Source organism: Pannonibacter anstelovis (assembly GCF_036881715.1).
GTDB classification, from domain to species: Bacteria; Pseudomonadota; Alphaproteobacteria; order Rhizobiales; family Stappiaceae; genus Pannonibacter; species Pannonibacter anstelovis.
On the sequence record NZ_JBAKBF010000005.1, the window covers coordinates 54390 to 285075 of the forward strand.

Annotated in this window: 192 protein-coding genes and 1 tRNA gene (2 of these 193 only partly in view); 109 read left to right on the forward strand and 84 right to left on the reverse strand. The window is 62.4% G+C overall.

Features of this window, described 5'->3' with window-relative positions; translation table 11 throughout:
• The 12 genes from V6L75_RS09660 to V6L75_RS09715 form a co-directional block, all read left to right on the forward strand.
• A protein-coding gene (locus V6L75_RS09660) for a DUF2793 domain-containing protein (RefSeq protein WP_334251303.1) crosses the window boundary here: on the forward strand, nt 1-186 show its end. 540 nt of this gene lie to the left of the window's left edge; only the last 186 of its 726 coding nucleotides appear in the window; the start codon falls outside the window, past its left edge; it ends in the stop codon at nt 184-186.
• A gap of 45 nt (nt 187-231) precedes the next feature.
• Nucleotides 232-1116: a glycoside hydrolase family protein gene (locus tag V6L75_RS09665; protein WP_334251304.1), complete on the forward strand. Its 885-nt coding sequence runs from the start codon at nt 232-234 to the stop codon at nt 1114-1116.
• 24 nt (nt 1117-1140) lie between these two features.
• Nucleotides 1141-1341: a hypothetical protein gene (locus V6L75_RS09670; protein WP_334251305.1), complete on the forward strand. Its 201-nt coding sequence runs from the start codon at nt 1141-1143 to the stop codon at nt 1339-1341.
• A 120-nt stretch (nt 1342-1461) separates the two neighbouring features.
• Entirely contained in the window at nt 1462-1719 is a 258-nt protein-coding gene (locus tag V6L75_RS09675; RefSeq protein ID WP_334251306.1) for a PepSY domain-containing protein, read from the forward strand.
• A gap of 57 nt (nt 1720-1776) precedes the next feature.
• Nucleotides 1777-2439 carry a response regulator transcription factor gene (locus V6L75_RS09680; RefSeq protein WP_334251307.1) on the forward strand — a complete coding sequence of 221 codons (663 nt, stop codon included), beginning with the start codon at nt 1777-1779 and terminating at the stop codon, nt 2437-2439.
• The gene (locus V6L75_RS09685) at nt 2436-3836 is read left to right on the forward strand and encodes an ATP-binding protein (RefSeq protein WP_334251308.1); all 1401 of its coding nucleotides are present in this window, start codon (nt 2436-2438) and stop codon (nt 3834-3836) included. Before V6L75_RS09680 ends, V6L75_RS09685 begins: the two co-directional genes overlap by 4 nt.
• A 298-nt stretch (nt 3837-4134) precedes the next feature.
• Nucleotides 4135-4590 (forward strand): RT0821/Lpp0805 family surface protein, encoded by a 456-nt coding sequence (locus V6L75_RS09690; RefSeq protein ID WP_334251309.1) that lies wholly within the window; start codon nt 4135-4137, stop codon nt 4588-4590.
• 271 nt (nt 4591-4861) lie between these two features.
• On the forward strand, nt 4862-6217 hold the full coding sequence (locus V6L75_RS09695) for a hypothetical protein (protein WP_334251310.1): 1356 nt from the start codon (nt 4862-4864) through the stop codon (nt 6215-6217).
• Nucleotides 6218-6320: 103 nt separating this feature from the next.
• Nucleotides 6321-7466: a c-type cytochrome biogenesis protein CcmI gene (gene ccmI, locus V6L75_RS09700; RefSeq protein ID WP_334251311.1), complete on the forward strand. Its 1146-nt coding sequence runs from the start codon at nt 6321-6323 to the stop codon at nt 7464-7466.
• Nucleotides 7467-7507: 41 nt separating this feature from the next.
• Complete coding sequence (gene ccmE, locus V6L75_RS09705; RefSeq protein ID WP_334251312.1) at nt 7508-7960, forward strand: cytochrome c maturation protein CcmE; 453 nt, start codon at nt 7508-7510, stop codon at nt 7958-7960.
• Nucleotides 7961-8009: 49 nt separating this feature from the next.
• Complete coding sequence (locus V6L75_RS09710) at nt 8010-10001, forward strand: heme lyase CcmF/NrfE family subunit (protein ID WP_334251313.1); 1992 nt, start codon at nt 8010-8012, stop codon at nt 9999-10001.
• A 5-nt stretch (nt 10002-10006) separates the two neighbouring features.
• A complete protein-coding gene (locus V6L75_RS09715) occupies nt 10007-10504 on the forward strand; it encodes a cytochrome c-type biogenesis protein (RefSeq protein WP_334251314.1) in 498 nt (165 codons plus the stop codon).
• A 26-nt stretch (nt 10505-10530) separates the two neighbouring features.
• Here V6L75_RS09715 and V6L75_RS09720 read toward each other — a convergent pair whose 3' ends face one another.
• Nucleotides 10531-11751: a DUF2336 domain-containing protein gene (locus tag V6L75_RS09720; protein ID WP_334251315.1), complete on the reverse strand. Its 1221-nt coding sequence runs from the start codon at nt 11749-11751 to the stop codon at nt 10531-10533.
• Nucleotides 11752-11885: 134 nt separating this feature from the next.
• Here V6L75_RS09720 and V6L75_RS09725 point away from each other — a divergent pair, with 134 nt between their 5' ends.
• The 4 genes from V6L75_RS09725 (at nt 11886) to V6L75_RS09740 (ending at nt 18702) form a co-directional block, all read left to right on the forward strand.
• On the forward strand, nt 11886-13433 hold the full coding sequence (locus V6L75_RS09725; RefSeq protein ID WP_334251316.1) for a Do family serine endopeptidase: 1548 nt from the start codon (nt 11886-11888) through the stop codon (nt 13431-13433).
• 191 nt (nt 13434-13624) lie between these two features.
• Nucleotides 13625-14311 carry a response regulator transcription factor gene (locus tag V6L75_RS09730; protein ID WP_334251317.1) on the forward strand — a complete coding sequence of 229 codons (687 nt, stop codon included), beginning with the start codon at nt 13625-13627 and terminating at the stop codon, nt 14309-14311.
• Nucleotides 14295-15758: a sensor histidine kinase gene (locus V6L75_RS09735; protein WP_334251318.1), complete on the forward strand. Its 1464-nt coding sequence runs from the start codon at nt 14295-14297 to the stop codon at nt 15756-15758. Before V6L75_RS09730 ends, V6L75_RS09735 begins: the two co-directional genes overlap by 17 nt.
• The gene (locus tag V6L75_RS09740) at nt 15721-18702 is read left to right on the forward strand and encodes a bifunctional [glutamine synthetase] adenylyltransferase/[glutamine synthetase]-adenylyl-L-tyrosine phosphorylase (RefSeq protein WP_334251319.1); all 2982 of its coding nucleotides are present in this window, start codon (nt 15721-15723) and stop codon (nt 18700-18702) included. The genes V6L75_RS09735 and V6L75_RS09740 overlap by 38 nt, the downstream gene beginning before the upstream one ends.
• Nucleotides 18703-18793: 91 nt before the next feature.
• Here V6L75_RS09740 and V6L75_RS09745 read toward each other — a convergent pair whose 3' ends face one another.
• Both V6L75_RS09745 and pepN read right to left on the reverse strand, forming a co-directional pair.
• Nucleotides 18794-21106: an ATP-binding protein gene (locus tag V6L75_RS09745; protein WP_334251320.1), complete on the reverse strand. Its 2313-nt coding sequence runs from the start codon at nt 21104-21106 to the stop codon at nt 18794-18796.
• 207 nt (nt 21107-21313) lie between these two features.
• Nucleotides 21314-23947 carry an aminopeptidase N gene (gene pepN / locus V6L75_RS09750; protein ID WP_334251321.1) on the reverse strand — a complete coding sequence of 878 codons (2634 nt, stop codon included), beginning with the start codon at nt 23945-23947 and terminating at the stop codon, nt 21314-21316.
• Between the two features lie 187 nt (nt 23948-24134).
• Between pepN and V6L75_RS09755 the strand changes: the two genes are divergently transcribed.
• From V6L75_RS09755 to V6L75_RS09785, 7 genes are all read left to right on the forward strand, one after another.
• Complete coding sequence (locus V6L75_RS09755) at nt 24135-25313, forward strand: CaiB/BaiF CoA transferase family protein (protein ID WP_334251322.1); 1179 nt, start codon at nt 24135-24137, stop codon at nt 25311-25313.
• 98 nt (nt 25314-25411) lie between these two features.
• On the forward strand, nt 25412-27286 hold the full coding sequence (locus V6L75_RS09760; protein WP_334251323.1) for an adenylate/guanylate cyclase domain-containing protein: 1875 nt from the start codon (nt 25412-25414) through the stop codon (nt 27284-27286).
• Between the two features lie 210 nt (nt 27287-27496).
• The gene (locus V6L75_RS09765; RefSeq protein WP_334251324.1) at nt 27497-29386 is read left to right on the forward strand and encodes an ABC transporter ATP-binding protein; all 1890 of its coding nucleotides are present in this window, start codon (nt 27497-27499) and stop codon (nt 29384-29386) included.
• Nucleotides 29383-31299, forward strand: coding sequence for an ABC transporter substrate-binding protein (locus V6L75_RS09770; RefSeq protein ID WP_334251325.1), 1917 nt, complete (start codon nt 29383-29385; stop codon nt 31297-31299). The genes V6L75_RS09765 and V6L75_RS09770 overlap by 4 nt, the downstream gene beginning before the upstream one ends.
• Before the next feature lie 78 nt (nt 31300-31377).
• Nucleotides 31378-32403: an ABC transporter permease gene (locus tag V6L75_RS09775; RefSeq protein WP_334251326.1), complete on the forward strand. Its 1026-nt coding sequence runs from the start codon at nt 31378-31380 to the stop codon at nt 32401-32403.
• Nucleotides 32400-33563, forward strand: coding sequence for an ABC transporter permease (locus V6L75_RS09780; protein ID WP_334251327.1), 1164 nt, complete (start codon nt 32400-32402; stop codon nt 33561-33563). The genes V6L75_RS09775 and V6L75_RS09780 overlap by 4 nt, the downstream gene beginning before the upstream one ends.
• Nucleotides 33564-33651: 88 nt before the next feature.
• Nucleotides 33652-34245: a class I SAM-dependent methyltransferase gene (locus V6L75_RS09785; RefSeq protein WP_334251328.1), complete on the forward strand. Its 594-nt coding sequence runs from the start codon at nt 33652-33654 to the stop codon at nt 34243-34245.
• On the opposite strand, the gene V6L75_RS09790 is transcribed toward V6L75_RS09785, so the two are convergent.
• The 5 genes from V6L75_RS09790 to V6L75_RS09810 form a co-directional block, all read right to left on the reverse strand.
• Nucleotides 34238-35902 carry an ABC transporter ATP-binding protein gene (locus V6L75_RS09790; protein ID WP_334251329.1) on the reverse strand — a complete coding sequence of 555 codons (1665 nt, stop codon included), beginning with the start codon at nt 35900-35902 and terminating at the stop codon, nt 34238-34240. The genes V6L75_RS09785 and V6L75_RS09790 overlap by 8 nt on opposite strands.
• Nucleotides 35899-36717, reverse strand: coding sequence for an ABC transporter permease (locus V6L75_RS09795; RefSeq protein WP_334251330.1), 819 nt, complete (start codon nt 36715-36717; stop codon nt 35899-35901). Before V6L75_RS09795 ends, V6L75_RS09790 begins: the two co-directional genes overlap by 4 nt.
• On the reverse strand, nt 36714-37664 hold the full coding sequence (locus V6L75_RS09800) for an ABC transporter permease (RefSeq protein ID WP_334251331.1): 951 nt from the start codon (nt 37662-37664) through the stop codon (nt 36714-36716). Before V6L75_RS09800 ends, V6L75_RS09795 begins: the two co-directional genes overlap by 4 nt.
• 61 nt (nt 37665-37725) lie before the next feature.
• The gene (locus V6L75_RS09805; protein WP_334251332.1) at nt 37726-39228 is read right to left on the reverse strand and encodes an ABC transporter substrate-binding protein; all 1503 of its coding nucleotides are present in this window, start codon (nt 39226-39228) and stop codon (nt 37726-37728) included.
• A gap of 104 nt (nt 39229-39332) precedes the next feature.
• Complete coding sequence (locus V6L75_RS09810) at nt 39333-40259, reverse strand: pirin family protein (RefSeq protein WP_334251333.1); 927 nt, start codon at nt 40257-40259, stop codon at nt 39333-39335.
• A 122-nt stretch (nt 40260-40381) separates the two neighbouring features.
• Between V6L75_RS09810 and V6L75_RS09815 the strand changes: the two genes are divergently transcribed.
• A complete protein-coding gene (locus V6L75_RS09815; RefSeq protein WP_334251334.1) occupies nt 40382-40903 on the forward strand; it encodes an AAA family ATPase in 522 nt (173 codons plus the stop codon).
• Nucleotides 40904-40915: 12 nt separating this feature from the next.
• Here the strand turns inward: V6L75_RS09815 and V6L75_RS09820 are convergent, their stop codons facing one another.
• Nucleotides 40916-41797 (reverse strand): LysR family transcriptional regulator, encoded by an 882-nt coding sequence (locus V6L75_RS09820; RefSeq protein WP_334251335.1) that lies wholly within the window; start codon nt 41795-41797, stop codon nt 40916-40918.
• 133 nt (nt 41798-41930) lie between these two features.
• Here V6L75_RS09820 and V6L75_RS09825 point away from each other — a divergent pair, with 133 nt between their 5' ends.
• From V6L75_RS09825 to cydX, 6 genes are all read left to right on the forward strand, one after another.
• A complete protein-coding gene (locus tag V6L75_RS09825; RefSeq protein WP_334251336.1) occupies nt 41931-43430 on the forward strand; it encodes a CoA-acylating methylmalonate-semialdehyde dehydrogenase in 1500 nt (499 codons plus the stop codon).
• A gap of 328 nt (nt 43431-43758) precedes the next feature.
• Nucleotides 43759-45567, forward strand: coding sequence for a thiol reductant ABC exporter subunit CydD (cydD, locus tag V6L75_RS09830; RefSeq protein WP_334251337.1), 1809 nt, complete (start codon nt 43759-43761; stop codon nt 45565-45567).
• The gene (gene cydC, locus V6L75_RS09835; protein ID WP_334251338.1) at nt 45564-47228 is read left to right on the forward strand and encodes a thiol reductant ABC exporter subunit CydC; all 1665 of its coding nucleotides are present in this window, start codon (nt 45564-45566) and stop codon (nt 47226-47228) included. Before cydD ends, cydC begins: the two co-directional genes overlap by 4 nt.
• A 246-nt stretch (nt 47229-47474) precedes the next feature.
• A complete protein-coding gene (locus tag V6L75_RS09840) occupies nt 47475-49058 on the forward strand; it encodes a cytochrome ubiquinol oxidase subunit I (protein WP_334251339.1) in 1584 nt (527 codons plus the stop codon).
• A 4-nt stretch (nt 49059-49062) separates the two neighbouring features.
• Nucleotides 49063-50217, forward strand: a complete 1155-nt coding sequence (cydB, locus tag V6L75_RS09845) for a cytochrome d ubiquinol oxidase subunit II (RefSeq protein WP_334251340.1) — start codon at nt 49063-49065, stop codon at nt 50215-50217.
• Between the two features lie 12 nt (nt 50218-50229).
• Nucleotides 50230-50343 (forward strand): cytochrome bd-I oxidase subunit CydX, encoded by a 114-nt coding sequence (cydX, locus tag V6L75_RS09850; protein WP_334251341.1) that lies wholly within the window; start codon nt 50230-50232, stop codon nt 50341-50343.
• A gap of 100 nt (nt 50344-50443) precedes the next feature.
• Here the strand turns inward: cydX and V6L75_RS09855 are convergent, their stop codons facing one another.
• Nucleotides 50444-51394, reverse strand: coding sequence for a LysR family transcriptional regulator (locus V6L75_RS09855; protein ID WP_334251342.1), 951 nt, complete (start codon nt 51392-51394; stop codon nt 50444-50446).
• 47 nt (nt 51395-51441) lie between these two features.
• Between V6L75_RS09855 and V6L75_RS09860 the strand changes: the two genes are divergently transcribed.
• Nucleotides 51442-51765: a nuclear transport factor 2 family protein gene (locus tag V6L75_RS09860; RefSeq protein ID WP_334251343.1), complete on the forward strand. Its 324-nt coding sequence runs from the start codon at nt 51442-51444 to the stop codon at nt 51763-51765.
• Nucleotides 51762-52541: an SDR family oxidoreductase gene (locus tag V6L75_RS09865; RefSeq protein WP_334251344.1), complete on the forward strand. Its 780-nt coding sequence runs from the start codon at nt 51762-51764 to the stop codon at nt 52539-52541. Before V6L75_RS09860 ends, V6L75_RS09865 begins: the two co-directional genes overlap by 4 nt.
• A 23-nt stretch (nt 52542-52564) precedes the next feature.
• Here the strand turns inward: V6L75_RS09865 and V6L75_RS09870 are convergent, their stop codons facing one another.
• Complete coding sequence (locus tag V6L75_RS09870; protein ID WP_334251345.1) at nt 52565-53032, reverse strand: MarR family winged helix-turn-helix transcriptional regulator; 468 nt, start codon at nt 53030-53032, stop codon at nt 52565-52567.
• Between the two features lie 141 nt (nt 53033-53173).
• Here V6L75_RS09870 and V6L75_RS09875 point away from each other — a divergent pair, with 141 nt between their 5' ends.
• A complete protein-coding gene (locus V6L75_RS09875) occupies nt 53174-53968 on the forward strand; it encodes an alpha/beta fold hydrolase (RefSeq protein ID WP_334251346.1) in 795 nt (264 codons plus the stop codon).
• Between the two features lie 103 nt (nt 53969-54071).
• Here V6L75_RS09875 and V6L75_RS09880 read toward each other — a convergent pair whose 3' ends face one another.
• A complete protein-coding gene (locus tag V6L75_RS09880) occupies nt 54072-54617 on the reverse strand; it encodes a peroxiredoxin (protein ID WP_334251347.1) in 546 nt (181 codons plus the stop codon).
• Nucleotides 54618-54874: 257 nt separating this feature from the next.
• On the opposite strand from V6L75_RS09880, the gene dusA reads away from it, so the two are divergent.
• Both dusA and V6L75_RS09890 read left to right on the forward strand, forming a co-directional pair.
• Complete coding sequence (gene dusA, locus V6L75_RS09885; protein ID WP_334251348.1) at nt 54875-55966, forward strand: tRNA dihydrouridine(20/20a) synthase DusA; 1092 nt, start codon at nt 54875-54877, stop codon at nt 55964-55966.
• A 70-nt stretch (nt 55967-56036) separates the two neighbouring features.
• Nucleotides 56037-56858 carry a sulfite exporter TauE/SafE family protein gene (locus tag V6L75_RS09890; protein WP_425498747.1) on the forward strand — a complete coding sequence of 274 codons (822 nt, stop codon included), beginning with the start codon at nt 56037-56039 and terminating at the stop codon, nt 56856-56858.
• 21 nt (nt 56859-56879) lie between these two features.
• On the opposite strand, the gene V6L75_RS09895 is transcribed toward V6L75_RS09890, so the two are convergent.
• From V6L75_RS09895 to cobS, 4 genes are read right to left on the reverse strand one after another with little or no spacing between them, the layout of a single operon-like run.
• Nucleotides 56880-57584, reverse strand: a complete 705-nt coding sequence (locus tag V6L75_RS09895) for a retropepsin-like aspartic protease family protein (protein WP_334251350.1) — start codon at nt 57582-57584, stop codon at nt 56880-56882.
• A gap of 12 nt (nt 57585-57596) precedes the next feature.
• Nucleotides 57597-57839 (reverse strand): DUF1289 domain-containing protein, encoded by a 243-nt coding sequence (locus V6L75_RS09900; RefSeq protein WP_334251351.1) that lies wholly within the window; start codon nt 57837-57839, stop codon nt 57597-57599.
• 7 nt (nt 57840-57846) lie between these two features.
• Complete coding sequence (locus V6L75_RS09905; RefSeq protein WP_334251352.1) at nt 57847-59016, reverse strand: alpha/beta hydrolase; 1170 nt, start codon at nt 59014-59016, stop codon at nt 57847-57849.
• A 17-nt stretch (nt 59017-59033) separates the two neighbouring features.
• Nucleotides 59034-59873, reverse strand: coding sequence for an adenosylcobinamide-GDP ribazoletransferase (gene cobS / locus V6L75_RS09910; RefSeq protein WP_334251353.1), 840 nt, complete (start codon nt 59871-59873; stop codon nt 59034-59036).
• Between the two features lie 111 nt (nt 59874-59984).
• Between cobS and cobT the strand changes: the two genes are divergently transcribed.
• Nucleotides 59985-61004, forward strand: a complete 1020-nt coding sequence (gene cobT, locus V6L75_RS09915) for a nicotinate-nucleotide--dimethylbenzimidazole phosphoribosyltransferase (protein WP_334251510.1) — start codon at nt 59985-59987, stop codon at nt 61002-61004.
• A 13-nt stretch (nt 61005-61017) separates the two neighbouring features.
• On the opposite strand, the gene V6L75_RS09920 is transcribed toward cobT, so the two are convergent.
• On the reverse strand, nt 61018-62571 hold the full coding sequence (locus V6L75_RS09920; protein WP_334251354.1) for a sensor histidine kinase: 1554 nt from the start codon (nt 62569-62571) through the stop codon (nt 61018-61020).
• 112 nt (nt 62572-62683) lie between these two features.
• Here V6L75_RS09920 and V6L75_RS09925 point away from each other — a divergent pair, with 112 nt between their 5' ends.
• On the forward strand, nt 62684-63373 hold the full coding sequence (locus tag V6L75_RS09925; protein WP_334251355.1) for a uracil-DNA glycosylase family protein: 690 nt from the start codon (nt 62684-62686) through the stop codon (nt 63371-63373).
• Nucleotides 63374-63545: 172 nt separating this feature from the next.
• Nucleotides 63546-64037: an Lrp/AsnC family transcriptional regulator gene (locus V6L75_RS09930; protein ID WP_457169782.1), complete on the forward strand. Its 492-nt coding sequence runs from the start codon at nt 63546-63548 to the stop codon at nt 64035-64037.
• Between the two features lie 66 nt (nt 64038-64103).
• On the opposite strand, the gene V6L75_RS09935 is transcribed toward V6L75_RS09930, so the two are convergent.
• The 8 genes from V6L75_RS09935 to V6L75_RS09970 all read right to left on the reverse strand — a co-directional run bounded on the left by V6L75_RS09935 (nt 64104) and on the right by V6L75_RS09970 (nt 78729).
• Nucleotides 64104-68453 (reverse strand): translocation/assembly module TamB domain-containing protein, encoded by a 4350-nt coding sequence (locus V6L75_RS09935; RefSeq protein ID WP_334251356.1) that lies wholly within the window; start codon nt 68451-68453, stop codon nt 64104-64106.
• Nucleotides 68454-68459: 6 nt separating this feature from the next.
• Nucleotides 68460-70325 carry an autotransporter assembly complex protein TamA gene (locus V6L75_RS09940; protein ID WP_334251357.1) on the reverse strand — a complete coding sequence of 622 codons (1866 nt, stop codon included), beginning with the start codon at nt 70323-70325 and terminating at the stop codon, nt 68460-68462.
• 346 nt (nt 70326-70671) lie between these two features.
• Complete coding sequence (folD, locus tag V6L75_RS09945) at nt 70672-71583, reverse strand: bifunctional methylenetetrahydrofolate dehydrogenase/methenyltetrahydrofolate cyclohydrolase FolD (RefSeq protein WP_334251358.1); 912 nt, start codon at nt 71581-71583, stop codon at nt 70672-70674.
• Between the two features lie 135 nt (nt 71584-71718).
• Complete coding sequence (locus V6L75_RS09950) at nt 71719-72912, reverse strand: AGE family epimerase/isomerase (protein ID WP_334251359.1); 1194 nt, start codon at nt 72910-72912, stop codon at nt 71719-71721.
• Nucleotides 72913-73121: 209 nt separating this feature from the next.
• On the reverse strand, nt 73122-74792 hold the full coding sequence (locus V6L75_RS09955) for a formate--tetrahydrofolate ligase (RefSeq protein WP_334251361.1): 1671 nt from the start codon (nt 74790-74792) through the stop codon (nt 73122-73124).
• An 85-nt stretch (nt 74793-74877) separates the two neighbouring features.
• Nucleotides 74878-76872, reverse strand: coding sequence for a putative bifunctional diguanylate cyclase/phosphodiesterase (locus V6L75_RS09960; RefSeq protein ID WP_334251362.1), 1995 nt, complete (start codon nt 76870-76872; stop codon nt 74878-74880).
• Nucleotides 76873-76904: 32 nt separating this feature from the next.
• A complete protein-coding gene (locus V6L75_RS09965; RefSeq protein ID WP_334251363.1) occupies nt 76905-77390 on the reverse strand; it encodes a putative pterin-binding protein in 486 nt (161 codons plus the stop codon).
• 292 nt (nt 77391-77682) lie between these two features.
• The gene (locus tag V6L75_RS09970) at nt 77683-78729 is read right to left on the reverse strand and encodes a GlxA family transcriptional regulator (RefSeq protein WP_334251364.1); all 1047 of its coding nucleotides are present in this window, start codon (nt 78727-78729) and stop codon (nt 77683-77685) included.
• Nucleotides 78730-79057: 328 nt separating this feature from the next.
• Between V6L75_RS09970 and V6L75_RS09975 the strand changes: the two genes are divergently transcribed.
• Both V6L75_RS09975 and V6L75_RS09980 read left to right on the forward strand, forming a co-directional pair.
• The gene (locus V6L75_RS09975; RefSeq protein WP_019962670.1) at nt 79058-79870 is read left to right on the forward strand and encodes a ferredoxin--NADP reductase; all 813 of its coding nucleotides are present in this window, start codon (nt 79058-79060) and stop codon (nt 79868-79870) included.
• A gap of 443 nt (nt 79871-80313) precedes the next feature.
• Entirely contained in the window at nt 80314-81282 is a 969-nt protein-coding gene (locus V6L75_RS09980) for a methyltransferase domain-containing protein (RefSeq protein ID WP_334251365.1), read from the forward strand.
• A 118-nt stretch (nt 81283-81400) separates the two neighbouring features.
• On the opposite strand, the gene neuC is transcribed toward V6L75_RS09980, so the two are convergent.
• The 9 genes from neuC to V6L75_RS10025 form a co-directional block, all read right to left on the reverse strand.
• Nucleotides 81401-82525 carry a UDP-N-acetylglucosamine 2-epimerase gene (neuC, locus tag V6L75_RS09985; RefSeq protein ID WP_334251366.1) on the reverse strand — a complete coding sequence of 375 codons (1125 nt, stop codon included), beginning with the start codon at nt 82523-82525 and terminating at the stop codon, nt 81401-81403.
• Complete coding sequence (locus V6L75_RS09990; protein WP_334251367.1) at nt 82522-83559, reverse strand: N-acetylneuraminate synthase family protein; 1038 nt, start codon at nt 83557-83559, stop codon at nt 82522-82524. Before V6L75_RS09990 ends, neuC begins: the two co-directional genes overlap by 4 nt.
• Nucleotides 83560-83564: 5 nt before the next feature.
• Entirely contained in the window at nt 83565-84245 is a 681-nt protein-coding gene (locus V6L75_RS09995) for an acylneuraminate cytidylyltransferase family protein (protein WP_334251368.1), read from the reverse strand.
• 6 nt (nt 84246-84251) lie between these two features.
• On the reverse strand, nt 84252-86114 hold the full coding sequence (locus V6L75_RS10000) for a tetratricopeptide repeat protein (RefSeq protein WP_334251369.1): 1863 nt from the start codon (nt 86112-86114) through the stop codon (nt 84252-84254).
• Nucleotides 86115-86266: 152 nt separating this feature from the next.
• A complete protein-coding gene (locus V6L75_RS10005; RefSeq protein WP_334251370.1) occupies nt 86267-86821 on the reverse strand; it encodes a methyl-accepting chemotaxis protein in 555 nt (184 codons plus the stop codon).
• 31 nt (nt 86822-86852) lie between these two features.
• Nucleotides 86853-87635, reverse strand: a complete 783-nt coding sequence (locus V6L75_RS10010) for a globin-coupled sensor protein (protein ID WP_334251371.1) — start codon at nt 87633-87635, stop codon at nt 86853-86855.
• Nucleotides 87636-88201: 566 nt separating this feature from the next.
• A tRNA-Val gene (locus V6L75_RS10015) sits at nt 88202-88276 on the reverse strand.
• A gap of 71 nt (nt 88277-88347) precedes the next feature.
• Nucleotides 88348-89046 carry an HAD-IA family hydrolase gene (locus V6L75_RS10020; protein WP_334251372.1) on the reverse strand — a complete coding sequence of 233 codons (699 nt, stop codon included), beginning with the start codon at nt 89044-89046 and terminating at the stop codon, nt 88348-88350.
• Between the two features lie 75 nt (nt 89047-89121).
• A complete protein-coding gene (locus V6L75_RS10025; RefSeq protein ID WP_334251373.1) occupies nt 89122-90897 on the reverse strand; it encodes a methyl-accepting chemotaxis protein in 1776 nt (591 codons plus the stop codon).
• Nucleotides 90898-91143: 246 nt separating this feature from the next.
• Here V6L75_RS10025 and rpiA point away from each other — a divergent pair, with 246 nt between their 5' ends.
• The 3 genes from rpiA (at nt 91144) to gor (ending at nt 93847) form a co-directional block, all read left to right on the forward strand.
• Nucleotides 91144-91836 carry a ribose-5-phosphate isomerase RpiA gene (rpiA, locus tag V6L75_RS10030; RefSeq protein ID WP_334251374.1) on the forward strand — a complete coding sequence of 231 codons (693 nt, stop codon included), beginning with the start codon at nt 91144-91146 and terminating at the stop codon, nt 91834-91836.
• Nucleotides 91837-91895: 59 nt separating this feature from the next.
• The gene (locus tag V6L75_RS10035; RefSeq protein ID WP_334251375.1) at nt 91896-92396 is read left to right on the forward strand and encodes a DUF2059 domain-containing protein; all 501 of its coding nucleotides are present in this window, start codon (nt 91896-91898) and stop codon (nt 92394-92396) included.
• 74 nt (nt 92397-92470) lie between these two features.
• Complete coding sequence (gor, locus tag V6L75_RS10040; RefSeq protein ID WP_334251376.1) at nt 92471-93847, forward strand: glutathione-disulfide reductase; 1377 nt, start codon at nt 92471-92473, stop codon at nt 93845-93847.
• Between the two features lie 144 nt (nt 93848-93991).
• Here gor and V6L75_RS10045 read toward each other — a convergent pair whose 3' ends face one another.
• A complete protein-coding gene (locus tag V6L75_RS10045; RefSeq protein WP_334251377.1) occupies nt 93992-95578 on the reverse strand; it encodes a diguanylate cyclase domain-containing protein in 1587 nt (528 codons plus the stop codon).
• A 518-nt stretch (nt 95579-96096) separates the two neighbouring features.
• Here V6L75_RS10045 and V6L75_RS10050 point away from each other — a divergent pair.
• The 5 genes from V6L75_RS10050 (at nt 96097) to gltX (ending at nt 102649) form a co-directional block, all read left to right on the forward strand.
• Nucleotides 96097-97476, forward strand: coding sequence for a class II 3-deoxy-7-phosphoheptulonate synthase (locus V6L75_RS10050; protein ID WP_334251378.1), 1380 nt, complete (start codon nt 96097-96099; stop codon nt 97474-97476).
• A gap of 189 nt (nt 97477-97665) precedes the next feature.
• Nucleotides 97666-98193, forward strand: a complete 528-nt coding sequence (locus tag V6L75_RS10055; RefSeq protein WP_334251379.1) for a response regulator — start codon at nt 97666-97668, stop codon at nt 98191-98193.
• A gap of 64 nt (nt 98194-98257) precedes the next feature.
• Nucleotides 98258-99946 carry an NAD+ synthase gene (locus tag V6L75_RS10060; protein WP_334251380.1) on the forward strand — a complete coding sequence of 563 codons (1689 nt, stop codon included), beginning with the start codon at nt 98258-98260 and terminating at the stop codon, nt 99944-99946.
• A 75-nt stretch (nt 99947-100021) separates the two neighbouring features.
• The gene (locus V6L75_RS10065) at nt 100022-101263 is read left to right on the forward strand and encodes an MFS transporter (protein WP_334251381.1); all 1242 of its coding nucleotides are present in this window, start codon (nt 100022-100024) and stop codon (nt 101261-101263) included.
• Nucleotides 101264-101278: 15 nt separating this feature from the next.
• The gene (gltX, locus tag V6L75_RS10070; protein ID WP_334251382.1) at nt 101279-102649 is read left to right on the forward strand and encodes a glutamate--tRNA ligase; all 1371 of its coding nucleotides are present in this window, start codon (nt 101279-101281) and stop codon (nt 102647-102649) included.
• Here gltX and V6L75_RS10075 read toward each other — a convergent pair.
• The gene (locus V6L75_RS10075; RefSeq protein ID WP_334251383.1) at nt 102612-104015 is read right to left on the reverse strand and encodes a DUF2865 domain-containing protein; all 1404 of its coding nucleotides are present in this window, start codon (nt 104013-104015) and stop codon (nt 102612-102614) included. The genes gltX and V6L75_RS10075 overlap by 38 nt on opposite strands.
• A gap of 523 nt (nt 104016-104538) precedes the next feature.
• Between V6L75_RS10075 and V6L75_RS10080 the strand changes: the two genes are divergently transcribed.
• The 11 genes from V6L75_RS10080 to V6L75_RS10130 all read left to right on the forward strand — a co-directional run bounded on the left by V6L75_RS10080 (nt 104539) and on the right by V6L75_RS10130 (nt 117302).
• Nucleotides 104539-105504: an MBL fold metallo-hydrolase gene (locus V6L75_RS10080; RefSeq protein WP_334251384.1), complete on the forward strand. Its 966-nt coding sequence runs from the start codon at nt 104539-104541 to the stop codon at nt 105502-105504.
• A 423-nt stretch (nt 105505-105927) separates the two neighbouring features.
• Entirely contained in the window at nt 105928-106980 is a 1053-nt protein-coding gene (locus V6L75_RS10085; RefSeq protein WP_334251385.1) for a C4-dicarboxylate TRAP transporter substrate-binding protein, read from the forward strand.
• Nucleotides 106981-107081: 101 nt separating this feature from the next.
• Nucleotides 107082-107594 carry a TRAP transporter small permease gene (locus V6L75_RS10090; protein ID WP_334251386.1) on the forward strand — a complete coding sequence of 171 codons (513 nt, stop codon included), beginning with the start codon at nt 107082-107084 and terminating at the stop codon, nt 107592-107594.
• Nucleotides 107594-108931, forward strand: a complete 1338-nt coding sequence (locus V6L75_RS10095; RefSeq protein ID WP_334251387.1) for a TRAP transporter large permease — start codon at nt 107594-107596, stop codon at nt 108929-108931. Before V6L75_RS10090 ends, V6L75_RS10095 begins: the two co-directional genes overlap by 1 nt.
• Before the next feature lie 3 nt (nt 108932-108934).
• On the forward strand, nt 108935-109744 hold the full coding sequence (locus V6L75_RS10100; RefSeq protein ID WP_334251388.1) for an IclR family transcriptional regulator: 810 nt from the start codon (nt 108935-108937) through the stop codon (nt 109742-109744).
• The gene (locus V6L75_RS10105) at nt 109741-111852 is read left to right on the forward strand and encodes a 3-hydroxyacyl-CoA dehydrogenase NAD-binding domain-containing protein (RefSeq protein ID WP_334251389.1); all 2112 of its coding nucleotides are present in this window, start codon (nt 109741-109743) and stop codon (nt 111850-111852) included. Before V6L75_RS10100 ends, V6L75_RS10105 begins: the two co-directional genes overlap by 4 nt.
• Nucleotides 111849-113024 (forward strand): acetyl-CoA C-acyltransferase, encoded by a 1176-nt coding sequence (locus V6L75_RS10110; protein ID WP_334251390.1) that lies wholly within the window; start codon nt 111849-111851, stop codon nt 113022-113024. Before V6L75_RS10105 ends, V6L75_RS10110 begins: the two co-directional genes overlap by 4 nt.
• 12 nt (nt 113025-113036) lie before the next feature.
• Complete coding sequence (locus V6L75_RS10115) at nt 113037-114227, forward strand: acyl-CoA dehydrogenase family protein (protein ID WP_334251391.1); 1191 nt, start codon at nt 113037-113039, stop codon at nt 114225-114227.
• Between the two features lie 10 nt (nt 114228-114237).
• Nucleotides 114238-115236 (forward strand): acyl-CoA dehydrogenase family protein, encoded by a 999-nt coding sequence (locus V6L75_RS10120; protein ID WP_334251392.1) that lies wholly within the window; start codon nt 114238-114240, stop codon nt 115234-115236.
• On the forward strand, nt 115233-115682 hold the full coding sequence (locus V6L75_RS10125) for a PaaI family thioesterase (RefSeq protein ID WP_334251393.1): 450 nt from the start codon (nt 115233-115235) through the stop codon (nt 115680-115682). The genes V6L75_RS10120 and V6L75_RS10125 overlap by 4 nt, the downstream gene beginning before the upstream one ends.
• A gap of 114 nt (nt 115683-115796) precedes the next feature.
• Entirely contained in the window at nt 115797-117302 is a 1506-nt protein-coding gene (locus V6L75_RS10130) for a class I adenylate-forming enzyme family protein (RefSeq protein ID WP_334251394.1), read from the forward strand.
• Between the two features lie 66 nt (nt 117303-117368).
• On the opposite strand, the gene V6L75_RS10135 is transcribed toward V6L75_RS10130, so the two are convergent.
• Genes V6L75_RS10135 through kdpF form a run of 6 tightly spaced genes read right to left on the reverse strand, consistent with a single transcriptional unit; the run spans nt 117369 to nt 125220 of the window.
• A complete protein-coding gene (locus V6L75_RS10135) occupies nt 117369-118070 on the reverse strand; it encodes a response regulator (RefSeq protein ID WP_334251395.1) in 702 nt (233 codons plus the stop codon).
• Nucleotides 118067-120748, reverse strand: coding sequence for a sensor histidine kinase KdpD (locus V6L75_RS10140; protein WP_334251396.1), 2682 nt, complete (start codon nt 120746-120748; stop codon nt 118067-118069). Before V6L75_RS10140 ends, V6L75_RS10135 begins: the two co-directional genes overlap by 4 nt.
• A gap of 5 nt (nt 120749-120753) precedes the next feature.
• Nucleotides 120754-121323, reverse strand: a complete 570-nt coding sequence (kdpC, locus tag V6L75_RS10145) for a potassium-transporting ATPase subunit KdpC (RefSeq protein WP_334251397.1) — start codon at nt 121321-121323, stop codon at nt 120754-120756.
• Nucleotides 121324-121327: 4 nt separating this feature from the next.
• Nucleotides 121328-123391 (reverse strand): potassium-transporting ATPase subunit KdpB, encoded by a 2064-nt coding sequence (kdpB, locus tag V6L75_RS10150; protein ID WP_425498742.1) that lies wholly within the window; start codon nt 123389-123391, stop codon nt 121328-121330.
• Nucleotides 123392-123404: 13 nt separating this feature from the next.
• Nucleotides 123405-125114 carry a potassium-transporting ATPase subunit KdpA gene (gene kdpA / locus V6L75_RS10155; RefSeq protein WP_334251398.1) on the reverse strand — a complete coding sequence of 570 codons (1710 nt, stop codon included), beginning with the start codon at nt 125112-125114 and terminating at the stop codon, nt 123405-123407.
• 19 nt (nt 125115-125133) lie between these two features.
• The gene (kdpF, locus tag V6L75_RS21080; RefSeq protein ID WP_425498748.1) at nt 125134-125220 is read right to left on the reverse strand and encodes a K(+)-transporting ATPase subunit F; all 87 of its coding nucleotides are present in this window, start codon (nt 125218-125220) and stop codon (nt 125134-125136) included.
• A gap of 333 nt (nt 125221-125553) precedes the next feature.
• Between kdpF and V6L75_RS10160 the strand changes: the two genes are divergently transcribed.
• Nucleotides 125554-126084, forward strand: a complete 531-nt coding sequence (locus V6L75_RS10160) for a CreA family protein (RefSeq protein WP_334251399.1) — start codon at nt 125554-125556, stop codon at nt 126082-126084.
• Nucleotides 126085-126105: 21 nt separating this feature from the next.
• On the opposite strand, the gene V6L75_RS10165 is transcribed toward V6L75_RS10160, so the two are convergent.
• The gene (locus V6L75_RS10165; protein ID WP_334251400.1) at nt 126106-126456 is read right to left on the reverse strand and encodes an ArsR/SmtB family transcription factor; all 351 of its coding nucleotides are present in this window, start codon (nt 126454-126456) and stop codon (nt 126106-126108) included.
• A gap of 93 nt (nt 126457-126549) precedes the next feature.
• Nucleotides 126550-126738, reverse strand: a complete 189-nt coding sequence (locus V6L75_RS10170; protein WP_334251401.1) for a sugar transporter — start codon at nt 126736-126738, stop codon at nt 126550-126552.
• A 360-nt stretch (nt 126739-127098) separates the two neighbouring features.
• Here V6L75_RS10170 and cysS point away from each other — a divergent pair, with 360 nt between their 5' ends.
• The 4 genes from cysS to cimA all read left to right on the forward strand — a co-directional run bounded on the left by cysS (nt 127099) and on the right by cimA (nt 131899).
• Complete coding sequence (gene cysS, locus V6L75_RS10175) at nt 127099-128514, forward strand: cysteine--tRNA ligase (RefSeq protein WP_334251402.1); 1416 nt, start codon at nt 127099-127101, stop codon at nt 128512-128514.
• A 295-nt stretch (nt 128515-128809) separates the two neighbouring features.
• On the forward strand, nt 128810-129301 hold the full coding sequence (locus tag V6L75_RS10180; protein ID WP_334251403.1) for a GFA family protein: 492 nt from the start codon (nt 128810-128812) through the stop codon (nt 129299-129301).
• Nucleotides 129302-129305: 4 nt separating this feature from the next.
• The gene (pip, locus tag V6L75_RS10185; protein WP_334251404.1) at nt 129306-130268 is read left to right on the forward strand and encodes a prolyl aminopeptidase; all 963 of its coding nucleotides are present in this window, start codon (nt 129306-129308) and stop codon (nt 130266-130268) included.
• 38 nt (nt 130269-130306) lie between these two features.
• Nucleotides 130307-131899 carry a citramalate synthase gene (cimA, locus tag V6L75_RS10190; protein ID WP_334251405.1) on the forward strand — a complete coding sequence of 531 codons (1593 nt, stop codon included), beginning with the start codon at nt 130307-130309 and terminating at the stop codon, nt 131897-131899.
• A gap of 56 nt (nt 131900-131955) precedes the next feature.
• On the opposite strand, the gene V6L75_RS10195 is transcribed toward cimA, so the two are convergent.
• Together V6L75_RS10195 and V6L75_RS10200 are read right to left on the reverse strand one after the other, a co-directional pair.
• Nucleotides 131956-133200 carry a diguanylate cyclase gene (locus V6L75_RS10195; RefSeq protein WP_334251406.1) on the reverse strand — a complete coding sequence of 415 codons (1245 nt, stop codon included), beginning with the start codon at nt 133198-133200 and terminating at the stop codon, nt 131956-131958.
• 227 nt (nt 133201-133427) lie between these two features.
• Nucleotides 133428-134033 (reverse strand): LOG family protein, encoded by a 606-nt coding sequence (locus tag V6L75_RS10200; protein WP_334251407.1) that lies wholly within the window; start codon nt 134031-134033, stop codon nt 133428-133430.
• A gap of 242 nt (nt 134034-134275) precedes the next feature.
• Between V6L75_RS10200 and V6L75_RS10205 the strand changes: the two genes are divergently transcribed.
• Nucleotides 134276-135757, forward strand: coding sequence for a LysM peptidoglycan-binding domain-containing protein (locus tag V6L75_RS10205; protein WP_334251408.1), 1482 nt, complete (start codon nt 134276-134278; stop codon nt 135755-135757).
• A gap of 223 nt (nt 135758-135980) precedes the next feature.
• Here the strand turns inward: V6L75_RS10205 and V6L75_RS10210 are convergent, their stop codons facing one another.
• The 5 genes from V6L75_RS10210 to pcaD form a co-directional block, all read right to left on the reverse strand.
• Nucleotides 135981-137321: a 3-carboxy-cis,cis-muconate cycloisomerase gene (locus tag V6L75_RS10210; protein WP_334251409.1), complete on the reverse strand. Its 1341-nt coding sequence runs from the start codon at nt 137319-137321 to the stop codon at nt 135981-135983.
• A 215-nt stretch (nt 137322-137536) separates the two neighbouring features.
• The gene (gene pcaG / locus V6L75_RS10215) at nt 137537-138163 is read right to left on the reverse strand and encodes a protocatechuate 3,4-dioxygenase subunit alpha (RefSeq protein WP_334251410.1); all 627 of its coding nucleotides are present in this window, start codon (nt 138161-138163) and stop codon (nt 137537-137539) included.
• A 3-nt stretch (nt 138164-138166) separates the two neighbouring features.
• Entirely contained in the window at nt 138167-138919 is a 753-nt protein-coding gene (pcaH, locus tag V6L75_RS10220; RefSeq protein WP_334251411.1) for a protocatechuate 3,4-dioxygenase subunit beta, read from the reverse strand.
• Nucleotides 138916-139362, reverse strand: coding sequence for a 4-carboxymuconolactone decarboxylase (gene pcaC / locus V6L75_RS10225; protein WP_019962627.1), 447 nt, complete (start codon nt 139360-139362; stop codon nt 138916-138918). The genes pcaH and pcaC overlap by 4 nt, the downstream gene beginning before the upstream one ends.
• Nucleotides 139355-140143, reverse strand: a complete 789-nt coding sequence (gene pcaD / locus V6L75_RS10230; RefSeq protein WP_334251412.1) for a 3-oxoadipate enol-lactonase — start codon at nt 140141-140143, stop codon at nt 139355-139357. Before pcaD ends, pcaC begins: the two co-directional genes overlap by 8 nt.
• Nucleotides 140144-140276: 133 nt before the next feature.
• Between pcaD and pcaQ the strand changes: the two genes are divergently transcribed.
• From pcaQ to cysN, 3 genes are all read left to right on the forward strand, one after another.
• Nucleotides 140277-141194 carry a pca operon transcription factor PcaQ gene (gene pcaQ / locus V6L75_RS10235; protein ID WP_334251512.1) on the forward strand — a complete coding sequence of 306 codons (918 nt, stop codon included), beginning with the start codon at nt 140277-140279 and terminating at the stop codon, nt 141192-141194.
• A 241-nt stretch (nt 141195-141435) separates the two neighbouring features.
• Nucleotides 141436-142341 (forward strand): sulfate adenylyltransferase subunit CysD, encoded by a 906-nt coding sequence (gene cysD / locus V6L75_RS10240; RefSeq protein ID WP_334251413.1) that lies wholly within the window; start codon nt 141436-141438, stop codon nt 142339-142341.
• 2 nt (nt 142342-142343) lie between these two features.
• Nucleotides 142344-144281 (forward strand): sulfate adenylyltransferase subunit CysN, encoded by a 1938-nt coding sequence (cysN, locus tag V6L75_RS10245; protein ID WP_334251414.1) that lies wholly within the window; start codon nt 142344-142346, stop codon nt 144279-144281.
• An 80-nt stretch (nt 144282-144361) separates the two neighbouring features.
• On the opposite strand, the gene znuA is transcribed toward cysN, so the two are convergent.
• Nucleotides 144362-145435: a zinc ABC transporter substrate-binding protein ZnuA gene (gene znuA, locus V6L75_RS10250; RefSeq protein WP_334251415.1), complete on the reverse strand. Its 1074-nt coding sequence runs from the start codon at nt 145433-145435 to the stop codon at nt 144362-144364.
• A 153-nt stretch (nt 145436-145588) separates the two neighbouring features.
• Between znuA and V6L75_RS10255 the strand changes: the two genes are divergently transcribed.
• The 3 genes from V6L75_RS10255 to V6L75_RS10265 are packed head-to-tail and all read left to right on the forward strand — an operon-like array spanning nt 145589 to nt 147781.
• On the forward strand, nt 145589-146503 hold the full coding sequence (locus V6L75_RS10255; protein ID WP_334251416.1) for a metal ABC transporter ATP-binding protein: 915 nt from the start codon (nt 145589-145591) through the stop codon (nt 146501-146503).
• Entirely contained in the window at nt 146493-147314 is an 822-nt protein-coding gene (locus tag V6L75_RS10260; RefSeq protein WP_334251417.1) for a metal ABC transporter permease, read from the forward strand. The genes V6L75_RS10255 and V6L75_RS10260 overlap by 11 nt, the downstream gene beginning before the upstream one ends.
• Before the next feature lie 26 nt (nt 147315-147340).
• Nucleotides 147341-147781 carry a Fur family transcriptional regulator gene (locus tag V6L75_RS10265; RefSeq protein WP_334251418.1) on the forward strand — a complete coding sequence of 147 codons (441 nt, stop codon included), beginning with the start codon at nt 147341-147343 and terminating at the stop codon, nt 147779-147781.
• A 7-nt stretch (nt 147782-147788) separates the two neighbouring features.
• On the opposite strand, the gene V6L75_RS10270 is transcribed toward V6L75_RS10265, so the two are convergent.
• From V6L75_RS10270 to V6L75_RS10290, 5 genes are read right to left on the reverse strand one after another with little or no spacing between them, the layout of a single operon-like run.
• Nucleotides 147789-148547: a polysaccharide deacetylase family protein gene (locus V6L75_RS10270; RefSeq protein ID WP_334251420.1), complete on the reverse strand. Its 759-nt coding sequence runs from the start codon at nt 148545-148547 to the stop codon at nt 147789-147791.
• The gene (locus V6L75_RS10275) at nt 148544-149716 is read right to left on the reverse strand and encodes a glycosyltransferase family protein (protein ID WP_334251421.1); all 1173 of its coding nucleotides are present in this window, start codon (nt 149714-149716) and stop codon (nt 148544-148546) included. The genes V6L75_RS10270 and V6L75_RS10275 overlap by 4 nt, the downstream gene beginning before the upstream one ends.
• Nucleotides 149716-150825, reverse strand: a complete 1110-nt coding sequence (locus V6L75_RS10280; RefSeq protein WP_334251422.1) for a glycosyltransferase family 4 protein — start codon at nt 150823-150825, stop codon at nt 149716-149718. Before V6L75_RS10280 ends, V6L75_RS10275 begins: the two co-directional genes overlap by 1 nt.
• Nucleotides 150826-150830: 5 nt before the next feature.
• Nucleotides 150831-152051, reverse strand: a complete 1221-nt coding sequence (locus V6L75_RS10285) for a glycosyltransferase family 4 protein (RefSeq protein WP_334251423.1) — start codon at nt 152049-152051, stop codon at nt 150831-150833.
• Nucleotides 152052-152087: 36 nt separating this feature from the next.
• Nucleotides 152088-153302, reverse strand: coding sequence for a glycosyltransferase family protein (locus tag V6L75_RS10290; RefSeq protein WP_334251424.1), 1215 nt, complete (start codon nt 153300-153302; stop codon nt 152088-152090).
• A 234-nt stretch (nt 153303-153536) separates the two neighbouring features.
• Between V6L75_RS10290 and V6L75_RS10295 the strand changes: the two genes are divergently transcribed.
• The 5 genes from V6L75_RS10295 to V6L75_RS10315 all read left to right on the forward strand — a co-directional run bounded on the left by V6L75_RS10295 (nt 153537) and on the right by V6L75_RS10315 (nt 159999).
• Entirely contained in the window at nt 153537-156137 is a 2601-nt protein-coding gene (locus tag V6L75_RS10295) for an ABC transporter transmembrane domain-containing protein (protein WP_334251425.1), read from the forward strand.
• 42 nt (nt 156138-156179) lie between these two features.
• Nucleotides 156180-156638, forward strand: a complete 459-nt coding sequence (locus V6L75_RS10300) for a cyclic nucleotide-binding domain-containing protein (protein WP_334251426.1) — start codon at nt 156180-156182, stop codon at nt 156636-156638.
• Between the two features lie 11 nt (nt 156639-156649).
• Entirely contained in the window at nt 156650-157474 is an 825-nt protein-coding gene (locus V6L75_RS10305; protein WP_334251427.1) for an MBL fold metallo-hydrolase, read from the forward strand.
• Between the two features lie 292 nt (nt 157475-157766).
• On the forward strand, nt 157767-158534 hold the full coding sequence (locus V6L75_RS10310; protein ID WP_334251428.1) for an SDR family NAD(P)-dependent oxidoreductase: 768 nt from the start codon (nt 157767-157769) through the stop codon (nt 158532-158534).
• Nucleotides 158535-158949: 415 nt separating this feature from the next.
• Nucleotides 158950-159999 carry a hypothetical protein gene (locus tag V6L75_RS10315; protein WP_334251429.1) on the forward strand — a complete coding sequence of 350 codons (1050 nt, stop codon included), beginning with the start codon at nt 158950-158952 and terminating at the stop codon, nt 159997-159999.
• 71 nt (nt 160000-160070) lie between these two features.
• On the opposite strand, the gene V6L75_RS10320 is transcribed toward V6L75_RS10315, so the two are convergent.
• Together V6L75_RS10320 and V6L75_RS10325 are read right to left on the reverse strand one after the other, a co-directional pair.
• Nucleotides 160071-161276 carry a lytic murein transglycosylase gene (locus V6L75_RS10320; RefSeq protein WP_425498744.1) on the reverse strand — a complete coding sequence of 402 codons (1206 nt, stop codon included), beginning with the start codon at nt 161274-161276 and terminating at the stop codon, nt 160071-160073.
• Between the two features lie 122 nt (nt 161277-161398).
• Entirely contained in the window at nt 161399-161824 is a 426-nt protein-coding gene (locus V6L75_RS10325) for an organic hydroperoxide resistance protein (protein ID WP_334251430.1), read from the reverse strand.
• Nucleotides 161825-161948: 124 nt separating this feature from the next.
• Between V6L75_RS10325 and V6L75_RS10330 the strand changes: the two genes are divergently transcribed.
• Nucleotides 161949-162431, forward strand: coding sequence for a MarR family winged helix-turn-helix transcriptional regulator (locus V6L75_RS10330; protein WP_334251431.1), 483 nt, complete (start codon nt 161949-161951; stop codon nt 162429-162431).
• 9 nt (nt 162432-162440) lie between these two features.
• Here the strand turns inward: V6L75_RS10330 and V6L75_RS10335 are convergent, their stop codons facing one another.
• Both V6L75_RS10335 and V6L75_RS10340 read right to left on the reverse strand, forming a co-directional pair.
• Nucleotides 162441-163043: a hypothetical protein gene (locus V6L75_RS10335; RefSeq protein WP_334251432.1), complete on the reverse strand. Its 603-nt coding sequence runs from the start codon at nt 163041-163043 to the stop codon at nt 162441-162443.
• A 63-nt stretch (nt 163044-163106) separates the two neighbouring features.
• The gene (locus V6L75_RS10340; RefSeq protein ID WP_334251433.1) at nt 163107-164123 is read right to left on the reverse strand and encodes an LLM class flavin-dependent oxidoreductase; all 1017 of its coding nucleotides are present in this window, start codon (nt 164121-164123) and stop codon (nt 163107-163109) included.
• A 99-nt stretch (nt 164124-164222) separates the two neighbouring features.
• Between V6L75_RS10340 and V6L75_RS10345 the strand changes: the two genes are divergently transcribed.
• The 3 genes from V6L75_RS10345 (at nt 164223) to ilvD (ending at nt 168121) form a co-directional block, all read left to right on the forward strand.
• Entirely contained in the window at nt 164223-164855 is a 633-nt protein-coding gene (locus V6L75_RS10345) for a TetR/AcrR family transcriptional regulator (protein ID WP_334251434.1), read from the forward strand.
• Nucleotides 164856-164950: 95 nt separating this feature from the next.
• Nucleotides 164951-166051, forward strand: coding sequence for an alkene reductase (locus V6L75_RS10350; RefSeq protein ID WP_334251436.1), 1101 nt, complete (start codon nt 164951-164953; stop codon nt 166049-166051).
• Nucleotides 166052-166258: 207 nt separating this feature from the next.
• Entirely contained in the window at nt 166259-168121 is a 1863-nt protein-coding gene (gene ilvD / locus V6L75_RS10355) for a dihydroxy-acid dehydratase (RefSeq protein WP_334251437.1), read from the forward strand.
• Between the two features lie 95 nt (nt 168122-168216).
• Here the strand turns inward: ilvD and V6L75_RS10360 are convergent, their stop codons facing one another.
• The 3 genes from V6L75_RS10360 to rocF all read right to left on the reverse strand — a co-directional run bounded on the left by V6L75_RS10360 (nt 168217) and on the right by rocF (nt 170781).
• Complete coding sequence (locus V6L75_RS10360; protein ID WP_334251438.1) at nt 168217-168405, reverse strand: hypothetical protein; 189 nt, start codon at nt 168403-168405, stop codon at nt 168217-168219.
• A gap of 352 nt (nt 168406-168757) precedes the next feature.
• The gene (locus tag V6L75_RS10365) at nt 168758-169837 is read right to left on the reverse strand and encodes an ornithine cyclodeaminase (protein WP_334251439.1); all 1080 of its coding nucleotides are present in this window, start codon (nt 169835-169837) and stop codon (nt 168758-168760) included.
• 14 nt (nt 169838-169851) lie between these two features.
• A complete protein-coding gene (gene rocF, locus V6L75_RS10370; protein ID WP_334251440.1) occupies nt 169852-170781 on the reverse strand; it encodes an arginase in 930 nt (309 codons plus the stop codon).
• 144 nt (nt 170782-170925) lie between these two features.
• On the opposite strand from rocF, the gene V6L75_RS10375 reads away from it, so the two are divergent.
• Nucleotides 170926-171357, forward strand: coding sequence for an Lrp/AsnC family transcriptional regulator (locus V6L75_RS10375; protein WP_334251514.1), 432 nt, complete (start codon nt 170926-170928; stop codon nt 171355-171357).
• A gap of 70 nt (nt 171358-171427) precedes the next feature.
• On the opposite strand, the gene V6L75_RS10380 is transcribed toward V6L75_RS10375, so the two are convergent.
• The 4 genes from V6L75_RS10380 to V6L75_RS10395 all read right to left on the reverse strand — a co-directional run bounded on the left by V6L75_RS10380 (nt 171428) and on the right by V6L75_RS10395 (nt 177886).
• Entirely contained in the window at nt 171428-173596 is a 2169-nt protein-coding gene (locus V6L75_RS10380; RefSeq protein ID WP_334251441.1) for an anthranilate synthase component I, read from the reverse strand.
• Nucleotides 173597-173937: 341 nt separating this feature from the next.
• Nucleotides 173938-174627, reverse strand: coding sequence for an RES family NAD+ phosphorylase (locus tag V6L75_RS10385; protein ID WP_334251442.1), 690 nt, complete (start codon nt 174625-174627; stop codon nt 173938-173940).
• The gene (locus V6L75_RS10390; RefSeq protein WP_334251443.1) at nt 174627-175037 is read right to left on the reverse strand and encodes an antitoxin Xre-like helix-turn-helix domain-containing protein; all 411 of its coding nucleotides are present in this window, start codon (nt 175035-175037) and stop codon (nt 174627-174629) included. Before V6L75_RS10390 ends, V6L75_RS10385 begins: the two co-directional genes overlap by 1 nt.
• A 170-nt stretch (nt 175038-175207) precedes the next feature.
• Nucleotides 175208-177886, reverse strand: coding sequence for an autotransporter outer membrane beta-barrel domain-containing protein (locus V6L75_RS10395; RefSeq protein ID WP_334251444.1), 2679 nt, complete (start codon nt 177884-177886; stop codon nt 175208-175210).
• A 567-nt stretch (nt 177887-178453) separates the two neighbouring features.
• On the opposite strand from V6L75_RS10395, the gene V6L75_RS10400 reads away from it, so the two are divergent.
• The 7 genes from V6L75_RS10400 (at nt 178454) to V6L75_RS10430 (ending at nt 186208) form a co-directional block, all read left to right on the forward strand.
• The gene (locus V6L75_RS10400) at nt 178454-180769 is read left to right on the forward strand and encodes a bifunctional salicylyl-CoA 5-hydroxylase/oxidoreductase (protein WP_334251445.1); all 2316 of its coding nucleotides are present in this window, start codon (nt 178454-178456) and stop codon (nt 180767-180769) included.
• Complete coding sequence (locus V6L75_RS10405) at nt 180766-181506, forward strand: SDR family NAD(P)-dependent oxidoreductase (protein ID WP_334251446.1); 741 nt, start codon at nt 180766-180768, stop codon at nt 181504-181506. The genes V6L75_RS10400 and V6L75_RS10405 overlap by 4 nt, the downstream gene beginning before the upstream one ends.
• Nucleotides 181503-181985: a MarR family winged helix-turn-helix transcriptional regulator gene (locus tag V6L75_RS10410; RefSeq protein WP_334251447.1), complete on the forward strand. Its 483-nt coding sequence runs from the start codon at nt 181503-181505 to the stop codon at nt 181983-181985. Before V6L75_RS10405 ends, V6L75_RS10410 begins: the two co-directional genes overlap by 4 nt.
• Nucleotides 181982-182794, forward strand: a complete 813-nt coding sequence (locus tag V6L75_RS10415; RefSeq protein WP_334251448.1) for an enoyl-CoA hydratase family protein — start codon at nt 181982-181984, stop codon at nt 182792-182794. Before V6L75_RS10410 ends, V6L75_RS10415 begins: the two co-directional genes overlap by 4 nt.
• Before the next feature lies 1 nt (nt 182795).
• On the forward strand, nt 182796-183941 hold the full coding sequence (locus V6L75_RS10420; RefSeq protein WP_334251449.1) for an acyl-CoA dehydrogenase family protein: 1146 nt from the start codon (nt 182796-182798) through the stop codon (nt 183939-183941).
• Between the two features lie 63 nt (nt 183942-184004).
• Complete coding sequence (locus tag V6L75_RS10425) at nt 184005-184439, forward strand: RidA family protein (RefSeq protein WP_019962585.1); 435 nt, start codon at nt 184005-184007, stop codon at nt 184437-184439.
• Nucleotides 184440-184573: 134 nt separating this feature from the next.
• Entirely contained in the window at nt 184574-186208 is a 1635-nt protein-coding gene (locus tag V6L75_RS10430; protein ID WP_334251450.1) for an AMP-binding protein, read from the forward strand.
• 23 nt (nt 186209-186231) lie between these two features.
• On the opposite strand, the gene V6L75_RS10435 is transcribed toward V6L75_RS10430, so the two are convergent.
• A complete protein-coding gene (locus tag V6L75_RS10435) occupies nt 186232-187134 on the reverse strand; it encodes a LysR family transcriptional regulator (protein ID WP_334251451.1) in 903 nt (300 codons plus the stop codon).
• A 171-nt stretch (nt 187135-187305) separates the two neighbouring features.
• Here V6L75_RS10435 and V6L75_RS10440 point away from each other — a divergent pair, with 171 nt between their 5' ends.
• The 15 genes from V6L75_RS10440 (at nt 187306) to V6L75_RS10510 (ending at nt 208726) form a co-directional block, all read left to right on the forward strand.
• Entirely contained in the window at nt 187306-188739 is a 1434-nt protein-coding gene (locus V6L75_RS10440) for an NAD-dependent succinate-semialdehyde dehydrogenase (protein WP_334251452.1), read from the forward strand.
• Between the two features lie 65 nt (nt 188740-188804).
• A complete protein-coding gene (locus tag V6L75_RS10445; RefSeq protein WP_334251453.1) occupies nt 188805-189782 on the forward strand; it encodes a dihydrodipicolinate synthase family protein in 978 nt (325 codons plus the stop codon).
• Nucleotides 189783-189842: 60 nt separating this feature from the next.
• A complete protein-coding gene (locus V6L75_RS10450; RefSeq protein WP_334251454.1) occupies nt 189843-190385 on the forward strand; it encodes a 3-hydroxyanthranilate 3,4-dioxygenase in 543 nt (180 codons plus the stop codon).
• A 128-nt stretch (nt 190386-190513) separates the two neighbouring features.
• A complete protein-coding gene (locus V6L75_RS10455; RefSeq protein WP_334251455.1) occupies nt 190514-191680 on the forward strand; it encodes an ABC transporter substrate-binding protein in 1167 nt (388 codons plus the stop codon).
• Nucleotides 191681-191868: 188 nt separating this feature from the next.
• Nucleotides 191869-192783 (forward strand): branched-chain amino acid ABC transporter permease, encoded by a 915-nt coding sequence (locus V6L75_RS10460; RefSeq protein ID WP_334251456.1) that lies wholly within the window; start codon nt 191869-191871, stop codon nt 192781-192783.
• A complete protein-coding gene (locus tag V6L75_RS10465; protein ID WP_334251457.1) occupies nt 192783-193766 on the forward strand; it encodes a branched-chain amino acid ABC transporter permease in 984 nt (327 codons plus the stop codon). Before V6L75_RS10460 ends, V6L75_RS10465 begins: the two co-directional genes overlap by 1 nt.
• Nucleotides 193763-194518, forward strand: coding sequence for an ABC transporter ATP-binding protein (locus V6L75_RS10470; RefSeq protein WP_334251458.1), 756 nt, complete (start codon nt 193763-193765; stop codon nt 194516-194518). The genes V6L75_RS10465 and V6L75_RS10470 overlap by 4 nt, the downstream gene beginning before the upstream one ends.
• On the forward strand, nt 194512-195213 hold the full coding sequence (locus tag V6L75_RS10475) for an ABC transporter ATP-binding protein (RefSeq protein WP_334251459.1): 702 nt from the start codon (nt 194512-194514) through the stop codon (nt 195211-195213). The genes V6L75_RS10470 and V6L75_RS10475 overlap by 7 nt, the downstream gene beginning before the upstream one ends.
• Nucleotides 195200-196018, forward strand: coding sequence for an aspartate dehydrogenase (locus tag V6L75_RS10480; RefSeq protein ID WP_334251460.1), 819 nt, complete (start codon nt 195200-195202; stop codon nt 196016-196018). Before V6L75_RS10475 ends, V6L75_RS10480 begins: the two co-directional genes overlap by 14 nt.
• A 32-nt stretch (nt 196019-196050) precedes the next feature.
• Nucleotides 196051-196926: an alpha/beta hydrolase gene (locus tag V6L75_RS10485; RefSeq protein ID WP_334251461.1), complete on the forward strand. Its 876-nt coding sequence runs from the start codon at nt 196051-196053 to the stop codon at nt 196924-196926.
• A gap of 128 nt (nt 196927-197054) precedes the next feature.
• The gene (locus V6L75_RS10490) at nt 197055-198305 is read left to right on the forward strand and encodes a lytic murein transglycosylase (protein ID WP_334251462.1); all 1251 of its coding nucleotides are present in this window, start codon (nt 197055-197057) and stop codon (nt 198303-198305) included.
• Nucleotides 198306-198336: 31 nt separating this feature from the next.
• Nucleotides 198337-199008: a ParA family partition ATPase gene (parA, locus tag V6L75_RS10495; RefSeq protein WP_334251463.1), complete on the forward strand. Its 672-nt coding sequence runs from the start codon at nt 198337-198339 to the stop codon at nt 199006-199008.
• A gap of 318 nt (nt 199009-199326) precedes the next feature.
• Complete coding sequence (locus V6L75_RS10500) at nt 199327-204864, forward strand: alpha-2-macroglobulin family protein (RefSeq protein ID WP_334251464.1); 5538 nt, start codon at nt 199327-199329, stop codon at nt 204862-204864.
• 126 nt (nt 204865-204990) lie between these two features.
• Nucleotides 204991-207120 (forward strand): penicillin-binding protein 1C, encoded by a 2130-nt coding sequence (pbpC, locus tag V6L75_RS10505; RefSeq protein ID WP_425498749.1) that lies wholly within the window; start codon nt 204991-204993, stop codon nt 207118-207120.
• A 472-nt stretch (nt 207121-207592) separates the two neighbouring features.
• A complete protein-coding gene (locus tag V6L75_RS10510) occupies nt 207593-208726 on the forward strand; it encodes a porin (protein WP_334251466.1) in 1134 nt (377 codons plus the stop codon).
• 209 nt (nt 208727-208935) lie between these two features.
• Here V6L75_RS10510 and V6L75_RS10515 read toward each other — a convergent pair whose 3' ends face one another.
• Entirely contained in the window at nt 208936-209817 is an 882-nt protein-coding gene (locus tag V6L75_RS10515) for an alpha/beta fold hydrolase (RefSeq protein WP_334251467.1), read from the reverse strand.
• 225 nt (nt 209818-210042) lie between these two features.
• Here V6L75_RS10515 and dapA point away from each other — a divergent pair, with 225 nt between their 5' ends.
• Nucleotides 210043-210921 (forward strand): 4-hydroxy-tetrahydrodipicolinate synthase, encoded by an 879-nt coding sequence (gene dapA / locus V6L75_RS10520; protein WP_334251468.1) that lies wholly within the window; start codon nt 210043-210045, stop codon nt 210919-210921.
• A gap of 276 nt (nt 210922-211197) precedes the next feature.
• Nucleotides 211198-211674, forward strand: coding sequence for an SsrA-binding protein SmpB (gene smpB / locus V6L75_RS10525; protein ID WP_334251469.1), 477 nt, complete (start codon nt 211198-211200; stop codon nt 211672-211674).
• Nucleotides 211675-212344: 670 nt separating this feature from the next.
• Here the strand turns inward: smpB and parC are convergent.
• The 10 genes from parC to rpoZ all read right to left on the reverse strand — a co-directional run bounded on the left by parC (nt 212345) and on the right by rpoZ (nt 222580).
• Nucleotides 212345-214594: a DNA topoisomerase IV subunit A gene (gene parC, locus V6L75_RS10530; protein WP_334251470.1), complete on the reverse strand. Its 2250-nt coding sequence runs from the start codon at nt 214592-214594 to the stop codon at nt 212345-212347.
• Nucleotides 214595-214687: 93 nt separating this feature from the next.
• Nucleotides 214688-215452 (reverse strand): DNA repair protein RecO, encoded by a 765-nt coding sequence (gene recO / locus V6L75_RS10535; protein WP_334251471.1) that lies wholly within the window; start codon nt 215450-215452, stop codon nt 214688-214690.
• Nucleotides 215453-215494: 42 nt separating this feature from the next.
• Nucleotides 215495-216409 (reverse strand): GTPase Era, encoded by a 915-nt coding sequence (era, locus tag V6L75_RS10540; protein ID WP_334251515.1) that lies wholly within the window; start codon nt 216407-216409, stop codon nt 215495-215497.
• Nucleotides 216410-216563: 154 nt separating this feature from the next.
• Nucleotides 216564-217271 carry a ribonuclease III gene (gene rnc, locus V6L75_RS10545; RefSeq protein WP_334251472.1) on the reverse strand — a complete coding sequence of 236 codons (708 nt, stop codon included), beginning with the start codon at nt 217269-217271 and terminating at the stop codon, nt 216564-216566.
• Nucleotides 217272-217284: 13 nt separating this feature from the next.
• Nucleotides 217285-218046, reverse strand: coding sequence for a signal peptidase I (gene lepB / locus V6L75_RS10550; protein WP_334251473.1), 762 nt, complete (start codon nt 218044-218046; stop codon nt 217285-217287).
• Nucleotides 218047-218170: 124 nt separating this feature from the next.
• Complete coding sequence (gene acpS, locus V6L75_RS10555) at nt 218171-218611, reverse strand: holo-ACP synthase (protein ID WP_334251474.1); 441 nt, start codon at nt 218609-218611, stop codon at nt 218171-218173.
• A gap of 54 nt (nt 218612-218665) precedes the next feature.
• Entirely contained in the window at nt 218666-219211 is a 546-nt protein-coding gene (locus tag V6L75_RS10560; protein WP_334251516.1) for a DUF2062 domain-containing protein, read from the reverse strand.
• A 74-nt stretch (nt 219212-219285) separates the two neighbouring features.
• The gene (gene pyrE / locus V6L75_RS10565; RefSeq protein ID WP_334251475.1) at nt 219286-219867 is read right to left on the reverse strand and encodes an orotate phosphoribosyltransferase; all 582 of its coding nucleotides are present in this window, start codon (nt 219865-219867) and stop codon (nt 219286-219288) included.
• A gap of 27 nt (nt 219868-219894) precedes the next feature.
• Entirely contained in the window at nt 219895-222105 is a 2211-nt protein-coding gene (locus tag V6L75_RS10570; RefSeq protein ID WP_334251476.1) for a RelA/SpoT family protein, read from the reverse strand.
• Nucleotides 222106-222181: 76 nt separating this feature from the next.
• Nucleotides 222182-222580, reverse strand: a complete 399-nt coding sequence (rpoZ, locus tag V6L75_RS10575; RefSeq protein WP_019962555.1) for a DNA-directed RNA polymerase subunit omega — start codon at nt 222578-222580, stop codon at nt 222182-222184.
• A gap of 365 nt (nt 222581-222945) precedes the next feature.
• Between rpoZ and V6L75_RS10580 the strand changes: the two genes are divergently transcribed.
• Together V6L75_RS10580 and V6L75_RS10585 are read left to right on the forward strand one after the other, a co-directional pair.
• Complete coding sequence (locus V6L75_RS10580) at nt 222946-223533, forward strand: LabA-like NYN domain-containing protein (protein WP_050471294.1); 588 nt, start codon at nt 222946-222948, stop codon at nt 223531-223533.
• Entirely contained in the window at nt 223533-224207 is a 675-nt protein-coding gene (locus V6L75_RS10585) for a uracil-DNA glycosylase (RefSeq protein ID WP_334251477.1), read from the forward strand. Before V6L75_RS10580 ends, V6L75_RS10585 begins: the two co-directional genes overlap by 1 nt.
• Here V6L75_RS10585 and V6L75_RS10590 read toward each other — a convergent pair whose 3' ends face one another.
• The 4 genes from V6L75_RS10590 to hemB all read right to left on the reverse strand — a co-directional run bounded on the left by V6L75_RS10590 (nt 224208) and on the right by hemB (nt 228191).
• Nucleotides 224208-224957, reverse strand: a complete 750-nt coding sequence (locus tag V6L75_RS10590; RefSeq protein WP_334251478.1) for an arginyltransferase — start codon at nt 224955-224957, stop codon at nt 224208-224210.
• A gap of 122 nt (nt 224958-225079) precedes the next feature.
• On the reverse strand, nt 225080-225565 hold the full coding sequence (locus tag V6L75_RS10595; RefSeq protein WP_334251479.1) for an RDD family protein: 486 nt from the start codon (nt 225563-225565) through the stop codon (nt 225080-225082).
• Between the two features lie 111 nt (nt 225566-225676).
• Complete coding sequence (locus tag V6L75_RS10600; protein WP_334251480.1) at nt 225677-226936, reverse strand: threonine ammonia-lyase; 1260 nt, start codon at nt 226934-226936, stop codon at nt 225677-225679.
• A 223-nt stretch (nt 226937-227159) separates the two neighbouring features.
• On the reverse strand, nt 227160-228191 hold the full coding sequence (gene hemB, locus V6L75_RS10605) for a porphobilinogen synthase (protein WP_334251481.1): 1032 nt from the start codon (nt 228189-228191) through the stop codon (nt 227160-227162).
• Between the two features lie 292 nt (nt 228192-228483).
• On the opposite strand from hemB, the gene V6L75_RS10610 reads away from it, so the two are divergent.
• Together V6L75_RS10610 and V6L75_RS10615 are read left to right on the forward strand one after the other, a co-directional pair.
• The gene (locus V6L75_RS10610; protein WP_334251482.1) at nt 228484-229623 is read left to right on the forward strand and encodes an isobutyryl-CoA dehydrogenase; all 1140 of its coding nucleotides are present in this window, start codon (nt 228484-228486) and stop codon (nt 229621-229623) included.
• A 27-nt stretch (nt 229624-229650) separates the two neighbouring features.
• Nucleotides 229651-230686 carry the 5' portion of an enoyl-CoA hydratase/isomerase family protein gene (locus tag V6L75_RS10615; protein ID WP_334251483.1) on the forward strand. The gene runs 20 nt beyond the window's last position, so only the first 1036 of its 1056 coding nucleotides appear in the window; its start codon is at nt 229651-229653; the stop codon falls past the right edge of the window.

The following is a 230686-nucleotide window of genomic DNA, read 5'->3' on the forward strand; positions in this document are numbered from 1 at the left end:
TCCGACAGGTCAAAGTTTGGCGGATCTCTGGGTGTCAGCGCTGGAGCGCAGAATGCGGGGGTGATTGGCCCGGCCGCCTTCTATGCGCCCACCAGCGTGCGCCTGTCGGCCAATGGCGGGAGCTTCACCGGCGGGGCCGTCCGCGTGGCCGTGCAGTGCCTGATCGCGGGAGTGCCTGCAGCGTGAAGACACAAGACCACGAGTTCAAGTGTTGTCGAGGGAGTGATGATCATGAATGTCAGTCCTGAAGGGCTTGCCTTTATTGCCCGGCACGAGGGTTTTTCCTCGCGTGCCTACATGGATCCGGCCGGAGTGCCGACGATCGGCTACGGCTTCACTCTGGCGTCCCGGCTGTTCCGTGACTGGTGGTCGAAGCGGGGGCGCAAAGACCTCAAGGCCGGAGACATGATCGACCGGGCAGAGGCCAATACCGTGCTCAAGACGCTGGCGGATCATGAGTATGGCGCTGCGGTGCTCCGCCGGTTCGGCAAGCTGCCGCAGAACCAGTTCGATGCGGTTGTCTCGGCTGTCTACAATCTCGGGGAACAGTGCCTTTCCTGGCGCTGGGCGGCGGCGCTGGCGGCCGGAAACGTGGCCGAGGCCGCGCGTCTGCTGGCTATGACGGGCATCCGGGCCGGAGGGCGCATTCTGCCGGGGCTGGTGCGGCGCAGGTCTGAAGAAGCCCGTCTTCTTCAGGGCGGCGACTATGGCTTCAACGGGCACAACTCCCTACCCGAGCCAGACCCAGAGGTGATGCGGGGCCAGCAGATGCTGGCACGGCTTGGCTTCAAGCCCGGCCCCACCGATGGAATCGAAGGCCCGATCACACGGGCGGCGGTGCTGGCATTCCAGATCGAGCATCCGCCGCTGAAACTCGACGGCAGGCTTGGCCCGGCAACCCTCTCAGAACTGGAGCGTGCCGTCGCAAAACAGAGAGGCGTGGCGGGAACTCTCATCTGCGGTGCGACTGGTGCAGGTGTCTCCGTTTCGAATGGCGATACCTGGATGGAAATTCTCGGCTGGGGGCTGGCACTGGCTGGCTTTGCCTTTGTGATCTATCTGGCATGGGCGAACCGGGGCCGTATCCGGCTGCTTGCCCGCCAGTTCATTTCCTGAAACCTGAAGCGGAAGGACAGGCATATGAATGGTTGGAAGACTTTTGCCTTCAATGGAGCGGTTGGCATCGCCAGTCTGGGTGGCGGAATTCTGGATCAGCTGGATCTGGTCGACTGGAGCAAGGTTCTTCCGGATGGATGGGGGCCGTTTGCCGTCATGGCAATCGGTATCGTCAACATCCTCCTGCGGCATGTGACGACGGAGCCTGCGGCCTGGCGCAAGTAATCGGGGCCTGAAAAGATGTACGGGGCTGACGGGAGACTGTCAGCCCCGTTCATTTGTCATTCAGGCAGAGGCAGCTACAAAAGGGATAATTCCGGCCCGAACCGAAGCAGGAACAGCCCCGTGACCAGATTTTTCGCCGCCGCCATTCTCTTCCTTCTTGCCGGACTTGTTCCGGCCGCCGCCAATTGCCTGTCGCAGGGGGAGGCACAGCAGGCCGTGGCAAGCGGGCAGGCGCAGCCGCTGGGGGCTGTCGCAGGCTCAGCGGGCGGCGAAATTGTCAAGGCGCAGCTGTGTATTGAGGGCGGGCGCTATGTCTACCGCCTCTCCGTGCTGGCCAACGGACAGGTGACGACAGTTGTTGTCGACGCCAGCCGGTAGGCACAGGGCGAAGACTCGCCTAAATGTGACGGTAGCCAGTTCCATCCGGGAAGACAGATGCGCCTCCTCATTGTTGAAGACGACAAGGACCTGAACCGCCAGCTTGCCGAGGCGCTGACCGAAGCGGGTTACGTCGTGGATCGTGCCTATGACGGCGAGGAGGGGCACTATCTCGGTGATACAGAGCCCTATGACGCTGTGGTGCTGGATCTGGGCCTGCCAGTCCTTGATGGTCTTTCGGTGCTGGAAAAATGGCGCCGCAACAAGCGCATCATGCCCGTGCTGATCCTGACCGCCCGCGACCGCTGGTCTGACAAGGTGGCGGGCATTGACGCCGGCGCGGATGATTACGTAGCCAAGCCTTTCCATATGGAAGAAGTGCTGGCGCGGGTGCGGGCGCTGGTGCGCCGCGCGGCCGGCCTTGCCTCCAATGAAATCGAATGCGGTGACCTTCGCGCCGATTTGCGCACCAGCCGGGTGACGGTCGGCGGCAGTCCGGTGAAACTGACGTCGCTGGAATACCGTCTTCTGGCCTACCTCCTGCACCACAAGGGCAAGGTGATTTCCCGCACTGAGCTGGTGGAGCATCTCTACGATCAGGACTTTGACCGGGATTCCAACACGATCGAGGTTTTCGTCGGACGGCTGCGCAAGAAGCTGGGCGGGGACTATATCGAAACCATCCGCGGGCTTGGCTACCGGATCGGAGAACCGGTGTGAGCGGGCCGGATCAGGCGCCGCGGATCGAGGCTGTACGGCGGCCACGGCGCAGGTCACTGGCAACACGGCTGGTTCTGGCCGCCTCGCTCTGGTCGACGGCAGCGCTTGTCATCGCAGGCGTTATACTGGTTGGTCTTTACCGCGAGGCAGTGGAACGCGGTTTTGACAGCCAGCTTGAGGTCTACCAGAAGAGCATCGTTGGCGCGATGGCGCCTGCTTCTGCCGGAGAGCCGCTGAACAGGCCGGACAACCTTGGAGAACCGCGTTTCTCTCTGCCGCTTTCGGGCTGGTACTGGACGGTGACGGATCTGGCGGGTGGCGAGCGGCTGTTCGCTTCACCCTCGCTGCTCGGAGATCCACTGAATGTTCCTGCGCTTGGCGAGGGAGAGCGCAGTGGCAGTGCCGCAATGACGGGCCCTGGCAGCGATGAACTGCGGGTGGCGCAGCGGATCATCTCCTTTGATGGCAAGAGCTATCTCATCGCGGTGGCAGGGCGCACAGCCGGGTTGCGGCAGGATGTCAGAGCCTTTGCCGGGCAAGTGGCCCTGACGCTGTTCGTCTTTGGCCTTGGTCTGGTGGCTGCGGTGTTTCTTCAGGTCCGTTATGGCCTCGTGCCGCTGAAGCGGCTGCAGGCATCGTTGGCAGCCGTCCGTCAGGGCGATGCAGAGCGGGTTGAGGAGGATCTGCCCTCGGAACTTGCACCATTGGCTGCGGAGCTGAATGCGCTGATTGCCTCCAACCGGGAGGTGGTGGAGCGGGCCCGCACACACGTGGGCAATCTGGCGCATGCGCTAAAGACGCCGCTGAGTGTGATCTCCAATGAAGCCCGGGCACAGGGCGGGCCATTTGCGGAGAAGATGGCCGAACAGGCTGGCATCATGCGCACGCAGGTTGACCATCATCTTGAGCGCGCGCGAATGGCTGCCCAGCGCCGTGTGATCGGGGTGGCAACTCCGGCGGAGCCGGTTCTGACAAAACTTGCCCGCGTGATGGAACGTATCCACGATACCAAGGGGCTGGATATCTCCGCCGATTGCGAAGATGGGATGCGCTTCCGGGGCGAGCAGCAGGACCTCGAGGAAATGGCTGGGAACCTCATGGACAATGCCTGCAAGTGGGCAAGATACGAAGTGCGGCTGACGTCGCGGCTTATGGACACCGGAACCCCAGGCCGGCAGTTCATTGAGATTGTTGTCGAGGATGACGGGCCCGGCCTCACGGCGGAGCAGCGCAGGGAAGCAGTGAAGCGGGGCAAGCGGCTGGACGAAAGCGTACCTGGCACAGGGCTCGGGCTGTCGATCGTTGCGGATCTGGCAGGACTTTATGGTGGCTGTTTCGAGCTGTCTTCGTCGGAGCTCGGCGGACTGAGAGCACGCCTGCTGCTGCCTGCCGTCTGATACAGAGGCTCTGCGGCGCATCAGCCATTGAGATTGCTCGTGCATCGCACGGGTTTGTCTGAGTGACCCTGTAAGGTTGGGTAATGCAGCTTTACTGGACGTACGCCACCCTGTGACTTACATCACTAAGAGTGCGCTGCAACATCCCTAATGTTTCTTCAAGATGGCGTGATTCGGCCATAAATTTGGGAAGTTTTAAGGATAACGGGCGCAGTATGGGAACCTTGTTGCCATTCTTGCGTTGTCGCGTTTGAGAACGCGCGAACTGGCCCGTGGTGGCCGGTTGATGGAGTGCGAGATGCGGTTGAGCAAAAGTGGGTTGATTGTGCTCTTGTCTGCAGGCCTTTCTGCCTGCGGCTCGCTTGGCAGTGACAGCAGCTCCGATGGCGTGGATCTTTGGGGCTCGGCTTTTGGCCGTTCCGAGAAGTCGATCGCTGAGGCAGAAGCCAACGCAGCCATCAACAAGCTGCTGGAAGGCACACCCGGTCTTGTGCTTGAATCGAGTGACCGGCGCGTGGCGGCGGAAGCACAGAAGCAGGCGCTGGCTACGCCCGGCGCTGGAGGTGCGGTGCGCTGGGACAATCCGCGAACTGGCCGTCAGGGTGAAGTGCGTCCCGGTCCCAGATATCAGGTCAACAACACCGAATGCCGGGAGTTTACCCACCAGGTGATTTCCAAGGATAACCCTGTTCCTGTGGTGGCCCGTGCAACGGCCTGCACTGACGAAAAGGGACTTTGGCGCCCGATCGGCTGAGCCGCGTCAGATCCCTGTTTTGCATTGCCAAATTTTGAGCCCGCCGGTTTCCGGCGGGTTTTCGTTTGCCCGTGCCGGTCGGGACCAGCGAAACTTCACGATTTTAGCATCTGGATCAACCAACTGGAAAGGAACACTTAAGTCCTGAAGTGCTAGCCTTTCCGGCAGTCTTATCCTGTTGATCAAAGTTCTGCGTATCATGACCGATCAGGATCTTCTGAAAAGGAAGATACAGTCCTATCTCGAAGAGCTGTCTCCGGGGGCAGTCTCCATGCTCGCAAGAAGCCTGGAGAGGACGCATGCACTTGGACAGAACGAGCCCCATGCAGAGCTTATTCTGGCGGCTGCGCTGGCTTTGTTGTCTGGGCAGGCTTCCGGCGAAGAGCTTGAGGGTTCAACTCCAGTCCAGAATGCCGGCTGCAACTGGCGCCAGAAACTGGAGCGGAGCTTCTTCGCGCCGATTGATGCCTTTGCCATAAACGAGCAGCTTCCGCACAAGCAGGAAGCCAGGATCTACCGGCCCTATCTGAGTGAATTCTGGAACTGGATGGAACGGGACCTGCTGGCAGAAGACATTGCCAGAGCGGTCGAGTTTCTGGAGAGGCGCCCCGATGATGAAGAACGGATTCATCGCGTGGCTGCGGTTTTGCGCAAGAAAGCTGGAGAGGCGCTGACGGGGATTCTCGATAACTGTGCCGCATCTGAACGCGAAGAGCGCAGGCTGAAGATGCTGCTGGGCGGCGAACGTGCCCTGCAAGATCTTGCTGATGTGGCCAAGGTGTTCAAGGCTGAGCCTTGGTTGAGAGCCTTTCGCCGGCGTATTCCGGACACACTTAGCGAGCGGGCATTGAAACAGGATGCGGACATCCTTGATCTGGTTTCCGCATATGCCACGCGTCATCCCGAAGATGTGCCGGTGATCGCGGCTGCCATGCTGGACCGGGCGGAGGCACCCTGGTCGCTTGGGCCCTTTGCAGAGAGGCTGGCAAGAGTGCGTGGTGCAAGGTGGTTGACGAAAACCCGCTACGCGCCCTTCGCCTCGATTGTAATCTCGGAGGTGGAGCGGCTGCATCTGCTGGCTCACGAGCATCGCAAGAATAATCCTGATCCTGTTGGCTTTGCAGGCGCTCTGTCGGCATATGCGACTGTGGTGAAAGGTGTGGAGCGGGATATGGATCTGACTGGCGCGGAGCAGTGGCGCGGCCGGATCGCAGAAACCCGCCGCAGCATCTCGGCTGCGGTTGCTGATGAACTGGCTGGTGCTGCCGGAACGGTCCGCCGGGCTTTACAGGTGCCCAAGACAGATGCCGATGGTGCGTTTCGTTCCAACGAGGCCGCCCTTGATGCTGCCGTTCGCACGCTCAGAGTGTTGGACCTAAGCCGCAGTTCTGCGGAGGTTCTGGCCGTGAACGAGGCGGGAAAACGGGCTCGCCAGTCTGTCGAACAGACACTGGAGATCATCTCGCGCTCCCTGATTTCCGATCTGGGAAAGGCCAAGGGACCAAACCGCGACGCAGTGGCCTCTGCTGCCGAGGCGGCTATCCAGCTTTGCGAGATCTGTTTTGGCCAGGAATACGCCGCTTTGTTGAGGCGAAGCCGGCAAAGCGCAATGGCTGCAGCAGCCTAAGTGAGCCGTTTCTGCGTGTTTTCCAGATCCGTGTTTTCACCGCGACCCAAGGTCACACACTCTTTTGTTGCCAGAGCGGGTGTGTCACGATCTATATGGCGGCATGACACTCTGGATCTTTTTCGCCTTCTTGACCGCTGCTGCGGCGCTATCCATTCTTGTGCCGCTCAGGCGCGGGGCTATCGCGGACGTTGTTTCCGCTGAAGATGTAGCAGGAGAAGCTGTCTACAAGGCCCAGCTGGATGAGCTGGACAAGGATCTCGCGCGCGGTGTGATTGACGAGACTGCGGCGAAAGCTGCCCGAACAGAGATTGCGCGCCGTCTTATCGCCTTGCGCAGGGACAGCAGCCTGTCTGACGGTCAACGGGATACGGCCAGGAGCACGAGCGGCAGCCGTGACAAAGCCGTCATGGCTCTGGCGATTCTGGCTGTACCTGCGGCGGCGCTCGGTATCTATATGGCCGCCGGTTCGCCGTCCTATCCGGATCAGCCTCTTTCTGCCCGGTTGAATACGCCTGTTGAGACTCTTCCCGTGAACCAGATGATTGCCCGTGTCGAGCAGCATCTGGCGCAGAACCCTGCCGATGGGCGCGGATGGGAGGTGCTCGCTCCCGTTTATCTGTCATTAGGCCGTCCAGAGGACTCGGCAAGGGCTTTCAGCAACGCAATCCGCCTGAATGGCAGCCGTGAGGACCTTGAATCCGGTCTTGGCGAGGCGCTTGTCGTTGCAGCGCGCGGCGTTGTGACAGCGGATGCCAAAGCCGCATTTGAGCGGGCTGCCGCCTTGTCTCCTGATGCCGTGAAGCCAAGGTTTTTCCTGGCGATGGCTTATGGTCAGGATGGCAGGAAGGATGAAGCTGTGAAGGCCTGGATGCAGCTGCTGGAGGGAGCTGACGAGAGTGAGCCCTGGGTACCTGTGGCGCGGCAGGAACTTGCCGCGGTTCAGGGCCAGGTTCCGCCTGCAGTCATGCCCGGTCCGACGGCAGATGATGTGCGGGCCGCAGGCGAAATGGGCGCAGAAGACCGCCAGTCCATGATTCAGAGCATGGTAGACGGCCTGCAGGAGAGGTTAGACAGGGACGGTGGCACCATTGAAGAGTGGGAGAGACTCATCCGTTCTCAGCTTGTCCTTGGGGCGCGCGAGGCCGCCAGGGAAACACTTGGCAAGGCACGGCAGGCAATGACCGCAGATCAAGCCGCGCAGTCCCGTTTCGACGAGTTGGAGAAGGAACTCGAGTCCGGAAACTGAGGACCAGCCGCAAGAGGAACCGTGAGGGAGCGGACAAGGGAATGACCAGAAAACAGCGCCGCCTTACACTGATCGGTGGAGCCGGAGTGGTTCTTGCTGCCGCTGCCGGCCTGATACTCTATGCGTTGAGCGACCAGATCGTGTTTTTTCAGACACCTACTGACGTGGTGACCAAACAGATCGCGCCCGGCCAACGCATCCGGCTGGGTGGGCTGGTCGAGGAGGGGTCCGTTGAACGCCGCGCCAACGCAGAAGTGCTGTTCCGGGTGACGGATACGTCCAACACCGTGCAGGTGGCTTATACGGGCATTCTGCCGGACCTGTTCCGTGAGGGGCAGGGCGTCGTCACGGAAGGTGTGATCGGCCCGGATGGTGTATTCAAGGCCGACAATGTCTTGGCAAAGCATGACGAGAATTACGTGCCGAAAGAAGTCGCCGATGCCCTTAAGGAACAGGGTGTCTGGAAAGGCGATGAAGATCAGCAAAGCAATTGATGCCGGTCGGGCCGGGGCAGCCGGATTGGTGTGAGGGAGTACAGGACGCATGATTGTTGAGGCCGGCCATTTTGCGCTTGTACTGGCGCTGGTCATGTCACTAGTACAGTCGGTGGTACCCGTCTGGGGCGCAAAGACCGGTGACTTGCGCCTGATGTCAATTGCCGCACCTGTGGCCAATTTGATCTTCGTGCTGGTTACGATTTCCTTTGCGTCGTTGACCTGGGCCTATCTGAATTCAGACTTCTCCGTTCTGAATGTCTGGGAAAACTCTCATTCCGCCAAGCCGCTGATCTTCAAGATCTCTGGTGTCTGGGGCAATCACGAAGGCTCCATGCTGCTGTGGGTGCTCATTCTTGCACTCTTTGGTGCGCTCGTGGGGCTGTTCAGCAGCAATGTGCCCGCACCGCTGCGTGCGACAGTGCTTGCCGTTCAGTCCTGGGTCGCGTCTGCCTTTCTGCTGTTCATTCTCGTTACATCGAATCCGTTCCAGCGGATTGCCGATGCTCCGTTCGAAGGTAACGATCTCAATCCAATCCTGCAGGACATCGGCCTCGCGATCCATCCGCCGCTGCTCTATCTTGGATACGTCGGCTTCTCGATCACTTTTGCCTTTGCTGTAGCAGCACTCATCCTCGGGCGGATTGATGCGGCCTGGGCACGCTGGGTGCGGCCCTGGACGCTGCTGGCCTGGCTTTTCCTGACGCTCGGCATCTCCATGGGCTCCTACTGGGCCTATTATGAGCTCGGCTGGGGCGGCTGGTGGTTCTGGGACCCGGTCGAGAATGCGTCCTTCATGCCCTGGCTGGCGGGAACGGCGTTGCTGCATTCGGCCATCGTCATGGAGAAGCGCGAGGCGCTGAAGGTATGGACGGTTCTGCTCGCGATCTTCACCTTTTCTCTGTCGCTGCTCGGGACATTCCTCGTCCGCTCTGGCGTGCTGACCAGCGTTCATGCCTTCGCGGTCGATCCTTCACGCGGCGTGTTCATTCTGGCCATCCTGTGCGTGTTCATTGGCGGCTCGCTGGCGCTTTATGCGTGGCGCGCACCGATGCTGAAGCAGGGCGGCATTTTCTCACCGATCAGCCGCGAAGGCTCGCTGGTGCTTAACAACCTGTTCCTGACAGCAGCCTGTGCGGCGGTGTTTGTCGGAACGCTTTATCCGTTGGCGCTTGAAGCGTTAACCGGTGAAAAGATCTCCGTTGGCGCCCCCTTCTTCAATCTGACCTTTGGTCCGTTGATGGTGCCCCTGCTGATCGCAGTGCCTTTTGGGCCGCTGCTGGCGTGGAAGCGCGGGGACATGCTGGCAGCCTGCGAGCGGCTCTATGCGGCTCTGGGACTGACTGTACTTGCAATGCTGTTCGTCTTCTGGCTCTGGGGTATGGACCGGGTTCTGGCGCCTCTGGGCGTCGGATTGGCGGTATGGGTGATGGCGGGCTCGATTGCCGAGATCATTTCCCGCAGCCGTATTCTGGAAGTCGGTCTCGCCCGCGGTCTGCCGCGCCTTTTCGGCCTGCCGCGTTCCGCCTGGGGCACGGTTCTGGGGCACTTTGGTCTTGGCATGACCGTGCTTGGCATCGTGGTAGCTTCTGCCTTCCAGATTGAGGTGGTGCGCAATGCCAAGCCGGGCGATACGTTTGACGTGTCTGGCTATCAGTTCACGTTTGACGGCGTCGCGCCCCGGCAGGGATCGAACTTCACGGCACAGGTGGGGCACTTTACCGTGCGCTCAGGCGGGCGCGAAGTCGCAAAGCTTGATCCCTCGAAGCGGGTTTATACAGCGCGGGGCATGCCGACGACTGAGGCCGCAATTGCCACTTTCGTTTTCTCGCAGCTCTACATTTCTCTGGGCGAAAGCCACGCGGATGGCAGTGTGGATCTGCGCGCCTATCACAAACCGCTCATCACCCTGATCTGGCTGGGTACTCTGGTGATGTCGCTGGGCGGAGCCATATCCCTGACCGACCGGCGCCTTAGGGTCGGTGCCCCCAAGCCCGCCAAAGCGAAGGCAGGCAAGCCGCAAACCGTTGCAGCAGAGTGAGCCCCATGAGACGTTTTCTTGCGAGCCTGCTTATGGTCTTTTCGCTGTGTGGAACATCCCTCGCCATCGGACCGGACGAAATCCTGAAAGATCCTGCGCTGGAAACGCGAGCTCGCGAGCTCTCTGCACAGCTGCGCTGCATGGTCTGCCAAAACCAGTCGATAGACGACAGTGATGCGCCACTCGCGAAGGATCTGCGTGTGCTGGTTCGTGAACGTCTCGTCGCGGGCGACAGCAATGAGGCTGTCATTGACTATCTCGTTTCCCGCTATGGTGAGTTTGTGCTGCTGAAGCCGAGGATCGGCTGGAACACGATCTTTCTCTGGGCCTCTGCGCCTCTGGCTTTCTTCGCTGGATGTATTGCGGTTCTGGCGGCGTTCCGGCGGCAGAAGAAACGGGCCGCGTTGGCCGAAACTGTACCTCTGACGGCTGCCGAAGAGGCAGAGCTGGCGGCGATCCTCAAGGAGGCGCCTGGGGCAGACGCATCTGGGCAGCGCGGGTAACGCCACGCCTGCCGATGCAGGCTGCGCTACACTGCTGCAGTTGCCATGACGGACAGACGGACCTTGATGAAGCGCATCGTCCGGAGGGCGTCTGCTTCCGATAGGATCCGGTACTCGCCTGCCCAATGATCCACCTGAGCGGAGGGGCAGCGCATGTGGCGGCAGCGGGCCTTGCAAAGCGCGCCAAAGGCAGTGTCGCTAACTCCGACCGCCCTGCACAGGATGGCGATCGCCTCAACATCAGGGCGCACCATGATATTGCGGACAAACCTTTCGTCGATCTGAGCGAATTGGCTGAGCAAGAAAGAAAGTTCGTAGAGTTCGTTTGACAAGCTGTATTCGATGACCGCCTGGTCCAGCTGCTTGTGACCGTCGCGCAGATCCTTCAGGGTTGCCTTGGCATTCAAGCGCGATTTGCGCCGCTCCAGTCGTCCCTCGTCAACAAGGGCGCTCGCCTCCTTGAAGAGGCTGCGGGCCATCCGCTCGTTGTTTTCAAAGATGTAGCGCAGCTTGGCCTGGCGGTCGGCTGGAAGCATGGACAAAAGCCTGTCGAAGTTTTGCTTGGACAGATCATGCCGCTCTGTGAGGGCTTCTCGCAGGTCCCGGTCGCTCTCGGCGAGTTTCACCAGAAGCCGCCCACCCCAATCCGATAGCTCTGCGCCAATGTTTGCAGCAACCGAGTGCTGGACAGGCTTCTCGCCGCGTTCCAGCAATATATCCGTGATCCGGGGCTTGAGTGTTTCGCGCTGAGAGATGGCGAGCAGATGTTCCTGCCCTTTGGTTCGGGCCAAAGTGAACAAGTCATCGTCTGTCAGCACTTCAGAATGCTGAAGGACTGGAGCAGCCACATCAGCCTTGTCATTTGCAAGCTTGAGAATGAGTGGCCTGGGTGTTTCCGCCACGTGGGCAACCTTGCCGGAGAACTCCCTGCGGTCTTCAATGTCAACGAGGTCCAGGAGATTTACGAGGATGTCATTGAAAAGCGACAGCTCGTCATTCGAGTAGCGGTCTGCGCCTTCAATGAAAAGGCTGGCGATATGGCCCATCAGTTCGCGGCGTTTGCCGCTGCAGCTCTCCTTCGCCAGATCAACGAGCGATCTCAGCATTCTGACCTCTATACGATGCGGTGTATTTGCATTGGACATTGCAGAAAACAGATTTACGGAGAGATAAGTTGAATGCTGAAAATTTGATGTTTCCAGATGTATTTTGCCAATTGCTACTTGTAACAGTGTCTGATTTTTCATGAGTGAAAATACATTACAAAGGTTTAATCCGCCGGTCAGGCCCCTGTAATGCGGCGCTCTCCATATTCGTTTGCAACAAGGCGCGGTGCCCCGCCTGCGCTGGAAAGACAGTCAAACGATCGAGGAGTGATTTCATGTCCGAGCAGCAGAATTCTGAGCAGTCCGCCAAGCCGTCCGTTGGTTTTTTTGCGCGCCACAAGACAGGCCTGCTGGCTGGTGCGATGGCTCTTGGCCTTGCCGGTGCCTTGACCGTTCAGGGGCTCGTTCCCTCAAACTATGCTTTTGCCGCTCCCGTCGAGGTGAGCCAGCCCGCCCCGCTGAATTTCTCCAATGTCGTGTCCGCCGTGCAGCCGGCTGTGGTCAGCGTCAAGGTGAAGCAGGCCGCTCAGCCGCGCATGATGAATTTCCGCGGTGGCGAGGATCTCTTCGGCTTCCCGGGCATGGATGAACTGCCGGATGGGCACCCGCTGAAGCGGTTCTTTGAGCGCCGTGGCCAAGGAGACCGGGGAGATGGTCAGCAGAACTCCCGTCCCTACGAGATGTCCCAGGGGTCCGGCTTCTTCATCTCGGATGATGGCTATGTAGTGACCAACAACCATGTGGTCGACAAGGGCACGGAGTTCACGGTTACCGACAATGAGGGGAATGACTACAAGGCCAAGCTGATCGGGACGGATCCCCGCACGGACCTGGCGGTGCTGAAAGTCGATGCGGACAAGAAGTTCACTTATGTGGCTTTCGCAGAGGACGCGCCTGCTGTTGGTGAGTGGGTTGTCGCCATTGGCAATCCCTTCGGCCTTGGCGGAACCGTCACTGCCGGTATTGTCTCTGCGCGTGGCCGTGACATCGGCGCGGGCCCATATGATGACTTCATCCAGATCGATGCACCAGTGAACCGCGGCAACTCGGGAGGTCCGGCCTTCAACATGAAGGGCGAGGTGATCGGCATCAATGCGGCTATCTACTCTCCGTCCGGCGGCAACGTTGGCATTGCCTTCGCCATTCCTGCCTCCACGGCGCGTAACGTGGTTGCTTCGCTGCAGAAGGATGGCGCCGTGACGCGTGGTTGGCTGGGGGTTCAGATCCAGCCGGTGACAGAGGATATTGCAGCCAGCCTCGGCCTTGCCGATGCACAGGGAGCCATCGTCTCAGATCCGCAGAACGGCAGCCCTGCCGCCAAGGCCGGTATCGAAGCTGGTGACACGATCCTCAAGGTTGATGGCGCTGACGTGAAGGGGCCGCGCGAACTGTCCCGTATGATCGCGGCCTATGCTCCAGGAACGAAGGTGGACCTGACGGTCTGGCGCAATGGCAAGGAGAAGGATGTTTCCGTTACGCTGGGCAAGCTGACAGACAGTCAGCAACTGGCCTCAGCGGGCGATACCGGAGCTGGCAAGACTGAGCTGGAAGATCTCGGGGTCGATCTCGCATCTGCCTCGCAGGCTGGACTTGATGTCGAGGGTGTGGTTGTCCTGAACGTCGACCCGGCAGGGCCTGCCGCAGACAAGGGGCTTGCCCGGGGTGATGTGATCGGGGAGGTCGCAGGCCAGAAAGTTTCCACTCCGGCGGATGTCCAGGCTGCACTGGCCAAGGCCGAAAAGGATGGCCGCAAGGCCGTGCTGATGCGGGTCTTCCGCGACGATAGCGCCCGCTTTGTCGCCCTGCCGCTGAACGTCGGCTAAGCCGCACGGACTGGGGCGGACTGTCTATAGCCCCCGGTGAAGATCCGCCCCGCGCCTGACCTTGCGGGCTTCCGCTGCCCCCAATCCCACCCCGCAGAGGTCAGGCCAAGTGTCCGCAGCACCCGCAAGAGGGTTGCTGCGGACACTTCTTTCCGGTTCTTTCCGGGCAAAAGCTCAGGTAAAAGATTGGCATGCTGAAAATTCTCATCATCGAAGACGACAAGCAAGCAGCCGCCTATGTTGCCAAGGGGCTGCGCGAGGTCGGCCACTCTGCAGATCTTGCCGCCGATGGCGAGGAAGGGCTGCAGATGGCGCAGGACAGCCGTTATGACGTGCTGATCGTTGACCGTATGCTGCCGCGCCTGGATGGTCTTGCGATCATCCAGTCCCTGCGCAAGAGCGGCGACCACACGCCCGTGCTGATCCTCTCAGCGCTCGGCCAGGTCGATGACCGGGTGACGGGTCTCAGGGCAGGGGGGGATGATTATCTGCCCAAGCCTTTCGCCTTTACTGAGCTTCTGGCCCGTGTCGAGGCGTTGGGGCGCCGGCCCAAGGCCGGTGGCGACACCGAGACGACCTACCGGGTTGCGGATCTTGAGCTTGACCGCCTGGCCCACCGCTGCACCCGCAGCGGCAAGGATATTCCTCTGCAGCCGCGCGAGTTCCGCCTGCTTGAGTACTTGATGCAGCATGCCGGTCAGGTGGTAACGCGCACCATGCTGCTGGAGAATGTCTGGGAATATCACTTCGATCCCCAGACCAACGTGATTGACGTGCATGTGTCCCGGCTGCGGTCCAAGATCGACAAGGATTTTGAGGTGCCGCTGCTTCACACTGTCCGTGGTGCGGGATACACGATCCGTGACAGCGCTGGCTAGGCTCATCCGCACGACGGCGTTCAAGCTGTCGCTGCTTTATCTGGCCGTGTTCACCGCGCTGTCCGGGTTTCTGCTTTTTTCCATTTCCAGCAACACCAACACGCTGATCACCGGTCAGGTGGTGCAGACCGTTGATGCGGAAATCGAAGGTCTCTCTGACCAGTTCGCACGCGGCGGGGTGCGGGCACTTGTTTCCGCTATCGATGCCCGCGCAAGCCGCCCTGACGCCAGCATCTATCTTCTCATCGATTTTGCTGGAAACGCTCTAGCCGGCAATATTTCCCGGCTCCCGACGACCGTGCTGGAGGAGGCGGATGGCGGCGTGCGCAGGGTGACTTATTTCCGCCGCGAGGCCGATGGCGAGGTCAACCGGGAAAGCGAACGGCAAGCGGTTGTCCGCACCTTCGAAATTCCCGGCGGCTTCCGTTTGCTGGTCGGGCGGGATCTGGGTGAACAGCAGCGCTTCAAAGAAGTGCTGGCCGGTGCCATGCGGGTTTGGCTGCTGGTGGTTCTGGCCATGGCGGGTGTATCGTGGCTCTTCGTCTCGCGCTATGTGTTGCGCCGCATCGATGCCATGGCGGCGACCAGCAACCAGATCATGGAAGGCAATCTATCCCGCCGGCTGCCAGTCGCAGGTAATGGTGATGAATTTGACCGTCTGGCCCTCAGCCTCAACGGCATGCTGGAGCGGATCGAGCAGCTGATGCAGGGCCTGCGCGATGTGACCGATAACATTGCCCATGACCTCAAGACTCCGCTCACCCGCATGCGCACCCGCATCGAGGCGGCCTTGCGCGACGGAGAAACCGGGGCCGATTACCGCCAGGCCATGGAAGAAACGCTTGAAGACTGCGATGGCCTTCTGCGGATCTTTGATGCCCTGCTGCGGATTGCCCGTGTTGAATCCATGTCGCCGGAGGCTGGGCACGCACACGTCGATCTGAAGCAGGTGGCGCTTGAAGTGGCGGATCTTTATCAGCCCGTCGTCGAGGATGACGGGGGAAGCCTAACTGTCGTGGGGGATGGTGAATTCCAGGCTCTGGCCAACCGCGAGCTCGTCGCCCAGGCTCTGGTCAACCTCATTGAGAATGCTTTGAAATACGGCCAGCCCGAGGATGGACAGCCGCTTGCGATCACCTTAAAGCTCGAGCAGGAGCATGACCGGATCGCCATAAGCGTCGCTGACAACGGGCGGGGCATTGAAGAAAAGGATCGCGGGCGTGTTCTGGACCGCTTTGTCCGGCTGGAGGAGAGCCGGACCGAGCCGGGATACGGGCTGGGCCTGAGCCTTGTGAAGGCGATTGCCCGGCTGCATGGCGGCTCTCTTGCACTGGGGGATGCCGGGCCAGGGCTGGTTGCGAGGATTGATCTTCCGGCAGCTCAAGTAGACATGCCGGGAGGCGCAAGACGTGACGACAGAAGCAGGGAAGCTGGAAGCCGGAGCTGAAAAGGGGCCGCTGCGCCATCGCATCAAGGTCGTTCCGCGGCCACAGTCTCCCGAAAGGGCCGAGAGCGTTCTCTCCGATCTGCTGATCCGGGCAGCGGAGGACGCAAGCACTTCGGATCTTGCGGCATGGCTCGATCAGGACCCTCAGCTTTGTGCGTTTCTCGCCGGTGTCTTTGCCAATGCTCCTTATCTGCGGGAACTTGCCATGGTGCGCCCGCAGCGTTTGCAGCGCGTTCTGGGGGAGGATCTGGAAGGCCTGATCTCCGGCACGATCCTGGCTGCCCGGGAGGCGCGGCCTGCTGATGAGGCCGGGCTGATGCGCGAATTGCGCCAGCTCAAGCAGGATCTGGCCCTTGCCGTTGCCCTAGCCGACATTGGCGGGGCGATTGACCTTGATGATGTGACGCGTGCGCTGGCCGAACTTGCCGATGCCAGCCTCACTGCGGCCATCCGCCTGTGCCTGCGGGAACTGGCCGCGCGCGGCAAGTTCTCGCCGCAGGACTTGGACGAGCCGGAAAAAGGCTCCGGCCTGATCGTTCTTGCCATGGGCAAGCACGGTGCCTTCGAGCTGAATTACTCCAGTGATATCGATCTGATCGTCTTCTATGATCCGGAGATTGCGCCGCTTTCCGCCAATGCCGAGGCTCCGGTGGAGTTCGTGCGCCTGACCAAGCGGCTGGTTAAGATCATGCAGGAGCGCACGGCGGACGGCTATGTCTTCCGCACCGATCTGCGCCTCCGGCCGGACCCCGGGGCAACGCCTGTGGCCATCTCTGTACCTGCGGCGCTCGCCTATTACGAAGCGCTGGGTCAGAACTGGGAGCGTGCGGCGCTGATCAAGGCGCGGCCTTGCGCCGGTGACATTCCGGCGGGCGAAGCCTTCCTGCACGAGATTGTGCCCTTTATCTGGCGCAAGTATCTGGACTTTGCCGCCATTGCGGACGTGCATTCCATCAAGCGGCAGATCCACATGCACAAGGGGCACGGCAAGATCGCCGTTGCCGGGCACAATGTGAAGCTGGGCCGGGGCGGCATCCGCGAGGTTGAATTCTTCGTCCAGACCCAGCAGCTGATCGCAGGCGGGCGCAATCCCGAACTGCGCGGGCGGCGCACGCTCGACATGCTCGACCGGCTGGTCGCCTTCAACTGGATCAAGCCGGACACCCGCGATGACCTGAAGGAGGCTTACCGCTTCCTGCGCAAGGTCGAGCATCGCATCCAGATGCTCAATGACGAGCAGACGCATCTGCTGCCGCAACTGGGCGAAGGCCTTCAGCGTGTGGCTTTCCTCGCCGGGTTCGAAGATCTGCCATCCTTCGAGGCCGAGTTGCTGAAACAATTGCAGACCGTGCAGAGGCATTATGCCGGTCTGTTTGAGGATGAGCCGGAGCTGGCGTCGGATCTGGGCAATCTTGTCTTCACCGGCGACGACGATGACCCGGACACGCTGGAAACCCTCTCCCGTCTCGGCTACCGCCAGCCTTCGGATGCGGCGAAGATCATCAAGGCCTGGCATTTCGGCCGCTATCCGGCCATGCGCTCGACCAAGGCGCGCGAACGGCTGACCGAGCTGCATCCGGCGCTGATCTCGGCGCTTGCCCGCAGCGACAATGCTGACGCGGCATTGCGCGCCTTCGACGCGTTCCTGGCCCGTCTGCCGGCGGGCGTGCAACTTTTCTCCCTGCTGCGCTCCAACCCCCAGCTTCTGCATCTGATGGCGACGGTCATGGGGTCCGCCCCGCGCCTCGCCGAAACGGTGGCGCGCCGGGTGCATGTGCTCGATGCGGTGCTGGACCCGGCCTTCTTCGGCGCAATGCCCAGCCGCGAGGAGTTCCGCGCCGGTCTTGATCAGACGCTTGCTCTTGCCCGCTACTATGAAGAGGCGCTGGACAGGGCGCGCATCTTTGCGCAGGAGCAGCAGTTCCTGATCGGCCTGCGGCTGCTGTCTGACACCCTGTCGGCTGATCAGGTCGGCCATGCTCTGGCCCGGCTTGCCGAAGTGGTGCTGGACCGCATTCTGGCGCGGGTCGTGGAGCATGTCGCTGCATCTCATGGACATGTGACGGGCGGGGAGTTTGCGCTTCTGTCCATGGGCAAGCTCGGCGGCGAAGAGATGACGGCCAGCTCCGATCTGGATCTGATCCTGCTCTATGACGTGCCGGAAGATGCTACCGGCTCTGATGGCGCGAGGCCGCTGCCGGTCAGCCAGTACTATATCCGCCTGACCCAGCGGCTTGTGACGGCCCTGTCCGCACCTACGGCGGAAGGCAGCCTCTATGAGGTGGATTTCCGCCTGCGCCCCTCAGGCAATGCCGGTCCGCTGGCCACCAGCATCACCGCCTTTGAAACCTATCAGCGCAACGACGCCTGGACATGGGAGCATATGGCGCTGACCCGGGCGCGCGTGCTGACCAGCTCGTCGGAAGCCTTCTCCGCCAAAGTAACCGCCTTCCTGCAGGAAATCCTCTGCCGGCCGCGCGAGGCGCAGAAGATTGCCGCTGACGTGGCATCCATGCGCGGGCGTATCGAGAAGGAGAAGGGCACCAAGGATATCTGGGATTTAAAGCAGGTCGCAGGCGGGCTCGTCGATATCGAGTTCATCGCCCAGTATCTGCAGCTGGTGCATGGCCACGCCCATCCTGAGGTTCTGGCCCAGAACACGGAGACTGCCCTTGGCCGGGCGCTGGAACTCGGGCTCCTCAACGCAGATGATGCGGGCGGGCTCTTGCAGGCGTTGCGGCTCTATCACCGCCTGACCCAGATCCTGCGCATGACGCTGACGGGTAAGTTCCAGCCGGTCGAGGCGCCGGGCGGGGTACTCGCGCTGCTGCTCAACGCAGCGGCAGCCCCCGATCTCGCCCGTCTTGAGGTGGAGCTTGCCGAGACGCAGGCCAATGTCCGTGGCATCTTCGAAAGGCTGGTCGGCCCGGTCAATCCGGACTGACATCCTCTCTTTCCTGAACGAAGAAGAAAAAATCCCGGGATGCGCTTCGGTGCATCCCGGGATTTTTTTGTTTCAGGAAGCTGTTCCTGCTTCACGCCGCCACGGCGTCCTGTGTCAAAGGCAGTGTGAAGGAGACAGTGGTGCCCTGACCCGGAACGGAGTCGATCATCATGGCGCCGCCCTGCATTTCGATCAGCGACCGGGCGATGGCGAGGCCGAGGCCCGAGCCCTTGTGCGTCTTGGTGAACTGGTTCTCCACCTGGACGAATGGCTTGGCGAGGCGTTCCACGTCCGACTTGCGGATGCCGATGCCCGTGTCCGTGACTTCGATCCGGGCAAACCCGTCCGCAGTCGTGGCCTTGAGGCGCACCTCGCCGTGGTCCGGCGTGAACTTGATGCCGTTGGACAGGAGGTTCAACAGCACCTGCTTGAAGGCGCGGCGGTCGGCGGTGATATCGAGCCCGTCCTCGACTTCGCAGGTGACCTCGATGTCCTTCTCCTGTGCCGGAGCGCGGATGATGCGCACGGCTTCTTCGATCACCGACTGGGCATCGAAGGGCGTCATGCTCATGTCCATGCGGCCAGCTTCGATCTTCGACATGTCGAGGATGTCGTTGATCACGTTCAGCAGGTAGGTGCCGCTTTCGTAGATGTCGCGGCAGTATTCTGCGTAGCGCTCCGAGCCGATGGGGCCGAACATGGCCTTGTCCATGATGTCGGAGAAGCCGATGATGGCGTTCAGCGGCGTGCGCAGTTCATGCGAGATATTGGCCAGGAACTCGGACTTGGCGCGGTTGGCGTTCTCCGCGTTGGTCTTTTCCTGGGCGTATTTGTCGGCCAGTTCCACCAGCTGCTGCGCCTGCATTTCCAGCGTCTGGCGCGACTTGCGCAGGTCCGAAACGGTGGCCATCAGGCGCCGCTCGCTCTCCATCAGCCGCTCTTCCTGCCGCTTCAGCGGGGTAATGTCCGTGCCCACCGAGACGAAGCCGCCGTCCTTGGTGCGCCGCTCGGAAATCTGCAGCCAGCGGCCATCATCCAGCTGCGCTTCATAGGCGGTGTTGCTGCCCGGGATCAGCGTGGAGGGCAGGGAGGGCACGGTCTTGATGTGCGAGTTGCGCGCCGCTTCCATGACGGTCGTGTAGGGCGTGCCGGGGCGCACCACCGTTTCGGGCAGATTATGCAGCGACTGGTAGTTCGAGTTGCAGATCACCAGCTCGTTATCCGAGTTCCACAGCACGAAGGCTTCGGAGATCGTCTCGATGGCGTCACGCAGGCGCAGGTCGGCGGTGCGGCCCTGCTCGGCAAGCTGATGCTGCTCGGTCACGTCGATGCAGATGCCGATCAGGTGCGGCTCATGGCGGCCCGGCTCGGTCTGGACTTCGCCACGGGCCCGCAGCCACACCCAGGAACCATTGGCATGGCGCATGCGGAACATGCGGTCCACCGTCGTCTCGCCATCCGCCAGCAGGCTTTCGGCCAGAGCGTAGAGGTTGATGTCTTCCGGATGCGTCAGGTCCGAAATCTCGGCAAAGCCAAGGATGTCGTCCTTCGGCTCGCGGCCCAGCAAGTGGTAGAGCGAGGCAGACCAAAAGATGCGGCCGCGCGACAGGTCCCAGTCAAACAGGCCGCAGCGGCCATGGGTCAGGGCCGTGTCGATGCGGCTGCGGGTGGCGGCGTAGATTTCGTCAGCCTGCTCGGCACGGGTGGCTTGCGCAAAGAAGCCGTAGATCATCACCAGCAGAACCGTCGAAGTGCCGACGAAAAGGGTGACGTTGGTCGATACATCCGAGCGCCATCCAGCAAAAAGCTGATGTTCGGGCTGCATCACTGCAACCATACCCAGCCGTCCGGCCAGATGGTGCACGGTGGCCAGGGCGGCCTCGTCGCTGCCCTTGTTGATCGTGAGCACACCGGCGCGGGCGCCAAACACCGTCAGCGGCTGCGAAGGGCCGAAGAGGTCGGCAATCATCGTGCCTTCCAGCTCGGGACGCATCGGGGAAGAGGCGACGATCTGGCCTTCCGGATCGGTCAGCAGGATCTGGCGGCCTTCGCTGGTGGCGCCGGCCGGCAGGGCATCGGCCAGCACGCGCTGCAGCGCGGTCCGGTAGCCCACTTCCGGCATGGCGCTCTCCTCGCTGACGAGCCGCGACGACAGGACCGAGGCGATCAGCGCGATCTTGTCGCGCGCCTGCTGCTCGGTTTCCTGATAGGCGAATGTCAGCTCCAGCACGCGGTAGAGCGCAAGGCTGGCAATGAAGACGAGGCAAAGCGCCGGGATCAGGCGGCGGAACAGGGGTTCGGTCCGCAGCAGCCGCTGATAGGTCGGCTGCGCCAGAAGCCGGATATGCCCCGTCAGGGAGTTGGCGGCCTTGTTGGATCCAGTGATTTGGGCAAGGCGTCGCATGGACGCGCTGCCGGCAAAAGCCCGCGCCATCGGCAAGGTCCCGATTGTGGTGAATTTCGTTGATCCGGTAATTGGTTACGTCCGAATCAATTGCATTTGAATCCAGCTTTAATGGTTTGTCCAGATGCAAAATGAAAAAAATGGTTAACGCCAGGGGCTTGGCAAAACCTCTGGCGTTAACCTCTTCCGGTGTGGTTTTTGTGCAGTTCAGGCGAGGCAGCGTTCCACGATGTCGCTGCAATCGCGCGACAGGCCCGGCTGCGCCGCGATGGACTTCAGCGCCGCTTCGGCAAGCGCCGCGCGGCCCGGCTCATAGGCCTTCCACGAGCGGAACACCGTCAAGAGCCTTGCGGCCACCTGCGGATTCTTTGGGTCCAGCCGCTTGATTGCCTCTGCGGCAAAAATGAATCCGGCCCCGTCTGCCCTTGCAAATTGCGACTGGTTTCCGGTGGTGAAGGCGCCGATCAGCGCGCGCACCCTGTTGGGGTTGAACCAGTCGAAGGCGGCATGGTGGGTTAGGCTGTCGGTGGTTGTCAGTGCGGAAGGATGCGGCCGAGTGGCCTGCACGGTGAACCATTTGTCCATCGCCAGCGCATGGCCCCCATGCCGCGCCTCGAAACTGAGCAGCGCCTCTTCGGCCGCCGGTAGCCCTTCGTGAACTGCGGCCGTCAGGGCGGCCAGGCGGTCGGTCATGTTGCTGGCGCTCCGCACGGCACGGGCCACAAGCTCCGCAGCTTCTGGCAGCCCGGAAGCTGCGGCATAGCTCAGGCACAGGCCTTTCAGGGCGCGCCGTCCAGCGCTGGCTGCATCCGGGCGGAAGGGGCCGCCGTCATCCAGCCTTGCAACCATTTCTGCAAGACGTGCCCCATGCTGATGGCCGATGGTCTGGCGCAAGGTCTTGCGTGCGGCAAGGATCGCGTCCGTATCCACGTTGCTGCCAATGTCGCGGGCAAGGTCTGCCTCGCCCGGCAGGGCCAGGATCTGCGCACGGAAGGCATGGTCCAGGTCCTCATTGCCCAGAACATCTCCCAGCGCATTCACCAGAGCCATGTCGCAGGTGAGCGTTCCACCCCGGCGGGCCTCCTCGTAAAGGCGCATCAGTTCGCGCGTTGCCAGATCCTGTCCGGCCTGCCAGCGGTTGAAGGGATCGCTGTCCTTGCGCAGCATCATCAGCAGACCGGCTGGTGTCAGCCCCGCCTCCAGCTTCACCGGCGCAGAGAAGCCGCGCAGCAGCGAGGGCAGGGGCTTTTCGAAGATGCCTTCGAAGGTGAAACTCTGCCGCTGTTCCGTCAGCACCAGTACGCCTTCCGGGCCGCCATCCCGCCGCTCCAGCGGCAGGTCCGTGCCATCGGGTCCGAGGAGGCCGAAGCTGACAGGAATTTCGAAGGCATCGCATCCGGCATCCTTCGCTGCCTTGGACAGCTCCTGCGTGAAGGTCAAAGTCAGGCGTCCGGCAGGCGCATCATGATGAACGTCTGCCTGCAGGCGGGGCGTGCCGGGATGGTCGTACCAGCGGGCGAATTGCGTCAGATCCCGCCCTGAAGCCTCGGCAAAGCAGGCAATGAACTCCTCGATGGTCGCAGCCGTTCCATCATGCCGCTCCACATAGAGGTCAAAGCCTTTGCGGAACGCCTCAGCCCCCAGCAGGGTCTTGAGCATACGGATGATTTCGGCGCCTTTTTCGTAGACAGTCGCCGTATAGAAGTTGTTGATTTCCTTGTAGATGCGCGGCCGTACCGGGTGGGCGAGGGGGCCTGCATCCTCCGGGAACTGGTGTGAGCGCAGCAGCCGTACATCGGCGATGCGCTTCACCGGGCGCGAGCGCATGTCCGAGCTGAACTCCTGATCGCGGAACACGGTCAGCCCTTCCTTGAGGCACAGCTGGAACCAGTCGCGGCAGGTGATGCGGTTGCCGGTCCAGTTGTGGAAATACTCGTGCGCGATCACGGCTTCCACGTGGGCATAGTCCTGGTCGGTCGCCGTTTCCTCATCGGCCAGAACGTATTTGTCGTTGAAGATATTGAGGCCCTTGTTTTCCATCGCGCCCATGTTGAAATCGGAGACGGCAACGATGTTGAAGACATCAAGGTCATATTCGAGGCCGAAGACCTCCTCGTCCCAGATCATGGAACGGCGCAGGCTGTCCATGGCCCAGCCGCACATGTGCTCCTTGCCGGGCTCAACATAGATGCCGAGTTCCACCGCACGGCCCGAGCGGGTGGTGAAGGTCTCCGTGAGCCGGGCGAGCTTGCCGGCGACCAGCGCAAACAGATAGGCGGGCTTGGGGTGCGGGTCATGCCACACAGCATAGTGGCGGCCGGTGCCCTTGATCCGCCCGTGCTCCACCGGGTTGCCGTTCCCCAGCAGCACCGGCGCCTCTGCCTCATTGGCTTCGATCCGGGTGGTGTAGATGCTCAGCACATCCGGCCGGTCGAGGAAATAGGTGATGCGGCGGAAGCCTTCGGCCTCGCACTGTGTGCAGTATGTGCCGGACGACCGGTAGAGCCCCATCAGCGTACTGTTGGCCTCCGGATTGAGGCAGGTCACGAAAGTCAGGGTGAAGGGCGCCTGCGGCGCTTGTTTCAATTCAAAACGGTTGGGTGAAGCTTCATAGCTATCCCTGTCCAGCCGCTCGCCATTCAGATGCACTTCCAGCAGAGCCAGGCCATCGCCGTCCAGAATGAGGGAACTGCGATTCTGGTCGGAAGGCTCTATCTCGAGCGTGGCCGTTATCCGCGTGTCATGCGGCGCCAGATGCACGTCCAGTGAAATGCGGGGAATCTGGAAGGCAGGAGGCCGGTAGTCTTCGAGGCGTATGATGGCGTTTTCCTGCGATGACATGGGGCACTCCTGAAGGCTCGCTGAGTGCCTGTTCAAACAGACCCGGGGGCCGCTTGCAACCCCGTGAAAAAGCGAAGGCCCCGCCTGCTGCTGGTTTGCATCTGTCAGGCCGCAGATTGTGGTGATTGCGCCAATGCGTCCAAGGCGCTACGCAGGGGCCGGAAATCGTTGATGAGGAGATTCCATCGTGGGCGCACCGCTCGAAGGCCTCAAGGTACTGGAACTTGCACGCATTCTGGCAGGCCCCTGGGCCGGGCAGACGCTGGCAGACCTCGGCGCGGATGTGATCAAGGTGGAAAGTCCCGCCGGAGACGACACCCGCACGTGGGGGCCTCCCTTCCTGACCGGCGCAGATGGTGAGCCGTCCGATGCGGCCTATTACCATGCCTGCAACCGCGGCAAGCGCTCCATTACGGCGGATTTTACCACGCCTGAGGGCCAGGCACTGGTGCGCCGCCTTGCGCAGGATGCTGACATTCTTATCGAGAACTTCAAGGTCGGCGGCCTCGTGAAATACGGCCTGGACTATGACAGCCTCAAGGAAGTCAACCCGCGGCTGATCTATTGCTCCATCACCGGCTTCGGCCAGGATGGGCCCTATGCCCACCGGGCCGGCTATGACTTCATGATCCAGGGCACCGGCGGGCTCATGGACCTCACGGGAGACCGGGATGGTGAACCGCAGAAGGTCGGGGTCGCAATTGCCGACATCTTCACCGGCGTCTATGGCGTCATCGGCATTCTGGCAGCGCTTCGCCGCCGCGACATGACCGGTGAGGGCGAGCATGTGGACATGGCGCTTCTGGACACGCAGGTGGCGGTGCTTGCCAATCAGGCGGAGAATTACTTCATCTCCGGGAAGGCACCGCGCCGTCTCGGCAACGCTCACCCCAACATCGTTCCCTATCAGGTCTTCCCTTCCAGTGACGGGCATCTGATCATTGCGTGCGGAAATGATGGCCAGTTCCAGCGCCTGTGCGGTATCCTCGGCTGCCCGCAGTTTGCGGCAGATCCGGCCTATGCCACCAACGCAGGCCGCGTTGCCGGACGCGATGTTCTGGTGCCGCAGCTGGCGGAGCTCACGGCCCGCTTCACGCGGGATGATCTTCTGGCTGCGCTTGAGACGGCAGGCGTGCCTGCCGGTCCGATCAACACGGTCGCGGATGTCTTCGAGGACCCGCAGGTTCTGCACCGCCAGCTCAAGGTGGAGCTGCCGGCAACGCATGTCGCCGCCGGTTCCGTGCCTTCGGTGCGCACGCCCATCCGCTTCCGCAACGCGGAGCTGTCCCTCAAGACGGCTGCGCCTGGCCTTGGCGAGCACACGGCGTCGGTGCTTGCTGAAATTGGCTGGGAGAAGAATGAATAGGCGCCTTCACGTTTGCATTGCCCTGCAAAGCGGGACAAGGATGTGAGGGAAGCTGAGAGCGGGGCAGGTGCCACAGGTCTTTGGAGGACGATGCGGAATTGAATATCTTCCGGATTTTCGGCGGCAGACGGCGTAATTTTGCGCTGACCCGCATCGTGAGCTTCAGCTTCGGGCTTTTGATGGCCTCAGGCATGGCGCTGGTGCTCTTTATGTCCGTGAAGGCCAATTTCGAGAACACATTCTCCTTGCTCAATGATAAGGCAATCCTGACCATCCAGAGCATGGAGCGGCAGGTGCGAGGCCATCTGGATCAGGTCGAGGACGCTGCCACTGCACTCAAGCAGCTCTTTGACGAGGGAAAGATGAAGCCTGAGCCCAGCGACCAGACGCTGGCCGATCTCAGTGCCGCTGCCGCTGCCAACGGGCGCATTTCCGTGATCGTCATCCGGGATCTGCGCGGCAACAGATTTGGTATTTTCAAGGCGGACAACGGCAAGCTCTGGCCTTTCAAGGAGGCCGCTGACGTTCCGGGCCGCGCACCGGACAGTCTGCCACGTCTGGAGCCATCGTCCCGCCCGGTGTGGGGGCAACTGGTCACACATCCAACCGGTGTCTATGCCAATGTGACGGTCCCTCTGCTGAACGATGGGGAGACTGTCGGCTATCTGACGGCGGCAACCTCCCTTGCCAGCATCGGCGAAGCCGTCAAGGCGCTGGACGAAGGGCCTGATACCACGACGTTCGTCGTCACATCCGAGGGGCAGGTTCTGGTGCACTCCGACCAGCACCTGCTGATCACCGGTGCGGCCCCGGCTAAAGCGCCTCCAGCCAGCCTGGAGGAGTTTGGTGATCCTGTGCTATCCGGCATTGCTGCGGGTCAACGTTATCCCACTTTCCAGCGTGCTGCTGATCTTGGCATCGAGGTGCTCGGCGTGGAAGCGGCGGATCAGGAATTCATCGTCATGCGGGTGCCTGTCACGGGCTACAGTCCGGAGCCGTGGATCATTGGTCAGTACTTCCGCGCAACATCCGTCTCGCGGGAGATTCAAAGGGTGTCCGGTTCCGCCCTTGTGGGAATTGCAGCCATCGTTATCGGCGTCTTGATTGCGGTCTGGCTTGGCCGCCGCGTCGCCCGGCCTTTGCGGCTTCTGGCAGCCCAGTCCGAGCATGTGGGCCGTCTTGCCCTGGATGAGGTGACGCCTCTGCCGAGGAGTCGCGTCAAGGAGGTCGATCAGGTGGCGTTGGCGTTCAATGCCATGGTCATCGGCCTCAAGGCCATGAACACCTATGTGCCGCGCTCCCTGTTCCGCAAGCTCATGCGCATTGGTCTGGAGCAGGCGGCGCTTGCGCGCGAGGCGGAATTGAGCATCCTCTTCACGGACATAATGGGCTTCACCTCCCTGTCCGAGAGCCTGACGGCATCGGAGACAGCGGCGATGCTGAATGAGCATTTCGCCATTCTGGTTGCGGCCGTGGAGGAGGAAGGCGGTACCGTCGACAAGTTCATTGGCGATGGCATGATGGCCTTCTGGGGCGCTCCAGATGCGCGGGCGGATCACGCCCTCGCGGCCGCTCGAACCGCCCAGAAGATCGGGCAGGCAATCATGGAGCAGAACCGGCAGCGCAGGGAAAAGGGGCTGGTTCCGGTTCGTGTGCGCGTCGGCCTTCATTCCGGGCCGGTCGTGGTCGGCAATGTCGGGGCTCAGGACCGCTGGAACTACACGATTGTCGGCGATGCGGTGAACGTTTGCGAAAGGCTGCAGTCGCTGGGGCGTGAGTTCGCCGGGACGGAGGATGCGATCGTTCTGCTCAGCAACGCCACCGTCCGGCAGCTCCCTGAGGGGGCCTGTGTCGAGCGCGTTGGAAACCAGAAGCTGCGCGGCCGCAGCGGGGATGTGGAAGTCTGGAAACTGGACCTGCACGGGCCGGTTCTTGCTGCCCAGCCGGCCAAAGGCGCGTCGGCCGCCGAATAAGTCCCCGTCAGCACTGCATTTCTCCGGAAGATCAACGCCTGTCTCTTGCCGCCGGGTATTCTGTGCGGATAGGCTGGACATGTGATGGCCGTCACGGAAGCGGCATGACTTCCCTATACCGTAATGAATACAGGTATGACAGGGTAAAGCATGCCATGAGGCGGGCGGTCTTCGTGTGCAGCAACTGTCTCTTGGGGGAGGGACACCAGAGTGAATGTACTCTCGATCAACGGCCTGACCGTTGATTTCCATACGGACGAAGGCGTTACGCGCGCCGTCGACGGAATTTCTTTCGCCATTCCCCAGAACAAGACTGTCGCCTTGGTGGGCGAGTCCGGTTCCGGCAAGACTGTCGTTTCCCAGACGATCATGGGCCTTCTGCCCGCGTCGGCCCGCGTCACTTCTGGTGAAGTGGTGTTGAGCGATCCCACCGGCAAGAGCCAGCCGGTGAATATTGCCGCGCTTGACCGCAAGGGGCCGCAGATGCGCCACCTGCGCGGCAACCGGGTTGCGATCATCTTCCAGGAGCCGATGACTTCGCTTTCGCCGCTGCACACCATCGGCGACCAGATCGGCGAAGCGGCGCGGCTGCACCGCAATTGCGGGGCGGGCGAAGCGCGGGAGCTGACGCGTGAGATGCTGCGGCTTGTACATTTCCCGGACCCCACCCGTGCGCTCGACAATTATCCCTTCGAGCTGTCCGGCGGCCTGCGCCAGCGCGCCATGATTGCCATGGCGCTGATTTGCCGCCCGGCGCTGCTGATTGCCGATGAGCCGACGACCGCTCTCGATGTGACGATCCAGGCCGAAATCCTTAAGCTCATCAAGGAAGTGCAGTCAGAGCTGCAGATGTCCGTGCTGATGATCACCCATGATTTCGGCGTCGTTGCCAACATGGCGGACGAGGTGGTGGTGATCTATCACGGGCGCATCATGGAAAAAGGCACGGCCAGTCAGCTCTTTTCCGCGCCGGGCCACCCCTACCTCAAGGCGCTGCTTCATGCCGTGCCGCGCTTCCACATGGACAAGTCCGAGCGTTTGCAGCCGATCCGCCCGATTGCCGTGGATACATCCGGCATCCGCAAGACGGCCTGTACAGCCTCCAGCCTCGAGCCCGGCAAGCCGCTTATCGAGGTCAAGGGTGTTTCCAAGGATTTCATCACCCGCAAGGGCAGCTTCTTCTCGGGCAATCCGCGCACGGTCAAGGCGCTGGACGATATCCACCTGACCGTGCGCAAGGGGGAATGCCTCGGCATCGTCGGTGAGTCCGGCTCCGGCAAGACCACCCTTGCCAAGGCAATTCTGCGGGCCATTCCTGTGTCCAGCGGTTCGATCATGTATCACGGCGGCCAGACACCGGCCAATGTGGCGGAGCTTTCCGGTGCTGAACTGCTGGACTACCGCCGCCGGGCACAGTTCATCTTCCAGGATCCGTTCTCCTCGCTCAATCCGCGCATGACGGTCAACGAGATCCTCAGCGAGCCGCTGCAGATCCACAAGGTCGGCACGCCGAAGGAACAGGCCGAACGGGTGCGCGAGCTGATCCAGCTTGTCGGTCTCGATCCGCGCTATTTGCGCCGCTATCCCCACTCCTTCTCCGGTGGCCAGCGCCAGCGCATTGGCATCGCCCGCGCTCTGGCACTCGGACCGGAGTTCATTCTCTGCGACGAGCCAACCTCTGCGCTTGATGTGTCCGTGCAGGCGCAGGTGCTGAACCTTCTGCAGGATCTGAAGGCCGATCTCGGCCTGACCTATCTCTTCGTCAGCCACAATCTCGCTGTCGTCGACTACATCGCCGACCGCATCGCCGTCATGTGCCGCGGGCGGCTGGTTGAGCTTGGCCGGACGAGGGACATTATTTCCAATCCGCAGCATCCCTACACACGGGCGCTCCTGGCCGCTGTGCCGGAGCCTGACCTGAACTCTCCCCTGAACTTTGCCGCTCTCGGCGCCCAGCGGGCCTCCGACCCCTCCGCTTGGCCGGAACCATACCGTCTTGGCGACGGCATGGCGCCCACGCTGGTGGAAGTGGCGCCCGAGCATCTGGTTTGCGCCCCGGGCCTTGCCGCAGGCACCCCCTTCAAGGAGACCGCAGCATGAGCGGGTACATTCTGGCAGCAGGTGTGCGGGTGGCCGCAGCCTGCCTTGTCGCCGTTTCGCTTCTGTCTCCCGCATCTGCACTGGAGCTGAAGGAAACCGAAGGTCTTGAGCAGCTTGGTTTCATCAATCCGCCGCCGGTCAGCGAGCGCGTGCCGCAAGAGCCGCTGATCGTGGATCTGGAGGCCAGTGGCCGCAAGACCGGAGTGCCGGGCGGGGATATCAATACGCTCATTGGCCGGGCGCGCGATGTGCGCCTGATCAACGTGTGGGGCTATGCCCGGCTTGTTGGCTACAACGAGAAGCTTGAGCTCGTTCCTGACATACTCAAGGATGTCGAAGTGGTGGACGGGCGCATCTTCACGCTGCATCTGCGCAAGGGCCACAAGTGGTCTGACGGCAAGCCGTTTACGTCCGAGGACTTCCGTTACTTCTTCGAGGACGTGGCCAGCAATCCGGAGCTGACACCCGCCGGTCTGCCGCCGTTCCTGCTGGCGGGCGGCAAGGGCCCCGTGTTCGAGGTGCTGGACGAGACGACTGTCCGCTACAGTTGGGAGAGCCCCAATCCGCTGTTTCTGCCGGAACTGGCGCTGTCCCGCCCTCCGTTCATCTACCGCCCTGCTCATTATCTGAAGCAGTATCACGCGCGCTATGGTGATCCGGCCATCATCGAGCGGGCAGCTTCGGCACAGAAAGCCAGGAGCTGGGCTGCGCTGCACAACAAGCTGGATGACATGTACAACGCCGGCAATCCGGATCTTCCCTCGCTGCAGCCTTGGGTCCGGATTACGGCGGAGAGCGACCAGAGGTTCGTGCTGGTGCGCAATCCCTATTATCACAGGGTGGACAGCACCGGGCAGCAGCTGCCCTACGTGGACCGGGTGATCATGACCGTGGCTGACGGCAAGTTGATCCCGGCCAAGACCCAGGCGGGGGATGCCAACCTTCAGGCCCGTAACCTGTCCTTCGCTGACATCACCGTCCTCAAGAAAGGTGAGAAGAACCACGGCTACAAGACGCTTCTCTGGCCGATTTCAAAGGGTGCGGAAATTTCGATCCTGCCGAACCTGACGGTAAAGGATCCGGTGTGGCGCGCACTTCTGCGGGACACCCGTTTCCGCCATGCCCTGTCTTTGGGCATCGACCGGGAAATGATCAACCGGGTGCTCTACTTTGGCCTGGCTGTGCCGGGCAATGACACGGTCATCGACATCAGCCCGCTCTACCGGGCTGAGTACCGTACCCGCTGGGCGGGCTTTGATCCGGACAAGGCCAACGCGCTTCTGGATGAGATGGGCCTTGCCAAGCGGCGTGGTGATGGCATCCGTCTCATGCCGGATGGCCGCCCCTTGGAAATCATCGTGGAGACTTCGGGCGAAAGCCAGACGGAATCTGATGCGCTGGAACTGGTGGGCGAGACCTGGCGGGAGATCGGCGTGAAACTTTTCGTCAAGCCAAGCCAGCGCGACACCATGCGCGACAGGGCGATTTCGGGCGATCTCGTCATGGCTGTATGGTCCGGTCTCGACAATGGCATTCCGACGTCGGAAATGCCGCCCACCGAACTCGTGCCCTCCCGCGTCGACTGGCTGTCCTGGCCGTCATGGGGCGACTACTACGAGACTGGCGGCAAGAGCGGTGAAAAGCCTGACTGGGAGCCTGCTGTAAGGCTGATGCAACTTTACGAAGCCTGGCTCACCTCCATCTCGCCGGAACAGCGCGATGAGATCTGGCACCAGATTCTTCAGATCCACGCAGACGAGACCATTCGCATCGGACTGGTCTCGCAGGTGCGGCAGCCGGTGGTGGTCAAGGACGTCGAAAACGTGCCGGAAGAAGCCATCTACGGCTGGGACCCGGGTTCCCAGTTCGGGCTTCACCGCATGGACGAGTTCTGGCTGTCCGGTCAGCGTTGAGGGGGCGTGAGAGAGAATGACTTTCCTGTTGCTTGAGCAGGTGTGCGCCATTCGCGCCGGGCAGAGAGAGGGGCTCTGATGTTTGTCTACATCCTGCGCCGGGTCCTGACGATGATCCCGACGCTCTTTGTGATCAGCCTGCTGATCTTCTTCATCATCGAACTGCCGGCGGGTGATTACATCTCCAACCAGATCGCCATGCTGCGTTCCACCGGCGAAGCATCCTCCATTGCCAAGCTGGAGTTCCTGCGCTCCGAATTTGCCATGGACCGGCCGTTCTTCGAGCGGTACCTCGTCTGGATCGGTGCCTGGCCAGGGCCGCACGGCTTCGACGGTCTGCTCCAGGGCAACTGGGGCTGGTCCTTCGAGTTTGAAAAGCCGGTGTCAGAAGTGGTGGGGCCGACCCTGCCGCTGACCCTGATCCTGAATGCTGCCACCATCCTCTTCGTCTATGTCGTGTCCTTCCCGATCGGCATCTACTCGGCAACACGCCAGTATTCCTGGGGGGACTACGGCTTCACCCTGCTGGGCTATCTCGGCCTTGCGACCCCCAATTTTCTGCTGGGGCTGATCCTGCTCTATTTCTTCAATCAATGGTTCGGCCTGTCGATCGGAGGCCTGATGGACCCGAAGTACATCGGCCAACCGTGGAGCATGGACAAGACCATGTCCGTCATGGCGCATCTGATCGTGCCGACAATCGTTATCGGCACCTCAGGCACGGCCGCGATGATCCGCCGCCTCAGGGCCAACCTGCTGGATGAACTGCACAAGCAATATGTCACCACCGCCCGCGCCAAGGGCCTTAGCGAAGGCAAGGCACTTGTGAAATATCCGCTGCGCATGGCGCTGAACCCGTTCATTTCCGACATTGGCAACCTGATCCCGTCGCTCGTCTCCGGCTCGGTCATTGTTTCCGTGGTGCTCAATCTGCCTACAGTCGGACCGGTTCTCTTGTCGGCGCTGCAATCGCAGGATCAGTTCCTCGCCGGCTTCATTCTGCTCTTCGTTGCTGTGCTGACATTGCTGGGCATGCTGGTATCCGATCTTCTTCTTGCGGTCCTTGATCCGCGCATCCGTCTGGGCGGGAGGGCCGGCGCATGAGTGCAACCGATCGTGACGAGGGGCATTTCGTTGACGATGCCCCCTTCAATCCCCGCGAAAGCAAAGCCCTGACCCCGGAGCAGGAACGCTATTTCCAGGCCTCCCAGTGGCAGATCATGTGGTGGAAGTTCCGCCGCCACAAACTCGCCCTGTGGTCCGGCGTCATCCTGCTTCTTTTTTATCTCTGCGTGCCCTTTGCCGAGGTGATTGCGCCCTACAAGCCGTCGGAGCGCGATTCCCAGCACCTCTATGCGCCTCCGCAGATGGTGCGCATCTTCCATGAGGGCAGCCTGACCACGCCCTTCGTCTATGACCTCAAGGCTGAGGTCGACATGGAGAACCTGAGCTGGATCTACACCGAAGACAGAAGCACGCCGAAGCACCTGCGCTTCTTCTGCCGTGGCAGCACCTATCAGTTCTGGGGCCTGTTCGACGCCAGCTTCCGTCTTGTCTGCGCGCCTGCTGATGGCACCTTCTATCTTCTGGGCACCGACCGTCTTGGCCGTGACCAGTTCTCCGGTCTCGTCTATGGGGCAAGGCTGTCGCTGACGGTCGGCCTCGTTGGCGTTGCCATCTCCATTGCCCTTGGGCTCTTCTTCGGGGGTATTGCCGGTTATTTCGGCGGGTTCCTCGATAGCGCCATTCAGCGTGTGATCGAGATCATGCGCTCTCTGCCGGAGCTGCCGCTGTGGATGGCACTTTCCGCCGCTTTGCCGGTGACGTGGAATCCGGTCTGGATCTATTTCGGCATCACCATCATTCTGGGGCTGCTCGACTGGCCGGGACTTGCCCGTGCGGTGCGCTCCAAGCTCCTGTCCCTGCGCGAGGAGGAATATGCGCAGGCGGCATTGCTGATGGGCGCAAGGCCGTCCCGCGTTATCCGCAGGCATCTGCTTCCCGGCTTCACCAGCCACATCATCGCCTCGGCCACCCTGTCCATTCCGGGCATGATCCTGGGTGAAACAGCGCTGTCCTTCCTCAATCTGGGCCTGCGCCGTCCGGCTGTCTCCTGGGGTGTGCTGCTCAACGAGGCGCAGAACATCTCGGTTGTGACGGTCTATCCCTGGCTGATGGCGCCGATCATCCCGATCATCATTGTTGTCCTTGCGTTCAATTTCCTTGGAGATGGTTTGCGCGACGCCGCCGACCCCTATAAGTGAAGCGCATGAGAGAAAGAGCGCATCTGGCGCTCGAGGATTCCAGAGCTTGACGCATCCGCGCCGAAAGCCCTGGCACAGGAGTTTTGATATGTCGAAGAATGCCACCACAGCAGAAGGCTGGGACGAGGAATACGAGGCCGGCCGCTGGGCCTTCCTGCGTGATCTTCCAGAAAGCGGGCGCTACGGCATCATCGGCATGTGGCTCCTGCTGAACAACGCCTTTGACCGGGTACTGGACATCGGCTGCGGCGAAGGCCTCTTGTATGAGCGCCTCGCCCCGCTCGGCCTCAAGCATTACACCGGCGTGGACCTTGCTCCGCGCGCGCTGGAAATCGCCAATGTCGATCCGTCGATCGCTTCACTTCGCGCGGGCGACATGCACAGCTTTGCTCCGAATGAGGGCGAGCGCTACAGCGCCGTTGTCTTCAACGAGGTGCTGCATTTCGCCGATGATCCGGCGGCCGTTGTCTCCCGCTATGTGCCGTTCTTGGCGGAGGATGGGATCATCGCCCTGTCGATGTATTCTCCGAAGCGGCCCGAGTCCGGTGCGAACAAGCTCATCGCCCGCCTCTGGGAAGCCACGGATGATTCCAGCCGCTGGCAGGTGCTGGATGATTACCGGCTGGTTTCGGACAAGAAGGGCGTCACCTGGCGCATGCGCCTGATCAAGCCCATCAAGTGACGGTGCTTTCCTCTGCCTCGCGCCGCCGCAGGATGGCGTCGAGGTCCGGAGCAGAGGCCACCAGCAGTTTGGTGTAGGGATGGGATGGCCGCGTCAGCACGGATGCGGTCTGTCCTTCCTCAACCACTTCCCCCCCGTTCATCACCAGAACCCGGTCGGTGATCGCCCGCACCACCGTCAGGTCATGCGAGATGAAGAGATAGCTCAAGCCCAGGCGGTCCTGCAGACTGGCGAAAAGATCCAGCACCTGCGCCCGGATCGATACGTCCAGCGCCGACACAGGCTCGTCTGCGATGATGAGCTTCGGTTCCGTCACCAGTGCCCGGGCGATGCCGATGCGCTGGCGCTGTCCGCCTGAGAACTCATGCGGGTATTTCTTCCCGTCTTCGGGTGTGAGGCCAACGGATACCAGCGAATCCGCCACCCGCCGCCTCTTTTGCGCGGGCTTCAGATCGGGATAAAGATGCAGTGGCTCGGCAATCGCCTGCTCCACCGTCTGGCGCGGATCAAAGCTGCCATAGGGGTCCTGAAACACCACCTGCACCTTGCGCCGCAGTGCCCGCATGGCCTCGCCCCGCGCCTCATGCGGCGCCTCGCCATCAATCTGGATCATACCGCCGGAGGGTTTCTGCAGGCCGAGAAGGGTCCGCGCCAATGTAGACTTGCCGCAGCCGGATTCGCCCACCAGTCCGACGCTTTCACCTTCCCTGACTTCAAGGCTGACACCATCGACCGCCCTGAACCGTCCGCCTCGTCCTGTGAGACGGGAGAGGAAGCTGGCGCCGGGAATGGGATAATCAACCGTCAGCCGGTCCACCTTCAGCAGGGGCTTTGCCGCTGTCTGCTGGCGGCCGGCGACAGCCGGGCTGGCCGCAATCCGCTTCGGCATATGGCTTGATGCCGCGAGCAGGCGGCGGGAATAGGGGGCATTGAAACCGCGCAGCAGCTGGCTGGTGGGGCCTTCCTCCACCAGTTCCCCGTCCTTCATGATGGCGATACGGGCGGCCATGTCGGCCACCACGGCCAGATCATGGCTGATCAGCAGCAGCGCAATCTTGTCCCGGTCAACGATTTCCTTCAGCAGATCAAGGATCTGCGCCTGAACAGTCACATCAAGGGCTGTTGTCGGCTCGTCGGCGATCAGAAGCTTCGGGCGGCAGGCGATGGCCATGGCGATGACCACGCGCTGGCGCTGCCCGCCTGACAGTTCATGCGGAAACCGGTCGGGGGAGACGTGCGCGCGCGCCAGGCCCACCCGGTCCAGCAGCAGCGACGCCTCCCGCTCCGCTTCGGTCCGGCTGGCCTTGCCATGCACCACAAGGCTTTCTGCCACTTGTGTGCCGATGGTCTTCACCGGATTAAGCGCGGTCATCGGCTCCTGGAACACCATGGAAACGACATTGCCGCGCAAGGTGCACATGGCCGCCTCGCTCTTGTCTGCCAATTCCTCGCCGTCCAGGCGGATGGATCCGGAGAGCTTCGCCCGGTGCGGCAGCAGACGCAGGATCGAGAGCGCGGTGAGTGACTTGCCCGATCCGCTTTCCCCTACCAGCCCCAGCACTTCGCCCGCGCTGATCTCGAGGCTGAGATCACGGATGATCTGCCGGGAACCAATGTCCAGCGACAGGTTGTTGATCGTCAGCAGCGGCGCGCTCATGGGCGCCCCCGGAGTTTCGGGTCGGTCAGGTCGCGCAGGCCATCCCCCATCAGGTTAAGCCCCATCACCGTCAGCACGATCGCAAGGCCGGGGTAAAGCGCCAGTTGCGGGGCAAAGGCCATCATCGTCTGCGCCTCGTTCAGCATCCGCCCCCAGCTCGTCAGCGGCGGCTGGGCGCCAAGGCCGATGTAGGAGAGCGACGCCTCGGCTAGGATACCGAGGGAGAACTGGATGGTTGCCTGCACGATCAGCATGTTGGCGATATTCGGCAGCACATGTTCCACCGTCACCCGCACTTCGCCTTTTCCTGCCACCCGGGCAGCCATCAGATATTCGCGAGAGGAGAGGGCAAGCGCCGCTCCACGCGCCACACGGGCGAAGACGGGGATGTTGAACAGGCCGATGGCCAGAATGGCGTTGAAGGCACCGGGGCCGGCCAGTGCCGTGATCAGCACCGCCGAGAGCAGGGCCGGAAAGGCAAAGACCAGATCGTTGAAGCGCATGATCGCTTCGTCCATCAGTCCCCGCCGGTTCGCCGCCCACAGGCCCAGCGGTATGCCGATTGCCATGCCGATGCCCACAGCAACAAGAGCTACGGCAATCGATGTGCGTGCGCCCACCATCAGCATCGACAGCAGGTCGCGGCCATAGTGATCCGTGCCGAGCCAGTAGGTGAGGCTGGGGCCCTGCAGCTTGGCGGACACCTTGAAGGTGGCAATGTCATGCGGCGTCCACACCAATGACAGCAGTGCCGCCCCGAGGAACAACAGCGTCAGCGCAAGGCCGAGTGCGAAGGAAAGATGCCGTCTGTTCACGCTGCCCTCCGCCGCAGCCGCGGGTCCGCCAGCGCATAGGCCGCATCCACGAGGAAAGTGACGAAGATGACGAAGCCGACCATCAGCACCACGACGCTTTTGACGACGATCAGATCGCGCTGGGTGATGGCCTGAAAGATCAACCGCCCAAGCCCCGGCAGGTAGAAGACATTTTCGATGACGATCGTTCCTGTCACCAGAAATGACAGCTGCAGGCCAAGGATCGTCAGGACCGGGATCATCGCATTGCGCAGCGCATGGCCCCACAGAGCGGCGCCTTCTGTCAGCCCCTTGGCACGGGCGGTACGGATGTAATCCTCATGCAGCGTGTCGACCAGCGCCGAGCGCATGATCCGGGCCAGAATCGCCGCTTGCGGCAGGGCGAGTGCTACGGCCGGCATGATCAATGCTGCCAATGCCGCGCCAATTCCCTTGTCCCACCCCGGAAAGCCGCCGGAGGGCAGCAGCCGCAAGCTGACCGCAAACACATAGACGAGCAGCATGGCAAACCAGAAGTTCGGTACGGCCACGCCCACCTGCGTCAGCGCCATGATACCAGTGTCTGCGGTCCGGCCCCGGCGGCTCGCCGCCCAGACACCGGCTGGGATAGCAATCACGATGGTCAGCAGCAGGGCAATGAGCGCGAGCGGCAGCGTCACTGGCAGCCGGGCGGCCACCAGATCACGCACGGGCACCGAATAGGTGTAGCTGATGCCCAGATCCCCTTGCAGAAGTCCCGCAATCCAGAGCAGGAAACGTTCCGCCGCCGGGCGGTCGAGCCCCATCTGGTTGCGCAGGGCCTCCAGCGTGTCGGGCCGCGCCTCCACGCCCAGCATCAGCTGGGCCGGGTCACCGGGAATGACTTCCAGGATCAGAAACACCGCCAGCGCCGCCGCCAGCAGCGTCAGGCACAGGCTCACGAACCGGCGCAGCAGGAAGCCGGTCATGCGGCCACCCTGCAAGGCATGGAGACGCGAGAGCCTCGTTGTGTTCTTGCCCTCATGCGCCTCAGTCTTCCCAATGGACGCCGGTCAGGTCATTGGCCTGCACTGGTGCATTTTCCCAAAGGCCCTTCAGCTTCGCGTCCCACACGCCGGTCTTGGGCAGCTGAAACAGGAAGCCGTTGACGGCATCCTTTGCCAGCATTTCCTGCGCCTGCCGCAGCAGCACGTTGCGCTCTGCCTCATCGCTGGTGATCCTGACCTTTGCCATCAGTGCGTTGAAAGCCGGGTTCTTGTAATTGAAGTAGTAGTCATCCCGCGCATAGATATCGATATCATTGGCTTCGGTGTGGGCAACGATGCTCAGGTCATAGTCCTTGCCCTTGAACACCTGCTCCAGCCACTGCGCCCATTCCAGCGGAATGATCTCCAGCTCGATTCCTGCTTCCTTGAACTGTGCGGCCAGAATCTCGCCGCTGCGGCGGGCATAGCTGGGCGGCGGCAGCTTCAAGGTGGCCTTGAAGCCATTTGCGTAGCCTGCTTCCGCCAGCAATGCCTTAGCCTTCTCCACGTCGAACGGATAGGTGTCCGTCAGGTCTTCATAGGCGGGGGCATGGGGGGCGAAATGGGAGCCGATAGGCGTGCCATAGCCGAACTGCGCACCGTCAATCAGTGCCTGCCGGTCGATCAGATGCGCCATCGCCTGCCGGACGCGCGGGTCGTCGAAGGGTTTGCGGGCATTGTTGGTGGCCAGCACAGTCTCGCCCTCGGTCGTGCCGACCACAACGGCAAAACGTGGATCAGCCTCGAATTGCAGCAGGTTTTCCGGTGCCGGATAAATCGGGAAACCGTCCACATCGCCCGACATCAGCGCCGAAAACGAGGCGGCATTGTCGGCGATGATCTTGAAAACCGCCTTGTCCAGTTTCACCGGGGTGCCCCAGTAGTCCGCATTCTTCTGCAGCTCCACGCGGTCGCCCTGCACCCACTGCCCGAAACGGAAGGGACCTGTCCCGACAGGGGCGGTCTTGTTGGTCCCGGCGCTTTCCGGAGCCACGATCACGGCATCACCGGTTCCCAGCAGGGTAATGAAATCCCCCACAGGCTGCTTCAAGGCGACGGTCACTTCGGACGGGCTGGAAACCGTCACGCTTTCGATCGCCTCGAACCGGGCCTTCTGCGCATTGACGCTCTTCGCCGCCTTGGCCCGCTCCAGCGAAAACTTCACGTCTTCGGCATCAAAGCTGGTGCCGTCGTGGAAGGTTACACCTTCACGCAGCTTGAAAGTGTAGGTCTTGCCATCTTCCGAGATGGTCCAGCTTTCGGCCAGCGCCGGCTTCACGGTGCCATCCGCAGCAACCTGCGTCAGGCCTTCAAAGAGGTTGATGAACACAACCTCGTCAATGGCGGCTGCAGCGCCTGCGGTAGGATCAAGGTGAGGCGGCTCCAGCCTTACGCCGAGCGTCACATCCGTGCGCGCTGCCTCGGCTGGGACCGCCGCAAGGATCGCGAACAAAGATAGACTGCAAAGTGCCATATGGCGCAGGCCAAGGGCTGAAATCCGCGTCATTTCCCATTCCCCCCAACGGTTGAACCCGGCTTTATGATCAGGAGTTTAACCGTCCGGACGGGGAAGGGAAGTGAAAACTCGGCAAAGCTCTGAAGCCTCTCCGTTCAGGCCTCCGGCAGCGGGATGAAGTCCTCTTCGTCCCCCGGCACGATGTCGAACTTGCCCTTGCGCCAGTCTTCCTTGGCTTGCTCGATCCGCTCTTTCGACGAGGAGACGAAATTCCACCAGATATAGCGCCGCCCGTCCATCGGCTCGCCGCCGAGCAACATGAAGCGGGCCGGGCCCTTTGCCGTGGCGCGGATCTCCAGCCGGTCGCCGGGCTTGAAGACGAGAAGCTGGGCGGCGCCAAAGGTCTGGCCGGACACCTCGACTTCGCCTTGCAGGATATAGATGCCGCGCTCTTCATAGCCTGCATCCAGAGGAATGCGTGCGCCTGCTTCCAGATGCACATCGGCGAAGAAAAGATCCGTTGCCGTTTTCACCGGCGACTGCGACCCGTAAAGCCCGCCCGCAACAATCCGAACGGTTGCGCCCTGATCGCTCAGGGCAGGCAGGGCTGCATCGGAATGGTGGGCGAAGAAGGGCTCGCTTTCCTCCATGTGCTTCGGCAGGGCTACCCAGCTCTGGGTGCCGAACAGAGGGCGGGGCGCTGCCTTGCGCTCGTCCCGCTCCCGTTCCGAATGGACGATGCCGCGACCGGAGGACATCCAGTTCAGCTCGCCCGGCTTGATCAGCTGGTCGGAGCCGAGGCTGTCGCGGTGATAAAGCTCGCCTTCCAGCAGATAGGTGACTGTCGCAAGGCCGATATGCGGATGCGGCCGCACGTCTACGCCACCGCCAACGATCAGTTCTGCCGGTCCGATCTGGTCGAAAAAAATGAAAGGGCCGACCATGCGCCGCCGGGCGGAGGGCAGGGCGCGCCGCACCTCAAAGCCGCCAAGGTCCGACGTGCGCGGCATGATCACGGTCTCGATCTGGTCACAGCTCGCCGCATCACCGGGAACCGGATCGGGTGCATTCAGCCAGGTCATTGTCTCTCTCCTCGTGCGAAACCTTGCCATATTTGAACTTTAAGGTGGCCTTCTTCGTCCGGCCTGTCCATTGAACAGTCTGTTTCCCCTTCCGTTCCCTTCCCCTTCGACAGAGACAGAACATGCAGCGCGTGATGATTGTTGGCGGTCCTGGTTCGGGCAAAAGCATCCTCGCGCGGCAATTGGGCGAGCGCACAGGCCTGCCTGTCTTCCACATGGACCAGATCCATTGGCTGCCGGGCTGGGTCGAGCGCAGCAAGGAAGACAAGGACCGCTTGAGCAGCGAAGTCCACCAGCAGGAGCGCTGGATCTTCGAGGGCGGCCATTCGCGCACCTATCCGGAGCGGATCGCCCGGTCCGATACCTTCATCTGGCTTGATGTGCCGGTCTGGCTGCGCATGATCCGGGTGCTGCGCCGCAGCTGGCGCTACCGCGGGCAGAGCCGTCCGGATCTGACGGAAGGCTGCCCGGAGCAATTCAACAAGGAAACGCTCAAGTTCCTGCATTTCATCTGGACGACCCGGCACTCCGCCCGCGCCAAGCTGCTGGAGGTCTGGCAATCCCCGCCGCCGCATCTGGCCGTGCACCGCCTGAAGAACCTTGCGGAGGTCAGGGCCTTCCTCGAAACGGTCAAGCAGTCATAGGCCCGGCATTCCTCACCCGAACATTGCCCTGTCCTCCGCCACACAGGCGCGCAGGAAGTCCTGCACGGCGGCAATGTGGCGCAGCGGGCGGGAGCTTTCGTGCGTCACCATCCAGTAGGCCCGCTTCACCTGCACCTCCGGCAGAACGGGCCGGAGGTTTGCGTCATTGCGGGCGATGAAGGCATGCAGAATGCCGATACCCGCGCCCGCCCGCACCGCCTCCGTCTGGCCAAGCGCCGAGGCAATCTCGAAGCGGGATGTCCAGTTGCGGGTAAAATCCGCCGCATAATTGAGGGCAGGGGAATAGATGAGATCTTCCACCGAGCCGACGAGATCATGCTCTGAAAGATCCGCGAGCGTCTGCGGTGTGCCACGCCGGGCGAGATACTCCGTGGAGGCATAAAGACCGAGGGCATAATCCACCAGTTTCGCCGCCACCAGCCGCCCATGCTCCGGCCGTTCGATGGTCACCGCGATATCTGCCTCGCGCCGGGAGAGCGAGAAAGAGCGCGGCATCGGCACAAGCTGTATGGTCAGGCCCGGATGCGCCCGTGTGAGCCGGGCAAGGCGCGGGGCAAGATACGTGACGCCGAAACCGTCCGGCGCTCCGATGCGTACCGTGCCGCTGATGCCCGGATGCGTGCCGGACAGGCTGGAGCTTGCTGCCAGCAGCTCCGCCTCCATCCGTTCGGCTGCTGGCAGCAGCCGTTCGCCCGCTTCCGTCAGGCTGCATCCCGTTGTGCCGCGCTCCACCAGCCGTGTGTTCAGGCTGTCTTCCAGTGCGGTCAGCCGCCGGGCGACCGTCGCATGGTTCACCCCCAACCGCCGCGCCGCGCCAAGCATCTGGCCCGAGCGGGCGACAGCCAGAAAGATCTTCAGGTCATCCCAGTTCATGCTGCGCTCCAGAATGTGCAAAAATGCACAGCGGTTGCGGGAAATGCGCTGTTGTTTTTGCAAAATAACACAGGCAAGACAAGGGCATCAAAATGGATGCCATGCGAGGCATCACCAGCCCGGAGGAAAGCAGATGCGCAAGATCGGACATTTCATCGGCGGCAAGCACGTGGAGGGCACGTCTGGCCGCTTCGCCGATGTCTTCAACCCGGCAACCGGTGAAGTTCAGGCGCAGGTGGCGCTGGCCACCAAGGCCGAGCTGCGCGCTGCCGTTGAAAATGCCGCTGCCGCCCAACCCGCCTGGGCAGCGCAGAACCCGCAGAAGCGCGCCCGCGTGATGATGAAGTTCGTCGATCTTCTGCACCGCGACATGGACAAGCTGGCCGAGGCCCTGTCCCGCGAGCATGGCAAGACCATTCCGGACGCCAAGGGCGACGTGATCCGTGGCCTCGAAGTCGCCGAGTTCTGCATCGGCGCTCCGCATCTGATGAAGGGTGAGTTCACCGAAGGCGCAGGCCCCGGCATTGACATGTATTCCATGCGCCAGCCGCTTGGCGTTGTCGCAGGCATCACCCCGTTCAACTTCCCGGCCATGATCCCGATGTGGAAGTTCTGCCCGGCCATCGCTGCTGGCAATGCCTTCATCCTGAAGCCGTCCGAGCGTGATCCCTCCGTGCCGCTGATGCTGGCCGAGCTGATGATCGAGGCCGGTCTGCCGGCCGGTATCCTCAACGTGGTCAACGGCGACAAGGACAGCGTGGACGCAATTCTGGATGACGATATCATCCAGGCAGTCGGCTTTGTCGGCTCCACCGCAATCGCCCATTACGTCTATTCGCGCGGCTGCGCGGCGGGCAAGCGCGTGCAGTGCTTCGGCGGCGCCAAGAACCACATGATCATCATGCCGGATGCGGACATGGATCAGGCGGTGGATGCTCTGGTCGGCGCCGGCTATGGCGCGGCAGGCGAGCGCTGCATGGCGATTTCTGTGGCCGTTCCGGTGGGCGAAGACACAGCAGACCGCCTCATCGCCAAGCTTGCCCCCCGCGTTGAGAGCCTCAAGATCGGGCCTTACAGCGGCGGTAATGACATCGACTTCGGCCCGTTGGTGACGAAGGATGCCTATACCCGCGTCAAGGGGCTCGTGGACAAGGGCGTTGCGGAAGGCGCCAAGCTCGTTGTCGATGGCCGTAACTTCAGGCTCCAGGGCTATGAGAACGGCTATTTCATCGGCGGCTGCCTGTTCGACAACGTCACCAAGGACATGGAGATCTACAAGACCGAGATCTTCGGCCCGGTCCTCTCCGTTGTCCGCGCCAAGACCTATGAGGAAGCCATCGATCTGCCGATGAGTCATGAATACGGCAATGGCGCTGCCATCTTCACCCGCGATGGTGACGCTGCCCGTGATTTTGCCTCGCGCATCAACATCGGCATGGTCGGCATCAACGTGCCGATCCCGGTTCCGCTCGCCTACCACACCTTCGGCGGCTGGAAGAAGTCCGGCTTCGGCGACCTGAACCAGCACGGCCCGGACGCCTTCAAGTTCTACACCCGCACTAAGACGGTCACCTCCCGCTGGCCCTCGGGCATCAAGGACGGCGCCGAATTCGTTATTCCGACGATGCGCTGATCAGGTCTGGATTGAACTGGAAAGGGCGGCCCCGGTGGCCGCCCTTTTGCTTTTACGCCTTCTGCTGCCTCTCGAACTCCGCTACCCCTCCAACTCAGTCCTGCCACGGCCCAGACCGTGGCAGGACTGAGTTGGAGGAAGGGCCATTCGTCCGCCTCCACCGGAATTTTCTGTCCACATGCGGCAAAACGCGTTTTTTTCCCAAGTTGCCTCCCTCTGTGGCCAGTCTATAACCGGACTAAGGTAAAGCTGGCTGCCGTGACCCGCATGGCGGCTGGCCCTGTTGGGGGACGGACAAGGCTGCTTTGCACAGCCGGTCAGGAAACGCATGAGTGAGCAGACAAGCGCCCACATCGCAGCGGACGGCTGCGCGGTGCATGGCGCGGATGCAGGCAAGGATGAGGTGAAATCTGTTCCGGCAGGAACAGCGCTGCTGCGCGCCATAACAAAGCCGGAGCGCCGGACCATTTCCTGCGCCGGGATGCTGGCAGGGCTGGCGGATTGCCTCTGGATTGCCCAGGCGGCGGCCATCGCCACGGCTGTGGTGCAGATTGCCTTTCCCGTTGCATTGAAACTGCCTGGCTGGCCAGCGCCGCTGTCGCCCTTTGAAACGGCGCAGGTGATGGCAGGCACCGTCATCCTGCTGGCCATTCTGCGCTACGCCCTGTCCTTCGCCGCAAGCCGCCTTGCCTTTGACGCCTCCGAACGCGTGAAAACTACCCTGCGCCGCCGCTTGCTGACAGGCCTCGCCAAGGCAGGCCCTGCTGCAAAGCTTCCTGTCAGCGGCGCTGTGGCGGCCGCCGTCACCGATCAGGTGGAGGCCGTGGGCCCCTATATCCGCCGCTTCCTGCCGATCCGTACCCGGCTGGTTCTGGCCCCGCTGGCCATTCTGCTGGTCAGTCTCTGGGTCAACTGGTTCGTGGCCGTGATTCTGCTGGTGGCAGGTCCGATGATCCCGCTTTTCATGGCCCTCATCGGCATGCGGGCACAATCGGCTGCTGACGAACAGCAGGGCGAGCTCGCGCGTCTTGGCGGATTCTTGATGGACAGGCTGGCCGGGCTCGAAACGCTCAAGCTTCTTGGCGCGGCAGAGCGTACGGGCCGGCAGGTGGCCGAGGCCGGCCAGTCCTTCCGCGTTGCAACCATGAAGGTGCTGCGCATCGCCTTCCTGTCCTCCACTGTGCTGGAGCTGTTCAGCGCATTGGGCGTAGCCTTTGTTGCCGTCTATGTCGGCTTTTCCCTTCTTGGCCAGATCGGTTTCGGAACCTGGGGCGCGCCGGTTGATCTGTGGTCCGGCCTGTTCGTCCTGCTGCTGGCACCCGAGTTCTTCTCGCCCTTGCGCGCCTTCGCCGCTGCCTATCACGACAAGGCCGGTGCGCAGGCAGCTGCCGCGCATCTTGCCGAGCTGCCCATGCCGGAGCAGGATGAAGCTCCTGCGCCAGTGCAGGCTATCATGACGCCGCCCGCCGGGCCGGTGTCAGTTACATTCCGCTCTGTCACGCTTGGTCATGAAGGCAGACCGGTGCTCGCCGGACTTGATCTTGATCTGCGCCCCGGTGAGTTGCTACATCTGCGCGGGCGAAGTGGTTCGGGCAAGTCTACGCTGATGGATGCGCTTATCGGCCTCAATCCGCCGCTTTCAGGTGAAATCCTGATCGCTGGCACGCCGCTTGCCGCGCTGGATCAGGGCCTTTGGCGCAGCCGCATTGCCTGGCTGTCGCAGGATCCGCGCCTGTTCTTCGGTTCCGTGCGCGCCAATCTGCGCCGCGCAGCGCCTGATGCGGCAGACGCGGATCTGTGGGCAGCGCTCGAATTGGCCGGTGCGAAGTCTCTGGTCGAGCAGATGCCGCGCGGCCTGTTGACCAGCCTGGGCGAGGATGGCTTCGGCCTGTCGGTTGGCGAGGCGCGCCGCATCGCCCTTGCCCGCGCCATGCTGCGGGCTGATCCGCTGCTGGTGCTTGCAGACGAGCCCACCGCCGGACTTGATGAGGACACTGCAGCCGTCGTCATCGCAGGCCTCAAGATCCTGTGCCAGGGCCGCAGCGCGCTCATCGCCAGCCATGATCCGGCACTTCTTGCGCTGCCGGGCCGGGTCTTCGACCTCGAGCCCCAGAGTCTGCCGGAGGTCGCCGAATGAGATCCGTCCTTCAGCTCCTGCGCCTGCAGTTTGCCGCTGGCCGCTCAAGTTTCCTTCTGGGGATTGCCGCAGCCCTCGTTCCCGCGCTGGCAGGCTTCCTGCTGCTTGGTGTTTCCGGCTGGTTCATCACCGCCTGCGCACTTGCAGGTGCGGCGGGAACGATGGTCAACTACTTTGTCCCCAGTGCCCTTATCCGTGCCTTTGCCATTGCCCGCACCGCCGGGCGCTATGGCGAGAGGATGCTGACGCATGATGCCACGTTCCGCTTTCTGGCGGATCTGCGCGCCCGTGTCTTTTCCGGTTTTGCCCATCGCCGTGCCGCCAGCGCCCTGCAGAGCCGCAGCGGCCTGAAATTGTCCCGGCTCACGCTGGATATCGATCAGCTCGACCGGGTCTATCTGCGTCTTGCTGTGCCTGCGGCTGCGCTGGCGGCCGTGCTGGCGGTGGCAGCGCTCATGGCGGCAAGCCTTGTGCCCGCCGCCTTGCTGCTGGTGCTGCTTGGCCCGCTGGTGCTGCTGGGCGCCGCCCGCCGGGTGATGGCGCCGGCCATGGCACAGGAAGCGCGCCGTGCGGAAGCGGCCGAAGAGGCCATCCGCCTGCGTACTGTTGATTGCGTGGCGGGCCGCCGCGATCTTGCCGTCTATGGCGGTCTCGATCAGCCAGTGGAAGCCGTTCTTGCCGCAGACCGGCGCCGTGCCAAGGCTGCCGGCCGCATCGAGCGTGTCACGTCCCTTGCGGAACTTGCCGTCATGGCCTCCGGTCAGGGCATTGCCGCCATCGCACTCGTTGTCATGGCACGCGAGATGGAAAGCGGATTAGCAGGCGCTGCCATTGCTGCGGGTGTCATTCTTGCTTCGCTGGCGCTGGCCGAAACGCTTGCCGGGCTGCTGCCTGGCCTTGCCGCCTTCACCCGCACCCGCCGCGCAGCAGACCGGCTGGTGCCGCTGGCCGCCAGTGCCGATGGGCATCCGGCAGAGACTGCATTGTTACAGGGTGCCGGAACCGCGCCCGCAGGCGCCGTTCTGGCGCTTTCATCGGTCAGTTTTACCTATCCCGGCGCCATCCGGCCGGTGCTGGAGGATTTCAGCCTCACGGTTGCACCGGGCGAGTGGCTCTGCCTTGCCGGACCCAGCGGCTGCGGCAAGTCCACGGTTCTGGCTCTTGCCAGCCGCCTTATGCCGCCGGACAGAGGTCAGATCTGGCTGGAAGGCCAGCCAATCGGCGCGCTGGACGAGGCAATCCTGCGCCGTACTGTTGCCGTGGTTACGCAGAAGCCCGTTCTCTTCGCCGGAACGGTTGCCGAAAACCTGTGTCTTGCAGCTCCTGATGCCACCCCGGACGAAATGTGGCAGGCGCTGGAGCGTGTTGGCCTTCAGGATGTCATCGCTGCCCGGCCGGAAGGCCTGATGAGCCAGTTGGGGCAGGGCAGTACGGGCCTTTCCGGCGGTGAGGCACGGCGTTTCACGCTGGCCCGTGCACTGCTGCAGCGGCCCCGCCTGTGGCTTCTGGACGAGGTGACGGAAGGGCTTGATCCGCAAAGTGCTGCCCGTGTGCTCGACACGATCGAAAGCCTGCGCGGTGAGTCTGCCATCCTGATGATCTCGCATCAGAAGCGTGAAATGGAGCGGGCGTCCCGCATTCTGACGGTTGACGCACACTGATTTTCAAGCTGGCCGCTGATCCGTGACTATACGTATGGAGCGGTGCGTTAAGCCTTGAAATAAAAGCATGATCTGGCTGCGTCACCATGCCGCCTGCGCCCAGTTGCCCCTGCGGGCAAGCGCCGCGGCAACTGTTGGTAACAAAACGTCCATCAACGTTATACTATAGTTCGTCAAATCCGAAACTATGTCGCCGGCGGAACGTGAGATGGGGCTCTCGCGCCAGTCCGGGACGGGAGACAAGCTATGGATATCGGGGTCGTAGAACTCTCGCGCCTGCAGTTTGCGATGACTGCGCTATATCACTTCCTCTTCGTGCCACTCACCCTCGGGCTCTCCATCATTTTGGCGGTCATGGAAACCGTCTATGTGATGACGGGCCGCGAGATCTGGAAGCGCATGGTCAAATTCTGGGGCACGCTGTTCGGCATCAACTTCGTGCTGGGTGTCTCTACAGGCCTCACCATGGAGTTCCAGTTCGGCATGAACTGGAGCTATTACAGCCAGTATGTGGGCGATGTCTTCGGCGCGCCGCTGGCCATCGAGGGGTTGATGGCCTTCTTCCTGGAGGCAACCTTCGTCGGCCTGTTCTTCTTCGGCTGGGACCGCATGACCCCGCGCGGCCATCTGGTGGCGACCTGGGCCATGGCGCTGGGCACCAACTTCTCCGCTCTGTGGATCCTCATCGCCAATGGCTGGATGCAGCATCCGGTGGGTGCGGTGTTCAACATCGACACGATGCGCATGGAAGTCGCAAGCTTCTATGAGGTGATCTTCAACCCGGTGGCACAGGCCAAGTTCGTGCACACGGTTTCGGCCGGCTATGTCACGGCAGCCCTCTTCGTGCTGGGCGTCTCGGCCTGGTACATGCTGAAAGGCCGCCATCTGGAGCTGGCACGCCGCTCCATCGCCGTTGCTGCCGCCTTTGGCTTTGCGTCCGCCCTCTCTGTTGTCGTACTGGGTGATGAAAGCGGCTATGAGGCCAACACGAACCAGAAGATGAAGCTGGCCGTGATGGAAGCCATGTGGGAAACCGAGCCCGCGCCTGCGTCCTTCAACATCATCGCCATTCCGGACATGGAAAAGCGCGAGAACAGCTTTGCCATCCACGTGCCTTACGTGATGGGGCTCATTGCCACACGCTCGCTGGACCAGGAAATGGCCGGCATCAAGGAGCTGGTGGAACAGTCGAAGGAGCGTATCCGCTCCGGCGCCATCGCCCTTGAAACCCTGCGCGAGATCCGCGGGGGAGACGATACGCCTGAAAAGCGCGCCCTGTTCCAGCAGCATGTGCAGGATCTGGGCTATGGCTATCTGCTTGAGCCCTACACGGACACGCTGACGCAGGCCACGGAAGCTCAGATCGATGCTGCTGCCTGGAACACGGTGCCCAATGTCTGGCCGATGTTCTATGCCTTCCGTATCATGGTTGCCTGCGGTTTCTTCTTCATCCTGCTGACGGCAGTGTTCTTTTATCTGACTTCGGCCGGCAAGCTGGAAAAGGTCCGCCAGAACAACCGCTGGCTGCTGCATGTGGCCGTATGGTCCATCCCGCTGCCCTGGCTTGCCTGCGAAATGGGCTGGTTCGTCGCCGAATATGGCCGCCAGCCCTGGATCATCGAAGGCATGCTGACCACGGCTGCCGGTGTCTCCAGCCTGTCGGTCACGGAAGTGCTGCTGACGCTGGCCGGTTTCGTGGCGCTTTACACCGTGCTTCTCGTGATCGAGGTGAAGCTGCTGCTGAAATACATCCGCAAGGGGCCCGAAGAGCCCTCCCTTCCCGAGACGGGCATGACCTCGCCCCGTCCCATCCAGATTGCTGCGGAGTAAGACCATGGTCCTTTATGAACTCATCGACTATTCCGTCCTGAAGCTCATCTGGTGGGGCCTGCTTGGCATCCTGCTGATCGGCTTTGCCGCAACGGACGGCTTCGACATGGGCGTCGGCACCCTGCTGCCCGTCGTTGGACGCACCGACATCGAGCGTCGCGTCGCCATCAACTCCATCGCTCCCACATGGGAAGGCAATCAGGTGTGGTTCGTGCTGGGTGGAGGGGCCATCTTCGCAGCTTGGCCACCGCTCTACGCCGTCAGCTTCTCCGGCTTCTATCTTGCCATGTTCGTGACGCTGGCGGCGATGATCCTGCGCCCTGTCGCCTTCAAGTACCGCTCCAAGAGCCCGGATCCGGTCTGGCGCAGCCGCTGGGACTGGGCGCTGTTCACGGGCAGTGCCGTGCCGGCGCTGGTCTTTGGCGTGGCCGTCGGCAACGCGCTGCAGGGCGTGCCTTTCAGCTTCGACAATGACCTGAGGATGACTTATTCCGGCTCCTTCTTCGGCCTGTTCTCGCCCTTCGCACTGCTCTGCGGCCTGCTCTCCGTCGCCATGCTTGTGATGCACGGCGGGGCCTGGCTTGGCCTCAAGGCGGATGGCGTGGTTGCACGGCGGGCGCGCTTCTATGGCACTATCGCTGCATTTGCTGTCATCGTGCTCTTTGCCCTTGGCGGCCTTGCCATCTCCTCCGGCTTTGTCGAAGGCTACCGCATCACCAGCGCCATTGATCCGCAGATGCATGCCAACCCGCTGGCCAAGGTGGTGGAACGGGCGCCCGGCGCCTGGATGGAGAATTACAGCCTCTATCCGTGGATGATCATTGCCCCCGTGCTCGGCTTTGCCGGGGCACTTGGCGCGCTCATCGGCCTCAACACCCGCTTCGAGGCGCTGACCTTCATCTCCTCGAAGCTCTCCGTCTTCGGCATCATCGCCACGGTGGGCGCGTCCATGTTCCCCTTCATCCTGCCCAGCTCGCTGCAGCCTGAGGCCGGGCTGACGGTATGGGACTCGTCCTCCAGTCACGCCACCCTGTTCAACATGCTCGTTGCGACCATCATCTTCCTGCCGCTGATCCTCATGTACACCGCCTATGTCTACCGGGTGCTGTGGGGCAAGGTGAGCGAGCAGAGCGTCGCCAACGATCATTCGGCTTACTGAAGGAGACCGTCCATGTGGTACTTCGCCTGGATCCTCGGCATGCCGCTGGCCTGCTGTCTCGCCATCCTCAACGCCATGTGGCTTGAAATGCGCGAGGACACTGAGAAGCAGCAGAAGGCAAACTGAGAAAGGGGGCAGCCCGTCCGGGCTGCCTCATGCCACGGCCACGGCCGTGGCATCTCCGTTCCGTGACCTGTGTCTTGGCAGGCCTGGAAAGTCCCGCCATTCATCCGGCGCGGCGCGCATATTCCCTGGCAAGATCGAGAAACGCCCGCACGCCAGCGGAAAGATTGCGGCGGCCGGGATAATAGAGGCACAGTCCCGGATAAGGCGGTGTCCAGTCCTCAAGGACCCGGACAAGGCGTCCCGCTTCGATATCAGCAAGCGCTTCCTGCTCCATCGTATAGCCCACACCGGTGCCTGCAATTGCTGCCGCCCTTACAAGGCTGGCCTCATCGAGGGTAATGGGGCCCGGCACATCAAGATGCAGCTGCTCGCCATCCTTTTCGAACCGCCAGCGGAACAGCGCGCCATCGGGCAGGCGGACGCGGATGCACCGGTGATTGAGCAGATCGGGCGGAACCATCGGACGGCCATGTTTTTCGAAATAGTCGGGGCTGCCCACCACCGCATGCCGCTGTGGCTTGCCCAGTGACACGGCGATCATGTCGCTCGGAACGAGCCCCGCAACCCTGACGCCCAGATCGAACCCGTCCCGGACAATATCGACCATCTTGCCTTCGGTGACGATATCGGCGTGCATGTCCGGATAGCGCCGCAGAAACTCCAGCACGAGCGGCGAAAGGATCGCGCGGGCTGCAAAGGGAGCAGCGTTGATGCGTATCGTTCCGGACGGGGTGTCGCGTTGCGCACGCACGCTATCCAAAGCCGTATGCAGATCCTGGAGCGCAGGCGAAATCTGCTGCACGAAAAGCCGGCCGGCCTCTGTCAGTGACACGCTGCGCGTGGTCCGGTTGAACAGCCGTACCCCCAGTCCTGCCTCCAGCTTGCTGACCGTGTGGCTGAGCGCCGTCGTCGACATGCCGAGTTCGATGGCGGCGGACCGGAATGTCCCCCGCCGTGCAATGGCGATGACTGCTTCCAGCTCTCTCAGGCTGGCGTGTTCCATTGTCCCGATCCGTTCATCATGGCATACAAGTTTATCCCGCTTATCCATACAATGCTTCAAGGCTAAAGTCGTGTCATCGGAAAAGGAGAAACACGATGGATATGCCCGTTATCGTGAAAGCGTTTTTTGACGCAGACAGCCGCAACGACGCGGAGGCGCTGTCGAATGCGTTTGCGGCAGACGCAGTCGTTCAGGACGAAGGCGCCGACCACAAAGGCAGGAGTGCCATTCGCAGCTGGTGGAGCGCAGCCAAGGCGGCATCCCAGTTTGTTGCCGTGCCCTTTGAAGCTACGTCAGGCGACGGAAAGGCTTTCGTCCGCGCCAAGGTGAGTGGTGATTTTCCCGGCAGTCCGCTCACCCTTTCTTACGCTTTCACCCTCCGGGATGGCGAAATTGCCGCGCTGGAGATCACGGCATGAGCGGCTTCCTTGATCTGCAGGGCAAGCGGGCCCTGGTCACAGCGGGAACCAAAGGGGCAGGGGCTGCGGTGGTAAGCCTGTTCCGGGAGCTCGGCGCACAGGTACTGACCACGGCCCGGTCGCGTCCGGCAAGCTTGCCGGAAGAGCTCTTCGTCGAAGCGGACCTGACGACCCTCGAGGGATCTCAAACTGTCGCAGAGGCTGCACGCCAGCGGCTCGGCGGTATCGATATCATTGTCCACATGCTGGGGGGCTCGTCAGCCCCCGGCGGCGGCTTTGCGGCACTGACGGAGGATCACTGGCAGCAGGAACTGTCGCTTAATCTTTTGCCTGCCGTCCGGCTGGACCGGCTGCTGGTCCCGGAAATGGCGGCACGGGGAAGCGGCGTGGTCGTGCATGTCACGTCCATCCAGAGAGTGATGCCGCTGCCAGAGGCCACCACCGGCTATGCCGCGGCCAAGGCGGCGCTGTCGGCCTACAGCAAGGCCCTCTCGAAGGAAGTTTCGCCCAAGGGCGTCCGGGTGGTCCGGGTGTCGCCGGGCTGGATTGAGACCGAAGCCTCGGTTCATCTGGCAGAGCGCCTTGCAAGGGAAGCGGGCACAGACCTTGAGGGCGGAAAGAAGATCATCATGGACGCGCTGGGCGGCATTCCGCTGGGCAGGCCGGCAAAGCCGGAGGAAGTTGCCAACCTGATCGCTTTCCTGGCCTCCAGCCGCGCCGCCTCGATCACCGGCAGCGAATACACCATCGACGGGGGAACCGTGCCGACGGTGTAACCGCCACTGCATGTAACCGCTGGTCAGGCGGGTGTGTCCCACCCGCCAAGCCGCGAATAGACGGCGTCGCGCAGATGACGGATGCCGCGGTTCAGTTCGGCGAGTTCCTGCGGTGTCTGGGCGGAAGCGGCAAGCAGGGTGTCGCCAAGGCAGCCAGCCTTGTGCTTCAAGGCCATACCTTCTTCCGTCAAGGCGATCACCACCTGGCGCTCGTTGCTCAGGTTCCGGGTTCTGCGCAGCAATCCGGAGGCTTCGAGGCGCTTCAGGACCGGGGTAAGCGTGCTGGATTCCAGGGCGAGGGCGCGGGCGATTGCACCTACTGTCTGCCCGTCTTCCCCCCACAGCACGTTAAGCACCAGATACTGCGGATACGTCAGGCCCAGCCCGTCGAGCAGGGGCTTGTAGGCGCGCTGTATGGCGATGCCGGCACTGTAGATTGCGTAGCACAACTGGTCGTGCAGGGGCGGTGGATCGTTGGGGCGTTCGGTCATTCTGGGCTCCTGTTTCCCTCTATATACCTCATGCATCGGCGAAAACAAATATCGCGATAATAAACTGCTTGACGCGGGGTACGGGCTTCGATAGTGAATATATCGCGATAAACATTATCGCAATTTAAGAAGGAGAGAGACATGACCAGCCAGATCAAGACCACCATCGCCGCGATTGCAGCGGCCGCCGCATTGTCTTCCACCCAGCCTGCAAACGCTGCTGACAACATTCCTCACGATCAGTCCGTCAAGAATGTCGTGCTCGTCCATGGCGCTTTCGCGGATGGCTCGGGCTGGAAGGGCGTCTACGACAACCTCACACAGCGCGGTTATCGTGTGACCATCGTCCAGAACCCGCTGACCTCTCTTCAGGACGATGTTGCGGCCACAAGGCGTGCACTTGCACGGCAGGATGGTCCTGTCATTCTCGTCGGGCACTCCTGGGGCGGGACTGTCATCACGGAAGCAGGCATTGACCCCAAGGTTGCAGGACTGGTCTATGTCTCCGCGTTGTCCCCGGATGCGGGCGAGACAACGGCTCAGCAATATGAGGGCTTTGCCCCTGCATCGGAATTCGTGCTGGACATCACGCCGGATGGATTTGGCTATGTCAGCCCGGAGAAGTTCAAGGCCGGCTTTGCGCATGATACGACTGATGCCGAGGCTGCCTTCATGCGGGACTCTCAGGTTCCGATCAACATGTCGGCATTCGGCACCAAGCTCGAGAATGCAGCCTGGCGCATGAAGCCCAGCTGGGCTGTGATCGCGACCGAAGACAAGGCGTTTGATCAGGCCATGCTGGTGCATATGGCCGAGCGCATCAATGCAAAGATCACCCGGGTGAAGGCGAGCCACGCGCTGTTCATGACGCAGCCTGAGGCCGTTTCTGACACCATCGATGAGGCCGCCAGGACCGTGTCAGCTGTCAGCAAATGATGGCCGCCGTGCGAGCGGGGCACATGCCGCAATCCTCAAACAACAAACCCCGGCACGAGGGATCGCGCCGGGGTTTGTCTTGTCCGTCAGCCGGAAAGCTCTATCAGGCAGCCTTGGTGGCTGCGTCCGCCTTCAGGGCTTCGAGGATGTTCTGCGGCGAGGAAACGCCATAGGGGTCGGTGGCGCAGTTGTCGGAGAAGCCTTCTTCCTCGAACCACTTCTCGACGCGGCCATTGTTCACAACAGCAGCATAGCGCCAGGAGCGCATGCCGAAGCCGACGTTGTCCTTGGCAACCAGCATGCCCATCTTGCGGGTGAACTCGCCCGAGCCATCCGGAATGACCTGAACGTTCTTGATGTCCTGAGCCTTGGCCCAGGCGTTCATCACGAAGGCATCATTGACCGAGATGCAGTAGATGGCATCGATGCCGAGCGCCTGAAACTCGCCGAACAGCTTCTCGAAATCCGGCAGCTGATAGGTGGAGCAGGTCGGCGTGAAGGCGCCGGGCAGGGAGAACAGCACGACGCGCTTACCGCCAAAATAGTCGGCCGTGGTCTTGTCTTCCCAACGGAACGGGTTCGGCCCGCCAACGCTTTCGTCACGCACGCGGGTGCGGAAGGTCACATCGGGAACGTTTCTGCCGAGCATGGGTCAACTCCTTGAAGTCATGAGTGTTTCCATCAGCGCAGGAAAGTGCGCCGGGAAAAGCGGGGCTTGCCGCCCCTTGAACTTGGGTGCCTGGACAGCCGGGAGGGGCCATCCGGAAAACCGCTACCTCAAATGCTGCAACGCCGCAACCCCATGCGGCAGTGCGGCGCAGGGGGCGCTTGCCAAATGATGCGGAAGGGCTGCCATGACGGCCCCCATTCTGGAATTTCTGCGGGAATGGGCGTATATGCGGCGCCATGACGATCAAGACACCCAATGCGGCCGGGGCAAATGCCTCTGATGCCTCCAGCGCAATCTACACACCGGGCGCGCCGGTCTTCTCCGTCGCCCCCATGATGGACTGGACGGACCGGCATTGCCGGATGTTTCACCGGCAGTTTTCGGCGCGGGCACTGCTCTATACGGAGATGGTGACGACCGGGGCGGTGATTCATGGCGACCGGGACAAGCTTTTAGGCTTTTCGGGCGCGGAGCATCCGGTGGCCTGCCAGCTGGGCGGATCGGAGCCGCAGGATCTGGCGGTGGCGGCGCGGATCGTCGAGGACTTCGGCTATGACGAGGTGAACCTCAATGTCGGCTGCCCGTCCGACCGGGTGCAGTCCGGCTCTTTCGGCGCATGCCTGATGCAGGAGCCGCAGCTGGTGGCCGATTGCGTGGCGGCGATGAAGGCGGTGGTGAAGATCCCTGTCACGGTGAAATGCCGCATCGGCGTTGATGATCAGGACCCGGAAGAGGCGCTGGATGCTTTGGCTGACCGGGTGCTGGCAGCGGGCGTTGATGCGCTCTGGGTGCATGCGCGCAAGGCCTGGCTCAAGGGCCTCAGCCCCAAGGAAAACCGCGATATTCCGCCGCTCGATTATGGCCGCGTGCGCCGCCTCAAGGCGCGGCTGCCGCAGCTTTTCATCGGCATCAACGGCGGCATTCCCTCGCTTGATGCCTGCGAGGCGCTTCTGGCGGAGGCTGACGGCTTGCCCGGTCTTGACGGGGTGATGCTGGGCCGCGCTGCCTATCACGATCCCGCGCTGATGGGAGCGGTAGACCGGCGGATCTATGGGCTGGAGACGGGCGACGTCAGCCCGCGTCAGGCCATCGAGGCCTATATTCCCTATATCGAGGACTGCCTGTCGCGGGGCATCCGCCTGTCGCACATTACCCGCCACATGCTGGGAGCCTTCACGGCGGTTCCGGGGGCGCGCCTCTTCCGCCGCATCCTCACGGTGGAGGGTGTCAAGGCCGGTGCGGGCATCGAAGTACTCACTTCTGCCCTTGCTGCCCTTGACGAGGCGCAGGAAAGGGCGGCAGATCGGATTGCGGACAGTGCTGCCTGATCAGGTGGCGCAGCCTGCGCCATAACTCCCGATCTGCCCGCCTGCGTCCCTTCAAGAGGCCCTCATGGATATGTCCCTTCTCACCGGCGAGACGCTGGGTCTCATCGCTGCGCTGATTGCCTCCGGCATCATTGCCGGGCTCATGGCCGGACTGTTCGGCATTGGCGGCGGGGCGGTCCTGGTGCCGGTGCTCTATCAGTTTCTCGCCATTCTGGGCGTGGATGAATCGGTGCGCATGCATGTGGCGGTAGCAACCTCGCTCGGCATCATCGTGCCCACGTCTTTGCGCTCGTTCTTTGCCCACAAGGCGCGTGGGGCGGTGGACATGGAGCTGCTGAAAAGCTGGCTCATCCCGCTGCCGCTCGGCGTTGTCGCAGCGTCTCTGGTGGCCGCACATGTGTCGGGGCAGGGGCTGAAGGGCATCTTTGCGGTGATTGCGGTGGCCGTCAGCCTGCGCATGTTCTTCAACCGGGACAGCTGGCGCCTTGGTAAAGATATCCCGGGCTTTCCCATCCGGCCCCTCTGCGGCGCGCTCATCGGCTTTTTTTCCACGCTCATGGGCATCGGCGGCGGGGTGATGAACAACACCTTCATGACGCTCTATGGCCGCCCGATCCATCAGGCCGTGGCAACATCGGCCGGCACGGGCGTGCTCATTTCCATTCCCGGCGTCATCGGCATGGTATGGGCGGGCTGGGGCGAGCCTTTGCTGCCGCAGTTTTCTCTGGGCTACGTCAACCTGCTGGGCGTTGCCGTCATCATGCCGCTTACCACCTTTGCCGCGCCTTTTGGCGTCAAGCTGGCGCACCGCATGCCCAAGCGCGCGCTGGAACTCGCCTTCGGCACCTTCCTGATGCTGGTCGCCATCCGCTTCGGCATTGGCCTGCTGTAAGGTCTGAGGCTGCGGCGCAGCTTACGGCTTCAGCAGCAGCCGTTCACCCTCCACCTGCCAGCCGGACAGGCGGGAGAGAGCGCTCATGCCGAGGAGACTGGTTTCCAGGCTGCCGGGGCGGGCGACAAAGCCGCGCACGTTGGACAGGGATATGCTGCCGATGCTGACCTGCGCCAGATTAACCGGCGCCACCATGGTGCGGCCATTGGCGGTAGACACGGGAACGGAATAGGACAGACTTTCCGGGTCGATGCCCGAGGCCTGTGCATCGCGTTCGGTCAGCACCACGGCCGAGGCGCCAGTATCGACGAGAAACCGGACCTTGTTGTCATTCACCAGCGCTTCCAGCTGAAAGTGGCCGGAGGCATCGCGCATTACGGCGACGGTGCCATCGGTCTGTGGCACGGTCATGCCCGGCGCCAGCGCGCCCAAAATGCGATAGCCGCCTGCCACCAGCTCTGTCCGGTAGGTGTAGCCGCCCACGAGCACGAGGCCGAGAAGGCCCCAGATCACCACAGCCCGCAGCACTTCGCCCGCGCGCGGCGCGCCAAAGACAAGGCTTGCCATCACCACAAAGCCGATAGCTGACAGGGCTACGATGCGCGGGGTTGCGGAGGTATCGGAAAAGGTCTCCTCAAGAGCCGGAAACTCGAAGAGATAGGTCAGCCCGGCTGCGATCATGACGAGCACAAGGACGGCCAGCGAAAGTCCATAGATCTGCCGCATGGAGGCTCCTGATCAAATGGCCGGAACAGCGTCAGAGCTGCAGAGCGTGCCGGGGGAGGCACTCATCCGCGCCCGCCTTGCGTCAAGCTGCATCATCACCTGGCGGCGGTGCTCAGGGGCAAATCCCGCCCAGCCGGCGATTTCTTCCAGCGTCCGGGCACAGCCCCTGCACAGCCCGCTCACCGGGTCCATGATGCAGACCTTCACACAAGGGCTTTCAATGCCCGCCATCGGTTCACCCTGTCTCTTGCGCATCCTTGGCCTAGCGGCCTCCCGTGACGATCTCAACCGGCGTTGTCACCAAAGTCACAGGCAATGTCACGGCGATGTTGACCGTGCCTGTCACAAAGCTGCCAAGTGTCCGGCCGGTGCTGGCCAGGGCGCCGCCGTCCCCATTAGGAACATCCAGCTTGTTCTGGCCCAGAACGGCGGACAATTGTGGCGCGATGGCGGCGAGGGCGGCAAACTTGGAGTGATTGATCGCATCCGGCCCCTTGAGATCGGTGAGATCGACGACAACCGCGCCGAGTTTGGCGAGCGCCGCGTCATCCTCATAGCCGCCCACACGAGCCTTGCCGCCTGCGATCAGCTGCGAGATGCCAAGTGCCCTGTCATCGCGGGACAGAAGCAGAATCAGCGGGCTTTTCAGCTTGCCGACGCGCTGCATCTGGTCCTTGAACACATCCATGTCGATGTCGGGCGCAGCCAGGACAACCTGATTGATGCGGCCCCGCTGGGCCGGTGTCATCTGCCGCATGGTTTCCATCAGCAGCCAGGTGCCCATGGAATGGGCGAGTATGTTGATTTGCGTCGCACCGCTGGCGGCAATGTCCTCGATCGTTGCCTGCAGCTCATCACGCGCAACCGTTGCGCTGTTGAGGTCATAGACATATTCGGTGATGTCCCCGCGCGAGGCCCAGGTGAACAGCACCGGCACGCCGGGGAAACCAGCATCATGCACCACCTGCGTGAAGCGGTAGAGCCCTTCGGCAAACAGCGTGTTGTAACCATGGATGAACAGCATCACGGACCGCTGTTTCGGCGGGCGTGAAGCCAGTTCCGCTTTCAGCTCCCGCCGGAAGGCCGCTGCATCCTGAAGATAGGCGGTGGACCGGGGCACCATTTCCCTTGCCGGATCTCCGGGAAGGACGGCAGGCCATTCGATCGCGCCGGAGACATGCGTGGGCGGTACGGAAATGACGGCCTGCGCAAAATCACGCCCTTCGCCGCGCTCCCCGTCAAACAGGGTGTTGGGCGTGCCGGTGCGGCTGCGCGTGGTGGCGATCAGGATCTTGTGGTCCTTGGCGCCGGGGGCGGGTTTATCCGTGGGCACCAGTGCCCCGGAGACAGGGCGGCTTGCGCAGGAGCACAGCAGAAGTCCCATAAGAGACATGCTGAAGCTGCGGCGTGACAGAAGCATCGGATTTTTCATCAGAAGGCTGTGTCCCTTCAAGTCCAGGCCAGAAGCCCGCCAAGAAAAACGGTCAGAGTGACCTGCTGAATGGCTCCTAACACGTCTCCTGTGACGCCGCCAATTGCTTTGAGTGCCAGTTTTGCTGTGAACATGGCACTATAAATTGCAAGAGCCAATCCAAGTATGACCCCGAAAACAGGTTGCACACTGAACAGGCAAAGAAAAACCGGCAGCGTAAACAATCCGCCTTTAAGGGCCGCGCCCGCTCCCGGCACGCCGAAGCGCGCGCCCAGCCCGTCCGGCCGGGCAGAGGGCTGAGCGGCCCACTGCCAGAGCATCAGCGTGCGGCTCAACATCTCCGCCGCAACCAGCACCAGCATGGCCGCAGGCGCGCCAGTGCGCTCCAGCAGGGCGGCGGTCAGCGTGATGCGCAAGGTCAGGAACAGGATCAGCGCCATGGCACCGAAGGCACCGATGCGGCTGTCCTTCATGATCTCCAGCCGCCGTTCCGGCGTGGCCCCACCGAAAAAGCCGTCGGCCACATCCGCCAGCCCGTCCTCATGCAGCGCGCCGGTCACGGCGGCTGCCGTCATCACAGCCAGTGCCGCAATCGCAAGAGCGGGCAGGGCCGTCAGGGAAAGCAGTCCCAGGACCAGCGCCGGAATGAGACCGGTCACGGCCCCTGCCAGCGGCATGGCCCTTCCGATTCTCCGGAAGTCTGGAACAGAAGCCGGGTCATCAAGGTTGTTCACCGCAGGCAGTGGCAGACGTGAAAAGAAGCGGATGCAGGCCGCCGTATCGGCGGCGAGTTGCCGCAGCCACCCGCTGCTCTCTGGCGTGCTATCAGGCTCCTGCGGCTGGCCCTGCGGTGTCATGCGCCCTCGCTCTCTGCCATGGCGGTTGTCTTTTGCCGGAGGAGCCTTATAGAACGGCAAGCCTTTGGCGCCAATCGCTGCCCGCAAGTCCGGAGAACACCCCTCGTGTCCATGTCCCCGTCCGCTCTTCCTTTCGATGATATCCGCAATCTTGTGGCCGAAATGCCGGGACCGGATGAGGCGGCGGTGGAAACCGTTCGCGCCCGCGACAGCCAGCTGACCAAACCGGCCGGTTCTCTCGGCCAGCTTGAAAGCATTGTCGAGTGGCTGGCCGCCTGGTCCGGCAAGCCTGTGCCGAAAATCACCCGCCCGCTGGTTGCCATCTTCGCCACCAATCACGGCGTCGCTGACAAGGGTGTTTCGGCCTATCCGCAGAGCGTGACACGGCAGATGCTGGAGAATTTCGCGGCAGGCGGCGCGGCCATCAACCAGATCTGCGCGGCCTATGATCTGGGCCTGAAGATCTTTGATCTGGCCATCGACATGCCAACGCCCTCCATCACGGATGAAGACGCGCTGGACGAGCCGAACTGCGCCGCCACCATGGCCTATGGCATGGAAGCGATTGCGGGGGGCACGGATCTCCTGTGCCTTGGGGAAATGGGCATTGCCAACACCACCGTGGCTGCCGCCGTCTTCAACGGCCTGTTCGGCGGCACGGCGGCTGACTGGGTTGGTCCCGGCACCGGTGTGGATGCGGCAGGGCTGGAGCGCAAGCGTGCGGCCGTGGAAATGGCCGTGTCACGTCTGGGCGCTGCCGCCAAGGATCCGCTGGAGGTGCTGCGCAAGGTGGGCGGACGCGAGATTGCCGCCATGGCCGGTGCCATTCTGGCGGCCCGCCTGCAGCGCACGCCGGTGATCGTGGATGGCTTCGTTTCCACGGCGGCTGCGGCAGTGCTTTACAAGATGGACCCGTCCACACTCGACCACTGTCTCTTCGGTCATGTGTCGGCAGAACCGGCGCACCGCCGGGCGCTGGAGGCCATGGGCAAGACGGCGCTGCTGGATCTCGGCATGCGGCTGGGCGAAGGCACAGGTGCGGCCATGGCCGCAGGCATCGTCAAGGCGGCGGCGCAGGTTCATGCGGACATGGCGACCTTTGACAGCGCTGGCGTTTCGCAGAAGGACTGAGCGCCCGCTCTGATCAGGAGGCCCGGCGGCGCAGATTGGGCCGCCGGACTGGCAGCGTATAGATGTCGTCGAACAGCTGCGGCATGGCGGGAAGCACACGGGCGGAAGGCAGGGTGACACGCACCTCGGTGCCCTCGCGCAGGCGGGACTTCAGCTCGAATGTGCCGCCGTGCTGATTGACGAGAGCCTGGACGATGGACAGGCCAAGGCCAGTGCCGGGCTCCGCGCTCTTGATGGCCATCGAGCCCTGCCCGAAAGCCTGAAGCACGATCGGAATTTCTTCTTCCGGAATGCCGGGGCCATTGTCCTTGATGGACACATACTGGCCGCCGTCGCTGGTCGAGCCGATGCGGATCAGCACCTCGCCGTTGGAGGGAGTGAATTTCACCGCATTGGACAACAGGTTCAGGATCACCTGACGCAGCGCGCGCTCATCGGCCCAAAGGCGGGCAAGGCCTTCCTCATGGCTCTCGCGGATGGCAATCCCCTTGGCCCTTGCACGCACCTGCATCATGCTCTGGCAGTCTTCCACCACATCCTGCAGGGAAACGGCTTCCTCATTCAGCTCATACTTGCCCGCCTCGATGCGGGACAGGTCAAGGATCTCGTTGATGAGGTTCAGCAGGTGCTGGCCGGAGCCGTGAATGTCGGAGGCATAGCCCCGGTAGATCTTGTTGTTCATTGGCCCCATCACCTCATCCTTCATGATTTCGGAGAAACCGAGGATGGCGTTGAGGGGCGTGCGCAGCTCATGGCTCATGGTGGCCAGGAAACGCGACTTGGCAAGGTTTGCCTCTTCGGCGCGGCGTCGGGATTCATCGGACACCGCATTGGCCTGTTCCAGCTCGGCGATCAGATGGTCCTTCTCGGCGCGGAAGGCCAGCATGGCGCGCGAGGAATTCAGCAGCTGGTTGCCCAGCACCAGGAAGAAGCCCTGTGCGCCGACAGCCATGGCCGCCATGGCATAATGCAGCGGCGCATGGCGTTGCAGCAGTGCGAGCGACATGGCCAGCGTCACCGGAAGCGTGCTGGCCAGCAGCGCATGGGGCAGGGTGGACGACTGCATCGTCGCCATGGCGATGACGATCAGCATGATCGAAAACTGGAAGATCTCAATGCCTTCCGCCGTACCGCTGGAGGCAGGCAGCAGGAAGAAGGCACCCCAGCACAGGCCATAAAGAAAATCGCCGGCCGTAAAACGCCGCCGCCAGGGGCTCGTCTGGCGCTCTTCCTGCGTCATGCGTTCGAAACGCCGGCAGGTGGACACGGTCAGGACCCAGATGCTCACTGTAAACATGAGCCAGCAGGCCACCAGAACTGGCGAGATCCACATCAGGGACACGGCGGCCACGATGATGAGGAACATGGGCCCGGCGAATGCTGCGCTGACACGCGCCCTGGCAAATAGCAGCAGCAGCTCGGTGTTGAAATCAGGCGGAACGCCTTCCTTCGCCGACAGGCGGTCGCGGACCTGACTGACCGTGCGCGCAACCTCACGGCGGCGTTGTGCACGCTCCCGGTTGATCGCCGTCTTTTGGTCGCCCCTGCCGGGGGAAGTCTGGCCCATTGCGGTTCTGGCCGTCGGCGGCCATCCTCCTCACGTGGTTTCTTGATGCTTGACACAAGTGTGCCTCTTTCTGTGTTTTGGATCAGCAACCCTTAAGAAGCGGCTCAAGGACTTGGTTAAAAAAGGCAAAACAGCGGCAGACAGTGATCTGGAAAGGGCCCGTGGCGTCGTGGCTTCGCCGGGGCTCGCCCCGCTGGCCCGGCGCGTGTCGCTCTGCCGGATGTGTCTCGAAACACCCCGCGGCAATCCGCTTCCGCATGAGCCGCGCCCGGTCGCCCGCCTGTCGGAGACGGCAAGGCTCTGCATTGCTGGGCAGGCGCCCGGAACCCGGGTTCATGCGTCCGGCGCACCTTTCACGGACCCTTCCGGGGACCGCCTGCGCAACTGGCTCGGTATCGGGGATGATGTTTTCTACGATGTCTCACGCGTTGCGATCGTGCCGATGGGTCTGTGCTTTCCGGGCCTCGATGCCAAGGGCGGTGATCTTCCGCCGCGCCCGGAGTGTCGTGCCACCTGGCATGACAGCCTCTTTGCGGCCATGCCCCAGCTGAAGCTGGTGCTCGTCATCGGCCGCTATGCGCAGGCCTATCACCTGCCGCATCTCAAGAGAGCCGGATTGACGGAGATTGTTGGCAACTGGCGCGCCATCCTGGCGGAAAGTGAAGAGCGCACGGGGCCTGCCTATCTGCCGCTGCCTCACCCCTCCTGGCGCAACAACACCTGGCTGCGCCGCAATCCCTGGTTCGAGGAAGAGCTGGTTCCGGAGCTGCGCTGCCGGGTGGCGCAACTGCTGCAGCCTTGAGACTGCCGTGCAGAGTTGAGGAAAATTGTTCCCCGGCATGTCACAAACTCAGTGTCAGGACCCGTTCAGTCTTCCATTTACCGCTTGCCAACGAAACAAAAATCCATTCTCTCATGAGATGTGGCAGGACAGTGTCCGGCCGCCGTTGTACCGCATCTGGAACCAGAACATGATTGACCGCATCGACCGGCGTATTCTGTCCATCCTGCAAGAGGATTGCACCGTTCCGGTCGCCGAGATCGGCCGCCGGGTTGGCCTGTCCACCACGCCCTGCTGGCGCCGCATCCAGAAGCTGGAGGAGGATGGCGTGATCACGGGCCGTGTTGCCCTGCTGGATCCGGAGAAGGTCAATGTCAAGGTGACGGCCTTTGTCGCCATCACCACCAACCAGCACACCGAAGACTGGCTTCGCAAGTTTGCCGATGTGATCAAGGAACTGCCGGAGGTGGTGGAGTTCTACCGCATGGCAGGGCAGGTGGACTATCTTCTGCGCGTCACTGTGCCGGATATCGCCGCCTATGATGCCTTCTACAAGAAGCTGATCTCGAAGATCGACATCACCGATGTGTCGACCACCTTCGCCATGGAACAGATCAAGTGCACGACGGAACTGCCGCTGAGCTACATCCCAGTTGAGAAGACCCGTGCGGAAAGTCAGGGCTGACGGCCCGAACCGCAGATCTGAATGAATGGACAGGAAGAGGCGGAGCTGGCAAGCGGCCCCTTCGCCTCAGTATTCCTTTTCGTAGAAGATACCGGCTTTTGATGAGCCGTCAGCTCCCACTTCACCGCGCGCCTTTAGATTGCGGTTGAGGTCGATATCCACCTTCACCCGGCTGGAATTGGCGGAAGTTCCCTGTTCCACCCCCAGATAGATGTTCTCGTTGATGTAGCGCCCGGCGGAAAGCGAGGGCCCGTCCGCACCGCCAAGGTTCACATCCACCGCATCCAGCCCGAGAGACTTGCGCAGCTGTGACAGCGGTCCGGTGTCACTGCCACCGGTCAGGGACGTTACGGCAGCGGCCAGCTGGGCGATCTGGGTGGGCGACAGGTTGGTCACCGAGCGGTCGAACAGCAGCTGCGCCAGAATCTCGTCCTGTGGCAGTGCCGGGCTTGAGGTGAGGTCAATCACCGGGTCTGCCGCGCTGCCCGTCACCATCAAGTTGATCGAGGTCGAGCCGGCTGAAGTTGCTGCCAGGAAGTCCAGATTTGGCGTCAGTGAGCCTGTGAAGCCGATGGAACCGCGTGAGAACGTCAGCCGCCGCGTCAGAATGTCGAGCAGGCCACGGCGCAGCGTGAAGCCGCCAAGGGCCTGCGGATTGGCCGTGGTGCCCGCCAGCCGCAACGTGCCGCCCAGTTCCGCATCGACACCGCGGCCGCGCACGAACACGCGCGAGGGCGCGGACAGGGTAATGTCCAGCCCGATCGGGGCTGAGGCCGAACTCTGCTGGCCGCCGCTGCTGCCGCCTTCCGCCTGCAGCTCAGCAATCTGCGCCCGCACCGGTTTCGGCGCATTCAAATGCTTGACCGCCAGGGGCGACAAGGCACCCGGCAGGCTTTGCGGAATGTTGATGTTGGCGGTGCTGATGTTGACGGTTCCGCTCAGCCGTCCGCCCGTACCGGTCCCTGCCAGAGGGCCGGAGAGCCTGAGGTCTGCGTTCAGGTCCGCCGTCACAACTCGCCCGTCGCTGTAGCGCGCGTTTACCGCTTGAATGGCCAGCTCGGCCGGAAGCCCTTCGCCGAGTCCCACTGTGCCATTGGCAGACACCCGGCCGCCTGCGGAAATCGCAGCGTTGAGGCCCGAGATGGTGATCTGCTCGCGCGTTATACCGATGGAACCGGCGAAATCGCGTAAGGTGAGGCCAGTGGCAAGCTCCGTCAGCTCCAGCCCCTGCGGCTGCATCTGAAGATTGACCGCCGGATTGGTCAGCTGCCCACTGATCCGGCCGCTGACGGCCAGCGTGCCTGCGCCCCGGTATCCCATTTCCGTCAGGCGCACGCGGGCAAGGCCCAGCGGCACCGAACCGTTGACGCCGATATCCAGTGAGCCTGCCCCGGCCAGATTGACCGGGCCTTCCGCCGTCAGCGCCAGTCCGTCCGTGCCGGTGATGCGGGTGGTCTGGGTGATGCGATTGCCAGAATAGGAGCCGGTGCTGTCCAGCCCGATCGGACTGATGCCGTTCTGCGCCAGCAGGGATGCGGTCAGTCCCCGTCCGGAGAGCTTCCACGACGCTTGCGGCGCTGAGGCCGCGCCCGTGACCGTGGCCGTACCGCTTAACGTGCCGCCGAGGCCGTAACCGGGTGCAAAGGCATTGCCGGGCGCCAGCGGCACATCGGCCAGCGACGCCTTGATGTCGAGCCTGTCGCCGGCCGTGCCGGAAACATCCAGCCGCCCGCTGCCAAGCGCCAGCTGGAGCGGCTCGATGCGGGCTACCGTGCCCTCATAGGCCAGCCGCGCGGGGCGGACGAGGGTGGTCTTCAAGCCGCTGTAGTTGCCCTGAAGCCGGTCCAGCGCCAGATCAAAACCGGCAGCGGTGGCCGTCAGGCTGCCGGTGGCGGACACGCCATCGGCGCCCTGAAGACGGGTATCCAGGTTGAAGCCCGTGCGCGTGCCATCGCTTTCCGCCGACAGGGTGAGGCTCTCGGCAGCGGTTGCCCCGGCCATGATCTGGCGGGCTTCCACCTTGCCGCGCGCCTGCGGCACGGTGAGGAGATCAAAAACCTCGCCATTGATGGCGAGGGTGCCGATGCGGTTGTCCTGATAGGCCACGTTGCGCCCGCTGGCCGTCAGGCTGACCTGCAGGCCGTTCTGATTGCCGGAAATACGTGCCGTTGCATCCAGCGTGCCGGCGACCGGTGTCAGCAGCAGCGGCGACAGGTCCTCAAGCGCGGCGCCCTTGAACACAAGCTCGCCCGTCAGGGTTTCCAGAGCACGGGTGAGGCTTGCAACGCTCAAGGCGCCATTGAGTTCGTTCCGCCCGGCGGCGAAAGAAATGTTCCGTACCTCGGCTGCGCCTTGCGAGGAACTGACATCGGCCCGGGCGGTCAGCGGCGCGCCGTTGAGGCTGCCGCTCAGGCGCAGGGCACCTGCCGGGGCCGCTGCATCGGCCTTGCCATCCAGCTCCAGCACCAGGTCCGTCAGAGGCGTGCCTGCAAGCGTCAGCTGCGCGGATTTGGCGCTTAGGCTTACGTCAGGTCCGGACAATGGGCCATTTGCCCTCACGGACGCCTCCAGCGCACCTGTCAGCCGTGGGTCGATCTCCTCCACCCGCGTCAGAACCGCCTTGAGCTCACCGTCAACCGTTGAGGCGGCCCCGCCTGCCGTGAGCTTTCCGGTTCCATCCAGTTTCAGTGCAGAGGTGCCAAGTGCCAGCTGCCGGAAAGCAATCTCACCGCTGCTGCTGATCCCTGCTTCCAGCTGCCCTTCCAGCGCCCCGGCAAGCAGCCTGTCCACCTGTTCGAGACCGGTGGCGACATTCGTCCCGGCAAGAGAGGCACGAATTGAGCCGGACTGCTGGGAAGGATTGCCCTCCACAACCATGTTCATGGCAAGCGAACCGGAGGTTTCAAGGCCTGTCATGCCCGAGAAGCGGGATAGATCGTCAAGGGTAAGTTCTGCGGCAAGCCGGGCATTCGATTGGGCGATCACGCCATCTTGCAGGCGAACCTGTACGCCCGGAGCGCTCAGGGTGCCGCGGCCGATCGACACTTGCTTCTGACTGCCCAGAAGCTGGCCGACAACTTCCAGCGTGGAGTCGCCCGCGAGGCTTGAGAGACTGGCGTCTGCCGGCTGCAGCCCGCCCAGAGTGAGCCGGGCAGAGAAGGGAAGACGGAATTCGTTTTGCAGTTCGGCGCCGATGCCGGTGGCCGACAGTTGCAGCCGCTCCAGTGCGCCCTGCGGCGCCGACAGGCGGTCCCCCTGCAGATTGAGGTTCCAGTCCGCCTTGGCCAGGGAGCCTGAAAGATTCCCTGTCAGCGACAGGGTCTGCATGATGTAGCGCTGGCCGTCAGCTTCAAGAGCCAGAAGCGCATCCCCGCCTGCAGCAATCCGTGCATCCGTCTTTGCCGAAAGGGCCCCGGACTTAGGGTCCAGGCTGCCGCTGGCATTGGCCTGCAGGGTGCGGGTGGTTACGGCAAGCGAAGCCGACAGGGGCTGGTAATCCTGCGACATGATCAGGCTGAGATCCGCCTGCGTGTCGCCTGCGGCCAGCGCTGCGGCGGCAGGTGGCACCAGCGGCTCCAGCTGGCCGGTCAAGGCCAGCTTCAGCTCTCTTCCGGCATCGGTGCGGGCCAGTTGCGCCGCCCCGGTGACGGTGCGCCTGCCATCCAGGGCAACAGCCAGATTGGCTGCCCAGTTGTCCAATGGGCCGGAGCCATCGAGGTTGAGGTCAACCGCAGGAAGCCCCTCGATCCCGGCAAGCCGGGCGACAAGCCCGCCGCGCGGTTCGCTTGCCCTGAGCGACAGGGTCAGTGCACCGGACTGGGAGACATAGGCAAGCTGGCCGGAGATCGCGCCACGGATACCGTCGGTCCGCTCGATGTTGAGAGAAGCATTGACCGAATCAGCCGGACCTGAGGCCGATGCCTGCCCCCTGACGGAAAAGCGCATCGGGGCGCCAGCAACATCTTCGCCAAGGTCAGCCTCGGCGATGTTGAGACGCCCAAGAGTGATCCGGCGCAAAGGCGGCTTGAAGCCGTCCTGCTGGCCATCGGTGGCCGTCTCCGGGAGAGCAGGGCGGCGCTGCAGGGTGACGCGCTGCGCGCTCACGCTGTCGATGTTCAGCGAGAGCCCGAGCAGTGCCAGCGGGTTCCAGTTTACATCGAGATCTTCAATTTCGCCATAAGTGCCAACAGGATCCGTCAGTTCGAGCCTGTCGAGCCCAATGCTGCCATTCCAGCCGATGGTCAGGCCTGAAAGCCGTGCACCACCGTCTGCGGTATCCAGAAAACGGTTGGCCAGCCGCTCGGCCGCAGCCTCGCCAAGTGGCGTCGGCAGCATAGCCAGTGCAAGGCCTGTCAGGGCCGTCGTCGTCAGGGCGGCAATGCCGAGGCCCTTCAGGATGCGTCGTGTTGCGGTCATGGGCCTTTAGAATGCCTGGCTCAGTCCAAGATAGACCCCGAACTTTGGATCATCTTTTTCCGGCGAAAGTGGGACCGCTACATCCAGCCGCAAGGGGCCGATCGGGGTGAAATAGCGTATGCCGCCACCAACGCCGATCTTGAAGGGGCGGGAGAGATCCGGAGCCATGGCACTGTAGGCGTTGCCCGCATCGACAAAGCCGACCACGCCAAAGCTCTCCGTAATGCGAACACGTACCTCGCCCGAGAGTTCCAGCATGCTGCGCCCGCCGGTGACTTCACCGTTCCTGCGCGGGCCGGTGTTGCGGTAGGCATAGCCACGGATCGAGCCGCCGCCGCCTGCAAAGAACCGGCGGCTTGCCGGCACGTCATCCACTCCCGGCGCCACGATGCTGCCGGCCGCCACACGTCCGGCCAGGATGAAGCGTTTTGCATCATCCAGCGCGGCATAGGTGGAGAAGGAGCCCTTCATGAACATCATGCCGTTGCCATTGCGGATGTCATAGGCAGGCTCGGCAAAGGCGACGGCCAGTACACCGCGTGACGGATTGAACACGTCATCGCGGGTGTCATAGGTCAGCTCCGCCGGGATACCGGCCAGAAGATAGGAGCGGTTGCCGAAGGCATCCGTCTCGTCAATGAAGCTGACCTGCGCCCCCACCCGCCCGGACAGCTGGCCGGAGAAGGTGCGCTTCAGATAGGCATCGCCCGAAACCGACCGGCTGGTATAGGCATCCGGCGTTTCCTGCCTGGCGCTGAGGCTTGTGGAGAAGCTCGTCAGCGGCCCGAATACGCCGGGCTTCTCGAAGGCGATCCGCGCGGCATATTCCATGTCCTCGGCTGCCTGGTTGCCAAGCCTGCCGACGGATCCTTCAACGCTCAGAAGCTCGCCCTTGCCGAAGAGATTGCGCCGCCGCCAATAGGCCTCGACGCCGCCGCCTTCGGAACTGGACCATGTGGCTCCGGCGCCAAGAACATGCCGCTTGCGCTCAGCCACCTGAATGATGATGGGCATCCGGCCATCGGCTCCGGCTACCTCGCCCTCGACCATGCTGACGGTGGCGAAGATGCCCAGATCGTTCAGCCGCTTCTGTGCCTTGGCCAGAACTTCCGGATCATAGGGTTCCCCCTCGGGGATCATCGCCATCTCTGCAACGAACTCCGGATCGGTGACCTTCGTGCCTTCTACGGTGACCGTGCCGAATTGCGCTGCCGGGCCTGCCTCGGCGATCAGTTCCACGTCCAGCTTGCCTGTGGCATGGTCGGCCGTGATGTCGCGCTTCGCTATCTGCGCCTTGGGGTAGCCGTTCTGGCGCAGGGCATTGACGATCTGCCGTTCGGCGGCAACGATCTTGGCGGAGTTGGCCGTTTCTCCCTGCACAAGGCCCCAGGTCTGAGGGCTATCGGGAACACCCGGTGCGCCGGTGGAAACCTGAAGGCTGCCGAAGGTGAACAGCGGTCCAGCCGCGACGTTGACCGACACCTGCACGGGACGCGGACCGGGAATATCACCACGCTCCAGCACGCTCTGCAAGGGCTGCCCGCCAAGCCGGATGTCGACGGTGCCGCCATAGAACCCTTGCAGATAGAGCTGGGCGATCAGCCGGTCGAAATCATTGAGCGCACGTGCGATCAAGCCGTCACTGCCGGAAGGCGGAGAGCTCATCTCGGATATCAGAACGGAAGCTGATTCCAGCTGGTCCTTCAGGTCGTCCGATCCGCCGGAAAGAGACAGCTCTGCCTCATAAGGCAGGGCATCAGCTGCAACCGTTTCGTCGTTGCCCCACAGGTGCACACCAAACAGTTCGAAAGCGGAAGCAGGATAAGTCAGCGGTGATGCGGATAGAACAAGGGCCGCAGCAAGGCATGCCACCGGCAGCCGGAGACCGCGCGGCAGCCGCGCTGGCCAAATGGCTTGCAAAGCGCTGCCGAGCCGGAAATTCCGTCCGGACCTGTCTTCTGACGGAAGACGCATCAACTTGCTACCGTCCCACACCTCATGCCGGGATTGACCCGGCGTGTCCCAAATCCTCGCGCGAAGCGCGGCATCATGCCCCTGTATGGCACGGCCGGACGCCGTTGGCGAGCCTCTTGCTAACCATACGGGAGCCCGGAGATACCCTATCCCCGGGGTCAGTCTGGCGCAGAAGTGTCAATAGTTTCCAAAGATTGAGACTGAGCTGGCGAGCCTGCCAAAGGGCAGGGAAGCTCCGGCAACCTCAGAACAGCTCCGGCTCCGGAGCCACGCCAAGCTGGCGGCGGGCGGCGGTGAGAGTGTTGGCCATGAGCATGGCAATGGTCATCGGTCCGACGCCGCCGGGCACCGGCGTGATCGCACCGGCCACTTCAGCAGCTTCCGCGAAAGCCACGTCACCGACAAGCTTTGTCGCACCTTCGCCCTTGGCCGGGTTCGGCACGCGGTTGATGCCTACGTCGATCACGGTTGCACCGGGCTTGATCCAGCTGCCGCGCACCATTTCCGGACGGCCGACGGCGGCCACAACGATATCGGCGCTGCGCACCACTTCGGGAAGGTCCTTCGTGCGGCTGTGGGCGATGGTCACGGTGCAGCTTTCGGCCAGCAGCAGCGCGGCCATCGGCTTGCCGACAATGTTGGAGCGGCCGATGACAACCGCATTGAGGCCGGCGAGGGGTGTTTGCAGCGTACGCTTTAGCAGCACGAGGCTGCCAGCGGGCGTGCAGGGCACAAGCGCCGTGTCGCGGGCGCCTGTTGCCAGAAGGCCAACGTTGACCGGATGGAAACCGTCCACGTCCTTTTCCGGACGGATCAGACGCAGCACCTTGGTTTCATCGATATGGCCGGGCAGGGGCAGCTGTACCAGAATGCCATGGATGGTATCGTCTTCATTCAGCTGCTCCACCAGCGCCAGCAGGCTGGCTTCGGATGTGTCTGCGGGCAGAGTGTGCTTGACTGAATGAAACCCGCAAGCCTCTGCAGCGAGGCCCTTGTTGCGCACATAGACCTGGCTTGCCGGATCCTCACCTGCCAGAACCACCGCCAGCCCGGGCCGCTTGCCGGTTTCCGCCAGAAGCCTTGCGGCACGTGCGGAAATTTCGCTGCGCACGGAGGCCGCGATTGCCTTGCCGTCAATGAGGTTTGCCTTGCTCATGGGTCACGTCTTTCACAAGCGGCGCGGGAGGCGCACCGGCTGGCTGATTTTGCGCGCACCATAGGCAGCAAGCCCTGCGCTGAAAAGAGGCTTTTGGCTAGTTTCTCGTCTTTTTGCCGGAGCTTTCCAACCGGGTCAAAGCTTGCGGATGAAAGACGTAAGGCAGGAGATGGCACAGACGATATGATAGAGCGAACTCGCTGGTGCAGGCTCATCAACGAAGCTGCCGTCTTCAAGCCATTTGTCGCGCCACAGACCCTGAACCGGCACGTCTAGATAGGCCTGCAGTGCTTGGCCGGCCCTCAGGGCAGAGGCGATCGCGGCTTCCCGTCTTTCACCGGTCTGGATTTCCGCAAGGGCTATTCCGGCCTTGAGCCATTCGGTTTGCACCCAGAGGCGTGCCGCCTTGTCGCGTGGCGTCAGGTCCCCATGGAGCTCCATGATAGCTGCGCCACGGGACGGATCGATTCCGTATGTTTCAGCAAGGTCGGCAAGCCTTGCGGCAACGGGCAGGATCCCGGCAGTCTTTCCGCGCCGCTTCGCCCAGTTCAGCAACAGCCAGGCCCATTCAAACTGATGACCTGGCTCTACCGACTGCATGGATGCGTCCTGCGGCAGCGACCAGTCTAGCGCGAAAAACTCATGCAGGGCGCCAGTGGCCGGATCAATGAACCGGGTCAGCGCGAGTGTGACGATCTGATCCGCAAGATCCCGCCAGCGCATGCCGCCGCCGGCATCTTCCATGGCAAGACAGGCCTCCAGCATGTGCATATGCGGGTTGGAGCGGAGCGGTGCCTGCGGCGGATTGGCTTCGTGGAACCCGCCACCGGGATGAGCAAAGCTGTTGCTCAGCTCCAGCAGTGTCCGGTCTGCGCTTGCAAGCAGATCTGCATGCCGGTGCGGAATGGCTTTCGTGCCATGGGCAAGAGCAAAGACCAGGAATGCCTGATTATAGAGATCGAATGTGGTGTCGCGGGTCCGGCCGTCCCAGCTGATTGCATTCACCGCAAGCCGGTTCTCGTCACGGAAATTGTTCAGGAAATGACAGAGACCCCTATGGGCCTGGTCCTGCACTGCTCCCGTGTAGCCGAGCTGGGCTCCCTCAATCAGACTGTAGATCTGCCGCGGGGCAACACGTGCCCGCACCATGCCGCTCTCCGGTGCCCGGGCATCGTCAATGGACAATGTTTCGGCAAAGCGGCCCGTCTGCGGATCAAACCCGGCCTTCAGCCAAAGCGGCAGTGCACTCTCGCAAAGCCATGTTCTCAGGCGCAGGTCCAGATCTTTGATGGCGGCGAGTGCCGGAGACGTAGAAGCGGATGATATCATAGCGCAATCCAGTTCTCTGCGGCGGGGCGGCATAGGCCGGTTCTCAGTAGTTCTACTAGCGCAGCCTCTGCCGCATGGACAGGTCGTAGCGTAACCTTGATGTCAGACAAGCCGGCATAGTTATTGTCTGATTTGCGGAGGCTTGAAAAGGATGCATCCATCCGTAACCAGTCTGGCTTATCTAAAGGACGCGCACCGTCTCCTGCGCCTCAGAACAGACCTTCCACCTGACCTTCTGCATTCAGGTGGATGTCCAGCGCCGCCGGATGGCGTGGCAGGCCGGGCATGGTCATGATGTCCCCGCAGATGGCGACGATGAACCCGGCACCTGCCGACAGCCGCACCTCGCGCACCGGCAGATCGTGCCCTTCGGGTGCGCCGAGCAGGGCAGGGTTGGCCGAGAAGGAATACTGCGTCTTGGCCATGCAGACTGGCAGGTGGCCATAGCCGCTTTCCTGCCAGCGCTCCAGCTGGCGGCGGGCGGCGGGGTCGAAGGAAATCGAGCCCGCCCGGTAGATCTTCCGGGCCACGATTTCGATCTTGTCCGTCAACGGCATTTCGTCCGGATAGAGCGGTTCGAACCGGGCGCTGCCGCCGTCCGCCAGTTCCACCACCTTGCGGGCGAGAGCTTCCGTGCCCTTGGAGCCTTCGGCCCAGTGTGTTGCCAGAATGGCCTCGACGCCGAGACTGCGGCAAGAGGCCGTAACCGCAGCGATTTCCGCATCCGTGTCGGAGGTGAAATGATTGAGCGCCACCACCACCGGAACGCCGAACTGGCGAAGGTTTTCGATGTGGCGGCCAAGATTGCACAGACCGGCCTCGACGGCGGCCACGTTCTCATGACCAAGATCTGCCTTGGCGGCGCCGCCGTTCATCTTGAGCGCGCGCACCGTTGCCACCAGAACCACGGCTGAAGGCTCAAGTCCCGCCTTGCGGCATTTGATGTCAAAGAACTTTTCTGCTCCCAGATCCGCGCCGAAGCCGGCTTCCGTCACCACATAATCGGCCAGCCGCAGGGCTGTCTGCGTTGCCACCACGGAATTGCAGCCATGGGCGATGTTGGCAAAGGGGCCGCCGTGGACGAAGGCGGGCGTATGTTCCAGTGTCTGCACCAGATTGGGCTGGAAGGCCTGACGCAGCAGCACGGTCATTGCGCCGTCCGCACCCAGATCACGCGCCGTCACCGGGCTGCGGTCCGCACGTGTTCCAATCACGATATCGCCAAGACGGCGCTGCAGGTCTTCAAGATCGGTGGCAAGACAGAGGATTGCCATCACCTCCGAGGCGACGGTGATGTCGAAACCTGCTTCCCGCGTTGTGCCATTGGCCCGTCCGCCGAGGCCGGTGACGATCGAGCGCAGGGCCCGGTCGTTCATGTCCATCACGCGGCGGAAAGCGATGCGCTGCGGGTCCAGTCCGAGCGCGTTGCCCCAGTGCAGATGATTGTCGATCAGCGCGGCCAGCAGGTTGTGGGCGGAGGTGATGGCATGGAAATCGCCGGTGAAATGGAGATTGATGTCCTCCATCGGCACCACCTGGGCCTTGCCGCCACCCGCCGCACCGCCCTTCACGCCGAAGCAGGGGCCAAGCGAAGGTTCGCGCAGACAGATTGCCGTCTTCTTCCCTATGCGCGCCAGCCCGTCGCCAAGGCCGACTGTGGTCGTCGTCTTGCCTTCTCCCGCCGGCGTCGGGTTGATGGCGGTGACAAGCACCAGCTTGCCTTTCGGCTGGTCCTGCACATCGGCGATGAACGCGCCGGAAATCTTGGCCTTGGTCTTGCCAAAAGGCTCAAGTGCGTCCTCGGGGATGGCGAGCTTCGCAGCAATATCTCTCATCGGCAGCAATTGCGCTGCCCGCGCGATCTCGATGTCGCTCGCCATGTCTGCTCCCTGGAATCAGTCTTGTCCCGTCTGTCCTTGGTAGCCTGCCAGAAGCGTGCAGGGGAGAGGATTCTTGTGTGTCCGGTTACGAGCTCGCCTGGGTATCGATCAGGGTGAAACGGCTTCTGCCGCTTGGGTCCTGTGTCAAAAGGCCATGCCCTCCGGCCTGATCCATGATCTTTGCTGCGAGTGCTTCCAGAGGCACGGCTGCGCCGAACAGATAGCCCTGTCCCTTGGAGCATCCCGCTTTCTGCAGCAGCGCCTGCTGCTCCAGGGTTTCCACTCCTTCCACGGTCACGGCGATGTTCAGATCGCGCGCAAGGCCAACCACCGCCTCGATGATCGACTTGCTCTGTGGATCTGAAGAAAGGGAGCGCACGAAGCTCCTGTCTACTTTCAGCTCGTCCCAGTCGAACTGGCGCAGATAGGAGAGGGACGAGTAACCCGTGCCGAAGTCATCAAGGGCGATCGTGACCCCAAGCTTCTTCAGCCTGTCCAGGGTCGAGATGCAGCGTGCCGCATCGCTCATCAGAATGGATTCGGTCACCTCCAGCCGCAGCCGCTCCGGCGCAAGGCCAGTGTCCAGCAGGATCTGGCGCACAGTCTCAAGCAGGTCGTCGCGCAGGATCTGGGCGACGGACAGATTGACCGAAACGGGCAGTGTGCCAAGAACGCGGGCCGCATCCGAGCATGCCTGCTGCAGAATGGAACGGCCCATGTCCACGACCTTGCCCGAGCCTTCGGCTATGGGCACGAATTCATCCGGCCCGATGCGTCCCAACTGAGGGTGGGTCCATCGGGCAAGGGCCTCCACGCCAATGATGCGTCCGGTGCCGAGTTCCACCTGCGGCTGGTAAAAGGGGAGAATGTCGCCGGCCATGATGGCCGGATGCAGATCGGCTTCGATCTGGCGCCGGCGGGAAAGGTTAGCCCGCATGCCGGCATCGAACAACTGCACGATACCCTTGGCCCTGCCTTTGGCAAGGCTGAGAGCAAGGTCGGCGTTATCAGGGAGCTGCGTCCGGTCTTGAAGCCCGGGGCCATCGACAGCAAGCCCGATCGTTGCATCCACCAGCACGGTTCCGTGTTTCAGGCGATAAGGCTCCCGCAGAGCCTTCAGCAGGAACTCAGCCTTCTGACGGGCATCCTGAAGCCCGTTTTCCGTGCGCAGCAGGACGAGGAATTCATCACCGCCAAAACGGGCTGCCATGGCATTTTCCCAGAGCGAGACAATGCTGGTAAGCCGCTGGCCGACGCCGTTCAGCAGGGCATCACCTGCCGCATGGCCCAATGTGTCATTGACAGTCTTGAAGCCGTCCAGATCAATGGCGAGAACGGCAAGCGGGCGGCTGCTCTTGCGCTCCAGCTCAGCCCGGAAAAAGTCATGAAAGGCCAGGCGGTTCGGTAGCGAAGTGAGCTGGTCATGGCGGGCGACAAAAGCATGATCGGCCGCCGAACGTTCCGCCTGGGCCCGTGCTGCCACCAGCGTTCTGTTCTGCAGGAACAGGCTTGCCAGAAGTACCCCGCCGACGGCGAGAAGGGCGTAGGTCAGCCAGTTGCCCGCCATCATGGAGGCCTGAAGCCGTTCCCGGATCTTGTCTGCCTCGACAAGGCTCAGGCTATAGGCTTCCCCGCCAATGCGGTCGACAGCGGCCTTGACCTGGACCATCCGGTCAATGATTTCGAGTTGCGCTTTCGGGTCTTCGATCCGGTCGAACAGTGGTTCAAGGGCCTCCAGGTCGGCCGCCAGTTGCTCGAACCGTGCGACCCGCTCGGCGGACAGATCCAGAAACGTCCGGAATTGTCCGGAATTCCAGGTTTTCACGCGGCCGATCATGATCTGATAGTAGAGCTGCGCCTCGCTTGCGGCGGACTTGTCGCCCGTTGCCACATAGCGCGCGACCAGCTCGCGCAGGGCCGAGACCTCAAGACGGCCGTTGAAGCCAGTCCAGGCAATGTCGTAACGCTTTGCTTGAATGACGGCGTTCTGGTTGGCTGCAGTGATGTAGGGCTGGATTACAGCCGCCGCAGCCAGGCAGATGAAGAGAAATACAGTTATTCGCCGGAACCAGATCGTCATGGCAACAGTCACCGGTATGAGGGAGGGGCTTGTCACCTGATTGTAATCTGGCGTATCTGCCAAACGGCGCGCGAGTAGTAGCTTTCCGTCTTGAGCTCAGGCCTGTCACTGAAGGGGAATATCAAGAAGAGGGGCCCTTTATCTGCAACAGGCATGTGCTTACCGTTCTGCCGGGTTGCCAGCAGGCCTTTCGCCTGAACGACGTCATCAAACGGCATCTGGACGAAGTAGCTGTTGAGAGCCATTACCTCGACCATGCCACCTTGAACCCCTGCATGAGCCATCAGCTTGGCAAACGGGACACCTTCAAAAGTTACCTCGCCATCATGCCATGGCGTCACGGTTGTCAGGCTTTCCAGGCCCAGTGCCTCGATTTCCTCCATGGTCATCGAAACGGGACCGGATGGCACATTACCGTCAATCGTGAGAATGGCCGCTCCCGCTGAAGCTGTTGATGCGCCTTGAATAATGGACATGAAGAAAACAACGCTGGCAAAAATAGCAGGAAGGAGGCGCATCGAGACTCTCCGCAATATGAATAAAATTAGAGTAGCCCTTTCCCGTCCAAGACTGGGTAAAGGAAACCGTTAAAATTTTAGGCAGTTATCCTTTTCTGACCCAGCGTCAGATAAGGCGTGCCCAAAGCGAAAACGCGTTTCCGGGGCTGCTGTGCCCCACAATAGGTCAACTCGCTAAGGAAACGGTAAAATCTGGCGCCTGAGGATAAATTGCATGCATGAAACGGGAAATTTACCGCACTAGCCTGCCTGGCTGATGCGGTCCTCACCGTCTCATGTTCGTCATGCGGTATCAGACCGGGACAGCCGCCTGCCGCAGGTGCGTGCGCGCACCGCGCGAAGTGCGGTTGCCGCCCTGATAGGTGTTGCGCTCTTCCGTCGGCGTCACGAGAAAGCGTTCCCGGTAGCATTTGGTGAAATGCGAGGTAGAGGCAAAGCCGCAGGCAATGGCCACATCCAGCACCGCGCGCGAGGTACGGCGCAGAAGGTCCCGGGCCGTCTCAAGGCGCAGTTTCAGATAGTATTGTCCCGGCGTGCAGTTGAAGTGGCGCCGGAACAGCCGTTCCAGCTGGCGGGGTGACAGGTTCACGGTCATTGCCAGCTGCTGGCAGGAGAGGGGGTCCTCGATATGCATGTCCATGATGCGGATGGCTTCGAGGATCTTCGCATTGGAGATGCCTGTGCGCGCCTCGATGTCATGGCGCTGTGCGCTCTCGCCCGACCGCATGTTCTGATACAGGGCAACTTCGGCAACCTCATGTGCCAGCGCTGCCCCGTGGCGGATGGCGATGAGCCGCAGCATCATGTCCAGTGAGGCCATGCCACCGCCGCAGGTGATGCAGTTGCGGTCAATTGCAAAAATATCCGAGGATACATCCACGCCGGGAAACTCCTCGCGGAAGGACCGCAGGTTCTCCCAGTGGAGCGTGCAGCGCCTTCCTTCCAGAAGACCATAGCGCGCCAGCAAATACGCGCCTGTGCAGATGGCACCGAAGGTGCGTCCGCGTGCATTCAGTTTGCGCAGGCGCGTTCCCAGCTCCTTGTCCAGCGGCAGCCGTTCCACATCGATACCGCTGCACAGCAAGGTGATATCGGCATCGTCCAGATCGTGAATGCTATGGTTCACGCTGATTTCGCAGCTATTCGATGCTGCCACCGGCAATCCGTCCAGGGAATAGGTTTTCCAGCGGTAGAAGTCCCGCCCCAGAACCCGGTTGGCAAGGCGTAACGGCTCGACGACAGAGGTAAAGGCAATCATCGAAAAACGGTCGAGGAGCACGAGTGCAATAGTCTGCCCCTCGGTATCTGCCCTATGTGGCTGCGGACCGGAATTGGACATGGAACGCGGCACCCCTAACTCTGGAAGATTATGTATTTTCCGGTATGGAGCGCTATCATTGGTTAGTCTGTCAATGAAAATTTCCGCGCTTCAGCCACTGCGGAAACCGTTTCTGGAATCTGCTGCCGATTAGATTTTTTTTTATGTGGGAGGCATTTTCCAGGGCGCTTGTTGCTTCATATCAAGGCAAGGAAAGTGGTAGGTGATACGCCACAATAGCCTGTGTCTTGCCGGTGAGGGGGCGACTCTCTCTCACGCGCAAGTGCGGGCCGCTCCGATGGACTTGCCGCTGGCGTGATGTGTCGCGGCGTAACATGACTGGACCGCCATGAACGTTCTTGCCAAACCCGCCGACCTGGAAGCTGTCGCAGGCCCGAGCGCCTTCGTGCAGGAAGTGACGGAGGTCAAGCATTACACCGACCGCCTGTTCAAGTTCCGCACCACGCGGCCTGCTGCATTCCGTTTCCGCTCCGGCGAATTCGTGATGATCGGCCTGCTGATCGATGGCAAGCCGCTGTACCGCGCCTATTCGATCGCCAGCCCGTCCTGGGACGAGGAACTGGAGTTCTTCTCCATCAAGGTGCCGGATGGCCCGCTGACCCAGCATCTTCAAAAGATCCAGCCGGGTGACGCACTGCTGCTGAAGAAGAAGCCGACCGGAACGCTGGTCAACGACGCCCTGACGCCAGGCAAGCGCGTTTACATGTTCTCCACCGGCACCGGCATTGCGCCTTTTGCCAGCCTGATCCGTGACCCGGAAACCTACGAGAAGTTCGATCAGGTCATCCTCACCCACACCTGCCGTGAAGTTGCGGAGCTGCGCTATGGCGAGGAACTGGTGGAGGCGACGAAGAACGATCCCCTGATCGGCGAACTCGCCAGCGAAAAGCTGGTGCACTACACCTCTGTCACCCGCGAGGATTTCCCGCGCCAGGGCCGCATCACCGACCTGATCGAGAGCGGCAAGCTCTTCACGGATCTCGGCGTCCCGCCGCTGGACCCGGCCATCGACCGCGGCATGATCTGCGGCTCCATGGAAATGCTGCGCGACACCAAGGCCCTGCTCGAAAAAGCCGGCCTCAACGAAGGCGCCAACAACAAGCCCGGCGAGTTTGTCGTGGAGCGGGCGTTTGTAGGCTGAGGTCAGATCCTGACGAGCTTGGCTCAACGGGACTTGGTCGAATCCTTGCAGCATGGCACGCTTTCAAGGCGTGATGCGTCAGCATTCAGGGCCGCTGTGTGATACTGGGGCCCTGAAGCACGCGATTGTCCGTGCTGGCCGGACCGAAATGTTTGAGCGCGACAGTACGGCAGTTTCTGCCAAGTGAGCCCCGGCTGCGCTTCTTGCTGCTTGCAGGAAATCCTGAGGTTCTCTGGTTGCTTCCGGTTACGGAGCAGGCGCATGCCGCCGTCACATTCAGGCATTAAGTGATGGAGTGACCACGCAGATCAAACTGTGGAAAGGAGATTGAGTGGCGCAGCCAGCGTCTACAAACAGGTTTTTCAGACCCAATAATGGATAATGTGATCTTAAGAACTCTGAATGTAAGGCTAGATCTCATAATGATATTGCGGGATTCTGCCATGCTCTCACCTGAATCTCAAAACGATGGAAGTCTGAGTACGCGGATCTCCATGTTTCCATCTCAGCGGGCAAATTATATCCCTGCTCTCAGATTATTTACCAAGAGCGCCAGCCGTTCGACCTTTCTCGCGAAGTTTTCCCGGTTTGTGAATAAATTCCTTTACAGATTCGGAATTGGTGCGCTGCTCAATCGGTATGACAATTCATTTACACTATATTCTTCCCATTCCGATGCGATGCTCTACCGAAACTATGATGCCGCTGAGATTTTCTGTAATTTTGGCTCAGGGGCCTTTCATCACCGGCGCTGGAAAAACTATGACTATCCCGGCCAGTCCTCTTACTACAAGGCCATTCAAGGAGAGGACGGGGTTGATTTTCACGGGATTGATCTGTGCGCTCCGGGACTGACCGTTCCTGAGGAAAGCGAATCCGTTTCATTGATTTACTGCTCACACACTCTTGAGCATCTGGAAACTGACGGTGCACTTGGATTCCTGAGGGAATGCGCCAGGATACTCAAGAGGGGCGGCGTCATGCGTCTTGCTCTTCCCAACACGACGAATGATTTCCGGATCCTCCGGTTGATGGATTTACAAGAGAATGCTCCTGAGCAATGGAAGGAGGACCTTCTGAAAGATGCAGTCCCGCACATTATTCCTGTGGCGGGCGATGCCCTGAATATTGCTGAAGCAAGCAGGTTGGCGAAGGACGTCAACTTCGAGGCAGCAGAGTTTTACAGGGTATCCGTCGAAAGGGGAGTGGATGTCAGTTTTTCAGGCGCAAACCCCGAAAGGCACATCTCATTCTGGTCATATGAAAGCCTGGTATCGCTTGCCCCGGAACTGGGGTTCCGGTTTGTCATCCCATGCTATCAGGGGTCTTCAGTCGCGGCGCCGTTCCGAAACACCAGCGTCTTCGACACAACAGCCCCGCATTTCAGCTTCTATGTGGAGCTCGTCAAGTGAAACGCTGCCTATTGGTGTTGCCAACGGCGGTGCGGCGCCTGAACGCTTTCAGGGCGTGATGCGTCAACCTCGAAAGTGTCTGAATTAAAGGATAAGCGGCGCGGTTCGAGTGTCTCTTTCACTCTACGCTGTAGAAGTGCTTTTGCAGTGGAACGCTCCAGAAACCATCGGCATCGAGGATCCCGGCGAAACGTGCCGCAGAATTGCCCTGTCCAAAACTTCTGTCAGAGGCAAAGCGCTGACCCCATCTGTTGGTCAGGAAATCCGCTATCGCGTCACGGTCGAAGGCTGAGGCTTCGGTGATGGATGGCGCCACCGACCTGTGGAGTTGCCGGGTTCCGAGATTGAGACTCGGGATGCCAAGGAATGGCGCTTCGCGCACGCCGGCGCTGGAGTTGCCAATGATGGCAGCTGCATTCTTCATCAGCTCGGAAAAATAGGCAAAGCGCATGTTCGGCAGATGCCGGAAGCGCGCCGGATCGAGCTTCTCGATCTCTGCGAAGATATCCTCTGAACCGGGATCGTTGTTTGGGGAAATGACGATGAAGTTGCGGCCGCTTGCCGACAACGTAGCGAACAGGCTCTGCGCCTGTTCGCCGATCGTGTCCCGCTCTGATGTCACCGGATGGAACACGGCAATCCCGTATTCCTTGAAGGGAATTGCGTAATGCTTGCAAACTTCATCGAGCGTGACGCCGGATGGTCCGCCATGGAAGTCAAGTTCCGGAGAACCGATGTTGAAGACCGTCCCCGGCTCTTCTCCCAATGTGAGGACCCTTGCTCTTGCAGCCTCCGAACTGACAAAGTGATAGGTGCAGAGCTTGGTGTTGCAGTGGCGGTAGACCTCATCGATCGTACCTGACACTTCGCCCCCTTCGATATGGGCGCAGCGGATATAGTTTGTGGCGCAGACCAGAGCCCCGGCAAGGGCTTCGATCCGGTCGCCATGCACGATGGTTAGATCCGGCCGGTTTTCGTGAACCCAGTCCGAGAGACCCAGGATTGTCTTGGACAGGATGATGTCCTGCGGGTCGCCTTGACGCTGATTGATGAATTCATGTTTCACCACTCCCGGCAGCCGCTGCACTTCATTGCGGGTGAGGCCGTATTTTTCCAGCATATGCATGCCGGTGACGAAGAAAGTCACCTCGTGGCCGGCATCTCTGGCGGCAATGGCAAGGGGCTCCAGCTTGCCGAAATCAGCTCGGGTGCCAGTCAGAAACAGGAGCCGTCTGGCAGTCATTGGCGAGGCTCCAGATCGCTCCAGCGCAGTTGCTGGTTGCGCTTGACCGCAAGCGTGAGCTTGCGCCCGACAACCTCATCAAACCGCGAGACTGGTATCTCGCCATTGCCCGGACGCCGCGCCCATATATCGGCTTCGGTGATCAGATGGCCCTCCGGCAGATCCCTGTCCGCTACAACGGATCCACGGGCAAAGCGGTAGACATCTTCTTCCGGTGCCGTTCTCTTCTTCTCGTTGTGAAGCGCAATATGGATCTCCCGGGAGCGCTCGATCAGGAAGCGCAGTTCGGACGGGTCCATGGAACAGGAAATATCCGGTCCTTTGCGGTAGCGTGTATCCGTAAAATGCCGCTCCAGAATACAGGCACCCAGTGCCACGGATGCCAGAGCCATCTCCGGGCCGATGCTGTGGTCTGAAAAGCCAACAACAGCCTTGGGAAAGGCTGCCTTCAGGTCCCTCACGCCGCGCAGGGAGACGATCTCGGGCGGGGAGGGGTACAGGTTCGTGCATTCCAGCAGGGCATAGCCAATGCCGGCCTTTTCGAGGATATCGACCGATGGGCGGATACTCTCCAGCGTCTGCATGCCCGTGCTCATGATCACCGGCTTGCCGAAGCTGGCGATATGCCGGATCAGAGGCAGGTGATCGCATTCACCGCTGCCGATCTTGAAGCCGGGCACATCGATCGAGTTCAGGAAATCGGCGGCCGCGCGGGAGAACGGGGTTGATATGTAAATGAGGCCGAGGCTTTCCGTATAGGCCTTCAGCTCTTTCTCTGCCTCCAGCGGCAAGGCGCAGCGGCGCATCACCTCGAAGATGGAGACATCGGCATTGGGCGGAAAGATCTCCCTGGCTTCATCGGTCATCTCGTCTTCGACGATATGGGTCTGGTGCTTGATCATTTCGCAGCCACTCTGGGCTGCGGCACGCACCATGGCCTTGGCAACATCCAGGCTGCCACCGTGATTGATGCCAATCTCGGCAATCACCAGCGGCGGATGGGAGGGGCCGATCTCTCTATGGGCGATTTTCACGTCAGTTATCCCTTCGCCATCAGATCTGCGCAGCGCAGAAAGTCTTCAGCCGTGTCGATGTCCTGAGCCTCATCAGCCTGGACCGGCAATATACGGATCGATTCAGCGGAAAAGTTGCCGTCTGCGATGAACCGCGCAGCATCAAAAACATAAAGAACGCCATTCGGGCGTATCAGGGGAGGCAGGCTCTGGCGGTTCGCGAAACAGAAGTCCGGTGAGACCAGAGGCACAAAACGGTCACCATCGGCGAAGCCCCATTTCAGAACCGCAGAATCCGCAGGCGACACACTCATGACCAAGCTCGCACCGCCCTTTCTGAAAAGATCGATGCCGTTGCGCACGGTCTCGGCCCTTCGCAGCGGCGATGTCGGTTGCAGCAGAACCGCAATGCCTGAGGTCACTCCTGTGCGCGGCAGCAGCTCTTGCAGCACTTCTGCCATCACCGTGCTGTCCTGTGCCAGTGCAGACGGGCGCCGCACGCACTCCACCCCGGGTGGCAGGGGATGAGCGAAGATCTCATCAATATCAGTGCTGATGATAACCCGGCCAATGCCTGCTTCAAGGGCTGCATCCACGCTATGCATGTAAAGCGGTTTGCCCGCCAGAAGCCGGACATTCTTGCCTGGAAGCCCCTTGGACCCGGCTCTTGCTGGAATGATGGCTGTGACCTGAGCCGCAGTTGTCATGGGATCTCACTTCTGAAGGCGCAGCATGCGCGCTTCCGGAGAGAATGTTGATTTCCAGTTCTCCAGCCTTGACACCAGGCCGGGGATCAATTCGGCGACAGCCTGACCCGGGGCAAGTTTTGTGTATGTCGTATCCTTATACCAAGGGCTTTCTTCATTGCCGAAAAGATAGTGGTTGATGTTTTCGCCAAATGTCCAGAATGGAAGTCCATGGCAACCGGCAATATCAGCGACACTTGTGGCCGCAGTAATGATAAGATCGCAGCAATTGGCGAGTGCAGCCGCATCTTCAATATTGTTCATCTGGTCAATGTCACTGAAGGGGACGAGGTTTGCTCCCCGTCCTTGCTGCAAATAGATGATTTCACGCTCAAGATATGTATACTGTAGATTGACGAAGACGATGTCTTTGACCTCCACAATCGGTGCAAAATCCATGACGGAGAGATAGTTCTTTGAACGGGCAGGGGCGAGCCGGCTGGAGCGCCAGGAGACACCGACAACAGGCTTTCTGTCAGCCTCAGGAATTCTACTGTAGAGCTCCCTCGATCGTTCGAGGTTTACCTTGAACACGGGATGCCGGGTCTTCTGGAATGACGGCAGGTCTGGACGGATATGCCGCGGAAGGTCAGCTGAGGAAATCTGAAAATCGTAGTCGTCCGAGGTCGAAGTCAGTCCTGGCGTTTCAAATGTCGGAGTGCGTATGACGGCATCCGGGAAGCTGAGCCTGAAAGGAGCCAGCAGTTTTTGGGGCAGTTCGATGATTACCCTGCCCGCCACGTCCATGATGTCTTGGATCAACATGCCGTAGCGAAGGCAATCGCCAACACCCTGATCATTCCAGACCATGATGGTCTTACCAGTCAGATCCGAGCCATCCCATTCAGGCTTGTTGAATTTCCGGTTGAGGCATGACGAGATATTGGCCCTGAAACGGGCACCGTAATGCTTCCAGCCATTTTGCAGGTCGCCAGCACCAAGATAGGCAAGGGCCAGATTCCATTCGACATTGGGCTGGTCGCCTTTGCTTTTCGCCAGGACCTTCTCCAGAAGCTGGATACCCTCCTGGGGCCTGTCCAGTCTTAGCAAAATGATCGCGAGCGTCACGTCGACGGCCGGTTCGTGAGGGACCGAAGCGGCCGCTTCCGCAAAGGGAAGCGCCTCCAGGGGCTCCCCGAGCGCAAAAAGCACGCGCGCCATCTCGTGCATGAGATCGTGATTGCCGGGGAATCTGCCAACTGCGTCCTGCAGTTCCTCGCGGGCAATCTCGAGCTGCTCGGCGGACATGCGTGAACGGGCACGTTGCAGCCAGATATCCGGATTTTCGGGCGCGAACTGAACCGCCTTGTCGAAGAAATCAACGGCTTCGGCGTGCCGCTTTTGATCCCGCAGCATCACCCCATAATTCCGGTAGGCGTCGCCATAATTCGGGTGGTCGGCTATAATCTGCTTGAAGATCTCTTCTGCCTCTGTCTCCCGGTCCAGTTTGGTCATGGCCACGGCGCGCAGGCTTTGCGCTTCGGCAAGGCCGGGATTCAGTGCTACTGCGCGTTCGGCTGCGGCCAGCACAGCTGCATGGTTTTCTTCATTAAGGTCTGAGAGCGCCCGTGCCAGATTGGCATGATAGGGAGCGCGATCAGGGGCTAGGGAAATTGCCTTGCGGATGAACTCCACGGCCCGCTTGGGAAAGCCCAGCTGCCGGTAGCAGACCCCCAGGAGGTGATTGGCATCCGGAGATGAAGGGTTTTTCTTCAGGACGGTTTTATAGAGCCGCTGCGCTTTCTCGATTTCACCGGCCTGCTGCAGGGCTATTGCCTTGCGCATTGTATCGAGTGTCGTGTTGGCGGCGTTTGCCGGCTTGAAGCTCATTCGTCCATCCGCTGACTTCGGAGAATCACTGCGCAAAGTCTAGCAAGAAAAGCTCTGAAATGGATGAGCTGTCCGTATTCGTATGTGCGGCTAATGTTTGACGCAAACAGGCGGGCCCGCAGGGCCCGCCTTTCGATTCTTGATAAAAATCTTCAGGCCGCCTTGCTGGCCGCAGCTGCAATCTTTTGCAGGTTCTCGAAGAAGGCGCGTACATCATTCCCGATTTGCGCCGAGCAGCTCTTGAGGCCGTCTGCCGCAACCTGGAAATCTGCAGCGGCAGTACCAGTCTGGGCAATGGCGCCAGCCACACGGTCGACGTTGCCGGCCAGAGACTGAGAGCCGGAGGCTGCGCTCTGGATGTTGGACGAAATTTCGCGCGTTGCTGCGCCCTGTTCTTCCACGGCAGCGGCGATGGTCGCCGTCATGTTGTCGACTTCCTTGACTGTGTCGGAAATCGCATTGATCGACTTGACGGCATTCTGGGTTGCCGACTGAATGGCAGAGATCTGCGACGAAATCTCTTCCGTCGCCTTGGATGTCTGGTTCGCCAGCTCCTTCACTTCGGCTGCCACCACCGCAAATCCGCGTCCGGCTTCGCCAGCGCGTGCAGCTTCGATGGTCGCATTGAGCGCAAGCAGGTTGGTCTGCTCGGCGATCGCCTGAATGAGGCTGATGACATCACCGATCTTCTGGGCAGAATCAGACAAGCGTCCAACTTCGGCCGAGGTCCGGTTTGTCTCACCATTCGGCCCGGCGCGCTACATCCGACGCGCCGGTGATCTGGCGCGAGATCTCGGCTATGGAGCTCGATAGCTCCTCTGTCGCGGCCGCGATTGTCTGGATGTTGTTTGTCGTTTGAACAGATGAATGTGCAGCTTCGGAGGCCTCGGCAGTCGCAGATACGGACATGTCCGAGAGGGAGATTGCCTGGCGTGTCACCTTTTCGGCGCTGTTGTCCACCTCCGCCATGGAAGCATCAACCTTGACCTTGAATGTTTCGATGGCACGGCCGATCTCGCGCGCCTGCTCCTGCTGCTGCTCCATCAGGACTTCCTGATAAGTGGAGATCGCGAAGTCGAGGTCGAACAGGACCGCCTTGTTGAGCGCCTGCATGGCCGTCAGTGCCTTGCGCTGGGAGAAGCGGTGCTTCTTGAGGATAATGCTGACCAGCTCGTTCAGGACATACTGGTAGCCAGCGATGTACCACTTCGGTTCCAGTCCGATGCGCACATGCGCGCGGCCGATCCGGTCGATGCTCTCGAAATAATCCCGGTCAAACCGGCCGGAGAATAGCTTGGCCCAGTGTCCGCCCTGGGCCTTCTTGAGCGTATCCTCACGATTGCCGACAAGGGCTGCCATCTTGGGCTGCGACTTTACATGGGAGTAAAATCCGTCAAGCACTCCAGGCAGTGCCCTTTGGACGAAAGGCCAGAGTTCCGTAAGGGTCGACTTCGTCTCCGCGTCAATCCTTGCGAAGCTCAGACGACTCCTCATTTCCTCATCGCTGTGTAGCATGATCATTCCCCGATTTCGTTGCAATCAGGGTAGGCAGAGCCATTGAAGGAAGCGTTAATCCGCGACAGTAAGGGGTGGAGGAGCGCAAATTTTGCAAGCATAAATCAGAGAAAACGCGTTTAATTTATAATGACTTCGCAGAATTACCTAGGGGAATTTGACGTCTGTTTGGTGCTCGCGTTTGCGCCGAAAGTAAGGAGTTTGATAAGTATTGCAGCCGTGGGTTGGCTTTTGCCATTTACGGGCAACCTTCAAGCATTGATCAGAGAAAATGGTGGCGATGCAGGTACGCTCTTGCGAGTTTGACAGGATAGAATGGTTTCTGAACGATGGCCTAAATTTTTCACGCGTTGACGTGACGATGCTTGTGACGGGCAAGATCCGCCGCCACGGTGGTTTGCGTTCGAGCTGTGGTCTGTCCGTCTCTCCCGCGAGGATCTGCGTCAGCGCACCTACGCTATCGTCTATCACCGCTGCCATGCCTTGTGGCTTACGGCGACCAAATTCTACCCCCGGCGGTTCAATTGAACCGGAGCGCTATCCGTAAATTTATGCTAATTCATTGGAAATAATGGTGGGCGATGCAGGGATTGAACCTGCGACCTTTCCGGTGTGAACGGAACGCTCTCCCGCTGAGCTAATCGCCCGCCGCTGTGCAGCGTGGGACGGCTTCTATGATATTCTGCAGACCTGCGCAAGAGGGGCTGAGACAAGAATTTCAGGGTTGTGAACAGCCCTGTGCATGTGGTGTGAGAGGGATACGCAGGGTTTCAATTGCAGCTGCGAGGTCGGCAAACGCGGATATCACCCGGTCAGGTGAAAGATCCGCCACCGGGACACTGGCGTAACCAAAATCGACAGCAATGACGGGGATTTGAGCTGCCCGGGCTGCGGCGATATCGGTCGCTGTATCGCCAATCATTATCGCCTTGCAGGGCTCTCCGCCTGCACGCCGTATGGCTCCAAGCACCGGCAGGGAATCCGGCTTGGGCCTTGGATACGTGTTGCCGCCAACGATGGAGCCGAACAGGCCGGTCAGGGACAGCTCATCGAGTAGCTTACGGGCCAGGTTTTCCGGTTTGTTGGTGCAGATTGCCAGCCGCCAGCCGCTGCTGGCCAGGCTTTGCAAAGTCTCGGGAACGCCTTCATATGTCCGGCTGAATTTGGCGATATTGGCCTCATAGTAGTTCAGGAAATCAGTCCGCATTGCGTCCAGCAGAGCTTGTGCGGGATCGGCACCATGAAAAAGCAGGCCAAGACGGATCAATGCCGCAGCACCATTCCCGGCCTGCGGTCTGGCGAGCTCAAGCGGCACAGGCCCGTATCCGGCACCGGCGAGCGCTGCATTGAGAGCTGCCACCAGGTCTTCCGCCGTATCGGCCAGTGTTCCATCCAGGTCAAATACGAGCGTGGCCAAGCGACGGCCTCCCTGTCATGTGCTGCAGCTGATTCTCTGCCGATTTTGCAACGTGCAGCGCGCAGACGGGTGCTGTCAAAGCTTGTAAGCCGTCCTGAAACCGCCCCAGTGGATACCGCCCACTGTTATGGGGGCATCGACTTCCTGCAACCAAACGACGTTACCATTTCCCATATCACGTGCATATGATTGTACAAGTACAGGTCTGGTGTTGCGTGCCGCGCTCAGGCCCGCCCTGTCGTCAAAAATGCGCTTGTTCCGGCTGTTCGCCGCGTTCCAGGCCGGATCGTCAGGCCGCTGCGGATGTGAGTAGGCTTTATTATGCACCGGCAGATAGCCGTTGCGGTCAATCGCCACACAGAATGTCATGGCAGTATCCTGCGCGAGGATGGCGTCCTGGATCTGCGGCAGGATCTGTTCCAGCTGAGCAAGGGCACGGTTGCTGTACTGCACCGGATTGGTTCCCGGGATGGATCTGTAGTCGGTGTCGAACAAGGCATCACGCGTGAGCCGGCCGCTCTCGATGAGTTTGTGCATTGCTTCGCTGATGCGGGCAGCTCCTTCCTGAGCCCGCCGGACGGCTGTGGCATTCTTCGCCTGAATGCCGTGGATGAGCTTGTCGAGGGCCGCACCCGTCATGTCGTCCATTCGGGAAAACTGGCAGTGCAGGCCATTGTCACTTCTGTTGACGATCCGCAGATCAATCTGGCCAACACCATCAAGGGAAAGACGGGCACTGGCGGCAGCTGCAATATGCGAACCATTGCTTGGCTTGAGCAGGACGCCGGCATGGGAAATGTCGCGCGCTTCGACGGCTGCAGTCTGTCCTGCCAGGGAAATTGTGCCATTGATCCGGCAGGGGAGGCGATCCTCGACCCGCCGGTCGCCGGCCGGGCTCTGACGCAGCATCATCGTGAAGCGCGGCCCGAGCGCTGAAACCGAGGCCGCCATCTTGCCCACGGCGCCGTGAACACTGGCTCCGCTTTCCTCGGCGCGGGAGACGGAATTGTTGATGGTGCTGATGCGCTGGCCAACCTCGTCGATGAAGGCTGCCGTCTGGTTTGCCCTCTGACTGATGTCAGAAGTGGTCGCAACCTGTTCGCGGATCGCGTTCTCAACTTCGGCAAAACTTGGACGCAGTTCGGCAACGGCATCAATGATGCGGCTGACCGACGTGGTGCTCAGATCCGCCGAAGCTTGAAGCCGTTCGATCTTGCTGACGATTTCTTCCGTGGCTTTCTGTGTCTCCACCGAAAGCGCCTTCACTTCACTGGCAACAACTGCAAATCCACGCCCGGCGTCTCCGGCGCGGGCTGCCTCGATAGTGGCATTCAGCGCCAGAAGGTTGGTTTGCTTGGCGATGCCTGAAATCAGCCGGACAACATTGGCGATATCCGAGATCGCTGCCGTCAGTTCCAGAACCCCGGAATTGGCCTCGGTCGCGGCGCCAGTGGCGTCCTGCGCCAGCTTGCCCGAGCGTTCGACGAGTGCACCAATCTGCCCGCTGGATCCCGCCAGTTCTTCGATGGAAGCAGCAAGTTCCGACATTGTGCCAGTGGCGTTACCTGCTTCCGATTGGAGATCCAGCGCATCGGCACGTATCGTCTTCAGCGTATCCTGCTGCGAAGAAAGGAGGTTTCGAAGGTCGTCCGTTTCTGATGAGACCTGTGCCGTTGCTCTGCGCAGGTCCGTTTCTATCATGTCGATTGCGTTACCAATCCGGCGAGTGGCGTCATCCGGTTGTTCTTGTGTATCGGCCGGCGCAACGACTTGCGTCTTCAGCCCGAATTCATCTTCTCCCTCAGCCTTGAGAGACTTTGAAAAGAGCGGGGACCTGAAGTGCGGGCGCATTTTATTGTCCTGAGCATGCCGAATATCGAACGTTCGCAACGTCAGCTGAACGGCAGGTTAATTTTCGGCACCCTTTCGCAACTATTCTCCCCCGCCGAAGCCACACCTAAGAGACTTCGGCTTTGCCCTGGACATGCCGGCATGCTAATCACGCGCACAACATGCGGCTTCGGCCGGGGGCGCCGTCAGGGATGCCTCTTCCTGCCGCCGCCCATGGGTCTTTCAACGATTGCCGGAAGGGACAGGATGAGCGACGAGTTCAAGCGCCAGGCCGCCGAGCGGGCTATGGACGAAATCCGTGATGGCATGAAGGTCGGCATTGGCACCGGTTCGACTGCCGAGCATTTTGTCCGCGCTCTTGGTCAGGCCGTCCGTGCCGGGCTCAAGGTGACCGGTGTTCCAACGTCCGAACGCACGGCTGCGCTTGCCCGCGAGGAGGGCATTCCGCTCTCCACTCTGGAAGACATGCCTGTGCTTGACGTGACCGTGGACGGCGCAGACGAGATCGATCCGGACATGGCTCTCATCAAGGGTGGCGGTGGCGCGCTGCTGCGGGAGAAAATCGTCGCGGCTGCCTCCGGCAAGATGGTCGTTATCGCGGACAGTGGCAAACTTGTGCAGCGTCTGGGCAGGTTCCCGCTGCCTATCGAAGTCGTACCCTTTGGCCTTGGCGCCACCCGTATTGCAGTACGCGCTGTTCTCGATAGTCATGGACTGACTGGCGAAGTCTCGCTGCGTGGCGGTGAGGACCATCCTTTTGTCACAGATGGTGGTCACTACATCCTGGATACCTCGCTGGGAGCCATTCCGGATGCTGCAAAATTGGCCGCTGACCTGAACCTCATACCCGGTGTCGTCGAGACGGGCCTGTTCATCGGGCTGGCGGCCAAGGCTTATGTGGCCGGACCACAGGGTGTGGACGTTATAACGAAAGATTGAAGCTCTGGCCGCGGCACCTGCCGCAGCCGGGCAAAGACAATGCACGCTGGAGTTTGCAAATGAATCTGAAAGCCCTCTTTTCCGCAGGGGTCGTGGTTGCCGGTCTTGCCTTTGCACCGGCCGCCATGGCGCAGGACTTGACCGAAAGCCATCTTGCTGCCGCACGCCGTGCCGTGCTTGCTACGGACGCTCTGTCTGCGTTTGATGCCATCATTCCCGAGCTTGCCGAGCGGACCACAGGAATTTTCATTCAGGCCGACCCGTCTCTGACCGGTGTGCTCGATGAAGTGGTGACCGGGGTTGCTCTCAAGATGACCGATGAGCGCCCCGAGCTGAACAAGATGGTCTTTGAAGTCTGGGCCCGCCGCCTGACCGAAGAAGAGCTGACCGAGATTGCGAACTTCTATGAGAGCCCGACGGGTAAGAAGCTGACCCAGCTGTCGCCGGAAATCAGCGCGCTGTCGATTGGCGCTGCGCGTCAGTGGCAGGACAAGCTGTCTCAGGAAATGGTGGTGCAGGTGCGCGCCGAACTGGAAAAGCGTGGCCTGATCAAGCAGTAAGCGGTTTCCGTTTACCCAGCGGCCCCGGAGACGGGGCCGTTTGTTTTTGGATGTGACCTGAAGGATCTCACAGGATGAGCGAGTTCAACTACGATCTGTTCGTCATCGGCGGCGGCTCCGGCGGTGTGCGGGCTGCACGGATTGCTGCCACCCACGGTGCGCGCGTCGCAATTGCCGAGGAATACAGGTACGGCGGAACGTGTGTCATCCGGGGCTGCGTGCCGAAGAAGCTTTTTGTCTATGCCTCCAAGTTCTCCGAGGAGTTTGAGGACGCGGAAGGCTTCGGCTGGACGGTTGGCGAGCGCAGCTTCTCCTGGCAGACCCTGCTGGAGGCCAAGGACAAGGAAATTGCGCGGCTGGAAGGGATCTACCGCCGCAACCTCGACCGGACCGGCGTGGAGCTGTTTGACAGCCGTGCCGTCATCGAGGGGCCCAACAGTGTGCGGCTGCTCTCGACGGGGCAGGTCGTCACAGCGCGTTACATCCTGATCGCAACGGGCGGAACGCCGAATGTCGATCCCTCGCTGCCGGGCTGCGAGCATGTGATCACCTCCAACGAGGCCTTCCATCTGTCCGAAATGCCGAGGCAGGTGATTGTCGCCGGTGGCGGTTACATCGCCGTGGAATTCGCCGGCATCTTCAACGGCCTTGGCGCCGAGACGACATTGATCTACCGCGGCGAGGAAATCCTGCGCGGCTTTGACAATGATCTGCGCAAGGCCGTGCATGAAGAGATGGAGAAGAAGGGCATCAAGATCATTTGCGGCGACACGTTCTCCGCAATCGAGAAGGGGGCAGACGGCAAGCTGACGGGTCACACCAAGGGCGGCAAGGCGCTGCCTGCCGACCAGATCCTCTTTGCCATCGGCCGCCGCCCGAATATTGCAGGCCTCGGCCTCGAGAAGGCCGGTGTGGAAGTGGGGGAGGACGGTGCCATCCGGGTGGATGAAACGTCCCGCACCTCCGTTCCTTCGATCTACGCCGTGGGCGACGTCACCAACCGGGCCAATCTCACGCCGGTGGCCATCCGCGAAGGCCATGCCTTTGCCGATACCATCTTCGGCGGCAAGCCCTGGACGGTGGATCACAGCCTCATCGCAACGGCCGTCTTCTCCCAGCCGGAACTTGGAACGGTTGGCCTTACTCAAGAGGAAGCGCTGAAGCGCACGCCGAACCTCGACATCTACAAGACCAGCTTCCGTCCCATGAAGCACACCCTCTCGGGTCGGGACGAGAAGATGGTGATGAAGCTGATCGTCGATGCGGATACGGACAAGGTGCTGGGCATCCATATTCTGGGGCCCGATGCTGGTGAACTGGCACAGGTGCTCGGAATTACGCTGCAGATGGGGGCAACCAAGGCCGACTTTGACCGGACGGTCGCAGTGCATCCGACTGCCGCAGAGGAACTTGTGACCATGCGTGAGCCTACGGAACGCCTGCGCGGCTGAAGCTGGATCCTGCAGCCTCACGCAGACCGAATATGCCTGCACCCGATAAGGCTGGCTCATCGGGTGCAGGTCAGTTCAAAGCGTTGCGTTATGGTTTTCAGAACGTGACAGGCGAGGGGCGGGAGGCTTCGTGGTCCCGCAGGCTTAATGCCCGCGCCCTTTCGGCGGGCGCTTGATAACAGTGCCACCATCGCTGATTGCGAGAGGGGATTTTGCTGGAATGGCAGCCGGTATCGTGCTTGTGCCGGCGTCCGTACCGGGCACAGTATCTTCTTCTCGCGGCAAGCTTGCAGCAAAGACAAGTGTGCCGTCCCGCGCAGACTTTGCGGCGTAAAGGGCTGCATCTGCCGCGGCAAGCAGGGCCTCATCCGTGCTGCCGTCAATGGGGGCAATGGCAATGCCGATGCTGACACCAAGCTCTGCCTGGATGCCATTCGGCATCGGGATCTTCTCGTCCAGTGCTGCCATGATCCGGCGCCCCAGTGCCGCTAGCTGATCGATATCGGCAAACTCGAGCACCACGATAACGAACTCGTCGCCGCCCATGCGTCCGGCAACACCTGCGCCGCCAACTTCGGTCTCAATCCTGCGGGCAACCGTCGCGAGAACTTCGTCACCTGCCGCATGGCCATAGGTGTCGTTGATCTGCTTGAACCGGTCCAGGTCACAGCCGATCAGCGCGAAGGGTTTATCCGGCAATCCAGAGATGGCATTTGCGAGAATTGCGCTGATCTGCCGGCGGTTGGCCAGGCCCGTGAGCTGGTCGTGATCGGCCAGATAGGCAAACTCCTGTTCCCGATGTTCGAGGGAGCGGGTCAAAGTGCCAACCTTACGCGATACGGCGAAGGCAGACCCGGCAAGCATTGCCCAAAGCAGCAGAATGGTCGGCAGGATCATTCGCCAGACATGCTCGCCCGGCGTTTCGCTTGTCCATTGGAAATGGCCGATGACCGTGCCGTCTGGTGACTTGATGGGCCAGCTCGTGCTCCCAGCAGGCGGCACCTCTCCGGGCACAAACTTCATGTCGCGGAAAGCGAGCTGGGAATTTATGTCGGCGGTAAAGCCCTCGTCGATCAGGCGGGCGGACATCAGGATGATCGGCGGTCCGGAAGGCTGCGTCACGGCTCCGTCATCCGGCACGATCGGCATGGCGCTGATGAAGGTGGGCGTCTGGTCGAGCAGGACATATGTGAAAGTGGCCATATCGTCGATGGCGGGTGGGCCGCTGCGGCCGAGACCTGACCCCGAGAGAGTGCGCAGCCCCTCGTACTTGCGCACAGCGGCCTGAGATACAGTCAGCAGCACTGAAGACGGTGGCAGGCTCTTGCGGCCGATGCGGGAGACCTCCCTGCGTGTTTCCGCCAGCAATGCGCCTTGCGGATCGACCAGGAAAGCCCGTTCGTGCCCGAAGTCATACCAGAGGGAGTCCAGCAGTTCGTAGCGGACAAAGGCCGGGTTGAACTTGATCGAGATATTGGCCACCGCCCGGTCCCAGCGGGCAAGGGTCATCTGATCCCTTGCCATCAGCCGCTGGCGGTCGTGAAGCGCACTTTCGATCAGACGCATTTCGTTCCGCACAGCTTGCCCGTCGGCCGCCCGGGAGGCGATGTAGCCGACGTAAAGCAGGGATGCTGTTGCCAGCACCATGAGGAGCGAAGCGAGAAAATAGACTTGATACGTCAGACTCCAGCGTCCTGCCGGGTTCTTCCCTATGCCTGCCACGGATGACACGCTGCCAATCCTTTCTGGATCTGATGGTCCGCGCCGCGCGGATGGCCTGCGCAAGTATTAGCAGCCCACAACATACCTGTAAAAAATGATGTAGGGTATAATAGGAAACAGGCCCTTAAGTTCATCAAGGATATCGGGGTTCTTTTCCTTCCAGGGTTGGGTCCGCGTTCTTCTTCTTGGCATTCCTCCGTATTTTTACGATGGGTCGGTGATGGAAACCGTGCCTGCCGTTCCGGCAGGCCGGGCAGGCGGGCAGTGGCCCGCCTTGCATTGCGGCACCTGAGCCACGGTCGCCCGGATTGCTGGCGGGATACTGTCCTGGACTGTAGTCTTGAGCCGTCAACCCGTGTATAAGGCCGCACGTTTCTTGTCCTTCGGGGGGAGACGTTTGCAGCACGTGATGTGAGGAAGTTCCGGCGCCCGTTCTTTTGAAGGCAGCGGGCCGACGGCAGATGCAGGGTCTGCCGCCCGTTTGCTCAAGGCAGGCAAAGCAGCCGGACCGTATTGGAGACTGTGTGATGGCGGAGAAGTGGACACCGGACAGCTGGAGATCCAAGCCGATCTTGCAGGTGCCGGATTATCCCGACAAAGAGGCCCTGGCGGACGTGGAAAAGCGTCTGTCGACCTATCCGCCGCTGGTTTTTGCAGGTGAGGCGCGTCTTCTGAAGCGCCAGCTTGCGGATGTTGCGGCAGGACGGGCATTCCTTCTGCAGGGTGGTGACTGTGCGGAGAGCTTCGCAGAGCATCATCCGGACCACATCCGTGACTTTTTCCGCGTCTTCCTGCAGATGGCAGTCGTCCTCACCTATGCGGCCTCCCAGCCGGTGGTGAAGGTGGGCCGCATCGCGGGCCAGTTCGCCAAGCCGCGCTCCTCGGACATCGAGAAGCAGGGCGACGTCGAGCTGCCGAGCTACCGCGGCGACATTATCAACGACATCGCCTTCACGCCGGAAAGCCGCATCCCGGATCCGAACCGCCTGTCCATGGCCTACCGCCAGTCAGCCGCGACGCTGAACCTGCTGCGCGCCTTCGCGCAGGGCGGCTTTGCCAACCTCGATCAGGTGCACCGCTGGATGCTGGGCTTCGTCAAGGACAGCCCGCAGTCGCACCGCTACCAGGAACTGGCAGACCGCATTTCGGAATCGCTCTCCTTCATGCGCGCTTGCGGCGTTTCGCCGGACAGCGTTCCGCAGCTGCGTTCGACTGATTTCTTCACCAGCCATGAAGCGCTTCTGCTCGGCTACGAGCAGGCCTTCACCCGTGTCGATTCCACCTCGGGTGACTGGTACGCCACGTCCGGCCACATGCTTTGGATCGGCGACCGCACCCGCCAGCCGGATCATGCCCATGTGGAATTCTTCCGCGGCATCAAGAATCCGATCGGCCTCAAGTGCGGCCCGTCGCTTTCTCCGGATGGGCTGCTGAAGCTGATCGACATGCTGAACCCGGAGAACGAAGCCGGCCGTCTGACGCTGATCTGCCGTTTCGGCGCGGACAAGGTGTTCGATCACCTGCCGCAGCTGATCCGCGCCGTGGAGCGGGAAGGGCGCACGGTTGTGTGGTCCTGCGACCCGATGCATGGCAACACCATCACGGCCGCTGGTTACAAGACCCGTCCGTTCGAGCGCATCCTGAAGGAAGTGGAAGCCTTCTTCGCGGTTCACCGCGCCGAGGGCACCCATGCCGGCGGTATTCACATCGAAATGACGGGTAGAAACGTCACCGAATGCACCGGCGGCGCCCATGCGCTTACCGCCGATCAGCTGGGTGACCGCTACCACACGCACTGTGACCCGCGTCTCAATGCCGATCAGGCCATCGAGCTTGCCTTCCTTGTGGCTGAAAACCTCAAGAAGGAACGCGAGGCACGCACGGACAAGATCGCAGCCAGCGCCTGAGCGCAGCTGTCTTGACAAGCATCACGAGGGGCAGGCCGCAGGTCTGCCCCTTTTGCATTTGCCCCAGGCATCGGTCTGCACGATGCCGAATAGCCGCTTTCCCCTGTCGGAAGTGCTGACGGGAGGCATGCCTCTAACCTTGGTTTAACGCAACGGCATATAGAACGGCCCTCGAGAGTGGAGGAGCCAATGCGGATGCAGCTGGAATTGTCGGGGGTGTCGATCCTTGTTGTCGATGACAATGCGCATATGCGCGCAATCCTTCGTTCGATTCTTGCTGGCTTCGGTGCGAGGCGCATTTTTGAAGCCGCCGATGGGGCCGACGGTCTGGAAATCGTCATCGACCGCGCGCCCGATCTCGTTCTGCTCGACTGGATGATGGCACCGGTCTCGGGTGAGGAGTTCCTAAAGCTGCTGCGGGGGGACAAGGATCATGTTCTGGCGACGACGCCTGTGATTGCCGTTTCAGGCCATGCGCGCCGCAGCGTCATTCTGGATGCCATGCGCCAGGGTGTTCACGGCTTCGTCGCCAAGCCGGTTGCGCCGGCCGTGCTCTATCAACGTATAGAGGATGCCTTGTTGCGGCAGGAGCGAGATGGACGCTCCAAGGGCATGCGCCGTCCGGGTTGGGGAAGTGCTGCGCCAGCACGGCAGGCAGGTGCGGCGCTGGCCGCAGCCGCAGCAGGGCATCTGCCAGAAAACTTTGCTCTGCTCTAACCACACATCATGAGTCGTGATCGCCCGATTGCAAGGCCCGCAAGGGCGCGCTAAATCAGGTGTCATGAGCACAAGCACCCGCCCCGAGGCCCTTTCCGGCCACCTTCGCCTCGCCATTGCCCAGTTGAACCCGGCCGTCGGCGGTATTGCCGGCAACGCGGATCTGGCCCGCCAGGCCCGTGCCGATGCGGCCAGGGCAGGGGCGCATCTGGTGCTGCTTTCCGAGATGTTCCTCTCCGGCTATCCAGCGGAAGATCTGGTGCTGAAGCCCGCTTTCGTCCGTGCCTGCCGCACCGCGCTGGAAGGCCTTGCTGCTGAAACCGCAGATGGCGGCCCCGGCATGATCATCGGCCTGCCATGGGCAGAAGGCGGCAAGCTTTACAATGCGGTTGCACTGCTGGACGGCGGCAAGGTGCAGGCCCTGCGCTTCAAATATGACCTGCCGAATTACGGCGTCTTTGACGAGAAGCGGGTCTTTGATCAGGGGCCGCTGCCGGGACCGGTGGATTTCCGTGGCCTCCGGCTTGGCCTGCCGATCTGCGAAGATACCTGGACCGATGAAGTGGTCGAATGCCTGACGGAAACCGGCGCACAGATGCTGCTGGTGCCGAACGGCTCCCCTTACTGGGCGAACAAGGCGGACGAGCGGCTGCAGATCATGGTGGCCCGTGTGGTGGAAAGCGGCCTGCCGCTTGTTTACTGCAACCAGACCGGCGGGCAGGACGAGCTTGTCTTCGACGGTGCCTCCTTTGCACTCAACGCGGACCGGTCGCTTGCCTTCCAGATGCCCCAGTTCACCACGGCGCTGACCATCAGCGACTGGCGCGAGGGGACGGATGGCGTCTGGCGGGCGGAGCCGGGCGAATTCGCGAAGCTGCCGGATGCGGATGAGGCCAACTGGCTCGCCTGCGTTATGGGCCTGCGCGACTATGTGGAGAAGAACCGCTTCCCCGGCGTCGTGCTCGGCCTTTCGGGCGGCATCGATTCTGCCATCTGTGCCGCCATGGCGGTGGATGCACTGGGGCCGGAGCGGGTGCACGGGGTGATGATGCCCTACCGTTTCACCTCCTCCGACAGCCTCAGGGACGCTGAGGCCAGCGCAAAGGCGCTCGGCATCCGCTACGACATCGTGCCCATCGAGCCGCCGATGACGGGCTTTACCGAAGTTCTGGCGCCGCTCTTTGCGGGCCGCACGCCGGATATCACGGAAGAGAACCTGCAGTCGCGCAGCCGTGGCGTGATCCTCATGGCCATCTCCAACAAGTTCGGCGCCATGGTGGTGACCACGGGCAACAAGTCGGAAATGTCGGTCGGTTACGCCACGCTCTACGGCGACATGAATGGCGGCTACAATCCAATCAAGGACCTCTACAAGACCGAGGTTTACCGCCTTGCCGCCTGGCGCAATGCCCATCTGCCGCAGGGGGTGAAGGGACGGGCAGGCGAGATGATTCCTGCCCACGTCATCACCAAGGCCCCAACGGCCGAACTGCGCGAGAACCAGACCGATCAGGACAGCCTGCCGCCCTACGAGGTGCTGGATGCAATCCTGCAGGGGTTGGTCGAGAATGAGCTTTCCATCGGTGAGATCGAGGCGCTGGGCTATGAGCGGGCGACCATCGAGCGGGTGGAGCATCTTCTCTACATTGCCGAGTACAAGCGCCGTCAGGCCCCTCCGGGCGTCAAGATCACCCGCCGCAACTTTGGCCGCGACCGGCGCTACCCCATCACCAACCGCTTCCGCGACCGCTGACCTGCCACGCGCAAGCCTCTGATTTATTGGGAAGAAAGGGCTGGCCCCGCCGTCTGTGGGAGCCGGTGGCATGCCATGAGCAAACCGCAGACCTATGGTGCCTTTCTCTCCGGCAATGCCCGCTGGCTTGGGGCAGCCTTCCTGATGACCGCCTTTTCCGGCTTCGGGCAGACCTTCTTCATCTCCCTTTCCGCAGGCGATGTGCGGGCGGAGCTGGACCTCAGCAACGGCGCCTTCGGCTCGCTCTACATGGCCGCAACACTTGGCAGCGCGCTGACGCTGCCCACCCTTGGCCGGGTACTGGACCGCTTTTCCGTGGCGCAGGTGGCAGCCGGCGTCATGGTCATGCTCGGGCTTTTCTGCGCTCTGATGGCCTCTGCCACCTCCATCTGGATGGCGGGGCTGGCGCTCTATGGCCTGCGTCTTTTCGGGCAGGGCATGATGAGCAACACCGCGATGACAGCGGCCGGGCGCTGGTTTGATGCGCAGCGCGGCCGTGCCGTGGCGGTGATCGGCCTCGGCTTCCCAGCCTCGGAAGCCATCATGCCGGTTACCTTCGTTGCCATCATGACCACCTTTGGCTGGCGGCAGGGCTGGTGGGTGGCGGTGGCTGTCATGCTGGCGGTGGTGCTGCCCATTGTGCTGCTGCTCCTGCGCAAGGAGCGGGTGCCGGTGAGCACAGCCAGCGACGTCAAGGTGGTGGAGCGCCGGCACTGGACGCGGGCCGAGGTGCTGCGCGATCCGATATTCTACCTTGTTTCCGCCGGTGTATTGGCTCCGCCCTTCATCGTCACGGCGGTGCTGTTTCATCAGACCTATCTGGTGGACCTGCGCGGCTGGACGAGGGAGCTTTTCGCAATGGCCTTCATCGTCATGTCCGCCTCGGCTGTGCTGTCGTCGCTGGTGCTGGGGCAGTTGATCGACCGCTTCACGGCGCGGCGCATCCTGCCTTTCATGCTGGTGCCGCTCGCCTGCGGCACGGCAGTTCTGGCGCTGGTGCATGCTCCTTACGCGCCTTTCATCTTCATGGGGCTGATCGGTCTCTCCAACGGCTTTGTGGCAACCTTCACCGGTGCGCTCTGGCCGGAGCTTTACGGCACCCGCCATCTGGGCGCGGTGCGCTCGGTCGTGTTTGCCTTCATGGTCTTTGCCTCGGCACTCGGGCCAGGGCTCGCTGGCTGGCTGATCGACTTCGGCGTGCCTTATGACGGCCAGATCCTTGGCTTCTCGCTCTATTGCGTGGTGATGACGGCAGCGCTCGCCAGTGCTTCCCGCGTGCTGCTGAAGCGGGATGATCTTGCCAGCACGGCGGACTGAGGGTAGGGGAAACGCATGACCGTAAAGCTCCGCTTCGCGCCCTCTCCGACGGGCCTCATTCACCTCGGCAACAGCCGTACCGCGCTTCTCAACTGGCTTTATGCCCTGAAGAACGGCGGCCAGTTCGTGCTGCGTTTCGACGACACGGATCTGGAGCGCTCGCGCCGGGAATATGCCGATGCCATCGAGGCGGATCTTGCCTGGTTTGGCGTCAAGCCTGACTTGATGGTGCGCCAGTCGGACCGGATCGCGCTCTATGACGCGGCGGCGGAAAAGCTGAAGGCGGCGGGGCTGCTCTACCCCTGTTACGAAACGGCAGACGAACTGGAGCGCCGCCGCTCCCGCGCGCGTGCAATGGGCCGGCCGCCGGTCTATGACCGCGCTGCCCTGAAGCTGACGGCGGAGGACAAGGCAAAGCTTGAAGCCGAAGGCCGCCAGCCGCACTGGCGCTTCCTGCTGCCCAATCATGATGGCGATCCGCTGGCCCCGCGCCGCACGGACGTAACGTGGGATGACCTGTGCCGTGGCAGCCAGTCCATCGACCTTGCCTCCCTCTCCGATCCGGTTCTCGCCCGTGCGGACGGCAGTTATCTCTACACGTTTACGTCTGTGGTGGATGATGCCGACATGGGCATCACTCATGTCATCCGTGGTGAGGATCACGTCGCCAATACGGCTGTGCAGATCGCCATCTTTGAGGCGCTGGGGGCGCCGCTGCCGCGTTTTGCCCACCACAACCTGCTGACCACGCTGGACGGCGAAGGCCTGTCCAAGCGCAAGGGCGCGCTGTCCATCAGCTCCTTGCGGGAAGCTGGCATCGAGCCGATGGCGGTTGCCTCGCTGGCCGTCCTCACCGGCACCAGCCACGCCGTTGAGCCGGTGCGGGACATGGAAAAGCTGGCGGGCATGCTGGACCTTGCCGGCATCTCCCGCTCATCCGCCAAATTCGACCCGCAGGAACTGGACAGCCTCAACGCCCGGCTTGTCCATGCCATGACTTACCAAGAAGCCGCGCCGCGCCTTGCTGCGCTCGGCATCGGCGGCGGAGAGGCCTTCTGGCTGGCCGTGCGGGAAAACTGCGCCCGCTTCGGCGATGCTGCCAGCTGGTGGGCCATCATTTCCGGCGAGTTGCCTGCCGATGCGCCGCAGGTGGCGGAAGAGGATCGGGCCTATCTGGCCGATGCGCTCGCTCTCTTGCCGGAAGGCCCGCTGGATGGCTCAAGCTGGGGCATCTGGACCGGCCTTCTGAAGGAGAAGACCGGGCGCAAGGGCAAGGATCTGTTCATGCCATTGCGCCTGGCGCTGACCGGCCACGGCCACGGGCCGGACATGAAGGCGCTGCTGCCGCTTATCGGTCGGGAAAGAACTGCGGCCCGACTTTCCTGACAGGCCCGCGTGCCTCACTTCTGGTTTCGTCCCCGGGCGCTTCTGGTGAGGCCGCCTGCTGATCTTGGGGCACGCCGTCCTGCGGCTGGCCTGCCCCGGCGGTGTTCTCCGCTGCGTCTGGTTCTTCCGCTGGCCGCGCAAGTGCGGGCAGGGAAGGGCGCATGTCCTCTGTTACGAGCGGGACGTCCTCTGCAGGAAGAGATGCGGTGACGAGGCTGGAGGCATCGAAGCCTTCGCGCAGATTCATAGCGGTGTCCGGGTCTGCATCCAGTGGCAAGTCATCAGTGCTCACAGGGGGCATGGACATGCGGATGGCATCTGTCTGCGGGTTGGCTTCACCTTGTCTAGCTCCCTTGCGCCCTCCTGTTACGGCCCAAAAGCCTCCTGCCTCTCCTGATACTGGCGACAGCGGAGCAGCCTCCTGCTTGGCAGATGGCGCAGCCTGACAGCTGCATCCGCTGACATATTCCTTGCGGTGGCGGAAGGCGTTGGGAAGTTCGCTGTAGCGCTCGCCGGCCAGCGAAATCATGTCCTCCGGATCACCGCCGGGATTGCGGTAGACGAACAGGCCCGTTTCTGATGCCGGGCACATGGCATTGCAGGCCGCTGCATCCTGACCGAACTGGCCTGGCCTGGCGCTAAAGCTGATCGGGAAAAAGTAGCCATCGCAGGTGCGCACGCACAATGTGCGGTACGTGGCATTGCGCGGGAAGTTATAGGCGGGATAGGCAAGTCCATCGCGGGAGCGTTCCTGATCCTGAGGAACCGTTTCCACCGCAGCGCGCCGCTCTGGCTGAACCGGCTGCATGACGGACCTGCGCTCGGTATGAAGCGGAGCAATGGGTGCTGCCGGTGCGCTTGGCTGGCCCAGCACACGGGAGAGAAATCCTTTCGGCTGCTGCGGCGCCAGCCTGGCATTGGCCTGAGTTTCTTCTGCCTCGCGCCCCTTGCCGCACATGTTGCGCTGCATCGCCTTGCGGATACGCAGAATTTCGGCCCGGTTCGCTGCAGTGCCGCCCCGGCCTGCCTTTGCCTTGCCTGCCTTGGCGCGCTGGCGCTCGATCTTGGCAAGGTTTGTTTCCATGCGCTGGATCTTGTCGAGGAGAGACGGGCAGCGTGCGTTGGCGTTCATGAGGCCGCACTGATAATAAGCCGCATCACGCCGTGCTGCCATGATGGCGCGGCCTTGTGCATCTGCGGCCTCGTCCCATTTTGAAGCAGCCGATGACGCACCAGCTGTTTCAAGACGGGAAAGCTGACTCGCAAGGGCCTCGCATTTCGAGGTGCTGGCAAAGGCGGCAGAAGCCCCCATGGTAAGGGCCATAAGGCCAGAAAGGGCCAGAAGCCTGTACTTTACGCGCTTCATGGTGACAGCCATCCCCAAACCAGGCCGTCCGGCGGCCCGGTCACTTGTGCAGGCCTAGCCTGCTCCCCAACGTCCCCAACGTAATTATCAGGGCTCGGCCTGCTCTTAGCAAGCAACGGGCCAGCCCGGGTTAACTCTTCAGGCTTTTCCCGGTCTGGATTGAAACGGCACCCATTTCATTGCGCTGCAGCAAGCCGAAAGAAATCCGGAGGAGCGGGCTTCCAATACGCGTTCTGGCTTGTGCTGACCTGCCATCCGCAGGGGATTAGCGACACGGACATCGCGGCCGAATATTGCCTTTTTCGCTCCGCTTTTCTGACAAAGATCTGGATCCATCTCGAAACTCTGCCTGTTCTTGTTGATAAAAAACGGGGGCTGCCATGATTTGTCTGCAATTGTTTGCGAATCGAGCCGGTCCGCGCTGAACTCTCACGTTGAAGTGATGAGATATGCGGCGTGGCGGGCCACAAGCGCCCGGCAGCAACTGGGGCCTCAGGGCCCAGCCAGAACGAAAGTGGACGCCATGAGCGAAGACAGCAAGGCGCCGGAAGGCAAGATTCCAGCCGTTTCCGTGTCGGAAGTGGCCAGCGGCTGCTACGCCCTGATGCGGGACGGCTTTCCAACGATTGGCGCCGTGCGCGGCGATGAGGCCATTCTTGTGGTTGATGCCCCGCCCAGCGTTGAGGCGGCGCAGGGTGTCACCGAGGCGCTGGAGCGGATCAGCGGCAAGCCGGTGCGCTATCTTGTGCTGACCCACTACCACGCGGGGCGCACCGCCGGAGCGCATGCTCTGGAGCCCGGCGAAATTCTTGCTTCCGATCTCACCCGGCGCCTGATCGAGGAGCGGGGTGAAGCCAACCTCGAGTGCGAGCGCCGCCGTGCATCCGATGGTGCGCCTGCGGTCAGCAATTCCCTGGTCTGGCCGGGGCTGACCTTTGCCTCTTCCCTGTCGTTGCGGCTCGGCTCGCGCGAGATCCGCCTCATGCATCTGGGCCGCGGGCACACGATGGGCGACATCGTGGTCTGGGTTCCGGATTCGGGCACCATCTTTGCTGGCGATCTGCTCAATTCAGGTGGTGTGCCCTATGCCGCCGATGGCCACCTTGGTGACTGGGTGAAGACGCTGGAGCGCCTGCGCGCCTTCAGGGCCAACGCCCTTGTTGCCGGATCCGGCGCGCCCTTGCGCGGGGCACAGATGGTCAACGATGCCATCACCCGCGCCAAGGAGTTCATTGAGACGCTGCGCACTTCGGCGGCTGCCTGCGTGGATGAGGGGCTCGACCTCAAGGCCACAAACGATGCCGTGCGTGATGCCATGGACCCGCGCTACGGCAAACTGCCAGGCTATGACAAGGTCATGCCGCTCAACATCGCCCGCGCTTATGATGAAGCCAAGGGCATCGACATGCCGCAGATCTGGACGCCGGAACGCGAACAGATCGCCATCAGCCGCCTTAGCCGTGCAGCTGCCAGCGAGGATGCTGCGTAAGGCAGCGCAAGTATACGGAGCATATGCCGCTCCCTGATCTGCCGTATCAGAACGGCCGGTCCTCGTGACTGGCCGTGCATGATCGCCAGAGCTGGGACCGTCTTAGCCTGAGGGGCCAGCCCCAGTGCCCAAGGCAGCCTTGGTACGAGGCCGCCTCTTCGCTCGCCATCCGGCGGAAAGCCGTTCACCGGCTCGCGTTCTTCATCATTCTCCTTCTCTGCTGCGCGCCAATCCCTGGCGCTCCAAGGTGCCATCTGCACGGCAAGCTGGCGCATTTTATCCGCAGTTTCTCACGGTTTCGAAAGGCTTCCGTTCAGCGGCGCTATCCGGAGGCCGCTGATGCGTGGCCGATTTTTGTTCGCGGGTGTTTCAGTATATGGAATGATGTGCTATCTAGTAGAACATAGTGGAGGAGGAACCCCTATGAACAAACTGAAACTCGCGCTTCTCGCATCTCTGATGGCTGTCAGCGCCATTGTTCCGGCGGCGGCTGCAACAAAGTTGATTCTCGCTGAAGCCGGCCCGGATCGGGGCCCAAGGGCCGAAGCCACGAAGTGGTTTGCCAAGGAAGTGGAAAGCCGCACCGGCGGAAACGTGACCGTGGAGGTGCACTGGGGTGGTGCGCTGTTCTCGGCCAACTCCGCCGTATCCGCCCTGCGCAACGGCGTTGCGGATCTGGGCACCGTGATCGGGGTCTACTTCCCGCAGGATATGCTGGCCTATGACATGGCCGACATCCCGATCCCGAACGATGATCCCTGGGTCGGTATGCGTGCCGTCGACGACATCATGCGCACCGATCCGAAGGTTCAGGAAAATCTGGCTGATCAGAACCTCGTCTATGTCGGCACCTTCACCACTTCTGCTGTTCAGGTGGGCTGCAAGGGCAAGACCATCCGGACCCTTGACGACCTGAAGGGCGTCAAGGTTCGCGGCGTCGGTGCCTACGGCAAGGCTTTCAAGGATCTGGGCGCCGTGCCGGTCGACATGAATGTCTATGAGGCCTATCAGGGCCTGGAAACCGGCCTCATTGATTGTACGCAGACCTATCCGTATCTCGTGAAGGCCCTGAAGTTCAACGAAGTCTTCGACAGCTACACCGAACTGGACTGGGGCCAGGTCGGCGCACTGGGCGTGTTCATGAACAAGGACAGCTTCGACGCCCTGCCGGAGGCGGATCAGGCGGCGGTGATGGAGGCTGGCAAGGGCATGGCCGATGAATTCGGCAAGCTCCTGATGAAGGCGAACACCGAGTCGGTCGATATTCTCAAGGCCGAGGGCAAGGAAGTTTTGAAACTAAGCGATGCCGACCATCAGAAGCTTCTGGCGGCCGGTGAACCCTACATCGCCGAATGGGTCCAGCGTGCAGATGCGGCCGGCCTCGATGGCGAGGGGATGGTTCAGCAGTACAAGGACCTCATCAAGCAGTACCGATCCGAGCGTGACGAGAAGGGGTATCCCTGGGACCGGAAATGACGGTCTTCCGGGCAGGCGCCTGCCTGCCCGCCTGCTCACGAGGTGACGCGCCGGATTAATCCGGTGCGCTGCCGGTCTGCTCACGGCCTGGGAGGGTGCCGATGAAACTCATAGAACGGATCATGCTGGAGCTGGCGGTCGTTTCCGTCCTCGCTCTTGTTGTTCTCATTACGGCGTCGATCATCGCGCGTGGCATCTTTCATGCCAATGTGCCGGACACGATCATCCTCGTGCGCGAGCTTATGGTCCCGTCAATCATCCTGCCTCTGGCGGCCGCGACCGCCAACAGGTCGCATATCGCAGTCACCTTTGTAACGGATGCGATGAGCCCGGCCTGGCGCAGCCGTCTGGTCCTTTTCGGCTGGGTGGTGGCCATGCTTGCCGTGATGCCTCTGATCTATGCCGCCTGGCGCGATTTCTCGCATGCCTGGAACCGCAACTCCTTCTATGACGGCGAGCTTCATCTGCCGCAGTGGCCGATGCGTTTCGTGTTTCTGGCCGGCCTTGCCGCAATGTGGCTGCGGCTTGCACTCGTCTTTGTGGCGGACCTGCGCGAATACCTGAGCACCGGGGCTATCCATGAAGAATCGCACAGCGGCGGGGAGGCCCTGTAATGGACGCGTCTACCATTGGCCTCATCGGCTTTGCTGTCGTCATTCTGCTGCTTGCCGCGCGGGTTCCCATCGCCTTCGTTCTGGCGTTTGTCGCAACGGTTGGCACTTTCTGCGTCTACGCGTTCCGCACCGGCGGATTTACGCCTGAGCGGGCCATCAATCCGACCGCATCCATGGTCATGTCGAGCTTCTTCGACCTCATTCACAGCTACGATCTCTCCATGATCCCGCTGTTCATTGCGCTCGGAAACATTGCCCATCATACGCAGATCACGACGCGCATCTATGATGCGGCCAATGTCTGGCTGCGCGGGTTCCGGGGCGGGGTCGGCATTGCATCGGTTACCGGCTGCGCCGCTTTCTCGGCGATCTCCGGCTCCTCGATTGCCTGCGCCTCGACCATGGGCCGTATTTGCGTTCCCGAAATGCGGCGTCTTGGATACGATCCGCGCCTGGCAACCGCCTCCGTGGCGGCAGGCGGCACGCTTGGCTCGCTGATACCGCCGTCGGTTCTGTTCATCCTCTATGGCATCTTCACGGAAACATCGATCAGCAAGCTGTTCCTGGCTGGGATTCTCCCCGGTCTGCTCAGCCTTCTGGGCTATGTTCTGGTCATCATGTGGTGGGTGCGCCGCGATCCCTCTGCTGCCCCGGTTGACGAAACACCCCGCGCGAAAGGCGCCCGCCGCAAGGCTGCGCTGCAGTCCTGGCCAGCACTCCTGCTTTTCGCCGTCATCATCGGCGGTATCTACGGTGGCATCTTCACGGCAACGGAAGCAGCTGCGGTCAGTGTGGCGCTGACAATCGTCATCGGTTTCCTTCAGCGCACGCTGACGCTTGCCAACATGTGGTCTGCGACCCGGGACAGCCTGACGCAGACGGCCTCCATCTTCCTGATTGCAGCCTGTGCCAAGGTCTTCGTGTCCTTCGTGGCCTTGACAGGCTCGGCAGCAACCGTGGTGAACCTTGTCACGAGTGCAGATCTGCCTCCTTTGGTGCTGATCGCCGCCATCGCGGTCATCTACATCTTCCTCGGGATGTTCCTGGACCCGATCGGCATCATCGTTCTGACACTGCCCTTCGTCATTCCGGTGGTTGACGGCATGCACATGGACCTCATCTGGTTCGGCGTTATTGTCGTCAAGCTGCTTGAAATCGGGCTGATTACGCCACCGGTTGGTCTCAATGTCTTCGTGATCGGAAACGTTACCGGGCGGGACATCCGTGTCGATCAGATCTTCGCCGGTATCATGCGGTTCCTGCCGGTCGAGTTCCTCGTTCTGGCGATCCTCATTCTAGTGCCGTGGATCTCCACGGCCCTTCCGAACGGTATGTGACCCATGAAGGACGAAAACGATCCGCGCTTTGCCACCACTCTTGCCCGCGGCCTCTCGGTGCTGCGTGCTTTCCGGATGGGAGAGGACGGGCTGTCAAACGCGGAGATTGCCCAGAGGACCGGCTTGCCGAAGTCTACGGTCTCACGCCTGACATGGACGCTGGTCCGGCTCGGCTATCTGGTGCAGTCCTCCAACGATGACCGCTTCCGGCCCGGCCCCACGCTGATTGCTGTCGGGCAGGTGGCCGGAAGCTCGCTGTCCTTCCTGGTGCCTGCGCATGATCTCATGAGTGAGCTGGCCGATGCCACCGGCACGCTGGTGGTACTCAGCGTGCGTGATGGCGACAAGCTGGTGCTGATCCGCACCTGGCGGCCACGGGGTGTCTCCTCCATCTGGCTGGAGGTGGGGCAGCGTATTCCCATGCGCAGGACAGCCTCCGCCCGCGCCTATGTCGCGGCGCTTTCTTCTGCCGAATTCGAGCAGCTTCTGAGTGCGCGGGATTTCTCCGGCGCCGATGAACTGCATGGCTGGGCCGAAGAGCGCAATCAGGCCCTCGCCGAACTGGCGGCCAAGGGTTTCGTGCGCACGGCAGGCGGGGCCCAGAGCGGCGTTGCCTATAACGCCGTGTCCGCTCCGTTCCGCCCGGGTGAACTGGCCGAACCCGTGACCTTCACCTGTGGCGCCTTGCCGGACACCGCTGATCTTGAGCGCATCGACACGCAAATCGGCCCGATGCTGAGCGAGGCCGTACGCCGCCTGGAGCGCATGACCGGCCAGATGAGCAGCCTGATACGAAAGGACATCCGCCCGTGACCGAGAGTCCCGTTGCCTACGAAAGCGCAGGCGAAACCGGATATATTTCCGTCGACAATCCGCCCGTGAATTCTCTTTCGGCCGCCGTGCGTAAAGGGCTGGTGGAGGCGATTGATGCCTTTGCCGCCGACACAACTGCAAAAGTGGCTGTGCTTTACTGCAAGGGCCGCACCTTCATCGCCGGTGCTGACATCTCGGAATTCGGCAAGCCGATGGTGGAGCCTTACCTGCCGGATGTCATCTCGCGCATCGAGAACTGCGCAAAGCCGGTGATTGCCGTACTGCACGGCACGGTGCTGGGCGGCGGGCTGGAAGTGGCGCTTGGCGCCCATGGCCGATTGGCCATGCCCGGCACGCGGGTTGGATTGCCGGAAGTCACTCTTGGCCTGATGCCGGGGGCAGGCGGTTCTGTCCGGCTTCCGCGCCTGGCAGGCTTTGCTGCGGCGGTCGATCTCATAACTTCCGGCCGTCAGGCAGGGGCTGACGAAGCGGTTGCACTCGGCATCATTGATGGCATCCCGGATGCCGCTGATCCGCGGGCAGCAGGAGAGGCGGAAGCGCGCCGCTGGATTGCGGAACGCCGCAGCCCGCGCCAGATCTCCGGTCTACCCGCACCTCGCCCGGAAGAGGATGAAATCAAGGCGGCCCGAGCCCGGGTGGAGCGGTCTGCCCGTGGTCAGATCGCCCCGGTCCGGGCCTTTGAAACCCTTGTTGCGGCACTGGGCATGCCTTTCACCGAGGCTATGGCCTTTGAGCGGTCAGCCTTTCTGGATCTGATGCAGACGCCGCAGCGCGCGGCGCTCATTCATGCGTTTTTTGCCGAGCGCAAGGCCGTGCAGCAGGAGGGCCTGAAGGGCATTCAGCCGCGCGCGATTGCCAAGGTGGGGATCATCGGCGGCGGCACCATGGGGCAGGGCATTGCCGCTGCGGTTCTCAATGCCGGGCTGGACGTGACACTCATCGAGCAGGACGAGGAGGCCGCAGCACGGGCGGCTGCCGGTCTTGCCAAGATGCAGCAAGGCGCGGTGAAGCGCGGAAAGCTGTCTCCTGAGGCATGCGATCAGATGCTGCGCGATAAGTTCCGCACCGCGGTTGATTATGCCGCGCTGGCGGAAGCGGATCTGGTGATCGAGGCCGTGTTCGAGAACATGGACGTCAAGCAGGAGGTGTTCCGCAAGCTGGATGCCGTGTGCCGTCCTGGCGCTGTGCTCGCCACGAACACATCCTATCTGGACGTGAACGCCATCGCGGCGGTGACCTCCCGTCCTGCTGACGTGATCGGCCTGCATTTCTTCTCGCCCGCCAATATCATGCGCCTGCTTGAAATCGTGGTCGCTGACAAGACCGCGCCGGAGGTTACCGCCACAGCCTTTGCCCTGGCAAAGGCCCTGGGCAAGACAGGCGTCCGCTCGGGCGTCTGTGACGGCTTCATCGGCAACCGGATGATGAACACCTACCGGACGGCCGCCGACCACATGGTCCTTGATGGGGCATCGCCTTATGATATCGACCGGGCGCTGGTCCGGTTCGGCTTTGCCATGGGGCCCTATCAGGTCGGTGATCTTGCCGGCCTTGACATCGGATATGCCGCCCGGCAGCGCAAGGCAGCGTCGCGGGATCCGCGTGAGCGGGTGCCTGTTTTCGCGGACCGTCTGGTGGAGGCCGGACGGCTGGGCCGCAAGACGGGCCGTGGCTATTACATCTATGACGATGAAACGCCGCAAGGCCGTCCGGACCCTGAGCTTGAGGCTCTTCTCACGGAGGTGAGGGCTGGTCAGCCCGGGAATGCCGCCACCTTCAGCGATGAGGAAATCGTCGCCCGCTATATGGCGGCGATGGTCAACGAAGGGGCGAAGATCCTCGAAGAAGGCATTGCTGCCCGTCCGCTCGATATCGATGTGGTTCTGCTTCACGGCTATGGCTTCCCGCGCTGGAGAGGCGGCCCGATGCATTGGGCTGATGCGGAAGGCCTTGGCGCAATTGCTCAAAACATCGCGCGCTTTGCAGAAACGGATGACTTCTTCTGGAAGGTCTCGCCGCTTCTTGCGCGGCTTGCCGCCGAAGGGCGCACCTTTGAAACACTGAACACGGGCGAGGGGGCATCATGAGGGAGGCTGTAATTGTTTCGACAGCGCGCACAGGCATTGGCAAGGCAGCCCGGGGCAGCCTGAACCTGACACATGGTGCATGGATGGGCGCGGAGACGGCCCGCCATGCGGTAGAGCGGGCGAAAATCGATCCGGCGCTGATCGAGGACAGCATCTGGGGCACTGGCTATCCCGAGCACGCCACGGGCGGCAATATTGCCCGGCAGATCGTTCTGCGTGCCGGATTGCCCGTGACCGTTGCCGGCACCACGGTCAACCGCTTCTGCGCCTCCGGCCTGCAGGCGCTGGCGATGGGTGCGCATATGGTGCGTGCCGAAGGTGCGGGCGCCGTGCTGACTGGCGGACTGGAGTCCATCAGCCTGAACCAGCCGCCTCCGCGCCACTCGCGTGAGGCCTGGCTCGAGGAGCATCACCCTGATCTCTACATGCCGATGATCGACACGGCGGATATCGTCGCATCGCGCTATGGCATCAGCCGTGAAGCGCAGGATGAATATTCACTGCGAAGCCAGCAGAGGATCGCCGCAGCGCAGGCCGCAGGCCTGTTTGCCGAAGAGATCATCCCCCTGAAGGTGACGCGGCGCGTTGCCGACAAGGCTGCCGGCGAAACGAAGGACGAGGAGATTGTCTTCGCCAGTGACGAATGCAACCGCCCGTCCACCACGCTTGAGGGGCTTGCTGCGCTTCAGCCTGTAAAGGGAGAGGGCAAGTTCATCACGGCGGGCAATGCGTCCCAGCTCTCCGATGGTGCAGCCTCTCTGGTGGTCATGAGCGGCGAGCTTGCCACCCGTGAAGGCATTGAGCCGCTGGGAGCTTTCCGTGGCTTTGCCGTTGCTGGCTGTGAGCCGGACGAGATGGGCATCGGCCCCGTCTTCGCCGTGCCCCGCCTTCTGGAGCGGGCGGGCCTCAGCATTGATGACATCGGCCTGTGGGAGCTGAACGAAGCTTTCGCCAGCCAGGTTCTCTACTGCCGTGACCGTCTGGGCATTGATCCGGAGAAGCTGAACGTCAATGGCGGTTCCATTGCCATCGGCCACCCCTTTGGCATGAGCGGAGCGCGCATGGCAGGGCACATCCTGCTGGAGGGGCGCCGCCGGAAGGCAAAGTGGGGCGTTGTGACCATGTGCATCGGTGGCGGACAGGGTGCCGCCGGCCTGATTGAAATCTTTTGAGCCGGGATAACCATGGATATGACCTTTTCGCCTGAAGATCAGGCTTTCCGCGCCGAAGTGCGCCAGTTTCTCAAGGACCGTCTGCCTGCGCGGCTTTCGGAAAAGGTGCGCCTTCAGAAGGAGCTCACCAAGGCCGAGATCGAGGAATGGCATGCCATTCTGAATGAAAAGGGCTGGCTGGCCGGTGTCTGGCCGAAGGAGTTTGGCGGCGCAGGCTGGACAGCGTTCCAGCGCCACATCTTCGAGGAAGAAAGCGCCACTGCCTATGCGCCCCGCATTCTGCCCTTCGGCATCATGATGCTCGGGCCGGTTCTTCAAAAGTTCGGCTCGAAGGCGCAGCAGGACCACTTCCTGCCGCGCATCCTCAATGGTCAGGACTGGTGGTGCCAGGGCTATTCCGAGCCGGGCGCCGGGTCCGATCTTGCGTCTCTCAAGACCAGCGCCGTGCGGGATGGCGATCACTATGTGGTCAACGGCCAGAAGACCTGGACGACCCTTGGCCAGCACGCCAACTGGATCTTCTGTCTGGTGCGCACGAAGGCTGACGGCAAGCCGCAGGAAGGGATCAGCTTCCTTCTGATCGACATGAACACGCCGGGCATCACCGTGCGCCCGATCGTGCTTCTGGATGGCACGCCGGAGGTCAACGAGGTCTTCTTCGATAATGTGCGTGTGCCGGTTGCCAATCTGGTCGGCACGGAGAACGAGGGCTGGACCTACGCCAAGTATCTGCTGACCCACGAGCGGACGAACATCGCCGGTGTCGGTTTTGCCACCGCTGGCCTTGCCTCGCTGAAGCGCATGGCCAGGGCTCAGGTGGCCAACGGCAAGCCGCTGCTGGAAAATCCGCTGTTCGCCGCAAGGATTGCGGAAGTCGAAATTGATCTCATGGCCATGGCAACGACGAACCTGCGCATGCTGGCGCAGGCCGCTGCCGGGCAGGCGCCGGGGCCGCAGAGCTCCATGCTGAAGCTCAAGGGCACGCAGATCCGCCAGACCATCAATGACCTGACCCGCCGGGCCGCTGGTCCGTGGGCGCTTGCTTTCCCCTCCGAGGGGTTGGGCAATGAGGAAGCCGCACCTGGGCCGGAAGAAGCGGCTGCGGCAACCCGCGCATATCTCAACAACCGCAAGCTTTCGATCTACGGCGGATCAAGCGAGGTCCAGCGGACGATCATCGCCAAGCAGATTCTGGGCTTGTGAGGGGGCTGTCATGAATTTCGAATTTACCGAAGAACAGACAATGCTTGGCGAAAGCCTTGCCCGCACGCTTCAGCGCGGCAGTGATCTGGACGCGTTGCTGGAGCTTGGCGTCGGGACTGCCCTTCTGCGGGAGGAGCACGGCGGATTTGGCGGGCTTGGCCCCGATATTCTGCAGGTCTTTTCCACGCTTGGCCGCGCCGCTGCCGTGACGCCCTTTCTGGACAGTCTGGTTCTGGGGGCTGGCATTCTTGCGGAGGCTGGCGAGACGGAGCTTGCCAGGGCTGCGGCCTCCGGCGAAATCCGGCTTGCGGTGGCGCTTGATGAGCCCGGCACCCGCTACGACGGCACGGTGAAAACCTCAGTGCAGGATGGCAAGCTGAGCGGCGAAAAATCGCTGGTTACCGGAGCTGATGCGGCGACACATTTCATCGTCAGCGCGGTGGATGGGCTTTACCTGATCGAGGCCCTGGCGGACGGTGTTTCCTTACGCGCATACCCGCTGATGGACGGCGGTAGGGGTGCCGAGATCAGCTTCGCGGCCACTCCGGCCCGCCGGATCGGAGGTCTTGAGCTTCTGGCCCGCCCTCAGGCTGCGGCGATCCTGGCTGTGTGTGCCGATGCACTGGGTGTGATGGAGCGCACGGTGGATCTGACGATCGACTACCTCAAGACCCGCAAGCAGTTCGGCCGGCCGATTGGTTCCTTCCAGGCGCTGCAGCACCGCTTTGCCGATTTGATCACCGAAGTGGAGCAGGCCCGTTCTGCAGTCTGGAATCTGGCCGGGCATCTCGACACTGCAGACCGGGACCGGCAGGTGGCTGCCACCAAGGTTCTGGTTGGCAAGGTGGCGCGGCTGGTTGCCGAGGAGGCGGTGCAGCTTCACGGCGGCATCGGCATGACCGAAGAGTATGAACTTGCCTCTCTGGTGCGCCGCCTGCTGGCCGCAGATGCCCGCTTTGGTGACAGTGACGCCCATCTGGAGCGCTTCATCGCGCTGTCTGCCGCATGACGCTGCCTGACGAAAGCTCCCGGCTGATCACGGAGGAAACCGGCAGCCAGCGGCTGATCGGTTATACGCTGGAGGTTGGCCATCCCGATGGAGGTGGCCGCTGCCGGCTGATCGTGGATGAGCGGCATGTAAACCGCCAGAACATCCTGCATGGCGGCATCGCAACGCTGCTCCTCGACAATGCCTGTGCTGTGTCGGCCAGTCTGACCGTGGACGATACCGGCCGTCAGCCTTTCACGACCCTGTCGCTCAACGTGAATTTCCTTGCCGCCGGGCACAGGGGCGGCGTCACGGCCATTGGCCGGGTCACTGGCGGTGGACGGAAGATCATCTTCGCCAGCGCCGAACTGTTCCATGACAATGGCACGCTCATCGCAACCGCTTCAGGGGTATTCAAGCGTGCGCCCGCGCCCCCCGCCGGAAGCGGTGAAGCGGCCAGTGCCTGACAGCGTTCCGGGCGGGAGGAGGACACCGCCCGGAGCAAATGACATCACCTAGATCCAGCACAAGGGACGCAGCCGGCCTGCCAGAATGGCCGTCGCTGGTCCGGGAGGAACTCCATGTCTTTCAGCCGTATCCATCAGCCGCTTGACGTCCATCTCGCTGCCCGGCCCGAGGCAACCGCCTTCCGTGACTTCGATGGGAGCCGCATCTCCTACCGCGCGCTCAGCGAAGCGGTGGATGCCATGGTTGCCGAACTGGCCGGTCTTGGGCTTCAGGCAGGCGACAGGCTGCTCATTCTGGCTGAAAACTGCGCGGCACTGGTCGGCCTCGTCATGGCTGCTTCAAGGCTCAATGCGATTGCCGTACCTGTGAATGCCCGCATGACAAGTCACGAACTGCAGCGCATCGCGCCGCATGCGGACCCGAGGCTGACCGTCTATCTCTCCAACGTGTCGCCTGATGCAGCCGCTCATGCTGCGGAGGCGGGCGCGCGGTCCTGGCAGACCGCTCTTGGCGCACTTGAAATTTCCGGTCCTTTCCCGGACGCCGTCCCCGAGCCTGTCCGTCCCGGCCGGGAAGCGGTGGCGGTGATCCTCTACACCACCGGCACGACAGGCACGCCCAAGGGCGTCATGCTCACTCATTCCAATCTGCTGTTCGGCGGTGAAACCTCCGTGCGCATGCGCAAGATTGTGAGCGAAGACCTGATCCTCGGCGTTCTGCCCATGACCCATGTTTTCGGCCTGACGTCGATGATGATCGCAAGCGTCGTCGCAGGTGCCAGCCTCTGGCTCTTCCCGCGCTTCAACGCTGCTACCGTGCTTGAGGCGCTGACGTCTGGTGTGACGGTGATGCCGGCGGTGCCGCAGATTCATGCGCTGGTCATGGCGGAGGCGGACAAGCAGGGCCTGGCGCAATTGCCCACGAAGACCTTGCGTTACGTTTCCTCCGGTGCCGCGCCGCTTGATCCTGACTGGAAGCGCCGGGCGGAGCAATTCTACGGCTGCGCCCTGCAGAATGGCTATGGAATGACCGAAACGACGGCGGGTGTGACCCTGACCGTCAATCCGCGTGGTGTGGCCGATGTCAGCGTCGGCCCCGCGCTGCCCGGCGTGGAATTGAAACTGCGCAATCCGGGCAGCGACGGGGTGGGCGAAATCCTGACACGCGGTCCGCATGTGATGCCCGGCTATTTCCGCAACCCGGCTGAAACAGCTGCCGTTTTTGATGAAGAGGGTTTTCTGTGCACCGGCGATCTGGGCCGCATTGATGGCGACGGCAATCTCCACATTGCCGGGCGTGCCCGCGAGCTGATCATCCGGGGCGGCTTCAACGTCTATCCGCCGGAAGTGGAGAGCGCGCTGAACGATCATCCGGGCGTGCTGCAATGCGCTGTTGTTGGCCGCACGGTGAGTGGCGGCAATGAGGAGGTTCTTGCCTTCTGTCAGGTCCGCGATGCTGCGGCGCTGACCGAGAAGGAACTGCACGACCACGCCGCCAGCCGTCTCTCGCCCTACAAGGTTCCCTCCCGCATCATCATCACCAACACGCTGCCTGCCGCACCGACGGGCAAGATCCTGAAGAACAAGCTGATTGAAACCTTCAGGCAGGATCTCGACTGAGGAGGAGGGGCCCGGCGGAGGACGGGAAAACTGCTTCTGCGCCCGCAAGAAAAAGCCGCACGCTTCTCATTCTCCGGTCATCAGCCGGTAGCCGACGCCGGGTTCCGTGCGCAGGATGGCGGGGGCGGCCGGGTCGCGCTCGATCTTCTGGCGTAACTGGCCGATGAAGACGCGCAGATACTGCAGGTCATCCCCGTGTGCCGGACCCCAGACGGAGGTCAGCAGGATGCGATGGGTGACGACGCGCCCGGCATGGCGTGAGAGCAGGGCGAGCAGATCGTATTCCTTGGGTGTCAGCCGGATCTCGCTGCCATCACGAGAGACAGTGCGGCGGATGGTATCGATCACAAGTCCATCCGTCTCCAGCACCTGCGGCAAGGCTTCGGCCTGTCCGTGGTGGCGCAGGGCCGTGCGGATGCGGGCAGTCAGCTCGCCGATGCCGAAGGGCTTTTCGATGTAGTCGTCGGCGCCCAGATCCAGCGCGGCGATCTTCTCGCTCTCCCGGTCGCGGGCGGAGAGGATAAGGATCGGCAGGGTGCTCCAGCCGCGCAGGCTGGCGATCACGTCCTTGCCGTCCATGTCCGGCAGGCCGAGATCAAGGATAACAAGATCAGGCGCGGCGGTTGCCACCGCCTTCAACGCCTCGCCGCCGGTTGCCGCTTCCACCACGTCATAGCCCGCTGCCGTTAGCGCAGGCTTGAGGAACCGCTGGATTTGCGGCTCATCGTCAACGACAAGGATGCGTGCGCCGGAGGACTGTCCTGTCATTCTGGCAATTTTCCTTCCTGTGCGGTGCCAGCGGGAAAGCGCATGACCAGCCGTGTGCCCTTGCGCCGGATGGCCGGGCTCTCGGCATGAATGCGCCCGCCCATGGCTTCCACGAAACCGCGTGCGATGGCAAGGCCAAGCCCGGTGCCGGGCGCCCTCCCATCCGCCTTGCCGCGCCGGTAGAATTTCTCGAACACCCGTTCCAGATCCTCCGGCGGGATACCCTTGCCCAGATCTGTGACGGAAATGAGCACGTCCTCCCCGTCCTGCCTTGCATAAACGTTGACCGGCTCCTGTCCGCCATACTTGATGGCGTTGTCCAGCAGGTTGAACAGCACCTGACCCAGCAGCACGCTGTCGCCGCGGATCAGTGGCAGGCCGGGCGCAATGCCGGTGTCAATCGCCCGGCCGGGGAAGTAGCGCCTTGCCCGCTCGACGGAGGACTGGATCACGTCCGTCACATCCAGCCATTCCTGCCGTGGCTCGAGGCTGCCCGCCTCGATCCTCGTCATGTCCAGCAGGTTGGCGACGAAGCGGCTCATGCGGCTGCTTTCCTCCTCGATGGATTGCAGCAGGTCATCCTGACTTTCCGGGCTCATGCGCCGGCCAAGCTGGCGCAGGCTGGTGACAGAGCCAGTGATCGTTGCCAGAGGTGTCCGAAGGTCATGCGAGATGGAAGACAGCAGCGCATCGCGGTAGCGCTCGCTCTCCTGCCGTGCGGTCTGGGCGGCGCTGGCTTCCGACAGGCGGGCCCGGTCGATGGCGATGGCTGTCTGGTCGAGAATGGCCGACAGCGCCCGTTCCTCATTGATGCCAATGCGCTCAACCGTCTGCTCCACACCGCAGACGCCAACAGGCCCGTGAGGGCTGAGCAGGGGGCGGAACTCGAAGCGGCAGTTGGGCAGCGTGCCTGTGCCGTGCCCGGCGCGCTCCTCCTTGTCCAGCGACCAGCGGGCAGCTGTCAGAGCGGTCACGTCCAGTTCCGTATCCGGCGGCCAGGCCCCGGCGATACGCAGGTCACCGTTCTCCGGCACCAGCATGACGATGTTGCGCTTCAGGCTGGCCTGCAACTGCGAGACAGAGGCCCAGATCACATCCTCGGCCTTTTCCGTACCAGACAGCTTGCGCGAGAAATCATAGAGCGCCTGAAGCGCAGTCGCGCGCTTGCGCGCCGTTTCCGCCTGTTCGCGGATGCGCGAGGCAAAGCCTCCCGCGATCACGGCCACGCAAAAGAATACGAAGAACGAGAATACTTCGTGCGGCGCAGCGATGGTGAAGGTGTGGCGCGGATTGATGAAGAAGAAATTGTAGCAGAGCGCCGAAAATATCACCGCCAGCAAGGCAGCCGTATAGCCTGAGGTGACGGCTGCTCCCAGAACCGCCAGCAGGAACAGCAGCGAGATGTTGGGCAGGTGCACGAAGAGATCGATCACCTGGCCGAAGGCCGTGACGCCTGCTGCAAACAGCAGGGCGGTTGCCGCTGCATGCGGCAGGTCCTTCCAGGAGAAGCGGGGACGCCAGGCGATGGGGCGCGGCGCTTCCTTGCGTTCGGGGGTTACCAGATGCAGGCCAATGCCGGAGGCGCGGCGCGAGAGCGCTTCGGGCAGGGAGAGCGAGAAAAAGCGCCGCCAGCCGTGGTTCTTGCGCGCGCCGATGACGATCTGCGTGGCATGCTCCCGCCTTGCAAGGCGCAGGATTTCCTCCACGAAATCCGTGCCGATGATGCGCCGGGTTTCTGCGCCCAGCTGCTCGGCCAGATGCAGGAGATGCTCGATGCGGGCGAGATCCGGTCTGGTCTCTGCTTCCCGGTCGGCACGCTCCACTGAAACGGCCATCCACGGTGCGTTAAGGCCTGAGGCGAGGCGGCTGGCCACCCGGACGACTTTCTCCGAAAGGTCATCCGGCCCCACGCAAACGATCAGCCTCTCGCTCGTCGCCCAGGGCCCTTCGATGGCATGCTGCTTGAGAAAATCGACCATCTGGTCATCGACGCGGCCAGCCGTCCGCCGCAAGGCCAGCTCGCGCAGCGCGGTGAGGTTGCCAACCCGGAAGAACCGTTCGGTCGCCCGGCGGGCATTGTCCGGCAGGTAGACCTTGCCCTCTTGCAGACGCTCGATCAGCTCGGCAGGCGTCAGATCCACAAGGATCACCTCGTCCGCTCGTTTCAGCACCACATCCGGTACACGCTCGCGCACAGTTACGCCGGTGATCTGGGTCACCAGGTCGGCCAGGCTTTCCAGATGCTGGATGTTGAGTGCGGTCCATACATCAATGTCGGCGCCGGTCAGTTCCTCGATGTCCTGATAGCGCTTCGGGTGGCGGCTGCCTTCCGGGTTGGAATGGGCCAGTTCATCGACGATCAGAATGCGCGGCCGGAGCGCAAGGGCGCCGTCCAGATCAAAGGCCTCCAGCATACGCCCGCGGTGCAGCACCCGCTTGCGCGGCAGGACATTCAGCCCGTCCAGCAAGGCAGCGGTTTCGCTGCGCCCATGGGTTTCGACGACCCCAACGGCGACTTCGATGCCATCGGCCTTGAGGCGTTGCGCGCGGCTCAGCATGGCGAAGGTCTTGCCGACGCCTGGGGCTGCCCCGAGGAAGACCGTCAGCTTGCCGCGCCGGTCCTTGTCCGCAAGGGCAAGCAGGGCATCCGGATCGGGCCTGCGGTCTTCCTCGGCCATGCGGCTCACTCCTTGAGGCTGTCGAGCGCCAGATTAAGCGCCAGCACGTTTACACGAGGTTCCCCGAAGACGCCAAGCAACGGCTCTTCCGTGTGATCGCGCAGCAGGGTTCTGACCTTCGCCTCGGCAAGGCCGCGTGCCTGAGCAATGCGCGGCACCTGTGCCTGCGCGAAAGCGGGAGAGATATGCGGGTCAAGGCCGGAGCCCGAGGCCATAAGAGCGTCTGCGGGCAGGGGCGCACTCAAGCCGCTTGCGGTCAGCCTTGCCGCCTCTGCCTCCACCCGCGCCTTGAGGGCGGCGGATGTGGTGCCGAGGTTCGAGCCGGACGAGGCGCCTGCGTTGTAAGGCGTGTCCGGAGTTGCGGAAGGACGGGACCAGAAGTGGCGCGGATCGCTGAAGGCCTGACCGATGTAGAGCGAGCCTGCGGGCTTCCCGTCCCGCTCGATCAAGCTGCCGTTGGCTGCTCCCGGCATCAGAACCTGCGCGGCTCCGGTGATGGCGAGCGGATAGACCAGTCCGGTCAGGACGGTCATGGCGAGAGTGAGCACGATGGCGGGTCTGAGATGGTTCAGCATGGGGTTACACCAGATTGAGGGCGCTGACGGCCATGTCGATCAGCTTGATGCCTGCGAAAGGCAGGATCAGGCCGCCAAGGCCATAGATGGCAAGGTTCCGCCGCAGCAGGGAGGCCGCGCCTGCCGGACGGTAGGCAACGCCCTTCAGCGCCAGCGGGATCAGTGCCACGATGATCAGTGCGTTGAAGATCACCGCCGACAGGATGGCCGAACGCGGCGAGGCCAGACCCATGATGTTGAGGCTGCCAAGCGCCGGATAGGCGGCGATGAACAGCGCCGGGATGATTGCGAAGTATTTGGCCACATCATTGGCAATGGAGAAGGTGGTCAGCGAGCCGCGTGTCATGAGCAGCTGTTTGCCGATCTCCACGATTTCGATGAGCTTGGTGGGGCTGGAGTCCAGATCCACCATGTTGGCAGCTTCGCGGGCCGCCTGAGTGCCGGTCTGCATGGCAACACCCACGTCTGCCTGCGCAAGGGCAGGGGCATCGTTGGTGCCATCGCCGCACATGGCGATCAGGCGGCCGCCCTGCTGCTCGCGGCGGATATAGGCGAGCTTGTCTTCGGGCGTGGCGCTGGCCAGAAAGTCATCGACGCCGGCTTCCGAGGCGATTGCAGCGGCTGTGACCGGATTGTCGCCGGTGACCATGACCGTGCGGATGCCCATGGCGCGCAGGGCGGCAAACCGCTCCTTGATGCCAGGCTTGACCACGTCCTTGAGGTGGATAACGCCGAGCAGCCGCTTGCCATCAGCCACCGCCAGCGGGGTGCCGCCGCTGCGGGCGATCAGGTCTACGGCGCGGGAAAACTCTGCCGGAGCCGTTGCTGCCGTGAGGCGTGCGAAGGCCAGCACCGCATCCACCGCCCCCTTGCGCAGGCGGCGCTCTCCCATGTCCACGCCGGACAGGCGCGTCTCGGCGGAGAAAGCGATGACGGCATCAGGCGTTACCTGCGGCAGGGCGATGCCGAAGTCACCTGTGGCGAGGGCAACGATGGAGCGGCCTTCCGGCGTTTCATCGGAAAGGCTGGCGAGCAACGCCGCTTCCGCCAGTTCTGGAATGCTGACGCCGGGCGCAGCGGCAAAATCGCTGGCCATACGGTTGCCGAAGGTGATCGTGCCAGTCTTGTCGAGCAGCAGCGTATCCACGTCGCCTGCGGCCTCAACTGCACGGCCCGAGGTGGCAATGACGTTGAAGCGCACCAGCCGGTCCATGCCTGCAATGCCGATGGCTGACAGCAGCCCGCCGATGGTGGTGGGGATCAGCGTTACCAGCAGGGCCGCCAGCACGGTGACGGAAATGACCGCGCCGGAATAGGCAGCAAGGCCCCAGATGGCGGTGCAGACGAAAAGGAAGATCAGCGTCAGGCCCGACAGCAGGATCGACAGGGCGATCTCGTTCGGCGTCTTCTGGCGCTGGGCGCCTTCAATGAGGGCGATCATCCGGTCCACGAAGCTGGAGCCGGGCGCCACGGTTATGCGCACACGGATCTCGTCGGACAGCACCTCGGTGCCGCCCGTCACCGCCGAGCGGTCGCCGCCCGATTCACGGATGACAGGGGCTGATTCACCGGTGATGGCACTTTCGTTGACCGTGGCAACGCCCTCGATCACCTCGCCATCGCCCGGGATCAGCTCCCCGGCTGCCACCAGCACCTCGTCACCTACGGAGAGGCTGGCGGCGGGGATGCTTTCCGTACTGCCGTCCGGCAGGAGGCGGCGGGCGGTGAGTTCGGACTTGGTGCGCTTCAGGCTGTCTGCCTGCGCCCGCCCGCGTCCTTCGGCCACGGCTTCGGCGAAGGTGGCGAAAAGCACCGTGAACCAGAGCCATGCGGCAATCTGGCCGGAGAAGACGGTGTCTTCCGCTCCCAGCACCAGATCACGGGCGAACAGCACGGTCACCAGTGCCGCCACCACTTCGGTGACGAAGATGACCGGATTGCGCACCAGCTGGCGCGGGTCCAGCTTCACGACCGCATCACGCAAGGCGGGAAGCAGAATTGCGGGGGAGAGCATGTTCGGGCCGTGAGGCAGCTTCTGCCCCTTGGCATCCCTTGTGTCAGTGGACATGGGAATAACCCTTTCAGAAGGTCTGGCCGGCAAGCATCGCCAGGTGTTCGGCAATGGGACCGAGGGCGAGAGCCGGGAAGAACTGCAGACCGCCGAGAATGAGGATGATGGCGATGAGAAGACCGGTGAACAGCGGCCCATCGGTCGGGAAGGTGCCGGATGAGGCAGGAACTTTGATCTTGGCGGCCAAAGACCCGGCAATCGCCATTACAGGCACGGCATAGGCAAAGCGGCCGAGCAGCATGGAGAGCCCGAGGGTGGTGTTGTACCAGGGCGTGTTGCCAGTGAGCCCGCCAAAGGCCGAGCCGTTGTTGCCCGCAGCCGAGCTATAGGCATAGAGCATCTCCGACAGGCCGTGCGGGCCACCGGTGCCAAGGCTGGCAAGGGCCGTGGGCAGCAAGGCTGAGACGGCCGTAAACCCGAGGATCACCAGCGGCAGGATGAGAACGGCCAGCATGGCGAACTTCATCTCGCGTCCGTCGATCTTCTTGCCCAGAAACTCCGGTGTACGGCCCACCATGAGGCCCGCCACGAAGACCGAGAGCAGGGCAAAGACGAGCATGCCATACAGTCCCGAGCCCACGCCGCCCGGCAGAACCTCGCCAAGCTGCATCAGGAACATCGGCACCAACCCGCCAAGGCCGGTGAATGACCCGTGCATGCCATTGACGCCGCCATTGGAAAGGCCCGTGGTGACGGCGGCATAGAGCGCGGTCATGGCCTGACCGAAGCGCACTTCCTTGCCTTCCATGTTACCGCCCGCCGCATCCGCGCCAAGGGCGGTCAGGATCGGGTTGCCTTGCGTTTCCGCCCAGTAGATCACGGCAACGCCAGCGATCAGCAGCAGCGCCATGGCACTGAGCAGCGCCCAGGCCTGACGGCGGCAGTTTGCCATCACGCCAAAGGCATAGACGAGGGAGGACGACACGCTCAGCATGGCGAACATGTTGAGATAGTTGGAGAAGGCTGTCGGATTTTCGAACGGATGGGCGGCGTTGACGTTGAAGAAGCCACCGCCGTTCGTGCCAAGCTGCTTGATGGCTTCCTGGCTGGCAACGGGCCCGAGCGCAATCACCTGCTGCGCGCCTTCCAGCGTGGTCACCGTGGCCGAGGCGCTCAGCGTCTGCGGCAGGCCCATGGCAACGAATGCAAGGGCCACAAGGATGGCCAGTGGCAGCAGGATGTAAAGCACCGCCCGTGTCATGTCGGCCCAGAAGTTGCCGAGGGTGCTGGCCTTGGAGCGGGCGAAGGCGCGGGTGAAGGCGACGGCCAGCGCCATGCCGGTGGCGGCAGACAGGAAGTTCTGCACCGTCAGTCCGGCCATCTGGCTGAAGTGGCTCAGCGTAGTCTCACCACCATAGTTCTGCCAGTTGGTGTTGGTGACGAAGGAGGCTGCCGTGTTGAAGGCAAGGTCCGATGTCATGCCGGGAAAGCCCTGCGGATTGAACGGCAGCAGGTGCTGCAGCCTCAGGATCGCATAGAGGGCGAGGAAGCCCGTCAGCGAAAAGGTGAGCATGGCAAGCGTGTAGCTGAGCCAGCCCTGTTCGCGCTGCGGATCTATGCCCGCAGCCTTGTAGAAGCCGCTCTCGATGGGACCGAGAACAGGTGAAAGCCATGTGCGCTTGCCTGAAAAGACATGCGCCATGTAAAGCCCGAGGGGCTTGATGATGGCGAGAACGGCCAGAAAGAACAGGCCGATCTGCAGCCAGCCGGAAAGGGTCATGGGTGCGCTCCGTAGAGGATCAGAACCGCTCGGGCCGCAGCAGCGTAACCACGAGATAGATGCCGAGGCCGCAAACCACGGCGAGGCCGGACAAAAGCTGGAACATGGCTTGTGTCCTCACAGCCGGTCGAGGGCGCGGGCATAGAGCGCAAGCACGCCAAGACAGCCGCAACCGAGGGTCAGAAAGATGATGTCGGACATATGCCGGTCTCCTGTTGTGACCGGCACAAAATCGCCGCAAACGGCATCAGGGTTCGATTGGGAAGTCAGCCGGGGTGCATAAGGAAAACATAAAGGCCGGCTTCCTTGTGGAACCTGGCCTGGCTGGCGGCACACCCTGTGCGGCTATGGCTGCAGCTTGCGCCCGCTATGGAAAAGTGCTGGTGGAGCGGCCACATAAAGGGAATGTTGATTTGCGCAAGAGGAAAGGGCTAACGGCATGAGCATCAGACATGGAGGCGTGGCCGCAAAGCTCGCAGGTGGCATTCTGGCTTTTCTGCTGGCAGCGGGAGCCGCCGGGGCGGCGGAGGAGCCGGATCTCATATTCAAGAAATCCACCGTCTGGAAGTTCCTTACGCCCGACCACAAGCTTGCCACCTATGCCATTGACGACCCGGTGGTGGAGGGCGTCGCCTGTCATTTTACAGTCCCGGAAAAGGGCGGCATTGATGGCTGGCTCGGTATCGCCGAGGAGGTGTCGGACATCTCGCTCGCCTGCCGTCAGGTGGGGCCTGTCAGCTTCAAGGCGCGTTTCGAGCAGGGCGAGGAGATGTTCCGCCAGCGCCGCTCATTCCTGTTCAAGAAGATGCGGATCGTGCGCGGCTGCGACACCAAGCGCAATGTGCTGGTCTATCTCGTCTACTCTGACAAGCTGGTGGAGGGCAGTCCGAAAAATTCCACCTCGACCGTTCCCATCATGCCATGGGGTAGTGGTGAAGCGCCGCGCTGCGCTGATTTTCTGGATGAATGACAGGCAGAAGCCTGCACTGGCTTACAGTGCGGGCTCTTCCTCGTCCTCGGTCTGGGGGGCTTCCTGAGGCTTTGCATCGGGCGAGCAGAAGTGCGCGTAAAGCACCGCCATGACATCGCGTGCCGCATCACTCGCCAGCCGGTAATAGATCGTCGTGCCTTCCCGCCGGGTACGCACGAGGCCTTGCGCGCGCAGCAGGCTGAGCTGCTGTGACACAGTGGGCATGCGCATGCCTGTCTGCTCGGCCAGTTCCCCGACCTTGCATTCACGGTCTGCCATCATGCACAGCAGCATCAGCCTCGGCGTCGAGGCGATGGTCTTGAGAAACTGTGTGGCCGCTTCGGCCTTTTCTTCCAGAGCCTTGGTTTCCATGGGCGCAAGATGGCACCTCGACCCGATTGTTTCAAGCCGCGCCATCAAACTGTCTTCAGGCTTGCTGTGCCGGATTGCGACTTGCCCGCACGATCAGCCCCGGAACATGGCCGGCAGAAGGATGTGGCCGGCGCCGCAGCTGACGCCCGTGGTCATGCACATGCTCTTCTGTGCAGAAACCCCGAAAGGCATCGGCTTGCTGGAGGCAAGGGCTGCAAGGCCCGCGAAGGGGGAGGCGATGATGGCGAGAACGAAGCAGACCGAGACAAGACGTGCAAACATGACAGGCCCCATTTTCATCATGCCCGGCCGCTGCGGCGGGCTGTGTTCAACTCATGGCGCTACTGTGGCAGGGGCGCGCTGAACCGGGTCTGAGGGGCAAATTCAGCTGGCGTTCAGCTTCGTGAACAGGTGTTTGGAACCTTGATGATCCGTGGGCTGCCGCTTGCGTGGCGCGGCAGATGAATGCTTGACCGGAAACGGGAAACCGGTCACAACAGAGCCATGAATACGGCCAGCCGGACCCTCATTCCGATCACCATTATTTGCAGCTAGCACTTCTGCTGGCTGTGGCCGTTCCCTCCTTGCGCCAATTCCAAAGAGACGGACGCCCCCGGCCAGCAGGCCAGGAGACGACTTGTCATGACCAAAGCCAGCCCGGACGCCCCGGTTCTGCGCCTGACCAATACGCTCACCCGGACGAAGGATGTCTTCCATCCGATCGATCCGCAGAACGTGCGCATGTATGTGTGCGGACCGACGGTCTATGACTTTGCCCATATCGGCAATGCCCGGCCCGTCATTGTCTTTGACGTGCTCTACCGCCTGCTGCGCCATCTCTACGGGGCCGATCACGTCACCTATGTGCGCAACATCACGGACGTGGATGACAAGATCAACGCCCGCGCCCTGCGTGACTTTCCCGGCCTGCCGCTGAACGATGCCATCGCACGGGTGACCTCCACCACGGCGGATCAGTTCCACGCGGACGTGAAGGCGCTCGGTTGCCTTGAGCCCAGCCATGAGCCGCGCGCGACCCAGCATATCGCGGGCATGGTTTCGATGATCGAGACGCTGATTGCCCGCGGTCATGCCTATGTGGCGCAGACGCAAGATGGCGGCGAGGTGCTGTTCGACACGGGCTCCATGGCCGCCTATGGCCAGCTCTCCAAGCGCAATCTGGAGGACCAGAGGGCAGGTGCGCGCATTGCCGTTGACGCCCACAAGAAGAACCCGGGCGACTTCGTGCTGTGGAAGCTGTCTTCCCCGGAAGAGCCGGGCTGGGACAGCCCCTGGGGCCGTGGCCGCCCCGGCTGGCACATCGAATGCTCGGTCATGAGCGCCCATCATCTGGGCGAAGTGTTCGACATCCACGGTGGCGGGCTGGATCTCATCTTCCCGCACCACGAAAACGAAATCGCCCAGTCCTGCTGCGCCCATGGCACCAGCGTGATGGCAAACTTCTGGCTGCACAACGGCTTCGTGCAGGTGGAAGGGCGCAAGATGTCCAAGTCCGAGGGCAACTTCGTCACGATCCACGACCTGCTGCACACGGAAAAATTCGGCGGCAGAAAGTGGCCGGGCGAAGTGCTGCGGCTTGCCATGCTGATGACCCATTACCGCGAGCCGATTGATTTTTCGGTGAAGCGGCTGGAGGAGGCTGAACGGTTGCTGGCGAAGTGGCCCGAGGTTCAGGAGACTGCTGTTGTACCTGCCTCCGAAGTGCTGGCTGCCCTTACGGATGACCTCAACACGGTTGCTGCCGTGCAGGCTTTGCATAGCCTCGCACAGGACGCCGCAAAGGACAGTGCCTTGCTTCCGGTCTACTGGGCCAGTGCTCGTCTGCTCGGGCTCGCGCCTGTTGCCGCCGTGCTGGAGGATGTGGATACGGGACGCATCGAAGCCCTCGTTGCCGATCGTCTCGCCAGCCTGGAAGCCAAAAACTGGGCCGAAGCCGACCGCATCCGCGACGAGCTCTCCGCCATGGGGATCCAGCTCAAGGACGGCAAGGACGCAGCAACGGGCAAGCGTGTGACTACGTGGGAGGTGAAGCGCTGAGGGGCGTTTCGTCCCTCGAGAGTCTGCCCCCCACCCCTAACCCCTCCCCACGAGGGGGAGGGGGGCGGATGGGCGGCGCTTCAGACAGGTCTCCTCACTGCGGGTAGGGAAAAACTTCCTTTGTGTTGAGTTTCCTCCGGTCTGAAAGTGACGTGAAGCAAGGTCTCTCAGCCCCCTCCCTCCGGTGGGGAGGGGTAAGGGGTGGGGGGCTCGGCAGTAGAATGCAAACTGGCCAGTGTTGTGTGTCATGGCTAGGCGCGAGGTATGGCGAGTTGCAACAGGGAGAGACCAAATCATGACCAGTGAACGGTCTGGCGGGTGCCAGTGCGGCGCGGTGCGGTTTCGGGTGTGGGGGCAGCTTGGGCATGCGTCGGTGTGCCATTGCCGCATGTGCCAGAAGGCTTTCGGCGGCTTCTATGCGCCGCTGGTGTCGGTGCGCGAGGCGGATAGCGTGGAGTGGACGCGCGGTGAGCGGGCCATCTTCCGCAGTTCCAATGCGGTCTCCCGCGGCTTTTGTTCTGCCTGCGGCACGCCGCTGACCTATGAGGCGCCGGACGGCATGGCCATTGCCATCGGTGCTTTTGATGATCCGTCCGGGATCGTGCCGATTGTTGCCTATGGTGTGGAAGGCAAGCTGCCCTATGCAGATGCCGTGCCGGGCTTGCCGGAGCGCAAGACGGAGGAGGACTTTGCGGCGCTTGAATTCCTCGCCTCCATCGTCACCTTCCAGCACCCCGATCATGATACGGAAACCTGGCCGCCAGAAGGCGGACTGAGCAAGGAATGACCCGATGACGGAATTGCGCGGCCTTTATCCCGAAATCGAGCCCTATGCCTCCGGCATGCTCGATGTGGGCGATGGTCACACCATCTACTGGGAACGCTCGGGCACGCCGGGCAAAAAGCCTGCGGTGTTCCTGCATGGCGGGCCGGGCGGCGGCATTTCGCCCGCGCACAGGCGGCTGTTTCATCCCGATCACTATGACGTGCTGCTGTTCGACCAGCGCGGCTGCGGCCGTTCCACGCCTCATGCGGAGCTGGAAGCCAACACCACCTGGCATCTGGTGGAGGACATCGAGCGCCTGCGCAAGCTTGCTGGCGTGGACCAGTGGCTTGTCTTCGGCGGCTCCTGGGGTTCGACGCTGGCTCTGGCCTATTCGCAGACCTATCCGGAGCGCGTGAGCGAGCTGGTGCTGCGCGGCATCTACACGCTGACGAAGGCGGAACTGGACTGGTACTACCAGTTCGGCGTCTCCGAAATGTTCCCGGAGAAGTTCGAGCGCTTTCAGGCGCCGGTGCCGGAGGGTGAGCGCCATGCGATGATGGCAGCCTATCAGCGCCTGCTGACCCACCCGGATAAGGGCGTACGGGTGGAGGCGGCCAAGGCCTGGAGCCTGTGGGAGGGCGAGACCATCACCCTGCTGCCCAGCCTCGACAACAGCCAGCATTTTGGTGAGGACGAATTCGCCCATGCCTTCGCCCGCATCGAAAACCACTTCTTCATGCATGGCGGCTGGCTGGAAGAGGGGCAGCTGCTGCGTGATGCGGGCAAGCTGAAGCATATTCCGGGCGTCATCGTGCATGGCCGCTATGACATGCCTTGCCCGGCACGCTATGCCTACGCGCTGCACAAGGCCTGGCCACGGGCAGATTTCCACCTCATCGAAGGGGCCGGGCACGCCTTCAACGAACCGGGTATCCTCGACCGGCTGATCCGCGCCACCGACATGTTTGCAGGCTTGAGCAAAGCCTGAGACTTTAAAAAAAACAGCCAGAAACCGGTATCCAGACAATGACCCGCGAGAAACTCTACCTGTTCGACACCACGCTCCGTGACGGGGCGCAGACCAGCGGCATCGACTTTTCCATCGCGGAAAAGATCGCCATTGCCGAGCTGCTGGAGCGGCTGGGTGTCGATTACATCGAGGGCGGCTATCCGGGTGCAAACCCGACGGATACCGAGTTCTTTTCGGAGAAGCGGACGAAGACCGCCCGCTTCACCGCCTTCGGCATGACCAAGCGGGCAGGGCGTTCCGCCTCCAACGATCCGGGCCTGCAGCTGCTGCTGGAAGCCAAGGCGGATGCGAACTGCTTTGTGGCCAAGTCCTGGGACTACCACGTGGAAGTGGCGCTGGGCTGCACCAACGAGGAAAACCTCGAAAGCATCCGCGATACGGTGCAGGCGGCTGTTGCCGCTGGCCGTGAAGCCATGATCGACTGCGAGCATTTCTTCGATGGTTACAAGGCCAATCCGGATTATGCGCTGGCCTGCGCCCGCACGGCCTACGAAGCGGGCGCGCGCTGGGTGGTGCTGTGCGACACCAACGGCGGCACCCTGCCAGGCGAAGTGAAGGACATCATTGCCCGTGTGAGCCAGGTGGTGCCGGGAAGCCATCTGGGCATCCACGCCCACAATGACACAGGTCAGGCGGTCGCCAATTCGCTGGCGGCGGTGGAGGCTGGCGTGCGCCAGATTCAGGGCACGCTCAACGGCATCGGCGAGCGCTGCGGCAATGCCAATCTGATCAGCCTGATCCCGACGCTGATGCTGAAGGCGCCCTACAAGGATACGGTGGAACTCTCCGTCCGGCCTGAACGGCTGAAGGACATCACGGCCATCTCGCACGCGTTTGACGAGATGCTGAACCGCGCCCCGGACCGGCACGCGCCCTATGTGGGCGAGAGCGCCTTTGCCACCAAGGCCGGCATTCATGCCTCGGCCCTGCTCAAGGACCCGAAGACCTATGAGCATGTGGAGCCGGAAAGCGTCGGCAACAAGCGCAAGGTTCTGGTGTCCGATCAGGCAGGCAAGAGCAACCTGCTGGGTGAGCTGTCTCGGCTTGGCATAGACGTGGACAAGGCCGACCCGAAGCTGGATGCCCTGCTGACGGAAGTGAAGGAGCGCGAGGCCAAGGGCTATGCCTACGAGGCGGCCGATGCCTCCTTCGAGCTGCTGGCCCGTCGCATTCTGGGCAAGGTGCCGCGTTTCTTCGAGGTGAAGTCCTTCCGCGTCATGGTGGAGCGGCGCTTCAATGCGGTGGGCGAGCAGGTCACTATGTCCGAGGCTGTGGTGAAGGTGGATATTGACGGGGAGACCCGTATGTCCGTCTGCGAGGGCAACGGCCCGGTCAACGCGCTGGATGGCGCGCTGCGCAAGGATCTGGGCAAATATCAGTCTGCCATCGAGGGGCTGGAGCTGGTGGACTACAAGGTGCGTATCCTCGATGGCGGCACGGGCGCCATCACGCGCGTGCTGATCGAAAGCCACGACAAGACGACGCATCAGCGCTGGTTTACCATCGGCGTGTCGTCCAACATCGTCGATGCCTCGTTCCAGGCGCTGACGGATTCCATCACTTATGCGCTGTTGAAGTCGGCGGGATAGACACTCTGAACTTCACTCCCTCTGCCTCAGGCGGCAAGGGGAGTGAACGCGCAGGATCAGGAGGCAACCAGCTGGTTGCGGCCGGCGTCCTTCGCCGAGTAGAGCCGGGAATCGGAGGTCCTGATGGCCTCCGACAAGTCATGTCCAGGAATGACAGACAGGCCGATGCTTGCGGCGATGCGGAAGGTCTGCTCACCTGACGAAATGTCGAGGTTCTGCAAGCGGCAGCGGAATGCTTCAACGCGGGTGGTAATCTCTGCTTCGTTTTCTCCGGCGAGGACGGCACAGAACTCGTCCCCCCCCAGCCGCACCGCAAGCCCTTCTTCGCCGGCAAGCCGCAAAAGCTCGTCCGACAGGGCAATCAAAGCCCTGTCTCCGGCCTCGTGGCCGTAGGTGTCGTTGACATGTTTGAACTTGTCCACGTCAACAAGCGCCAGCCAGCGCACCTCGCCACGATTCTGAGCTTCGGAAGCAAGGCGGATGCCCTCACTGAACAGGAAACGGCGATTGTAGAGCCCGGTCAGGGCGTCCCGGAAACTGCGGTCACTGAGATCGGCAAAGCGGTCGATGACGTCCAGGTTCTGGGAAACCCGCAACAGCAGCTCTTCCGGCGGGCAGCTCTTGTGCAGAAAATCACTCGCGCCGTATTTCAGGAAGCGGATGCGGTTCTCCATGTCTTCGGAACCGGAAATGCCGATGACTGCCAGAGACTCCCGGCTGCGCTTGCGCCGGATTGCCTTCAGGAACGAGAAGCCATCCTCATCCGGCATGAAGTAGTCCACGATGACCAGCCGGATTTCCGGAAAGTCCAGCAGATACTGCATGCCCTCTTTGGCGGATTTGGCCACAAACATCTTGTAGCGGTGGCGGGCAATCGTCTCGCTCATGTAGGTCCGCTCGACCACCGCATCATCGATGACCAGCACCCCGATGGACGAGTTACGGCCCAGCCTCTGCACGAGGTCGCCAAGGTAGTCGAGGCTGGAGGGACTGTCCTTGATGATATAGTCGAGCACTCCCTTGTCGCGCATGGCCTTGCGCAGACCGGGTTCGAAGCGGCTTGTAAACACCACAGTGGGAACCTTGTGCGCAATGCACAGGTCTACGATCTGACCGTCCGGAGCATCGGGCAAGGTCAGGTCGACAAGGGCCAGATCAAAGCACTCGCTGCCGCCGAGTAAAGCTTCAGCCTCGGCAAGCGTCCGCGCCACCGTGACCCGGCGCTCTCCGATCTCAGCGAGTTTTTTGAGCGCAGCCTTCTCAAAGAATGCGGCATCCTCGACGAGAAGGATCTTTTGCATTTCTATCCGCCGGCATTGATAAAAGTGAGGTGCAGTGTGACCGGCAAATCCCAAACAAAGGGTTATCCTTAGGCGTCAATTTTTCTCAACTGGCGGCCGGTCTGCTAATGGCAAAGAGGGGAAAGTCAGGAATATCAATAGCTTGGCATGCCGCAATGTGCTTTCCGCATGTGCGGATGGGCCGCATCTGCGGAGGGCACCCTCTCGCAGGCATGCAGATGTCCCCTTCAGAAGTTCTCAAGTCCCGCCGGAGCTTCAAGAGCCTCGCTGACCTGCCTTTGCAGGCAAGCCTTTTCCAGCATCGGAATGATGCTGTCTATGTCTTCGGTGACGAGATAGGGGACGTCCTGCTCTGGCCGGATGAAGGCCTCATTACGCATATGATCTATGAGCTGCAGCAGAGGCGACCAGAAGCTGTTTATATTGGCGAGCAGAACCGGTTTGCGATGCTGCCCCAGCTGGGCCCAGGTCATCATCTCGACGACCTCTTCCAGAGTACCAATGCCGCCGGGCAGGGCGACGAACGCATCGGACTTCTGAAACATCAGTTTCTTTCGCTCGTGCATGTCGCGGGTGACGATGAGATCGTTCACCTCATGCAGCATGACTTCGCGCTGTTCCAGAAACTCCGGGATAATGCCGGTCACCTGCGCCCCGTGGTCGAGCGCTGACTTTGCGACAGCGCCCATGAGGCCAACAGAGCCGCCGCCATAGACCAGAGACAGTCCGGCCTCGCCGATCAAGCGGCCCACGCTGCGGGCGGCGTCCAGATAAACTGTGTCATGGCCGAAGCTTGATCCACAGTAGACACAAATGCTTTTGAGATTCGTCATGGCAAAATGTTTGGCATTGGCGGACAGCCATGGTCAAGCATTGCCTGCGGTAACAAAGTTTGCGCGCATTGTGCAAAACGGCCTTGATGCGGCGAATCTGCTAGATCTTGTGGTGTTCTTCGTGAAACGCTGGGGAACTGTTCAGAAAATGGCTGTCCGGTGCAGCCGGGCATGTGGCAGGGGCGAGTTGTGCGGCTGTTGAAGAGATCTGCTGCACTTCCAAGCAGGGTTTGGGGTCTGAGATGACACGTAAAGGGGTTACCGTCAGTCTGGTCATTGCCGTGATCGTGGGGATCATCGCACTGCTGACAGGCTATCTGAGCCGGAAAGATGCGGGAGCGCCCCGGGAAACGGCGAGTGCGCCGCAAGCCACAAGTCAGACAGCTGCCCCTGCAAGTCCCGCTGACGCCCCGGCGGCAATCCCTCCTGCGCAAGCGGAGAAGCCGGCGCCTGCGGTTGAGCAAGCAGCCACTCCAGCGCCTGCCCCTGAGCCGGAAGCTCCCACCTTTGATGTGGCCGGGATCGAGGCGGATGGCGCAGCCGTGATTGCCGGACGTGCAGCGCCGGGCTCCAAGGTGTCACTGCTGGCCAATGGCGAGATCATCGGGACTGCCACAGCCAATGAGGCAGGGGAATGGTCAATGGTTCTCGACAAACCGCTGGCACCCGGCGACTACGACATGCTGTTGCGCATGGAAACGCCTGACGGGAAGGCTGTCGAGTCGAAGCAGCGGCTTACCGTCTCCCTTCCGGGCAGCGGTAAGGAGCGGCCTCTGATCGTCCTCAACAGTCCGGATGCTCCCTCCAGCGTGCTGCAGCAGCCCGAGGCCATTGAGGTGGCCAGCGCTGAGGCAGAGCCCAGGCAGGATGACGCCGCCAAGCCGGACGCCGCAACCGCGCCAGCCCCGGCGGCAGCACCAGTATCTGAGCCTGCTCCGTCTGCCGCATCTGAAACTCCGGCGCCGGACGCGGGCACGAACGAACCGGCACCGGCACCTGCACCTGCCCCGCAAGCATCAGCTGCACCGGCTCCTGAGGCGGCTCCGTCTGCCGCCACAGAACAGGCCCCAGAACAGGCTCTGGATCAGGCGCCGGAACAGGCCGTTACCGCGACCCCGCCTGCACAGGCTGCAGACACCGCTCCAGCTGCTGATGCTGCGCCTGCGCCCGCTGAAGCCCCGGCGGCAGAGGCCGCGCCCGTCATCGCGCCGGTCACCGTGGAAGCGGTCGAGTCCGAAGATGGCAAGCTCTATGTGGCAGGTACCAGCACGGCGGATGCGCTGCTGCGCATCTATGTAGCGGACGCTCTCGTGGGCGAAACGAAAGCCAATGGGGAAGGCCGCTGGCTGCTGGAGACCACGGCAGACGTGCCGGTTGGTGATGTGGAGGTGCGTGCCGACCATGTGGACCCGGCCACCGGTGCCGTTCTTGCCCGCGCTGCCGTGTCCTTCCGCAAGGCCGAGCCGCAGGAGATCATTCTCAGCAAGGTGGAGGAGGCAAAGCCTGAGGGCGCGGCAGATGCCGAAGCCGCTCCGCAGATGCCGAATGTCATCATCCGCAAGGGCGACAATCTCTGGAACATCTCCCGCCGCCTTTATGGTTCGGGCTTCCGCTACACCACCATCTATCAGGCCAACAAGGACCAGATCCGCAACCCGGACCTGATCTATCCGGGACAGGTGTTCCTGACCCCGGACGCGGCCCCGGAAGGCCCTGCCCAGTAAGTTGCCGATCAATGCCAATGAGTTGCAAGGCGCCAGGGAACCGGCGCCTTGTTGCATTTCAACGTGGCGGAATGCTCTTCCTGACTCTCCGTCTCAACACGCTGACTCAGCGGCACCAGCCACTTGCACCGGCAATATGAATCACCTTCGCCGATCTGGCCGGAAAACCGGATTCAGAATGCCAAGTGCTTGAATCAATGTGTGAAGAAGCCGAATCTATCTCTCAGCTCTCAAGGCCAAGTGCCTGAGCCGACTCAACAATCCGGTCGATCAGCGCCGCCGATTCTCCCATGTGGAGCGCAGGGTCCTTCAGCGCGCTCCAATCCGCAGGAACCGGGGTCATGGCGGCCAGCACATCGAAGAGATGGGTGCCGCTGGACAGGACTGTAGCACAGGCTTTCTTTACCAAATCTTGCGCCTGCGGACGGGGCATGGTGGCGGCGAGCGCGAAGCTGGCGGCCTCTGCCAGCAACAGGCCGTTGCTCGCCTCGATGTTGGCGCGCATGCGGGCGGTGTCGATGACGAGGCTGTCCAGCAGGCTGGCGGCGGTGGTGAGTGCCTTGCCGGTGGCCGCTGCGATCTGCGGCAGGCTCAGCCACTCGATCAGCCAGGCCGCGCCGCTGCGCTCGTACTCGGCGATGGCTGCCTGCTGCAGGGTGCCGAGCTGACCACCGGTGTAACGGGCGAGGGCGATCAGCACCTCTGCGCCCACCGGATTGGCCTTGTTGGGCATGGTGGACGAGCCGCCGCCGCTGCCGGGGCGCAGTTCGCCGATTTCGTTCTGGGAGAGGAGGGCAATGTCCTGCCCGATTTTGCCAAGGCTGCCGGTGACGAGGGCGCACCAGCCTGCGAATTCCATCAGCCCGTCACGGCTCACGTGCCAGGGCACCGGCGAAACCGTGAGGCCAAGCCGCTCCGCCAGCTTTGCCTCCACGGCCAGCCCATGCGGAGCCAGCGCGGCAAGATTGCCCGAAGCCCCGCCCAGCGACAGGCGCAAAAGGCGGGGGCGCAACTGGGTGAGTCGCTCCAGATGGGAAAGGAGCGGCGCCAGCCACACGGCGGCCTTCAGGCCAAAGCTTGTGGGTGTCGCCTGCTGCATGCGGGTGTGAGCCGCCATGGGCGTTGTCCTGTGCGCTTCAGCCATGCGCAGCAGCAGCCGGGAAAGAGCACGCAAACGCGTCTCGTAGATATCCGCCAGCCGCGACAGCCGCAGCACAAGGCCGGTATCGGCAATGTCCTGACTGGTCGCGCCCCAGTGGACGAAGGGAGCATGGTCTGCAGGCACGGCCTTGCGCAGAGCCGCGACCAGTGCAGGCACGGGCACGCCATCCTGCGCGGTGGCCGCCGACAGCGCTGCGGGGTCCAGCGTCAGATGTCTTGCGGCCGCGCTGATCGCCTTCGCCGCCTCCGGCGGAATAAGTCCGCAGTCCCCTTGCGCCAGCGCGAGAGCTGCCTCCACCTCCAGCATGGCCGCAAGGGCGGCAGCATCACTGAACAGAGCCGCCGTTTCACCATCCTGCAGCAGGCCGGAGAGGAGAGGGGAATCGAAGGGGCTGACGGTCATGGCTGTCCCTGTTGCGGCCGGAAATGGCGCTGGCGGCTATTGGTACTGGAACGGCAAGGGCCCGCCAAGGGCGGGCCGGATGCCGGGTGCTGGAGCAACGCAGAAAACGCTGGAGCCGGGCCGGGGTGGCCCGGCCCCATGCACGGTGCCTGATCAGGGTTTGATGGGCTATCTGAATCGCCCCCCGGTCAGGTCCGTATCTTGCCTGCCCGGGATCAGATGTCGAAGAACACCGTCTCGTTTTCGCCCTGGATGTGGATGTCGAAGGTATAAACCACCTCTCCATTCCGCTCTTCGCGCTGGGCGATCAGCGTCTTGCGGCGCACCGGGTGTTCCACCAGATTGATCACCGGGTCCTTGGCATTGGCCTCTTCCTCGTCGGAGAAATAAAGCCGGGTGTTGAGCCCGATGTTGATGCCGCGTGCGACGATCCACAGACTGATGTGCGGGGCCTGCGGGCGCCCGTCACGCCAGCGCACGGAGCCGGGCTTTATGGTTTCGATGACGAAGACGCCGGTGTCGAAATCCGAGCAGCTGCGGCCCCAGCCCCGGAAATCCGGATCAAGCTGGCCTGACCCCTTGTCTTCCGGGTGGTTGTAGCGGCCATCGCTGTTGGCCTGCCAGCTTTCGATCAGCACATCCTTCAGCGGCGTGCTGGAACCGTCAAAGACGCGGCCCTCGATGCGGATGCGTTCACCGCGCGTATTCGGCCCAGCCACCACGTTTGAGAAATTCTTCTCGAAAATGTCGAATCCGGCTGCCTGCGGAGCAAGGCCGATGTGGACATAGGGTCCCGCCGTCTGGCTGGCGGTTTCCTGAAGATAGGGAAGCGGCAGAACCATGGCTCAGTTTCCTTCCAGACGGTTTTCGAAAAGCGTGGAGCGGCGGCCGCGCAGCACGATGTCGAAGCGGTAGGCCCGGTAGTCGAGCGGTGCAGAGGCCTTCATGTCCAGCGGGGCGATCAGCCGCTCGATGGCACCGGCATCCGGGATGGTCTTGACGATCGGGCAGATGCCGATCAGCGGGTCGCCCTCGAAATACATCTGGGTGATTAGGCGCTGCGTGAAGGAATGGCCGAACACCGAGAAGTGAATGTGGGCCGGGCGCCAGCTGTTGATGTAGTTGCGCCAGGGATAGGGGCCCGGCTTGATGGTGCGGAAGAAATAGTAGCCGTTCTCGTCCGTCAGGGTACGGCCGCAGCCGCCGAAGTTCGGGTCGATCGGGGCGAGATAGGTGTCCTTCTTGTGCCGGTAGCGTCCGCCTGCATTCGCCTGCCAGGCTTCCACCAGCACTTCCGGCAGTCCGCGGCCGTTCTCGTCCAGCACGCGGCCATGGACCACGATCCGCTCGCCGATGGGTTCCCCCGTCTTGGCGTAGTTGAGGATCATGTCATTGTCGAGCGGGCCGAGGTCGTTGTGGCTGAAGGCCGGGCCGGTGATCTCGCCCATGCCCTGTTCCAGCGACAGCAGCGCCTTCTGCGGCGAGCGCAGGACCGAGCTCTTGTAGCCCGGCGCATAGGCGGGCGGATGCATGGACAGCTCGCGCTGGTAATAGTCGCCCAGTCCCGGGCTCGGAAAGTTGCTTGGGGTCTCGCTCATGACTGGCCTCCCTGATCCAGATCAGCAGGTTTGCGCATTTCCTCCACTTCGCCCATCCGCCCGTTGGCGGCCAGGGTTTCGCGGGCAATCTTGAAGGCGGTGTTGGCCGCAGGCACCCCGGCGTAGATCGCCACATGCAGCAGGGCCTCGCGGATGTCGCGCGCGCTGGCACCGGTGTTGGCGCTGGCCCGCACGTGCATGGCCAGTTCTTCATGGTGGCCGAGCCCGGCCAGAAGGGCAATGGTGACGAGACTGCGCTCGCGCTTCGTCAGGCTGTCATCGGCCCAGACCGTGCCCCAGGCGCTTTCCACGATCAGCGTCTGGAAATCCTCGTCGAAGGGCGTCTGATTGGCAATGGCCCGGTCCACATGGGCATCGCCCAGAACGGAGCGGCGGGTCTTCATGCCGGTGGCATGGCGTGAGCCGGGGGAACGGTCAGACAAGGGAATGCTCCTCAAGGAAAGTATCAACGGCCGCGCAGAAGGCCTCCGGCGCCTCGACGCAAGGGATATGGCCCACCCCCTCGATCAGGGTAAAACGGGCGCCTTCGATAAGCTCAGCGGTGCCGCGCACCAGATCCGGCGGGGTCGAGCCATCCTCGCTGCCCGCAATCACCAGCACTGGCAGCTTCAGCTTCGCGGTGGAGGCGGTGAGATCAGCACCAGCCAGCGCATGGCAGATACCAATATAGCCCTCCCGTGTGGTGCGGGTCAGCATGGCGCGCCAGCCGGAGAGTTCCTCCGGGCGGCTCTGGCGGAAGGCGGTGGAGAACCAGCGTTCCAGAATGGGTTCGGAGAGTGAGGCAATTCCGCCCGTTTCAATCGCAGCGATGCGCTGGCTCCACATTTCGGCCGTGCCCACCTTGGCCGCTGTGTTGCTCAGCACGGCGGCCCGCACCAGACCGGGGCGCAGGGCTGCCAGCCCTTGTGCCACCAGTCCGCCGACAGACAGGCCCACGACAACGGCAGAGGTGATTCCGAGTGCAGCCAGGAGCTGGTCGAGGTCGGCGACAAGATCATCAATGGAATAGGGGCCATCGGGGTATTCGGACAGGCCGTGGCCGCGCATGTCATAGCGCAGGATCCGGAACTTCCCGGAATAATGCGCCGCCACCCGGTCCCATGAGCGGAAGTCCGTGCCAAGCGAATTGGCGAAAACGAGAACAGGCAAGTGCTGTTCGCCGCTGTCGCTCACATGCAGGCACACCCCGTTTGCGCGGATCATCTGCAACGCAATCTCTCCCTCTTGCCGCATCCCCTTGCGGGGCGCGTTCTCTCCTGCAGCAGACTATTTCATTCATTCATCGGTTATGTAAAATGACAAATTAGGCAAAGAACATAACCGGAGGGAATGGATGATCATTGATGGCCGGGTAAAGTACCGCCACATCCAGTGCTTTCTGGAGGTGGCCCGCAGACGGAGCCTCGTGAAGGCGGCGGATGCGCTGGCCATCACCCAGCCGGCCGTCTCCAAGACACTGAAGGAGCTGGAGGAAATCCTCGGCGTGCGCCTGTTCGAGCGCTCGCGCAAGGGCGTGGAACTGACCCAGTTCGGCGACGTGCTGCTGCATTACGCTGGGGCGAGCCTTGCGGCGCTGAAGCAGGGGCTCGACAGTGTGGCGCAGGCGCGCATGTCGGGGGATTCGTTCCTGAATGTCGGCGTCTTGCCAAGCGTGGCAGCGCGCATCTTTCCCGAGGCGGTGCAGCGCTTCGAGGCGGAGGCCATCGGCACGGTTCTGACGATGGAAACCGGGCCCAACCGCTTTCTGTTGGGCCGTCTCAGGGTGGGGGAGCTGGATCTTGTCGTCGGGCGGCTTTCAGATCCGGAACAGATGCAGGGTCTGTCCTTCACACATCTTTATTCCGAAAGCGTGTCGCTGGTGGTGCGCCGGGGGCATCCGCTGCTGGATGAGCTCTTGGCAGATCTGGCGCGGATTGCGGATTTCACAGTGCTTTACCCAACGCGGGAGGCGATCATCCGGCCGTATGTGGAGCGGCTGATGATTGCCAACGGCGTCAGCCATTTACCGAAGCGGGTGGAGACAATCTCTGACACGTTCGGGCGTATCTACACGCTGGACAGCGATGCTGTGTGGATCATCTCCAGCGGCGTGGTCGCGCGCGATATTGCCAATGGGGATCTTGTCGAGCTGCCCGTGAAGACGGCGGAAACGCTGGGGCCGGTGGGGCTGACCACCCGCGCCGACACGCCGCCAACACCGGCGCTCATCCTGATGCAGGCCTGCCTGCGCTTTGCCGCTGAGAAAGCACGCTGACCGATTGATACATGTCCGGCGGCGGCAATGGCGGCCTGATTCCAAGCATGCGTGCACGCCATGGGCCTGAATTGATGCTGCCGAAGGGATTTCTCCAAGAACCGCAAAAGGCGGCACTAAAGGTCCTGCATCCCGCATTCTGCGCAAAACTGTTTCTTATGCCTCGAAGCCGCGCCCGGTAGTCTCTCGTCTACGTTTCCGGTGCATCAGCCTGCCGCCGGAAAGAGGGAAAGGCAATCGCATGTCAGACCGGCTCAGCAATCTCCGGCGCCTTGAGGCGGAGAGCATTCACATCATCCGCGAGGTGGCGGCAGAGTTCCGCAATCCGGTGATGCTCTACTCCATCGGCAAGGACTCCTCCGTGATGCTCCATCTGGCGATGAAGGCCTTCTATCCTTCCAAGCCGCCTTTCCCCTTCCTGCATGTGGATACGGGCTGGAAGTTCCGCGAGATGATCACCTTCCGCGACGAGACCGTGAAGCGGCTCGGGCTGGAACTGATCGTCCACACCAATCCGGACGGGCTGGCGCAGAACATTAATCCCTTTGATCATGGCTCGCAGGTTCACACCCACATCATGAAGACCGAAGCGCTGAAGCAGGCGCTGACGAAATACGGCTTCGATGCGGCCTTTGGCGGCGCACGGCGCGATGAGGAAAAGTCCCGTGCCAAGGAGCGCGTTTTCTCCTTCCGCACGGCGGCCCATACCTGGGACCCGAAGAACCAGCGGCCGGAACTCTGGAACCTCTACAACGCCCGCGTGGCGAAGGGCGAATCCATCCGCGCCTTCCCCCTGTCCAACTGGACCGAGCTGGACATCTGGCAGTACATCCTGGCGGAAAACATCCCGATGGTGCCGCTCTATTACGCAGCGCGCCGCCCGGTGGTGGAGCGCGACGGCATGCTGATCATGGTCGATGACGACCGGATGAAGCTGCGTGCCGGGGAGACTGTGGAGGAAAAGTCAGTCCGCTTCCGCACGCTCGGCTGCTATCCGCTGACCGGTGCCATTGAATCGGAGGCTGATACGCTGCCTGCTGTTCTGCGCGAGATGCTGATTGCACGCACATCCGAACGCTCCGGCCGCCTGATCGACCACGACGACAGCGCCTCCATGGAAAAGAAAAAGCGCGAGGGGTATTTCTGATCATGGACTTCTCTGAACACCTCACGTCCGAAGAGGCCGTGCTCGATTATATCCGCTCGCAGGAAAACAAGGACCAGCTGCGTTTCCTCACCTGCGGCAGCGTGGATGACGGCAAGTCCACGCTGATTGGCCGTCTGCTCTACGACACCAAGCTGATCTTCGAGGACCAGCTGGCGGCACTGGAAAAGGACAGCCGCAAGCACGGCACCGTGGGCGAGGACATGGACCTGGCCCTGCTGGTGGACGGTCTTGAGGCCGAGCGCGAGCAGGGCATCACCATCGACGTGGCCTACCGCTTCTTTGCCACGGACAAGCGCAAGTTCATCGTCGCCGACACGCCGGGCCACGAGCAATACACCCGCAACATGGCGACTGGCGCTTCCACCGCCGATCTGGCTGTGCTGCTGGTCGATGCCCGACACGGGCTGATGACCCAGACCCGCCGCCACGCCTTCATTGCCTCGCTGTTGGGCATTCGCCACGCGGTGCTGGCGGTGAACAAGATCGACCTCGTGGATTTCTCGCAGGAGCGCTTCAACGAGATCCGGGAAGCGTTTGAAGAGCTGGCGCAGAGCTTCGGCTTCGAGACACTGCAGGCGATCCCCATCTCCGCCCGTTACGGCGACAATGTCACCAGCCGCAGCGCCCGCATGCCCTGGTATGATGGCCCCGTGCTTCTGGAGCATCTGGAAAGTGTGGATGTCAGCCTTGCCGGCACAGGTCAGCCTTTCCGCTTTCCCGTTCAGTGGGTGAACCGGCCGAACCTCGACTTCCGCGGCTATTCCGGCACTATCGCCAGCGGGCGTGTGGCCGTTGGAGATGGGCTTGTTGTCGCCGCTTCAGGCAAGACATCGACGGTCACGCGCATTCTTGGGGCCCATGGTGATGTGCAGAGCGCAGGCACCGGTGAAGCTGTCACCATTGTCCTCAAGGACGAGATCGATATTTCCCGGGGTGATGTGCTGGCGCCCGTCCAGTCCCGCCCGGACGTGGCAGACCAGCTTTCGGCTCATGTGATCTGGATGGCAGAGGAGGCCCTGCTGCCGGGCCGATCCTACCTGCTGAAGATTGGCGCGCGCACGCTCACCGCATCGGTGACGGATATCCGCCACAAGATCAACGTCAACACCTTCGAACAGACGGCAGCCAAGACGCTGGCGCTGAACGAGATCGGCCTTTGCAACATATCGCTGGCGGCTCCGGCTGCTTTCGAGGCCTATGGCGCGAACCGCACCATGGGTGCCTTCATCCTCATTGACCGCATGACCAATGCGACGGTGGGAGCAGGCATGGTGGCTCATGCGCTGCGCCGGGCGAGCAACATTCACTGGCAGGCGCTAGATGTGGACAAGTCCGCCCGCAGCGAAAGCCTGCGGCAGAAGCCGGTGGTGCTGTGGTTCACGGGCCTGTCAGGCTCGGGTAAGTCAACCATCGCCTCAATCGTGGAGAAGAAACTGCACCTCGAAGGCCGGCATACTTATGTCCTCGACGGCGACAATGTGCGCCACGGCCTCAACCGGGACCTGGGCTTCAGCGATGCAGACCGGGTGGAAAACATCCGCCGCGTTGCCGAGGTGGCGAAGCTCTTCACCGATGCAGGCCTGATCACGCTGGTGTCCTTCATCTCGCCCTTCAAGGCCGAACGCCAGATGGCGCGGGATCTGCTGCAGCCGGGTGAATTTGTCGAGATCTTCGTCGACACGCCGCTGGAGGACTGCAAGGCGCGTGATCCGAAGGGCCTTTACAGCAAGGCGGAAGCTGAGGAGATCCCGAATTTCACCGGCATCAGCAGCCCCTACGAGGCCCCGGAGAGCCCGGAGCTGCATCTCAAGACGGCAGGGCGTGAGCCGGAGGCACTGGCCGAAGAGGTGCTGCAGTATCTGCGCCGTGAAGGCCTCATCCCGGCGACCGGCTATTTCACTGGCGGCGACGGCATCTGAGCTCCGGATATTCCGGACAAGATCAAGGGCGCGGATCATCTCCGCGCCCTTGGTGTTTCAGCCTTGCCGGTATGCCCGTATCAGCTCTGGCCAGAGAGGCAGGACTTCAGCGAGTCAGCCATTTTGCGGGCAACCTCGAAATAGAGGTCCTTGCCATTGGCCACATCTGCGCCGAGGGGATCGAGAACGCCGGTGCGCACATCTGTGCCTTCGATCAGCACGTTGACGAGCTTGGGTTCGAACTGCGGCTCGGAAAAGATGCAGACAGCACCCAGATCCTTCATTTTGGTCTGGAGTGCAGCCACGCGCTCCGCACCCGGCTGCACTTCCGGGCTGAGGGTGACGGAGCCAGCTGCGCGCACGCCGAAGCGCTGTTCGAAATACTGATAGGCATCGTGGAAGACGACGAAGGGCTTGTCCTTGACCGGCTCCAGCTCTGCCGTCAGTGCGGTTTCAAGCGCAGTCAGCTTCTCTTTCAGGGCCTTGGCATTGGCAGCATAGGTGGCCGCGTTTGCCGGGTCGGCTTCGGCGAGGTGATGGGCAATGTCGTCCGCCATCGCCTTGGCGTTCTCCGGGTCGAGCCAGACGTGGGCATCGAATGTGCCGTGCTCATCTCCATGGCCGTGATCATGGCTTGGCGCTTCCTTGGCTTCGGTCGCGTGATCATGGCCCGTGTGATCATGGCCTGAGTGATCATGGGCGCCGTGATCATGGCCCTCGTGGCCGGCTTCGCCTTCCTCATCGGCGTGGTGGTGCGGCTCGAAGTTGGCATCCTCGCGCACCGGCAGCTTGGTGACGCCCGGCGCTTCGGAGAGTTCGACCGCTTCAGCCTTTTCGCCCAGCGTTTCGAGCGGCTTCTCCAGGAAAGGCTCCAGCTCCGGCCCGACCCAGAACACGACATCCGCATCGGCGATCAGCTTGGCCGTGGAGGGCTTCAGCGCGAAGGTATGCGGGGAGGCGGCGCCATCGACGACGACGGAGGGTTCACCCACGCCGTCCATGACGGCGGCAACAAGGCTCTGCACCGGCTTGATCGAGGCAACCACCTTGGGAGCGGCAAGTGCAGGGGAGAGGCTGAGCAGCATGAGGGCCGTGCCGGCCAATGCTGCGCGGGCGAGGCGGCTCTTCGAGCCGGTGCGGGAAGTCTGGGACATGGGAAGTCTCCTTCAGTCCTCGGGGGAAAGGCCCGGCGCAGAAGGTGCGTCAGGCGGATTTTGTGATGTTATGTTGTTACATCATTTGCGTGATCGTATAACGTATGAGATAAGTCCCGGCAACCCCGATCCTCACACTGGAAAGCAACCGGCTTGTCTCCCAGCGGCTCCCATCTCATCCAATTGTCCAATGCGGGCGTGCAGCGCGATGGCCGCTGGCTGGTGCGCGGCGTCGATCTGACCGTGGCCCCGCGTGAAATTGTCACGCTCATCGGTCCCAACGGGTCCGGCAAGTCCACAACTGCCAAGATGGCGCTTGGCATCATCGCGCCGACGGAGGGCACTTCGGTCCGCAAGGATGGGCTCAGGGTTGGCTATGTGCCGCAGAAGGTTGCCATCGACTGGACACTGCCGCTGACGGTCGGCCGCTTCATGCGCCTCACCTCGCCGTTGTCCGAAGCCGAGGCTGTTGAAGCCCTGTCCGCTACGGGCATCGCTCACCTGATCAAGGCGGAGATGCGCAACCTTTCGGGCGGCGAGATGCAGCGGGCGCTTCTGGCCCGCGCCTTTGCCCGCAAGCCGGATCTTCTCGTGCTGGATGAGCCTGTACAAGGAGTGGATTACAACGGCGAGATCCTCCTCTATGACCTGATCAAGGATCTGCGCGACCGGATCGGCTGCGGCATCCTGATGATCTCCCACGACTTGCATGTGGTGATGGCTGCGACGGATCAGGTCATCTGCCTCAACGGCCACGTCTGCTGCCGTGGCACCCCGGTCAATGTCGCCCGCTCCAGCGCCTACCGCGAGCTCTTCGGCATCCGGGCTGCCGGGGCGCTGGCTGTCTATGAGCACAGCCATGATCACGAGCATCTGCCCGATGGGCGTGTGCGCCACGCAGATGGCTCTGTCACCGACAGCTGCCATCCAGGCGATGGCCATCATGACCACGGGCACAATCATCACCACCACCATGGGGGCCATCATCACCATGGACATGGTCACGGCCATGAAGCGGGCGCTGAACCTTGCGCCAGCGTGAAGGAGGATGGGCGCCATGCTGGATGATTTCTTCACCCGCGCCATTCTGGCTGGCATCGGCGTTGCACTTGTGGCGGGGCCGCTTGGCTGTTTCATCGTCTGGCGGCGGCTGGCCTATTTCGGCGACACGCTGTCCCATGCCTCGCTGCTGGGGGTGGCGCTGGCGTTCCTGCTGAATGTCAACATCACGCTGGCAGTCTTCGTCATCTGCACGCTGGTGTCTGTGCTGCTGCTGACCCTGCAGCGGCGTGGCGGGCTGTCATCCGATGCGCTCCTGGGGCTTCTCGCCCATTCATCGCTGGCGCTGGGCCTCGTGTGCCTGGCCTTCATGACCTGGATCCGCATGGATCTGATGGGCTTCCTCTTCGGCGATATCCTGTCCGTGTCGCGGCTGGACATTGGCATCATCTATGGCGGCGGCGCGGTGGTGCTTGCTGTTCTGGCGATGATCTGGCGGCCGCTGTTCGCCGGCACGGTCAACGCGGATCTGGCCGAAGCCGAGGGCATGCAGCCGCAGCGGGCGAATCTGATTTTCATGGTTCTGATGGCGACTGTGATTGCCATTGCCATGAAGATTGTCGGCGTGCTGCTGATCACGGCGCTCTTGATCATTCCTGCCGCCACCGCCCGCAGGCTTTCTGCCGGGCCGGAGCAGATGGCGGTGATCGCCGCGCTGGTGGGGGCCTGCGCCGTTGTCATGGGGCTTTTTGCCTCACTGGACTTTGACACGCCCTCTGGACCGTCCATCGTGGTGGCGGCGATGCTGCTTTTCGGTGTAAGCCTGTTCCCGGTCCGGTCCATGCTGGGCCGCAAGCGCAACACGGGCAGTGCGGGCTGACCGGCGGCGGAGAGAAGGAAACGACGATGAGTGAACACCACGACCATCATCATCATCACCACGACCGCTCCGGCCTGACGCGCAATCAGAACCTCGTGTTCGGCGCGCTGGAAGAGGCGCAGGGACCGCTGACGGCCTATACCATCCTCGACAAGCTGCGGGTGGAGGGCTTCCGGGCGCCGCTGCAGGTCTACCGGGCGCTGGAAAAGCTCGTTGAAATGGGCATGGTTCACCGCCTGGAAAGCCTCAATGCGTTTGTCGCCTGCCGCCATCCTTCCTGCGAGGATCACGCCAGCACAGCCTTTGCCATCTGCGAAACCTGCGGATCGGTCAGCGAATTTGCCGACGAAGAAGTCTCCCGGCGTCTCGGTGGCTGGGCCAAGGGCGAAGGCTTCGCCCTGCGCAAGACGGTCATCGAACTGCGCGGCCTGTGCAGCACCTGCCGGGAGGCTGCCGCCACGCAGTGACGGTTGCTTATTCGCGGAAAAGCTCAGGCACGTCTGGCCAGTCTGCACCGGGGTGATGCGCAGCGATGGCTAGAAATTCCTCAAGAAACGCCTGACATCCCTCGTCGTGAACGAGGTGATGGGTGAGAATCCCCAGCGGTTCCCTGTCCGTGTTGCGGCGGCGTAAAAACTGCAGGTCGAGCCGGTTCCTCGCACTCTTCCAGCCGATGAAGCGCCGGTCCTTCTTCCACTTGATGATGTCCACATGGGCCTGCACCACGTGCGGGCCGTGATAGTGCCATGTGAAGGTCGAGAGACCAGTCAGTCCGGCTTCGGGCAGGCGGCGGATGATGCCGGGAGCGATCCGGTTCCAGGGCGGCACCATGGCAGGCACAAAGCGCGGCCCGAACAGCTGGCCAAGCCTCTCGTATCCGGCTTTCAGCTCTGTCAACGCTTCTGCCTCGGCCCTGCGCGTGCCGAATTCGGATGCCTTTTCGCCCAGATCCTTGAGCTGGTGGTTGAGATGCTGCCAGCCATGCTGCAGCACCACCGCATGGGGATCCTCCGCCAGCCGCTGGGCAAGCGCCTGCGTCGCCGTCCGGGGTATCACGGCCAGGGCCACCTGCACCTTGTGAGCGCGGGCGAGGGTTAGGATAGCTTCCAGCGCCGGCGTCGGCTCGATGGCATCATCATCGCGCCACCAGAACCGCACCTTCCGGTCCCGCTCCGCAAACCAGTCGAGATGTGCCCTGAGGCTGTCCCGGAACGCGGCGAGCTCAATCGTCATGTGCGGAACTCTTCCAGATCCTTGAGGAGAATGGCGGCGCTCGCCTCCGCGCCGCCAAGGCGAACGGAGGTGGCATTGGCGGGCAGGGACAAGGCCTCATCCACCGCCCGGGCAAGTGTGGCGGCAGAAAGGTCCTTCTCGGCCAGCATGACAGCCCGGCGGTGCCCTGCCAGCGCCTCGGCACGCTGGGTCTGCTCGGTTTCCTTCACCTGTGCAAACGGCACAAGCACGCTGGGCACGCCCGCCCGCAGGATATCCAGCACCGTGTTGTAGCCAGCCTGACTGACAGATAGCCTTGCGCGGGCGAGAAGGTTCGGGAAATCCCGGCGTGCCCGCTCCACGATCATGCCTTGCGGTGCGCGTGCCACATAAGAGGCGAAAGCCTCCGCCTCTACGTCATGGCCCACCAGAAGCCGCCAGCGCGCATCACCTGCGCGTGCCGACAGGGCGCGGGCACCAAGGGCCGCTTCAATGAGAGCAGCAGAAACAGCGCCGCCACCGCAGGAGAGGATCACCTCGTCCCGGCCATCTTCGCCGGGCGCCTCTGGCCGCCCGTCCGTGCTGACATAGCCGGTGTAGCGCACCAGATGGGCTATGCGGTCCGCGAAGGGGAAGCTGTCTCCCAGCTCCACGAAGTCCGGATCGGAATGGACCAGCACCCGGTCATAGGAGGCCAGCGCCTGATCCGCCATCCACTCTTCTTTCCAGAGCTGCTGCTTGCGCACCAGAATGTCGCGGATGGAACTGGCGGTCAGGGGCCGCCGTGGCAATGCGCGAGCATGAGCCAAGAGCGGTGCCAGCTCGAACTCGAACTGGCGGCGGCCGAAGGGGTAGGTTTCGGTGAGGAGGATATCGACAGGCCGGGACTTGAAGGCAGTCATCGTGGCCTCTGCCCGGTTGGCCATCCATGCCTCGTCAATGTCAACGCCCTCCGGCGTCACCAGCCGGTTGAACACTGCATCGGGGCTGCGCACCGGCGGCAGTTCGATGACGGTGAGGCCGGAGACATCCAGCGTCGGCGGCAGAATGTTGCCGGTCGCCAGCGTCACGTCCACGCCGCGTGCTGCCAGCGCCTGCCCGATGGCGGCCGCCCGTACCGCATGACCGGTGCCGAGGAGGTGCTGAACATGGATGAAGGCGTGCAGGGGGCGTGTGGATGTGCTGGTCATCAAAGTCTCGTCCTCACACCCAGATAGTGCTTTTGCGCTGCATGGAGAAGGGCATCGAGACGGGATGCGCCCGCGCCGAGATCATGCCGGGCGAGAATACGGGCGCGGGCAGCCTCTCCCATGGCAGTGCGGAGGCGCCGGTCCAGGATCAGACGGCGCAGGCTGGCGGCGAGGGCGCCTGCATCGCCTTCGGATGACAGAAGCCCGGTCAGGCCATCCTCGACAATATCCGGCACCCCAAAGGTGGCGCCGCCCGCAACGGCCAGCCCGCTTGCCTGCGCTTCCAGAAAGACAAAGCCGAACGCTTCGCGGATGGCTGGCCAGACGAATACATCGTGGCAGAGATACTGCTGCGGCAGCGCTTCCGGCGGCAGGGCTCCTGCAAAGCGGCAGCGGTCGGCGGGAAACAGCGGCGTCAGACTTTCGCGGGAAGATCCATCACCAACGAGGGTCAGCTCCCAGTCGAGGTCCATCACTTGCGCCAGCGCCTCGGCCAGCACCCGGTAGGAGGCCTCCTTGTCACCGGGGCGCATCATTCCCACCGCCAGCAGCCGCACCGGGCCTTCTCCGGGCCGGGACGGGCGCGGTTTCAGAAACGGCGTTGCGTCGAGAAACGGCGGGAAGAGATGCAGCACATCCGGCGGCAGCACCGGCTCAAGGCAGCCCGCATCGGCCCGGTGGATCGCACCCACCGCATCAGCGCGCTGAAGCGCCGCATCGGCGGCGGCAAACCCATATGCCCAGGGGCCGGTCTGACGCTTGGGCGCACGGCTGGCTTCCAGCACCACATAGGGGATCGCGAAATGGTCCGCCACCGCAGGCCCGATCCAGTCCGGGGCCTTGTGGTAGAGGTGATAGGTCACCCACACATCCGGGCGCCAGCCATCCGCTTCCCAACCGCCGGTGATCCGCTCGGCCTCCACCTGTGCCGCCGCATGAGCCTGCGGCAGGTCTTCCGGTGCGGCGCGCCATGTCTTCAGTCTGCTGGCCACGCGGGTGTCATGGCCGCCCGCTTCCAGCGCCCGCAGGATGAGCTGCGCAAAGGTCCGGTCGCCGGAGGGCACCGGATCATCGGCAGGCTTCATAGGCGCATAGAAGGCGGTGCGCATTCCGGTCAGACCAGTGCCCTGAACTTCACCGCCAGCCGGTCCAGTCCTGGCGCGGTGGCAAATTCGGCCCGCACCTTGCGCGAGGCGGCAAGGCCCAGTTCATCACGCAGGGCGGGTGCCGTGATCAGCCGGGCCATCGCCTCTGCCAGCGCCGCAGGATCTGCCGGGGGCACCAGAATGCCCGTTGCGCCGTTGTCGATCAGCTCCGGAATGGCGGAAACGGCGGTGGACAGGCAGCACAGGCCCATCGACTGGGCCTCCATCAGCACGTTGGGCAGGCCGTCCCGGTCACCGCTTTTCGTTACCTTGGAAGGAAGGACAAACAGGTCGGCGTCAAGGGAGGCAGCAATCACCTCCTCACGCGGGCGGGCGCCCATCCAGGTGATACGGGGGGAAAGGCCGAGCTTGTCCGCCTGCGCCTTGAGGCTCTCGGACAATTCGCCGCCGCCGATATGGGTGAAATGCCAGTTGAGCCCTTGCGGCAGGCGGGCGAGGGCGGCCAGAAGATCGTCATAGCCCTTCTTCGCCACGGCCCGGCCAACGGACAGAAGCCGCACCGGCTCGCCGCTGCCGTCACGGGTGGAGGGGCGGCCAGAGGGTTCGGGAAAACCGGTGAAGTCCAGCCCGTGATAGACCAGCTCCACCTTGGCAGGATCGGCCGAGAGGCTGCGCAGATAGTCAACATTGACCGAGGTGCAGGTCACGCCCCATGCGGCATCATCAAGCTTTGTGCGCAGCTCCCATTCGGGGCTTGTCCAGATGTCCTTGGCGTGGGCCGAGAAAGACCAGCCGCGCCCGGACAGATGCGCCGCATAACGCGCCACCGAACAGGGCGTGTGCAGATAGTGGGTGTGGATCCACGTCACGTCTTCCGGCAACTCATGGGCAAAGACGCAGGCCTGACCCCAGCGCCGGTGCCGGCCTGCATTGCTCTCATGCTTCAGATCAGCTTCGAACAGGGCGCGGGCTGCGGCATAAGTGGGCTGCTGCTCCGCCCAGCGGCGGGCGCGGGCAACGCGCTTCGGATCGTCTTTCAGATATTCCGGCAGATACAGCACTTCGGCACTGATCTGCCGGTGCAGCTCGTGAATGAAGGGGTCGTAGGGCTTTCGCAGCGCCACAATCAGTTGGCCGATGCCCCGGCGCTCCAGCCCGAGGATTTCCTGTGCGATGAAGGTTTCCGACAGGCGCGGATAGCCTTTCACGACAACAGCAATGCGGGACATGGGAGAAGCCTCTGGTCTTGATCTGAAAGGGCGCGCTCAGACGGCGGAGCGGCGCTGCTGCTGGAAGCGGGGGCGGGCGGACAGGATTTCCTCCACGCGTGTCTCTATCACCTCGATGCCGCTAAGAAGGTTGTCCACTCCCGCCATGGAGGGCCGGGCGCGGCCGGGCAGAGCCGCCAGGGCGTCCAGCATGGGCTCAACTTGCGGATAGCGCTCGATCGGCAGCACCGTCAGCAGTCCCTTTTCCTCGGCCTGAGCGGCGCGGATCGCCTGCTCCCGGCGCGGGATGATGCGCGGCACCAGCAGGGTCGGCTTGTCGAAGGACAGGATCTCGCAGAACGTGTTGTAGCCGCCCATGCCGACGATTGCCGTTGCTGCCTGAAGGTAGGGCTCGATCTGCGGGGTGAAGCGCATGATATGCACGTCGCGCAGATGCTCCGCCCGTGCCATGAAATCCGACACTGCCGCCGCCGGCATGAAGGGGCCAAGCACGATCAGAGCTGGAAACAGCGGCCGTCCGTGCGATTCATATGCCCGCATCACCCAGTCCACCATCTCCACTCCGTCACCACCGCCGCCGGGCGTGACCAGAATGAAGGGTTCCTCGCCAAAGGGGAGGGGCTCCGTCAGCTTGGCGCCCTTGGGCATTTCGCGGCGCAGAAAGCCGGTGTAGAGCATCTTGTCGAAGACGGATTGCGGCAGGTCTATCCCTGCCAGCGGATCGCACATGCCCTCCGGGCCATAGACCCACAACTCGTCATAAAGATCCTCCAGTGCGGGATGCACGTTCTTGCGCTCCCATTCCTGCTGCAGGATATGCGGGTCATCCATCACGTCGCGCAGACCCAGAACCAGCCGGGTACCGGTTTCTTTCAGCATTTCCAGCGTGCCCAGCACCTCACCGCGCAGGCCGAGAGGCTCCTTGTCGACGATGAAGATGTCGGGGGCAAAGACCTGTGCCGTGTGCTCGATGATGGAGGAGCGGATCTCCAGCGTGTGGTCGATGTTGAGATGCAGCGACAGGGACGTGTATTCCCCGTTGCGCAGCTTGATGACGCCGGGAATGCGTACAAAATCCACCCGCGAACGGAATTCGAAGCTGCCGATAATCGGCGAGCCGGAAAGAATCAGGACCGACAGCGTATCAAACTTGCCGACCAGTGACTGCGCAATGGCACGGCACCGGCGCAGATGGCCAAGACCAAAGGAGTCATGGCTGTAGATCAGGATTCGTGGCGATTCGGACTTCATGTGCCCCCGCGTGGTGCCCCGTCGTGTGTCTCTGTCGCGGCTCTCCCGAGCGTAAACCGCTCCGGCCTGAAGCCGATCCCTTTCCGTCCTGCGCCTTTGCTCTCTTGAATTCCGGCAGTTTTGGGGCGGATCAGAAAAACTTTCTGCCTCTATGGCATATCCGGCGTTGCGAGTTAACTGGCAACGTCATACCAGTACAAGGATGGCCGCAGTTTCGCCAGACTGGACTTCACTATGGAAAAAAGCCTTTTTCGCTTCATCTGGAAGTTCAGTGCGCGGCAACAGCTCTTCATCCTCTTTCTGACGGTACTGTCTTATCCGGTCAGCTACATCCTGCTGGAACTGCCAAAACAGATCGTCAACGATGCTGTGCAGGGTGATGGTTTTCCGAGGGAAATTCAGGGATTTGAGTTTGATCAGATCTCCTACCTTTTCCTGCTCTGCATCACGTTTCTTGCCCTCGTCGTTGTCAGCAACGGGCTGAAGCTCTGGATCAATGTTTACAAGGGGCGGCTGGGCGAACGCATGCTGCGCCGCCTGCGCTTCGAGCTTTTTCAACGTGTGCTGAGATTCCGCCTGCCGCACTTCCGGAAGGTGAGCTCAGGTGAAATCATTCCCATGATCACCGCCGAGGTGGAAGATGTGGGCGGGTTTGTCGGCGACGCCATTGCGCTGCCAGCCTACCAGGGCGGCCTTCTGGTGGTGCAGGTGGGCTTCATCTTCATGCAGGACCCGCTGCTGGGCCTTGCTGCCGTCAGCTCCTATCCGCTGCAGGCCTATATCATTCCGAAGCTTCAGAAAAAGGTCGTGCTTCTGTCGCGGCAGCGCGTGAAGAACGTTCGCGTCATTTCCGACAAGCTCGGGGAAGCCATTACGGGCGTTCATGAAATTCACGCCAATGATACTTCGGCACTTCATTCGGCCGATATTGCCGACCGGCTCTACGAAAATTTCAAGATCCGATACGAGATCTACAACCGGAAGTACTTCATCAAGTTCGTGAATAATTTCATGAACCAGCTGACGCCATTCTTCTTCTATCTGATCGGCGGTTATCTGGTCATTCAGGGTAATCTCAGCATCGGTGCCCTGCTGGCGGTGATTGCCGCCTACAAGGATCTGGCCGGACCCTGGAAGGAACTGCTGGCCTATTATCAGCTGGTCGCCGATGTGCAGGTGAAATACCAGACCGTTGTGGAAAACTTCGACACCGCTGACATCTATCCGGTCGAGAGGCTGGTGGGAGATGAGCGCACCACCCTTGCAGGTGCACTCGAGATGCACAATGTCACCTTCTCTGGCGGCGCGGCAGGGCAGGAGGTTCTTGGCGTTTCCCTGGACGTGCCGGAAGGCACCCATTGCGCCATTGTTGGCGGTGATGGCTCAGGCCGCTCGGAGGTGCTGCAATTGGCGGCAGGACTGGTTAGTCCGGCCTCAGGACGGGTGGAGATTGGCGGCCATGACCTGGAGCGCCTGGGTGAAGCAACCCTCGGCCGGGAAATCGCCTATGTGGGCGGCGCGGTGCACATCTGGACCGGCACCATCCGTGACAATCTGTATTACGGGCTGAAGCACCGGCCACAGAACGAGGTGCAGCGCTCGGGCAAGGACCTCGACAGCTTCTTGCGGGCGATGCGTGAGGCACGCGAAACCCGCAATCCGCTGCATGATATTCACGCCACCTGGGAAGATCTGCGGGCTGCGGGCGTTGCATCCCGGGAAGATCTTGACGTGCTGGCGCTGGCGTTGCTGTCTGCGGCCGGCATGGAGGGCGACATCTACCGTCTTGGCCTCCAGTCCCGCTTTGATCCGGCACGCGATCCGGGCTTTGCCGAGCGTATTCTGGCTGTCCGTAGCCGGATCGCCGAACGTATTCACGAAGATGGCCGTATTGCCGCCCTGGTGGACCTGTGGGACGCCAATTCCTTCAACCAGAACGCTTCCCTTGCCGAGAACCTGTTCTTTGCGGTGCCGTCTGATCCCAATGTGATGATGGATCAGATGCCCTCCATGCCGGAGGTGAAGCAGTTTCTGTCCGAGACCGGATTGGAGACAAAGCTCGAGCTGCTGGGCCTGCGCATTGCCGAGACGATGGTCGAGCTTTTTGCCAATGTCAGTGGCGATTCAGGCCTGCTCAGCACCTATTCCTTCATCACGCAGGATGATCTGCCCGAGTTCGACAGGATCGTGCGGGCTTTCCGGTCTGAAGCGCTGAAGAATACGATCACGCCAGCCGACCGGGCACGTCTCGTGACGCTGGCCTTCCGCCTCGTTCCCGCCCGCCACCGCCTGGGTGTTCTGGACGAGGACATGCGCACGAAGGTGGTCGAGGCCCGGCGCGACTTCCGGCACAAGGTGGTGGACGGCAGCCGGAATTTCATCGCGGTTGACCCGGCCGTCTATCTGCCACCGCTCAGTATTGAGGACAACCTGCTCTTCGGCCGTGCCCGTCTGGACCGGCGCGACGCGCGCCAGCGGATCGACGCGCTGGTGCGGCAGGTTGTGGAGGAGGAGGGCCTGCGCGAGCCGATCATCTTCACCGGCTTTGACTATCATGTGGGCGTCAGCGGCTCGCGCCTGTCCGCCGGCCAGCGCCGCAAGCTTGCGCTTGTCAGGGGCCTGCTGAAAAATGCGCCTGTCACTATTCTCGACGATGTTGCCGCAGGTCCTGGCGAAGATGACAAACAGTTGCGCCGCATATTGCGGGAGATCCTTGCGGGCCGTACGGTGCTGTTTGGAACGGCGCATGCTGACATAGCCTCGGAATTCGATCAGGCCGTGATCATGGATCAGGGCCGGACCGTCCGGCAGGACAACAGGGAAGAACAAGCCTGAAACAAGCTCTGGCTGCAAGTAATGGTGTAATGGAGGTTGGCCGTGTCTCTCGATCTGGAAGTCGACGCCCTGCGCAAGGTGCCCCTGTTCCGGGGCATCGATGAAACCAAATTGCGGCTTCTGGCATTTATCAGTGACCGGATCGGCTTTCAGCCGGGAGAGCATCTGTGCGAGCAGGGAGAGGAGGGCGATACGGCCTTCATCATTCTGAAGGGAGAAGCGGATGTGCGGGTGCACAGTAACGGCCAGGACCAGACCGTTGCCATCGCCCGCCAGCATTCCATCGTCGGCGAGATTGCCATTCTCTGCGATGTGCCGCGAACCGCAACGCTGGTCGCCAGAACCGACATGGACGTGCTGTCTGTCAGCAAGGACGATTTCCTGAAACTTTTGAAAGAATTTCCTGATATGTCATTGGAAGTGATGAGAACTCTGGCCCAGCGTCTTGAGCGCACGACCCGCGACCTGGCTGCTGCCAGGTCTGGTGAAGCGGCAGCATAGGGAGAGGCCGCGTGGCGGAAGATTTCTGGCTCCGGTGCTGGGGCGTGCGTGGTTCCACACCCACTCCTGGGGCTGGCACCTTGAAGTATGGCGGTGAGACGACCTGTTTTGAACTGAGGGCGGGGGATGCTCTCGTTCTGGTCGACTGCGGCTCGGGTGCGCGCAAGCTTGGTGCCGAACTGTGCATGCAGGGCAGCCGGTCCTTTGACCTGCTCTTCACTCACACCCATCTCGATCACATCTGCGGTCTGCCCTTCTTCAAGCCTGCCTATGATCCGGCTTTCACCATCAATGCCTGGGCTGGCCACTTTCAGGATGAAACGGACTTGACCGACATCATTTGCCGGATCATGTCCCCCCCGATCTTCCCCGTGGCCGCCAACACGCTGAAGGCCGTGACCTTCCGAAGCTTCCGCGCCGGTGAAAATCTGCCGCGCAATGATGGCCTGTCGATCCGCACCATCCGCCTCAATCATCCGGGCGGCGCCTGTGGTTACCGCTTCGATTTCCAGGGCAAGTCGATCTGCATCATCACCGACCACGAGCATGGCGATCCCGGGATCGACGCCAATGTGGAACGCTTTGTCGCTGGTACGGACGTGATGATCTACGACGCCATGTTCACGGACGAGGAATATCCCACCTATCGCGGCTGGGGCCATTCCACATGGCAGAAGGCGGTGGAGCTGTCGCAGAAGGCCGGGGTGAAGACGCCCGTCCTCTTCCACCACGATCCCCGCCGTGTGGACGGCGATATGGACACGATTGCCGCTGCTGCAAGTGCCGCCTATCCGGGCTGTCTGACCGCCATGGAAGGCATGATTCTGCGGCCTTGAGGGGCGCATGCCGGCAGATGAATGGCGGGGCATGGCCGATGCATCATGTCACTTCAAGGCGCTGACAAGCTGGTGCATCGTGTCTTGAATTTGCCCGGCCGCCGCACCGGCTCGCATCAGACCCTCGGCGCGGGCGTTTATGTGTGCCATCCCCTCTTTCGCCGAAGGCTGCCTGGCTTGACCGCCTCCGACTTTCGGCGCAGAGTCCCCTGCATGTGACGCGTTCGTCAATGAGTGCATAAAAGCCAATATAAATCATTGGCTTGGTCAAGAGTGTGAACAGGAGGAACTCATGCAACTCTCATCCGCCATTGCGGCCGTTGTTACCGGTGGTGCATCAGGCCTTGGGGCCGCCACGGCCCGGCTTTTGGCTGCCAGCGGCGTGAAAGTGGCTCTGTTCGACCGCAATGCGGAGCAGGGGGAAGCGGTTGCCAGTGAGATTGGCGGACTGTTCATCAGCGTGGATGTGACGAATGAGGAGAGCGTCAAGGCCGGCTTTGCCACCGCGCGTGCCGCGCACGGCGTGGAGCGCATTCTCGTCAATTGTGCCGGTATTGCCCCTGCCGCCAAGACCACCTCGCGTGGCGAGCCGCATTCGCTGGAGCTGTTCGAGAAGGTGATTGCGGTCAATCTCTCGGGCACTTTCCGCTGCATCGCCCACGCGGCCACCGCCATGTCGGCACAGGACCCGCTGACCGCAGACGGCGAACGCGGCGTCATCGTTTCCACCGCCTCTGTCGCAGCCTTTGATGGACAGGTGGGGCAGGTGGCCTATGCGGCGTCCAAGGCGGGAATCGCAGGTATGACCCTGCCGATCGCCCGTGACCTGTCGAAGTCGGGCATCCGTGTCATGACCATCGCCCCCGGCATCTTTGAAACGCCGATGCTTCTTGGCTTGCCGGAAGACGTGCAGAAGTCACTGGGCGAGCAGGTGCCATTCCCCTCGCGCCTCGGCAAGGCCGCCGAATATGCCCAGCTGGTGAAGGCCATCTGCGAAAATGAAATGCTCAACGGCGAGACGATCCGTCTCGATGGCGCCATTCGCATGGCCCCGCGATAAGGCCGGTTTCTGCACAGTCCGGCCGGGCGGCTTTCGAGCCGCCGCAAAGCTTGAGAACTTTGCCGGAGAACGGCGGGCGAGGTGGTTGATGCCCGCATGTCGTTGATCCCCTTGGGGCAGTATAGCAGGCGCCTCTCCATGCAAATGGATGGCGCCTGTTCTTTTTTGTGCAGTTCTAAAGAATAGATCTGTGCAGCGCTTTTGTTGTTTTCCACAGGGGTTTCTCGTTTTTTCAGAAAATAAGCTCTCATCTCATTCAAAGGGGAACTTTGTGATTTAGATGCCAGTTTTGGACTTTGGATCTTCCTAAAACTCCCAGGATATCTCCTGCTAGTTGCAAGAAAGAGGTCTCATGGCACCCCGACTGCTTGATTTACCCGTGCGCCCCCTCTCCCTCAAAGGGGACGTTATCTCCATGCCCAAGGCGGTTTTTTGGGCAGTGCCCATCATGCTGGCTCTCAGCATCTTCCTTCTTGTCAGGGAGGGACCGGATCTCTGGCGGGACATCCGCATCAGCTTCAATCCGGTGGAAGTGGAGGGGGACGTGCGCAACGGCCAGTGCACCACCCGGCGCGGCGTTTTCACCGACTGTGAGGCTGAGGTTGCCTATGCCTTTGAAGGGCAGACCTATCAGAGCGAAGTGCGGATCATGTTCCTCGACATTCACATGGGGGATTATGAGACGGGCATCGTCATCTCCCGTGACAATCCTGAGCTTGCGACGCTGACGCTCGGTCTCGACAAGCTGTGGAATCGCGTCCTGACGCTCGGCAGCTTCTGCCTGCTGATGTTCGGCCTCTGCTTCTACACCATGTTCCAGTACATCCGCGCCCTTGGTGTGCAGAAGCGCTTGCGCAATCCTGCAGTCCTGAAGGAAATTCCTGTCCAGGTAACCGGCTTTGAAAGCAAGAAGGACGGCCTCTACATCACCTATACGGACAGCCTTGCCGAGGACAAGACAGGCCGCGTTACCCATACGAAGCTGGAAAATGGCCAGTTGCCGATGATCGTCGGCCAGCAAAAGGGCCATGCGGTGGCTCTTGCCGTGCGCCATGGCAATTCGGCGCTGCCGGTGCTTCTGGACGATCAGTTGACCCGTATCGAGATGACGGAGGAAGAACGGCAGACTGCGCTGCATCCGCTGGCAGGTCTTGATGTGCCGGCCAGCGAAGGCACTGCAGCGGAGGCGATGTCCGGCCCTCCGGCTCCGTCGGCCGGTCAGGTGGTGATGCGCGGTGTGAAGGCCTTTCTGGGCATCATCCTGCTCATGATCGTCGGTGCCGCCGGTTTCTGGGTCTGGTACGTGACCAGTTCGCCCACCGCCTTCCAGCAGCCGGGCATGGAGATCAACAACATGATGCCCGCTCCGCTCAACCGCTGGGGCTGTGATCAGCTGAAGGCCCGTTTCGGCAACGACCGCGCGCCCTACGGCTGCACAGCTGCCGATCATCAGAGCTGGAAGTAAGCACTTCCTGGCGAGTGAAAGAGAAAGGCCCGGAGCCATACGGTTCCGGGCCTTTCTCGTTGTTCTTTCCCTCAGAGACTCTGCAGCAAGGCCGGTGTCGGCCAGCCGTCGGCGGGGATGCCGAGGCGCTGCTGTTCTGTCTGGACGGCGCGGCGGGTGCCGGAGCCGAGGATGCCGTCGATCTTGCCCACATCATGGCCGCGGGCCTGCAGCTTGGTTTGAAGCGCGCGCATGCCTGCATCATCAAGACCCGGCTCGGGCGAGGTCTTGGCCAGTACCGGCGCACCGGCAAGGCGCGTGGCAAAATAGGCGGCGCTGGTCGTGTAGATGAAGGACTGGTTCCATTTCAGGTAAATGCCGAAATTCGGAAAGGCGAGAAAGGCCGGTCCCTTGCGCCCCTGCGGCAGAATGAGAGATGCGGGCAAGGCACCGGCAGGCAGCGTGCCACCGCGGGCCCTTATGCCAAGGCCTGCCCATTCGGAGACGGGCTTGGTCTTGTCGAGACTGCTTTCTTCCCACGGGAGATTGGCCGGAGTTTCCACTTCGATGAGCCAGGGCTGGCCGCGCTGCCAGCCGAGCGACTGGATGAAATGTGCGGCCGTCAGAATGGCATCCGGTGCGGAGGTCTTGAGATTGACGTGGTTGTCGCCGTCACCATCGACGCCATAGCGGATGATATCCTCCGGCAGCATCTGTACCTGCCCGATTTCGCCTGCCCATGCGCCAGTGGTGGTTGCCGGGTCAAGGTCGCCATGCGCCACCATATGCAGGGCGGCAATCAGCTGCGGGCGGAACAGATGCGGGCGGCGGCAGTCATGGGCCATGGTGGCGAGGGCGTTGAAGGTGTTGAAGTCGCCCTGCACGGCGCCGAAATCGGTCTCAAGCCCCCAGAAGGCCGTGATGACAGCAGCTGGAACGCCATACTCCGCTTCGGCGCGGGCAAAGACCTGCGCATATTTTTTCATGTTGTTGGCGCCGTGCTGCAGGCGCGCAGAGCTGACAGAACGGGCAGAGAATTCGATGAAGGTCTGCTTGAAGACAGCCTGCCCACGGTCACGCGAGAGGACTTTCTTGTCGATCCGGGCGTTTGCCAATGCCCGTTCGGCGATGCCCTGGGGGACGCCGCTAGCCACCGCTTCCTGCTCCACGCCTGCGAGAAAGGCTTTGAAGTCTCCACCGCATTGCGTCTGCGCGGCGAGGGCGGGCGTGGCGGCAAGGCCTGTCATAAGGGCGAGCGCAGCCGTACGGATGAGACTGCTGCGGGAAAGGGCTTTCATCGGGCGACTCCGTCTCTCCAAGGTTGCGAGAGGGTGGCCCGTCAGGGGGAAGCCGTCAACCGCCTGCAAAAGGAAGGCGGCAGGATTGCTCCTGCCGCCAGTCCGTCAGAAATTGCTTTCGCTCAGGCGAGCGACAGCTTGACGTCGATGTTGTTGCGGGTGGCGTTGGAATAGGGGCAGACCTGATGGGCTTCCTCGATCAGCTTCTGAGCCTGTTCCTGCGGCAGGCCCGGCAGGGAAACGGCGAGGGACACTTCAAGGCCGAAGCCACCTTCCGAACGCGGGCCGATGCCCACCGTTGCCGTGACCGTGGTGTCAGCCGGAACCTTCACGCCCGTCTGGCCGCCCACGAACTTCATGGCGCCAAGGAAACAGGCGGAGTAGCCGGCGGCAAACAGCTTTTCCGGGTTGGCTGCATCACCGCCTGCGCCGCCCAGTTCCTTCGGGGTGGAAAGGTTGACCTTGAAGGTGCCGTCGAGAGTCTCGGCGGAGCCGTCACGGCCACCGGTGGCGCGGGCTGCGGTGGTGTACAGAACGTTCACGGGCATTTCGGTCTCCTTTTGTATCGTGTGCGATTTAATCGCAAAAGATAGATATGATGGTTGAGGTCATCTGTCAAGCATTGCGATTTAATCGTGCGCGAATTAAATTCTTCTCCTGAAGGAGTAACCCATGACCCCATCCACCTGTTCCCCCGAAGGTGCCGCCTCTGGCCCGCTGACGCTTGGGGATCTGCTGTGCTTCTCCGTCTACTCGGTCAGCCATGCCTTTAACCGTGCCTACAAGCCGCTGTTGGAAGGACTGGGTCTCACCTATCCGCAGTTTCTGGTGATGATGGTGCTTTGGGAAGAGGACGACCAGACGGTCGGCGGTCTTGGCCAGCGGCTGGGGCTTGAATCCAACACCCTGACGCCGCTGGTGAAGCGGCTTGAGACCATGGAGCTCGTTGCCCGCCGCCGCGACCCTGCCGATGAGCGGCAGGTGCGGGTGAAACTGACGGACAAGGGTGCCGATATGCGCAAGGCCGGGCAGGCGATCCCGGAATGCCTTGGCGGGGCAGCCGGGCTGGATCTTGCGGAAATCCGCGACCTGAAGCGCAGGCTTGGCGAGCTTCAGCAGGCGCTGGAAAAAGCCACGGCCAGCCTCACGGGCTGAGTTCTGGGTCTAACGGCAATTGCCGCCGGATCTTGCGCTAAAGGACGAGGGCTGTGTGCCGGGCGCAAATTTGCGGTAGCTGGCGCTGGAGCCGCAGGGCCCGCCCGAGGACTGAAACTCTTCCAGGGGCACGGACGGCGCAGGCGGCTGCTGGGGGAGAGCCTGTTGCGGCGGGGATGGCATCTGCACCCCCTGTGCCGGAGCAACGTAAGAGGGAGCGCCGTAAGAGGGCAGGCCATAGGCAGGCACGCCGTAAGCCGGTGAGCTGTATCTTTGTGTCAGGCAGGTGCGGTAGGCGCTGTCGTAGAGCGCCTGCCAGATGCGCGGGTTCTGCGCCATGGTGCCGAGTACGCCAAGGGCCGCGCCAGCATGGGCGCCGCGCTCTGCGCCTGAGGGGCCAGCCCACGCACCGCCCGCTACAGTGCCATTCATGGCGCCTTCCAGAATGCTGCTCATCATGTCGCGCCCGCCGCCCGCATGGGCATTGGCAAACTCCCGCGCCGAGGCATCACACGCCATGTCCAGTCCTTGAGCGGCCGCAGGCAGCACATGTCCCGCCGTCAGAGCGGCGGCGAGACAGAAGACAGGGAACAGGGCACGGGCAACTGGCATGCAGGAACTCCTTGGCTTTAGCCTAGCACATTCCAGACCCAGGCGCCCACTATGGCCGGATTTTTACACGGCAGCCTGAGGAGACATCGCTCCCGTCACATCCTTCAGGGCCTCAACTGTGCGGGTGAAGGAGGCCTTGCGGGCAGCGGGGTCGTGGATGTTGCCGTTGAACATGATCTCGTCCGGCTGGTAGCGCTCGATCAGGCTGGCAAGCTGGCTGCGGATGGTTTCCGGCCCGCCGGTGACGCTGCAGGAGAGCGCCATCTCCACCATGGCCAGCATCTGCGGATCGAGCACCGTATGGATGTTCCCGACAGGCCGGGGCAGGGGGCCGGGCCGGCCGCTGCGCAGGTTGGCAAAGGCCTGCTGCATGGACGTGCGCAGATAGGCGCCTTCCGCGTCATCCTCCCCGGCAAAGGCATTCACCGCCAGCATGAAATGCGGGCGCTCAAGATGGCGGGACGGCTGGAAGCGGCTGCGGTAGATGGTGACCGCCTGATCCAGCGCCTGCGGGGCGAAATGCGAGGCAAAGGCATAGGGCAGGCCGAAATGGGCGGCGAGCTGCGCACCATAAAGGCTTGAGCCAAGGATCCAGACCGGAACTTCAGTGCCCTCTCCGGGTATGGCCCGTACATTGGCGCCGGGCTGGGCAGGAGAGAGATAGCCGATCAGCTCTTCAACATCGGCGGGAAAATCGTCCGAAGCCTGCAGCGTGCGGCGCAGGGCGCGGGCGGTGCCCATGTCGGTGCCGGGTGCCCGGCCAAGGCCGAGGTCGATGCGGCCGGGGAAGAAGGTTGCCAGCGTGCCGAACTGCTCGGCCACGACAAGAGGGGCGTGGTTCGGCAGCATGATGCCGCCGGACCCGACCCGGATGCGCTTCGTCGCATTGGCCACCTGACCGATGACGATGGCCGTCGCCGCGCTGGCGATGCCGGGCATGTTGTGATGCTCGGCCAGCCAGTAGCGGGTGAAGCCGAGGTCTTCCGCATGGCGCGCAAGGTCCAAAGTGCTGGCCAGTGCATCGCGCGCCGACGAGCCTTCGGGAATGGGGGAAAGATCCAGCATGCTGTAGGGCAGCATATGCGCCTCCGTGCTGTTTGCAGTGCAAAGGGTGGACAGGCGCGATGACCTGTTCGTGTCCCCCTTGAATTACGGACTGAGCAGTCCATATTCAAGGCCATGACGAAAAAGACTGCCGAACCACGCCTCTCTGCAGCCGGATCAACTGCTGGTCCGGGCCGCCCGCGTTCCTATGACGAGGGCGAGGTTCTGCGTGCGGCGCTGGAACTGTTCCGCCGTCAGGGCTTCGAGGCGACTTCGCTGGATGATCTGACACAGGCGATGGGCATCAGCCGTTCGTCACTTTATGCAGCCTTTGGCTCCAAGCAGGATGTGCTGCTGGCCGCCCTGCGGCGCTACTCGGCAACGGCGCTCGAGACGCTGAAATCCATCGGCGATGCGCCCCATGCGCACCGGGCAGAGGCGGTGTCCGCCATGCTGCGGGCGCTGGCGGATCCATCCGGCGGCAAGCATGGCTGCCTGCTGGTCAATTGCATTACCGAGCTCGCACCCCAGAATGAAGAGGTGGCCGCTCTCGGCCGCCGGCATCTGGAGCGGATTGAGGCGATCATTGCCGAAGCGCTGGATGAAAACGGGCCGGAAGCTCTGCGGGGCAGGGCAAGGGCGCTGGCTGCGCTCGCCATCGGTACGCTGACCTTGCGCAAGTCCGGCCTGGATGAGGCTTATATCTCCTCGGCGCTGGATGAAGGGCTTGCCCGGCTTCTGGCTCCGCCGCAGGCCATACCCGCCTAGAGACCATCCCACACATCACTAGATCCAAACCCCGCCCAATTATGGACTGATTGATCCAGAAAGGGCTGAAAACACCCCGGAAGAAGGAATGATCCATGACTGATGCAAAGCTTTTCTCACCCGTTCAGGCTGGCAGCATGAAGCTGGCGAACCGCATTGCCATGGCGCCGCTGACCCGCAACCGCGCCCGCGCCGAAGACGACACGCCCTATGACATTCACGTGGAGTATTACGCCCAGCGTGCCAGCGCCGGCCTGATCATCACCGAAGCCTCGCAGATCAGCCCGCAGGGCAAGGGCTATGCCTGGACGCCGGGAATCTATTCGGATGCGCAGGTGGAAGGCTGGAAGAAGGTGACGGATGCCGTGCATGCCAAGGGCGGCAAGATCGTGATCCAGCTCTGGCATGTGGGCCGCATTTCGCACAACGTTCTGCAGCCGGGTGGCGCCGCGCCGGTTGCCCCGTCCGCCATTGCCGCCCAGTCCAAGGTCTATGACGGCAACGGCTTTGTCGACACGCCGCAGCCCCGCGCGCTGGAGACCTCCGAGATTGCCGGTATCGTTGCCGACTATGTGAAGGCTTCCCGCAACGCGATTGCTGCTGGGTTCGACGGCGTCGAGATCCACGCGGCCAACGGCTATCTCATCGACCAGTTCCTGCGCACCGGCTCCAACACCCGCACGGACGCCTATGGCGGCAGCCTGGAAAACCGCACCCGTTTCCTTAAGGAAGTCATGGACGCGGTGGTGGATGCCATCGGCGCGGACCGGGTGGGTGTGCGCCTCAGCCCCTTCTCCAATGCCAATGATATTCATGATGACAACCCGGTCGAGACTTTCTCCCGCGCTGTGGACATTCTCAACGGCTACGGCCTTGCCTACCTGCACATGGTGGAAGGCCAGACCGGCGGCACGCGCGAGCTGAAGCCGGGTGAGGATATCGGCGCCCTGCGCGCCCGGTTCAACGGCATCTACATCGCCAACAACGGCTATGACCGGGCGAGCGCCATCGAGGCGGTTGAAAGCGGCCGTGCGGACATGGTCGCCTTCGGCCGTCCCTTCATTGCCAACCCGGATCTGGTGGAGCGCCTGCGCCGTGACGCCCCGCTCAACGAGCTGGACCGCGACACCCTCTATGGCGGCGGCGCCAAGGGCTACACGGACTATCCGGCCCTTGAGGGCAGCGCTGCCGCCTGAAGCCTGAGGGGCTTCAACAACATCAAAATGGCGTGAAATTGCGCTCCGGGCGGTTCTGCAGCAAGGAACCGTACCGGAGCGTACTCTTTTTGGGCTTTCCGCCCTTTCGCTCTCCCGAAAAAACTGCCAAACCCTACATTTGAAGCACGCAGCAAGCGTGAGGCGGACAAAGAGGCCGCCAGCAGGATAACCCCAGGGAGTTTCCAGATGCCCGCCTATCGTTCCAGAACCTCTACCCATGGCCGCAACATGGCCGGCGCACGCGGCCTGTGGCGCGCCACGGGCATGAAGGACGGCGATTTCGGCAAGCCGATCATCGCCATTGCCAACTCCTTCACCCAGTTCGTTCCGGGCCATGTGCACCTGAAGGACCTTGGCCAGCTTGTCGCCCGCGAAGTCGAGAAGGCTGGCGGTGTCGCCAAGGAATTCAATACCATCGCAGTGGATGACGGCATCGCCATGGGCCACGACGGCATGCTCTATTCGCTGCCCTCGCGCGAGATCATCGCCGATGCGGTCGAGTATATGGTCAATGCCCATTGCGCCGATGCGCTGGTCTGCATTTCCAACTGCGACAAGATCACGCCTGGCATGCTGATGGCCGCCATGCGCCTCAACATCCCGGTGGTCTTCGTCTCCGGCGGCCCGATGGAAGCGGGCAAGGCGGTGCTGGCTGACGGCACCACCAAGGCTCTGGATCTGGTGGATGCCATGGTGGCAGCTGCCGATGACCGCGTGTCCGAAGAGGACGTGAAGGTGATCGAGCGCTCCGCATGCCCCACCTGCGGTTCCTGCTCGGGCATGTTCACCGCCAATTCGATGAACTGCCTCACCGAAGCGCTGGGCCTTGCCCTGCCGGGCAATGGCTCGACGCTGGCCACCCACGCCGACCGCAAGCGCCTGTTCGTGGAAGCCGGCCACCTGATCGTTGATCTTGCCCGCCGCTACTACGAGCAGGACGACGAAAGCGTGCTGCCGCGCAGCATCGCCTCGTTCAAGGCCTTTGAAAACGCTATGACGCTGGACATCGCCATGGGCGGGTCCACCAACACGGTGCTGCACCTGCTGGCCGCCGCCTATGAGGGCGAGGTGAACTTCACCATGGCCGATATCGACCGCCTGTCGCGCCGCGTGCCGGTGCTCTGCAAGGTCGCGCCTTCCGTGCCGGATGTGCACATGGAAGACGTGCACCGCGCCGGCGGCATCATGGGCATCCTGGGTGAGCTGGACCGCGCAGGCCTCATCGACACCTCGCTGCCGGTCGTTCATGCTGCCAGCATGAAGGATGCCCTCGACCGCTGGGACGTGGTGCGCACCACAAGCGAAGCCGTGCACACTTTCTACTCCGCAGCGCCTGGCGGCGTGCCGACGCAGGAAGCCTTCTCCCAGTCGCGCCGCTATGAGCAAGGCGTTGATACCGACCGCAAGACTGGCGTCATCCGCTCGGCCGAACACGCCTTCTCCAAGGATGGCGGCCTTGCCGTGCTCTTCGGCAACATCGCGCTGGATGGCTGCATCGTGAAGACGGCGGGCGTGGACGAGAGCATCCTGAAGTTCTCCGGCCCGGCTTATATCTGCGAAAGCCAGGATCAGGCGGTGAGCGACATTCTCACCGGCAAGGTCAAGGCAGGCGATGTGGTGGTCATCCGCTACGAAGGCCCGAAGGGTGGCCCCGGTATGCAGGAAATGCTCTATCCGACGAGCTACCTGAAGTCCAAGGGCCTCGGCAAGGCCTGCGCGCTCATCACCGATGGCCGCTTCTCCGGCGGCACCTCGGGCCTGTCCATCGGCCACGCTTCCCCGGAAGCGGCGGAGGGCGGCGCGATCGGTCTGGTGGAGCATGGCGATCCGATCGTCATCGACATCCCGAACCGTATCATCCGCGTGGATGTGAGCGACGAAGTGCTGGCTGAGCGCCGCGCCAAGATGGAAGCTAAGGGCGCTGATGCCTGGAAGCCGGAAAAGCCGCGCACCCGCAAGGTCTCGGCAGCCCTCAAGGCCTATGCCGCCCTCACCACCTCCGCCGCCCGCGGCGCCGTGCGTGATGTGGATCAGCTGACCCGCAAGTGAGCAGCGAACGATACGAATGACAAAGCCGCCGGTGTCTTGCCGGCGGCTTTTGTATTTTCCTGCCTTGATGCGGTTTCGCACGCACAGACGATTGCTTAGTTACGGCGGCTGCGTGCCTCGCGCTCCCGTGTCTTGCGACCATAGAGCCAATCGCCAAAAACGGCGAGGCTCACGGTCACAAGCATGCCGAACAACAGGCTCCAGCCGAAAATGTAGGAAATGACGACACCGCCGACGAAGCCGGCGATCATGCTCATCAATTCAATAAGCGAGTTGCGTTGCATGGGGGGCTTCCGCCGTTTCCTGCAGGGCTTGTAAGCAGCTGTTTCTCTGATGCGCAACTTTCGTATGTCAGAGAGCCCTGTCTTGTCACGTAAAAATCTTGAATTGAAAGAAAAATGCAGATGTTTTGAACTGCATTACTGAGTCTGATAAAATTTAAAATCATCCATTGAGAAATTAGCTTCGTCTCATGAGAACTTTGTTTCTTTGGTTCGAAACTTTATAGGAAAAAAGACGCGCTCAGGTTGAGTATGTGGTGTGAAGACGCGGCCTCTGCCGAAGCAGGTCCGACTCAACGCTGTCTGGATTTGAGGTGACCTATTCCGTTACGTAATATCTTCTGCGCTGCGCCCGTCAGCTTGCAGCCCCTGCGCGCAGCACCATGCCGAACAGATCCCGCGGATCATCCGGATCAGCCAGCAGGTCCAGCATCTCGCAATAGGGCAGATCCTTCAAAAGCCCGCGCAGGTAGCGCAGGGCCGAGAAGTCCTCCACCGCAAAGCCGACTGAATCGAACAGCGTCGTTTCCAGCGCCGACCGGCGGCCCGGCGCGTCTCCGGCAATCACCTGCCACAGTTCCGTGACCGGGTGATCTGCCTCAAGCTGCTGAATCTCGCCCTCGATGCGGGTCTGGGGCGTGTATTCGACAAAGATGGACGAGCGCAGCAGGATATCCCGGTGCAGCTCCGTCTTGCCGGGGCAGTCGCCGCCCACCGCGTTGATGTGCTGGCCGCTGGCAACCATGTTGTCGGTGAGGATCGTGGCCCGCTGCTTGTCCGCGGTCACCGTGGTGATGATGGCAACGCCTTCAACCGCTTCTTCGGCGCTGGCGCAGACTGTGATGTCAAAGCCGAAGCCTGCGAGATTGCGGGCGCAGCGGCGGCTGGCCGCCGGGTCGATATCATAGAGCCGCAAGCTGTTCACACCCAGAAGCTTGCGGAATGCCAGCGCCTGGAACTCCGATTGCGCGCCATTGCCGATGACCGCCATGGACCGGGCATCTGCCGGGGCCAGATACCTTGCCGCCAGCGCCGACATGGCGGCGGTGCGCAGGGCGGTGAGGATCGTCATCTCCGACAGAAGCACCGGATAGCCCGTCTCCACCTCTGCGAGCACGCCAAAAGCGGTCACGGTCTGGCGGCCGGTGCGGGTGTTCTTCGGGTGGCCGTTCACATATTTGAAGCCATAGGCAACGCCATCCGACGCAGGCATCAGCTCGATGACGCCTTCGCGGGAGTGGGAGGCGACACGCGGTGTCTTGTCGAACAGGGGCCAGCGGCGGAAATCCTCCTCGATCACCTGCGCCAGCCCCTCGATAAAGGCCTCGATGCCCACCGCATTCAGAATGCGCATCATGTTGCCGACGCTGACGAAGGGCACCAGAGCGAGCGGCGAGGGGGCTTCCTGTGACGCATGGCTGGTGGTGGTGGTCATCTTCTGGCTCCGGGTTAATAGCTGCGGGTGGGGCGGTCCATGACCCGCCGTCCGAAGAGGCTCGCGGTCAGGTCGACCATCAGGCGGGCGGTGCGGCCCCGGTCGTCGAGAAAGGGATTCAGCTCCACCAGATCCAGCGAGGTGACGAGGCCGCTGTCATGCAGCATCTCCATCACCAGATGTGCCTCGCGGAAGGTGACGCCCCCCGGCACGGTGGTGCCGACCGCCGGGGCGATGTCTGGATCAATGAAGTCCACATCAAGGCTCACATGCAGGAAGCCGTTGGCGCGGGCGCAGCGCTCCAGAAACGGCTCCAGCAGGCGGGCGATGCCGTTCTCGTCAATGGCGCGCATGTCATGGGCGGTAATGCCCAGCTCCCGGATCAGCGCCCGCTCGGGCGGATCGACCGAGCGCAGGCCAAGAAGGCAGAGGTTGCCCGGTGATACGGGGGTGTCCAGCTTCTCCCCCAGGAGCACGTCAAACCCCGGCAGGCCGCAGGCAAAGGCAACCGGCGTGCCGTGCAGATTGCCGCTGACCGTGCTCTCGAAGGTGTTGATGTCGGAATGGGCATCAAGCCACAGCACGAATTGCGGCCGCCCGGCGCCCGCCGCATGGGCAGCGTGCCCAGCCAGTGTGCCAAGGGCGAGCGCATGGTCGCCGCCCATGTAGATGGGCATCTGCGGCCCTGCAGCCAGCGCCCGGGCCTTTCGGTAAAGCGCCCGCGTCCAGCCGGCAACGGCGCGCAGGTTCTTCAGCTTCGGGTCCGCGTCCGGCACATCCAGCGCCTGATCCGGCACAACGTCGCCGTGATCCTCGACGGCAAGACCGAGCGCTTCCAGTTCTTCCTGAAGTCCCGCAGTGCGGTATGCCGCCGGTCCCATCAGGCAGCCCCTGCGGCCTGCGCCTGCCTCCACCGGTGCTCCCACAAGCGCAATCTGCGTCATCCCTCGGCTCCTTCGATGCGTATCTGCGTCTCTTCCAGAGTGAAGGCATCAGATGGCAGTCTGAAGACGGAAAATTGATCACTCTGGGCAGCGGGCTATGCAAAGTGATAAGGAAGACTTTCCAAACTGGAAGGATGCCGCATGCTGGACGATACGGATCTTGCGTTGATTGCCGCGCTCAGGGCAGATGGCCGCCGCTCGATCTCGGATCTGGCGGTTGATCTGAAGCTTTCGCGGGCCACAGTGCGGTCGCGTCTGTCGCGGCTGGTGGAAAGCGGCGAGATTCAGGGCTTCACAGCCGTTCTGCGCAATGAGGGGCAAGACCTGCCGATCCGCGCCATGATGATGCTGGCCATCGAGGGCAAGCGGGCCGATGCGGTGATCCGCCGCCTCAGCGGCATGCCGGAAGCCCGGTCGATCCACACCACCAATGGCCGCTGGGATCTGGTGATCGAGCTCGCCACCCCGGATCTCGCCTCCTTCGACGCGGCCCTCCACCGCATCCGCCTCATCGAAGGCGTCTCGGCCACCGAAACCAGCCTGATGCTGTCAGCGGTGAAGACCTGGCGGCGGTGAGAACGGCCGGAATGCAAGAAGGCCCGGCAGGGCGGTGCCAGCCGGGCCTTCTGTCTGTTGCTGTGAAGTCTTATGCCCGCCGCGTTTTTACCAGACGGGTCACGACGTTTTCGATGATGCGGTGGCCCGCGTCCTGATCAAGGGACATGATGCTTTCCGGGTGGAACTGGACGGCAGCAATCGGCTCGCTGGTGTGCTCGATGGCCATGATCACCCCGTCTTCCGTCTCCGCCGTGATGCGGAAGTCTGCGGGCAGCTTGTCCTTCTTCGCAAACAGCGAGTGGTACCGGCCGACCGTGACCGGCGAGCTCAAGCCTTCGAACAGCACCGAATTGCCGGTGAGGGTTATGGGGGAGGGCTTGCCGTGCATTGGCACGTCGAGCTGGCCGAGTTCGCCGCCCAGCCCTTCGGCCAGAGCCTGCAGCCCGAGGCAGACGCCGAACAGCGGCAGGCCCCGCGCGCGGGCGCGGCCGATGGTGGCTGCGCAGTCGAAGTCCTTCGGGCTGCCGGGGCCGGGGGAGAGCACCACCAGGTCCGGGTTCACGTCATGGAACACATGGTCGGCAACCGGCGTGCGGTAGGTGACCACATCGGCGCCGGTCTGGCGGAAGTAGTTGGCCAGCGTGTGGACGAAGCTGTCCTCGTGGTCCACCAGCAGGATCTTGAGGCCCGTACCGGGCTTCTTCTCGCGCACGGTTTCCGTTGCCTTCACGGCCAGCCCCGCCTCGCGCACAGCAGCACGCATGGCTTCGGCCTTCAGTTCGGTCTCGGCCTCTTCGTCTTCCGGGATGCTGTCATAGAGCAGCGTGGCACCGGCACGGATCTGGGCAACGCCATCCTTGATGCGAACGGTGCGCAGGGTCAGCCCTGTGTTCATGTCGCCGTTGAACAGCACGGCGCCGATGGCGCCGCCATACCAGGCGCGGGAGCTTTTCTCGTTGTTCTCGATGAATTCCATCGCCCAGCGCTTCGGTGCGCCGGTCACGGTGACGGCCCAGGCATGGGAAAGGAAGGCGTCGAGCGCGTCCATGTCCTCGCGCAGGATGCCCTCGATATGGTCCACCGTGTGGATCAGGCGGGAATACATCTCGATCTGGCGGCGGCCGATGACCTTGACCGAACCGGGCACGCAGACGCGGCTCTTGTCGTTGCGGTCCACATCCGAGCACATGGTCAGTTCTGCCTCGTCCTTGGCGGAGTTCAGCAGCTTGCGGATCTGGGCCTCGTCCTCGATGGCATTCTTGCCGCGGCGGATGGTGCCGGAGATGGGGCAGGTTTCCACCCGCCGCCCACCGGTGACGCGCACATACATCTCCGGCGAGGCGCCGACGAGATATTCCGCATTTCCGAGGTTGATGAAGAAGGAATAGGGTGAGGGGTTGATCTGCTGCAGCCGGCGGGAGACGGCAGAGGGCGGATTGGCGCAGGGCTCGTAGAAGGTCTGGCCCGGCACGGTCTCGAACAGGTCGCCCCGGCGGAAATACTCCTTGGCCCGGTCCACGATCTTTGCGTACTCGCCCGGTTCATGGTCACCCCGGCCCGGATCTTCATTGGCCGGGTGATAGGCCTGCTTCTCCCCGTCACGCGGCAGGCCATGGGTGCGCTTGCCATCCACCTCGAAGTCATATTCCAGCACATAGGCGCGGCGGCCATGGTGATCGACGATGAGGATTTCATCGGGCAGGAACAGTACCAGATCGCGCTGGTCTGCCGGGCGCTTCAGCTTCAGTTCGATCGGCTCGAACTGGAAGGCCAGGTCATAGCCGAAGGCCCCGTAAAGGCCGAGCTGATCGTCATCGCAGGCGAACAGCTCCTTGATGGCGCGCACCACGGAGAAGGTGGAGGCCTGACGCGAGCGGTCTTCCTCGCGGAAGGGGGCGGCGGGCTTGCGCACCGTCAGCGTCATGCGGCCCTCACTGGCGGCGAAGTCCTCTACGTCCGGATGGGTGGCCAGAACGCGGGCAACGGCGGGCAGCAGCACAAGCCCGCGTGCGTTGAGAGCGCGGATCTCGACGTTGCGCCCTGCCGATTCCAGCACGAGCGGCGGATTGACCAGTGCCATGTCCCAGCGGGTGTAGCGCCCCGGATACTCATAGGAGGAGGAGAGGACCGCGCCGCGCTCTGCATCCAGCCGGTCGATCCAGCGGGAGGTGCCTTCCGCATAATCGGCCGGGCGTGCGCCGCGTGTGACGGCAATGCCGCCCTTGGTCTTTAAAGTCTGCTCAGCCGGTACCGGCATTCGTCCATCCTCCAGTTCAGGTCCAGGCCTTCCCCAGCCAGACCCCAGACAGACCAAAGGCCGCCTGCGGGTCTTGCCGCGGCGGCCTTTGGGTCAACTTCGATCACGTCAGAACATGAGAAATCGCAAGGCCGCCAATCAAGCGTCCTGCCACCACCAGCCCATGCGGATCATCTGCGTGTTCATGCCTGTTTGCCTAGCGCAGCCACAGGCAGCAGGCAACCGGTGAAACGGCCTAAAAACCGCCCCTGCGCCACTTGCCTTGCCCCTGTTGCAAAATAGACCAGTCGCTTCAAGCTTGAATTATTCGGGTGCCTTACGGGGGCGGCTCTTTTCATCTTTCACAGCCCGAAAATCGCCCCTGTCCGGCAGTTGCGCACCTTGTCGGCTGTGGTGCCGTTCCAGTGGAAGTCGAAATGATCGGCTTGCAGTGGAATGGGGATGAGGTCGGGCCAGAAGATGGCGGCACATTCTCCGCCTTCGCAGCGGACACTGTGGTAGAGGATACCGTTGGCACCTGAGGCTCTGAGTTCCCGGCCCAGCGCCTGCGAGGGGGCATAGTCATCCGGGTGGTGATAGCGGACGTCCGGTCTTGCATCATGCAGCTCAAGATCAAGGCGGCAGATCAGCATGCGGAACTGGGAGGTCCAGCCCGGCGCCTCCTGCGTGGCCCGCATGGTTAGGCCGTGATGATGGGCGACTTCCCGGATCGCCACTTCCTCGGCGTTGCCTGCGCTGTAGAGGCCATAGGTGCCATCGGTGAAGCGGCCCGGCCGGTCGGTGCTGACATGGACGAAGGGGGCCATCAGATAGCTGGCACCGGGGCCGCCAACCCGCCGGTGCGGCGGCACCAGATCCAGTTGCCCGAGGTGGTCCCAGATCCGCGGATTGGTTTTCGATTCCGCCGAGGCAAGCGCTTCCCAGTCCTGCGGGTCGGCAATGTCCTCGAACAGATCAACCGGCGGATAGATGGAGCGGATGAGGCGGAAGGCGCTGGGCCACTCCACCCGTGTGAGGGCCGGTGAATTCATCAGAAGCCGCCGCGCTCCGCGTCGAGATAGGCGCGCACGCGGGCCAGCGAGAACATGTCGCCCTGCGCCATTACCTCGACCGGCGAACGCCCGCCGAAGACCGGGTTCGGCTTGCGGACCCATGCATAGCCGCGCTCCGCGTCAGTGAAGAGATAGCGCAGGCCCTTGTGGATGCCCATCAGCAGGGAGAGGCGGGTGGCGAGGTCGCGGTCGATGCGCCCCGGCTCACCCGCCTTCCAGCGCGCATGGGTGCGGGCTGGAAGGCCGCCGAGAATCTCCCGTGCCTGCGCATCGGGCAACTGCCAGCGCTCGAACAGCCGTATCACCGCGCGAGCCATCGCTGCCGCTTCTTCAGCGGTAATCTGCGGCACGTCCGGCGCAGCGCGGGTGCGGGGGATTTCCTGCAGCATGGTCAGCTCCTTTTGGCATAAAGTATATATTTTTATGCCAAAAGGCAAGGTGGGCCAGTTTCACTGGCTCCCGTTCCTGCAGCGCGAGATGGATGCCTGCCCCTGAGGTTTGATTCACCGGGGTCGATCCCGCGCTCCCGGTGAATCTGAGCCGCCTAGTGTTCTCAGTATCAGAACTGGAGGCGCAGTCTGGCGTTTGCACCGTGCTCCTGGGCAATCTTGCCGAACTGGCTTGTGTAGGTGATGCCCAGTGTCGAGGACGGGGTCAGGCTGAAGTCGGCACCGGTTTCCACGAGTGCGGCGTTGCGGTCGAGCGGCGTGCCGGTCACGCTGAAGCTGCTGCCGGTGGCGAACCGTGCCGTTCTGGTGGCATTGAGATCGCCGAAGGCATAGAGCCAGCCGAGGGAGCCGCGCAGGCTTGCGGTCACAGGCCCGAGGTTGACGTCCGTCGAGGCGCGCATGCCAAGGGTGGTGTAGGTTGTATCGCTCGTGCTGCTGCCGATGGTGAGGGCCGAGATGCCGCCCGTTTCGGTGAAGCCGTCCGTCTTCAGATGCGTATGGGCAAGGCTTGCGAAGGGCTCGAATGCGGCATGTGCCGTTTCGATGCGGTAGCTGACCTCGCCAAAGGCATTCAGGCTGGAGGCGTCATACTTGCCTTCAACGGTTTCGTTGAGGGCGCTGATACTGCGCTTCGTGTTGACGTCATACCAAGTGTAGCTGAGGCCGGTGCGGAAGGAGAGGGCATCCCAGCTGGTGCCTGCATAGGCACCGGCATGATAGTTGCTGCTGTTGCCCTTGCTGTTGCTGTCATCGAAATATGAGCGGCTGAAGCCGCCGAAGACGCCGGCTCGCAGGTTACCGGTTATGATCGCATCGCCGCCCGCCAGCATGCCGGCATTTGCCATGCCGGTTGAGGAGCCGCCATCGGTGGCACCGGCCTGGCCCCAGGAGCCAAAGCCATTTGCCCACACGGCAAAGCGGTCTGGATCGGCGGGGACTTCCTTCTTTTCAAAAGCCGCGAAGCGGTCGTCCGTCACGGTTTTCTTTTCCTCGCCATAGCCTAAGACCGGCACGGTGGGTGCTGCCACGCCACTGGTAACGGCGCGGATGCGGGCGTTGACCGTGTTATTGACAGATGTATTGATTTTCACGAGGCCGCTGTTCATGTCGGCATGGCTCTGGCCGGACAGCTGCTGAAGTGCTTCGGCCCGCTGAGCGGAAGCCTGTCCCGAAACCGCAGAAATCAGACCGGCAGGTGCAGTGCCGGTTTGCATAACGGACGCAACAGACGACTGGTTCGGCGTCAGGAATGCGGACTGAGAACCGGAGGCCCGCAGCAGGCGGATGGTGCCGTTCGTCTCGTTGTAGGCTACTTCGTAGCCGCTCACGCCACCCCAGTCGACCGTCGAAAACGTGCCGGTGAGGCTTGATGCCGTCAGGATGGTATAGCTCTGCGCGGTAGCCGTTCCGGAAACCTGAAGTGCTGCGCCGCTGGCGATCGTCACGGTGCCCGTGAGGTTGATGGTATCACTGCTGTTGCCCGATACCTGCACCACATAGGTGGAGCCGCTTGCAAAATTCAGGGAGCCGGTCATGGTCAGCGTGCCCACGGAGCCGTCAAGCCCGGGCGACAGCCTGCCATCATTGCCGATGGTAATCGAAGAGCTGCCCGTTCCGATAGTTCCTGTTCCTGCCAGCGTGCCACCCGCAAGGGCGTTGATGATGCCGCCAAGCGAGCCTGTCACGTAGAGCGTTCCACCGGAGATATTTGTTGTGCCGTTGAAGGCAGAACTGTCGCCGGAAAACTTGGTGCTGCCCGCCAGATGCTCGATGGTGCCTTGGCCGGCAGCATTTGATGGACGGGCAATCGACGTTGAGAAATCGTAGTCCGTATTGGTGTGATTAAACACCAGTTTGCCTGTGCCGGCGCCGAACTCCAGCGATGCGGCATTCAGCTTTCCGGCAGCGGCGGCGCTGGAGCCGCTTGCAGCACCGATGTTGAGTGTGCCGCTCGAGCCCGTTACGTTGGCGAGATAGATCATTACCCCGGAGCTTCCCTCAGTACCCACCGTCATCTCAGCGCCGTCGGCAATGGTCAGTGTGCCGGCGCCATAAATGCCGATGTAAAGCGCTTCGGAGTTTGTCCAGGTGGAGCCTACCCCTGTGACGGTGGCCGTGCCGGTGCCGCCTTCGAACTGGCCAATGAAGCCATTTGTACTGCTGACCGCGCCGCCGTTCTCTACTGTCAGCGTTCCGGTGCCGTCATAGCCAATGTGGAGACCATCGCTGTTCGTCCAGCTTGAGGCGTTCCCGTTAGCGTCTGCTCCCGTGACGGTGACCGCGCCGCTGCCGACACCATCTCCGATAAAGCCGGACACACTGCTGACTGATCCGCCAGCGGCGATGGTCAGTGTGCCGGTGCCGTCTTCGCCTATGTTGAGCTCATCGTTGGTTGTCCAGGTTGAGCCCGGCCCCGTGACAGTGACCGCGCCGGTGCTGCCGTCAAACTGGCCGACGAAGCCAGTTGTACTGTTTACCGCGCCGCCATTCTCGATCGTCAGTGCGCCGTTGTTGATGCTGCCTATGAAAAGGATTTGACTGTTCGTCCAGGTTGAGCCCGCCCCCGTGACAGTGACCGCGCCGGTGATGCCGGATGGATGACCGATATCGCCATCTCCGATATTGCCTCTTGTACTGCTGATCGAGCCCCCGTCGCGGATGATCAGCGTGCCGTTATTATATTTTCCTACGATGACAGAGCCGTTGAAATTTACCGGTGATGTTATTTCATCAGGAACAGGGCCTTCAATGATCCACTGAGCTTGTGCTTCCGCGTGCGTGCAAAACAAGATTGTGGCGGATGCCAGAAGCAACTGGCGTGTACGATGGCTAGGCTTCCGGGAAGAGGTAATGCTCTGCTGATTTTGGGAGAGATGTGACATCAGTGGCCTGCTAGACAATAGGTAATCTTTGGCCCTCGTCTAATATGGCGATGCACGCTGTGTGAAGTGGCTATTTCCAGTGCAGCCTCCAATTGCTGATCTGCAAAATTTTCCTTAGGCCTGTTGTCGGGAGGCGGCACCGGTATCTGACCTATGGGTTTCAGTACTTTGTTTGGAGTTACGGAAAATATTAATTGTTTTTGCCGGCAGAGATCATGGCGAAGTGGTAGATTTATCAGGTTCTAATTTTTCTACATGTTGCGTGGTTGCAACAAGAAAACGCGCAGTTTTGGGTTTGTGCCGTCCGTGGCCAGCCGTTGCTGTGCACGGCTGAGTCGCGTTAGCCCTTCGTCCGTGACTTCTCCCGCAAGCCGGATTCCCGGCCGTTGCTGCATGTCGATATTTCAAGCTTGAAATAATTTCCTGCTGGTGGCAGGCTCATGCTCAACAAGACAAACGGAAGGGACTGCGGCAATGAAGATCCTGTGCCTGGGAGGAGGGCCTGCGGGGCTCTATTTTGCAATCTCGATGAAGCTGCGCAATCCGGCGCATGACATCACGGTTCTGGAGCGCAACAAGGCCAATGACACGTTTGGCTGGGGCGTCGTGCTGTCGGATGACGCGCTGGGCAACATGGCGCGCAATGACCCGAAGAGCACTGAAGAGATCCGCGCCAACTTCTCCTACTGGGATGACATTGCCGTCGTGCACAACGGTGTGCGCACCGTCTCCGGCGGCCACGGCTTTGCCGGCATTGGCCGCAAGAAGCTGCTGATCATCCTGCAGGAGCGGGCGCGGGAACTGGGCATAAATCTGGAATTCCAGCAGGAGTTCAAGACCGCTGAAGATTACCGCAAGGATTATGACCTCGTGGTCGCCAGCGACGGCATCAACTCGCTGGTGCGGCGCGAATATGCGGATGTGTTCAAGCCTGACGTGGATCTGCGCCTTTGCAAGTTCATCTGGCTTGGCACGCACCAGAAGTTCGATGACGCCTTCACCTTCATCTTCGAGAAGACCGGACACGGCTGGATGTGGGTGCACGCCTATCAGTTCGATGCCGACACGGCGACGGTGATCGTCGAATGCACGCAGGAGACCTGGGACCGCTTCGGCTTCGAGCACATGTCCAAGGAAGAGACCATCGAGACCTGCGAGAAGGTGTTTGCCGCGCATCTGGATGGCCACAAGCTCATGTCCAACGCGGCGCATCTGCGCGGCTCTGCTGTCTGGATGAACTTCCCGCGGGTGATCTGCGAGAAGTGGTACAACGGCAATGTGGTGCTGATGGGCGATGCGGCGGCGACGGGGCATTTTTCCATCGGCTCCGGCACGCGGCTTGCCTTTGACAGCGCCATTGCTCTTGCCACCTATCTCCACAGCGAAGCCAGCATGGAAGCGGCCTTCGAGCGCTATCAGGAAGAGCGCCGCATCGAAGTGCTGCGCTTGCAGTCTGCCGCCCGCAACTCGCTGGAATGGTTCGAGCAGGTGGAGCGCTATCTGGACCTCGACCCGGTGCAGTTCAACTATTCGCTGCTCACCCGTTCCCAGCGCATTTCCCACGAGAACCTGCGCCTGCGCGACCCGGAGTGGCTGCGCTCGGCGGAAGACTGGTTCCAGAAGCAGGCCGGCGGCCAGCCGGGGCGCACGCCGATGTTCGCCCCGTTCACGCTGCGCGGCATGCGGCTGGAAAACCGCATCGTCGTCTCGCCCATGGCCCAGTACAAGGCGGTGGATGGAGTGCCGGGCGACTGGCATCTGATCCATTATGCCGAGCGGGCAAAGGGCGGGGCAGGGCTTGTCTTCACCGAAATGACCTGCGTGTCGGCGGAAGGGCGCATCACCCCCGGCTGCCCCGGCCTCTATGCGCCGGAGCATGAGGCGGGCTGGAAGCGGCTGACGGATTTCGTCCATGCGGAAACGGCAGCCAAGATCTGCTGCCAGATCGGCCATTCGGGCCGCAAGGGGTCGACGCAGGTTGGCTGGGAAGGCATGGATGCGCCGCTGCCGGACGGCAACTGGCCGCTGCTGTCCGCTTCCGCCATTGCCTGGTCCAAGGGCAATGCGGTGCCGAAGGCGATGGACCGGGGCGATATGGATCTGGTGCTTGGCCAGTTCGTCGAGGCCGCGAAGATGGCGGAGCGCGCCGGGTTCGACATGATCGAACTGCACGCCGCGCACGGCTATCTCCTGTCGTCCTTCATCTCGCCGGTGTCGAACGTTCGGACCGATGAATATGGCGGCAGCCTTGAAAACCGTCTGCGCTACCCGCTTGAAGTCTTCCGCGCCATGCGTGCCGTCTGGCCGGAGCATAAGCCCATGTCGGTGCGCATCTCGGCCAATGACTGGGTGGGTGAGGCTGGCGTGACGCCGGACGAGGCGGTGGAGATCGCCCGGGCCTTCTCTGAGGCGGGGGCCGACATCATCGACGTCTCCGCCGGTCAGACGACGACGGAGGCGCGCCCCGTCTATGGCCGCATGTTCCAGACCCCGTTCTCCGACCGCATCCGCAACGAGGCGGGTCTGGCGACCATGGCGGTGGGCAACATCACAGAGGCCGATCAGGTGAACTCGATCCTGATGGCAGGCCGTGCCGATCTGGTCTGCCTTGCCCGTCCGCATCTGTCAGATCCCTACTGGACGCTGCATGCGGCGGTGGAGCAGGGCGACCGCAAGGCCAGCTGGCCGCTGCCGTATCTCGCCGGGCGTGATCAGGCCCTTCGCCTTGCCGAGCAGGCAAAGGCGAAGGTGGACGGCGCCAAGGCTGCGGGAGAGGTGATCCGGGCATGACGGTGGCAGGACGGCGCGTTCTCATCACGGGCGGCGGCACGGGCGCAGGGGCAGATCTTGCCCGCGGCTTCCATGCTGCCGGAGCGCAGGTCATCATTACCGGCCGGAGGGCAGAGCCGCTGCAGGCGGTGGCGGCTTCCCTGCCGGGCGTGCGGGCTCTGACGGCTGACGTGACGGACGAGGCCTCCGTGAAGGCGCTGTTCGAGGCTGCAGGCCCAGTGGATGTGGTGATTGCAAATGCGGGCGCTGCCGAGAGCGCCCCCTTTGGCCGCATGTCGCTGGATCAGTGGAATGCCATGCTGGCTGTGAACCTGACCGGCGTGTTCCTCACCTTCCGCGAGGGGCTTGCCCGGATGGACGGCTGGGGGCGGCTCATCGCCATTGCTTCCACGGCAGGGCTGAAAGGCTATCCCTATGTGGCACCCTATGTGGCGGCCAAGCACGGGGTTGTCGGCCTTGTGAAGGCGCTGGCGCTGGAGGTGGCCCGCCGTCCGGTGACGGTCAACGCCATTTGCCCCGGCTTCCTTGATACGGAGATGACGGAACGCTCCGTTCAGAACATCATGGCCAAGACCGGCAAGAGCCGGGACGACGCCATGGCCGCCCTTGCGGACACCAATCCGCAGAAGCGCCTCATCGCCCCGCAGGAGGTGACGGCCATGGCCCTTTATCTGTGCGCTGCCGGATCTGACGGGGTGAACGGGCAGGCGATGGCCATTTCAGGAGGCGAGGTATGAGCGCAGAGAAGGGAACAGCCGTGCAGGAAACGGAGGCAGCCGCCGTGCCGCTGTCCAAGCGCCGGCTGAAAACCTGGATCCGCATTCTCGGCGTCACCCGCATGGCGGAAGCGCATCTGCGCGAGTTTTTGCGGGTGGAACATGACACGACGCTGCCGCGCTTCGACGTGATGGCTGCGCTCTACCGCCGCCGCGTGCCGCTGAGCATGAGCGAACTGTCGCGCCTGCTGCTCGTTTCCAACGGCAATGCCACCACGGTGGTGGACCGGCTGGAAAAGGACGGCCTCGTCCGCCGTGTGCCCTTCGAGGCGGACCGGCGCACGGTACATGTGTCGCTGACGGACGAGGGGCTGGCGCAGTTCGAGAAGCTGGCCGCCGATCATGAGCGGGAGGTGGATCAGCTCTTCGCCAGGCTGACGGACGCGGATCTGGACGCGCTCAAGGACATATTGAAGAAACTCGGGAAGGATGCGCAATGACCGCTCTGGCTGATCTGAAGCCCCTGCACTTTCTCTGGCAGGTGAAGGACCGCATAGCGCGTGTGAGCCTCAACCGTCCAGACCGCAAGAACCCGCTGACTTTCGACAGCTATGCGGAGCTGCGCGACACCTTCCGCGCCCTTGTCTATGCCGATGATGTGGATGTGGTGGTCTTCGCCTCCAACGGCGGCAATTTCTGCTCGGGCGGGGATGTACATGACATCATCGGCCCGCTGGTCGGGCTCGACATGAAGGGCCTGCTTGCTTTCACCCGCATGACTGGTGATCTGGTGAAGGCCATGATCGGCTGCGGCAAGCCCATCATCGCGGCGGTGGATGGTGTGTGCGTCGGGGCCGGGGCGATCGTCGCCATGGCCAGCGACCTGCGGCTGGCAACGCCGGAGGCCAAGACAGCTTTCCTCTTCACCCGCGTTGGCCTTGCGGGCTGCGACATGGGCGCCTGCGCCATGCTGCCGCGGATCATCGGTCAGGGCCGGGCGGCGGAACTGCTTTACACGGGCCGCACCATGAGCGCAGCCGAGGGCGAGCGCTGGGGCTTCTTCAATGCCTTGCATGAGGCGGACAAGCTGGAAGAGGAAGCCATGGCGCTGGCCGCAAGGCTCGCCTCCGGACCGGTCTTTGCCCATGGCATCACCAAGACCCAGCTGAACCAGGAATGGAACATGGGGCTGGAACAGGCCATCGAGGCAGAAGCGCAGGCGCAGGCCATCTGCATGCAGACGCAGGACTTTGCCCGCGCCTACCATGCCTTCGTTGCCAAGCAGAAACCGGTTTTCGAGGGCAACTGAGATGGCTGACCGCTCTTTCCTCTCCTGGCCCTTCTTCGAGACCCGCCACCGCGAGCTGGCCGAGGCGCTGGATGCATGGTGCGCAGCGCATCTGCATGTGGACCATGCCGACACGGACGAGGCCTGCCGCACGCTGGTGCGTGATCTGGGCCAGGCAGGCTGGCTGCGTCATTCGGGGGCTGGCGAGGACGAGACGCTGGATGTGCGCAGCCTCTGCCTCATCCGCGAAACGCTGGCCCGTCATGATGGCCTGGCCGACTTTGCCTTTGCGATGCAGGGGCTGGGCATGGGAGCCGTCTCCCTGTTCGGCACGGCGGAGCAGCGCAAGTGGCTGGAGCGCACCCGTGCCGGCACCGCGGTCAGCGCCTTTGCCCTGACGGAGCCGGGCTCCGGTTCGGATGTGGCCAACAGCACCGCAGCGGCAGAGGCCGTTCCGGGCGGCTTCATCCTGACCGGCGAGAAGACCTACATTTCCAACGGCGGCATCGCTGACCTTTATGTGGTGTTTGCCCGCACTGGCGAAGCGCCGGGGGCCAAGGGCCTTTCCGCCTTTCTGCTGCCTGCGGATACGCCGGGGCTGGAGATTGTCGAGCGCATCGAGGTGATGGCGCCCCATCCGCTGGCGCATCTGCGTTTCAACGGTATCCAGCTGCCGGAGACGGCGCTGATCGGCAAGCGCGGGGACGGCTTCAAGATCGCCATGTCGGTGCTGGACGTGTTCCGCTCCACCGTTGGCGCAGCGGCGCTGGGCTTTGCCCGCCGGGCGCTGGACGAGGCTCTGGCCCGCGTGCGCCAGCGCCAGCTCTTCGGTGCGCCGCTGTCCGAGCTGCAGATGGTGCAGGGGCATATCGCGGATATGGCGCTGGATGTGGATGCCTCGGCGCTGCTGGTCTACCGCGCCGCCTGGACCAAGGACATGGGCGCGCCCCGCGTCAGCCGAGAGGCGGCGATGGCCAAGCTGCATGCGACGGAAGCGGCCCAGCGCGTCATCGACACGGCCCTGCAGCTGCACGGTGGTGACGGCGTGCGCAAGGGCTTTGCCGTGGAAAGCCTTTACCGCGAGATCCGTGCACTGCGCATCTACGAGGGGGCGAGCGACGTGCAGAAGATCGTCATCGCCCGCGCCGCGCTGGGCGAGGCGCGCTGAGCGAACCGGAATTTGAATGCAATCAGCGGGGCGGATGGCCCCGCAGGAAGACGGGAAGGCCACATGACACAGACAACGGCAGATGCCTCCACCGCCGAAAGCCCGCACGCGTTTCTGAACCCGCGCAACTGGAAGCCCGCCAAGGGCTATTCCAACGGCGTCGCCGCCAGCGGCCGCATGCTTTTCCTTGGCGGCCTGATCGGCTGGAACGGCCAGCAGGAGTTCGAGGCGAAGGACTTCACCGGTCAGGTGGAGCAGACGCTGAAGAACATTGTCGAGGTGCTGCGCGAGGGCGGGGCCGGGCCGGAGCATCTGGTGCGGATGACCTGGTACGTCACCGACAAGCAGCTCTATCTCGCCAGCCTGCGCGATGTGGGCGCCGTCTACCGCAAGGTGCTGGGCAAGCACTTCCCGGCCATGGCGCTGGTGCAGGTGGCCGGTCTCGTGGAAGACGAGGCGCTGGTGGAGATCGAGGCAACCGCCGTGGTGCCGGAGTGATCCGCCTGCGCGGATCGTGACATTCGGGAAGACGACGCTCAGGAACAAGACAAGGCGGCTCAAGGGAAAACCCGCTTCCGCAAAAGGAAGGGCCGCAGGTCCGCGACAGCGGGCAACCATCCAGGGGATTGATAATGACAGCTGTGCTGAAACTGGGTCCGAGTGCCCATGTGGATACATTCACCCGGGACAACCTGCCGCCCGCGGAGCTGTGGCCGGAGCTGAAGCTTGAGGGCTTCGACTATCCCGACTACCTCAACGCGGGCGTCGAGCTGACCGACCGCATGGTGGAAAAGGGCTTCGGCGACCATGTGGCGCTGATCGGCAATGGCCGCCAGCGCACCTACAAGGAACTGGCCGACTGGACGAGCCGCATCGCTCATGCGCTGGTCGAGGATTATGGCGTGAAGCCTGGCAACCGGGTGCTGATCCGCTCGGCCAACAACCCGGCCATGGTGGCCTGCTGGCTGGCGGCGACCAAGGCCGGCGCCGTGGTGGTCAACACCATGCCGATGCTACGGGCCGGGGAGCTGGCGAAGATTGTCAACAAGGCCGAGATCACGGTTGCCCTTTGCGACACGCGGCTGATGGACGAGATGGTCGCCTGCGCCAAGGACTCCGCATACCTCAAGACCGTGATCGGCTTCGATGGCACCGCCAATCATGATGCGGAGCTTGACCGGGCAGCGCTGGGCAAGCCGGTGCGCTTTGAAGCCGTGAAGACGGGCCGTGATGACGTGGCCCTGCTGGGCTTCACCTCGGGCACCACCGGTGACCCCAAAGCGACCATGCACTTCCACCGGGATATCCTGATCATCGCGGACGGCTATGCCCGCGAGGTTCTGGGCGTGACGCCGGAAGACGTGTTCGTCGGCTCCCCGCCGCTCGCCTTCACCTTTGGCCTTGGCGGCCTTGCCGTGTTCCCGCTGCGCTTTGGTGCGGCGGCTGCGCTGCTGGAAACCGCCTCGCCGCCCAACCTCATCGAGATCATCCAGAAGTACCGTGCCACGGTCTGCTTCACGGCACCCACCGCCTACCGGGTGATGCTGAAGGCCATGGACGAGGGGGCGGACCTGTCCAGCCTGCGCGCCGCCGTCTCGGCAGGCGAAACGCTGCCGGCGCCGGTCTATGAGGAGTGGAAGGCCAAGACCGGCAAGCCGATGCTGGATGGCATCGGTGCCACGGAAATGCTGCATATCTTCATCTCCAACCGCTTCGGTGACAGCCACCCGGCCTGCACGGGCCGTCCGGTCACCGGTTACGAGGCGCGGATCGTTGATGATCTGGGCCGCGAGATGCCGCGCGGCGAGGTGGGGCGTCTGGCCGTGCGCGGGCCGACCGGCTGCCGCTATCTCTCCGACAGCCGCCAGACCGGATATGTGCATGAAGGCTGGAACATCACCGGCGATGCCTTCTGGCAGGACGAGCAGGGCTATTTCCACTTTGCCGCCCGCAACGACGACATGATCATTTCCGCCGGTTACAACATCGCCGGGCCGGATGTGGAAGCCGCGCTTCTTGCCCATCCCGACGTACTGGAATGCGCCGTCATCGGCGCGCCGGACGAGGAGCGCGGGCAGATCGTGGAAGCCCATGTGGTGCTGAGCGCCGGTGTCGAGCCGGACGCTGCCACCATCAAGCGCCTGCAGGACCACGTGAAGGCAACCATCGCGCCCTACAAATACCCGCGCCGCATCCTCTTCACCGATGCTCTGCCCAAGACGCAGACCGGCAAGATCCAGCGCTTCCGGCTGAAGGAGGCGAGCTGAAGGGAAGCGGCTGAGGCCAGCCCCTAGGCCGCCGCCAGCCGTCTGAGGGCACGGGTCAGGTGCTCGATGAAGGCCTGTGCGGCAGGGGTGGGCATGCGGTCGCGGGATTTCAGCAGCATGATCTCGCGGGTGATGACCGGCTCTTCCAGAGGCAGTGCGCGGATGGCAGGCCCGCGCACGGCAGCGCGCGCATAGGCGGGCAGGACGGCAACGCCTAATCCCGCCTCCACCAGCGCCAGCGCGGTGGTGATCTGCGTCACCTCGAAGCTGATCCGGGGCTCGATCCGCACGCTTTCAAAGCCCACTTCCACCAGCAGGCGGATGCCGGAGTCCCGCGTCAGCGTCACCAGCGGCGCTTCGGCAAGGCCGGACCAGACCGCGCTGTCCCTCGCAGCAAAAGCACTGTCCTCCCGGCAGAACAGCATCAGGCTATCACGCACCAGCGGCTGGCGCTCGATGTCATCGCCTGCCGGGGGAAACGTGCCGACGGCGCAGTCGGCCCTGCCGCTGCGCACGGCTTCCAGGATCTGCTCCGTGCCTACATCGGACAGCTGCACGGCAATGCCGGGTGAGGCTGACTGAAAGCTGGCGATCACCTGCGGCAGCACGAAGCTGGCGAGTAGCGGCGGCGCCGCCACACGCAGCTTGCCGCGCCGCCGGTCGGCCAGCATGTGCAGGCCCTCCACCGCATGTTCCAGATCTTCCAGCACCTTGGCGGAGGAATGGCGGAACTCTTCGCCCGCTGCCGTCAGCTCCACCCGCCGTGTCGTGCGGTCAAACAGGCGCACCCCAAGGTCAGTCTCCAGATCCTTGATGGACTGAGACAATGCCGGCTGGGCCGTATTGAGGCGCTTGGCGGCGAGAGAAAAGCTGCCAGCCTCCGCCACAGCGAGAAAGCTCTGGATCTGCTTCAGGGTGATTTTCATGGAGGCACTCCGCCACCGGTCTTATTGATATGAAATTCAGTATGAATTTATCAGATAAATCTCCCTTGTCGATAAGTTGCCAATAGCCGATCCTGCCTTCAACACGCTTTACCCTTTGGCCTCACGGTCTGTGGGCGAGGGCTAAAGAGCCAAGGAACAGAAGGCCCCATCATGCACGATTATCCGGACCTCCAGCTCTACATCGGCGGCGCATGGCGCAAGACCGGCGAGACCCTGCGCGTGATCAATCCGGCAACCGAAGAAGAGACCGGCCGGCTGCCCGTCGCGGCCACAGCGGATCTGGATGATGCGCTGGAGGCGGCGGCAAAGGGCTTTTCCGTGTGGCGGCGCACCGCGCCGATGGAACGGGCGCGGATCATCCGCGCGGCGGCGGCCCTGCTGCGCGAGCGGATCGGGACAATCGCCGCCGATATCACCCGTGAACATGGCAAGCCGCTGCAGCAGGCGCGGCTGGAAGTGATCCGCGGCGCGGAGTTCTTCGAGTGGGACGCGGGCGAGGCAGAACGGCTCTATGGCCGGGTGATCCCGAGTGAGCCGGGCATTCGCTACATCGTCCACCATCAGCCCATCGGCACGGTGGCGGCCTTCTCGCCCTGGAATTTTCCGCTCAGCCAGCCTGCACGCAAGGTGGCGGGGGCGCTCGCTTCCGGGTGCTCCATCATTCTCAAGGCGGCTGAGGAAACGCCTGCCGGTGCCTGGCACATCGCCCGCGCCTTCCACGATGCGGGCCTGCCAGCGGGCGTGCTGAATCTTGTGTTTGGCGTTCCGGCACAGATTTCCGAGTATCTCATCCCCAAGCCGCAGGTGCGCCTTGTCGCCTTCACCGGCTCTACGGTGGTGGGCAAGCATCTGACGGGCATCGCCGCCCGCCACGCCAAGCCGGTGCTGATGGAACTGGGGGGCCATGCGCCGGTGATCATCTGCGAAGATGCGGATGCACAGAAGGCGGGCGTTGTTTCCGCCATCCGCAAGGCCCGCAATGCCGGTCAGGTCTGCACCTCGCCCACCCGTTTCTTTGCGCATGAAAATGTATTTGGCGCCTATCGCGACGCCTTCGTTGCCCGCGCCATGGCGGTGAAGGTGGGCAATGGCCTTGCTCCGGAGACGGAAATGGGCCCAACCGCCAATCATCGCCGGGTAGAGGCGATGGAGATGCTGGTGGCCGATGCGCTGGCCAAGGGGGCAAAGCTCCTGTGCGGCGGAAAGCGGCCCAAGGGGCCGGGCTATTTCTACCCCGTGACAGTCCTGTCGGAGGTGCCCGATGATGCCCGCGTCATGCAGGAGGAGCCCTTCGGGCCGCTGGCGGTGATCAATCCCGTCCGCTCACTGGATGAGGCGATTGCCCGGGCAAACAGCGTGCCCTACGGCCTTGCCGCCTATGCCTTCACCAGCTCCGCCGCCAATGTGGACCGCATCACCGACGAGGTGGAGGCGGGCAATGTCTCCATCAACACGCTGGAAGCCTCGGTGGCCGCAACGCCCTTCGGCGGGGTCAAGGAAAGCGGCTTTGGCCGCGAGGGCGGGGCGGAAGGCATCCTGCATTACACGGTCGTGAAGACCGTTTCCCACCGCATGGAAATCTGACGGCCCAGGCTGCCGTCCTGCGCAACTTTGCCCCACAGAGGGCAGCTGCCCGAAAGGCAATGAGAATGAAATACACACGCAAGGACGCCAAGGCGCATGCTTTCGCCACCATGCGCGGCATATGGGCAGCGGCCCTCATGCCTTTCCGGGCGGATCTGTCCATTGATGAGGACGGCTTCCGCGCCAACATGAACCACTGGATCGATGACCTTGGCATTGATGGCTTTTTCATCGCCGGCAAGCAGGGAGAGTTCTTCTCCATGCCCGTGGACGAGCGCAAGCGCTGCTTTGATCTGGCCGTCGAGGCGGCAGGCGGACGGGCCCAGACGATCATGTCCTGCTCGGACCAGAACATGGATGTGGTGATCGACCTTGCCCGCCATGCGCAGGCCTGTGGCGCGGACTATATCGTCGTTCACGCGCCCATCCTGCATTTCTTCAAGGCGCAGGACGAGACGCTGCTGCGCTACTACGAAACCATCGCCTCGAAGGTGGATATCGGCATCGCCCTCTGGTCCCATCCGGACAGCGGCTATCTGATGAGCCCGGAACTGTGCAACCGGCTGGCGGATATCGAGACGGTGGTGGCGATCAAATATTCCGTGCCGCGCGAGATGTACAAAAAGCTGACAGCGCTCGCCGGAGACCGGATCCTCGTCTCCACCGCCTCGGAGGAGGAGTGGCTCGACAACATTCTGGAGCTGAACTGGCAGCTCTATCTCTGCTCGTCACCGCCCTATCTGCTGCAGACCGCCGCCGACAGGCGGATGCGCGCCTACACGGATCTTGCCTTTGCAGGCAAGGCGGAAGAGGCGCGGGCGCTGCGCGATTCCCTTGAGCCGGTCCGCCGGGCGCTCAAGGACACGCGTCCTGCCGAAAAGCCCCATGCCCACCAGAAATACTGGCAGGACCTGCTGGGCCAGACCGGCGGACGGGTGCGCCCGCCCATGCTGGAGCTGACCGAAGACGAGAAAGCCCGCACACGGGCAGCATTTGACGCCTGCGGGCTCTGGCTGGATGATGGTGCCCGCAAGGCCCCCTGATCCCGCGCCCCGCTACCCCAGAATGACAAGAGCGGTCTGAAGACCCTGAGGAGAACGGCAATGGCCAGATTGAAAGCCTTCAATTTCCAGAAGTGGATCGATGAGCACAAGCACCTGCTGAAGCCGCCGGTCGGCAACCAGATGGTGTTCAAGGACGCGGACCTGATGGTCACGGTCGTCGGCGGGCCGAACAAGCGCACCGACTATCACGATGATCCGGTTGAGGAATTCTTCTATCAGCTGAAGGGCGACATGCTGCTGAAGCTCTATGACGGGGAAGAGTTCTACGACGTGCCGATCCGGGAAGGGGACGTGTTCCTGCTGCCGCCGCATGTGCGCCACTCGCCCCAGCGCCCGCAGGAAGGTTCGATCGGCCTCGTCATCGAGCCGGCCCGCCCGGAAGGCGCGCTGGATGCGGTGGAGTGGTACTGTTTCGAGTGCAAGGCGCTGGTGCACCGGGCCGAGGTGGATCTGGAGTCGATCGTTGATGACCTGCCGCCGATCTACAAGGCCTTCTATGCGGATGAGGCCAAGCGCACCTGCCCGGAATGCGGCACCATCCATCCCGGCAAGGAGCCGCCTGCAGGTTGGGTCAATCTGTAAATGTTTTAGGCTTGAAATATTTCTGGACCCTGTGCAAGCTGGGTCCCGGAAAAAAGATCAAGACTGGAGCTGACCAAAGATGGCAGCATCCGGCTGGCTGCCGCAAGGCGACAACAGAGGGTGAAGAGATGAAGAAGAGACTGTTTCTGGCCGCAGCGGGCATCGCTGCGCTGATGAGCGGCACTGCCCTGGCGCAGGATCCCCTGAAAATCGGCATGATCACGACCCTGTCCGGCCCCGGCGGCTATCTCGGCCAGGACATACGCGACGGCATGCTGCTCGCCATCGAAATGGAAGGCGGCAAGCTGGGCGGTGTTCCGGTGGAACTGGTTGTCGAGGATGACGGCCTGAAGCCGGGCAACGGCCGCCAGATCGCCGAAAAGTTCATGAACGACGACGGTATGAAGCTGCTCACCGGCATTGTCTTCTCCAACGTCGCCGGTGCCACCGTGCCCGATATCGTCAACAACGACGCGATCTATATTTCCCCGAACGCCGGCCCGTCCAATCTTGCTGGTGCGGAGTGCCACGAGAACTATTTCGTCGTGTCCTGGCAGAATGATGCCCTGCACGAGGCAGCCGGTGCTGCCGCCAAGAAGCTTGGCTTCAAGAAAGCCTTTGTGCTGGCGCCGAACTATCAGGCTGGCAAGGACGCCATCAACGGCTTCAAGCGCACCTTCGGCGGTGAAATCGTTGGTGAGCTTTACACCCAGCTCGATCAGACCGATTTCGCTTCGGAAATGGCCCAGATCCGCGCCGCTGATCCGGAAGTCGTGTTCCAGTTCCACCCGGGCGGCCTCGGCATCGCCTTCCTGAAGCAGTATGCGCAGGCTGGCCTGACCGGTCAGATCCCGATGGTTCTGTCCGAGCCCTCCACCGATGCGGTGGTGCTGAACGCGGTGGGCGACGCCGCCGTTGGCATCTTTGCGACGGCTCACTGGAACCGCGATTTCACCAATGACGCGAACCTTGAGTTCGTCGAGGCCTGGGACAAGAAATACGGCCGCCCCATCACCTATTATGCCTCTCAGGGCTATGACACCGCCAAGCTGATTTCCTCCGCTCTGGCCAAGACCGGCGGTGTGGAAGACATCGCCAAGTTCCGTGAAGCTGTCCGCGCTGCGGACTTCAAGAGCGTGCGCGGCGACTTCAAGTTCGGTCAGAACCAGCATCCGGTGCACGACTGGTATCTGCTGGATATCGTCGCCGGTCCCGATGGCAAGCCGGTGGCCGTCACCAAGGACAAGCTCCTCGAAGACTATGGCGACGCCTACGCCGATCAGTGCAAGATGTAAGCTGACAGAAACGGCGCGGCTGGGGGCTCCGCCGCGCCGGACCTGTCTCAAGGCGCAAGGGCGCATCCGGTTTCCGGCCTGAACCTCAGGCCAGCCGATGCGGCCAGCCCGCCGGCCGCTCATTATAGGGCGCCGGACGGGTGGGTGCGCCTTGCCAGTCATAGTTCTGACAATCACCGGACGGGCGGATGATCCTAGTACTCGAGCAATTGCTGAACGGCCTTCAGTACGGCGTCATGCTGTTTCTGCTGGCGGCCGGGCTGACGCTGATTTTCGGCATCATGGGGGTGATCAACCTCGCCCATGGGTCGCTTTACATGGTGGGCGCCTATGCGGGCACCTGGGTGGCAGGGGAGACGGGCAGCTTCTGGCTCGGCATTCCCGCAGCCCTTGGCGCTGCTGCCCTCACCGGCCTTGCCATCGAGGCGCTGGTGATCCGAAAGCTCTACAGCCGCGATCATCTGGATCAGGTGCTGGCGACCTTCGCGCTCATCCTGATGTTCAACCAGATCATTGTCATGCTGTTCGGCCGCTCGCCAGTCTTCACGCTGCTGCCATCCGGCTTCGATGGTTCGGTGGAGCTGCTGCCGGGGCTCTATTATCCGCCTTACCGGCTGCTGATCATCGGCACGGGGCTTATGGTGGCGGTGGGGCTCTATTTCCTCATCAACCGCACCCGCATCGGCATGCTGGTCCGGGCAGGCTCGACCAACCGCGAGATGGTTCGGGCGCTGGGCGTTGATATCCGCCTGCTCTACACGGTGGTCTTCGGCCTCGGTGCGCTGCTTGCGGGGCTCGCCGGTTATATGGCCGGGCCGATCCTTGCCGTGCAGGTGGGCATGGGCGAGCAGATCCTGCTGGCGACTTTTGTTGTCGTCGTCATCGGCGGCGTGGGGTCGATCCGGGGTGCCTTTGTTGCCGGGATCACGCTTGGTGTCATCGACACCTGCCTGCGCGCGTTCCTGCCGGGGCTCCTGCGCAATTTCATGGCCGGGCCAGAAGCCGATGCGCTCGGCACCGGCATTTCGTCGATGGGGATCTACCTGCTGATGGCCCTTGTCCTTCTTGTCCGGCCCAAGGGCCTGTTTGCAGCGGGGTCGTGATGCGCAAGCCTATCCTTGCCCTTCTGCTCATCGCCGGTCTCGCCGCCATTCCCACGCTCACGGCCGAATTCGGCCAGGCCTCGCTGCTGGCGCTGGCAACGCGCATTCTCATCTATGGCATGGCCGCTGCCAGCCTCAACTTCGTGCTCGGCTATGGCGGCATGGTCAGCTTCGGACATGCTGCCTTCTTCGGGATCGGCGCCTATGTGGTGGGTATCCTCGCCACCCATCATTCCAGCGGCGAGCCGCTGTTCGGAATTATTCCCGGCACGGATCAGATGCTGATCACCCTGCCTCTGGCGGTTCTGGTAGCTGGTGTCTTTGCGGCAATCATCGGCTCGCTGTCGCTGCGCACCGGCGGCGTGCAGTTCATCATGATCACGCTGGCCTTTGCGCAGATGCTGTTCTTCCTGTTCGTTTCGCTGAAGGCCTATGGCGGAGAGGATGGCATCATCATCCGCCGCAGCAACGAGCTGCCGGGTCTCAACATGCGCGACAAAGCGACGTTCTATTACGTCACGCTGGTCATAACCGTGCTCTTCTTCTTCGGCCTGCGCCGTCTCACGCAGTCGAGCTTCGGTGCGGTGATCTCCGGCATCCGCCAGAACGAGCGGCGCATGGCCGCCCTTGGCATCCCGGCCTACCGCTACAAGCTCTACGCCTTCGTGCTGTCAGGCATGGGCGCTGGGCTCGCCGGGGCGCTGATGGCCAATTTCCTGCGCTTTGCCTCGCCGGACATGATGCACTGGACCAAATCGGGCGAGCTGATGATCATGGTCATCCTCGGCGGCGTCGGCACCCTGTTCGGCCCCTTCCTTGGTGCGGGTGCCTTCCTCGTGCTGGAAACATTCCTTGCGCAATGGTCCGAGCACTGGCCTCTGGCGCTTGGCCTGATCCTTCTGCTGCTGGTGCTGGGCACGCGCGGCGGGCTGCAGGCCCTCATCGCCCGCGTGTCACGTCTTGTGAGGGGAGGCGGCCAATGAGCGTTATCCTGTCCATCGAGGGCCTTGTGAAGACCTTCGGCGGTCTTATCGCCACCGATCACGTCAGCCTTGATGTGCGCGAGGGCGAGATCCACGCCCTCATCGGCCCGAACGGGGCGGGCAAGTCCACCCTGATCAATCAGCTCTGCGGCGAACTTGTCTCCGATGAAGGCTCCATCAGGCTGGCCGGTCAGGAAATTTCCGGCCTCAAGGTGCCAGAGCGCGTGGCCCTGGGCCTTGGACGCACATTCCAGATCACCAGCCTTCTCGACGAGATGACCGTGCTGGAGAATATCGGCATGGCGATCCAGGTGCGCGAGGGGCACAATTTCCGCATCTTTGATCTTGTCCGCGGCCGCCGTTCCGTCTGGAGCGAGGCGGAGGAGCGGGTGGCATCGAGCGGACTTGCCGGGCGGGGCAATGTGCGCGTGTCGGACCTCTCCCATGGCGAGAAGAAGCAGCTGGAACTGCTGGTGGCCCTTGCCATGAAGCCGCGCCTGCTGCTGCTGGACGAACCCATGGCCGGTCTTGGCCATGTGGAAAGTCAGGCCATGATCGGCATGCTGAACGAGACGCGCAAGAGCGCGGCCATGCTGCTGGTGGAGCATGACATGGAGGCGGTCTTTGCGCTTGCCGACCGTATCTCTGTGCTCGTCTATGGCCGCATCATCGCCAGCGGCACGGTGGACGAGATCCGCAACAATCCGGCCGTGCGTGAGGCCTATCTCGGAGCGGAGGACGAACTGTGCTGAGCGTCTCCAACCTTCAGGCCGCCTATGGCAAGAGCCAGGTTCTGTTCGACATCAACCTTGAGATCCGCGAGGGCGAGGTGGTGACGCTGATGGGCCGCAACGGCATGGGCAAGACCACCACCGTCCGCTGCATCATGGGGCTTCTGGCCCCGCGCGGCGGCGCCATCCAGTTCGAAGGCGTGGCCACCGCGGGCCTTGCGCCGGAGCGCATTGCCCGGCTGGGGGCAGGGCTGGTGCCGGAAGGGCGCCAGATCTTCCCCACGCTGAATGTGCGCGAGAACCTCGTCGCCACCGCCTCCAACCGGCTGAAGCGCAAGGACCCCTGGACTCTGGATCGGGTCTATGACCTGTTTCCCCGCCTCAGGGAGCGGGCGCACCAGATGGCCGCCACCCTGTCGGGCGGCGAGCAGCAGATGCTGGCCGTGGGCCGCGCGTTGATGACCAACCCGCGCCTTCTGATTCTTGACGAGGCGACCGAAGGCCTCGCCCCGGTCATCCGCACGGAAATCTGGCATTGCATCGAGCACCTGAAGCGCGAGGGGCAGTCAATCCTGCTGATCGACAAGAACCTGTCCGTCCTGAAGCGCCTTGCCGACCGGCACTATGTGGTCGAAAAAGGCCGTACAGTCTGGAGCGGGACGGGAGAGGACATGGACCGGGATGCTGAACAGGTGCAGGCCTATGCCGGGCTCTGAGCTGGCCGTCGCCCTCATCGGCTGGGGCGCCATCGCCCGCCGGGTGGCGGCGGTTCTGGCTGAACGCAACGCGCCGGTCCGCATTGTGGCGGTCGCCACCCGTGATGCTGCTGCAGATCTTGCGGGACTGCCGGACGGATGCCGCCATATCAGTTCTCCGGAAGAACTGACGGAGGGGGCAGGGCAGAGGCCGGGCCTCGTGCTGGAAGCCGCAGGGCGGGAGAGTGTCGCCCCCTTTGGCCGCGCAGCCCTTGCGGCCGGCATGGACCTTGCAGTTTCCTCCACATCGGCCTTCGTGGAGGGGGATCTTCTGGACGAACTGCTGGCGCTGGCCGCACGCACCGGCGCGCAGATCCTTGTACCTCCCGGCGCCCTCGGGGGCATTGATGCGCTGGCCGCAGCCGCGCGGCTGGGGCTTGATCATGTGCGCCACGAGATCATCAAACCGCCCGCCGCATGGCAGGGCACACCGGCCGTGGCGGCCTGTGATCTGGACCATCTCAGCTCGGCCCACACCTTCTTCACCGGCACCGCCCGGCAAGCGGCTGCCGCCTATCCGCAAAATGCCAATGTTGCGGTGATTTCCGCCATGGCAGGGCTAGGTCTCGACCGGACGGAGGTTGCGCTGGTGGCCGATCCTGCAGCCGCTGGCAATGCCCACCGCCTCACGGCCAGCGGAGCCTTCGGCAGCATGGAACTGATGCTGACCAACAAGCCGCTCGCCTCAAATCCGAAATCCTCCGAAATGACCGCCCTGTCGCTGGTGCGCCTGATCGAGAACCGCGCGGGTGCGCTGGTGATCTGACGCGGGCAGCCTCTGCTTTAAGGAATTGAGCCATGTCCGACGTTCCTGCCACTGCCACGACCCTGATTGCCGAAGGCGCCTGGCCACGCGATAGGCTTGACGCGGATTACACCGCGAAAAACTGCGTTACACCTGAGCATTTTGCGCAGATCATCGCGGAGTACGGCAACCGCTCCCGCCCGGCCAAGGCCATGGCGGGGGCGAAGCTTGATCTGGTCTATGACGCGGCGAGTGGCGAAAAACTGGACCTTTACGGCACCCGTGCAGGCGAGTTGCGCCCGCTGGTGATCTTCATCCACGGCGGCTACTGGCGGGCGCTGTCAAAGGACCAGTCGGCCTTCATGGCGCCGCTGCTGGCTGACCTTGGCATTGCCACCGCCGTGCCGGATTACACACTCGCCCCCACCGTTTCGCTCACCGAAATCACCCGCCAGATGCGGGTGGCTCTCGCCTGGCTCTGGCATCAGGCGGAAAGCCTCGGCATCGACCGCAACCGCATTTTGGTCACTGGCAGCTCTGCAGGCGGGCATCTTGCCGGAACACTCATGATGAACGGCTGGCAGCAGGACTTTGATCTGCCGGGACAGGTGCTGAAAGGCGCACTGCCGCTCAGCGGCCTGTTCGAACTGGCGCCTATCGCCGGAAGCCATGTGCAGGACTGGATGAGCCTCACCCCGCAGGAAACTGAAGCCCTCAGCCCCTTGCGTGCCCCCTCGGGTGCGCCTGCCTCGGTGATTGCAGTTGCCGAACACGAAGTGTCCGGGTTCTATCGCCAGACCCGCGCCTATGCGAATGCACTTGGCGCACCGGAGCTGGTGGTACAGGGCCGCAACCATTTTGATATCGTCTTCGATCTCTGCGATCCGGCAAGTGCGCTCTCTGCCGCATTGATGCGCCTGCTGCGCTGACGTCTCCGCCTTTCGGCCAATTTGCATCGCAGCATCTCACATCGTCATTGCAAATCCGCTAGAGTTGCAGAGTGGCAGGTGATTTGCGGCACGGCGCAGGGTGGGGCATCCGGCGTCCGGCGAGGAGAATGACGGTGCGGCTGAGGCAGGTTCTGGCGGGTGAATTTCGTGGAAGTGGCTTTCTGGCGGGCAAAGGCCGTGCCGCTCGCGGCCTGGTGGCGGCAGCCGTGCTCGGCAGCTTTGCTGGCGTTGGCGAGGCCCGCGCGCTTGGCAGCTGCCTTGAACGGCTGAAGAGCGATGCGGTGGCATCCGGCGTGCGGCCTGAGATCGCCGCCCGCATGCTTGATGGCGCCGGGACGGATGAGCGCGTTCTGCGCTTCTCCACCAGCCAGCCGGAATATGAGACCCCAATTTGGGACTATATGGCGACGCTGGTCGACGAAGAGCGCATCCGTGATGGAATGGCCTTGCTCGAGCAGCACAAGAAGACGCTTGCCGCTGTTGAGAAGACTTATGGCGTCGAGCGGCATGTGGTCGTGGCTGTCTGGGGCATCGAGAGCGATTTCGGGAAATCCAAGGGCGATTTCTATACGCCCCATGCTCTGGCAAACCTTGTCTGTGCAGGCGGCAAGCGATCGAAGTATTTCCGCAGCGAGCTGATGAAGACGCTTCAGATTGCCAACCGGGGCGATGTGCCGCCGGAGAAGTTCATCGGCTCCTGGGCCGGTGCCTTCGGCCAGACCCAGTTCATGCCTACGACCTATCTGCGTCTGGCGGTTGATTTCGACCGGGACGGGCGCCGTGATCTGGTGGACAGTTCCGCTGATGCGCTGGCTTCCACGGCCAACTTCCTGAAGGACGCCGGTTGGGAAAAGGGGCGTCCCTGGGGTTATGAGGTCAAGCTTCCGGCAGGCTACAAGGGGCCATCTGGCCGCAGGGCCAAGGCGAGCCTTGAGAGCTGGGCCCGCCGCGGCATCACCCGCCTGGACGGCAAGCCTCTGTCCGGCAATACGGAGGCGGGGCTGATCCAGCCCGCTGGCGTCAATGGCCCGGCTTTCCTGGTCACCCGCAACTTCGACGCCCTGTTTTCCTACAACGCCTCGCAGTCCTATGGACTTGCCATTGCGCTTTTGTCGCAGCTGATCTCGGGCGGAGAACCGTTTGCGGCCGCCTGGCCGACCGACGATCCCGGTCTTTCACGGGCCAAGCGTCTGGAATTGCAGAAACTTCTGGCGCGGGGCGGCTTTTATGACGGCGAGGTTGACGGCCGCGTCGGTCCGGCAACCCGTGAGAGTATCAAGAAGGCCGAGCAAAACTTTGGCTTGCCTGTCACTGGCAGACCGGGTTACCGCATTTATCAGGCACTTGGCGGCCAGTAGGCCGCCGCGGATTGCTTGCGCGGGGGCAGGAATGACCGGACATATTCTGACAGTCGCCCAGCAGAAGGGTGGATCAGGTAAAACCACCCTGACCGCACATGTGGCATCCGGGTTCCTGAACGGCATCGTGCAGGGACTGCCCAAGGGGCTGAGGGTCGCCATTCTGGATGTGGACCCGCAAGGCTCGCTCGGCACCTGGTATGAAGCGCGTGAGCGCAAGCTGGGTGAGGAGACGACCGGCATAACCCTGCGCACCGCCAGCGGCTGGGGCGCGCGGCGTGAGGCCAAGGCGCTCGCCCGCGACCATGATTTCGTCATCATCGACACGCCGCCGAAGACCGATGTGGACGCAAGGCCGGCCATCGATGCGGCCGAACTGGTGCTGGTGCCTGTGCAGCCGACCCCTGTGGACCTGTGGGCCACGGGACAGACCTTTCAGATGGCAAAGCGTGAGGATACACCCGCATTCCTGATCCTCAACCGGGTGCCGCCGCGCGCGGCCCTGACGGTGGATGTGGAAGAAGCCATCCGGGCGCAGGGGCTGGAGCGGCTGGCGCCGATGCTCGGCAACCGTACCGGCTTTGCCGCTTCCATGGGCGAGGGGCTGACCGTGTTCGAGACAGATCCGCGCGGCAAGGCCGCCGCGGAAGCTGCCAGCCTGATGCAGGCTATCGCGGCTCTGCTTGGTCCGAAGGGCGATTAACGGCTTGTGCTGCCCTGTCTGCAGGCTTTGAGGCGGGTGGCTTATGCGAGGCTGTTCCTGCACTTGACTGGCTTGGCCGGCTCTCGGCAGCATGGCCCACCGCACGTTGCTATCAGACATCCCATCGCCCAAAATGTGATCTGCATCGCTTGACGTGACGGGGGGCAGCCGCGATGCTCCCCGTGGATTTTTTGAGATCATTTTGCCCCGCTTGGGGGCGTCTGTGGTTTTGCCATGCGGGCAGGTTCCCGCTGGCAGGCAATGTTGCGGCGGTTCGAACGGCCTGAAACCGTCAGAAACTGCCCGGGAGGCACTATCATGCGGATTTTGAAGCGGATGTTCACGCCGGAGGGACGGGGCAAAGCTCCGGCTCCGGCCTTCGTGCGGCTTGGCCTCGCGGCACTTCTCGCCGCATCGGTGATTCTGCCGGTGGCTGGAGTGGCGCCAGCAGCTGCCCAGCAGAAGCGCATCGTGCAGGTGCCCAATGCCGATTATTTCGGCGGCGACTACCGTACGGTCAAGGACGTGGATATCGCCACCTGCGAAAGTGCCTGCCTTGATGACCGCCAGTGCAAGGCCTTCACCTACAACACCTCGGCCCGCTGGTGCTTCCTGAAGAACACCCAGGGTGAGTTGCAGGCCTTCAGTGGCGCCATTGCGGGCCGGGTGGTTGAGGTGAAGGTCTCTTCGAAGGCTGCCATTGCCGAGCGGAGGGCAGAACTGAGCTTCGTTTCCAACTATTACATGGAAGAAGCTCAGCGTTATGCCTCGCAGGTGACGCGCACCAGCACACCGGTGGACGCCCCCATTGAGACCCAGTTGCAGCAGGCCGAGCAGGACCTCCTGATGAGTTACTACTCACAGGCACAGACTGCCTTCGCTTCGCTTTTGGCCGTGGACGCCACTAACAGCGCGGCGTGGACAGGCATGTCTCTTGCGCAGGTCAACCAGCAGCCGGACGACTGGGAGCTGCGCATGGCCCTGCGCCGCAACAGTATTTCGGCTGCGGTCAATGGCTACCTCAACGCTGTTGACGGCGTTCAGCAGGGTGCCGCGCTTGAGGCGCTGTCGCGGGCCTTTGCCCTGTCGCAGGAGTGGAAGCCGGCCATTCGCAGCCTGCGCAAGGCGCGCGAACTGAACCCGGCCGATACGCCTCTCGGGGAGCGGTATGAGCAAATGGTGGCCGATCACGGCTTCCGCATTCTCGATCACCGTGTCGATGCAGATGCTGCCGAGCCGCGCATTTGCGTGATTTTTTCCGATGAGCTGGAAAAGAACAGGGACTTCTCCGACTTCCTGAAGGTTCTGGACACCAGTGGTACGGCAGTTTCCGCCGACGGCTCGCAGCTTTGCGTCACCGGTGTGCGCCATGGCCAGCGCTACGACATGCAGGTGCGTGCAGGCATCACCGCCAATGATGGCGAGCAGCTGGAAAGGTCCAGACACCTTAGCATCTATATCCGCGACCGTGCGCCATCGGTGCATTTCCTTGGACGTGCCTATGTGCTGCCGAAGGGCAAGGATGCGACGATCCCGGTCGTTTCCGTCAACAGCAAGGAAGTGGCGCTGGAAATCTTCCGCGTCGGCGACCGTGGCCTCGTGGATGTGGTGCGTGACGAGCGCTTCATGCGCCAGCTGTCCTACTACGACAGCAGCCAGCTGGAAGATGAGCTTGGCGAGAAGGTCTGGTCCGGCGTTGTCGAGACAGCCAGCCCGCTCAACGAGGACGTGACGACGGCGATCCCGCTGGAAGATATCGGTCTTGAGTTGAAGCCGGGCGTCTATGCCATGTCAGCGAAGTCGAAGCTGGACACGGCGGACGAGTGGAGCGCCAAGGCGACGCAGTGGTTCATCGTTTCCGATATTGGCCTGAGCTCCTATTCCGGCACCGAAGGGGTGATTGCCTCGCTGCGCTCGCTCTCCAGTGCCAAGCCGATGGAAGGCGTGACCGTGCGCCTCGTGGCCGTCAACAATGAGGTGCTGGGCGAGGTTGTGTCCGATGCCAATGGTCTTGCGGCCTTTACTGCGGGCCTGTCGCGCGGGCGCGGCGGCCGGGCTCCGGCGCTGGTCGTTGCCGAGACAGCGGAAGGGGACTACTCATTCCTCGACCTGCGCAAGCCCGCATTTGATCTTTCCGATCGTGGCGTCGAGGGCCGTCCGGCCCCCGGGCCGCTGGACGTTTTCAGTTGGACCGACAAGGGCATTTACCGCTCGGGCGAAACCGTCCACGCTCAGGCGCTGCTTCGAACGGCCAAGGCCGATGCGCAGACAGACCTGCCGCTGACATTTATCTTCGTCCGTCCCGATGGCGTCGAATACTCCCGCACCGTGATCAACGACGGCGGTTTGGGCGGCTATCTTCAGGACCTTGTTCTGCCGGCCGGCATACAGCAGGGTTCCTGGACGCTGCGGGTCTATCTGGACCCCAAAGGCAGTGCGCTTGCTGAAAAGACCTTCCTCGTGGAGGACTATCAGCCGGAACGTGTTGACTACACGCTGAAGGCATCTGCCGAGGCGCTGAGCATCGCCCGTCCAGTGGACGTGACGGTGGAGGGGCGTTTTCTTTACGGCGCTCCTGCCGCCAACCAAACGCTTGAAGGCGAGATCATCGTCGCCCCTGTCCGCAACCTCGCAGCCTTCCCCGGCTATGTCTTCGGTCTTTCGGACGAGGGTATCTATCCGGAACGTGCCAGCCTGCCCGAGGGCCTTGCGACCGATGAAAACGGAGCGGTGACGTTCCCGCTCTCCCTGCCGCAGCTGCAACCCACGTCCGGGCTCTACACCTCGACGCTGATCACCCGGCTGGTCGAAACCGGCGGGCGCTATGTCGAGCGCAGCCTTGATCTGCCGGTTCTGCCCGGCGGACCGCGCATTGGCGTCAAGCCCCTGTTCTCCGGCGGTGTCGATGAGGGCGGCCCGGCAGAGTACGAGATCGTGCTGATTGATGAGAACGGCAAGCAGATTGCAGGCAAGGATCTGACCTGGACACTGTCGCGCATCGACCGCAGTTATCAGTGGTACCGCAGCGACGGCCAGTGGAACTACGAGCCGGTGACCTCAAGCGAGCGCGTTTCTTCCGGCAAGATTGATGTTCCTTCCGATGCTCCGGCACGGCTTTCTTTGCCGGTCAACTGGGGTGAATACAAGCTGGAGGTCTCGCTCGGCGGCAATCAGCCGGCGGAGACCAGCGACACCTTCTCGGCCGGCTGGTACTCGGCAGGCGGATCGTCCGATACGCCCGACAGGCTGGAAGTGGGCCTCGACAAGTCCGCCTACCGTCCCGGTGAAACGGCCATCCTGCGTCTGAAGCCGAAGACCGAAGGCGTCGCCATTATCAATGTCTTTGCTGAGGGCCTGCTGGAAACCAAGACCGTCGAAGTGGATGGTTCGGAAACTGAAGTCAGCCTGGCGGTAACGGATGACTGGGGGGCGGGGGCCTATGTCACAGCCACCCTGCTGCGCCCGATGGACATCGACGCCAAGCGCATGCCCGCCCGCAGCCTGGGGCTCGCCTGGGGGCAGGTGGAGCCGGGTGACAGGAAATTGTCGGTAGAGATCACCGCGCCGGAGACCATGCGCCCGCGTCAGGAGCTGACAGCAACCCTGAAGCTCGCCAATGTCCCGGCAGGCGAAAAGGCCTATGTGACGTTGGCGGCCGTGGATGTGGGCATCCTTAACCTGACTGGCTACAAGGCACCGGAGCCCAGCTCCTGGTACTTCGGCCAGCGCCGCCTTGGCATCGAGATTCGTGACCTCTACGGCCAGCTGATCGACCGCACGGCGGGCACGCGCGGCACGGTTCGCTCCGGTGGCGATGGCGGTTCGGGCCTCAAGGCACCGCCGCCCGACGAGGAGCCGGTCGCCCTGTTCTCCGGTATCGTGGAAGTGAGCGATGACGGTACGGCGGCAATCGTCTTTGATGTGCCGGATTTCAACGGAACCCTGAAGCTGATGGCTGTTGCCTGGTCAGCCGGTGGCGTGGGCGAAGCCAGCCGTGACGTGCAGGTGCGTGATCCGGTGGTGATGAGCACGAGCATGCCGGCCTTCATGGCGCCGGGGGATACATCGCGCATCCTGATCGAGATCGACAATGTGGATGGCCCGGCCGGTTCCTATGAACTGGTGACCAGCATCGACGGGCCGGTGGAGCTGGAAGATGGTCAGACCACCCGCACGCTGGAACTCGCCAAGGGCGGCAAGCTGGAACTGCGCCTGCCGGTAAAGGCCCTGGAGGCAGTTGGCGATGCGGCCATTGATCTGGCCATGTCCGGGCCGGAAGGTACCACGGCGTCCAAGTCGCTGAAGCTTGGCGTGCGTGACACCCAGCCCTATTCCACCCAGACGGAGACGGTCGAACTGGGCGCAGGCGAAGAGCTGGTGCTGGACAGCGCCACGTTGGATGGCTTCCATGCTGATACGGCTTCCGTTAGCCTTGCCATCGGCGGCAAGGCGAACATCGACGTGCCTGGCCTTCTGGATGCACTGGACCGCTATCCCTATGGCTGCACTGAACAGACAACGAGCCGCGCCCTGCCGCTGCTGTATCTGAATGAGGTGGCAGAGGACGCAGGGTTTGGCACAGATCCGGAACTGCGCGAGCGTGTGGTCAAGGCCATTGCCCGGGTGCTTTCGAACCAGAACTCGTCCGGTTCCTTCGGCATGTGGAACAGCTACGGCGAAAGCGACACCTGGCTGGACGCCTACGTGACCGACTTCCTCGTGCGTGCCCGTGAAAAGGGCTATGACGTGCCGGACGTGGCCTATACGTCAGCGCTGGACAGCCTGCAGAACCGCGTTTCCTACGCCAATGACTTCTCGTCTGGCGGGGAGGGCATCGCCTATGCGCTTTACGTCCTGTCACGGACGGGCCGGGCCTCTATCGGTGACCTGCGCTACTATATGGACGTGAAGTTCGAGGACTTCTCGACCCCGCTTGCCAAGGCACAGGTCTCCGCCGCTCTCGCCCTCTACGGCGAACAGCAGCGCTCGGCCAGCGGCTTTGAAAAGGCTGCCGGCGCCCTTCCGCTCGAGCGGGCCGGTATCTTCCGCGAGGACTATGGCTCGCCGGTACGCGATGCTGCTGGCGTCCTGACCTATATGTCGGAAGCCGGGCAGAGCACGGCCAGCGGCCCGGTGGCTGACTTCATCGCCGCCAAGCAGGATTTAAGCGCCTACAACTCCACCCAGGAGATGGCCTGGATGCTGATGGCTGCCCGTCAGGCAAATGAAGATGCCCGCAAGGCTACCTTCTCCGTGAATGGCCAGGAGCAGACAGGCCGTCTGGGTTGGCGTTTCACCGGGGCTGATGTGTCGGATGAAGCTGTTACCTTTGCCAATACGAGCGGCAGGCCGCAGCGTGTCATGCTGACCGTCACCGGCCAGACAACCGAGCCGCTGCCGGAAGGCGGTGAGGGCTTTGCGATCTCCCGCAAGATCTATGATCTGGACGGGGCCGAGGTTGACCCTGCCGCCGTGCCCTACAACAGCCGCCTTGTGGTGGTGATCGAAGTGGAGCCGCTGACGGAAAACAATGGCCGGCTGATCGTGGTGGACCGCCTGCCGGGCGGCCTTGTCATCGACAACCCGCGCCTTGTCCGCTCCGGCGATCTTGGGGCACTGTCCTGGCTGAACACCATCGACATGCCAGACCATGTGGAGTTCCGTCAGGACCGCTTCGTGGTCTCAGTTGACCAGCGCCGCTTCGGCGATCCCGTGCTGACCTTCGCTTATCTGGCGCGGGCCGTGACGCCGGGCTCCTATGCTCATCCGCCCGCAACGGTGGAGGACATGTATGTCACCAGCCGCTACGGCGTGACGGCCACAGGCCGGTTCGAGATCCTCGGGCCAGTACGCTAAGTTGAGCGGGGAGGTTGATACCTGCCCGCGCTGAGACGGGATGAGCCAGTCATGACCGATGGCGAAGACAAGCTGGTTCAATCATCTGAACTTTCCGGGCGGGAGACATCCTGCCCGGAGATCAAGCTGCCGCGCTGGCGCAACAGGCGCCGCCTTCTGCTGATGGGGGGCGTTGCCGGGGTGATACTTGCCGCTGCCGGGGCAGGGGCCTTGCGCGTGGCTCTGGACGTGGCGGCGGTGCCATCCGCCCGTGAATATGATGATCTCTCCGTTTCCCGGACTGTGCTCGACCGCAATGGTGATCTGCTGCGCGCCTTCACCGCCTCTGACGAGCGCTGGCGCCTGCCTGTGGACGTCACCGCTGTCGATCCTCTTTATATAAAGATGCTCATCGCCTTCGAGGACAGGCGCTTCCGGGACCACGGCGGCGTTGATCCTCTGGCCCTGATGCGTTCACTTGGCCAGATGCTGATGGCGGGGCGCATCATCTCTGGCGGCTCCACTCTCACCATGCAGACCGCGCGTCTTGCCCGCGAGGCGGACACGCGCAGCCTGTCCGGCAAATATCAGCAAATGGTGGCCGCGCTCGCCATGGAGCGTGATCTCTCGAAGGACGAGATTCTCCGGCTCTATCTTCTGCGCGCGCCCTTTGGCGGCAATCTGGAAGGCGTGCGGGCGGCAAGCCTTGTCTGGTTCGGCAAGGAGCCCAGGCGCCTGACGCCAGCGGAGGCGGCTCTGCTCGTCGCCCTGCCACAGGCGCCAGAGGCGCGCCGGCCGGACAGATCCCCCAAGGCTGCCCGTGTGGCGCGGGACAGGGTTCTCGACCGGGCGGTAGAGGCCGGTGTTCTGGACGAAGAAGAAGCAGCGGCGGCCAAGGGCGAAGCCGTTCCTTCCGTACGCCGCGCCATGCCGATGATCGCCCCGCACCTGACCCGTCAGGTGGTAAGTGCAAATCCGCAGGCTCTGGAGCAGCGCCTGACCCTTGACCGCAATCTGCAACAGTCCCTTGAAGCCCTGCTGGCGTCGAAGGTGCGGGGTGGTAACTCGCGCCTTTCCGCCGCAGCCCTTGTGGCCGATCATACCACGGGCGAAATTCTGGCCTGGGTCGGCTCGCCCGGCCTTGAGGAAGAAAGCCGTCAGGGGCACGTGGATATGGTCACGGCAGTCCGTTCCCCCGGCTCGGCGCTGAAGCCCTTCATCTATGGCCTGGCTTTTGAGGAGGGCGTCGCTCACCCGGAAAGCTACATCGAGGACCGGCCGGTCCGAATCGGCGGCTACACGCCCACGAACTTCGACATGTCCTTTCAGGGTACGGTGACCGTGCGCGAGGCCTTACAGCTCTCGCTCAACATTCCCGCTGTCCGGCTGCTGGATGCGGTGGGGCCTGCGCAGCTGACGGCTCGCATGCGCCGCGCGGGCGTCGAGCCGGTTCTGCCCTCAGGCATTGCGCCGGGGCTGGCCATTGGTCTTGGCGGCGTCGGTCTCAGCCTCAAGGACCTCGCAACGCTTTATGCGGACCTTGCCAATGGCGGCAAGGCGATGCCGCTGCGCTTTGACATGAAGGCAAGCGCCCGGCCGTCTTCCCTGCCGCTGCTGGAGCCGGCGGCTGCCTGGTACGTGGGCGACGTCCTTCTTGGCGTGCCGCGCCCTGATTCGAGCAGAGAAGGCGAGATCGCCTTCAAGACCGGCACGGCCTATGGCTACCGGGACGCAGTTGCAGCCGGATTCGATGGCCGGCATGTGGTGGCCGTGTGGACCGGACGGGCGGATGGCACGCCTGTGCCGGGCATGACCGGCATCAATTCTGCCGCACCGATTCTCTTTGAAGCTTTTCAGCGGCTCGGAGCAAAGCGCATTCCTTTGCCTCAACCGCCCGCCGGTGTTTTGCAGGTTGCCAATGCCGGATTGCCTCTGCCGCTGAAGGAAGCACGTGTCCGTTCGCTCGACAGCGGAGGACCCCTTGCAACGCATTCTGCTGGAACACAGCCAGCACAGAAGAGTGCAGCCCTGCGAATCGCCTATCCGCCCGATGGGGCAGAGGTCGAACTCGGCCTTGGATCAGGCCAGAACGCGGCGCTGGTGGTAAAACTTCAGGGCGGACGCGGGCCATATGCCTGGTTCGCAAACGGCCGCCCCGTGGGAACAGGCCAGTTCATGACCAGTCTCGTCTGGCAGCCAGACGGTCCCGGCGATTCTGTCATCTCCGTTGTCGATGCAGACGGCCGCAGTGACCGGATTGGCGTCCGGCTGCAATGATTCCGGTCCGCGTTTGTCGTAAGACTGCTGCTGGAAAACCTCGGTAAACCGGCAGCTGTTGCCGGTCTGCCGCGCCGAATCCCCGTCCCGAGGCAGTCTTTCAACAGGCACTCACTGCCGGATTAACCAGAGAAGAAACGGATCCGTAAGGGTTTTTCCGCCCTGATCCGGCCTCACTGGTTACGGGATTCTTAAGATCACCCCCAAAGTCGTGACTTTCGTGCAACACCGGATTTTGAAAGCGGCCTTGAGCGGGGGCGAGAGGGTGTTTCTAGGTTGAACGAAAAACGCGGATGGGTATGGTCACTGTGCGAGCGGCCTCCGGGTCGCACTGGATTGCCGTCCAAGGAATGTTCATACCTCCGGCCGGTGGCAATATCAGAACAATTCGCGGGGATCGGTGGAATTCGATTGTAGCCCAAGAGGGCGGCGGCGATGAACACCATTGATTGACTGATTTGGAGGTCAGAAAATGAACCTTAAGAGCATTCTGCTCGGCGCGGCTGCTGCCGCTGCTGCTGCCACCGGCGCCCAGGCTGCCGATCTTCCGGTCGCTCCGGAGCCGGTTGACTACGTCCGCGTCTGCGACGCTTTCGGCACGGGCTTCTTCTACATCCCGGGCACCGAGACCTGCCTCCGCGTTGGTGGCCGTATCCGCGCTGACTTCTACTTCAACGACTTCGGCGACAGCAACAACAGCTGGGATGAGCGTACCGACGCTGGTACCTCGACCCGCGCTCGTGCCTACATCCGTCTCGATGCCCGCACCAACACCGAATACGGTCTGGTTCGCGCCTACATCGACACCTACTTCACGGCTGACTCGGGTTCTTCGGTCGGCACGACCCTGGACAAGGCGTTCATCCAGTTCGGCAACTTCACGTTCGGCCGTACCACGTCCTTCTTCGACTACTTCACCGGCAACGCTTTCAACAAGCAGAGCCAGGTGTGGTCTGACAAGGGTTCGACCTGGGTTGCTGCTTACACCGCTGCTTTCGGCAACGGCATCAGCGCTACCCTGTCGGTTGAAGATGGCACCTACCGTCAGGTTGGCACCGTCGGTCACCGCGCTCCGGACCTCGTTGCAAACCTGCGCGTCGACCAGGGTTGGGGTTCTGCACAGCTGATGGGTGCTCTGCATGAAGCCCGTCTTGCTAACACCTCGTCCAAGACCAAGGTTGGCTACGCAATCGGCGCTGGCGTGACCTTCAAGCTGCCGATGATCGCAGCCAAGGACTCCATCACCTTCCAGGCTCAGTACGCCGATGGCGCTACCAGCTACATGGGTAACGGCAACAACACCTACGCTGACGCCGTGTTCTCGGCTGGTTCCACGAAGACCACCAAGGGCTGGAACGTTGCTGCTGGTGCAACCCACTACTGGACCTCGCAGTGGTCCACGAGCATCGACGCTTCCTACGGCAAGCTTGACCGTCCGTTTGGTCTGGCTGACGTGACCCAGTGGAACGTTGCTGGTAACCTCGTGTGGGAGCCGGTCTCCGGCCTCATCTTCGGTGGTGAGCTCGAGTACCAGAACGTTGACGTCAAGGGCCTTCCGAGCAAGGACTCCATCCTCGGCATGTTCCGCGTGCAGCGCACGTTCTAATCAGATCCTCTGGATTTGATGGAAACCCCGCAGCGAAAGCTGCGGGGTTTTACTTTGTTCAAGAGGATGCGCGATCACAAGGGCCGCGTTATCCTGGCATCGCCCCGCCCCCGCATATTGCTGTGAGTGATCAGGCCGCCGGTCTACGGGTGTGCGGGTCTTTCGTGGCGGCAAGCTTCAAGCAGAAGACTTCCTGCCCAGCCGCCTGCTCAACCGTCCACTTTTGCCCGCAGAAAGTCCCCTATCGCCCTCTGGCTGAGGTTGTCCCACAAGAGCGGCGCGTGGCCCTCGTCCGGGATGGTCAGGCTTGAGAGGTCAGGGTGTGTGGCGGCCATGTCCTTTAGCGTGGCTTGCGTCAGCAGCCGGGAATTGGCGCCGCGCAGCACGAGCACCGGCCTGTCCAGCAACGGGGCGAACAGGGGCCAGAGTTCGGGCCAGGGTGTATCGGCGGTGATCGCCTCCATCGGCTTGTCCAGCGCAGGGTCGTGGTCAAAGATCACGCCATCATCAGTCGCCTTGCCGGCCTGCCTTGCGAATTTCAGCCAGCCGTCATCATCGATCTTCGGAAAATCACGGGCAAGGGCGTTCTTCAGTGTGGCTGCCACGTCTTCGAAGCTGGAATAGACCCGGCGCGCGGCAAAGCTGTCGCGGATGTCAAGGAGCGCGCCGAGCTCAATTCGCGGCCCGACATCGTTGAGGATTGCGGCACAGAATATCTCCCGCGGAATCTGGGCCGCCATCATCATGGCATGAAGCCCGCCGCGGGAGGTGCCCAGCACCGCAAAGCGGGGCAGGGCGGCCTGGGCCAGAAACAGGGCAATGTCAGAAGATTCAACGGGCAGGCTGTAATTGGTCCAGTTCGGATCCCAGTCGCTTCGCCCGCGTCCGCGGTAGTCCAGCGCAAAGACCTTACGCCCGTCCCTGGCGAGTGCCTGTCCCACATCCTCGAAGTCCCGTGTGTTGCGGCTGAGGCCGGGCAGGCATATCAGCGGCACGGCACCGGGCACCTCAACGGGCGGACGCCAGACGCACCCGGCAAGCCTGAGCCCGTCGGCAGCCGTCCAGTGAAAGTCTTCTGCCGTGATGCTCATGATCTCTCCCCGGCTGCCCGGCTCTTGCTGCCGGTTTGCAGCCACCATTTCCGGATGCCGCAGGAGTGGACATGCTACCTTGCTGCAACAGGTGTGCAAGGCCTGTCCGCAAGCGCAATCTGATGCCGTCTAAGCCATTGCCGCAGGGCCGCTTGCACATTATTGTGCCGGACCATTCCCGCCTGAAATCTGCGGGAAAACAAAGTCGAACAAGGAATTCTGAAAATGTTCAAGGGATCGATACCAGCGCTGATCACTCCGTTCCGGAATGGCGCGGTCGATGAGAAACGCTTTCAGGATTTTGTGGACTGGCAGATCAAGGAAGGCAGCTCCGGTCTCGTTCCGGTCGGCACCACAGGTGAAAGCCCGACGCTGACCCATGACGAGCACAAGCGCGTTGTTGAGCTCTGCATCGAAGTGACTGCAGGCCGCGTTCCGGTGATTGCGGGCGCTGGCTCCAACAACACCACAGAGGCGATTGATTTTGCCCGCCATGCGGAAAAGGCTGGCGCCGATGCTCTGCTGGTCGTGACGCCTTACTACAACAAGCCGAACCAGGCGGGCCTCAAGGCGCACTTCCGGGCGATTGACGAGGCGGTGGGCATTCCCATCATCATGTACAATATTCCGGGCCGCTCGGTCATCGACATGACGCCGGAGACCATGGCAGAGCTGTTCAGCACCTGCCGCAACATCAAGGGCGTCAAGGACGCGACGGCGAACATGGCGCGCGTGACGATGCAGCGCAAGGCCTGCGGACCGGACTTCCTCCAGCTCTCGGGCGAGGATATCACGGCGCTCGGCTTCAACGCCCATGGCGGGCAGGGCTGTATCTCTGTGACGGCCAATGTGGCACCGAAGCTGTGTGCTGACTTCCAGGCGGCAACGCTGCGCGGTGACTATGCCGCCGCGCTGGCGATTCAGGACCGGCTGGGCCCGCTTCACCACGCGCTGTTCATCGAGCCGAACCCGACGGGCGTCAAATATGCCCTGTCGCTCCTCGGCAAGCTCGAGAACGAAGTCCGTCTGCCGCTGGTTCCGGTCTCCCCGGAAACGCAGACCCAGATCCGCGACGCGATGGTGCATGCGGGCCTGATCAACTGAGATAGAGTGACCGGAAGGGCCTGCATTCGCCTTTCCGGTCTGATCTTCGGGAACTTCTCTCCGTAGTCATCCCGGACGCAGCGAAGCGGAGATCCGGGACCGGTGAGCCAAGGCGCACCGGTTATGGCTCTGGAGAAAAAACTTGCCCTCCGGCTCACCGGTCCCGGCTCGCGCTGTGCTTGGCCGGGATGACGAAGGAGGGGCAGGTTGTGTTGACAAACTGACCGGAAGGGCCACAACGCGGCGCTTCCGTGTCCATGCAGGGAAGATGTGACCATGGCGCCCAAGTCTGGCGGCCCCGCCCGGACGGTTGTTTCGGACAACAGGAAGGCGCGGTTCAATTACGAGATCGAAGACGTTCTGGAAGTCGGCATCGAGTTGCGCGGCACAGAGGTGAAAGCGCTGCGCGGCGGTAAGGCCAACATTCAGGAATCCTATGCAGCGGAGAAAGACGGTCAGATCTGGCTTTATAACTCCTATCTGCCGGAATACCTTCAGGCCAACCGCTTCAACCACGAGCCGCGCCGTCCGCGCCGCCTGCTGCTGCACAAGCGCCAGATCGCCAAGCTGGCAGCGGCAGTGGCCAAGGAAGGCAAGACGCTGGTGCCGCTGAAGGTCTATTTCAACGAGCAGGGCCGCGCCAAGCTGGAGCTCGCCCTTGGCCGCGGCAAGAAGCTGCATGACAAGCGCGAGACCGAAAAGGCCCGCGACTGGGCCCGCGAAAAGGGCCGCTTGCTGAAGTCTGGCAGCTGAAGCCTGGCGGGGGAACGGCTTCGGCTGATCCGCCTGCCTTGTGCAAACCTTATGGAAAACCCTGTGTCCAAGCCTGTTGGCAGCTTGTGAAAGAGCTGTTGGCAGGCTGTGGATATGTTGTGGATGAAACTCATAGCGGCACGATCATGCGCGAGACGCCGCCACCTGTGACGGACTACACCGTATCCGTCATCCCATGACTTGATCATGGGATCCACGCCGTTCCATTTCAGCTTGCTCTAGCCGTCATTCCGTCGCGATGCGGAGGGTCTTTATCCGTGGCTGGGCAATGGAATGGATGCCATGATCAAGTCATGGCATGACGGAGAGCGTAATACGTGTGGCGAGGATGGCTAAAGCACCGCTTCGGTCTTGCCCGATCCGGATTTGACCTGCTTTGGGCAGGCTTTGGAGCCGCATTGGGCCATTCGCCTGTCACTAACCCCACCGTATTCGTCATCCCATGACCTGATCATGGGATCCATGCCGTTCCATTTCAGCTTGCTCCGGGTGTCATTCCGGTGCGATGAGGAGGGGCTTTACCCGTGGCTGGGAAATGGAATGGATGCCATGATCAAGTCATGGCATGACGAAGACTATGTCCATGGCTATGATGCCGGGGAGCTCTAACGCATCGGGGAGAAGCCTTGCAGCTTCTCCCCGTGTTGTTTCAAAGTTTGCCCGTGCCGAATTTGTTGGTGCGGGGGAAGCCGGTGGGGGGGAGGCGGCCGGCCTGGCCCCGGTCGCCGCGCCAGTCGGCGAGGTCTTCCAGGGAGCGGTTGAAGCTGCGGCCAGAGCTGTCGATCCAGACAAGGCCAGTTTCGCCTGAGAAGACCACAGCATCGGCAACGCTGCCATCCCGGTAGCGCTGCAGGCGCACACCGCGTCCACGGCCCATTTCCGGCACCTGCGCCAGCGGGAAGACCAGCAGCTTGCGGTTCTGGCCGATGATGGCGACCTGATCACCTTCTACCGGAATACAGAGCACGGCCTCGTTCGGCGCGGTGACATTCAGCACCTGCTTGCCCTTGCGGGTGTTGGCGATGACATCGGCCTCCGGCACGATGAAGCCGCGCGCCTCGTCGCTGATCACCATCAGCTTGCGGCCCGGCTTGTGGATGAAGGCACAGACAATGTCCTGGCCCTCGTCCATGTCCACCATCAGGCGCACCGGCTCGCCATGCCCGCGCCCGCCCGGCAGGGTGGCGGCGGAGAGCGTGAAGAACTTTCCGGCTGTGGTCAGCAGCAGGATCTTGTCCGTGGTCTCGCCATGGAACGAGAACTTCAGCTTGTCGCCCTGCTTGAAGGCGACCGTCGAAAGGTCCTGCTGATGGCCCTTGAGCGCGCGAATCCAGCCCTTTTCCGAGATGATGACCGTGACCGGCTCCTTCTCGATCATCGCCTGCTGGATGTCGCCGATGTCATGATCAGGTGCCTCGGCAACGTCCGTCCGGCGCTTGCCGAGCTCGGTCTCCGGGCCATAGGCCTTGGCGATTTCCGCCGTTTCCTTGGCCAGATGTGCCCACTGCTTGGCGTCAGAGCCCAGCAGTGCATTGATGGCGTCACGCTCGGCGCTGAGCTTCTCGTGCTCCTTGCGGATTTCCAATTCCTCAAGCTTGCGCAGCGAGCGCAGGCGCATGTTGAGGATGGCTTCGGCCTGCACATCGGAGAGGCTGAAGGTGCGCATCAGCTCTACCTTCGGCTCATCCTCCTCGCGGATGATGCGGATCACCTCGTCGAGGTTGAGATAGGCGATCAGATAGCCTTCCAGCACCTCAAGCCGGTGCAGGATCTGCGCCAGACGGTGCTGCGAGCGGCGTACCAGCACTTCCTTGCGGTGATCCAGCCACTCGCGCAGAACCTGCTTCAGACCCATCACCATGGGCACCTTGCCCATGGACAGCACATTGAGGTTAAGCGGGAAGCGGGTTTCAAGCTCGCTGAGCTTGAAAAGGGATTCCATCAGAAGCGCCGGGTCCACGTTGCGCGAACGCGGCACCAGAACGACGCGAACGTCCTCGGCAGATTCGTCGCGCACATCGTCCAGCAGCGGCAGCTTGCGGGCTGTCAGCAGCTCGGCGATCTTTTCGATCAGGCGCGACTTCTGAACCTGATAGGGGATCTCGGTGACGACGACGACCCACTGGCCGCGTCCCAGGTCTTCCACCGCCCAGCGGGCGCGGACACGGAAGCTGCCACGGCCGGTCTCATAAGCCTCCTGCAGCCCCTTGGGATCATCCACCAGAATGCCGCCGGTAGGGAAGTCCGGCCCCTTGAGATAGGCCAGCAGATCCCGTGTTTCGGCGTCCGGATGCTTGATCAGGTGCTGCGCGGCAAGGCACAGTTCATGGGCATTGTGCGGCGGAATGGACGTCGCCATGCCCACGGCAATGCCCGAGGAGCCGTTGGCGAGCAGGTTCGGGAAACCGCCCGGCAGAACCAGCGGCTCGCGCTCTTCGCCATCGTAGGTCTCGCGGAAATCTACGGCATCTTCGTCGAGCCCGTCCAGAAGGCGCTTGGCCGTGTCGGTCAGGCGCGCTTCGGTGTAACGCATCGCCGCTGCGTTATCGCCGTCGATGTTGCCGAAGTTGCCCTGGCCTTCGATCAGCGGATAGCGCTGCGCAAAGTCCTGAGCGAGGCGCACAAGGGCATCATAGACCGCCTGATCGCCATGCGGGTGATACTTACCGATCACGTCGCCGACCACGCGGGCGCATTTCTTGAAGCCGGCACCGGGGTCCAGCTTCAGAAGGCGCATGGCGTAGAGCAGGCGCCGGTGAACCGGCTTCAGGCCGTCACGCACATCAGGCAGCGCCCGGTGCATGATGGTGGAGAGGGCATAGGCAAGGTACCGTTCTTCCAGCGCTTCGCGCAGGTTGACGCCTTCAATGCCGCTAGGTGGAATCAGCTCGTTTCCCATGCTGCGAGCCATAGCCCGGATTGTGCCGTCCACACAATTCTGTGGGGCCGGAAATGGCAGAATTCTGCTGGTTTTTCCCCGGTCTTGAGCGGTTTATCCGCCAAACCCCATCAGGCCTGCCTTCTCATAGGCCCTCGCGAAGGCTGCCGTCATGCCGGTGCGGGTGGCCGAGAGGTCAAGGCCCGCGGGGCCGGTGACATGCCGGTCGAGGAAGAAGGCAGTCAGCGTGAAGCCGCCGGCAAGGTCGGCGAAGTTGATCTCCGTGCCGGGCTGGCGCTCACCGTCCACCAGAAAGGCTGGTAGGGGCAGCAGCTTGTCCCGGTAGGGCGCTCCGGCATCGCGGCTGACGGCGCGGGCGCTTTTGGGAGAGACATAGGCCAGATCCCACGCCTGACCGGTTGCCGCGCAGCGGCTGAGATCAAGGCCAAAGCCGAGTTCCGTCAGGAGGGCAAGTTCATAGCGCACGATCAGTGGACCGGCGATCAGCGGCTCATGCAGGTGGTCCAGCACCACGGTGAGCGCCTGAAAGATGCCCTCATGCGCGGCGCGTTCCGGCAGCAGGCGGGTGAGGGCAGCAAGATGCTGCACGCCATAAAGTGCGCATGCTTCCTGCATCAGGAAACCGGCGCGTAACGACAGGCCTTCAACGGAAAAAAGGCCAAGCTGGCCGGGCAGCCGGGCGCGCCATGTGAGGCGCAGCGTGTTGCCGGGCTGCAGCAGCGGCGTCATGCGGGGGGAGCGGGCGGAGCGGACAAGGCCGAGATGCCGGCCCTGATGGCGTGTCATCACCTCGACGACAGCCGCGCTTTCCCCTTGCGGGCGGCAGGAGAGAAGAACGCCGTCATCTGTCCATTCCATCGGCGTGCCACCCTGCGTCTGTGTCGGGTTCCCCGCGCGGAATCAGCGCGGGAACTCAAGCCCCATTTCCCGGTAGCGCTCCGGATCATCGGCCCAGTTCTCGCGCACCTTCACGAAGAGGAACAGATGCACGGGGCGCTCGACGATTTCCGTCAGCTCTGTGCGGGCAGCCTGGGAGATCATCTTGATGGTCTGGCCCTTCTTGCCCAGCACGATGGCCTTCTGGCTGTCGCGCTCCACATAGATCGTCTGCTCAATGCGCACGGAGCCATCCTTGCGTTCTTCCCACAGCTCGGTCTCAACGGTCGAGACATAGGGGATTTCCTCGTGCAGCCGCTCGAACAGCTTCTCGCGGGTGATTTCCGCCGCCAGCATGCGCATGGGCGCGTCGGAAACCTGATCCTCCGGATAAAGCCAGGGGCCAGGGCGCACTTCTCCGGCGAAATAGGCGAGAATGTCGGAAACGCCATCGCCAGTCAGGGCGGAGACCATGAAGGTGCGCTCGAAAGCAACGGTTTCATTTGCGGTGGAAGCGACTTTCAGCAGCTTCTCACGGTTGGCCACGTCTGTCTTGTTGAGGATCAGCACTTTCTTGCCGGGCATGTCAGCAAGCCGGCCAAGAATGGCTTCCACTTCTTCCGTCAGGCCCTTGCGGGCGTCGATCAGGAGCGCCGTCACATCTGCATCCCGTGCGCCGCCCCAGGCGGTGTCTACCATGGCCCGGTCCAGCCTGCGCTTGGGTTTGAAAATGCCGGGGGTGTCGACAAAGATGATCTGCGACGCGCCATGCATGGCGATGCCGCGCACGATGGCGCGGGTGGTCTGGACCTTGTGGGTGACGATGGAGACCTTGGTGCCGACCAGCTGGTTGATGAGCGTCGACTTGCCCGCGTTCGGTGCGCCGATGAGGGCAACGAAGCCCGCACGGGTGCCGTCTGCGGTGTGAATGGCTTCCATGTCGTTCCCGGCGGCGCCGGGCAGGTCCTGATCGGTCAAATCTGTCGTCTTTCAAGGTGTCATCCGGCGTGGCAGACAGTGGTCCAGCCCCGGCGGGTCAATCATAGCGGGTTTGCGGTGAGAGGCGAAGCTTTCAGTGCTCCAGCCCCATGCGTCAGTCGCTCCAGACGCCTTCCCGCCGCAGCATGGTCTCGGCGGCAGCCTGTTCGGCAACACGCTTGGAGTTGCCGCGTCCTTCCGCGCTGGGGAATTTTTCCACCTGCACGGCAACGACAAACTCCGGCGCATGGTCCGGGCCGGTGCGGTCCACCACCTTGTAGAGTGGGGCCGGCAGGCTCTTGGCCTGCACCCATTCCTGCAGGGTGGTCTTGGCATCGCGCAAGGGGCCGGAGAAGGTCAGCATCCGCGGCTCCCACAGGCGGCGGACGAAATCTTCCGCCGTCTCGAAGCCGGCATCCAGATAGATGGCGGCAATCACGGCTTCACAGATGTCGGCAAGCAGCGCCGTCTTCTGGCGCCCGCCTGTCTGGGCCTCGCTCTGGCTGATGCGCATGTCATCGCCCAGCTTCAGCTCGATGGCGATCTCGGCGCAGGTCTCGCGCTTGACCATGTGGTTCAGGCGGCGGGCCATCTCGCCTTCATCAGCACGCGGGTAGTGCTTGTGCAGCATGCTGGCAACCGCAAGCCCGAGCACCCGGTCGCCGAGGAACTCGAGCCGCTGGTAACTGCCGCCCGACGTATCGGCGCCTGAAAGGGAGCTTGCGTGGGTCAGTGCCTGCTGCAGCAGAGCACGATTGGCAAATGTGTGGCCGATCCGCGCCTCGACGGCAGCGAGCATGTCTGTCTTGCGGGAGTTGGTCATGCCATCTTCCGCCTCAGATCGACTGGAACAGCCGGTCCCAGCGGACGGACCAGGGCCAGTACCAGAACTGCCAGGCCGGCTGACCGCCATCCACCGAGAAGAAGATCACTTCAGCGCGGCCGACAAAGTTTTCGACCGGCACATAGCCGACGCCGCCCAGTTCCACCGGAACGCGGCTGTCCGTGGAGTTGTCGCGGTTGTCACCCATCATGAAATAGTGACCGGCAGGCACCTTGAAGACCTTGGTATTGTCTGCCTGCCCGCGCGGGGTCAGGTCCAGCGTATCGTAGCTGACACCATTGGGCAGGGTTTCACGGTAGCGGGCGACGCGTCGTTCGTTGCCGAAATTGTCCGTGTCGACGAAATCCTCGATCCGCTCGCGCGGGACTGCCGCGCCATTGATATGCAGCACACCGTCGATCATCTGGATTTCATCGCCCGGCAGACCGATGACGCGTTTGATGTAGTCGGTCGAGTTGTCATGCGGCGTCTTGAATACGGCCACATCACCGCGCTCGGGGTCCGAGCTCAACACCCGGCCGGAGAAGGGAGGCAAGCCGAAGGGGAAGGAGTAGCGCGAATAGCCGTAGCTGTATTTCGACACAAACAGGTAATCGCCGATCAGCAGCGTGTTCATCATCGACCCCGAGGGGATGTTGAACGGCTGGAACAGGAAGGTGCGCACGACCAGCGCGATCAGCAGGGCCTGAACGATCACCTTGACCGTTTCGCCAAGGCTGCCGTCCTTGGCTTTTTTCTTGTCCGTCACGCTCATGTCGTCCTTCATTCGTGCCGCGAGGCGCCATTGGCCCCGGTCTGTCGCTGCGACTTTTAGCCGGTCAGGCCGGGGCTGGCAACGCAAGGCTTGCCAGAAGACTTGCTGGCCGCATGAGGAGGCGTCATGCCTCCTCGCGCACCGGCGGGGCAGGGGGCTCCGGCCAGTCCTGCGGCCAGGCGGAAATCACCACGAAGGCCTGCGCCAGCGGGTAGTCATCGGTAATGGTCAGGTCGATGCGGGCCTTGAAGCCTTCCGGCGTCAGGCGGGCGAGCCGCCCGGCGGCGCTGCCGGTGAGTTCAAGCGTCGGCCGGCCGCTGGGCAGGTTCACGACGCCCATCTCCCGCCAGGCGACGCCCATGCGGATGCCGGTGCCAAGGGCCTTGGAGCAGGCCTCCTTTGCGGCAAAGCGTTTGGCATAGGAGGCGGCGCGCTCGGCCCGGCGGTCGGAACGCTGGCGCTCCCGTTCGGTGAAGACGCGGTTGGTGAAGCGCTCGCCGAAGCGTTCCAGCGTCTGTTCGATGCGGCGGATGTCGATCAGATCGCTGCCGATGCCAAGGATCATGGCTGCCTTTCCGTGGGCCGTCCGGGGACGTGAACCCAGCACTTAAGAAGCGGATCAAGCGTCTTCAAGCTTTTCCGCCTCGCGGTGGGCTGTGCGGCGCCTTTCGAGGCGCTGATGCTTGGCTTCCTGATAGGAGCGCACGCTCTGGAAAACGATGACGTAGCACAGTGCACCGCAAACCAGCCCAAGGGGAATGCCGCCGATCATCATTGGCTTGATCACAGGCCAGAGCGTGTCGAAAGACTGCTCCAGAAGGTTGAAGCCATGTTCCGTGGCATCTTCGCGCCGGGCGATTTCATGCGGGCTGGAACCCAGGATCAGGTGGCCCAGTTTGTAGGTAGCCGCCCAGATGAAGGGGAACGTCAGCGGGTTGCCAACGGCAGTCCCCAGCGCGGACGCAATCAGATTGCCGCGGATTAGAAAGGCACAGGCCGCCGCCAGCATGAAGTGGAAGCCCATGAGCGGTGTGAACGAAGCGAAGGCCCCGGCCGCAAAGCCGCGAGCCACTGCATCCGGAGAGGCTGTCAGGCGCAGGACACGCTTGCCGTAGTAGCGGAACGACCGGGACCAGCTTTCCCGCGGCCAGACGGCCACGCGCATCTTCTGAAGTCTGGTTGGCGGTGTTCTGCGCTGAAACAGCATGCGCTCCTGTCTCCCTTTCGCGTTTTGCCTGCTCAGGCGAGGTTGCGGCTGCCCGGCTTTACCGGTGGCAGGGCTGCCAGTTCCGGTGGCAGCTTGTCCGGCTCATAGGCCGGCACCTTGTACTGTGTCAGCGATACAAGTGGCACGCTTGTGTCCGCCTCTCCGGCGGAGCGGTCAATCAGGCAGGCCACGGCCAGAACTTCGGCACCGATGGCCTTCAGTGCGTCAACCGTCTCGCGGCTGGACAGGCCCGTCGTGACGATATCCTCAACGATGACGACGCGCGCGCCCTTTTCCATCTCGAAGCGCCGCAGGCGGAACTCTCCGCCCTCACGCTCCACCCACATGGCAGGAACGCCGAGATGGCGGGCGGTTTCATAACCGGGGATCAGGCCGCCGAGGGCAGGGGAGACGACAGCATCGATCTTGCCAAGGCCAGCCGCTGCAATCTTCTGCGCCAGCGCCTTGCACAGGCGCTCGGTCTTCTCCGGATACATGAAGACACGGGCCTTCTGCAGAAAGACCGGGCTGCGCAGCCCGGAAGAAAGAATGAAATGCCCTTCCAGAATGGCCCCCGCCTCGCGGAAAACGGCCAGGACTTCGTCCTGCGTCATCGTCCAAAGTCTCCGTCTTGTGCCGGGTCAGCCGTTGACACGTGTCACGCTCGACACGTTCGGCTTGGCCCGCAGCTGGTTGATGATACGGTTCAGATGTTTCAGATCCCATACCTCGAGATCGATGATCATCTGATGGAAATCGGCCACCTTGCGGACCATCTTCAGATTGTCGATGTTGCCGCCATTGTCGCCGATCACCTGGGCGATGGCAGCGAGTGAGCCGGGTTCGTTCAGGGCGGAAACATTGATGCGCGCCGGGAAACGCTCCGGATTGTCCACGTCGATGTCCCAGCGCACGTCGATCCAGCGGTCGCTCTGGTCGTCGAATTCCTTCAGTGCCGGCGACTGGATCGGATAGATCGTCAGCCCTTCCGAAGGCGTCAGGATGCCGACAATCCGGTCACCGGGCACGGCGCCGCCATTGGGGGCAAAGCTCACCGGAATGTCGCCCGTCAGGCCGCGGATCGGCAGGGCCAGGCCATCGGAGCCCTGCACGGCATCGGGAATGCGGAATTTGAGGCCCTGGCCTTTTTCGAGGTCGAACCAGCCTTCGCCCGGCTCAGGCTTCAGATGGGCGGTGCGCTCGTCCTGATAGTCGGGATGAACGGCCTTCACCACCTGCTGTGCGCTCAACTCGCCGCGCCCGACGCTGGCCAGCAGATCGGCGATCGTTTCCTGATTGAGAAGTCCAAGGACGCCTTCCAGCAGGCCTTCCGAATAGGGCTTGTCCGCACGGTTGAAGGCGCGCTGCAGCACATGCTCGCCAAGAGCGCCATATTGCTTGCGGATGGATTCGCGTGTGGCACGGCGGATCGCGGCCTTGGCCTTGCCGGTGACGGCGATCGATTCCCAGGCCGGCGGCGGTGTCTGCGCTTGCGAGCGGATGACCTCCACCTCGTCACCGTTTCGCAGCTCCGTCACCAGCGGCATGATCTTGCCGTTGATCTTGCAGCCGACGCAGGTGTTGCCGATGCCCGTATGCACCGCATAGGCAAAGTCGATCGGCGTTGCCCCGCGCGGCAGGGCAATCAGGCGGCCCTTGGGCGTGAAACAGAACACCTGGTCGTGGAACAGTTCCAGCTTGGTGTTCTCAAGGAATTCTTCCGGCGTATCGCCCTGTGACAGGAGGTCGATTGTCCGCCGCAGCCAGTCATAGGCGCGGCTTTCATCCGTGTGCCGCGCAATGTTGCGCCCGCCGGTCTGCCCGTCCTTGTAGAGCGCATGGGCGGCAATGCCGTATTCGGCCACCCGGTCCATCGCTTCGGTGCGGATCTGCAGTTCCACGCGCTGGCGGCTTGGGCCGACGATAGTGGTGTGGATCGAGCGGTAGTCGTTCTGCTTCGGCGTCGAGATGTAATCCTTGAACCGCCCCGGCACCGTCGGCCAGGTGGTGTGGATGATGCCCAGCACCCGGTAGCAGGCCTCGGTGGTGCCGACGATGACGCGGAAGCCGTAAATGTCGGAGAGCTGCTCGAAGCCCAGCGACTTCTGCTGCATCTTGCGGAAGATGGAGTAGGGGCGCTTCTCACGGCCCTTGACCCGGGCTGCGATGCCACGCTCTGCGATCTGGGCGGTCAGCAGGCTCTCGATCTCGCCGATCAGCCCGCCGTTGCGCTCGCGCAGGCTCATGAGGCGTTCGGCAATCGTGGCATAGGCTTCCGGGTTGAGCACCTGGAAGGACAGGTCCTCCAGCTCCTCACGCATGTCCTGCATGCCCATGCGCCCGGCCAGCGGGGCATAGATTTCCATCGTCTCTTCGGCGATGCGGCCACGCTTGTGCTCCGGCATATGATGGAGCGTGCGCATGTTGTGCAGCCGGTCCGCCAGCTTGACCAGCAGCACGCGCACATCATCAGCGATGGCGAGCAGGAGCTTGCGGAAGTTCTCTGCCTGCTTGGTCTTCTGAGAAACGAGGTCGAGGCGCTTGATCTTGGTCAGGCCTTCGACAAGCTTGCCGATTTCCTCGCCGAAGACCGTATCGATCTCCGCGCGGGTGGCATCCGTGTCCTCGATGGTGTCATGCAGAAGCGCGACAGCAACAGTGGCGTCGTCCAGCCTGAGATCGGTCAGGATGGCGGCCACTTCGAGCGGATGGGAAAAATAGGGATCGCCGGAAGCGCGGGTCTGGGACCCGTGCTTCTTCATGGCATAGACATAAGCCTTGTTCAAAAGGCCTTCGTCGGCATTCGGATTATATCGGGTAACCCGTTCGACAAGCTCGTATTGGCGCATCATGGCCGCAGCAGACACCCTTGGACACAGATTGCAGCACCAGGGCTTGCCAACTCAGATGACCCGCCTCATGCCGGAATCAGATGTCGTCCGAACGCTCCGGCGGCACAAGGCCTTCCAGACCGCGCAGCAGATCCTCTTCCGACATGCGGTCGAACTCAACGTTCGAATCGTCTACCGCATTGACCTGGGTGCCGCCAGAATTGCTGGACGGAACGAGCGGAACGGCTTCCGCCTCCGGCTCATCCACTTCCACATATTTCTGCAGCGAATGAATGAGGTCTTCCTTAAGATCCTCGGGGCTGACCGTCTCATCTGCGATTTCACGCAGGGCGACGACAGGATTCTTGTCGTTGTCGCGATCGATGGTCAGCGGGGAGCCGCTGGAAATCATCCGGGCGCGATGCGCTGCCAGCAGCACCAGCTCGAACCGGTTATCAACCTTGTCGATGCAATCCTCGACGGTGACGCGCGCCATAGGACTTCTCCATATGTTCTGGAAATCAAGTGATGAGCGTATATTAGCAACTGCACCTTAGCGCAACCCTCGCTTTTTCGTGATTGAGCATGAGGTGCCACAAGGGCAAAAAAATGGCTTGAGAACCTTTCATATGCCAGGATGGTGGCCATATTTACGATTGCGGAATGCTGCGCCAATGTAGTACGCCAACTGTTGCGCCCATGAAAAGACGTTCAAATAATGGCGTTCAGTTAAAAGTTTAACTTTTGCTGCCTTGGAAGCAATGAGAACGAGCGAGTGATTGTTTATACAAGTCAATCAATTACGCTCCAAGAGATTGAGTGCTGCACCAAAGCCCGTTGGTGCTGGAAAGGAATTGCTTTATGTTTGATTCAAGAGAAAAAATTGCTTTGTTTATTGATGGTGCGAATTTGTATTCGACGGCTAAGGCAATTGGTTTCGACATCGATTACAAAATGCTTTTGAAGGAGTTTCAAAGCAAAGGCTACCTGCTGCGGGCCTATTATTACACCGCGATCATTGAAGATCAGGAGTACTCGTCGATTCGTCCGCTGATCGACTGGCTTGACTACAATGGTTACAAGGTTGTGACGAAGCCGGTGAAGGAATTTGTTGATTCCAGCGGCCGCCGCAAGGTCAAGGGCAACATGGATATCGAACTTGCGGTCGATGCCATGCAGCTGGTCGACAGCGTCGACCACATCGTCCTGTTCTCGGGTGATGGTGATTTCCGCTCGCTGGTCGAAGCTCTGCAGCGCAAGGGCCGCAAGGTCAGCGTTGTCTCCACCCTTCAGACCCAGCCGCCGATGATCGCCGATGACCTGCGCCGCCAGGCTGACCACTTCATTGAATTGGCGAGCCTTGCCAACCGCGTTGGCCGTGATCCCGCCGAGCGCCCCTCGCGCGCATCCGACCGTGACCGCGACATCGACGAAGACGACGACTACTGATGCCTGAGCCGCATACGGCTGGTTTTGCTCTGGACCCGGCACGCGACTGTCCGCTGTGCCCCCGTCTTGTCGCGTTCCGCGAAGAGCACCGGCGCCTGTCGCCGGACTGGTTCAATGCGCCTGTGCCATCCTTCGGTGACAAGGCACCATCCCTGCTGATCGTTGGTCTTGCGCCGGGCTTGCGTGGGGCCAACAGGACAGGGCGGCCGTTCACGGGAGATTACGCCGGCGATCTCCTCTATGAAACCATGATCGACTTCGGCTTTGCCAGGGGCGTTTATGAGGCGCGTCCGGATGACAGTCTTGAGCTGGTGGATGCATTGATCACCAATGCGGTGCGCTGCGTCCCGCCGGAGAACAAGCCGACTGGCCCGGAAATCAAAGCCTGCCGGCCCTTTCTGATTGCGACACTTGACGCCATGCCCTCGGTTAGCGCGGTGCTGGCGCTCGGGCGCATTGCCCATGACACCTTCCTGACCGCCCTGTCGCTGCCGCGTGCAAGATCACCTTTCGTGCATGGGGCAGGCCATGACATTCAGCTGTCTGGCCGCCCTGTGAAGCTCTTCGACAGCTACCACTGCTCGCGCTACAACACGAATACCGGGCGCTTGACACGCGACATGTTCCGCAGCGTGTTTGCGTCGATCCGGGCTCATGTGGACACAACGGCCTGATCAGCGCTCCGGCTGGGACCAGCCTTCCGGCCCCAGATGTTCTTGCGGCTGGAACCGTTCCTTGTAGGCCATCTTCTGCGACCCTTCGACCCAGTAGCCGAGATAGACATAGGGCAGGCCTAGCCTGCGGGCCCGCTCGATATGCTCGAGGATCATGAAGGTGCCAAGGCTGAGGCCTTCGACCGTCGGATCGTAGAAGGAATAGACCATCGACAAGCCGTCGGCCATGCGGTCGGTCAGGGCAACGCCGACGAGCGGCCCGGTGCCGCGCCGGGTCAGGAACGTATCCGGCCCGCGGCGGCGGTATTCGATGACCATGGTGTCCACATGAGTGTCCTCCACCATCATCGCATAGTCCAGCACACTCATCTCCGACATGCCGCCATTTTCGTGCCGGGCCAGAAGATAGGTGCGGAAGAGATCGTATTGTTCGCTGGAGGGTGAGGGGGGCAGCTCGGCGCCAACCAGCCAGTTGCCCTTTTTCCAGGTGCGCTTGAAGGAGCTGGTCCACTGGAAATCCGCCACACGCACCCGCACGGAGACGCAGGCCCGGCAGGCCTCGCAGGCCGGGCGGTAGGCAATGTTCTGACTGCGTCGGAAGCCGCCCTGTGTCAGCACGTCATTGAGGGCAGGGGCCTGATGACCGACCAGATGGGTGAACACCTTCCGTTCCTGCCTGCCCGGCAAATACGGGCACGGCGCCGGAGCCGTCAGGTAGAACTGGGGATGGTCGATCGGATGCCGGGTCACGTCGGAAGATCTGCCTCTCTTTGCAGACAATGATATCCCGACAGGATGGCGCGGCAAGAGAGAACGTCAAGCACCCATTTCCGGCAATTTACGTGCCGGAACGCCACGCCTCCGGTCTGGTATCAGAAACGGCGGTCCGCGTTGATGACGACAGTGCCAAGGATGATGTCATGCAGCAGACGCTTTCGGTCTGACACGAGGCTGACCAGAAGCACCAGCGGTGTCAGCAGCGTCACCGAGAACCAGAACAGCAGTGCGTGCATCGCCGCCAGCAGCGCATAGGGCTTGCCGCCATGCCACAGGCGCATTTCGAGGCCCATTGCGCGCATGCCCAGCGTTGACGCCCGCTCGCCGCCCAGCGTGATGGCGGTATAGGTCAGTGCCACGCCCTGCCACAGAAAGGCATAGGCGAACCACGCAAGACCCAGCGTGAAAATGCCGAGAAAGAATACGAGGATCGCAGCCAGAACGGTAAAGAAGGCGATGATAGCCGTGTCGATCAGGAAGGCCATGATGCGCTTGCTGCGCAGCCCGCTGAAAAGCGCAGGATCATCGGCCGGGCCAAAGCCGCCACGCCGGGGTTCCAGAATTTCAGCCTGATAAGACATTACCGCCTCCTGTTGCTCTCATCATGTGGGAAGAACAGGAAGCGCAGTCAATTGTTCCGTTTCAGTTTGTTCGAGATCTTATGCAGGCACTGCCATCTTTCAGGGTAAAATTCAGGCCATAACCTCGGCCACATTCATCTGGCGCACTGCGTAACCACGTTCCCGCAGGGCTTCGATGATGGTCTGGCCGTGTGCGGCGTCGAAGGTCTCGAAGGTGACATCCAGCGTCGCGCCCTTGGCGGGAACGTTGAGGAACAGGCGGTGATGCGACACGTCCACCACATTGCCGCCGCGCCCGCCGATGATGGAGGCAATCTCGCCCAGCACGCCCGGCCGGTCCGGCGTGTCGATGCGCACCGAGACAAGCCGGCCATCTCGGGAAAGTTCGCGGATCACGATGGAGGAGACGAGGCGCGGGTCGATGTTGCCACCGCACAGCACCAGCCCCACTTTCTTGCCCCGGAACAGGTCCGGTGAAGTCAGCAGCGCGGCAAGCCCGGCAGCCCCCGCGCCTTCGGCCAGGGTCTTCTGCTGGGTCAGGAACAGGTTGATGGCCCGCTCGATGGCGCTTTCCTCGGCCAGAACAATGTCATCGACCAGTTCACGCACGATCTTGCGCGTGAGGGCGCCGACGTCCTTCACCGCAATGCCTTCCGCAATCGTCGGCCCGCCGCAAGGCAGCTCCTCGCCATGCACGGCACTCCACATGCCCGGATAGAGGCGTGACTCGACGCCGACGATGGACATATCCGGCTTCGCACCCTTCGCAGCCACGGCCATGCCGGAAATCATGCCGCCGCCACCAACCGGAACGACCATGCACTCAAGGTCCGGCACGTCTTCCAGCATTTCCAGCGCAATGGTGCCCTGACCGCGGATGACATGCGGATCGTCGAAGGGATGCACCCAGACGAATCCCTTTTCCTCCGACAGGCGCTGCGCTTCGGCCGTTGCGCCCACCAGTGTGTCGCCCGCCAGAACCACCTCCGCGCCATAACCGCGTGTGGCAGTGATCTTCACGAAAGGCGTCGTCTCCGGCATGACGATGGTGGAGGGGATGCCGAGCCGGCCGGCGTGATAGGCAACAGCCTGCGCATGGTTGCCCGCCGACATGGCGATGACACCGCGCCGGCGTTCTTCCTCCGTCAGTGACAGCAGCTTCACCAGCGCTCCGCGTTCCTTGAACGCGTTGGTGACCTGCATGTTCTCGTATTTGACGAAAACCTCGGCCCCGGTCAGCGCCGACAGCTTTGGAGCAGGCAGGAACGGTGTGCGCAGCACGGCCCCCCGGATCAGACGCGCCGCATCTTCCACATCGGCAAGGGAAAGCGGCAGGGTGGCAGATGCCTGTCTGTCAGCGGGAGTGTTCATGGATCCGTCCGGAAATGGGCGGCCTCCGGAAGGCCGCACAGAGTGTTGAAAGTCCTGTCCCCATCGTCATCCTGCCAAGGCGGAGGGCAAGACGGGACCGATGAGCCGGGGTGCAGGCAGGTTCAGAGAGAGGGGCCGGCATGCCTTGGCTTTCCGGTCCCGGATCTCAGCAAAGCTGGAGCGGAAACACTGCGGCTGGGGCTTGTCAGCAATCGGGCGGCCCTCAGAGGCCGCGCTTGAGAAGTTCTGCCACACGGGGGGCGAAGTAGGTGAGAATCCCGTCCGCTCCGGCGCGCTTGAAGGCCAGAAGGCTTTCCAGCATGGCGCGCTCGCCGTCAAGCCATCCGTTCGCAGCTGCGGCCTGGATCATCGCATATTCGCCCGACACCTGATAGGCATAGGTCGGCATGCGGAAGGTGTCCTTCACCCGCCAGACAACATCCAGATAGGGCATGCCGGGCTTGACCATCACCATGTCGGCGCCTTCGGCAATGTCCAGTTCCACCTCGCGCAGCGCTTCGTCCGTGTTGGCCGGGTCCATCTGATAGGTGCGCTTGTCGCCGATCAGCGTCTTGGACGTGCCCACCGCATCACGGAAAGGGCCGTAGAAGGCGGAGGCGTATTTAGCGGCATAGGCCATGATCTGGGTTTCGCGGTGGCCGTTGGCATCCAGCGCCCTGCGGATGGCGCCGATGCGCCCGTCCATCATGTCGGAGGGCGCAATCACGTCCGCGCCTGCTTCCACCTGTGTCAACGCCTGACGGCAGAGCTGGTCAACGGTTTCATCGTTCAGGATGCGTTCGCCATGCATCAGTCCATCGTGGCCGTGGCTGGTGTAGGGGTCCAGCGCCACATCGGTGATGAGGCCGATGTTGAGGCCCGCCTGCTTGATTGCGCGGCAGGCGCGGCAGATGAGGTTCTCCGGATTGAGTGCCTCGTTGCCGTCGTCATCGCGCAAGGCGGGATCGGTGTAGGGAAACAGAGCCAGCGCGGGGATGGACAGGCTCGCCGCATATTCGGCCTCGCGCACCGCTTCGTCCACCGACATGCGCTCCACGCCCGGCATGGAGGGCACCGGCTGGCGGATGTTGCTGCCATCGACGAGGAAGATCGGCCAGATCAGGTCATTCACGGTCAGGGCATTTTCCTGCACCAGCCTGCGCGCCCAGTCGGCGCGGCGGTTGCGGCGCAGGCGGCGGCCGCCGAGAATGTCGTCAATATGCTCGGGGGAAACGTTGTGGAACGGGTTGGACATGCGGCGGGTCCTGGAGTTCGGAAGTTTTGATCATGCGTGATGGGCGCGGACTGTAACAACAGCGCCGCCGTGATGCCATAGGGAGGACTGCGGCATCATTGCCTTTGCCTCTTGATCTGGCCACTTGCGCCAACCCATAGGCCAAAGAGACGATCTGCCGCCAAATTGACGTTAAAGTCAAAACGGGCTACCCCAAATTGACAGGGTTGAAAGGCCGGAAGGACAGGCAGGAGGAGAAACTGCCGCCAGATTCCGCAGCCGCTCAGCCCTCCGTGAAGGCGGGAGGAGCCCCATGGACTTTGCCTTGAACGAGGAGCAGCGCGCCTTTCAGGAGGTGGCCGCCAGCTTTGCCCGCGACGAGATGGAGCCCCATGCGCGGGAGTGGGACGAGAAGTCCATCTTTCCCGTGGAGACCCTGCGTAAGGCGGCGGAGCTTGGCTTTGCCGGCATCTATGTGCGTGAGGATCTGGGCGGATCGGGCCTGACGCGGCTGGATGCAGCGCTGATCTTCGAGGAACTCGCCAAAGGCTGCACCTCGACGGCTGCCTATATCTCCATTCACAACATGACCGGCTGGATGATCGACCGGTTCGGCTCGCAGGAGTTGCGCGAGCGCTATTTGCCGGATCTGTGCAGCATGCGCCGCTTCGGCAGCTACTGCCTGACCGAGCCGGGCTCGGGCTCAGACGCGGCAAGCCTCAGAACCCGCGCTGTCCGGGACGGGGACAGCTATGTCCTCAACGGCACCAAGGCCTTCATCTCCGGCGGCGGGGCATCGGATGTCTACATCGTCATGGCCCGCACTGGCGGAGAGGGGCCGGGCGGCATCTCCTGCTTCGTGGTGGACAAGGGGACGCCGGGGCTGAGCTTCGGGGCGCAGGAAGTGAAACTCGGCTGGAAGAGCCAGCCGACGGCGCAGGTCATTTTTGAAGACTGCCGCATTCCGGCGGCAAACCGCATCGGCGATGAGGGCGAAGGCTTCAGGTTCGCCATGGCCGGGCTCGATGGCGGGCGGTTGAACATCGGCGCCTGCTCGCTCGGCGCGGCGCAAACCTGCCTTGAACGCAGCATTTCTTATATGAAGGACCGCCAGCAATTCGGCCGTTCCATCTCCACCTTCCAGGCCTTGCAGTTCCGGCTTGCCGACATGGCAACGGAGCTGGAGGCCGCCCGGCTGCTGTTGCACAAGGCGGCCATGGCCGTCGAGCAAAAGGCGGAAGGGGCCACGCGCCTTGCCGCCATGGCCAAGCGCCTTGCAACGGACACGGGCTTTCAGGTGGTCAACGAGGCGCTGCAGCTGCATGGCGGCTACGGCTACTTGCGCGACTATCCCATCGAGCGTTTCCTGAGGGATGTGCGGGTGCACCAGATTCTGGAAGGCACCAACGAAATCATGCGCGTCATCATTTCGCGCGATCTTATTGGCCGGTGAGAACAGCAACCGGGGAGACAGAAAAGCATGAGCGAGCGCGCGGACGAGGTTCTGTTCGAGGTGGCGGGGCAGGCGGGGCTGATCACCCTCAACCGGCCCAAGGCGCTCAATGCGCTCAGCCACGGCATGGTCAGGGCCATCGCCGCCCGGCTGGATGACTGGGAAAGGAACCCGGCCATCACCCGCATCGTGCTGCGCGGCAGCGGCGAAAAGGCCTTCTGCGCGGGAGGCGACATCCGTCAGGTCTATGACATTGGCGCCGTACAGGGCCTGAAGAGTGCGCCGGAGCAGACGGGCTTCTTCGCAGACGAATATATCCTCAACAGCCGCATCAAGCATTTCCCCAAGCCTTGGGTGTCGCTGATCGATGGCATCGTCATGGGGGGCGGGGTTGGCCTGTCGGTGCATGGCTCGCACCGGGTGGGGACGGAGAAGACGCTTTTTGCCATGCCGGAAACCGGCATCGGCTTCTTTCCGGATGTGGGGGGCAGCTACTTCCTGCCGCGGATGCCGCGCCGCACCGGCTACTACTGCGCTCTGACCTCGGCCCGGCTGAAGCAGGCCGACGCATTGCTGACCGGAGTCCTCACCCATGCGGTGGCGTCTGCCTCCATTCCGGCGCTGACGGAAGCGCTCTGCGCCGGGGAGCCGGTGGAGGCCGCGCTTTCCCGCTTTGCGGTGGATGCAAGCCCTGCACCGCTGCTTGAAGTGATGGATGAACTGGAGCGCGTTTTCGGTCTCTCCAGCGTTGACTCGATCTGGCAGGCGCTGGCGGCAAGTGATTCAGACTTCGCCCGAAATTGTCTTGGGATGCTGGCCTCCAAGTCGCCCACCAGTCTGGCGCTGACCTTCGAGCAGCTGAACCGGGGTGCAGAGCTGGATTTCAACGGCTGCATGCGGATGGAGTTCCGCATTGTCAGCGAGATCCTGAAGCACGCAGATTTTTATGAGGGCGTGCGGTCCGTCCTGGTAGACCGGGACAATGCACCGCGCTGGCAGGCGGCAAGTCTTGCAGAGGTGGACAGGACGGGGCTGGCGGCTTATTTCGAAAGGCCAGAGGGTG

What these genes read in the sequence shown, in the direction of transcription:
- V6L75_RS09895 (WP_334251350.1), bottom strand. Translation starts at nt 57,584, where the DNA reads ATGCGGCAGATCTATGGACTTTCGCTGGCCGTCCTTGTGCTCGTCATG.
- cydC (WP_334251338.1), top strand. Translation starts at nt 45,564, where the DNA reads ATGAGATCCGTCCTTCAGCTCCTGCGCCTGCAGTTTGCCGCTGGCCGC.
- V6L75_RS09770 (WP_334251325.1), top strand. Translation starts at nt 29,383, where the DNA reads ATGAGCGGGTACATTCTGGCAGCAGGTGTGCGGGTGGCCGCAGCCTGC.
- V6L75_RS09800 (WP_334251331.1), bottom strand. Translation starts at nt 37,664, where the DNA reads ATGACCGGCTTCCTGCTGCGCCGGTTCGTGAGCCTGTGCCTGACGCTG.
- V6L75_RS10335 (WP_334251432.1), bottom strand. Translation starts at nt 163,043, where the DNA reads ATGCCAGTTGCCCGTGCCCTGTTCCCTGTCTTCTGTCTCGCCGCCGCT.
- V6L75_RS09905 (WP_334251352.1), bottom strand. Translation starts at nt 59,016, where the DNA reads ATGAAAAATCCGATGCTTCTGTCACGCCGCAGCTTCAGCATGTCTCTT.
- neuC (WP_334251366.1), bottom strand. Translation starts at nt 82,525, where the DNA reads ATGACTGCCAGACGGCTCCTGTTTCTGACTGGCACCCGAGCTGATTTC.
- rpoZ (WP_019962555.1), bottom strand. Translation starts at nt 222,580, where the DNA reads ATGGCGCGCGTCACCGTCGAGGATTGCATCGACAAGGTTGATAACCGG.
- V6L75_RS10595 (WP_334251479.1), bottom strand. Translation starts at nt 225,565, where the DNA reads ATGTCTTATCAGGCTGAAATTCTGGAACCCCGGCGTGGCGGCTTTGGC.
- V6L75_RS10290 (WP_334251424.1), bottom strand. Translation starts at nt 153,302, where the DNA reads ATGAAGTCCGAATCGCCACGAATCCTGATCTACAGCCATGACTCCTTT.
- V6L75_RS10010 (WP_334251371.1), bottom strand. Translation starts at nt 87,635, where the DNA reads ATGATCATGCTACACAGCGATGAGGAAATGAGGAGTCGTCTGAGCTTC.
- parA (WP_334251463.1), top strand. Translation starts at nt 198,337, where the DNA reads ATGACCGGACATATTCTGACAGTCGCCCAGCAGAAGGGTGGATCAGGT.
- V6L75_RS10200 (WP_334251407.1), bottom strand. Translation starts at nt 134,033, where the DNA reads ATGACGAATCTCAAAAGCATTTGTGTCTACTGTGGATCAAGCTTCGGC.
- V6L75_RS09995 (WP_334251368.1), bottom strand. Translation starts at nt 84,245, where the DNA reads ATGACAACTGCGGCTCAGGTCACAGCCATCATTCCAGCAAGAGCCGGG.
- V6L75_RS09790 (WP_334251329.1), bottom strand. Translation starts at nt 35,902, where the DNA reads ATGAGCGCGCCGCTGCTGACGATCAACAACCTGTCGCTGGACATTGGT.
- V6L75_RS10055 (WP_334251379.1), top strand. Translation starts at nt 97,666, where the DNA reads ATGCGGATGCAGCTGGAATTGTCGGGGGTGTCGATCCTTGTTGTCGAT.
- V6L75_RS10440 (WP_334251452.1), top strand. Translation starts at nt 187,306, where the DNA reads ATGCACGATTATCCGGACCTCCAGCTCTACATCGGCGGCGCATGGCGC.
- V6L75_RS09900 (WP_334251351.1), bottom strand. Translation starts at nt 57,839, where the DNA reads ATGCGCAAGAGACAGGGTGAACCGATGGCGGGCATTGAAAGCCCTTGT.
- smpB (WP_334251469.1), top strand. Translation starts at nt 211,198, where the DNA reads ATGGCGCCCAAGTCTGGCGGCCCCGCCCGGACGGTTGTTTCGGACAAC.
- V6L75_RS10325 (WP_334251430.1), bottom strand. Translation starts at nt 161,824, where the DNA reads ATGCCCGTGAACGTTCTGTACACCACCGCAGCCCGCGCCACCGGTGGC.
- V6L75_RS09730 (WP_334251317.1), top strand. Translation starts at nt 13,625, where the DNA reads ATGCTGAAAATTCTCATCATCGAAGACGACAAGCAAGCAGCCGCCTAT.
- dusA (WP_334251348.1), top strand. Translation starts at nt 54,875, where the DNA reads ATGACGATCAAGACACCCAATGCGGCCGGGGCAAATGCCTCTGATGCC.
- dapA (WP_334251468.1), top strand. Translation starts at nt 210,043, where the DNA reads ATGTTCAAGGGATCGATACCAGCGCTGATCACTCCGTTCCGGAATGGC.
- rpiA (WP_334251374.1), top strand. Translation starts at nt 91,144, where the DNA reads ATGAGCGACGAGTTCAAGCGCCAGGCCGCCGAGCGGGCTATGGACGAA.
- V6L75_RS09950 (WP_334251359.1), bottom strand. Translation starts at nt 72,912, where the DNA reads ATGATATCATCCGCTTCTACGTCTCCGGCACTCGCCGCCATCAAAGAT.
- pyrE (WP_334251475.1), bottom strand. Translation starts at nt 219,867, where the DNA reads ATGACGCAGGACGAAGTCCTGGCCGTTTTCCGCGAGGCGGGGGCCATT.
- V6L75_RS10510 (WP_334251466.1), top strand. Translation starts at nt 207,593, where the DNA reads ATGAACCTTAAGAGCATTCTGCTCGGCGCGGCTGCTGCCGCTGCTGCT.
- V6L75_RS10390 (WP_334251443.1), bottom strand. Translation starts at nt 175,037, where the DNA reads ATGCTGCAGGAAATCCCCCGCACCCGCGCTGCGCCGGACGTGCCGCAG.
- pcaH (WP_334251411.1), bottom strand. Translation starts at nt 138,919, where the DNA reads ATGAGCGAGACCCCAAGCAACTTTCCGAGCCCGGGACTGGGCGACTAT.
- V6L75_RS09805 (WP_334251332.1), bottom strand. Translation starts at nt 39,228, where the DNA reads ATGACGCGGATTTCAGCCCTTGGCCTGCGCCATATGGCACTTTGCAGT.
- V6L75_RS09870 (WP_334251345.1), bottom strand. Translation starts at nt 53,032, where the DNA reads ATGACCGAACGCCCCAACGATCCACCGCCCCTGCACGACCAGTTGTGC.
- V6L75_RS09670 (WP_334251305.1), top strand. Translation starts at nt 1,141, where the DNA reads ATGAATGGTTGGAAGACTTTTGCCTTCAATGGAGCGGTTGGCATCGCC.
- V6L75_RS10095 (WP_334251387.1), top strand. Translation starts at nt 107,594, where the DNA reads ATGGACGCGTCTACCATTGGCCTCATCGGCTTTGCTGTCGTCATTCTG.
- V6L75_RS10315 (WP_334251429.1), top strand. Translation starts at nt 158,950, where the DNA reads ATGCCCAAGGCGGTTTTTTGGGCAGTGCCCATCATGCTGGCTCTCAGC.
- V6L75_RS09715 (WP_334251314.1), top strand. Translation starts at nt 10,007, where the DNA reads ATGAGACGTTTTCTTGCGAGCCTGCTTATGGTCTTTTCGCTGTGTGGA.
- V6L75_RS10050 (WP_334251378.1), top strand. Translation starts at nt 96,097, where the DNA reads ATGGCGGAGAAGTGGACACCGGACAGCTGGAGATCCAAGCCGATCTTG.
- V6L75_RS09695 (WP_334251310.1), top strand. Translation starts at nt 4,862, where the DNA reads ATGCTCGCAAGAAGCCTGGAGAGGACGCATGCACTTGGACAGAACGAG.
- kdpB (WP_425498742.1), bottom strand. Translation starts at nt 123,391, where the DNA reads ATGTCCACTGACACAAGGGATGCCAAGGGGCAGAAGCTGCCTCACGGC.
- V6L75_RS10265 (WP_334251418.1), top strand. Translation starts at nt 147,341, where the DNA reads ATGAGTGAACACCACGACCATCATCATCATCACCACGACCGCTCCGGC.
- V6L75_RS09820 (WP_334251335.1), bottom strand. Translation starts at nt 41,797, where the DNA reads ATGAACTGGGATGACCTGAAGATCTTTCTGGCTGTCGCCCGCTCGGGC.
- V6L75_RS10480 (WP_334251460.1), top strand. Translation starts at nt 195,200, where the DNA reads ATGCCGGGCTCTGAGCTGGCCGTCGCCCTCATCGGCTGGGGCGCCATC.
- V6L75_RS09810 (WP_334251333.1), bottom strand. Translation starts at nt 40,259, where the DNA reads ATGACCTGGCTGAATGCACCCGATCCGGTTCCCGGTGATGCGGCGAGC.
- pcaD (WP_334251412.1), bottom strand. Translation starts at nt 140,143, where the DNA reads ATGATCCGCGCAAACGGGGTGTGCCTGCATGTGAGCGACAGCGGCGAA.
- V6L75_RS09710 (WP_334251313.1), top strand. Translation starts at nt 8,010, where the DNA reads ATGATTGTTGAGGCCGGCCATTTTGCGCTTGTACTGGCGCTGGTCATG.
- ccmI (WP_334251311.1), top strand. Translation starts at nt 6,321, where the DNA reads ATGACACTCTGGATCTTTTTCGCCTTCTTGACCGCTGCTGCGGCGCTA.
- rocF (WP_334251440.1), bottom strand. Translation starts at nt 170,781, where the DNA reads ATGACGCAGATTGCGCTTGTGGGAGCACCGGTGGAGGCAGGCGCAGGC.
- V6L75_RS10295 (WP_334251425.1), top strand. Translation starts at nt 153,537, where the DNA reads ATGGAAAAAAGCCTTTTTCGCTTCATCTGGAAGTTCAGTGCGCGGCAA.
- V6L75_RS10580 (WP_050471294.1), top strand. Translation starts at nt 222,946, where the DNA reads ATGTTTGATTCAAGAGAAAAAATTGCTTTGTTTATTGATGGTGCGAAT.
- V6L75_RS10035 (WP_334251375.1), top strand. Translation starts at nt 91,896, where the DNA reads ATGAATCTGAAAGCCCTCTTTTCCGCAGGGGTCGTGGTTGCCGGTCTT.
- V6L75_RS10585 (WP_334251477.1), top strand. Translation starts at nt 223,533, where the DNA reads ATGCCTGAGCCGCATACGGCTGGTTTTGCTCTGGACCCGGCACGCGAC.
- V6L75_RS10160 (WP_334251399.1), top strand. Translation starts at nt 125,554, where the DNA reads ATGAGCATCAGACATGGAGGCGTGGCCGCAAAGCTCGCAGGTGGCATT.
- cimA (WP_334251405.1), top strand. Translation starts at nt 130,307, where the DNA reads ATGACCCGCGAGAAACTCTACCTGTTCGACACCACGCTCCGTGACGGG.
- V6L75_RS09960 (WP_334251362.1), bottom strand. Translation starts at nt 76,872, where the DNA reads ATGACGATCTGGTTCCGGCGAATAACTGTATTTCTCTTCATCTGCCTG.
- V6L75_RS10130 (WP_334251394.1), top strand. Translation starts at nt 115,797, where the DNA reads ATGTCTTTCAGCCGTATCCATCAGCCGCTTGACGTCCATCTCGCTGCC.
- V6L75_RS10570 (WP_334251476.1), bottom strand. Translation starts at nt 222,105, where the DNA reads ATGATGCGCCAATACGAGCTTGTCGAACGGGTTACCCGATATAATCCG.
- V6L75_RS10410 (WP_334251447.1), top strand. Translation starts at nt 181,503, where the DNA reads ATGAGCGCAGAGAAGGGAACAGCCGTGCAGGAAACGGAGGCAGCCGCC.
- acpS (WP_334251474.1), bottom strand. Translation starts at nt 218,611, where the DNA reads ATGATCCTTGGCATCGGCAGCGATCTGATCGACATCCGCCGCATCGAA.
- V6L75_RS10260 (WP_334251417.1), top strand. Translation starts at nt 146,493, where the DNA reads ATGCTGGATGATTTCTTCACCCGCGCCATTCTGGCTGGCATCGGCGTT.
- V6L75_RS09775 (WP_334251326.1), top strand. Translation starts at nt 31,378, where the DNA reads ATGTTTGTCTACATCCTGCGCCGGGTCCTGACGATGATCCCGACGCTC.
- V6L75_RS10500 (WP_334251464.1), top strand. Translation starts at nt 199,327, where the DNA reads ATGCGGATTTTGAAGCGGATGTTCACGCCGGAGGGACGGGGCAAAGCT.
- V6L75_RS10465 (WP_334251457.1), top strand. Translation starts at nt 192,783, where the DNA reads ATGCGCAAGCCTATCCTTGCCCTTCTGCTCATCGCCGGTCTCGCCGCC.
- V6L75_RS09955 (WP_334251361.1), bottom strand. Translation starts at nt 74,792, where the DNA reads ATGGCGAGCGACATCGAGATCGCGCGGGCAGCGCAATTGCTGCCGATG.
- pcaG (WP_334251410.1), bottom strand. Translation starts at nt 138,163, where the DNA reads ATGGTTCTGCCGCTTCCCTATCTTCAGGAAACCGCCAGCCAGACGGCG.
- V6L75_RS09860 (WP_334251343.1), top strand. Translation starts at nt 51,442, where the DNA reads ATGGATATGCCCGTTATCGTGAAAGCGTTTTTTGACGCAGACAGCCGC.
- V6L75_RS10270 (WP_334251420.1), bottom strand. Translation starts at nt 148,547, where the DNA reads ATGACGATTGAGCTCGCCGCGTTCCGGGACAGCCTCAGGGCACATCTC.
- V6L75_RS10100 (WP_334251388.1), top strand. Translation starts at nt 108,935, where the DNA reads ATGAAGGACGAAAACGATCCGCGCTTTGCCACCACTCTTGCCCGCGGC.
- pepN (WP_334251321.1), bottom strand. Translation starts at nt 23,947, where the DNA reads ATGTCATCGCAGGAAAACGCCATCATACGCCTCGAAGACTACCGGCCT.
- V6L75_RS10600 (WP_334251480.1), bottom strand. Translation starts at nt 226,936, where the DNA reads ATGAACACTCCCGCTGACAGACAGGCATCTGCCACCCTGCCGCTTTCC.
- cydD (WP_334251337.1), top strand. Translation starts at nt 43,759, where the DNA reads ATGAGTGAGCAGACAAGCGCCCACATCGCAGCGGACGGCTGCGCGGTG.
- V6L75_RS10205 (WP_334251408.1), top strand. Translation starts at nt 134,276, where the DNA reads ATGACACGTAAAGGGGTTACCGTCAGTCTGGTCATTGCCGTGATCGTG.
- V6L75_RS10195 (WP_334251406.1), bottom strand. Translation starts at nt 133,200, where the DNA reads ATGCAAAAGATCCTTCTCGTCGAGGATGCCGCATTCTTTGAGAAGGCT.
- V6L75_RS10310 (WP_334251428.1), top strand. Translation starts at nt 157,767, where the DNA reads ATGCAACTCTCATCCGCCATTGCGGCCGTTGTTACCGGTGGTGCATCA.
- V6L75_RS10400 (WP_334251445.1), top strand. Translation starts at nt 178,454, where the DNA reads ATGAAGATCCTGTGCCTGGGAGGAGGGCCTGCGGGGCTCTATTTTGCA.
- folD (WP_334251358.1), bottom strand. Translation starts at nt 71,583, where the DNA reads ATGAGCAAGGCAAACCTCATTGACGGCAAGGCAATCGCGGCCTCCGTG.
- V6L75_RS10385 (WP_334251442.1), bottom strand. Translation starts at nt 174,627, where the DNA reads ATGAATTCACCGGCCCTCACACGGGTGGAGTGGCCCAGCGCCTTCCGC.
- V6L75_RS09880 (WP_334251347.1), bottom strand. Translation starts at nt 54,617, where the DNA reads ATGCTCGGCAGAAACGTTCCCGATGTGACCTTCCGCACCCGCGTGCGT.
- V6L75_RS09920 (WP_334251354.1), bottom strand. Translation starts at nt 62,571, where the DNA reads ATGGGCCAGACTTCCCCCGGCAGGGGCGACCAAAAGACGGCGATCAAC.
- V6L75_RS09665 (WP_334251304.1), top strand. Translation starts at nt 232, where the DNA reads ATGAATGTCAGTCCTGAAGGGCTTGCCTTTATTGCCCGGCACGAGGGT.
- V6L75_RS10460 (WP_334251456.1), top strand. Translation starts at nt 191,869, where the DNA reads ATGATCCTAGTACTCGAGCAATTGCTGAACGGCCTTCAGTACGGCGTC.
- V6L75_RS10085 (WP_334251385.1), top strand. Translation starts at nt 105,928, where the DNA reads ATGAACAAACTGAAACTCGCGCTTCTCGCATCTCTGATGGCTGTCAGC.
- hemB (WP_334251481.1), bottom strand. Translation starts at nt 228,191, where the DNA reads ATGTCCAACCCGTTCCACAACGTTTCCCCCGAGCATATTGACGACATT.
- V6L75_RS10455 (WP_334251455.1), top strand. Translation starts at nt 190,514, where the DNA reads ATGAAGAAGAGACTGTTTCTGGCCGCAGCGGGCATCGCTGCGCTGATG.
- V6L75_RS10485 (WP_334251461.1), top strand. Translation starts at nt 196,051, where the DNA reads ATGTCCGACGTTCCTGCCACTGCCACGACCCTGATTGCCGAAGGCGCC.
- cydB (WP_334251340.1), top strand. Translation starts at nt 49,063, where the DNA reads ATGGTCCTTTATGAACTCATCGACTATTCCGTCCTGAAGCTCATCTGG.
- V6L75_RS09855 (WP_334251342.1), bottom strand. Translation starts at nt 51,394, where the DNA reads ATGGATAAGCGGGATAAACTTGTATGCCATGATGAACGGATCGGGACA.
- V6L75_RS10140 (WP_334251396.1), bottom strand. Translation starts at nt 120,748, where the DNA reads ATGGCCGAGGAAGACCGCAGGCCCGATCCGGATGCCCTGCTTGCCCTT.
- V6L75_RS10425 (WP_019962585.1), top strand. Translation starts at nt 184,005, where the DNA reads ATGACACAGACAACGGCAGATGCCTCCACCGCCGAAAGCCCGCACGCG.
- V6L75_RS10170 (WP_334251401.1), bottom strand. Translation starts at nt 126,738, where the DNA reads ATGTTTGCACGTCTTGTCTCGGTCTGCTTCGTTCTCGCCATCATCGCC.
- cobS (WP_334251353.1), bottom strand. Translation starts at nt 59,873, where the DNA reads ATGACACCGCAGGGCCAGCCGCAGGAGCCTGATAGCACGCCAGAGAGC.
- V6L75_RS09890 (WP_425498747.1), top strand. Translation starts at nt 56,037, where the DNA reads ATGTCCCTTCTCACCGGCGAGACGCTGGGTCTCATCGCTGCGCTGATT.
- parC (WP_334251470.1), bottom strand. Translation starts at nt 214,594, where the DNA reads ATGGGAAACGAGCTGATTCCACCTAGCGGCATTGAAGGCGTCAACCTG.
- V6L75_RS09780 (WP_334251327.1), top strand. Translation starts at nt 32,400, where the DNA reads ATGAGTGCAACCGATCGTGACGAGGGGCATTTCGTTGACGATGCCCCC.
- V6L75_RS10135 (WP_334251395.1), bottom strand. Translation starts at nt 118,070, where the DNA reads ATGACAGGACAGTCCTCCGGCGCACGCATCCTTGTCGTTGACGATGAG.
- gltX (WP_334251382.1), top strand. Translation starts at nt 101,279, where the DNA reads ATGACCGTAAAGCTCCGCTTCGCGCCCTCTCCGACGGGCCTCATTCAC.
- V6L75_RS10180 (WP_334251403.1), top strand. Translation starts at nt 128,810, where the DNA reads ATGACCAGTGAACGGTCTGGCGGGTGCCAGTGCGGCGCGGTGCGGTTT.
- V6L75_RS10405 (WP_334251446.1), top strand. Translation starts at nt 180,766, where the DNA reads ATGACGGTGGCAGGACGGCGCGTTCTCATCACGGGCGGCGGCACGGGC.
- era (WP_334251515.1), bottom strand. Translation starts at nt 216,409, where the DNA reads ATGGAAGCCATTCACACCGCAGACGGCACCCGTGCGGGCTTCGTTGCC.
- V6L75_RS10275 (WP_334251421.1), bottom strand. Translation starts at nt 149,716, where the DNA reads ATGACCAGCACATCCACACGCCCCCTGCACGCCTTCATCCATGTTCAG.
- V6L75_RS10280 (WP_334251422.1), bottom strand. Translation starts at nt 150,825, where the DNA reads ATGCGCACCGCCTTCTATGCGCCTATGAAGCCTGCCGATGATCCGGTG.
- V6L75_RS10210 (WP_334251409.1), bottom strand. Translation starts at nt 137,321, where the DNA reads ATGACCGTCAGCCCCTTCGATTCCCCTCTCCTCTCCGGCCTGCTGCAG.
- V6L75_RS09785 (WP_334251328.1), top strand. Translation starts at nt 33,652, where the DNA reads ATGTCGAAGAATGCCACCACAGCAGAAGGCTGGGACGAGGAATACGAG.
- V6L75_RS09720 (WP_334251315.1), bottom strand. Translation starts at nt 11,751, where the DNA reads ATGAAAAATCAGACACTGTTACAAGTAGCAATTGGCAAAATACATCTG.
- cysD (WP_334251413.1), top strand. Translation starts at nt 141,436, where the DNA reads ATGTCAGACCGGCTCAGCAATCTCCGGCGCCTTGAGGCGGAGAGCATT.
- V6L75_RS10340 (WP_334251433.1), bottom strand. Translation starts at nt 164,123, where the DNA reads ATGCTGCCCTACAGCATGCTGGATCTTTCCCCCATTCCCGAAGGCTCG.
- cysS (WP_334251402.1), top strand. Translation starts at nt 127,099, where the DNA reads ATGACCAAAGCCAGCCCGGACGCCCCGGTTCTGCGCCTGACCAATACG.
- gor (WP_334251376.1), top strand. Translation starts at nt 92,471, where the DNA reads ATGAGCGAGTTCAACTACGATCTGTTCGTCATCGGCGGCGGCTCCGGC.
- V6L75_RS10445 (WP_334251453.1), top strand. Translation starts at nt 188,805, where the DNA reads ATGAAATACACACGCAAGGACGCCAAGGCGCATGCTTTCGCCACCATG.
- pip (WP_334251404.1), top strand. Translation starts at nt 129,306, where the DNA reads ATGACGGAATTGCGCGGCCTTTATCCCGAAATCGAGCCCTATGCCTCC.
- V6L75_RS10430 (WP_334251450.1), top strand. Translation starts at nt 184,574, where the DNA reads ATGACAGCTGTGCTGAAACTGGGTCCGAGTGCCCATGTGGATACATTC.
- V6L75_RS09935 (WP_334251356.1), bottom strand. Translation starts at nt 68,453, where the DNA reads ATGACCGCAACACGACGCATCCTGAAGGGCCTCGGCATTGCCGCCCTG.
- V6L75_RS10450 (WP_334251454.1), top strand. Translation starts at nt 189,843, where the DNA reads ATGGCCAGATTGAAAGCCTTCAATTTCCAGAAGTGGATCGATGAGCAC.
- V6L75_RS10060 (WP_334251380.1), top strand. Translation starts at nt 98,258, where the DNA reads ATGAGCACAAGCACCCGCCCCGAGGCCCTTTCCGGCCACCTTCGCCTC.
- V6L75_RS09745 (WP_334251320.1), bottom strand. Translation starts at nt 21,106, where the DNA reads ATGCGACGCCTTGCCCAAATCACTGGATCCAACAAGGCCGCCAACTCC.
- V6L75_RS10420 (WP_334251449.1), top strand. Translation starts at nt 182,796, where the DNA reads ATGGCTGACCGCTCTTTCCTCTCCTGGCCCTTCTTCGAGACCCGCCAC.
- kdpA (WP_334251398.1), bottom strand. Translation starts at nt 125,114, where the DNA reads ATGACCCTTTCCGGCTGGCTGCAGATCGGCCTGTTCTTTCTGGCCGTT.
- V6L75_RS10345 (WP_334251434.1), top strand. Translation starts at nt 164,223, where the DNA reads ATGACGAAAAAGACTGCCGAACCACGCCTCTCTGCAGCCGGATCAACT.
- V6L75_RS10515 (WP_334251467.1), bottom strand. Translation starts at nt 209,817, where the DNA reads ATGAGCATCACGGCAGAAGACTTTCACTGGACGGCTGCCGACGGGCTC.
- V6L75_RS10435 (WP_334251451.1), bottom strand. Translation starts at nt 187,134, where the DNA reads ATGAAAATCACCCTGAAGCAGATCCAGAGCTTTCTCGCTGTGGCGGAG.
- V6L75_RS10330 (WP_334251431.1), top strand. Translation starts at nt 161,949, where the DNA reads ATGACCCCATCCACCTGTTCCCCCGAAGGTGCCGCCTCTGGCCCGCTG.
- V6L75_RS09875 (WP_334251346.1), top strand. Translation starts at nt 53,174, where the DNA reads ATGACCAGCCAGATCAAGACCACCATCGCCGCGATTGCAGCGGCCGCC.
- V6L75_RS09965 (WP_334251363.1), bottom strand. Translation starts at nt 77,390, where the DNA reads ATGCGCCTCCTTCCTGCTATTTTTGCCAGCGTTGTTTTCTTCATGTCC.
- V6L75_RS10110 (WP_334251390.1), top strand. Translation starts at nt 111,849, where the DNA reads ATGAGGGAGGCTGTAATTGTTTCGACAGCGCGCACAGGCATTGGCAAG.
- V6L75_RS10320 (WP_425498744.1), bottom strand. Translation starts at nt 161,276, where the DNA reads ATGAAAGCCCTTTCCCGCAGCAGTCTCATCCGTACGGCTGCGCTCGCC.
- V6L75_RS10115 (WP_334251391.1), top strand. Translation starts at nt 113,037, where the DNA reads ATGGATATGACCTTTTCGCCTGAAGATCAGGCTTTCCGCGCCGAAGTG.
- V6L75_RS09980 (WP_334251365.1), top strand. Translation starts at nt 80,314, where the DNA reads ATGCTCTCACCTGAATCTCAAAACGATGGAAGTCTGAGTACGCGGATC.
- lepB (WP_334251473.1), bottom strand. Translation starts at nt 218,046, where the DNA reads ATGAGCGTGACGGACAAGAAAAAAGCCAAGGACGGCAGCCTTGGCGAA.
- cobT (WP_334251510.1), top strand. Translation starts at nt 59,985, where the DNA reads ATGTCCCCGTCCGCTCTTCCTTTCGATGATATCCGCAATCTTGTGGCC.
- V6L75_RS09680 (WP_334251307.1), top strand. Translation starts at nt 1,777, where the DNA reads ATGCGCCTCCTCATTGTTGAAGACGACAAGGACCTGAACCGCCAGCTT.
- V6L75_RS10560 (WP_334251516.1), bottom strand. Translation starts at nt 219,211, where the DNA reads ATGCGCGTGGCCGTCTGGCCGCGGGAAAGCTGGTCCCGGTCGTTCCGC.
- V6L75_RS10380 (WP_334251441.1), bottom strand. Translation starts at nt 173,596, where the DNA reads ATGCCGGTACCGGCTGAGCAGACTTTAAAGACCAAGGGCGGCATTGCC.
- V6L75_RS09865 (WP_334251344.1), top strand. Translation starts at nt 51,762, where the DNA reads ATGAGCGGCTTCCTTGATCTGCAGGGCAAGCGGGCCCTGGTCACAGCG.
- cydX (WP_334251341.1), top strand. Translation starts at nt 50,230, where the DNA reads ATGTGGTACTTCGCCTGGATCCTCGGCATGCCGCTGGCCTGCTGTCTC.
- V6L75_RS10080 (WP_334251384.1), top strand. Translation starts at nt 104,539, where the DNA reads ATGAGCGAAGACAGCAAGGCGCCGGAAGGCAAGATTCCAGCCGTTTCC.
- cysN (WP_334251414.1), top strand. Translation starts at nt 142,344, where the DNA reads ATGGACTTCTCTGAACACCTCACGTCCGAAGAGGCCGTGCTCGATTAT.
- V6L75_RS10285 (WP_334251423.1), bottom strand. Translation starts at nt 152,051, where the DNA reads ATGTCCCGCATTGCTGTTGTCGTGAAAGGCTATCCGCGCCTGTCGGAA.
- V6L75_RS10360 (WP_334251438.1), bottom strand. Translation starts at nt 168,405, where the DNA reads ATGCAACGCAACTCGCTTATTGAATTGATGAGCATGATCGCCGGCTTC.
- V6L75_RS10120 (WP_334251392.1), top strand. Translation starts at nt 114,238, where the DNA reads ATGAATTTCGAATTTACCGAAGAACAGACAATGCTTGGCGAAAGCCTT.
- V6L75_RS10350 (WP_334251436.1), top strand. Translation starts at nt 164,951, where the DNA reads ATGACTGATGCAAAGCTTTTCTCACCCGTTCAGGCTGGCAGCATGAAG.
- V6L75_RS10165 (WP_334251400.1), bottom strand. Translation starts at nt 126,456, where the DNA reads ATGGAAACCAAGGCTCTGGAAGAAAAGGCCGAAGCGGCCACACAGTTT.
- kdpC (WP_334251397.1), bottom strand. Translation starts at nt 121,323, where the DNA reads ATGCTGAACCATCTCAGACCCGCCATCGTGCTCACTCTCGCCATGACC.
- V6L75_RS09975 (WP_019962670.1), top strand. Translation starts at nt 79,058, where the DNA reads ATGAACGTTCTTGCCAAACCCGCCGACCTGGAAGCTGTCGCAGGCCCG.
- ccmE (WP_334251312.1), top strand. Translation starts at nt 7,508, where the DNA reads ATGACCAGAAAACAGCGCCGCCTTACACTGATCGGTGGAGCCGGAGTG.
- V6L75_RS10415 (WP_334251448.1), top strand. Translation starts at nt 181,982, where the DNA reads ATGACCGCTCTGGCTGATCTGAAGCCCCTGCACTTTCTCTGGCAGGTG.
- V6L75_RS10000 (WP_334251369.1), bottom strand. Translation starts at nt 86,114, where the DNA reads ATGAGCTTCAAGCCGGCAAACGCCGCCAACACGACACTCGATACAATG.
- V6L75_RS10490 (WP_334251462.1), top strand. Translation starts at nt 197,055, where the DNA reads ATGACGGTGCGGCTGAGGCAGGTTCTGGCGGGTGAATTTCGTGGAAGT.
- V6L75_RS09815 (WP_334251334.1), top strand. Translation starts at nt 40,382, where the DNA reads ATGCAGCGCGTGATGATTGTTGGCGGTCCTGGTTCGGGCAAAAGCATC.
- V6L75_RS09840 (WP_334251339.1), top strand. Translation starts at nt 47,475, where the DNA reads ATGGATATCGGGGTCGTAGAACTCTCGCGCCTGCAGTTTGCGATGACT.
- V6L75_RS10365 (WP_334251439.1), bottom strand. Translation starts at nt 169,837, where the DNA reads ATGACCACCACCACCAGCCATGCGTCACAGGAAGCCCCCTCGCCGCTC.
- znuA (WP_334251415.1), bottom strand. Translation starts at nt 145,435, where the DNA reads ATGTCCCAGACTTCCCGCACCGGCTCGAAGAGCCGCCTCGCCCGCGCA.
- V6L75_RS10065 (WP_334251381.1), top strand. Translation starts at nt 100,022, where the DNA reads ATGAGCAAACCGCAGACCTATGGTGCCTTTCTCTCCGGCAATGCCCGC.
- V6L75_RS09690 (WP_334251309.1), top strand. Translation starts at nt 4,135, where the DNA reads ATGCGGTTGAGCAAAAGTGGGTTGATTGTGCTCTTGTCTGCAGGCCTT.
- V6L75_RS10610 (WP_334251482.1), top strand. Translation starts at nt 228,484, where the DNA reads ATGGACTTTGCCTTGAACGAGGAGCAGCGCGCCTTTCAGGAGGTGGCC.
- V6L75_RS09970 (WP_334251364.1), bottom strand. Translation starts at nt 78,729, where the DNA reads ATGTCCAATTCCGGTCCGCAGCCACATAGGGCAGATACCGAGGGGCAG.
- V6L75_RS10025 (WP_334251373.1), bottom strand. Translation starts at nt 90,897, where the DNA reads ATGCGCCCGCACTTCAGGTCCCCGCTCTTTTCAAAGTCTCTCAAGGCT.
- V6L75_RS10075 (WP_334251383.1), bottom strand. Translation starts at nt 104,015, where the DNA reads ATGAAGCGCGTAAAGTACAGGCTTCTGGCCCTTTCTGGCCTTATGGCC.
- rnc (WP_334251472.1), bottom strand. Translation starts at nt 217,271, where the DNA reads ATGACCAACTCCCGCAAGACAGACATGCTCGCTGCCGTCGAGGCGCGG.
- recO (WP_334251471.1), bottom strand. Translation starts at nt 215,452, where the DNA reads ATGGAATGGACAGATGACGGCGTTCTTCTCTCCTGCCGCCCGCAAGGG.
- V6L75_RS10125 (WP_334251393.1), top strand. Translation starts at nt 115,233, where the DNA reads ATGACGCTGCCTGACGAAAGCTCCCGGCTGATCACGGAGGAAACCGGC.
- V6L75_RS09825 (WP_334251336.1), top strand. Translation starts at nt 41,931, where the DNA reads ATGCGCAAGATCGGACATTTCATCGGCGGCAAGCACGTGGAGGGCACG.
- V6L75_RS10470 (WP_334251458.1), top strand. Translation starts at nt 193,763, where the DNA reads ATGAGCGTTATCCTGTCCATCGAGGGCCTTGTGAAGACCTTCGGCGGT.
- ilvD (WP_334251437.1), top strand. Translation starts at nt 166,259, where the DNA reads ATGCCCGCCTATCGTTCCAGAACCTCTACCCATGGCCGCAACATGGCC.
- kdpF (WP_425498748.1), bottom strand. Translation starts at nt 125,220, where the DNA reads ATGTTCCAGCTTTTGTCCGGCCTCGCCGTGGTTTGCGGCCTCGGCATC.
- V6L75_RS09725 (WP_334251316.1), top strand. Translation starts at nt 11,886, where the DNA reads ATGTCCGAGCAGCAGAATTCTGAGCAGTCCGCCAAGCCGTCCGTTGGT.
- V6L75_RS10090 (WP_334251386.1), top strand. Translation starts at nt 107,082, where the DNA reads ATGAAACTCATAGAACGGATCATGCTGGAGCTGGCGGTCGTTTCCGTC.